Annotated in this window: 179 protein-coding genes and 3 tRNA genes (1 of these 182 cut by a window edge); 94 read left to right on the forward strand and 88 right to left on the reverse strand. The window is 51.0% G+C overall.

All coding sequences use genetic code 11. The features are described 5' to 3' along the window. Nucleotides 1-672 precede the first annotated feature (672 nt). From HHO50_RS21230 to HHO50_RS06825, 4 genes are all read left to right on the forward strand, one after another. Nucleotides 673-795: a hypothetical protein gene (locus HHO50_RS21230; RefSeq protein WP_255478635.1), complete on the forward strand. Its 123-nt coding sequence runs from the start codon at nt 673-675 to the stop codon at nt 793-795. 321 nt (nt 796-1,116) lie between these two features. Beyond that, nucleotides 1,117-2,202: a 3-oxoacyl-ACP synthase III family protein gene (locus HHO50_RS06815; RefSeq protein ID WP_181305269.1), complete on the forward strand. Its 1,086-nt coding sequence runs from the start codon at nt 1,117-1,119 to the stop codon at nt 2,200-2,202. Between the two features lie 51 nt (nt 2,203-2,253). Then, on the forward strand, nt 2,254-3,390 hold the full coding sequence (locus HHO50_RS06820) for an FAD-dependent monooxygenase (RefSeq protein WP_181305270.1): 1,137 nt from the start codon (nt 2,254-2,256) through the stop codon (nt 3,388-3,390). 376 nt (nt 3,391-3,766) lie between these two features. Further along, nucleotides 3,767-4,654 (forward strand): DUF3822 family protein, encoded by an 888-nt coding sequence (locus HHO50_RS06825; RefSeq protein WP_181305271.1) that lies wholly within the window; start codon nt 3,767-3,769, stop codon nt 4,652-4,654. 164 nt (nt 4,655-4,818) lie between these two features. Here HHO50_RS06825 and HHO50_RS06830 read toward each other — a convergent pair whose 3' ends face one another. The 3 genes from HHO50_RS06830 to HHO50_RS06840 form a co-directional block, all read right to left on the reverse strand. Then, nucleotides 4,819-5,451, reverse strand: a complete 633-nt coding sequence (locus HHO50_RS06830) for a cytochrome c oxidase subunit III (RefSeq protein ID WP_181305272.1) — start codon at nt 5,449-5,451, stop codon at nt 4,819-4,821. Between the two features lie 203 nt (nt 5,452-5,654). Beyond that, nucleotides 5,655-6,005, reverse strand: coding sequence for a hypothetical protein (locus HHO50_RS06835; RefSeq protein WP_181305273.1), 351 nt, complete (start codon nt 6,003-6,005; stop codon nt 5,655-5,657). 2 nt (nt 6,006-6,007) lie between these two features. After that, nucleotides 6,008-6,214 carry a hypothetical protein gene (locus HHO50_RS06840; RefSeq protein WP_181305274.1) on the reverse strand — a complete coding sequence of 69 codons (207 nt, stop codon included), beginning with the start codon at nt 6,212-6,214 and terminating at the stop codon, nt 6,008-6,010. A gap of 161 nt (nt 6,215-6,375) precedes the next feature. On the opposite strand from HHO50_RS06840, the gene HHO50_RS06845 reads away from it, so the two are divergent. Both HHO50_RS06845 and HHO50_RS06850 read left to right on the forward strand, forming a co-directional pair. After that, nucleotides 6,376-7,119, forward strand: a complete 744-nt coding sequence (locus tag HHO50_RS06845) for a hypothetical protein (protein WP_181305275.1) — start codon at nt 6,376-6,378, stop codon at nt 7,117-7,119. A gap of 67 nt (nt 7,120-7,186) precedes the next feature. Beyond that, nucleotides 7,187-7,684 carry a DUF4920 domain-containing protein gene (locus HHO50_RS06850; protein ID WP_181305276.1) on the forward strand — a complete coding sequence of 166 codons (498 nt, stop codon included), beginning with the start codon at nt 7,187-7,189 and terminating at the stop codon, nt 7,682-7,684. A 452-nt stretch (nt 7,685-8,136) separates the two neighbouring features. Here HHO50_RS06850 and HHO50_RS06855 read toward each other — a convergent pair whose 3' ends face one another. Then, entirely contained in the window at nt 8,137-8,553 is a 417-nt protein-coding gene (locus HHO50_RS06855; protein ID WP_181305277.1) for a hypothetical protein, read from the reverse strand. Between the two features lie 53 nt (nt 8,554-8,606). After that, nucleotides 8,607-9,413: an alpha/beta fold hydrolase gene (locus HHO50_RS06860; protein WP_181305278.1), complete on the reverse strand. Its 807-nt coding sequence runs from the start codon at nt 9,411-9,413 to the stop codon at nt 8,607-8,609. A gap of 579 nt (nt 9,414-9,992) precedes the next feature. Between HHO50_RS06860 and HHO50_RS06865 the strand changes: the two genes are divergently transcribed. Then, entirely contained in the window at nt 9,993-10,709 is a 717-nt protein-coding gene (locus HHO50_RS06865; RefSeq protein WP_181305279.1) for a 3-ketoacyl-ACP reductase, read from the forward strand. Nucleotides 10,710-10,837: 128 nt separating this feature from the next. On the opposite strand, the gene HHO50_RS06870 is transcribed toward HHO50_RS06865, so the two are convergent. Both HHO50_RS06870 and HHO50_RS06875 read right to left on the reverse strand, forming a co-directional pair. Further along, complete coding sequence (locus tag HHO50_RS06870; protein WP_181305280.1) at nt 10,838-11,983, reverse strand: DEAD/DEAH box helicase; 1,146 nt, start codon at nt 11,981-11,983, stop codon at nt 10,838-10,840. A gap of 63 nt (nt 11,984-12,046) precedes the next feature. After that, nucleotides 12,047-12,571 (reverse strand): gluconokinase, encoded by a 525-nt coding sequence (locus HHO50_RS06875; protein ID WP_181305281.1) that lies wholly within the window; start codon nt 12,569-12,571, stop codon nt 12,047-12,049. Between the two features lie 180 nt (nt 12,572-12,751). Between HHO50_RS06875 and HHO50_RS06880 the strand changes: the two genes are divergently transcribed. From HHO50_RS06880 to HHO50_RS06895, 4 genes are all read left to right on the forward strand, one after another. Next, nucleotides 12,752-13,120, forward strand: coding sequence for an endonuclease domain-containing protein (locus tag HHO50_RS06880; RefSeq protein ID WP_181305282.1), 369 nt, complete (start codon nt 12,752-12,754; stop codon nt 13,118-13,120). A gap of 135 nt (nt 13,121-13,255) precedes the next feature. Next, entirely contained in the window at nt 13,256-15,307 is a 2,052-nt protein-coding gene (gene ligA / locus HHO50_RS06885; protein WP_181305283.1) for an NAD-dependent DNA ligase LigA, read from the forward strand. A 460-nt stretch (nt 15,308-15,767) separates the two neighbouring features. Then, complete coding sequence (locus HHO50_RS06890) at nt 15,768-16,775, forward strand: amidoligase family protein (protein ID WP_181305284.1); 1,008 nt, start codon at nt 15,768-15,770, stop codon at nt 16,773-16,775. Continuing rightward, complete coding sequence (locus tag HHO50_RS06895; protein ID WP_181305285.1) at nt 16,763-17,701, forward strand: gamma-glutamyl-gamma-aminobutyrate hydrolase family protein; 939 nt, start codon at nt 16,763-16,765, stop codon at nt 17,699-17,701. Before HHO50_RS06890 ends, HHO50_RS06895 begins: the two co-directional genes overlap by 13 nt. A gap of 366 nt (nt 17,702-18,067) precedes the next feature. Here HHO50_RS06895 and HHO50_RS06900 read toward each other — a convergent pair whose 3' ends face one another. Further along, entirely contained in the window at nt 18,068-19,993 is a 1,926-nt protein-coding gene (locus HHO50_RS06900) for an OmpA family protein (protein WP_255478636.1), read from the reverse strand. Between the two features lie 3 nt (nt 19,994-19,996). Continuing rightward, nucleotides 19,997-20,578 carry a 7-carboxy-7-deazaguanine synthase QueE gene (locus HHO50_RS06905; RefSeq protein WP_181305590.1) on the reverse strand — a complete coding sequence of 194 codons (582 nt, stop codon included), beginning with the start codon at nt 20,576-20,578 and terminating at the stop codon, nt 19,997-19,999. A gap of 566 nt (nt 20,579-21,144) precedes the next feature. On the opposite strand from HHO50_RS06905, the gene HHO50_RS06910 reads away from it, so the two are divergent. Genes HHO50_RS06910 through thrC form a run of 3 tightly spaced genes read left to right on the forward strand, consistent with a single transcriptional unit; the run spans nt 21,145 to nt 24,843 of the window. Next, nucleotides 21,145-22,551, forward strand: coding sequence for an aspartate kinase (locus tag HHO50_RS06910; protein ID WP_181305286.1), 1,407 nt, complete (start codon nt 21,145-21,147; stop codon nt 22,549-22,551). 10 nt (nt 22,552-22,561) lie between these two features. Beyond that, the gene (locus HHO50_RS06915) at nt 22,562-23,527 is read left to right on the forward strand and encodes a homoserine kinase (RefSeq protein ID WP_181305287.1); all 966 of its coding nucleotides are present in this window, start codon (nt 22,562-22,564) and stop codon (nt 23,525-23,527) included. Further along, nucleotides 23,524-24,843, forward strand: coding sequence for a threonine synthase (thrC, locus tag HHO50_RS06920; protein ID WP_181305288.1), 1,320 nt, complete (start codon nt 23,524-23,526; stop codon nt 24,841-24,843). The genes HHO50_RS06915 and thrC overlap by 4 nt, the downstream gene beginning before the upstream one ends. Nucleotides 24,844-25,317: 474 nt before the next feature. Here the strand turns inward: thrC and HHO50_RS06925 are convergent, their stop codons facing one another. The 3 genes from HHO50_RS06925 to lepA all read right to left on the reverse strand — a co-directional run bounded on the left by HHO50_RS06925 (nt 25,318) and on the right by lepA (nt 29,003). Beyond that, on the reverse strand, nt 25,318-26,199 hold the full coding sequence (locus tag HHO50_RS06925; protein ID WP_181305289.1) for a bifunctional 5,10-methylenetetrahydrofolate dehydrogenase/5,10-methenyltetrahydrofolate cyclohydrolase: 882 nt from the start codon (nt 26,197-26,199) through the stop codon (nt 25,318-25,320). Between the two features lie 227 nt (nt 26,200-26,426). After that, complete coding sequence (locus HHO50_RS06930) at nt 26,427-27,158, reverse strand: DUF4184 family protein (RefSeq protein ID WP_181305290.1); 732 nt, start codon at nt 27,156-27,158, stop codon at nt 26,427-26,429. A 57-nt stretch (nt 27,159-27,215) separates the two neighbouring features. Beyond that, nucleotides 27,216-29,003: a translation elongation factor 4 gene (gene lepA, locus HHO50_RS06935; protein ID WP_181305291.1), complete on the reverse strand. Its 1,788-nt coding sequence runs from the start codon at nt 29,001-29,003 to the stop codon at nt 27,216-27,218. Between the two features lie 232 nt (nt 29,004-29,235). Between lepA and HHO50_RS06940 the strand changes: the two genes are divergently transcribed. Continuing rightward, nucleotides 29,236-29,805 (forward strand): DUF1003 domain-containing protein, encoded by a 570-nt coding sequence (locus HHO50_RS06940; RefSeq protein ID WP_181305292.1) that lies wholly within the window; start codon nt 29,236-29,238, stop codon nt 29,803-29,805. A 60-nt stretch (nt 29,806-29,865) separates the two neighbouring features. Here HHO50_RS06940 and HHO50_RS06945 read toward each other — a convergent pair whose 3' ends face one another. Continuing rightward, nucleotides 29,866-30,492 (reverse strand): trimeric intracellular cation channel family protein, encoded by a 627-nt coding sequence (locus tag HHO50_RS06945; protein ID WP_255478637.1) that lies wholly within the window; start codon nt 30,490-30,492, stop codon nt 29,866-29,868. A 714-nt stretch (nt 30,493-31,206) separates the two neighbouring features. On the opposite strand from HHO50_RS06945, the gene HHO50_RS06950 reads away from it, so the two are divergent. The 3 genes from HHO50_RS06950 (at nt 31,207) to cls (ending at nt 37,491) form a co-directional block, all read left to right on the forward strand. After that, nucleotides 31,207-34,638: a methylmalonyl-CoA mutase family protein gene (locus tag HHO50_RS06950; RefSeq protein ID WP_181305293.1), complete on the forward strand. Its 3,432-nt coding sequence runs from the start codon at nt 31,207-31,209 to the stop codon at nt 34,636-34,638. 282 nt (nt 34,639-34,920) lie between these two features. Continuing rightward, the gene (locus HHO50_RS06955; protein ID WP_181305294.1) at nt 34,921-35,769 is read left to right on the forward strand and encodes an Rpn family recombination-promoting nuclease/putative transposase; all 849 of its coding nucleotides are present in this window, start codon (nt 34,921-34,923) and stop codon (nt 35,767-35,769) included. 273 nt (nt 35,770-36,042) lie between these two features. Continuing rightward, a complete protein-coding gene (cls, locus tag HHO50_RS06960) occupies nt 36,043-37,491 on the forward strand; it encodes a cardiolipin synthase (RefSeq protein WP_181305295.1) in 1,449 nt (482 codons plus the stop codon). A gap of 685 nt (nt 37,492-38,176) precedes the next feature. Here cls and HHO50_RS06965 read toward each other — a convergent pair. Next, the gene (locus HHO50_RS06965; RefSeq protein ID WP_181305296.1) at nt 38,177-38,737 is read right to left on the reverse strand and encodes an HdeD family acid-resistance protein; all 561 of its coding nucleotides are present in this window, start codon (nt 38,735-38,737) and stop codon (nt 38,177-38,179) included. A 168-nt stretch (nt 38,738-38,905) separates the two neighbouring features. Further along, nucleotides 38,906-39,997, reverse strand: a complete 1,092-nt coding sequence (locus HHO50_RS06970; RefSeq protein WP_181305297.1) for an AI-2E family transporter — start codon at nt 39,995-39,997, stop codon at nt 38,906-38,908. Nucleotides 39,998-40,687: 690 nt separating this feature from the next. Here HHO50_RS06970 and HHO50_RS21235 point away from each other — a divergent pair. Both HHO50_RS21235 and HHO50_RS06975 read left to right on the forward strand, forming a co-directional pair. Beyond that, nucleotides 40,688-40,816 carry a hypothetical protein gene (locus tag HHO50_RS21235; protein ID WP_255478638.1) on the forward strand — a complete coding sequence of 43 codons (129 nt, stop codon included), beginning with the start codon at nt 40,688-40,690 and terminating at the stop codon, nt 40,814-40,816. Nucleotides 40,817-40,921: 105 nt separating this feature from the next. After that, nucleotides 40,922-41,545, forward strand: a complete 624-nt coding sequence (locus tag HHO50_RS06975; protein ID WP_181305298.1) for an FKBP-type peptidyl-prolyl cis-trans isomerase — start codon at nt 40,922-40,924, stop codon at nt 41,543-41,545. Nucleotides 41,546-42,081: 536 nt separating this feature from the next. Here the strand turns inward: HHO50_RS06975 and HHO50_RS06980 are convergent. Next, nucleotides 42,082-42,501, reverse strand: a complete 420-nt coding sequence (locus tag HHO50_RS06980) for a hypothetical protein (protein WP_181305299.1) — start codon at nt 42,499-42,501, stop codon at nt 42,082-42,084. A gap of 366 nt (nt 42,502-42,867) precedes the next feature. Between HHO50_RS06980 and HHO50_RS06985 the strand changes: the two genes are divergently transcribed. After that, on the forward strand, nt 42,868-44,817 hold the full coding sequence (locus HHO50_RS06985) for a KUP/HAK/KT family potassium transporter (RefSeq protein WP_181305300.1): 1,950 nt from the start codon (nt 42,868-42,870) through the stop codon (nt 44,815-44,817). Nucleotides 44,818-45,486: 669 nt separating this feature from the next. On the opposite strand, the gene HHO50_RS06990 is transcribed toward HHO50_RS06985, so the two are convergent. Beyond that, nucleotides 45,487-47,289 carry a M61 family metallopeptidase gene (locus HHO50_RS06990; RefSeq protein ID WP_255478639.1) on the reverse strand — a complete coding sequence of 601 codons (1,803 nt, stop codon included), beginning with the start codon at nt 47,287-47,289 and terminating at the stop codon, nt 45,487-45,489. Between the two features lie 125 nt (nt 47,290-47,414). Here HHO50_RS06990 and HHO50_RS06995 point away from each other — a divergent pair, with 125 nt between their 5' ends. Beyond that, complete coding sequence (locus tag HHO50_RS06995; RefSeq protein ID WP_181305301.1) at nt 47,415-48,020, forward strand: C40 family peptidase; 606 nt, start codon at nt 47,415-47,417, stop codon at nt 48,018-48,020. Nucleotides 48,021-48,795: 775 nt separating this feature from the next. On the opposite strand, the gene HHO50_RS07000 is transcribed toward HHO50_RS06995, so the two are convergent. Next, nucleotides 48,796-49,173 (reverse strand): hypothetical protein, encoded by a 378-nt coding sequence (locus HHO50_RS07000; protein ID WP_181305302.1) that lies wholly within the window; start codon nt 49,171-49,173, stop codon nt 48,796-48,798. Nucleotides 49,174-49,291: 118 nt separating this feature from the next. On the opposite strand from HHO50_RS07000, the gene HHO50_RS07005 reads away from it, so the two are divergent. Beyond that, the gene (locus tag HHO50_RS07005; protein ID WP_181305303.1) at nt 49,292-49,720 is read left to right on the forward strand and encodes a DUF2147 domain-containing protein; all 429 of its coding nucleotides are present in this window, start codon (nt 49,292-49,294) and stop codon (nt 49,718-49,720) included. A gap of 474 nt (nt 49,721-50,194) precedes the next feature. On the opposite strand, the gene HHO50_RS07010 is transcribed toward HHO50_RS07005, so the two are convergent. From HHO50_RS07010 to HHO50_RS07020, 3 genes are all read right to left on the reverse strand, one after another. Continuing rightward, entirely contained in the window at nt 50,195-50,665 is a 471-nt protein-coding gene (locus HHO50_RS07010; RefSeq protein WP_181305304.1) for a hypothetical protein, read from the reverse strand. A gap of 227 nt (nt 50,666-50,892) precedes the next feature. Then, complete coding sequence (locus HHO50_RS07015; RefSeq protein WP_181305305.1) at nt 50,893-52,875, reverse strand: M1 family aminopeptidase; 1,983 nt, start codon at nt 52,873-52,875, stop codon at nt 50,893-50,895. 381 nt (nt 52,876-53,256) lie between these two features. Then, nucleotides 53,257-54,318: a T9SS type A sorting domain-containing protein gene (locus HHO50_RS07020; protein ID WP_181305306.1), complete on the reverse strand. Its 1,062-nt coding sequence runs from the start codon at nt 54,316-54,318 to the stop codon at nt 53,257-53,259. A gap of 147 nt (nt 54,319-54,465) precedes the next feature. Between HHO50_RS07020 and HHO50_RS07025 the strand changes: the two genes are divergently transcribed. The 3 genes from HHO50_RS07025 to coaD all read left to right on the forward strand — a co-directional run bounded on the left by HHO50_RS07025 (nt 54,466) and on the right by coaD (nt 58,317). After that, entirely contained in the window at nt 54,466-56,637 is a 2,172-nt protein-coding gene (locus HHO50_RS07025; protein WP_181305307.1) for a sensor histidine kinase KdpD, read from the forward strand. A gap of 29 nt (nt 56,638-56,666) precedes the next feature. Continuing rightward, complete coding sequence (locus HHO50_RS07030) at nt 56,667-57,404, forward strand: response regulator transcription factor (protein ID WP_181305308.1); 738 nt, start codon at nt 56,667-56,669, stop codon at nt 57,402-57,404. 433 nt (nt 57,405-57,837) lie between these two features. Then, nucleotides 57,838-58,317 carry a pantetheine-phosphate adenylyltransferase gene (gene coaD / locus HHO50_RS07035; RefSeq protein ID WP_181305309.1) on the forward strand — a complete coding sequence of 160 codons (480 nt, stop codon included), beginning with the start codon at nt 57,838-57,840 and terminating at the stop codon, nt 58,315-58,317. Here the strand turns inward: coaD and HHO50_RS07040 are convergent. Next, complete coding sequence (locus tag HHO50_RS07040; protein WP_255478640.1) at nt 58,280-59,011, reverse strand: NUDIX hydrolase; 732 nt, start codon at nt 59,009-59,011, stop codon at nt 58,280-58,282. The genes coaD and HHO50_RS07040 overlap by 38 nt on opposite strands. 56 nt (nt 59,012-59,067) lie before the next feature. Between HHO50_RS07040 and pyrE the strand changes: the two genes are divergently transcribed. After that, entirely contained in the window at nt 59,068-59,706 is a 639-nt protein-coding gene (gene pyrE / locus HHO50_RS07045) for an orotate phosphoribosyltransferase (protein ID WP_181305310.1), read from the forward strand. Between the two features lie 432 nt (nt 59,707-60,138). After that, nucleotides 60,139-60,636 carry a metallophosphoesterase gene (locus HHO50_RS07050; protein WP_181305311.1) on the forward strand — a complete coding sequence of 166 codons (498 nt, stop codon included), beginning with the start codon at nt 60,139-60,141 and terminating at the stop codon, nt 60,634-60,636. 101 nt (nt 60,637-60,737) lie between these two features. Here the strand turns inward: HHO50_RS07050 and HHO50_RS07055 are convergent, their stop codons facing one another. Then, nucleotides 60,738-60,917, reverse strand: coding sequence for a hypothetical protein (locus HHO50_RS07055; protein WP_181305312.1), 180 nt, complete (start codon nt 60,915-60,917; stop codon nt 60,738-60,740). 76 nt (nt 60,918-60,993) lie between these two features. Between HHO50_RS07055 and ltaE the strand changes: the two genes are divergently transcribed. From ltaE to mnmE, 7 genes are all read left to right on the forward strand, one after another. Beyond that, nucleotides 60,994-62,022, forward strand: coding sequence for a low-specificity L-threonine aldolase (gene ltaE / locus HHO50_RS07060; RefSeq protein ID WP_181305313.1), 1,029 nt, complete (start codon nt 60,994-60,996; stop codon nt 62,020-62,022). 545 nt (nt 62,023-62,567) lie between these two features. Continuing rightward, nucleotides 62,568-63,740: a hypothetical protein gene (locus HHO50_RS07065; protein WP_181305314.1), complete on the forward strand. Its 1,173-nt coding sequence runs from the start codon at nt 62,568-62,570 to the stop codon at nt 63,738-63,740. Between the two features lie 263 nt (nt 63,741-64,003). Next, nucleotides 64,004-65,038, forward strand: coding sequence for a pepsin/retropepsin-like aspartic protease family protein (locus tag HHO50_RS07070; protein WP_181305315.1), 1,035 nt, complete (start codon nt 64,004-64,006; stop codon nt 65,036-65,038). Further along, entirely contained in the window at nt 65,029-66,507 is a 1,479-nt protein-coding gene (locus tag HHO50_RS07075) for a glycogen-binding domain-containing protein (protein ID WP_181305316.1), read from the forward strand. The genes HHO50_RS07070 and HHO50_RS07075 overlap by 10 nt, the downstream gene beginning before the upstream one ends. Before the next feature lie 747 nt (nt 66,508-67,254). Beyond that, nucleotides 67,255-69,639, forward strand: coding sequence for a hypothetical protein (locus HHO50_RS07080; protein WP_181305317.1), 2,385 nt, complete (start codon nt 67,255-67,257; stop codon nt 69,637-69,639). Nucleotides 69,640-70,287: 648 nt separating this feature from the next. After that, the gene (locus tag HHO50_RS07085) at nt 70,288-70,791 is read left to right on the forward strand and encodes a DUF255 domain-containing protein (protein WP_181305318.1); all 504 of its coding nucleotides are present in this window, start codon (nt 70,288-70,290) and stop codon (nt 70,789-70,791) included. A gap of 35 nt (nt 70,792-70,826) precedes the next feature. Further along, the gene (mnmE, locus tag HHO50_RS07090) at nt 70,827-72,206 is read left to right on the forward strand and encodes a tRNA uridine-5-carboxymethylaminomethyl(34) synthesis GTPase MnmE (protein ID WP_181305319.1); all 1,380 of its coding nucleotides are present in this window, start codon (nt 70,827-70,829) and stop codon (nt 72,204-72,206) included. A gap of 222 nt (nt 72,207-72,428) precedes the next feature. Here mnmE and HHO50_RS07095 read toward each other — a convergent pair. Further along, nucleotides 72,429-73,576, reverse strand: a protein-coding gene (locus HHO50_RS07095) for an IS3 family transposase (RefSeq protein WP_255478641.1) whose coding sequence is annotated in 2 segments (ribosomal slippage) — nt 72,429-73,324 and nt 73,324-73,576 — 1,149 coding nt in all. Because the reading frame shifts where the segments join, the coding sequence is not laid out codon by codon here. Here HHO50_RS07095 and HHO50_RS07100 point away from each other — a divergent pair. From HHO50_RS07100 to HHO50_RS07110, 3 genes are all read left to right on the forward strand, one after another. Further along, a complete protein-coding gene (locus tag HHO50_RS07100) occupies nt 73,529-73,957 on the forward strand; it encodes a helix-turn-helix domain-containing protein (protein WP_181305320.1) in 429 nt (142 codons plus the stop codon). The two genes, HHO50_RS07095 and HHO50_RS07100, sit on opposite strands and share 48 nt — an antisense overlap. Beyond that, on the forward strand, nt 73,954-74,115 hold the full coding sequence (locus HHO50_RS07105; protein WP_181305321.1) for a hypothetical protein: 162 nt from the start codon (nt 73,954-73,956) through the stop codon (nt 74,113-74,115). The genes HHO50_RS07100 and HHO50_RS07105 overlap by 4 nt, the downstream gene beginning before the upstream one ends. Nucleotides 74,116-74,901: 786 nt before the next feature. Further along, on the forward strand, nt 74,902-75,321 hold the full coding sequence (locus tag HHO50_RS07110) for a hypothetical protein (protein ID WP_181305322.1): 420 nt from the start codon (nt 74,902-74,904) through the stop codon (nt 75,319-75,321). Nucleotides 75,322-76,163: 842 nt separating this feature from the next. Here the strand turns inward: HHO50_RS07110 and HHO50_RS07115 are convergent. Further along, nucleotides 76,164-77,360, reverse strand: a complete 1,197-nt coding sequence (locus tag HHO50_RS07115) for a hypothetical protein (protein ID WP_181305323.1) — start codon at nt 77,358-77,360, stop codon at nt 76,164-76,166. A 949-nt stretch (nt 77,361-78,309) separates the two neighbouring features. On the opposite strand from HHO50_RS07115, the gene HHO50_RS07120 reads away from it, so the two are divergent. Both HHO50_RS07120 and HHO50_RS07125 read left to right on the forward strand, forming a co-directional pair. Continuing rightward, nucleotides 78,310-79,551, forward strand: a complete 1,242-nt coding sequence (locus HHO50_RS07120) for a cysteine desulfurase-like protein (protein ID WP_181305324.1) — start codon at nt 78,310-78,312, stop codon at nt 79,549-79,551. A 138-nt stretch (nt 79,552-79,689) separates the two neighbouring features. Continuing rightward, nucleotides 79,690-80,445 (forward strand): pseudouridine synthase, encoded by a 756-nt coding sequence (locus HHO50_RS07125; RefSeq protein ID WP_181305325.1) that lies wholly within the window; start codon nt 79,690-79,692, stop codon nt 80,443-80,445. Nucleotides 80,446-80,641: 196 nt separating this feature from the next. Here the strand turns inward: HHO50_RS07125 and HHO50_RS07130 are convergent, their stop codons facing one another. From HHO50_RS07130 to HHO50_RS07140, 3 genes are read right to left on the reverse strand one after another with little or no spacing between them, the layout of a single operon-like run. Then, on the reverse strand, nt 80,642-82,393 hold the full coding sequence (locus HHO50_RS07130) for a M14 family metallopeptidase (protein ID WP_181305326.1): 1,752 nt from the start codon (nt 82,391-82,393) through the stop codon (nt 80,642-80,644). Nucleotides 82,394-82,402: 9 nt separating this feature from the next. After that, nucleotides 82,403-84,064 (reverse strand): M14 family metallopeptidase, encoded by a 1,662-nt coding sequence (locus HHO50_RS07135; protein ID WP_181305327.1) that lies wholly within the window; start codon nt 84,062-84,064, stop codon nt 82,403-82,405. A gap of 23 nt (nt 84,065-84,087) precedes the next feature. Further along, nucleotides 84,088-84,777 carry an HD domain-containing protein gene (locus HHO50_RS07140; RefSeq protein ID WP_181305328.1) on the reverse strand — a complete coding sequence of 230 codons (690 nt, stop codon included), beginning with the start codon at nt 84,775-84,777 and terminating at the stop codon, nt 84,088-84,090. A gap of 380 nt (nt 84,778-85,157) precedes the next feature. On the opposite strand from HHO50_RS07140, the gene HHO50_RS07145 reads away from it, so the two are divergent. Beyond that, complete coding sequence (locus HHO50_RS07145) at nt 85,158-86,285, forward strand: acid shock protein (protein ID WP_181305329.1); 1,128 nt, start codon at nt 85,158-85,160, stop codon at nt 86,283-86,285. An 845-nt stretch (nt 86,286-87,130) separates the two neighbouring features. Here the strand turns inward: HHO50_RS07145 and HHO50_RS07150 are convergent. The 7 genes from HHO50_RS07150 to HHO50_RS07180 all read right to left on the reverse strand — a co-directional run bounded on the left by HHO50_RS07150 (nt 87,131) and on the right by HHO50_RS07180 (nt 98,131). Further along, a complete protein-coding gene (locus tag HHO50_RS07150) occupies nt 87,131-87,790 on the reverse strand; it encodes a hypothetical protein (protein WP_181305330.1) in 660 nt (219 codons plus the stop codon). 6 nt (nt 87,791-87,796) lie between these two features. Then, nucleotides 87,797-89,545, reverse strand: a complete 1,749-nt coding sequence (locus tag HHO50_RS07155; RefSeq protein WP_181305331.1) for a hypothetical protein — start codon at nt 89,543-89,545, stop codon at nt 87,797-87,799. 609 nt (nt 89,546-90,154) lie between these two features. Then, nucleotides 90,155-91,192 (reverse strand): hypothetical protein, encoded by a 1,038-nt coding sequence (locus HHO50_RS07160; RefSeq protein ID WP_181305332.1) that lies wholly within the window; start codon nt 91,190-91,192, stop codon nt 90,155-90,157. An 81-nt stretch (nt 91,193-91,273) separates the two neighbouring features. Beyond that, on the reverse strand, nt 91,274-94,729 hold the full coding sequence (locus HHO50_RS07165) for a cell division protein FtsA (protein ID WP_181305333.1): 3,456 nt from the start codon (nt 94,727-94,729) through the stop codon (nt 91,274-91,276). A gap of 161 nt (nt 94,730-94,890) precedes the next feature. Continuing rightward, the gene (locus HHO50_RS07170; RefSeq protein ID WP_181305334.1) at nt 94,891-96,342 is read right to left on the reverse strand and encodes a hypothetical protein; all 1,452 of its coding nucleotides are present in this window, start codon (nt 96,340-96,342) and stop codon (nt 94,891-94,893) included. 2 nt (nt 96,343-96,344) lie between these two features. Next, entirely contained in the window at nt 96,345-96,758 is a 414-nt protein-coding gene (locus HHO50_RS07175; protein ID WP_181305335.1) for a hypothetical protein, read from the reverse strand. Between the two features lie 2 nt (nt 96,759-96,760). After that, nucleotides 96,761-98,131 (reverse strand): hypothetical protein, encoded by a 1,371-nt coding sequence (locus tag HHO50_RS07180; RefSeq protein ID WP_181305336.1) that lies wholly within the window; start codon nt 98,129-98,131, stop codon nt 96,761-96,763. Nucleotides 98,132-99,019: 888 nt separating this feature from the next. On the opposite strand from HHO50_RS07180, the gene HHO50_RS07185 reads away from it, so the two are divergent. Further along, nucleotides 99,020-99,376: a hypothetical protein gene (locus tag HHO50_RS07185; RefSeq protein WP_181305337.1), complete on the forward strand. Its 357-nt coding sequence runs from the start codon at nt 99,020-99,022 to the stop codon at nt 99,374-99,376. Between the two features lie 192 nt (nt 99,377-99,568). Here HHO50_RS07185 and HHO50_RS07190 read toward each other — a convergent pair. The 4 genes from HHO50_RS07190 to HHO50_RS07205 all read right to left on the reverse strand — a co-directional run bounded on the left by HHO50_RS07190 (nt 99,569) and on the right by HHO50_RS07205 (nt 102,723). Beyond that, a tRNA-Thr gene (locus HHO50_RS07190) sits at nt 99,569-99,641 on the reverse strand. Between the two features lie 101 nt (nt 99,642-99,742). Next, nucleotides 99,743-99,815: transfer RNA gene (locus HHO50_RS07195), tRNA-Thr, on the reverse strand. 129 nt (nt 99,816-99,944) lie between these two features. Then, a complete protein-coding gene (locus HHO50_RS07200) occupies nt 99,945-102,131 on the reverse strand; it encodes a DUF349 domain-containing protein (protein WP_181305338.1) in 2,187 nt (728 codons plus the stop codon). Nucleotides 102,132-102,156: 25 nt separating this feature from the next. Further along, complete coding sequence (locus HHO50_RS07205; protein ID WP_181305339.1) at nt 102,157-102,723, reverse strand: YqgE/AlgH family protein; 567 nt, start codon at nt 102,721-102,723, stop codon at nt 102,157-102,159. Nucleotides 102,724-102,931: 208 nt separating this feature from the next. Here HHO50_RS07205 and pdxH point away from each other — a divergent pair, with 208 nt between their 5' ends. From pdxH to HHO50_RS07220, 3 genes are read left to right on the forward strand one after another with little or no spacing between them, the layout of a single operon-like run. After that, nucleotides 102,932-103,585, forward strand: a complete 654-nt coding sequence (pdxH, locus tag HHO50_RS07210) for a pyridoxamine 5'-phosphate oxidase (RefSeq protein WP_181305340.1) — start codon at nt 102,932-102,934, stop codon at nt 103,583-103,585. 43 nt (nt 103,586-103,628) lie between these two features. Continuing rightward, entirely contained in the window at nt 103,629-104,906 is a 1,278-nt protein-coding gene (locus HHO50_RS07215; RefSeq protein WP_181305341.1) for a DUF1015 domain-containing protein, read from the forward strand. Further along, a complete protein-coding gene (locus HHO50_RS07220) occupies nt 104,893-105,465 on the forward strand; it encodes a Maf family nucleotide pyrophosphatase (RefSeq protein WP_181305342.1) in 573 nt (190 codons plus the stop codon). Before HHO50_RS07215 ends, HHO50_RS07220 begins: the two co-directional genes overlap by 14 nt. A gap of 373 nt (nt 105,466-105,838) precedes the next feature. On the opposite strand, the gene HHO50_RS07225 is transcribed toward HHO50_RS07220, so the two are convergent. From HHO50_RS07225 to sdaAB, 4 genes are read right to left on the reverse strand one after another with little or no spacing between them, the layout of a single operon-like run. Continuing rightward, nucleotides 105,839-106,837 carry an NAD(P)H-dependent glycerol-3-phosphate dehydrogenase gene (locus HHO50_RS07225; RefSeq protein WP_181305343.1) on the reverse strand — a complete coding sequence of 333 codons (999 nt, stop codon included), beginning with the start codon at nt 106,835-106,837 and terminating at the stop codon, nt 105,839-105,841. A gap of 3 nt (nt 106,838-106,840) precedes the next feature. Next, nucleotides 106,841-108,223, reverse strand: coding sequence for an efflux RND transporter periplasmic adaptor subunit (locus HHO50_RS07230; RefSeq protein WP_181305344.1), 1,383 nt, complete (start codon nt 108,221-108,223; stop codon nt 106,841-106,843). A gap of 6 nt (nt 108,224-108,229) precedes the next feature. After that, complete coding sequence (locus HHO50_RS07235; protein ID WP_181305345.1) at nt 108,230-109,696, reverse strand: TolC family protein; 1,467 nt, start codon at nt 109,694-109,696, stop codon at nt 108,230-108,232. Beyond that, nucleotides 109,697-110,377 carry an L-serine ammonia-lyase, iron-sulfur-dependent subunit beta gene (sdaAB, locus tag HHO50_RS07240; protein ID WP_181305594.1) on the reverse strand — a complete coding sequence of 227 codons (681 nt, stop codon included), beginning with the start codon at nt 110,375-110,377 and terminating at the stop codon, nt 109,697-109,699. 226 nt (nt 110,378-110,603) lie between these two features. Here sdaAB and HHO50_RS07245 point away from each other — a divergent pair, with 226 nt between their 5' ends. Further along, complete coding sequence (locus tag HHO50_RS07245; protein ID WP_181305346.1) at nt 110,604-111,572, forward strand: tryptophan 2,3-dioxygenase family protein; 969 nt, start codon at nt 110,604-110,606, stop codon at nt 111,570-111,572. 287 nt (nt 111,573-111,859) lie between these two features. On the opposite strand, the gene HHO50_RS07250 is transcribed toward HHO50_RS07245, so the two are convergent. Beyond that, the gene (locus HHO50_RS07250; RefSeq protein WP_181305347.1) at nt 111,860-113,335 is read right to left on the reverse strand and encodes a RagB/SusD family nutrient uptake outer membrane protein; all 1,476 of its coding nucleotides are present in this window, start codon (nt 113,333-113,335) and stop codon (nt 111,860-111,862) included. Nucleotides 113,336-113,357: 22 nt separating this feature from the next. Then, nucleotides 113,358-116,483 (reverse strand): TonB-dependent receptor, encoded by a 3,126-nt coding sequence (locus HHO50_RS07255; protein WP_181305348.1) that lies wholly within the window; start codon nt 116,481-116,483, stop codon nt 113,358-113,360. A gap of 1,033 nt (nt 116,484-117,516) precedes the next feature. Between HHO50_RS07255 and HHO50_RS07260 the strand changes: the two genes are divergently transcribed. Both HHO50_RS07260 and HHO50_RS07265 read left to right on the forward strand, forming a co-directional pair. After that, nucleotides 117,517-119,094: an NAD(P)/FAD-dependent oxidoreductase gene (locus HHO50_RS07260; protein WP_181305349.1), complete on the forward strand. Its 1,578-nt coding sequence runs from the start codon at nt 117,517-117,519 to the stop codon at nt 119,092-119,094. Nucleotides 119,095-119,167: 73 nt separating this feature from the next. Continuing rightward, nucleotides 119,168-119,527: a CoA-binding protein gene (locus tag HHO50_RS07265; RefSeq protein ID WP_181305350.1), complete on the forward strand. Its 360-nt coding sequence runs from the start codon at nt 119,168-119,170 to the stop codon at nt 119,525-119,527. A 681-nt stretch (nt 119,528-120,208) separates the two neighbouring features. Here the strand turns inward: HHO50_RS07265 and HHO50_RS07270 are convergent. Continuing rightward, complete coding sequence (locus HHO50_RS07270) at nt 120,209-122,401, reverse strand: glutamine synthetase III (RefSeq protein WP_181305351.1); 2,193 nt, start codon at nt 122,399-122,401, stop codon at nt 120,209-120,211. A 242-nt stretch (nt 122,402-122,643) separates the two neighbouring features. On the opposite strand from HHO50_RS07270, the gene HHO50_RS21510 reads away from it, so the two are divergent. Beyond that, the gene (locus HHO50_RS21510) at nt 122,644-124,491 is read left to right on the forward strand and encodes an LTA synthase family protein (protein ID WP_181305352.1); all 1,848 of its coding nucleotides are present in this window, start codon (nt 122,644-122,646) and stop codon (nt 124,489-124,491) included. 888 nt (nt 124,492-125,379) lie between these two features. Here HHO50_RS21510 and HHO50_RS07280 read toward each other — a convergent pair. Next, the gene (locus tag HHO50_RS07280; protein ID WP_181305353.1) at nt 125,380-129,882 is read right to left on the reverse strand and encodes a carbohydrate-binding protein; all 4,503 of its coding nucleotides are present in this window, start codon (nt 129,880-129,882) and stop codon (nt 125,380-125,382) included. A 1,980-nt stretch (nt 129,883-131,862) separates the two neighbouring features. Between HHO50_RS07280 and HHO50_RS07285 the strand changes: the two genes are divergently transcribed. Further along, nucleotides 131,863-132,045 carry a hypothetical protein gene (locus tag HHO50_RS07285; protein WP_181305354.1) on the forward strand — a complete coding sequence of 61 codons (183 nt, stop codon included), beginning with the start codon at nt 131,863-131,865 and terminating at the stop codon, nt 132,043-132,045. Between the two features lie 120 nt (nt 132,046-132,165). On the opposite strand, the gene rplT is transcribed toward HHO50_RS07285, so the two are convergent. The 9 genes from rplT to HHO50_RS07330 form a co-directional block, all read right to left on the reverse strand. Further along, nucleotides 132,166-132,510: a 50S ribosomal protein L20 gene (rplT, locus tag HHO50_RS07290; RefSeq protein ID WP_149099972.1), complete on the reverse strand. Its 345-nt coding sequence runs from the start codon at nt 132,508-132,510 to the stop codon at nt 132,166-132,168. A gap of 84 nt (nt 132,511-132,594) precedes the next feature. Next, nucleotides 132,595-132,789, reverse strand: a complete 195-nt coding sequence (gene rpmI / locus HHO50_RS07295) for a 50S ribosomal protein L35 (RefSeq protein ID WP_066622245.1) — start codon at nt 132,787-132,789, stop codon at nt 132,595-132,597. Nucleotides 132,790-132,812: 23 nt separating this feature from the next. Further along, nucleotides 132,813-133,343, reverse strand: coding sequence for a translation initiation factor IF-3 (gene infC / locus HHO50_RS07300; RefSeq protein ID WP_370457535.1), 531 nt, complete (start codon nt 133,341-133,343; stop codon nt 132,813-132,815). A 114-nt stretch (nt 133,344-133,457) separates the two neighbouring features. Then, a complete protein-coding gene (gene thrS / locus HHO50_RS07305) occupies nt 133,458-135,395 on the reverse strand; it encodes a threonine--tRNA ligase (protein ID WP_181305355.1) in 1,938 nt (645 codons plus the stop codon). A gap of 49 nt (nt 135,396-135,444) precedes the next feature. Then, complete coding sequence (locus HHO50_RS07310; RefSeq protein ID WP_181305356.1) at nt 135,445-136,437, reverse strand: tetratricopeptide repeat protein; 993 nt, start codon at nt 136,435-136,437, stop codon at nt 135,445-135,447. Nucleotides 136,438-136,711: 274 nt separating this feature from the next. Further along, the gene (locus HHO50_RS07315) at nt 136,712-139,186 is read right to left on the reverse strand and encodes a DUF5686 family protein (RefSeq protein WP_181305357.1); all 2,475 of its coding nucleotides are present in this window, start codon (nt 139,184-139,186) and stop codon (nt 136,712-136,714) included. 343 nt (nt 139,187-139,529) lie between these two features. Beyond that, nucleotides 139,530-140,318 carry a hypothetical protein gene (locus HHO50_RS07320; RefSeq protein WP_181305358.1) on the reverse strand — a complete coding sequence of 263 codons (789 nt, stop codon included), beginning with the start codon at nt 140,316-140,318 and terminating at the stop codon, nt 139,530-139,532. 63 nt (nt 140,319-140,381) lie between these two features. Next, nucleotides 140,382-143,135, reverse strand: coding sequence for a DNA gyrase/topoisomerase IV subunit A (locus tag HHO50_RS07325; RefSeq protein WP_181305359.1), 2,754 nt, complete (start codon nt 143,133-143,135; stop codon nt 140,382-140,384). Further along, entirely contained in the window at nt 143,128-144,999 is a 1,872-nt protein-coding gene (locus HHO50_RS07330; RefSeq protein ID WP_181305360.1) for a DNA topoisomerase IV subunit B, read from the reverse strand. Before HHO50_RS07330 ends, HHO50_RS07325 begins: the two co-directional genes overlap by 8 nt. A 326-nt stretch (nt 145,000-145,325) precedes the next feature. Here HHO50_RS07330 and HHO50_RS07335 point away from each other — a divergent pair, with 326 nt between their 5' ends. Next, entirely contained in the window at nt 145,326-146,438 is a 1,113-nt protein-coding gene (locus tag HHO50_RS07335) for an AI-2E family transporter (RefSeq protein WP_181305361.1), read from the forward strand. 780 nt (nt 146,439-147,218) lie between these two features. Then, a complete protein-coding gene (locus HHO50_RS21515) occupies nt 147,219-148,640 on the forward strand; it encodes an exonuclease domain-containing protein (RefSeq protein ID WP_181305362.1) in 1,422 nt (473 codons plus the stop codon). Between the two features lie 32 nt (nt 148,641-148,672). On the opposite strand, the gene HHO50_RS07345 is transcribed toward HHO50_RS21515, so the two are convergent. Then, on the reverse strand, nt 148,673-150,262 hold the full coding sequence (locus tag HHO50_RS07345) for a hypothetical protein (protein ID WP_181305363.1): 1,590 nt from the start codon (nt 150,260-150,262) through the stop codon (nt 148,673-148,675). A gap of 155 nt (nt 150,263-150,417) precedes the next feature. Here HHO50_RS07345 and HHO50_RS07350 point away from each other — a divergent pair, with 155 nt between their 5' ends. Next, nucleotides 150,418-152,010 carry a hypothetical protein gene (locus HHO50_RS07350; protein ID WP_255478643.1) on the forward strand — a complete coding sequence of 531 codons (1,593 nt, stop codon included), beginning with the start codon at nt 150,418-150,420 and terminating at the stop codon, nt 152,008-152,010. Between the two features lie 407 nt (nt 152,011-152,417). On the opposite strand, the gene HHO50_RS07355 is transcribed toward HHO50_RS07350, so the two are convergent. The 3 genes from HHO50_RS07355 to HHO50_RS07365 all read right to left on the reverse strand — a co-directional run bounded on the left by HHO50_RS07355 (nt 152,418) and on the right by HHO50_RS07365 (nt 154,391). Beyond that, entirely contained in the window at nt 152,418-152,942 is a 525-nt protein-coding gene (locus HHO50_RS07355; RefSeq protein WP_181305364.1) for a GNAT family N-acetyltransferase, read from the reverse strand. Nucleotides 152,943-152,998: 56 nt separating this feature from the next. Next, nucleotides 152,999-154,066, reverse strand: coding sequence for a DNA topoisomerase IB (locus HHO50_RS07360; RefSeq protein ID WP_181305365.1), 1,068 nt, complete (start codon nt 154,064-154,066; stop codon nt 152,999-153,001). Nucleotides 154,067-154,145: 79 nt separating this feature from the next. Continuing rightward, the gene (locus HHO50_RS07365) at nt 154,146-154,391 is read right to left on the reverse strand and encodes a hypothetical protein (RefSeq protein WP_181305366.1); all 246 of its coding nucleotides are present in this window, start codon (nt 154,389-154,391) and stop codon (nt 154,146-154,148) included. Nucleotides 154,392-154,465: 74 nt separating this feature from the next. Between HHO50_RS07365 and HHO50_RS07370 the strand changes: the two genes are divergently transcribed. Together HHO50_RS07370 and HHO50_RS07375 are read left to right on the forward strand one after the other, a co-directional pair. Continuing rightward, entirely contained in the window at nt 154,466-155,329 is an 864-nt protein-coding gene (locus tag HHO50_RS07370) for a M48 family metalloprotease (protein ID WP_181305367.1), read from the forward strand. A 68-nt stretch (nt 155,330-155,397) separates the two neighbouring features. Further along, the gene (locus HHO50_RS07375) at nt 155,398-156,603 is read left to right on the forward strand and encodes an App1 family protein (RefSeq protein ID WP_181305368.1); all 1,206 of its coding nucleotides are present in this window, start codon (nt 155,398-155,400) and stop codon (nt 156,601-156,603) included. A gap of 704 nt (nt 156,604-157,307) precedes the next feature. On the opposite strand, the gene HHO50_RS07380 is transcribed toward HHO50_RS07375, so the two are convergent. Together HHO50_RS07380 and mtgA are read right to left on the reverse strand one after the other, a co-directional pair. Next, complete coding sequence (locus HHO50_RS07380) at nt 157,308-157,766, reverse strand: DUF4440 domain-containing protein (RefSeq protein ID WP_181305369.1); 459 nt, start codon at nt 157,764-157,766, stop codon at nt 157,308-157,310. 4 nt (nt 157,767-157,770) lie between these two features. Next, the gene (gene mtgA / locus HHO50_RS07385; protein WP_181305370.1) at nt 157,771-158,505 is read right to left on the reverse strand and encodes a monofunctional biosynthetic peptidoglycan transglycosylase; all 735 of its coding nucleotides are present in this window, start codon (nt 158,503-158,505) and stop codon (nt 157,771-157,773) included. 75 nt (nt 158,506-158,580) lie between these two features. Here mtgA and HHO50_RS07390 point away from each other — a divergent pair, with 75 nt between their 5' ends. The 3 genes from HHO50_RS07390 to HHO50_RS07400 all read left to right on the forward strand — a co-directional run bounded on the left by HHO50_RS07390 (nt 158,581) and on the right by HHO50_RS07400 (nt 160,904). Continuing rightward, on the forward strand, nt 158,581-158,868 hold the full coding sequence (locus tag HHO50_RS07390; protein WP_181305371.1) for a hypothetical protein: 288 nt from the start codon (nt 158,581-158,583) through the stop codon (nt 158,866-158,868). Between the two features lie 126 nt (nt 158,869-158,994). After that, nucleotides 158,995-159,630, forward strand: coding sequence for an LON peptidase substrate-binding domain-containing protein (locus HHO50_RS07395; protein ID WP_181305372.1), 636 nt, complete (start codon nt 158,995-158,997; stop codon nt 159,628-159,630). A 47-nt stretch (nt 159,631-159,677) separates the two neighbouring features. Then, the gene (locus HHO50_RS07400) at nt 159,678-160,904 is read left to right on the forward strand and encodes a metallophosphoesterase (RefSeq protein ID WP_181305373.1); all 1,227 of its coding nucleotides are present in this window, start codon (nt 159,678-159,680) and stop codon (nt 160,902-160,904) included. On the opposite strand, the gene HHO50_RS07405 is transcribed toward HHO50_RS07400, so the two are convergent. After that, nucleotides 160,879-161,766 carry a diacylglycerol kinase family protein gene (locus HHO50_RS07405; RefSeq protein WP_181305374.1) on the reverse strand — a complete coding sequence of 296 codons (888 nt, stop codon included), beginning with the start codon at nt 161,764-161,766 and terminating at the stop codon, nt 160,879-160,881. The genes HHO50_RS07400 and HHO50_RS07405 overlap by 26 nt on opposite strands. Before the next feature lie 489 nt (nt 161,767-162,255). Between HHO50_RS07405 and HHO50_RS07410 the strand changes: the two genes are divergently transcribed. Continuing rightward, nucleotides 162,256-162,462 (forward strand): hypothetical protein, encoded by a 207-nt coding sequence (locus HHO50_RS07410; protein WP_181305375.1) that lies wholly within the window; start codon nt 162,256-162,258, stop codon nt 162,460-162,462. Nucleotides 162,463-162,543: 81 nt separating this feature from the next. Here HHO50_RS07410 and HHO50_RS07415 read toward each other — a convergent pair whose 3' ends face one another. Further along, nucleotides 162,544-163,251, reverse strand: a complete 708-nt coding sequence (locus tag HHO50_RS07415) for a murein L,D-transpeptidase catalytic domain family protein (RefSeq protein ID WP_181305376.1) — start codon at nt 163,249-163,251, stop codon at nt 162,544-162,546. A gap of 225 nt (nt 163,252-163,476) precedes the next feature. On the opposite strand from HHO50_RS07415, the gene HHO50_RS07420 reads away from it, so the two are divergent. Beyond that, entirely contained in the window at nt 163,477-163,890 is a 414-nt protein-coding gene (locus HHO50_RS07420; protein WP_181305377.1) for a hypothetical protein, read from the forward strand. A gap of 74 nt (nt 163,891-163,964) precedes the next feature. On the opposite strand, the gene HHO50_RS07425 is transcribed toward HHO50_RS07420, so the two are convergent. Further along, the gene (locus tag HHO50_RS07425; RefSeq protein ID WP_181305378.1) at nt 163,965-164,483 is read right to left on the reverse strand and encodes a hypothetical protein; all 519 of its coding nucleotides are present in this window, start codon (nt 164,481-164,483) and stop codon (nt 163,965-163,967) included. A gap of 428 nt (nt 164,484-164,911) precedes the next feature. Continuing rightward, the gene (locus tag HHO50_RS07430) at nt 164,912-165,376 is read right to left on the reverse strand and encodes a DUF4199 domain-containing protein (protein ID WP_181305379.1); all 465 of its coding nucleotides are present in this window, start codon (nt 165,374-165,376) and stop codon (nt 164,912-164,914) included. A gap of 311 nt (nt 165,377-165,687) precedes the next feature. Here HHO50_RS07430 and HHO50_RS07435 point away from each other — a divergent pair, with 311 nt between their 5' ends. After that, nucleotides 165,688-167,316: an ABC-F family ATP-binding cassette domain-containing protein gene (locus HHO50_RS07435; RefSeq protein WP_181305380.1), complete on the forward strand. Its 1,629-nt coding sequence runs from the start codon at nt 165,688-165,690 to the stop codon at nt 167,314-167,316. Nucleotides 167,317-167,416: 100 nt separating this feature from the next. On the opposite strand, the gene HHO50_RS07440 is transcribed toward HHO50_RS07435, so the two are convergent. Continuing rightward, on the reverse strand, nt 167,417-167,566 hold the full coding sequence (locus HHO50_RS07440) for a lmo0937 family membrane protein (protein ID WP_181305381.1): 150 nt from the start codon (nt 167,564-167,566) through the stop codon (nt 167,417-167,419). Between the two features lie 54 nt (nt 167,567-167,620). Continuing rightward, nucleotides 167,621-167,773 carry a lmo0937 family membrane protein gene (locus HHO50_RS07445; RefSeq protein ID WP_181305382.1) on the reverse strand — a complete coding sequence of 51 codons (153 nt, stop codon included), beginning with the start codon at nt 167,771-167,773 and terminating at the stop codon, nt 167,621-167,623. 231 nt (nt 167,774-168,004) lie between these two features. Here HHO50_RS07445 and HHO50_RS07450 point away from each other — a divergent pair, with 231 nt between their 5' ends. Then, nucleotides 168,005-168,895 (forward strand): 3-hydroxyacyl-CoA dehydrogenase family protein, encoded by an 891-nt coding sequence (locus tag HHO50_RS07450; RefSeq protein WP_181305383.1) that lies wholly within the window; start codon nt 168,005-168,007, stop codon nt 168,893-168,895. 1,040 nt (nt 168,896-169,935) lie between these two features. On the opposite strand, the gene HHO50_RS07455 is transcribed toward HHO50_RS07450, so the two are convergent. Then, nucleotides 169,936-170,754, reverse strand: coding sequence for a 2,3,4,5-tetrahydropyridine-2,6-dicarboxylate N-succinyltransferase (locus HHO50_RS07455; RefSeq protein ID WP_181305384.1), 819 nt, complete (start codon nt 170,752-170,754; stop codon nt 169,936-169,938). A 47-nt stretch (nt 170,755-170,801) separates the two neighbouring features. On the opposite strand from HHO50_RS07455, the gene HHO50_RS07460 reads away from it, so the two are divergent. The 15 genes from HHO50_RS07460 to lepB all read left to right on the forward strand — a co-directional run bounded on the left by HHO50_RS07460 (nt 170,802) and on the right by lepB (nt 187,878). After that, nucleotides 170,802-171,944, forward strand: coding sequence for a glycosyltransferase (locus tag HHO50_RS07460; RefSeq protein ID WP_181305385.1), 1,143 nt, complete (start codon nt 170,802-170,804; stop codon nt 171,942-171,944). A gap of 64 nt (nt 171,945-172,008) precedes the next feature. Beyond that, nucleotides 172,009-173,019: a 3-oxoacyl-ACP synthase III family protein gene (locus tag HHO50_RS07465; RefSeq protein WP_181305386.1), complete on the forward strand. Its 1,011-nt coding sequence runs from the start codon at nt 172,009-172,011 to the stop codon at nt 173,017-173,019. A gap of 6 nt (nt 173,020-173,025) precedes the next feature. Continuing rightward, nucleotides 173,026-173,685 carry a metal-dependent transcriptional regulator gene (locus HHO50_RS07470; RefSeq protein ID WP_181305387.1) on the forward strand — a complete coding sequence of 220 codons (660 nt, stop codon included), beginning with the start codon at nt 173,026-173,028 and terminating at the stop codon, nt 173,683-173,685. Nucleotides 173,686-173,707: 22 nt separating this feature from the next. Then, on the forward strand, nt 173,708-174,652 hold the full coding sequence (locus tag HHO50_RS07475) for a metal ABC transporter solute-binding protein, Zn/Mn family (protein WP_181305388.1): 945 nt from the start codon (nt 173,708-173,710) through the stop codon (nt 174,650-174,652). A 369-nt stretch (nt 174,653-175,021) separates the two neighbouring features. Further along, nucleotides 175,022-175,825 (forward strand): metal ABC transporter ATP-binding protein, encoded by an 804-nt coding sequence (locus HHO50_RS07480; RefSeq protein ID WP_181305389.1) that lies wholly within the window; start codon nt 175,022-175,024, stop codon nt 175,823-175,825. After that, nucleotides 175,822-177,114 (forward strand): metal ABC transporter permease, encoded by a 1,293-nt coding sequence (locus HHO50_RS07485; RefSeq protein ID WP_181305390.1) that lies wholly within the window; start codon nt 175,822-175,824, stop codon nt 177,112-177,114. The genes HHO50_RS07480 and HHO50_RS07485 overlap by 4 nt, the downstream gene beginning before the upstream one ends. Beyond that, the gene (locus tag HHO50_RS07490; protein ID WP_181305391.1) at nt 177,111-177,998 is read left to right on the forward strand and encodes a metal ABC transporter permease; all 888 of its coding nucleotides are present in this window, start codon (nt 177,111-177,113) and stop codon (nt 177,996-177,998) included. The genes HHO50_RS07485 and HHO50_RS07490 overlap by 4 nt, the downstream gene beginning before the upstream one ends. A gap of 674 nt (nt 177,999-178,672) precedes the next feature. After that, complete coding sequence (locus HHO50_RS07495; protein ID WP_181305392.1) at nt 178,673-180,295, forward strand: CTP synthase; 1,623 nt, start codon at nt 178,673-178,675, stop codon at nt 180,293-180,295. Nucleotides 180,296-180,310: 15 nt separating this feature from the next. Next, the gene (yidC, locus tag HHO50_RS07500; protein ID WP_181305393.1) at nt 180,311-182,134 is read left to right on the forward strand and encodes a membrane protein insertase YidC; all 1,824 of its coding nucleotides are present in this window, start codon (nt 180,311-180,313) and stop codon (nt 182,132-182,134) included. An 841-nt stretch (nt 182,135-182,975) separates the two neighbouring features. Next, entirely contained in the window at nt 182,976-183,656 is a 681-nt protein-coding gene (locus HHO50_RS07505; protein ID WP_181305394.1) for a metal-dependent hydrolase, read from the forward strand. A gap of 8 nt (nt 183,657-183,664) precedes the next feature. Further along, nucleotides 183,665-184,444 (forward strand): ParA family protein, encoded by a 780-nt coding sequence (locus tag HHO50_RS07510; RefSeq protein ID WP_181305395.1) that lies wholly within the window; start codon nt 183,665-183,667, stop codon nt 184,442-184,444. Nucleotides 184,445-184,467: 23 nt separating this feature from the next. Beyond that, complete coding sequence (locus HHO50_RS07515) at nt 184,468-185,385, forward strand: ParB/RepB/Spo0J family partition protein (RefSeq protein ID WP_181305396.1); 918 nt, start codon at nt 184,468-184,470, stop codon at nt 185,383-185,385. 1 nt (nt 185,386) lies between these two features. Continuing rightward, nucleotides 185,387-186,040 (forward strand): DUF5683 domain-containing protein, encoded by a 654-nt coding sequence (locus tag HHO50_RS07520; RefSeq protein ID WP_181305397.1) that lies wholly within the window; start codon nt 185,387-185,389, stop codon nt 186,038-186,040. Between the two features lie 4 nt (nt 186,041-186,044). After that, entirely contained in the window at nt 186,045-186,761 is a 717-nt protein-coding gene (gene dapB, locus HHO50_RS07525; protein ID WP_181305398.1) for a 4-hydroxy-tetrahydrodipicolinate reductase, read from the forward strand. Nucleotides 186,762-186,771: 10 nt separating this feature from the next. Then, nucleotides 186,772-187,878, forward strand: coding sequence for a signal peptidase I (gene lepB / locus HHO50_RS07530; RefSeq protein ID WP_181305399.1), 1,107 nt, complete (start codon nt 186,772-186,774; stop codon nt 187,876-187,878). Nucleotides 187,879-188,673: 795 nt separating this feature from the next. Here lepB and ung read toward each other — a convergent pair. Continuing rightward, on the reverse strand, nt 188,674-189,336 hold the full coding sequence (ung, locus tag HHO50_RS07535) for a uracil-DNA glycosylase (protein WP_181305400.1): 663 nt from the start codon (nt 189,334-189,336) through the stop codon (nt 188,674-188,676). 107 nt (nt 189,337-189,443) lie between these two features. On the opposite strand from ung, the gene apaG reads away from it, so the two are divergent. Further along, complete coding sequence (apaG, locus tag HHO50_RS07540; protein WP_181305401.1) at nt 189,444-189,830, forward strand: Co2+/Mg2+ efflux protein ApaG; 387 nt, start codon at nt 189,444-189,446, stop codon at nt 189,828-189,830. An 11-nt stretch (nt 189,831-189,841) separates the two neighbouring features. Then, nucleotides 189,842-190,627, forward strand: a complete 786-nt coding sequence (locus HHO50_RS07545; RefSeq protein ID WP_370457546.1) for an O-methyltransferase — start codon at nt 189,842-189,844, stop codon at nt 190,625-190,627. An 86-nt stretch (nt 190,628-190,713) separates the two neighbouring features. Here the strand turns inward: HHO50_RS07545 and kdsA are convergent, their stop codons facing one another. Together kdsA and HHO50_RS07555 are read right to left on the reverse strand one after the other, a co-directional pair. Next, nucleotides 190,714-191,535: a 3-deoxy-8-phosphooctulonate synthase gene (kdsA, locus tag HHO50_RS07550; RefSeq protein ID WP_181305402.1), complete on the reverse strand. Its 822-nt coding sequence runs from the start codon at nt 191,533-191,535 to the stop codon at nt 190,714-190,716. A 156-nt stretch (nt 191,536-191,691) separates the two neighbouring features. Then, a complete protein-coding gene (locus HHO50_RS07555; RefSeq protein ID WP_181305403.1) occupies nt 191,692-192,309 on the reverse strand; it encodes a methyltransferase domain-containing protein in 618 nt (205 codons plus the stop codon). A 106-nt stretch (nt 192,310-192,415) separates the two neighbouring features. Between HHO50_RS07555 and HHO50_RS07560 the strand changes: the two genes are divergently transcribed. Beyond that, a complete protein-coding gene (locus tag HHO50_RS07560; protein ID WP_181305404.1) occupies nt 192,416-193,357 on the forward strand; it encodes a hypothetical protein in 942 nt (313 codons plus the stop codon). A gap of 289 nt (nt 193,358-193,646) precedes the next feature. On the opposite strand, the gene cphA is transcribed toward HHO50_RS07560, so the two are convergent. The 8 genes from cphA to HHO50_RS07600 form a co-directional block, all read right to left on the reverse strand. Next, the gene (gene cphA, locus HHO50_RS07565; RefSeq protein WP_181305405.1) at nt 193,647-196,286 is read right to left on the reverse strand and encodes a cyanophycin synthetase; all 2,640 of its coding nucleotides are present in this window, start codon (nt 196,284-196,286) and stop codon (nt 193,647-193,649) included. A 39-nt stretch (nt 196,287-196,325) separates the two neighbouring features. Then, the gene (locus HHO50_RS07570) at nt 196,326-197,225 is read right to left on the reverse strand and encodes a cyanophycinase (RefSeq protein WP_181305406.1); all 900 of its coding nucleotides are present in this window, start codon (nt 197,223-197,225) and stop codon (nt 196,326-196,328) included. Between the two features lie 1,165 nt (nt 197,226-198,390). Beyond that, nucleotides 198,391-198,461, reverse strand: a tRNA-Cys gene (locus tag HHO50_RS07575). Nucleotides 198,462-198,597: 136 nt separating this feature from the next. Then, on the reverse strand, nt 198,598-200,499 hold the full coding sequence (rpsA, locus tag HHO50_RS07580; protein WP_181305407.1) for a 30S ribosomal protein S1: 1,902 nt from the start codon (nt 200,497-200,499) through the stop codon (nt 198,598-198,600). Nucleotides 200,500-201,253: 754 nt separating this feature from the next. Continuing rightward, the gene (locus HHO50_RS07585) at nt 201,254-201,763 is read right to left on the reverse strand and encodes an HNH endonuclease (protein ID WP_181305408.1); all 510 of its coding nucleotides are present in this window, start codon (nt 201,761-201,763) and stop codon (nt 201,254-201,256) included. Nucleotides 201,764-201,860: 97 nt separating this feature from the next. After that, nucleotides 201,861-202,640, reverse strand: coding sequence for a C40 family peptidase (locus HHO50_RS07590; RefSeq protein ID WP_255478645.1), 780 nt, complete (start codon nt 202,638-202,640; stop codon nt 201,861-201,863). Between the two features lie 105 nt (nt 202,641-202,745). Then, on the reverse strand, nt 202,746-203,219 hold the full coding sequence (smpB, locus tag HHO50_RS07595; protein ID WP_181305409.1) for an SsrA-binding protein SmpB: 474 nt from the start codon (nt 203,217-203,219) through the stop codon (nt 202,746-202,748). Further along, complete coding sequence (locus HHO50_RS07600; RefSeq protein ID WP_181305410.1) at nt 203,220-203,615, reverse strand: thioesterase family protein; 396 nt, start codon at nt 203,613-203,615, stop codon at nt 203,220-203,222. Nucleotides 203,616-203,691: 76 nt separating this feature from the next. Here HHO50_RS07600 and HHO50_RS07605 point away from each other — a divergent pair, with 76 nt between their 5' ends. Beyond that, nucleotides 203,692-204,960 carry a serine hydrolase gene (locus tag HHO50_RS07605; protein ID WP_181305411.1) on the forward strand — a complete coding sequence of 423 codons (1,269 nt, stop codon included), beginning with the start codon at nt 203,692-203,694 and terminating at the stop codon, nt 204,958-204,960. A gap of 60 nt (nt 204,961-205,020) precedes the next feature. Here HHO50_RS07605 and HHO50_RS07610 read toward each other — a convergent pair whose 3' ends face one another. The 7 genes from HHO50_RS07610 to tsaD all read right to left on the reverse strand — a co-directional run bounded on the left by HHO50_RS07610 (nt 205,021) and on the right by tsaD (nt 213,304). Further along, the gene (locus HHO50_RS07610; RefSeq protein WP_181305412.1) at nt 205,021-205,260 is read right to left on the reverse strand and encodes a hypothetical protein; all 240 of its coding nucleotides are present in this window, start codon (nt 205,258-205,260) and stop codon (nt 205,021-205,023) included. 197 nt (nt 205,261-205,457) lie between these two features. Further along, the gene (locus tag HHO50_RS07615; protein WP_181305413.1) at nt 205,458-206,450 is read right to left on the reverse strand and encodes an MBL fold metallo-hydrolase; all 993 of its coding nucleotides are present in this window, start codon (nt 206,448-206,450) and stop codon (nt 205,458-205,460) included. A gap of 340 nt (nt 206,451-206,790) precedes the next feature. Further along, complete coding sequence (locus HHO50_RS07620) at nt 206,791-208,023, reverse strand: nucleoside recognition domain-containing protein (RefSeq protein ID WP_181305414.1); 1,233 nt, start codon at nt 208,021-208,023, stop codon at nt 206,791-206,793. A gap of 229 nt (nt 208,024-208,252) precedes the next feature. Then, on the reverse strand, nt 208,253-209,320 hold the full coding sequence (locus tag HHO50_RS07625) for a mandelate racemase/muconate lactonizing enzyme family protein (protein WP_181305415.1): 1,068 nt from the start codon (nt 209,318-209,320) through the stop codon (nt 208,253-208,255). Then, nucleotides 209,317-210,393 (reverse strand): DUF1611 domain-containing protein, encoded by a 1,077-nt coding sequence (locus tag HHO50_RS07630; protein WP_181305416.1) that lies wholly within the window; start codon nt 210,391-210,393, stop codon nt 209,317-209,319. Before HHO50_RS07630 ends, HHO50_RS07625 begins: the two co-directional genes overlap by 4 nt. A 93-nt stretch (nt 210,394-210,486) precedes the next feature. After that, entirely contained in the window at nt 210,487-211,983 is a 1,497-nt protein-coding gene (locus HHO50_RS07635; protein ID WP_255478646.1) for a M14 metallopeptidase family protein, read from the reverse strand. Nucleotides 211,984-212,299: 316 nt separating this feature from the next. Continuing rightward, nucleotides 212,300-213,304, reverse strand: coding sequence for a tRNA (adenosine(37)-N6)-threonylcarbamoyltransferase complex transferase subunit TsaD (gene tsaD / locus HHO50_RS07640; protein ID WP_181305417.1), 1,005 nt, complete (start codon nt 213,302-213,304; stop codon nt 212,300-212,302). A gap of 120 nt (nt 213,305-213,424) precedes the next feature. On the opposite strand from tsaD, the gene HHO50_RS21520 reads away from it, so the two are divergent. From HHO50_RS21520 to HHO50_RS07700, 12 genes are all read left to right on the forward strand, one after another. Then, the gene (locus HHO50_RS21520) at nt 213,425-217,972 is read left to right on the forward strand and encodes a translocation/assembly module TamB domain-containing protein (protein WP_181305418.1); all 4,548 of its coding nucleotides are present in this window, start codon (nt 213,425-213,427) and stop codon (nt 217,970-217,972) included. A gap of 438 nt (nt 217,973-218,410) precedes the next feature. After that, nucleotides 218,411-220,231 carry a serine hydrolase gene (locus HHO50_RS07650; RefSeq protein ID WP_181305419.1) on the forward strand — a complete coding sequence of 607 codons (1,821 nt, stop codon included), beginning with the start codon at nt 218,411-218,413 and terminating at the stop codon, nt 220,229-220,231. 873 nt (nt 220,232-221,104) lie between these two features. Continuing rightward, a complete protein-coding gene (locus tag HHO50_RS07655; RefSeq protein ID WP_181305420.1) occupies nt 221,105-222,004 on the forward strand; it encodes an ABC transporter permease in 900 nt (299 codons plus the stop codon). A gap of 14 nt (nt 222,005-222,018) precedes the next feature. Beyond that, complete coding sequence (locus HHO50_RS07660) at nt 222,019-222,240, forward strand: DUF3098 domain-containing protein (RefSeq protein WP_181305421.1); 222 nt, start codon at nt 222,019-222,021, stop codon at nt 222,238-222,240. Continuing rightward, nucleotides 222,241-223,083, forward strand: a complete 843-nt coding sequence (locus HHO50_RS07665; protein WP_181305422.1) for an undecaprenyl-diphosphate phosphatase — start codon at nt 222,241-222,243, stop codon at nt 223,081-223,083. It begins immediately after the preceding gene. Then, nucleotides 223,083-223,793 carry a tRNA pseudouridine(55) synthase TruB gene (gene truB / locus HHO50_RS07670; protein ID WP_181305423.1) on the forward strand — a complete coding sequence of 237 codons (711 nt, stop codon included), beginning with the start codon at nt 223,083-223,085 and terminating at the stop codon, nt 223,791-223,793. The genes HHO50_RS07665 and truB overlap by 1 nt, the downstream gene beginning before the upstream one ends. Then, the gene (locus HHO50_RS07675) at nt 223,771-224,697 is read left to right on the forward strand and encodes a bifunctional riboflavin kinase/FAD synthetase (RefSeq protein ID WP_181305424.1); all 927 of its coding nucleotides are present in this window, start codon (nt 223,771-223,773) and stop codon (nt 224,695-224,697) included. The genes truB and HHO50_RS07675 overlap by 23 nt, the downstream gene beginning before the upstream one ends. A gap of 93 nt (nt 224,698-224,790) precedes the next feature. After that, nucleotides 224,791-225,195, forward strand: a complete 405-nt coding sequence (locus HHO50_RS07680) for a hypothetical protein (RefSeq protein WP_181305425.1) — start codon at nt 224,791-224,793, stop codon at nt 225,193-225,195. 102 nt (nt 225,196-225,297) lie between these two features. Next, entirely contained in the window at nt 225,298-226,011 is a 714-nt protein-coding gene (locus HHO50_RS07685) for a CoA transferase subunit A (RefSeq protein WP_181305426.1), read from the forward strand. Between the two features lie 98 nt (nt 226,012-226,109). Then, nucleotides 226,110-226,466, forward strand: coding sequence for a four helix bundle protein (locus HHO50_RS07690; RefSeq protein WP_181305427.1), 357 nt, complete (start codon nt 226,110-226,112; stop codon nt 226,464-226,466). A gap of 113 nt (nt 226,467-226,579) precedes the next feature. After that, nucleotides 226,580-227,236, forward strand: a complete 657-nt coding sequence (locus HHO50_RS07695; RefSeq protein ID WP_181305428.1) for a 3-oxoacid CoA-transferase subunit B — start codon at nt 226,580-226,582, stop codon at nt 227,234-227,236. A 218-nt stretch (nt 227,237-227,454) separates the two neighbouring features. Further along, nucleotides 227,455-229,008: a bifunctional GNAT family N-acetyltransferase/carbon-nitrogen hydrolase family protein gene (locus HHO50_RS07700; protein ID WP_181305429.1), complete on the forward strand. Its 1,554-nt coding sequence runs from the start codon at nt 227,455-227,457 to the stop codon at nt 229,006-229,008. A 178-nt stretch (nt 229,009-229,186) separates the two neighbouring features. Here the strand turns inward: HHO50_RS07700 and HHO50_RS07705 are convergent, their stop codons facing one another. Next, nucleotides 229,187-230,074 (reverse strand): hypothetical protein, encoded by an 888-nt coding sequence (locus tag HHO50_RS07705; RefSeq protein WP_181305430.1) that lies wholly within the window; start codon nt 230,072-230,074, stop codon nt 229,187-229,189. A gap of 150 nt (nt 230,075-230,224) precedes the next feature. On the opposite strand from HHO50_RS07705, the gene HHO50_RS07710 reads away from it, so the two are divergent. Next, nucleotides 230,225-230,686: the 5' end (the start) of an oligosaccharide flippase family protein gene (locus HHO50_RS07710; protein WP_181305431.1), read on the forward strand. Its footprint extends 840 nt past the window's final position; the window shows 462 of its 1,302 coding nt (coding positions 1-462); it begins with the start codon at nt 230,225-230,227; the stop codon falls past the right edge of the window.

Below are 230,686 nucleotides of genomic sequence, written 5' to 3' on the forward strand. Positions count from 1 at the left end.
CAGGTATGTTGAAGTTAATCTTATACCTGGTGATTTAGAACTATAGCAGTTGGAAAAATTATATCGGGGCAATCTAAAGGTTGGCAGAAAGTGAGAACATTTTTTACCAACTTTCACGGCAGAGAAATCAGCAGTATTCACAGATAGAGATCAGCAGAAGCCGCCGACTTGAATCAACAAAAGAACAGATTACCTCATCAAAAGTTAGGGAACGCCGCCCGACTTCCACCAGCAAGAGTAGCAAAAGAGGAAGTGACGCAGCGTTATGAGTAAAAGGAATTTACCAGCAACGTGTGCAAACGGACGGACGGATTTGCGTTTTCGGCCTGATTTTCAGAAATGAGGCCAAAAACAGGAAAAGTAAAAATGTGAGAACTCTCCGATAAGCTGTTTTGGGGCTCATTTTCCGAAAAATCGCCGAACCGCAACTCGTCTAGGTTCCTTTTCAGGTATCTGGCGATCAGCAGCGAGTCCGCCTTGACGTCCTTGCCCCGGACAATACCCACGGGGCGCCGGATGCGGTAGGCGTTCTCCGAGACGAACCTGAGCCCCTTCCCGGACAGGAACCTGCCTTAAGCTTTTAAAACCGCATATTTTTGGGGCGTTTTAGATAGAATGGCTAAAATCTAGTTTCTTTGCAGTATCATTCACCTGGCAAATACCTTTTATAAAATGAAGTATAATTGGAAAAAAGGTCTGAAAAAGATAGGCATTGCGGGCTTCCTGTTTTTCCTGATCAAGGGCTTGATCTGGATTTTCGTTCTGTATGGCGGGGCAAAATATATCTTTGACTAAGCAGTCCCTCCTGACGGAGCAAGATCTTAAGGATATGTATTAGCAAATGAAACAGGCTGAATCTCTCCTACAGTACCGTTTTAAGGCCATTTTACAGAATATAGGCCCTAAACAACCCTTGGTCTTTTAAGCCTGCCTCCCCTTCCTTACAAACATTAGTCTATTTCTATTTTTGGAAAATAATCTGCACCTTGACCCCGCAAGGGCAGAGACCTAACCTATTTTCTTTGCACGCACAGAAAAAGAAAGCGAAGGCAGAACAGATCATTTAACGGTGTTCTGGCCCTTACCCCTGCATGTTCCCTTACCTATCCAACCCTTATGTTACCGCATACCCTTTCTACAGTCATTACCGGTTCCGGAAGATTTCTTCCCGAAAAGGTGGTTGCCAACAACGACTTTTTAGAAAACGAATTTTATGATGTCTCGGGCAAGAAGTTACCCAACCCCAATGAGGTCATCATCCAGAAGTTTCAGCAGATCACGGGCATAAAGGAGAGAAGGTACGCCACAGGAAACATGGTGGCCTCAGACTTGGGTTTCCTGGCCGCTCAGGAAGCCATCACAAACGCCGGCATAGATCCAGAGACCTTAGATTACATCATTGTCGCGCATAATTTTGGCGATGTGAAAGCCAGCTCCCGCCGGGTAGACATGATGCCTCCGCTGGCGGCCCGCATCAAACACAAACTCCAGATCGCCAACCCCTACACCGTGGCCTATGATTTGCCTTTCGGCTGTCCGGGTTGGTTGCAGGGTATTATTCAGGCGCACTATTACCTGCAGTCCGGCGATGCCAAACGGATTCTGGTCATCGGGACGGAGACGCTATCCCGGGTGTCTGATGCCCACGACCGCGACAGCATGATTTATTCTGACGGCGCAGGAGCCGTCATCCTGGAAGCCCAGGCCGGGGAAGCCAAAGCGGGAGTCCTGAAACACCTAACCGTTTCCAATACGCTCACGCAGGCGTTGTGGCTGCACTCCTCCCCTTCCTACAATCCGGCAGCGCCGCAGCAAGACCTGTACATTAAGATGGATGGCCGCAAGATTTATGAATACGCCCTTAAAACGGTTCCGCAGTTGATCAAAGACTGCCTGGACAAAGCCGGTATTCCGCTTACAGACATCAAGAAAGTCTTGATTCACCAAGCCAACGAGAAAATGGACGAGGCCATGCTAGAGAGGCTTTTCAAGCTTTTCGGACAGGAAAACATTCCGGCAGATATCATGCCCATGACCATTGCTAAATTGGGAAACAACTCCGTCGCGACGCTGCCCGTGCTGTATGACTTCATCGCCCGGGGCGAATTGGCTGGCCACGGGTTACACAGCGGCGATACCGTGGTATTTGCTTCCGTAGGCGCCGGTATGAACGCCAATGCCGTGATCTACAGAATTCCGTAATGTACTTCTTCTTTTCTACTGACGTTTAAAGGGCACAAGAAAGGTACACCCATGCAGATAGGTATTATTGGCGGCGGAATTGCAGGTCTTTCCACGGCTCTTGCGTTACAGCAAATAGGCATTGATGCCCAGGTTTTTGATGCCGCCCCTAAGTTTGAACCAGTGGGTGCCGGATTGGCCCTGGCGGCGAATGCCATCAAAGGATTTCAGCGTTTGGGTATAGCCGATGAGGTGATTGCCCAAGGCAATTGCCTGGATGGCTTTCATATCTTTGATGCCCAAGGCCAACTCATTAACCGTACCGACAGCCGCGCCATGAGTGCCAAGTACGGGCTGGATAATTTCGTGATTCATAGAGCTGCTTTGCATAAAGTTTTGGTTGACCACTTGCCTGCGGCCTCATTGCATCCCAATAAAAGAGCCATCGGCTGCCAGCCGAAGGAACAAGGGGTTACCGTTCAGTTTCAGGATAACACTGAAACCGCGTTTGATCATCTGCTGGTAGCAGATGGCATCCATTCGGCCGTCAGGAAACAATTGCTGCCCCAAGCAGAGACCAGGTATGCGGGGTATACCTGCTGGCGCGCCATTATAGACAATCCCGGCTTGGAAAGCCTCTACGCCTCTGAGACCTGGGGGAAAGCCGGACGGGTGGGCTGGACTCCGCTGAAAGGAAACAAAATCTACTGGTTCGCCTGCGTCAATGCCCCAGAGAATGACCCCAGCATGAAAGCCATGCGGGTAGAAGATCTGCAACAACACTTCAAGGAGTACCACACTCCTATTCCAGACCTTTTCCGCCAGACCAAACCAGAACAACTGCTCTGGCACGACCTCTATGATTTGGCCCCGCTTCCGCAATTTGCGTTTGAGAACGCGTTGCTGCTGGGGGATGCCGGTCATGCCACTACCCCCAACATGGGACAGGGAGCTTGCCAGGCGGTAGAAGATGCAGTGGTTTTTGCCGATGAGTTGCAAAAGGATTTCAGCTTTAACCTGGCCGCCCAACGGTTTGAGAAACGCCGGATGCCCCGCACCCACTGGATCACCCGCCAGTCCCGGTTTCTGGGCGAAGTGGCGCAATCTCAGAATTGGGTGTTCATGCGCGTCCGTAACTTTGGCCTACGGCATTTGCCCACCTGGGTTAATGACAAGCAACTGGAAAAGGTTTACTCCGTGGATTTTTGATTTTGGGTCAAAAGCTGTAGAAGGGTCTTCCCCAAGAGTCTGCCTGTTGGTTTCTGGTTGTCTCTGGCGCAAGCGTTCGCTTGTTTTTTAAGAAAAGAAGGCTCAAAACACCTGTATAAGTGGAGCTTGAGTTCTCTTGTGAGACAAGGCCTTAGTTGCCGTTTTAGGCTTCCTTTCAGGAAAATAGGCTAAAAACACATTTTACCGCAGCTACCTTCCCCAAGGCTCTACTTGAAGACAAAAGAAATCTGAGGTTGGTTTGCCGGGCAGGCACACCGCTCTGCCCATCTAATCAGCGGCAATCTGGCGGGGTGGCATGGGGAGTAGGTTTAAAATGAGTAATATTGTACCTTAATTCTCCTTAGACCTTTTGCCCTTGACTACGTCCGTGCCGGCTTTCAGACAGACACAACGCGTCTATGATGACGCTTTTGACCCTAACTTTAGCGGCAGCGCCCATCTATACATCAGTTTCGGGGCCCACCGCATCCGCTTGGGGGTGTTAGACGCCCGGCGCAATAAGTTTGTAGCCCTGGAAGATTACGAGGCCGAACGGCCTTCTACCGTACAGAACGCCATTGCCCAACTGCAAGACCTCAGCAGCTCTACTCCCCTGTTGGAGGAAAGAAAATGGCAGCAAGTCCGCATTGGGATCAAGAACCAGCAGTTCACGCTTATTCCCGAGGCCCTTTTTGACCTGAATGCCCGCGCAGAGTACCTGAAACTGAATGCGGTGGTAGAACCCGAACAGGAAATGGTGCATCATCATGAACACCCTAGGCTGGAGTTGATGAACGTGTTCACGGTTCCCGCTCCGCTGGAAGACTGGGTTACTTCCCATTTCCAGGGAAGTTCTGTGGAGTTTGTGCACCAGACCTCGGCTTTGATGGAAGGCATTCTGCACATGGCCGAACGGAGCACACGCCCGCAGCTTTTTATCTACGTAGACAAGAACTACGTGACGCTGGTGGTGTTGCAAGGCCTGAAACTGGAGTTCTGCAACTCCTTCTTTTTCACTTCCTCCGAAGATTTTATCTATTACGTGCTGTTTGTGCTCCAGGAAAAGAAAATGAACCCCGACCAGGATCAGGTTACCGTCTGGGGCGAACTTCTGCTGGACTCAGAGCTGCATGAAGTCCTCCGGACGTATATCCGGCACGTGCAGTTCGGGAAAAAGCCCACCGGCGTAGGGTTCAGCTACCGTTTTGACGCCCTGTTCAACCACCGAAACTTTGACATGTACAGCCTTCACTTTTGCGACTAAATTTATTGAGTGAGTGAGTGAATTTGAGAATGAAGGCACAAACCCTAATAAAAAGGGAGAGCCCCTTGGACAAATTGTTCAAAGGGCTCTCCCTTTTTATCTAGTCTCACAAATTCATTCTTCTATTCTCCCACTCATTCAATCACTCAATGATTCAATAACCCCTAAAGCGCGAACAGGAAAACAAAGTAGAGCGCGATCCAGATAATGCCCAGGAAGTGCCAGTAGCTGCGGAGCATCTGCACCTGCATGAGGCGGTATGGGTCACGGTTGAAGATAAGGGAGCGGATGGGGTCTTTAGAGGCTCTGTTCACTTTCACGTACAGGTAAGAGGCGAAGGCAAGACCACCGGCAATGTGCAACAGGTGCAACGCCGATAACAGATACAGGAACGTACCCGCCGGATGTCCGTCAAAGAAAACCCTGGCCGATGCCATTTCATACCAGGCTACAATCTGCGCTAACGAGAACACCAAACCCAGCCCCAACGACCACAACAGGCCTTTTTTCATACTGATCAAATCATCTTGTCCGTAATGGAAGGGCACCTGGTGCATAGAAAACCCGCTCACCAGAATAAGGATGGTACTTACAGAGAAAAGTTTAGGCAGGTTGAAGGTAGAGGGAGTGGCGGCGTCTGCGTTTTTGAAGAAAAACATGGCCGTCAGCATGAAAAACAGCATGGCCATACCTGCCATGGTCACAAACAGCAGCATTTTCACCGGCGGCACTTTCTCTATTTTTTCAAAGCTGGACATTCTTCCAGCACCAATTTTGTTTTGATTCTCAGATTTCATGATTCAGAAAATTCATCGGCCCAACGTGAGTTACCAATCTGTATAAACGCTACTCTATACGTTATGTAGTACCTTGAAAATCAGTAGAATGTTTACCGGTCTTCTCATATTTAATGCACATTTTTATCTGAACGTTGCATCTACCAAGTTTTATATTGAATGATCCATCTTCGGCAACCACACTCGCCAACTATTGGGGAGTGTCAGCCTCTTTTAAACCAAGAGCCCACTTGCCCAAACACCGCATTGGCCGTAATGCGGGGAGAACTGCCGGTGCCTATTTCTATGTACGTTTTGTTGTTGACCCGTATGTCCAGCACCAATCCTGCCTGCACCATCTTTTGGTTTAGGTCTTTCGCCTTCTCCAGCTTAGAGATCAGCGCCGCTATGCCTTTCGCCGAGGAAGGAGGCATCACATTGTCCAGCACGCGTTCCAGAGAAGCATGATCTGTGAAGTTCACAACCACGTAATTCTCTTCCGCCACCACCAGCACCTGGTCTTGCTGAACCGTCAGCACCAACCTGCCCGAAATCTCAAACGGAAAAACGGCCATACCTATGCTTTGTTAGAACCAGAAGATGTGGTTTTAAGCGTCAGCTTGCCGTTGAGTTTCCACTGGCCGGGTTGGCCCGTGGGCCCTGGCCCCTGCACCGCCACATCCTGAAAATCTAAGGTGATATCGGTTTGGTCGGCTTTTAGTTTTTCCAGGAGAACGGCAGCTAACTCAGAGAGTTTCTGAACAGATTTAGTAGAATTTTCCATAGTGACAAAGCTAGGTTAGAAACTGAAATACGAACTGAAATACGGGGCAACAGGCACCGCGTTACTTTCCCGATTTTAATACAAAAAGTGCAATACATCTAAGTAATTTACTGTACGTATAAACAACAGCTTTACGCTCAAATATGAGGGTAATTCTTTCTATGAAAAACACTTTCTTCTTTATAGCAGGGTTGGTTTGGCTGTTCGCCTTCTTTGCCTTGCCCAATGCCGCCATTGCCCAGAATTGCCTGCAACCCCTTGGCTTGTCTAAGAACACAGAGTTTGTGTTTCAGGTCACGGACAAAGGGCACAAGAAAGGCACTCTCAACAACAAAGTGGTGCAGCAGATGGCCAACAAAGACGGCGTATACGTGACCACCTTCAAGAGTACGCGCATCAGCCCCAAGAAACGCCCCGAAACCGCAGAAGAATACCAGATCAGATGCTCCGGCGACACTATTTACCTGGATGCCATGCTGCTGCTCAGAGAACAAGTCCTGAAAACCTTTGAAGGCAAAGACTTTGATTTCACGCCCGTTGACATTGCCTACCCCCAACAGATGAAGGTAGGCGAAAAATTACCTGATGCGGGCTTAGGGGTAAAAGTCCGCTCCTCTACGGTGAACATCACCCAAATCAGCATGTCAGCCACCAACCGCCAAGTAGAGGCCCTGGAAAAAATCACCACTCCCGCCGGTACCTTTGACTGCTACAAAATAAGCTACCAGTACGAGGTAACCCTAGATGCCATGGGCATGCCCCTGCGCGATGTCTTTCAGGTGGAGGAGTACTTCTCGCTGGAGCACGGCCTGATCAAATGCCAGTTTAAAACCAAACGCGGCAAGAAAGCCAAAGGCCTGGAACTGATCTCCAAACGGAACGCGGCCCAAGCCCTGCAGAAATAACCACCTGTGCGGTTGGTCTTTTCCCAATGTTGAGTAGCTTTAAACATTGAATACCTCCACCAATGCCATGAAAAAGCTGCTGTTTTCCGCCGTCGTCGTTTTCCCCCTGTTTTTGGGAAGTTGCGCCCAAAACACCGAAACTGCCCCAACCGAATCTACCGCCTCTCCCGTAAAAGTAAGTACCTACGGAAACAAGATTACTTCTGAAGGAGCCATTTCCGCCGCTGAGTTACCTAAACTGCTGACCAACCAAGACTCTGCCCAAGCCAAAGTAGCCTCCAACGTTTTGGATGTTTGCCAAGCCAAAGGTTGCTGGATGGAAGTAGCCGTGCAAGGCCAGGAACCCATGCGGGTTTCGTTCAAGAACTATGGCTTTTTCATGCCTAAAGACATTGTAGGCAAAGAAGTGGTGTTTGAGGGGGTCGCGTTAAGAGATACTGTCTCAGTGGCAGACCAACGCCACTTTGCTGAAGATGCCGGCAAGAGCAAAGAGGAGATTGCCGCCATTACCGCACCCAAACCCTCCATCACGTTTGTAGCCACTGGGGTTCAAGTAAAAGACTAATCTTCTTATTGTTTCCCTTTCTGCGCTTTGAATTGGCTTCTTTGGGGAGATAGGTGGGTGCATGCCTTATGCTGTTCCCTTGGCTTTTCTGTTTGTTGCGTGGGGGCAAGTGCTGCATTGTTTCATTTCTGGCGGTAAGCGCTCACGGCCGCGGGGCCCCGTCTTCCCCTCGCGCACTGCCCTTTCGGCCTGAGAAGATATTTGCTCTTAGCGTCTGCCTTTCCAGGGACAAAAGCGAGGCGCGAGAGGGGAAGACTGGAACTGGGGAACGTAAGTAAAGGGGGCGGGGCTGGGGTGGGTTCTGGTGCTCCACCATCTCCTTTCGTTCAAATAAGTGCTATAATACTGTTCGTAGCCGTTTAAGGGGCGTTTTTCTGAAAAGAGGCCTGAAACGGCTGTTCCTTTTGGTACGTTTTCTGATTTTCGGCTTGAAAGCCCGGAATAAAGAAGAGTCAGGAAACATGGAGGAGGAGCCAATCTTCTGCCTGCTCCTGTTCTTCAAAGGCTTTCAGGTAAAGTTGTTCTTTCAGATGCTGCCGGAATGACTCAAAAGACCTTTGCCCGAAGATTCCCGGCGAGAGAACATGGGCGAAATAGCGCAGCCCCAGCAATCTGGCGGCCGGGGCCCATTTGTAGCTCAGGTACGGCACCGCCACTTCCCAGGGCCCAATCAACTCTTTGTTGCTGTTCAGCAAGCCCCGGCAAGGCTCTTCGCGCAGCATGGCCAGAAGATGGTTGCCCCCCATCACAACCGTTTCCAGGGTTTGGACACCTACCCAGTTGACATAGATGTACGTGTTCTGGGGCATTCTCACCGCCTCAAAACAGACATCTCCGTTTGCCTTCTTCAGCTCCTTTTTATCCATCAAACTCGTATCCGCTGCCTTGGGCACCAGAACCAACCGTACCGCAGTTTTTCATTTCAGCCCAGAACTTTACTAGGTAGGAATTCTTTCATAATGGCGATGGTCTCTTCGGGGGCACTTAGGTTGGGGCAGTGCCCGGTGGCCCTCAGAAGCCTGAATGTACTGTTGGGTAAATTCTGGTGCATGTATTCTCCTACGGGTAAAGGCGCGATAAGGTCATCTGAACACTGCATAATCAAGGCTTCAGTCCTCACGTTGCACAAATCGGCCCGGTTGTCTGACAGGAACGTGATGCGGGCGAAATCTTTGGCTATTTCTATGTCACTCTGGCAAAAGCTCTGGGTTAGTTCCTGGCTTAGTTCTGGCCTGTCTGGGTTTGCCATGATCAGAGGCGCGATGGCCCTGGCCCAGTTCAGGTAATCACTGTCTAGGGTACCCAGCAGATCATCTATGCCCTCCTGGGTGAAGCCTCCGGTGTACTCCTCATCATTGATATAGCGCGGTGAGGGGCCAATCAACACCAGTTTAGAGAATCGGCCCGGGTCTAGAATGGAGGCGAGCAACCCTATCATGGCACTCACCGAATGACCTACAAAAATGACCTCCTCCAGCTCCAGTTCCTCACAGATTTCCAGAATGTCTACCGCGTAAGACTGAAGCGAGGCATACCTTCCCAGGGTATACGCTGAGGTATCTGCCTTCCCGAAACCCACATGGTCAAACAGCACGATCTTGTACTCTTCCTCAAAAGCTGGGGTAATGTAGCGCCACATGTTCTGGTCACAGCCGTACCCATGGGCAAAAAGCATGGGCTTCTCTCCACGGCCTTTTACCTGTACGTTGTTTCTCTTACTTGCATTCATATAGAGGGGGTGATAAATGACTCTTAAAATAATCCAGCACACGTGGATACTACCCAATATACGAACCAAACCGTCAGAAACCTGTTTTAAGGCTGATTTTCTGAAAACAACCTCAAAACAGACCTGCTTTTATCTAAACTATTCTTTACAGAATCTAAGCTTGCATTCAAATTCTCAACATAGAGATCTGATAGCTAATAGGTTTATTCCTTTAAAAGATCTTTCCTCTTTACCTGAAGAAAGAATAAGCATTCGCTCTTCTGCAAAGCCGAATCATCCTGCTAAAATGCCAGGCTGTAGGCTTCACTATCCTTAGATCATCTGAGCGGTTGCGCCTTGTCAAAACAAAGTTGTGTGTACCGGAACAAGCCAAAGCTTCTCTTTCCCCTAGCCGTTTGACTACCTGACAGATAGCCTCTGAAGTGATTTCCTCCACTAAGGTTCTGTGAATTCTCTCTAACTAGGTGGAAAAATTACCGTTAGTTCTAAAACTCTGGTTCGTACCACTTAGGATACGGGGCTGGAGGTTGAGCAGAGATTTTTCTCTGCTCCTATTGTTTTCAATACACAAGATAAACTATGGAATCATTGAAAGGAAAAACTGCGCTCATTACAGGTGCCGGGAAAGGAATTGGGCGAGCATTAGCCATGGCATTGGCAAGAGAAGGCGTAAACATTGCGTTACTGGCCCGTACCCAGAGTGACTTACAAAAAGTAGCCACCGAGCTGGAGGGCTTAGGAGTGGAAACCTCCGTAGTAACCGCCGATGTCACCAATATAACCAGCGTGAATGAAGCCGTAGAGCAAGCGCGGCAGGAACTGGGCTTTATTGACATCCTGATCAATAACGCCGGTACCGCCGCCTTTGGCAAATTCCTGGAATTGGAACCAGACCAGTGGGAACACATCATCAAAGTAAACCTCATGGGCCCGTACTACGTGACCCGCGCCGTGTTACCAGCCATGATCTCCAAGAAGACCGGCGACATTATCAACATTTCCTCTACCGCCGGTCAACGCGGTTCTGCCGTCACCAGTGCGTACAGCGCCTCTAAATTCGGGCTGATTGGCTTGTCTGAATCCTTGATGCAGGAAGTAAGGAAGCACAACATACGGGTAACCACCCTCACGCCCAGCACCGTAGCCACCGATCTGGCGGTAGAGTTGAAACTGACCGACGGCAACCCCGAGAAAGTCATGCAACCCGAGGATTTCGCTGAGTTTGTGGTGTGCCAACTTAAACTGAACCGGAGGGTTTTCTTGAAAGAAGCCGGTATTTGGTCTACTAACCCGTAAATGCCGTGATGTAACAAAAAAGCCATACCTGTTAGGTATGGCTTTTTTGTGGATCTATCCTCTTCTGGCAAGTCCTAACCACTAGGCGAATGGATTCCGGTTTTTCTTCTGTTTTCTAAAAACAAGCTCTAAAATCCTTTCAAGTCAGTCTCTTTCGTTTCCTGGGTGGGGATAATGCGCTTGGTTTGCTTCTGGATGATCTTGAAATGGTGGGCATCCTCGGGCGTGACCAAGGTGATGGCTTCTCCGGCAGACTCTGCCCGGCCGGTGCGCCCAATTCTATGGATGTAATCTTTAGACGAACGGGGCAGATCATAATTGATCACGTAAGGCAAATACTGCACATCAATGCCCCGCGAGGCCAGGTCGGTGGCTACCAAAACCGCTACTTTCCCTTTCTTGAACAAGGCCAGCGCCTCGGTTCTGGCTCCTTGGCTTTTGCCGCTGTGCAGGGCTACCGCTTTAATGCCGTTATTAGCTAATTTAGTTACCAGATGGTCGGCGCGTTGCGTGGCCGAGACAAAGACCAGTACCTGTTGCATTTGACGGTGCTTGATGAGGTAACGCAGGAAAGGCCCTTTTCTCTCGGTCTCCACCAGGTAGGCCACTTCTGAGATCAGGGAAGGCGCGGTGCTTTCTTCTTCTTTGATTTCTACGGTGACCGGCTCTCTAAGCATGGTTTCCTGAATGGCATTTACCTTGTTGTCCAGCGTGGCGGAGAACAGCAGATTCTGGCGTCTTTTTGGCAAAAGAGCCAAAATCTGGCGCATCTCCTCCTCAAAACCCAGGTTCAGCATCTTGTCGGCCTCATCCAGCACCAGGGTTTCCACCTCAGACAGATGCACGGCCTTTGACTCCACCAGATCCAGCAAGCGGCCAGGGGTGGCCACCAGAATATCGGTGCCCTGCAACTTCATCATCTGCGGATTGATGGATACGCCCCCGAATACCGCCAAGGTCTTGATCTGGATGGGAATATGCGCGCTGAAAGACAGGAACACCTCCCCTACCTGCAAGGCCAGTTCGCGCGTGGGCACCAGCACCAACGCCTTCACGTACCGGTTCCGGAACGCCCGGTTGGTTTGCATTTTGTCCAGCAGCGGCAACGCGTAGGCCGCCGTTTTTCCCGAGCCCGTTTGCGCAATGCCCAGCACATCTTTCCCTTTCAGGATTTCCGGAATAGCGGCTTTCTGTACCGGGGTGGGTTCTGCGTATTTCTGGGAAGCAACTGCTTTTAGGATTGCGGGAGATAACCCAAGCTCTGAAAAAGACATAAATATTGCTGATGAAGGTATTTTGACAGCGCAAAGGTAACCCGAATAATTTGGTTTTGGGGTTTATGGGGCTTTCTCCGGAGAAGCGGAGGAACCATCTCCGGCTTTAAAATGCTGAATGACCTGTTGTACCAGTACATCCGGCGGATGAACAATGTCAAGAGCCAAGGCATCGGCAGGCACCTCCAAGGTCTGTAACTGTGAGGCAAGTAGCGCCTCGGGCATAAAGTGACCTTCCCTCCCACCCATGCGTTCCTTCAGAAGGGCTACTTGGCCGTGGAGGAAAACTATTTTAAGCCCCTTTTCCAGATTCTGCCGCAAAACCAGACGGTACTGCTCTTTGAGCGCCGAGCAGGCCATGACCACCTCTTGCCCGGCAGCTTCCGCTTCTTGCAGGAGATGGTTCAGTTTGCGAAGCCACTCCGCCCTATCCTCATCCGTGAGCGGAATACCGCTGCTCATTTTAGCTATGCTGGGTGCCAGGTGATGGTCATCGGCATCAATGAAATGCAGCCGGAGTTTCTGCGCCAGCAATTTGCCCACCGTGCTCTTCCCACTGCCAGATACGCCCATTACCATGTAAGACATGTTCTTCTCACTTTGTGTGTTGCTTAAGCATACGCACTCAGCGGCAATGTGTTATTTCTACGGAGGTCAAGGCAAAGAAGGAAGTAAATGAGGACCTTAAAACAGGTAGAAAGCTTCCCCTTTTCGTCGGGAACCAACTCCTTCGCTGTTTTAGTGTGTAGCGGTGTACTTTCTACCAAGATGCCCACACTCATCCATTATGTGTCTTCTTTAAAAGAAAACAGAAGGAATCTCAGGAATGCCCTTACGCCTGCTGAAGCTACCTTATGGGAAATGTTGCAAAGGAGCCAGTTGCATGGAAAGAAATTCAGAAGACAACATAGGGTAGGCCCTTACATTCTTGATTTCTACTGCCCATCAGAAATGCTTGCAATCAAGTTGGACGGTGCCCATCATTTTACGGATGCAGGCTTTGAAGATGATTTAGTACGGACAGCGTACTTGGAGAATCTGTACATTAGGGTACTCCGATTTGAAAACAAGGAGGCGTTTGAGCAGACGGAAGGAGTACTGGAGGTAATTAGAAGGAACTTTAGAAGCGCCTTTTAACCAACCCAACCCCTCCTACATTAGGAGGGGTTGGGGGAGTAATTTCTGAATTGGGGGTGGTCAACTTCGGAGCGCAACGTACAGAGACAAACTCCGTTTTTCTTACCTTTACCGGCAGATTAACCTAATCCACCCATGCCTGAGCAGAATCCTGAAGCCCGCATTTTAGAGCTGACCCAACGCCTGAACTACCTCAACTACCAATATTACCAAAACAGCGTCTCAGAAGTCTCTGACTATGAGTTTGACCAGATGCTGAAGGAACTGCAACAACTGGAGGAGCAGCACCCGCAATTCCGGTCAGACAATTCCCCTACCCAGCGCGTGGGCGGCACCATTACCAAAAATTTCCCCACGGTGAAGCACAAATACCCCATGCTCTCGCTGGGCAACACGTACTCAGAAGACGAGGTGCGGGAGTTTGACAAACGCGTACGCAAAGTCACCGGCGATGAGATGGAATATGTCTGCGAACTGAAGTTTGACGGAGTGGCCATGAGCCTTACCTACACCAATGGTGCCCTGACGGCCGGAGTCACCCGTGGCGACGGAACGCGGGGCGATGATATCACGCCCAATGTGCGCACCATCAGAACCATCCCGCTCCATTTGCACGGCAACGACATACCAGCCGAGGTTGAAATACGCGGCGAAGTGTTCATGCCCTTCAACGTGTTTGAGGAACTGAACAAAGAACGTGAGGAAATCGGGGAAGCCTTAATGGCGAACCCGCGCAACGCCACGTCCGGCACCCTGAAATTGCAGGACTCCAAAGAAGTGGCCCGCCGCCGCCTGAGCATGTTTGCCTATAGTTTACTCAGCACCCCTACCCTGTTCGAGAGCCACTCGCAAAGTCTGGAAGCGCTGCAACGCTGGGGCCTGAACGTATCGCCTACCTGGCGCGTGTGCAGCACCATTGAAGAGGTGATGGACTTCATTCATGTGTGGGAAACCAAACGCTTTGAACTGCCCATCGCTACGGACGGCATTGTGGTCAAGGTGAATTCCTACGCGCAACAAGAAGAGCTAGGCTATACCGCTAAAAGTCCGCGTTGGGCCATGGCGTACAAGTACAAAGCCATGGAAGCGGTAACCGAGCTTCTGGGCATAGAATACAACGTGGGCCGTACCGGGGCGGTGACGCCGGTGGCGCTCATGAAACCCGTGCTGCTGGCGGGTACCACGGTGAAACGCGCCTCGTTGCACAACGCGAATGAAATTGAGCGCTTAGGCTTGATGATTCATGACCGGGTAGTGGTTGAAAAAGGCGGCGAAATCATCCCAAAAGTGACCGCGGTAAAAACTGAATTCAGAAGCGAGAATGCCGAGCCAATTGTCTATCCTACCATTTGCCCGGCTTGTAGCACCCCGCTCATCCGTACCGAAGGGGAGGCCAACCATTATTGCCCCAATGAGAAAGGTTGTCCACCGCAGGTAAAAGGCAAATTGGAACACTTCATCAGCCGTAAGGCCATGAACATCATGAGCCTGGGCGAAGGCAAAATTGAGTTGCTGGTAGAACAAGGCTTGGTCATCAGTCCAGACCAACTCTATGACCTCACCTATGAAACGCTGTTCGGGCTGAAGAAGACATTTGTGAACGAAGACACGGGCAAGAGCCGCATTGTCACCTTCCAGAAGACCACAGTAGAGAACATCCTCAAAGCCCTGGAGAAGTCAAAGGAAGCTCCGTTTGACCGCGTGTTGTTTGCCCTGGGCATCCGGTTTGTGGGGAACACGGTGGCGCAAAAGCTGGCCCAGCACTTCCGCAACATTGATGCCCTCCGCGCCGCTACCGAGGAGGAATTGATCTCCGTGCCCGAGATTGGGGGCCGCATTGCCGCCTCGGTACGCGAGTACTTTCAGGATGTCGCCAACGTGCACGTGGTGGAACGTCTGCGTGCGCATGGCTTGCAACTGGACTTGGGCGAAGTAGCGGTGGTGGAACCGCAGAGTGATAAACTGGCGGGTCACACCTTCGTGGTTTCCGGGGTGTTTTCCGGCTACTCCCGCGAAGAACTGCAGGATACCATCATCGCCCACGGCGGAAAAATTGTGAGCTCCATCTCCAAAAAGCTGTCTTACCTGGTGGCCGGCGACAAGATGGGCCCCAGCAAACTGGAAAAAGCCACCACGCTGGGGGTGAAGATTATCAGTGAAGAAGAATTCAACCAGATGCTTGCGTAGCACCATTTTGGGCAGAGACACTCGTAGGAGCTACGCACACTACAAGGTCTTTTGAGCTTGCTTCTTCTCTAAATTGTAAGTTTTAAACGTGGCAAGTTCTGATGAATCAAACCTGTGAAGTTTTCAAAACCTCACAGGTTTCTTATTTTCAAGCTATTTTTCAGAAAACAAGTCTAAAACAACTCATCAATATTCATTCTTAGCTAATTCAAATGACCTCGTAATGTGCGAAGCTCCTATGAGTGTCTTCGCCAATAGATGCAATTCCGGTTTAGACCTTCTTTTCTGAAAAACAGCCTGAAAACGCCTGGCACACCTGCTTCTACCTTTCACCTGAGAATCAAAGAACAGACAGCCATTAAGCAGCCTAACCTTTAAAGCACAATAAAAAAATACAAAACACGTAACGCTAATCTTTCTTACACGTTGGTTTAGGAAAACTGTGTAGATAGAAAACGCCATGTCTTTCAAGCCACTGCCAATAGAGAAGAACAAGGAAGGAAACGTGCGGACTGTGGGCTTTGAGCTGGAGTTCGCCAATGTGGGCATCAACGAGTGCATCCAGATTGTGCAGGAGCTGTACGGAGGCGAGGTGCAGTGGGAAAACCGTTTCTCGGCAAAAGTGGTGAACACGCGGTTGGGAGATTTCAGCGTGGAGATTGACTTGAAGCTCTTAACCGAAAAGCAGTACAAACCGCTTCTCGAGAAGCTCAACATTGACGTTGAGCATACCAAGTTGGGACAGGAGACGCTGGAAGAGAAAATTGATGATGCCCTGGAAAGCGTCATCAAGAAGGTGATTCCGTATGAGATTGGGGTGCCTCCGGTGCCGTATAATCAATTAGACCAGTTAGAGGCGCTACGACAATCTTTGTATGCGCATCAGGCCAAAGGCACCGAAGCATTCTTCACCAATGCGTTCGGCACGCACATCAACGTAGAGATACCAGATACCGAACCTGCTACCATTCTGCGCTACATCAGGGCGTTTCTGCTGCTGTACCCCTGGTTGCTGGAAGCCGGTGAAACCGATTTTGCCCGTAAAAACCTGACTTCGTTCATCAACCCTTTTCCGGCAGACTACAACGCACTGGTGCTGGACCCAGACTACAACCCAACGCTGGCGCAACTCATTGACGATTACCACCAGTACAACCCAGACCGGAACCGCCCCTTGGATATGTACCCGTTGTTTGCCTTCGTGAACGAGCAGCAAGTGAACCAGTTTACCAACCTGGGCAGCGTGAAAGCCCGAAAAACCTTTCACTACCGCCTGCCCAACTCCTGCATTTCTGACCCAGACTGGACATTGGCGCAGGAGTGGAACAACTGGGTAGTTATTGAAGAATTGGCGAGCAAACCAGAAAGAATCACCGAGATGAGCAAGGAGTACCTCCACCTGAAGGAGAACACGCTTTTAGGGTTTGAAGGGAAGTGGTGTAAACAAACAGAACAGTGGCTAACATAAAGAAAAAGGTTTATAGGATCAACCGAAACCGCCCTACCATTGGCATTACGGGGCCAGACAAAGGCGGGGAAGTGGCGTGGGTATTTACGGCCTTCGGGGTGTTGCTGGCGGGCGGTAAACCCGTCCACATCACCCCTTCCAACCCGCGCACCGCCGATGGTCTGCAAGGGCTCATCATTGGCGGCGGGGCCGATGTAGACCCGCAGACCTACCAGCAGGACGCCGTGTTCCAGGAGTATCTGCAACGCACCCTCAAGAACCCCAAAAAAAACTTCTTCCAACGGGTTTGGCGCTTTACCCGCTGGATTTATTACCCCGCCCTTTTCTTCGTCCGGAAACTCTTCAGCCGCAAACCACAGTGGTCTTTAGACCAAGCCCGCGACCATCTGGAGTTCCAGTTGATAGACCAAGCCGTCAAGAAAAACCTACCGGTATTGGGTATCTGCCGGGGCTCCCAGCTGATGAACGTCTATTTCAGGGGTACCCTGTACCAAGACATCAGTACTTTTTACAAAGAAGAGCCCAATCCTTCCAGCATTTTCCCGGTAAAGAAAGTCACCTTCAAACCGGGCAGTAAGCTGTCCCAGATTATAGGCCTGCCAAAACTAAAGGTGAACGCGCTGCACCACCAGGCTGTCAATACCCCCGGCAAAGGTCTGGAGATTGTCGCCCGCGAAGCCAACCAGGTGGTGCAGGCCATTGAGCACACCGAGCGGGAATTCATGTTGGGCGTGCAGTGGCACCCTGAGTATTTGCCGCGCCGGCAGGAACAACGGCGCATTTTTCAGGCTTTGGTGCAGAAAGCCCGCGAGGTGAACCTACAGATAGAAGACCCTGATATGGAAGAGGCGTTGGCGCAACCAAGGGGCACTACGTTGGTTTCCTTAGACCAACAAGTAAAGGAAACCAACGCCAATAGAGGCTGATCTCGTTTGTAAAGGTAGAATAAGAGCCGTTTTCGTCTCCTTTTCTCAAAAACAGGCTGAAAACCAACCCCATCTCAACTCTGCATCTTTTAGAGCTAATTCACACTACGGCGCGGATTTACTTCCGGGCCTTCTGAACATTGCAGCAAGCCACAGAAGTAAATCCGCGCCCTAGATGTCAAAGGCCGTCTATAAGATTTCTGAAATTCTCCTCCTTTTCATAAAACAGAAAGTCGGCCCGAATTCTCGGGCCGACTTTCTGTACAACTAAACAAAACATTAAACAACTAAACTTAACCTGGGTTTCACTTCTTGTAGAACCAGCGCTGGGGCAGATAGTTTATTACGTTTCAAATTCATGTCTGGCTACAGAATCCGCATTTCAATACGGCGGTTCAATTGCCTGTTTTCTTCTGAGGTGTTGGCCGCCGCAGGTTGGGTTTGGCCGTATCCTTTCGCCTGGAAAATAGAAGCCGGAGCGCCTTTAGAAACCAGGTACTTCACCACGGCTTTGGCCCTGGCTTCAGAAAGTTTCTGGTTGGCGGCGGCCTGACCTACGTTATCGGTGTGACCGGCAATCTCTACCTGGATCTTCGGGTTGGCTTTCAGAAACTGGAAAAGCTTGTCTAGCTCTGTCTGCGATTCGGGGCGTAAATCGGCTTTGCCGGTATCAAAGAAGATATTGCTGAGAACGGCTTTGGCACCTTTGTTCAACGGTTGCAGGTAGAAATCCAAAGCCAGCGGAGCCGTAGTGGAGGTGGCCGCAATATGACGGCTTTCCAGCACGTGGCCGGGCGCAGTTACATACAAGGCGTAGCGTTGCTTCTGGTTCAGGACAATGGTGTAGGCCCCCGAGGTACCGTCAGAAGATACCTGCTGGGTAATTACGCCCGCCGAGTCCAGGTCATACACCTGCACAGTGGCTTTCAAAGGCTTCTTGGTCACCGCATCAAACACCCGGCCTTGGGCGAACGAGGAAACGGTTTTGCCTTTCCAGACCTCTGGTACCTCAAACTGTAGCAAGGCCACTTCTACTTTACTTCCCTGGGCGGATTGCCCCGAGTAATAGCCGGTTCTGTTGTCGGGTGAGATGAAAATGGAGCTTTCGTCGCGGTGCGTGTTCAAGGGGTAGCCCATGTTCTGGGGAGTACCCCATCCGTTTTTCTCCCGGTTTACCTTAAACAGGTCTAAACCACCCATGCCTTGCAAACCGTCGGTGGCAAAGTAAAGCGTGTTGCCGCTGGCGTGCAGAAAAGGCGAGTTCTCCCGGCCGGGTGTGTTTACGTTAGCCCCTAAGTTCACCGGAATGCTCCAGGTGCCGTCTTCCTGCTGTTTGGTGACCCAAATGTCTTCGCCGCCTTGTCCGCCTTTGCGGTTAGAAGCGAAGTAAATGGTGCGGCCATCGGCCGAAAGGCTGGGCTGGGAATCCCAGGAGGTGGTGTTCACGTTTCGGCCCATATTCTTGGGTTTGCTCCACTCATTTCCTTCCCGGTAACTGATATACAAATCACAGGAGCCGTACGAATCCTGCCGGTTGCAGGAAGTGAACACGAGTACGCGGCCATCGCCGGAAAGCGAGGCGGCTCCTTCATTCAGTTCAGAGTTGATGGTCTCTGAAACGGAGACCGGCGTCTGCCACTGGCCTTCCTTGCGGTACGCCAGATACAGGTTTTCATCGTCTAAAGGTCTGCTGCCTTGCCGGGCGGTGAACAGCAACGCCTGTTGGTCGGTAGTGAGTACCGGCGAATACTGCAGTCCGAATTTGTTTACGCCTTCGCCCAAAGATTTCGGATTGAAGTTTACCGGATTCTTGAGGGCCTGCTGGGCAAACGTCACATTCTTCAGTTGCTGGTTGGCGTGCTGCATCTGCTTGCTCCCCTTCTTTCCGAACTGAATGTAGTGCTGGTAGAAAGTAGCCGCCTCCTGGTACTGCCCTCGGCCGAAGGCCAACTCTGCATAATTAAAGTAATCTGCCGACCGGCCGGGCAACACGCCCATTTTGGGCAGGCCCCGGCGGTAGAACTGGTACGCTTCCTCTTCTTTCTGCAGAATACGGTATAAACCCGCCGCCTCTACGTACGCCTCGCCAAAGGTGGTGTCGCGCTGCACCGCGTCATTGAAAGAGGCTAACGCTTTCTCAAAGTTACGGGCCTGTATGTACCTGATGCCTTCGTCGTAAGCACTCTGGGCTTTCTTGTTGGCAGAACCACCCGCCGCTTTTTGGGCCACCGCCGGGGCAGCAACCAACAGGAAAAAGAACAGCAGAAGACTGAGAAGCGGGAAACGCAGCATGGCTTACGGAATATTCAGGAATTTATGGGTTTGCAGGGAGATGCGCCACTTGGGGTTGCTTTTCACATACTCCACAATCTGCGGCATCATGTTGTCGGCTTTGCTCCACTCCGGTTGCAGGTACAGGCGCGTGTTTGGCCCCACCTGGGCGGCATGTTCCTCGGCCCAGGCGAAATCGCTTTTGTGGAAGACAATCACTTTCAGCTCGCCGGCGTGCGGTTGTACGCTGGGGTGCGGCCCTTTGAATTTCTTGGGCGAAAGGCAAATCCAGTCCCAGGTACCGCTCAACGGATAAGCACCCGATGTCTCTATAAACGTCTGGATGCCCCGCTTCTGCAGTTCTGCCGTGAGGTAGTCTAAATTATACAGCAGCGGCTCGCCACCGGTGACCACCACGGCTTTGCCCGGGTACTGTTCGGCTTGCTGTACAATCCAGTCGGTATCGGTGAGCGGGTGCAGGGTCGCATCCCATGACTCTTTCACATCGCACCAGTGGCACCCAATGTCACAACCACCCAACCGGATAAAATAAGCGGCTTTGCCCGTGTGGTAGCCTTCCCCCTGTATGGTGTAGAAGTGTTCCATCAATGGCAGCTTGGTACCGTCTTTGGGTACCGTATGCACCGAGGCAATTTTTATATCTGCAGTAGCTTCCAATTTCTGAGTATAAGCGTAGCCGTTTTAAGGCTATTTTAAGCAAAACAGCCCTTAAACGAGATTTATTGTATGCACCCAACAAGCTTTGCACGCTATAAGTTGCGGCTATGCCTTGCTTTCACAAGCAAGCTCTTTTATTGGGCGGTGCAAAGTTAACCAATCCAAATCAGAATGCGCAGAGAGCGTTTTTGACTTCCTTTGTGGTGTCAAATAAAAATTTATTACCTTTTTTACTCATACTTTAAAATTTTTACAGATATTGACCCCACCAATGGCTAAAACTCCTAACATAGCATCTCAAGTACTTTCTTCTTTCTGTGAAGAAACGGTTTTCTATGTCTTAGCTATTTCTATGATTACAGGTATCTTCACTATTACCCCTACGGGGGTATAGCTGCACATATCGTCCATTCTAAGGCCAAATCTAAACTGGCCCTTTCGGCCTAGTGCCCTAAATCACCGTACTATTATCGTTTTCCCTTAAGCCCGTTTCCATGCTGGTTTTGAAATTTGGAGGCACTTCTGTGGCCAATGCAGATGCCATCCGTCAACTAATCTCCATAATCCAGGAGAAACAGAATCCAAAGATGCTGGTGGTAGTCTCCGCCATGTCCAAAGTCACCGATTTGCTCATTAGCCTGTACCAGAAGGCGGCCGCCCATGATGTCACCTACCTGGAGCTGATTTCCAGCCTGGAGGCCAAACACATGGAAGCCATTGAACAGCTAGTGCCCATGAGCCAGCAGATTGACATCAAAGGCCGTATTAAAATGATTTTCCGGGAACTGGAAGACGTGTGCCGGGGCATTTACCTCTTAGACGAACTCAGCGACGGCACCAAGGCCCGGGTCATGGCCTACGGCGAACGTTTGTCCTCGGCAATCGTCTCGGTGGCATTTCAACACAACGGCCTGCCCAACGCACTCATAGATAGCCGGGACTTCATCCAAACCGACAATACCTACCTCAACGCCAAAGTGAACCTCAAAGCCACGTTTGCGTTGATGCAGGAAAACCTTCCGCAAGCGGAACTCATTGTGGCTCCCGGTTTCATTTCCCGCTCCGCGGATGGAAAAACCACGGTCTTGGGCCGGGGCGGCTCTGATTACACCGCCTCTTTATATGCCGCCGCCTTACAGGCTGATTCCCTGGAAATCTGGTCAGACGTAGACGGCATGTACACCACCGACCCGCGCAAAGCCAGCGCCGCCTACTCCATTGAAGAACTGAGCTACGAAGAAGCCATGGAGCTGGCGTATTTCGGGGCGAAGGTGCTCTACCCGCCTACCATTGCGCCCTTGGTAGCTGCTAAGATTCCGTTGGTTTTAAAGAACACGTTCAACCCCGGCCATAAAGGAACCCTTATTTCCGCTAATCCCGCGCCAAGTGCCCAGAACGTGAAAGGAATCTCCTGCATTGACCATATAGCCGTGTTAACGGTGAGCGGCAGTGGCATGGTGGGCGTACCGGGCGTGGCCATGCGGTTGTTTAAAGCGGTGGCCTTAGAATGTATCAACATCTACTTCATCACGCAGTCTTCTTCTGAGCAAAGCATCACCATCGGCTTGGCCGAGACCGAGGGAGAAAAAGCGGTACAAGCCATTACCGAAGAATTTGCCGGAGACATGGCCCAGGGGCTGTTGAACCCGGTGAGTCTGGAGACGCCTATGAGCATTGTGGCCATTGTAGGAAACGGCATGGTGCAGCAGCCCGGCATTGCCGGCAAAGCGTTCTCCTTATTAGGCGAAAACAACATCAACATCAGGGCCATCGCGCAGGGGGCTACCGAGCGTATCATTTCGGTGGTATTGAACTCAAACGATGCCCACCGCGCCGTGAACCTGCTCCACGACCGTTTCTTTCTTTCCGTACCTGAACAATCAGCGGCCGCTTTGGCCTAATATCTTTTATATGGATAACAACGATTTTGTCAAAGCCTATGCCCCGGCCACCGTGGCCAACGTCTGTTGTGGCTTTGACGTGCTTGGGTTTGCCTTAGACCAGCCCGGCGATGAAGTATGGGCCCGGAAAACAAATGAACCCGGCATCACCATCTCCGCCATTCACGGCATTGACGGACTTTCCGCCGACCCTAAAGAAAACGTGATTGGCGTAGTGGCCCAGAAGATGCTGGATGCCCTAGATGTAACCCACGGCCTGGAACTGCAACTGCATAAAGGGATGCCCGTGGGCAGCGGCCTGGGCAGCAGCGCCGCCAGTTCTGCCGCCGCCGCTTTTGCGGTAAATGAACTGCTGGGCTCCCCCTTCACCACCCAGGAGTTGGTGATCTATGCCATGGAAGGCGAACGCAAAGCCTCCGGTTCGGCCCACGCCGATAACGTGGCCCCTTCCCTTTTGGGTGGCTTTGTGCTGGTACGCGACTATGAGCCGCTGGATGTGATTCCGTTGGGGGTGCCGTTGGAACTGTACTGTACCATTCTGTACCCACAGATTGAACTGAAAACCTCCCTTTCCCGCAGCATTCTCAAGCAGGAGATTCCTTTGAAAAAAGGCATCCGGCAGTGGGGAAACCTGGCGGGCCTGATGGCTGGTCTGCTGAAGAAGGACTACGGTTTAATCGGGCGCAGTCTGCATGATGAGATATTTGAACCGGAGCGTTCTGTTCTGATTCCGTTGTTCAAGCAAGTAAAAGAAGCCGCTTTGGTCGCTGGTGCGTTGGGAGCCGGTATCTCCGGTTCCGGCCCATCCATCTTCGCCTTATCTGCCTCTTTGGAGCAGGCAAATACCGTTAGACAAGCCATGGAAGCCATTTACGAGGGCAGCGGCATAGAAACCAAAACGTATGTATCTCAGGTGCCGGAACAAGGTGTTCGCCTGGTGGCACAATCAACTTTCCAACCCGCTCTGCCGCTATGAACTACTACAGCACCAATGACTACGCCGCCCAGATGAGTTTCAAGGAAGCGGTCATCAAAGGACTTCCCCAGGACAAAGGCCTCTTTTTCCCGAAGGAGATTCCCACCCTATCGGAAGATTTCTTTGGCGCGCTCCCCTCCCTCTCCCTGCCGGAGATTGCCTTTGAAGTATTGCAACCGTATGTCACCCCAGATATTTCCCCTGAGGACTTGCGCACTATTTGCAGTGAGGTGTTTACTTTCCCTATTCCGTTGGTGGAAGTGGAGAAGGATATCTATGCCTTGGAGCTTTTCCATGGCCCTACCTGCGCTTTCAAAGATGTGGGAGCCCGGTTTATGTCCCGCTGTCTGCAAGCCTTCGCAGAGCCAGACCGACCGGTGACCGTCTTAGTAGCCACCTCCGGTGATACAGGAAGCGCAGTTGCCAACGGTTTTTTAGGTTTGGACAACATTGACGTGGTAGTGGTCTACCCGCAGTTAGGCGTAAGCGAGATTCAGGAAATGCAGTTCACTACCCTGGGTCAGAACACCAGCGCCGTAAGCATTGAAGGCACCTTTGATGACTGCCAAGCCCTTGTGAAACAAGCATTTTCAGACAAAGAGTTAAACCAGAAGAAGAACCTGTCTTCGGCTAACTCCATCAACGTGGCCCGGTGGCTTCCGCAGATGGTGTATTACTTCTACGCGTGGGGCCAATGGAAAAAACAGAACCCAAATGCAGAGGAAATAACCATCTCGGTGCCCAGCGGAAACTTCGGGAATCTGGCGGCTGGCCTTCTGGCCCGGCAAATGGGGCTGCCCATAACTTATTTCGTGGCGGCCACCAACCAGAACAAAATTGTTCCAGATTACTTAGAAACCGGCGTCTACACACCTGCCCCGTCTGTGTGCACCATTGCCAATGCCATGGACGTAGGAAACCCCAATAACTTCCCCCGCATTCAGGAGCTGTTTGGACATGAGCGGGAAGCCTTGCAAAAAGTAGTGAAAGGTTTCTGGGCCGATGACGAGGAAATCAAGGGCACCATCAAACTGGTGCATCAGGAAACCGGCTACCTATTAGACCCGCACGGGGCGGTTGGGTACCTAAGCCTGCGCCAATTACTCCCGGAACTGAAAACACCCGGTATTTTCCTGGAAACCGCGCACCCAGCCAAATTCAAGAAAAGCATGGAAGAAGTTTTAGGGCAGGAAATTGAATTGCCAGAGCAGCTAAAGAAATTCCAGGGGAGACAGAAGCAGGTCACCGATATGCCCAATGACTTTGCAGGCTTTAAACTCTTGCTGATGCAGGAGCACAAAGAGGGCACTTTGTAAGAGCGTTTTCAGGCTGTTTTAGCTAAAACATGCTCAAAAGGAAGAGCAAACTTTTATTTCTCTGGCGCGAGTCTCCAGACTCGTGCCAGCACAAGTAAGTTGTTCTGTTTTAGGCCTATTTTTCTTAAAACAGGCTAAAAACAGAAAAACCTTAATGGCTGTGCGTAGCGTTTGCGTCAGCGCTCTACGCACCAAGAGACAGCCAATCTCCTGATTGGCGTGCCGGAAAGGCAGCGGCACAGACGCTCGCAGGTTCTCCGGACACTACGAGGGTCTTTGGAGCAACCGGTGTAGCGATGGCAAGCAGAAAGCAAATTATGGCGCGGTTTTCCTTCCAAGGCTACTGGGAAACGGTTAGCAAGTCACGGAAGTAAATCCGCGCCATAGTTGTTATCAGGTGTTTTTTAAAATCAGCCACAAAGCAAAAGGCTCACCATTTGTGAATGGTGAGCCTTTTGTTTTGGCTATCTAAAATTAAGAATACACTTCCTTTTTGGCGGCCCGTAACGTGTTCTTCAACAGCATGGAGATGGTGAGTGGGCCCACGCCACCGGGTACCGGCGTGATGTAGCTGCACTTAGGGGCAACGTTATCAAAATCCACATCGCCGCGCAGGCGCCACCCTCTTTCGCGGGTGGCATCGGTCACGCGGGTGGTTCCTACGTCTATGACTACGGCACCCTCTTTCACCATGTCGGCGGTAATGAGGCCGGGTCTGCCCACGGCTACAATCAGGATATCTGCCTGGCGGGTATGGGAGGCTAGGTCTACGGTGTTGCGGTGGCAGATGGTGACGGTGCATTCGCCGGGGATGGTGCATTTGCTCATCAAGATACTGATGGGCGTGCCCACAATGTTGCTTCGGCCCACCACCACGCAGTGTTTGCCTTTGGTATCTATGTTGTAGCGCTCCAGCAACTGCATGATGCCGTACGGCGTGGCGGGAAGATACGCCGGCAAGCCTGCTACCATGCGGCCCACGTTCACCGGGTGGAAGCCGTCTACGTCTTTTTTATAATCCATCACCTCCAGCACTTTGTCTGGGCTGATGTGCTTGGGAAGCGGCAACTGGACAATCAGTCCGTCAATTTCTGCGTCTTCGTTTATCTCCTTGATTTTGGTCAGGAGTTGTTCTTCGGTGATGTCCGTTTCATAGTGAAGCAAGGTAGAGGCGAATCCCACGCGCTCACAGGCAATCACTTTGTTGTTGACATACGTCATAGAACCTCCGTCCTGGCCAACTAGAATAGCGGCTAAGTGAGGTACCTTTCCACCTTGTGCTTTGATTTCGGCAACCTCGGCGGCAATCTCATGTTGGATTGCTTCAGAGGTTTTCTTTCCGTCTAAAAGGGTCATGGGTACGGGAAATGAGAGATGATACAAAGCGTAAAAGTACAAGCCATTGCGGAAAGTGCCTCGGGTTTTTAGAGTTATTTCCCAGAAACAAGCCCGAAACCAACGGCACCTTCTTTTCCTCCTAGCCTACGGCCGAAGCTATTACAACATTTGCCTCAAAGCGTTTTAGGGCCGTTTTCATGAAAACAGCCCTAAAACGCAGAGAATACCAAACTGCGGAGGGAAATCTACTTCTTAGAGAGATTCAGAACCGATGACGCAACCAGTAATCCCAGCAACCCGGCGGCGATGGCGGTCATGATGGTGTCATCCATGGTCATTTCACGGTCTCTGATAGCAAATCTCAAGATAAAAGTGGGAACGGTGATGAGGAGGATGATTCCCCAGAAAAGAAAAAACGTGGGCTGCATTCCTTCTTTAGAAGCAAGTGGCAACTTGAGCGCTTCTACTACCAGAAAAATTCCCAGAACCAAACTACTGAGGTATTGTAAAATGTGGTAACCGGGAACGGCTTTGCCGAATAGCTCATACGGTGCGCTTAAAAGGGAAATGTTGTTCGCCGTCCAGCCATAGTGGTGGGTAAAGTCATCACAGAGAAAATGGGTCACCGTCCCCAGAAAGGCGGAGGTGACCACAGTCACCCAGTTTTCCCGAAAATAGGCCCGCCAATCAAAGCCTTTGTACACCCATAACCTGTTGCGTAGAAAAGGAGGCAGATGGTTGATCAAAGGATCTCTCACCCAGCCATGGTACAGAATGGCCATGACCAGCACCACCGGAATGTCAAACAGGAAAATGCCTTTGAGGGTGTGGCTGATGTCCGTTTGGGCCCGCATTCTGAAAAAGAACTCAAAATCTGGGGCCATGCTCCCCAACGCCAACGCCGTCAAAGAAACTCTCTTCCCCGACACATGTTTGAAAGGAAGAATGACCGCCGGATGGGAAAAAGTAAAAGGCATACAAGGAAGCTAAGAAGAAAGAAAAAGCCCGGCACTGCTGCACCGGGCTTTCTGGGATCAATCAAGTTTAAGAACTGCCAGGAAGGCTTCCTGCGGAATTTCCACGTTGCCCACTTGGCGCATCCGTTTCTTCCCTTTCTTCTGTTTTTCCAGGAGTTTCCGCTTCCGCGAGATATCCCCGCCGTAGCACTTGGCCAAGACGTTCTTCCTGAGCGCCTTCACGGTCTCCCGGGCAATGATTTTCTGCCCAATGGCGGCCTGAATGGCAATCTCAAACATTTGGCGCGGTAACAGCTCCTGCAACTTCTCGCAGAGGCGTTTGCCCCAGTCATAGGCTTTGTCACGGTGCACGATGGCGCTGAGGGCATCTACTTTTTCGCCGTTGAGCATGATGTCCAGCTTCACCATGTGCGACTCCCGGAACCCGATGAGTTCATAATCCAGGGAAGCATAACCCCGGCTGATGGTCTTCAATTTATCAAAGAAGTCAAACACAATCTCGGCCAGTGGCATCTCAAACACCAGTTCCACCCGGTCTGAGGTCAGGAAGTTCTGCGCCTTCAGAATGGCGCGTTTGTCCATACACAGAGAGATGATGGGGCCAATGTACTCGGCCTTGGAGATGATCTGCGCCTTGATGAACGGCTCCTCAATGTGGTCAATGTAGTTAGGCTCCGGCATCTCAGACGGGGCGTTCACTTTAATCTCGCCGTCTCTGGTGGTGAACGCCTTGAACTGCACACTTGGCACGGTGGTGATCACGGTCATGTCAAACTCGCGCTCCAGGCGCTCCTGCACAATCTCCATGTGGAGCATGCCCAGGAACCCACACCGGAACCCGAAACCAAGCGCCGCCGAAGTCTCTGGTTCCCACACCAACGAGGCATCGTTCAACTGTAGCTTCTCCATGGAGGAACGCAGTTCTTCGTACTCAGTGGTTTCCACCGGATAAATACCCGCGAATACCATGGGTTTCACCTCTTCAAACCCCTGGATCTGGATGGTGTCTGGGTTGGCGGCGTGGGTGATGGTATCCCCTACCTTTACCTCTTTCGCATTTTTGATACCCGAGATCAAGTACCCTACGTTACCTGCCCCCAGCACCTGCTTAGGTTCCTGGTTCAACTTGAGCACGCCAATCTCGTCCGCTTCGTATTGCTTGCCGGTGGCGATGAATTTCACCTTGTCGCCTTTCCTGATGGTTCCGTTCATGATCCGGAAGTACACCTCAATACCGCGGTACGAGTTGAACACCGAGTCAAAGATCAAGGCTTGCAGCGGCGCATCTGGGTCTCCTTTGGGGGCCGGAATACGTTCGCAGATGGCCGCCAGAATTTCGGCAATGCCAATGCCCGCTTTTCCGGAGGCGTGCACAATATCTTCGCGCTCACAGCCAATCAGGTCAATGATTTGGTCGCTCACCTCCTCGGGCATGGCGTGCGGCAAGTCTATCTTGTTCAGAACCGGCACAATCTCCAGGTCGTTGCCAATAGCCAAATATAGGTTGGAGATGGTCTGGGCCTCAATTCCCTGCGAAGCATCCACAATCAGCAGTGCGCCCTCGCAGGCGGCAATGGAACGGGAAACCTCATAGCTAAAGTCTACGTGACCGGGCGTGTCAATAAGATTGAGTACGTAGTCTTCGCCTTTATAATTATAGTTCATCTGGATGGCGTGGCTCTTGATGGTGATGCCGCGTTCCCGCTCCAGATCCATGTTATCCAAAAGTTGGTGCTGCATTTCCCGCTCGGTCACCGACTGGGTAAACTCCAGCAAACGGTCGGCGAGGGTACTCTTGCCGTGGTCAATATGCGCAATGATGCAAAAATTGCGGATGTTCTTCATATTCTATTTTAACAATCAACAAAGATAAGAAAGAAATGCGAGCCTCTGGAAAGCAGCGGGGAGCCTTGGTCTACTTTTTTACGTTTCGGGCTACGTTTAGGGGCCGTTTTCTGAAAATAAGCCGTGAAAACCACGTCATTTTCATCAACTTACACGGATTAACGGATTTTCCCTTTATTTCAAACCTCTACTTTCTGCAGCCTTCGTATAACCCCTGTTAAATCTTGACAACATGGCTGAAAATAAGAACAATGATGGGGTGTTCCGGGGAACGGAAGGGCACTTGGCCGATATTGTGGAACGCAACATCAAGGCATTGCTGGCCCGCCGCAAACAAGAGGATTTGTCCCGGAACCTGTCTGAACGGATTTCCGACAACGTGACCAAATTCACGGGCAGCATGCTGTTTGTGGTCATTCACCTATGCATGTTCGGGCTTTGGATTGTCTGGAACCTGGGTTGGCTGGGCCTTCCGCCGTTTGATGAATCGTTTGTGGTGCTGGCCATGTTTGCGTCTGTAGAGGCTATCTTCCTTTCCACCTTCGTGCTCATCAGCCAGAACCGCATGAACATCCAGGCCGACAAGCGCGCCGACCTGGATTTACAGGTGAGTTTGCTGGCTGAGCACGAAATTACCCGCCTGGTCACCCTGGTCACCGCCATCGCGAAGAAAATGGACATTGACGAGGCCCACGATCCTGAGATAAACGAACTGGCCAGAGACGTGCAACCCGAGAAAGTGATGGACACCATGGAGCACCACCAGGAGAATGTAGAAAAGGAAAAAGCAAAGAATAGTTAAGGTCGCCTCCTGCCTTCTGTTTACAGTCTCTTTTCATGAAAACAGGCTGTAAACAGAAGGCTATTCTTTTGGGGTAAGGGTGGGGAAAGCCCATTTCAGCCGCACCGCCAGAAGCCGGATCAAGATGATGATGCCAACGGCGATCCAGACGGGCACGCCAACTGGCACCGGCGCCAAGCGCATGAACAGATAAGACGCTCCCCCCGCCAGGCAAGCGGTCGCGTAGACTTCCCGCCTGAAAATCAAGGGTATTTCATTGCACAGGATGTCCCGCACCACGCCGCCAAACACGGCCGACACCACCCCCATGACCAGGGCAATCAGCGGCGGAACGTCCAGTCTGAGGGCTTTTTCCATGCCCAGCACCGTAAACAAGGCTATCCCCATGGTATCAAACAAAAACAGGGTTCTCCTGAAACGCCCAATTTGCTTTCTGAAAAACAGCGTCACCATTACGGCCACAAAAACCGTTACCAAGAGCAGTTCTTCCTGAATCCAGACGGGCCGAAGGTTCAGCAGCAAGTCCCGCATGGTTCCGCCACCCAGTGCCGTGGCAAACGCAATCACGGAAGCCCCAAACGGATCCAGTTTTTTGTCAATGGCCGTTTGCGTTCCACTAATGGCAAACACAAAGGTGCCTATCACATCAATAAAAGGAATGAGCGTCAAAGGCGGAAGATCTGGCATAGGCATCAATTTTTGGTAAACTACGCAAAAGCAACCGATGGATGTTCTTTAAACATGGCAATATTCCTGGCGCAAGCGTCCGCTTGTGTGTGCGCACCTTTCACTGCTGTTCCGCACTCCTGCTGGTGGTTCCCGGCGAGTCCGGCGGCTCGCTTCATCCCCCGTTACGAGATTGGAGTCTCGCGCCAGTACTTTCTAAAGCCTGCTTCCGTGAGGCTGCCCGCTCCAAAGACCACGTAGCGTCTGGAAGACCTGCGAGCGTCTGTACCCATGGCTCGCCAATCAGGAGATTGGCCGTCCAGTAAGTGCGTAGAGCACTCACGCTAACTCTACGCACAACGGTACTTGTTCGTGGTTTCCGGCAAGTCTGGAATCGCGCCTTTGGCTCTAAACCTGTGAGGTCTTGAGACCTCACAGGTTTCCGCGTTTTAGGCTCGCTTTTCGCAAAACAGCCCCAAAACGCAGCAGCGGGGTTTTCACGCCCTACTGGAGAATGCCGGGGGTGAGGCTCTTTTCTGCGGAGGGGCGGGTACTAACTCAAAAAGGCATGCGGAGCCAGTTATATTTTATCTATAAGTCAACGCTGAACGAAAGCTATTTTGTGGCTGTTTCAAGAAAAGTAGCCTTAAAACGGCCCGAGAGAGTTTTCCTTACTCCTCCCTTTCTATCTTAAAATTCGTACTTTCGCATACCGTTCACTAGCTAACCTAACAAATGTCAGTTACTACTGCACAACCCTACAAACCGGTTAACCATATCCGCATCGTCACGGCCGCCTCTCTATTTGACGGCCATGATGCGGCCATCAATATCATGCGCCGCATCATTCAGGCCTCCGGCGCAGAGGTCATTCACCTGGGCCACAACCGCTCCGTGCAAGAGATTGTGGACTGTGCCATTCAGGAAGATGCCCAAGCCATTGCCATTACCTCCTACCAGGGCGGCCACCTGGAGTACTTCAAGTACATGTATGACCTGCTCCACGAGCGCGGCTGCGGACATATAAGAATCTTCGGCGGCGGCGGCGGCGTAATTCTGCCCACCGAAATTGAAGAGCTGCACGGCTACGGCATCGCCCGTATCTATTCCCCGGATGATGGGCGCGCCATGGGCTTGCAGGGCATGATCAATGACATGCTGGAGAAGTGCGATTTTCCTACCGGGCAGAACCTGAACGGCGAGGTGAAGCACCTGAAAGAAAAAGACATCAAATCCATCGCCCGCCTGATCTCCGCGGCAGAGAACTTCCCGGAGGAATTCGCGAAGGTGAAAAAAGACCTCACCCCAGCCCTCTCCCGCGGAGAGGGAGCTTCTTCCTCCCCGCGGGAGAGGGGGCCGGGGGGTGAGGTTCCTCCAGTTTTAGGCATCACCGGTACGGGCGGGGCAGGTAAATCTTCGTTGGTAGATGAACTGGTGCGCCGGTTCCTGATGGACTTCCAGGACAAGACCATTGCCATCATCTCGGTAGACCCTTCCAAACGCAAAACCGGTGGGGCCTTGCTGGGTGACCGTATCCGGATGAATTCCATCAGCAACAGCCGCGTGTACATGCGCTCGCTGGCCACTCGCCAAAGCAACCTGGCTTTGAGCCGCTACGTGCAGGACGCGGTAGACGTGGTGAAAGCCGCCAACTTTGACCTGATTATTCTGGAAACCTCGGGCATTGGTCAGTCAGATACCGAGATCATTGAGCATTCAGATGCCAGCCTGTACGTGATGACGCCCGAGTACGGCGCGGCCACGCAGCTGGAGAAAATTGACATGCTGGACTTCGCGGACATCATCGCCCTGAACAAATTTGACAAGCGCGGGGCCCTGGATGCCATCAGAGATGTCAAGAAACAATACAAGCGCAACCACCAGTTGTGGGACGTGCACGATGACGAGATTCCGGTTTTCGGGACTATCGCCTCGCAGTTTAATGACCCGGGCATGAACCGCCTGTACAAAACCGTGATGGCCAAAATCTCAGAGAAATCTGGGGTGAATTTTGATTCTCAGATGCAGGCTACCGGCGAGATGTCTGAAAAAGTCTACATCATCCCTCCTGCCCGCACGCGCTACCTTTCTGAGATCGCCGAGAACAACCGTAACTATGACAAATGGGTGCAGGAACAGGCCAGCGTGGCCCAGAAACTGTACGGCATTCGGCAGTCCATTGAAGCCATTCAGGCCCTTGAAGTGGAAGATAAAGACCGCCTGACCAAAGGTTTAGAGTACGCCTACGAAGAAACAGCTTTAAGACTGGACGGCCAGAACAAGAAGCTGTTGGAAGCTTGGCCCGAGAAGCGGCAGGCGTACAAGAATGAATTCTACGAGTTCAAGGTTCGGGACAAAGTCCTGAAAATCGCGACCCACACCGAAAGCCTTTCCCACCTGAAAATACCAAAGGTAGTAACGCCGAGCTACCAGGCTTGGGGCGACCTCTTGAAATGGAATCTGCAGGAAAACGTACCGGGTGAATTCCCGTACACGGCCGGGGTATTTCCGTTCAAACGCGAAGGCGAAGACCCTACCCGTATGTTCGCGGGCGAAGGCGGGCCGGAGCGCACCAATCGCCGTTTCCACTACGTAAGTAAAGGACTGCCAGCCAAACGGTTATCTACCGCTTTTGACTCGGTTACTTTATACGGAGAAGACCCGGATCTGCGTCCGGACATCTACGGTAAAATAGGAAACTCGGGGGTGAGTATCTGCTGCCTGGATGATGCCAAGAAACTGTATTCGGGCTTCAACCTGGCCCACCCGATGACCTCAGTGTCCATGACCATCAACGGCCCGGCCGCCATGTTATCAGCCTTCTTCATGAACGCCGCCATTGACCAGCAGTGCGAACTGTACATCAGGGAAAACGGGTTGGAGGAAGAAGTGAACGCGCGAATCCAGGCTATTTTCCAGGAATTAGGCCAGAAACGCCCATCTTACCAAGGCGAATTGCCCGAAGGAAACGATGGCCTGGGCCTCATGCTGCTGGGAGTGACCGGAGACCAGGTGTTGCCTGCGGAAGTATACGCTCAGATCAAGGAAAAAACCCTGGCTTCGGTGCGCGGAACCGTGCAAGCCGATATCCTGAAGGAAGACCAGGCGCAGAACACCTGTATTTTCAGCACCGAGTTCTCACTGCGTTTGATGGGTGATGTGCAGCAGTACTTCATTGACCACAACATCCGCAACTTCTACTCGGTGTCCATCTCGGGCTACCACATTGCCGAGGCGGGTGCCAACCCGATATCGCAATTGGCGTTCACACTGGCGAACGGCTTTACCTTTGTGGAATATTACGTGAGCCGGGGCATGGACATCAACGCCTTTGCGCCAAACCTCAGTTTCTTCTTCTCCAACGGAATTGACCCGGAATACGCGGTGATCGGCCGCGTGGCCCGCAAAATCTGGGCCAAGGCGATGAAGTTGAAATACGGGGCCAATGCGCGTTCGCAGATGTTGAAGTACCACATCCAGACCTCGGGCCGTTCGCTGCACGCGCAGGAAATCGACTTCAACGACATCCGGACTACGTTGCAGGCGCTGTACGCGATCTATGACAACTGTAATTCGCTGCACACCAACGCTTATGACGAGGCTATCACCACCCCTACCGAGGCCTCAGTTCGCCGGGCCATGGCGATTCAGCTGATCATCAACCGAGAGTTAGGATTGGCCAAGAACGAGAATCCGCTGCAAGGTTCCTTCATCATAGAGGAGTTGACTGATCTGGTGGAAGAAGCTGTATTGCTGGAGTTTGACCGCATTACCGAGCGCGGCGGCGTGCTGGGCGCCATGGAAACTATGTACCAGCGCGGCAAGATTCAGGAGGAAAGCTTGTATTACGAAACCCTGAAGCACACCGGCGAATACCCGATCATTGGCGTGAATACCTTCCTGAGCAGCCAAGGCTCTCCCACCGTGATTCCGTCAGAAGTGATTAGGGCCACCGAGGAGGAGAAGCAATACCAGATTACTATGCTAAAGGAGTTACATGAGCGTCATGCGGAAAAAACTCCTGCTCTTTTGAGGCAGTTGCAGGAAGTATCGGTACAAAACGGTAACATCTTTGAAGCCATTATGGAGACGGCCAAATACTGCTCTTTAGGACAAATCACCAATGCCCTTTTTGCCGTTGGTGGCCAATACCGTAGAAATATGTAGCAAGGCTCGTGCGCTCAGTAGCCCGCGCCAACCGAGGCGACGCAAGCGCGTTTATCGCCTGTTTTCAGAAAAGGAGCCTGTAACTGCAGGCTCCTTTTCTTTTGCAGGTAAGCACCGGTTTGACATTCATCTTTTCCGTGGCAAAACGAGATTCAAACCGGCGCTAAAACCATTTCTGGTTTTTTGATATGCTGCAAATCTGACAGGTAGCTCAGCCTTTCAAAAACAAAAACCGCAGGCATGAAAATCTTGTATCTTTGGGTATAGCATAAGAAAACAACAATGGCTGAGTTCACGGAAAGATACATCAACCCGTTCACCGACTACGGTTTCAAGAAGTTGTTCGGGGAAGAACCCAACAAAGACCTGCTGCTGGACTTCCTGAACGTGCTCCTGAAGGAGGAACAGGGCGAAATCATAGACTTAACCTATCTGAAGAGCGAACACCTGGGAACGGGCGAACTGGACAGAAAAGCCATCTTCGACCTGTACTGCGAGAACGAGAGAGGTGAGAAGTTCATCGTGGAACTGCAGAAGACCAAGCAGAACTTCTTCAAGGACAGGACGGTCTACTACTCCACCTTCCCCATCCGGGAGCAGGCCAAGCGGGCCGACTGGAACTACGAGCTGAAGGCGGTCTACACCATCGCCATCCTGGACTTCGTGTTCGACGAGGACAAGCAAGACCCCGCCAAGTTCCGGTATGACATCAAACTCTCTGACACCGAAACAAAAGAGGTGTTCTACGACAAACTCACCTTCATCTACCTGGAGATGCCCAAGTTCAACAAGACCATTGAGGAGCTGGAGACCAGGTTTGACAAGTGGCTGTACGTGATCCGGAACCTGAACCGGCTGGACAAGGTGCCCGACAAGCTGCGGGAACGGGTCTTCGAGAAGCTGTTCGAGGCCGCCGAGATAGCCAAATTCACCCCAGAACAGATCCGCTCCTACGAGGACAGCCTAAAGTACTACCGCGACATGAAGAACTCGCTGGATACGGCAAGGGAAGAAGGGAGAGAAGAAAGGAATGTAGAAATAGCCAAAGAAATGGTGCTGGCCGGTGAGCCTACTGAAAAGATAATGCGGTTCACAGGGTTGTCGCTTGAACAAATAGAAAAACTGAGATAAAAACAAGAAGTAACCACCCCTACACATCAGCTGGGTTTGGAAAGCCCCAATTGCTTTCCAAACCCATAGGGGTACTATGGGCGACTACAAATAAATTTCCAGTCACGGTTTAGCTCAGTACTGGTATTTTAGCCTTTCCTTGCCTGCTTCTTTTGTAACAAACCTGGCTGGCCCTCTCGTTTAAACAGGAAACCCTGCACTACTTACCTCTCATTTTTCTATAGTAAATGCGTATTCTTTAGAAGCCAATTACTTTCAACCTTTACGGCAGCTATGAACTGGATATTGATCGCAGATATTCTCTATATTCTGGTGCTGGTGCCGGTGAGCCTGCGCATTATCCATGACACCAACAGCAGCAGCAAAACCATTGCCTACCTGTTGCTGGTCATCTTCCTTCCGGTGCTGGGTATTTTCTTTTACTTCTCGTTCGGGATCAATTACCACAAACGCCAACTCTACAGTAAAAAACTGACCGAAGATGATGCCTTGCGCCAGGAGTTGGAAACCAGGATCATCTCTAAAACCGAACTGAACCTCCAAACCAACCAGGAGGCCATTCAGGATGCCGAGGGGCTGGTCACGTTATTGCTCAAGGACAGTTGGAGCCCCTTGACCGGCGGCAACCAGGTGAAGCTTCTGTTTAACGGCGAAGAGAAATTCCCCGAGCTCCTCCAGGCCTTACAGGCGGCCACGCACCACATTCACCTGGAATACTACATTTACGAAAATGACACCATTGGCAACCGCATCAAGGAGGTACTCATCCAGAAGGCGCGGGAAGGCGTGCAGGTGCGGATGATCTACGACGATTTCGGGAGCAGATCCATCCGCAAGAAAGTGGTGCAGGAACTGCGGGCGGCGGGCGTGGAAGCGTATCCGTTCCACAAAATAAAACTTATCTATTTCGCCAACCGGCTCAACTACCGCAATCACCGGAAAATCATTGTCGTGGACGGCGCGTGCGGTTTTGTAGGCGGCATCAACATCAGTGACCGTTATATCAATACGCCGGGCGGCGAAAACGAACGGTATTGGCGCGACACGCACCTGCGCATAGATGGGCCGGGCACCTTTTACCTGCAATATCTTTTTTTCTGCGACTGGAATTTCTGCTCCAAGCAGCAACTGGCACCAGAACCGGTTTATTTTAGCACCCACCGGCACCCGGGCAATGTAAGCGTGCAGATTGCCGCCAGCGGCCCAGATTCGCCCACGGCCACCATCATGCTTTCTTTGTTCAAGGCGATCAATCTGGCCAAAAAAGAAATCCTGATCACCACCCCTTATTTTATACCCGGCGAAAGCCTGCTGGACGCCCTCAAGGCGGCGGCCCTCAGCGGCGTATCGGTGAAAGTCCTGACCCCGCATGTTTCGGATTCTCGCCTGGTCAATGCCGCCGCCTGGTCTTACTATGAGGATCTGATGAAGGCCGGGGTTGAGATTTACCTGTACCAAAAAGGCTTCGTGCACGCCAAAACCCTGGTGGTGGACAGCTATCTGGCCATTGTAGGCACCGCAAACATGGATGCCCGCAGCTTTGACCTCAACTTTGAGGTGAATGCCCTTGTGTACAACCATGAAATCGCAGATCAGTTAGCCGCCGCCTTCCAGGAAGATTTGAAGAATGCCGAAAAGATTGAAAAAGAAGCTTGGCTCAGCCGCCCAAAATCCCGGAAGCTCCTGGAAAGGATAGCCCGGCTTTTATCCCCGCTCCTTTGATCAATTCCTGCCATGCCGTTGCAGCCTTCCGGCATAGTATTATCCAACCGTATAAAGGGAAAGGCGGAAGAATTTTTGCCCGATCCCATCTTTTTGGAAGGATACTGCGGTAATTTATGGCACCCCAAGTAACCGTTAACTTTAAGACTGTTTTCAGGAAAACGCCTAAGGCAGGGGCAATCTCTTGTGGTTGCCCTTTCTGTGGTGGATTCAATAACGCAAAAAGGCGACCACCAGGGATTACCCCTGCCTTAACTCTAACCTTCGCAGGAGAAAGAGACCTCACCTCCCCAGCCCCTCTCCCGCGGAGAGGGGAGCCCGGCAGACGCGTTTCGGGGCTGTTTTGCGAAAAACGGGCCGTAAACGGTTCTAAACCTGTGAGGTCTTGGAGACCTCACAGGTTTAGAACCGTTTTAGGGAAAACAGCCCCGAAACGGCATTGGCTCAGACACTCGTAGGAGCTGCGCACACTAAGAGGCCTTAGGAGCGGGCGGCATCGCGGAGGCAGGCTTTGGAAAGTACTGGCACGAGACTGAAAGGTTTAAGGGGCGTCATTTGTTTTAAACTGTTATGAAACAGTAAGTAGCCAGATAGGTAAAAACCTTTAGGCGGCCTACTTTACAGGTAATGTGTAAAACCGGAGCCAACTTAGGTTCTGCCATCGTAACTTAGGGCGTCACTAGTCCTACTGGCGTAGTTTTTTCAGCCTAAACGAAAAATACACCTGAAAAATACCCACCATGATAAAGGCGAAGCCGGTATAGAACACAATAGTCATCCCGGCAAATACTGGGTTCCAAAGCATTATAAAGGCGAATATAATCCCGATAATACCCACTGCCAGCAAATTCACCCAGTCTATCACTTTTTGTTTTCTCATTTCCAGCGCCCACCCTACGGCCATCATCGACCTAAACAAAATACCAAAGCCGATATAGAAAGGCAGCATAACCATAGACATACCCGGCGTTGCAATAAGCAGAACCCCCAGAACTAAATCTATAATCCCGCCCGTGAGTGACCAGCCCCAATTATCCAATTCTTTCCGGTTGGCAATAGCAGATATTATCTCAATAATTCCGGTCACTAAAAAGGTGAAAGCAAACAGAAGGGCTAACGTAATGTAAGAAGCCACCGGCGTTCTGAAAACCCAAATACCCATCATAATAAAAACTATACCCAGCAGCAAAGGCAGATACCAATACTTAACGCGATTTTTCATGGTGTTATTTACTTGGTTTTCCATGGTATTGAATTTTATGGTAGATTAAAAAATGTTTTCCTTTTAATGAAACTAATACTTCGCTTAACGCCTCCTACTTTGCGAGACAATGGCAAAAGATTGATTTCTTTTTATATTTCATGAATGGTTCCTAATTCCTGATTAGTTTAAGAAACATCCTACTTAAGGACATTAATTTGGGGATTTAGGGTGTAATAACTTATTGGGTAATTTCCTATTGGGCTTTTCGTCGCTAAAGAGAATGGCCCATTGTTTGAACTGATCTGTATGGTCAAATATGATTTTTAGCATGGCAATGCAAGGAAGCGAAAGAAACATGCCTGCCACCCCGGTCAATGCGCCCCCAATAAATACCCCCACCAGACTGGCCAAGGCATTTATCTGTATCTTGGAGCCTACGATGCCCGGCATAAGAATGTAGTTATCCAGCATCTGGACTACCGTAATAGCGATAAGCACGGTAAAGATGGGCCCCAACTCTGGGGAAGAACTTAGGGTGAGTAAAACGCCGACGAGATTGGCAAACAGAGCGCCTACATAGGGAATTAAATTAAATATTGCGAAAACAACCCCTATAAGCATGGCGTGCTCTATCCCTAGGAGCATTAATGCGCCGCCTAACAAAACAGTTAGATAAGTTATTTGGATAAGCAGGCCTACTATATAATTGTTAAGAACTGATTTTATTTGCTGGATGGTGTCTTGCACTTGCGGATGCGCGGCGGGCTTGAACCAAGAGTACAAAAACCTGCTTAGAATATCTTTGTAAAACAAGATAAAGAAAGTGTAAATAAGCAGTAACCCAAAGAAAACGAAGACCGAACCTACTGAACCTGCCGCCCCGCCAATAAAACCCCAGGCAGAATCAACCAATGATTCAATCTGTTCATCAATGAACGCTGTTTGCTCAGTGATGGAGATGGAAGTTAGCCGGGTAAACCAGGCGCTAAGGGCATGAAGATGATTGGTGATGTTTGATTTTATCTGCGGAAAGTTATCCGTCAAAGGTGCTATCTGCGAAGCGATAAAAAAGACAACTACAGAGATAATTATAATCATCAGCAAAATAGAGAGGAAAATGGCCAGAACCTCTGGAAATTTATTTCGCCTTAAAAACGTATAGACCGGCAGTAATACAATGCTTATCACAAGGGCCATTAACAGGGGCATGATAATTCCCTGCCCCTGCACTATCACCAAGGCCAGCACTACAAGCCCCACTAACTCAATGGATCGTCTTACAGTTAAAGGAAGCTTGTTCATGCACGTATTTCATTAACCATCTTAGGTTGATTATCAAACTATGCTTTAGATACGCTGGTTAATTGGAAAGGAATACTTAAATGATAATTAAACCGAAATATTATGGCCATTACCGCATTTCACCGTTTCTGATACATTCTATCTGGTAAAGTGCTTAGCAGTTGCTCACTTTTTAGGTTAGCGGGAAGGCGCTGGTTGATTCAACAGACACTTCTAACGTGCCGTTTTGGGCTTTTCATTTTCGCTCTTACCTTCACCCATCAGCTTCCCTGAAAACAGGACGAAAAAGAACGGCAGGTGAACACATGAAGCATACATCCGGCCTGAAACAACCCCTTCCCGCTACACCGTAGATGCTTAGAGTTCGTTTGAATTTTCTTTTGTGCCGCAAACCATGGGCAAACAGGAGAGGGAAACCGGGCACTCTTCCCTCCTTCATTTTCACGGAACGGTGCGTTGCCCAAGCCTATCCCAACCGTTCACCAAACCCGGAAATAGTACAGAAAGCACCAGAACAGAGGCTTGCAGAGACCCGTAGCCAAGCACATAGCCTATCTACTTTCTATGTGTTTAAGCCGTTCATTTAAAGGAAAATGCAGACTTAACAGAAGCATAATAGTAAGGTTACGCACAAGTAAAACAGATGGCATAATTTTACGTTTAAAATAGGAACCCAATAAGATAAACGCCATGAAAACTATCACAACAATCTCCTCCGTTTTAGTAATTGGAGTCCTCGGCTTTCTGGCAACATCGTGGTTATCTCCCGGAAATATCTCCCTGGATCTTTCTGATGAGGATATCCATCTGTACCTGTAAGATTTTCGGTTAAGACACTTGGGAACCCCGCTTTGGCGGGGTTTTGTGTTCTGGTACCATCCAAATCGCACAAAAGCCGTATGTTTACCATACAAAAGATATGCTATGGAATTAAAAGACCTTTCACAAAAGATCAGTTACATCATTGGCCGTGACATGGCCGCCAATTTCGCCAAGCAAGGCATTGAGGTAGAACCGGAAGCGTTGCTATTCGGCTTAAAAGACGCGATGGGCGGCTCCCCTTCCAAGCTGGACGAAAATGAAGTGCAGCAGGCCATGATGCAGTTACAGATGCAAATGCAAGAGAAGCAAACGGCCTCCGCAGGTGCCTCTGGTGAGCAGAACCGAGCAGAAGGAGAAGCTTTCCTGAATGCCAACAAAGAAAAGGAAGGCGTTCATGCGTTGCCCAGCGGCCTGCAGTACCAAGTACTGGAAAGCGGCTCTGGTAAAACCCCTACCAGAAACTCAAACGTAACTACCCATTACCACGGCACCCTCCTTGACGGAACAGTGTTTGACTCTTCTTATGAGCGCGGCGAGCCAGCTTCTTTCCCGGTAAACGGCGTTATTGCCGGCTGGACGGAAGCCCTGCAACTCATGAAAGAGGGCGACAAATGGCGTCTGTTCATTCCTGGCAATCTGGCCTACGGCTCTCGCGGCGCCGGCGGTGACATAGGGCCTAACGCCACCTTGATATTTGATGTAGAGCTAATCACGGTAAACAACTAAGCCAAGGCGTTTCAATAAAAAAGGAGAACGGGTTCATGCCCGTTCTCCTTTTTTATTGTCCTAAGCATTAGAGAACACCCGGTTTTACACTACTATTGGTTCCTTTCGGCACTTTAGTATTTGCCTGGAACTGGCTTCTTTAGGGAGATTGGCAGGTGCACGCAATATGCTGTTCCCTTGGCTTGTCCGTTTATTGCGTGGGTGCAAGTGCTGTATTTTTCATCTCTGGCGGTATGCGCTCGGGGAAGACTGAAACTGGGAAAAGAAGCAGAAGTCACGGAAGTAAATCCGCGCCATAAAGAAGAAGGTGTATTCCCCTCCTCTGGGGAGTTTGGGGTGGGTTTTACGCTTCACCGTCTCCTTCTAAAGCCATAACATAAATTTAATCCCATGAACCAAGACGCCCTGCTTTGAGCCTGTTTTCTGAAAAACAGGGCTAAAACAGCTTTTCAGCTCCTTCTTCAAGGATATTGACAACGTAGGGCAAAGAATATCATCCCGCTATTGGCGTACTCATCAACAAAAGAAAGGGAAATTTAGAGCGGAGTGGTTGGCTCATTCTCTAGCCAATCTATAGCTTCGTCTATTTGCGTGAAATAATTGATGGTGATAGGTAAATTGACTTTGCACACTCTGTTCAAGGAATACTCATGGATCAGCTCTTCATACTTCTTCTCAGACATCACCAGAGCCAGCTGTAAACCTTTAGGAACCAATAAGCTAGAATCACTTTGCAAGATATTCAACTCCCACTCTTCGGCTTCCGCCGATAAACTCCCTCTGTTAGAAGTATTTATAAAGCACTTTTGTATATTATTTGCTTTGATTAAGTGAAACAACTCATGAATTCCCTGCTGACAATCTGCTAATCCTACATCCCTTTTCCAGAGTAGCATCGCTACTCCTTTAGAAACATCTAACCAAACCTTATATTTATCGGTTTCATCCAGACTCATATAATAAAATGAACGGGTTTATAATTTTAGATTGATTAAAAATGATATTGTACCAATTTATCTATCTAATGTATAAACATTAAATAGATATACCAAATAAATTTTACGAATAAAGCCCCGCAAGAATTGAAATAGGTAAAACCAATATTCAAATTCTACCATCAAAGTTTAATTGCCCCTAGAGCTGGTTCATCACTTAAGCAGTAGAAATTATGGTCTTACCTCTGTTTATATTGCGATCTACCTGTTACTTTTGCCCGCTTTCTTCCAGTTTAGGAGCCATCAGATTTTAGAAAGGGAGAACAATAAAGCTGCCTTAAAGTTTAAGGAAAGAACCAAGGGGAAGAATCTCTTACAAAAACCAGAATGAATAATACTAGCCACTCATCACAACGCGTTACGGGTGCCGGTTTGCTTATTGCCTTAGGTATTATTTACGGCGACATAGGTACTTCTCCGCTGTACGTGATGAAAGCCATCATTGGCTCTACCCCTATCAATGCCACGTTGGTGTACGGCGGCATCTCTTGCGTGGTGTGGACTTTGACGCTGCAAACCACCATCAAATACGTGATGCTCACGCTGCAGGCAGACAACAAGGGCGAAGGCGGAATTTTCTCTTTGTATGCGTTGGTCAGGCGGAATGCCAAATGGCTGACCATACCGGCGATTATAGGGGGAAGCGCACTATTGGCTGATGGGATCATCACCCCGCCTATCTCTGTCTCCTCGGCCGTGGAAGGCCTCCTGATCCTTAATCCTGATATTCCAACGGTACCCATTGTGATTGGCATTCTCGTGCTTCTGTTCCTGCTGCAGAGTTTCGGGACGCAGATTGTGGGGAAAGCCTTTGGGCCGGTCATGTTGGTCTGGTTCAGCATGCTGGCCATCTTGGGCATTGTTTCCGTAATCGCGCACCCCGAGGTGCTGAAATCCCTGAACCCATACTACGCCTATGATTTACTGGTCAATTATCCGGGTGGTTTCTGGTTGTTGGGGGCGGTTTTCCTGTGCACTACCGGGGCCGAGGCCCTGTACTCAGATCTGGGCCACTGCGGCAAAGGCAATATCCGGATTAGCTGGGTTTTTGTGAAAACGTGCCTTTTACTCAACTACTTTGGCCAGGGTGCCTGGCTTATGCAGTACCAGGGAAGGCAACTGGTTTCGCTTGGCACCACCAATCCGTTCTATGGGATCATGCCCCCATGGTTCCTGCTCTTCGGGATTATCATTGCCACCATTGCCGCCGTCATTGCCAGCCAGGCGCTTATTACGGGTTCTTTTACCTTGATCGGCGAAGCCATCCGGCTCAACATGTGGCCCAAGGTGCGGCTCATTTACCCCACCAACGTGAAAGGCCAGCTCTATGTGCCCAGCATTAACCTGTTGCTTTTGCTGGGTTGTGTGGGGGTAGTCCTGTATTTCAGGGAATCGGCTAATATGGAGGCCGCCTATGGTCTGGCCATTACCGTCACCATGTTAATGACCACTACCCTTCTAAGCTACTATCTCATTAAGAAACGGGTAGGAAAACTATGGGTCACGCTCTTTTTACTTGTTTACCTCACCATAGAAGGATCATTCCTGATTGCCAACCTCATCAAGTTCCCGCACGGCGGATGGGTGTCGCTTTTGATTGGGTTCCTGCTGATTTCGGTGATGTACATCTGGCTGAAAGCCTTCTACATTAAACGCCGATTAACCGAGAATGTGAAACTAACGGAATACGTTTCTGCCCTGCGGGAACTGAGTGAGGATGAGACTATTCCCAAGTACGCCACCCACCTAGTGTTCATGACCAGTGCTGAGCGCCCCACTGATATTGAGTCCAAGATCATCTACTCCATCTTCCAGAAAAGACCCAAACGGGCCGATATCTACTGGTTTATTCACGTGAACACCGTAGATGAGCCTTATACCATGGAGTATAAGGTGAAAGTGCTGGCCAGCCAGGATGTAGTGCGCATTGACTTTAACCTTGGTTTCAGGGTGGAGCAGCGCATTAACCTGTTCTTCCGGAAAGTGGTGGAAGATCTGGTGAAAAACAAAGAGGTGGATATTACCAGCCGCTACAGTTCCCTGAACAAGCAAAACCTGATCGGGGATTTCCGATTTGTGGTGCTGGAGAAGTTCCTGAGCTACGAGAACGACCTTCCCTTCTGGGAAAACACCATCATGCAGTCGTACTTCAACATCAAGCAATTCACCACCTCAGAAGGGAAATGGTTTGGCTTGGATACCAGTTCTGTGAAAGTAGAGAAGGTGCCTTTGATTATTAAACCCGCCCGTGAGGTGGAACTGAAGCGCATTCAATAAACGGTTGGTAGCCACTACTGCTATTGGTTCTTTTTTGCGCTGTGGCATCTGCCTGGAATTGGCTTTTTTAGGGAGATTGGCAGGTGCATGGAATACGGTGTTCCCTTGGCTTGAACGTCTTAGTTCGTGATATTGGCAGGTGCACGCCATACGGTGTTCCCTTGGATTGTCTGTTATTTGCGTGGGTGCAGGTGCTGTATTGTTTCATCTCTGGCGGTATGCGCTCACGGCCGCGGGGCCCCGTCTTCCCCTCTCGCACTGCCCTTTCGGCCTGAACTGTCTGTCTCTCTTAGTAGATGCTTGTCTATGGCCAAAAGCGAGGCGCGCTCGGGGAAGACTGGAACTGGGGAATGTAGCAATAGAGATGATGATAGAACCATAGAGACCAGGCAGTGCCTTGCCTCTTACACGCATTCCTATCCCCTGCAAAGGCGTATTCCCCTCCTCTGGGGGTGTTGGGGTGGGTTCTGCTCTCCAACATCTCCTTCTAAGCCGCATCAATCAATCAATCAATCAATCAATCAATCAATCAATCAATCAATCAATCAATCAATCAATCAATCAATTATTAAGAAAACAGCCCCCAAACAGAAAGGCCGACAGTGGGCGGTCTTTCTGTTTGGGGGCTTGGCGTTTTAGGCCTGTTTTTAAGAAATAAGCCGTAAAACGCTATTTAGCGCTCGCCCATCTCTGGTAGCTTTTCCTTTGGACATCTGTGGGGGAAGGGGTCATCTCTGCGCGGTATCTAAGCGTCTGGTTTTTCAACAAGGTTACCGGTAAAATCATCAATTGGCCGCTACGGTTAATAACCAACTCTATCACGTCCCCTACCGCATAGGCCGGTATGGATTTATTGATATCGTCAGAGACCCGGTAACCGTTCATGCCAATGATCTCGTCGTTGACGTTGAGGCCAGATTGCCAGGCGCTGCCGTTACGGGTAACGATGGTGACCACAGGCTTACCGGTAGCGGTAGAGATGGCGGCTCCCAATAAAGGTTCGTTGGTGTTTTTGTTTACGTCAGTGAGGGTGATGCCCACGGCGCTTAGGTAAGCGTTGTAATCTGGGGTTTCTACGTCGTACACGTACCGTCTGAAGAAGTCATCCATGGAGTGGCCCGTGAACTTCTCTATGCCCTGCTGGAATTCTTTATCGGTGAAGCCTCTTTTCTTTTTCTTGTAGTATTCGTCATAGAGGGATTTCATGGCATCGTCCAGGCTTTTGGTGCCATTGGTGGCTTTCAGGACTTCCATGTCCAGGAGCATGCCCAGGATTGCCCCTTTGCTGTAGTAAGAGAGGTGCGTGTTGTAGGAGTTCTCATCGGGCCGGTATTGTTTGATCCAGGCATCAAAGCTGGACTGGGCGGCAGAGACCACCTTGTTGCCGGGGGTATTCTCCACGCTGGTGATGTTGCTGGCAATCCTGTCTAGGTGTTCGCGCTCAGAAGTGAAGCCTGCCCGTTTCATCAGCACATCGGCGTAATAGGAAGTGAATCCTTCAGACACCCACAGCATTCTGGAATAGTTTTCCTGGTTGTAGTCAAATGGCCCAAGGGCGATGGGGCGCAGGCGCTTCACGTTCCAGAGGTGGAAGTACTCGTGCGCTACCAGGTTCAGGAAACCTTCGTAGCCCCGCTCGGTGCCGTAGGTGGTGCGGGTGGCGTGTAAAGTGGTAGAGTTCAGGTGCTCCAGACCGCCGCCGCCGCTTTGCAGGTTATGGACAATGAACAGGTAATAGTTGACCGGCAACTCGCCAAACACCTTCGCGGCTTCTTCGGTCACCTTTTTCATATCGGCGGTGAGGCGTTGGGCGTCATAGTTGGCATCGCCGTACATGGCTACCTCGTGCTTCACCCCATTGCTCTCAAAGGAGAGGATTTCGTGGTTCCCAATTTCAAAGGGCGAATCGGCCAGGACATCGTAGTTCTGGGCCCGGTACGTGAACGGCTGCCCCGCTACTGCCGGCAGGCCGGTAGATACTTTGCTCCAGCTTTTGAAAGGCACCACGGTTACCGTGGAAGGCAGGTCTTTGTGGCCTTCGGGGTACATGAACACGCTGGTGCCGTTCAGGTAGCCGTGGCTGGCGTCAATAAAGCTGGTGCGCACACTTAATTCAAAGGCGTACACTTTGTATTTCACGGTTACGTCCTTGCCGCCGGTGGCTATGCGCCAGGTATTCTTGTCTATTTTACCGGAGGAAACCCTGGTATTCCCCACGAAGGCTTCAAACGCTTCCACGTTCTTGGGAAACTCCCTGATGAGGTAAGACCCCGGGGCCCACACGGGCAGGGTAAGGTCCAGGTTTTTGCCGTTAAAGTCTTCCAGCCGCATCTCTACCTCAAAGTAGTGGGTCTGCGGTTCTGGCATAGACAGGCGGTACGAGATTTTAGGTGCTGCGAAAGCAGCCGAAGAGAAAGCCACTGCCATCAGCAGAAGCACTCCCGCTGCCCAGGAATGGATTTTTTTTTGCATAAGGTTGGGTGGGTAGTTTGGAATTAAGTTGCATAATACGGCTAAAAAGCCGCTAAAACAAGGCAAGATCCCTTTCAGGCAACCGTAGGCTGTGGTAAATACGTATGCAGTACAAAGGAAGTAATATGAAAAAAGTATGGATCTTGTTTGGAGTACTTCTTTCTGGGCTGATATTCTATAAGGTTTTTTGGGCATCAGATAATTCCACCGGCTCGGTGGCAAAGCGTACCAGTTTGGACGGAGGCGACTCCTTCTTCCATACTGATTCTACGGTGGCCAAACCCGTCCCGAACGGAGATGCCGGTGCTCCTGCCCTGGGGGTTCTGGAGGGTGATTATGCCAGCAAAGCCGACAGCTTAGTGGCCTTTGCATTGCAACGGTACGGCGTGGACTATACCTATGGCGGCGTGACAGACGAAGGGTTTGACTGCTCAGGCTTCATTACGTACGTGTTCAATCATTTTGGGATAGAAGTGCCCCACGGCTCTTCTTTACAGGCGAAGGTAGGGGAAAGCGTACCGGTGCAGCAGGCGAAAAAAGGAGACCTCGTCATCTTCACGGGAACCGAGGTGAAAGACCGTACGCCGGGGCACGTGGGCATTGTCATCACCAATCCGCCCAAAGCCGTGCAATTTGTTCATTCCTCTTCCAACGGCGGCGTAAAGGTGAGCGAATTGGAAGGCACTTTGTACCAAGACCGCTTCCTGGACATCAGGCGAATTATACCTTAGCCGTGTTTTAAGGGTGTTTTGCAGAAAGTAGGCCTGAAACGGTTTTTTTAGGGTTTCTTCAATTGTAGATAGCTTGGTAACCCACACTCGCCAGAGGCGAGCGAGTAATTCCAGGACTTTGACCGGTACCTGCGTTTAACGCCTACTTTCAGAAAAACAGCCTCAAAACAGAAGCCCACCAACAGAGACAGCAGCCGTCGCTTGCGCAGACCCGGAATGTACTGCCCTCAACAGCTCTATTCTGAAGTAAACAAAAACCACTTACCTCAGAATTTTTCCTATTCCCTTCTCTTTCTGGTTGCGTCTTGACTGCTTCCTGTATTATTCCAGGCCGGGGCGGTTAGGTGGAAAGATTAAAAAATCCATTAAATCCAAAACCTAACACCCTGTAAGCCAGTATACAATCTTCCAGGTTAAAGACTATTGGGCAAAAAAATACCCGGCCACTGCAGTAGCCGGGTACGGAATCCTTTGAAATGGTATCAAGCGACACGAAAGAGAACTGCCCCTCAGTCGCATGGGCTACCTCATGCCGGATTCGCCAGTAGACAAAGTCTAGTTAGCAAGCTTCAACACGGTTAACGGTTGACACATGAGCTAGGCTTAATACATTTTTACTGGGATTAGACACTTTTACCTCCTTTCTTTAAGTCCGACATAAACCCATCCGCTGCGCCAAATAATTTATGGTCTTGCCAGAGAGGCCCGGAGCACTCGCTTCCGTTTTATAAAGATAAAAGACGAAAAGATAGTTCAAAAGGTTTGCCGAAAAAATTCATGATTTTTCTCTCGCCTCAGATTCTGGATTTTTGAAGAATACCCATAACCAGGCCAGGGCTAGCAGGAATTCCCCCACCGCGTCTAACAGGTAGATATCCAGAATCACGTCATTCAGGGCGTAGCGCACATCTACGGCTCCCAGACCTACGGCACTAAAGAACCCCAGTAATTGGGCGCTTTTCTCCTCTCTGGGTTGGAAGGCCGCTACCAGGAGTGTCGCCCCTATCACTAGCACCAGAATACCCACCGCCACCACCAACCACACTTCGTTTTTAGGGCCGGTCACGGCCAGAAAACTGGGCATGTGCCATAACGGCCAGATACCGGTTAGCGCGTAGTAAATTCCTTGCAGGATCAGGAGCCATTTTCGCATTTCCTTTCTGTTTTAGGTCTGTTTTAACCCTTTCTACGAGAAACTTTCACGAAGGCGTTTTTTTGGATAGTAAATTGCTTATATTTAGTAAACCAATAACTTTCAAATAACCACCCGTATGAAAAAACTCTTCTTGTTAGCCCTTTTCCTCTGCTTGACCACCCTTGGTTGGGCGCAGAAAAAATCTCCTACTGGTGTCTGGACCAACGAAGAGAAAGATGCCCGGTTTGAAATCTACCAGTGCGGCGATAAACTCTGTGGCAAAATTACTTGGCTGAAAGAACCCAACAGAGATGGCAAACCGAAAGTAGACCAATTCAACCCAGACCCTAAACTACAGAAACGCCCTATCATGGGGTTGGTTTTCCTGAAGAACTTTGCCCCCGTGGAAGAAAACAAATGGGACAACGGTACTATCTATGATCCTAAATCTGGCAAGACGTATTCTTCTTACATGAAAGTGCTGGGCAATGATAAGCTGGAGGTGAAAGGCTACATTGGTATTTCTTTGATTGGCCGCTCCCAGACTTGGACTAGGGTACAATAACATACAGTTCTTCGGTTTAGCTTCTGCCTGGAATTGGCTTCTTTGGAGAAGATGCACGGAATATGCTGTTCCCTTGGCTTTGCAGCTTAGCGTGGATATTGGCAGGTGCATGGAATATGCTGTTCCCTTGGCTTGTCTGCTTTTCTCATGGGTGCAAGTGCAGCTCTTTGCATAGTTTCCGCTAAGCGCTCGGGGAAGACTGGAACTGGGGAATGCGTGAGAGACCAGGCACTGCCTTGTCTCTCACGCATTCCCTTCTCCTGCAAAGGCGTATTCCCCTCCTTGGAGGGGTTGGGGTGGATATTACCGTGCACCAATCATTCAGTGGTGGTATAAGGTACAATTAATGAGAAACGCATCGTCCCTGAGAGCAGAGCGGGAACCTTGGTAAGGGTTCCGCTCTGCTCTCAGGGACGATGCGTTTTCCGGGGGATGGATGAAAGGCCGCTCTGAAATTTAAACGCTTGCAAATGGTTAGTAAAGATCTACGATGGTGATCTTCTTGTCTCTGAAGGTAAAGGACTCGCCTTTGGTTTTACCGGCCATGGCCTGGAAAACGGGCGAAGCCGCTGAGATGGCAAAGTATTTCTCCCCGTCAATGTTGATCTCCCCCAGACTTACCGAGATAAAATAGTTCTGGGCATCTGTCCGCACAATAGAGCCCAAAGAAACATCATCGTTCACTTTGTTGCGCACAATCCGTTTCAGGATGCTCAGTTTCCCCATGGCTTCATCCAACTGTTTGGCAAACATATCACGCTGGATATGGCACGCCTCCCGGAAGGATTCAAACTTGTCTTCCATTGCCCCCTGGCTTTCATTGGCACTGGATTGCGCTTCTTCCATCGCTTGGCGGGCATGGTCTACGAAGTCTGTCTGTTGGCGCAGACACTCGTCTAACAATCTATGTTTTATATCTAGGTCAAGGGTAGTTTCAGTAGTCATAGACATAGTTTTAGGTGGTACAATTATACGTTTCTACTTATCAAACATGGGAAAACAACCTGTCTGCCAAAAATGCTTTCTACCTAATAGAAAGGCTGTTTTATGGGTAGTTTTAGGAAAATAGCCCGTAAACAGCAAAGAGGTTGTTTAGAAGGACTTGCAAAGCTTTAAACTGATAAATTTAACTTTTGTTGGCAGAAAACAATGAAAAAAGAAGAATAATATCATTATAGCTTCAAAACACGAAGCTGCGTGTAGGTTTCTCCTCGTTTTAGCCTCAGAAAATAAGTGCCCGCCCCCAGGTGAGCAACGGAAAAAGTAAGGCCAGAGGGCACAAACGTTCTGATGTGCCGACCCAACACGTCATAGATGGCAATTTGATCGGGTAACCCACTCATGCCTTTCAGGTTCACTTCGCCCAAGGTTGGATTGGGGTAGGCTAGTACCACCTCAGCACCCGAAGGAATGACCGAGGCATCTTTTGTGAGAGTGTTGACAGACTCTAACAGCCATTGGTCTGGATCTACTTCAATGCTCAAAACCTCGCCAGCTACGGTGAACCGATAATCTTCTACATTCTGGTCTTGCTGCACCAGCACAAGCGTGTCTTTCACCGAGGTTCTGATCCTGTATTCCACTTCTGTTTTAAAGAAGGGAGTGGCTTGGCTGGAGGAAGACTGTCTGCTTCTGAGGTACACCTGATTCCCTTGCTGCGCCCAGGCAATATCGAAAACGGGGAAGCCCTCGCCGTATACCCATTGGTCAAAGAAATACTGGAGCGAGCGCCCGCTCACGCGTTCCACCACCCGCTGGAAATCTCTGGTACCAGCCACCTGGTAGCGGTATTGTTGCCGGTATGCCTGCAGGGCCTGAAAAAACAGCGCATCGTTCTGTAAGGTGTGCCGCAGCATGTGCAACACCAAAGCCCCTTTTCGGTAAGACAGGGCAGAACTGAAGATGCGAGATACGTTGGTGCTGTCCTTCACAAACACAGATCCCTGCGGTTGGCTCAGAGCGCCCTGGTTGGCGCGGTTCAGCCAGTCCATCCGTTCGGTGGGCAGCAGTCGTTCAATGGCCAACAGTTCGCTGTAAGAGGCAAACCCTTCGTTGAGCCAGATATGGCTCCAGTCTGCGCAGGTAACCTCGTCGCCCCACCATTGGTGGGCCAGTTCATGGGCGGTTAGGGTGAATTCAAACGTAGACTGGGTGGTCATGGTTTGGTGCTCCATGCCGCCGCCAATGGGAGCCATGCTGTGCCCGTACTTCTCCTGGTGGAACGGGTAAATGCCGTATAATTCTGAAAACAGCTGCAAAAACTGCCCTGTGCGGTCGAGTTCGGTCTTGAAAGTAGAGAGCGTCTGCGGATAGATATAATTCTGCACCAACACCGGCTTAGAGGCTCCCGGAATAGCTGCCTGGTAAGAATATTCCTCATACGGCCCCAAGGCCACCGAGATAAGGTAATAGGCAATGGGGTAATTTGATTTCCACTCATACCGGTGTTTCTGATGGGGCAAGGGCGTCACCCGCTGCAGAAGCCCGTTGGAACCCACTTTATTGGCGACATCAGTAGTTACCCACACTTCCACCGAATCTGCCTTGTCTTCCAACAGTTGCTTGCACGGAAACCACTCTGAGGCGGCAAATGGCTCACTTAAACTCCAGGCATACTGTCCCCACGGAGTAGTGGCCGTATTATACCCGTTCCCAATGGCCGCACTGGCTCCCGACGGGGCTCTTCCGGCGTAAAACACCTGTAGCTGGAACTTGTCTTGCCTGGCTTTGGCAACCGGAAGCACCGCTATGACTTCGCTGCCCGTCCGGCGGATGGTACAAGGGGTTCCGTCTAACAGTACCTGCTGGATGGTGAAGTTGGGGTGCAGTTCAAAGGCGAATTCGGCTAAGTTGTTTGCCAGCGCCGAGGCGTACAGCATCACATTGCCGCTAATGTCCAGAGAATTTCGCTCCAGCGCCAGATCCAGTTTATACCAATGCAGGTCATACTGCCGCATGCGTTCTCTATGGGGCAGAGACGTGATACCATCGGCTAGTAACAAGGGGCTGGTGCTTAGTCTGGCAGCGGCACAGGAATGCTCTTCTTTACCTTGAGCCAAGCTGTAATCCAAGCCGCCTATCACCCACACAACCAGGATATGTAAGACCGCTTTTAGGGGATATAGATTGGAGATGCTTGGTACACGTATTTTCATAGCACAGATATACGATTTGGCCCGAAAGAAAAGTAGTGTTGGAACGCGAAAAAGGCCTGAGAATTATTTCCAGGCCCTTCCCTTATCGTTGAACCTGTTCAGTAAAGCAAAAGAGAGGGGCATTGGTAAGACCACCATGCATCTTACAAGTCAGAAATGCAGTAGGGAAATGATTTTCATCTGCGGGACAGGGAGGATTGCAATAGAAAAGACGCAAAGTATTGCGTCTCTACGTGCATAATAATCAAACAGCAATTTCCTTTTCGGCGTCTTTTTCTAAAAACAGCCTGAAAACGGAACAGCCGTAAAAAGCGAATGCCCCCTCCTTACGGGAGCGGGGCATTCCACAACACACGTTGAACCTGTTTAGTAAAGCAAACGTCACTGCACCACCACTTTGCCCGATTGGATTGATTTCCCGACCTGAACCTGCACCAAGTACATGCCCCGGCCATATGTATTCAGATTCAGGTTTTTGGTGAATTGCCCCTGCACCGTGCCCAGGTCTTCCTGGTACACCGTCTTTCCCTGGCTGTCTACAACCCTAATTTCCGCTTTGGCCTTCTTTTCAGAAAAGAAGGCTAGATTCACCTCTCCGTTGGTGGGGTTAGGCGAAAACCGCAGATCTAGCGGGGCGGTGGCTTCCTTCTTTTTGCTTTTCTTCTTGGTGTTCAGCGTCTCTGCCTGTGCAGGCCCCTTGGTGGCTTTCAGAACAAGGACTTGGCTCTGGTCTGCGCTCCTTAACCTGATGACGTTGTAGTCGCCGGTTTCCAGGACTTCGGGTGCCCTGCCTTTCCGTAGTCTGGTTACTTTCACTTCGCCGGTGGTACTGTCTTTCGCCACGCGTATGGTTTCCTGCATGGAAAAAGTATCTGCCGAGAGTTGCAAAGCGCTGTCTACCCTGAAGAACCGCTGGTGCTTTGCCAGCGAATCCAGCTTGATGGTTCCGTGGATCATTCCCCTATTTCCATAGATATGAATGGTACGGGCTTTCATTCCCCTTACGGAGTCACCGAGCGGGTGAGCCCTGATAACGGACACGCCTTTGACAGAGGTGAAAGCCGTATCTGACGCCGCTCTATTGAAAACCATCACCTTCAATGAATCAAGACTCTGGGAAGGCAAATACCCAATTGCCTCCAGCCCCTTCGCCGCAGATAACTCCAAAGGCTTGATAGCCCTGGCTCCCAGGCTTTTCAAGGATTCGCCGTTGGCCTGCAGCTTCTTGGCGGCCTCTTCAAACGTCATTCCGTGGGCAAGGGTAAGGGTGGTATCCAGCACATAGAAGGTAGCTCCTTCCTGCTTCAGTATCTTCACTTTCGCTTGTCTGGCCGGGGCCGCCTTGGTGCTCTCTTTTGTCTGGGCCTGAGCCGGTGCAAAAGAAGCTCCTCCCAGCAGCAGAAAAGAGAGCAGGCTCAGTACTAAATATTGTTTCTTTCTCATGATCATTGTAATTTGGGAAAGGGTATATGTTTGATACCTACAATATTACCGGGTATCTTTTGAGAAAGAGGTTAAGGTCAGGTTAAAGTCTGTTAAACAAAAGTTAAAGTGAAGTTTGGCCTCAATTAAGCCTTTATCTTTGTAGAGATGAAAAAGAAAACGCTGCTTTTGGTGATTGTCCTCATGACTATTTCCCTGGTAGGGCTGATAGGGTTCCAGGTCTACTGGATTCATCATGCGGTACAGATGGAAGAAGAGGTGTTTGACCGAAACGTGAATGATGCCCTGCATCAGGTAGCCCGCCGGTTAGAAACCCAGGAGGCCATGCATTTCCTCAAAGAGGAAGCCCCCCAGATCAGGGCTGCGGCTTTGTCGCCCGAAGTGCCAACCTTGCCAGCGCTTCCTCCGCCCGCCGAAGAGATTCCCCTTGTTTCTGCGGAACCTCAGCCAAAGCGCGCTCCAAAAGTTGTAGCGTACAAGGCCACGGCTTCTAACTCACGCGTTCCGCAGAATATAACGTTTTCACCCGCACCTGTACCCACATCACCCTCCCACCATGTTACCATATCTGGAAGTTCTGTGGTGATAAGCGATGGCAAAGCGGTTGCGTTTTCTTCAGGTACTGAAATAAAGGCCGGAACTCACCTAAGAGGCACCCGAACGGTAGCCCAGCCCAAAGAGCAGGTGGAAATCTTTGGGGGAGGCATCACAGATTCAGTTATTGTTTGGAAAGTGCTTGCCGCCCAAAAGCCTTCCCTTGACTCTATCATAAAAAGCCAACCCCTTGCTTTTCATAGGGCCAAAGCAGACCAGGAGGTGGTTTTCAGAATGAGCCATGATTCTGTTGCCCGGGCAAAACAAAACGAACTGCTTCGCCAGATCAAAGCCAAAAACATCCGCGAAGTGAGGGTGCACGGGAAAGCGGTAGACATAGTGGTAGATTCCATGCCCAGCAAAACCTGGAGGCAGGCCATCACGCTGGCAGTTGACTCACTGGGCAACACCATGACCCGGTATTTTCCCGCAGACAAAGGACTAGTGAAACCAGCCAAAGTAGTTTACACTGACAAAAGCTTCACTACCACCCTGCCTTCTTCAGCAACACTTTCCAAAAAGAAAGCCACTTCCACCCGCCCTGTAAAAAAACTGGTTCAGGAAAAAGATCCCCTCCAAAAGGCCCAAGCCAAAGCCCAGCACCTGAACAAAGTGATGCAGCAGATGGCCGTGGAGTACGTGCGGAAGGAAAAGCCGTTGGCCCAGCGGCTGCATGAACTGAAATTAGACGAACTACTCACCACCGAGTTAGCTAACCGCAACATCACCATCCCCTACAACTCCACGCTGCAAACCGCCGCCAGCCCCGGCGAACCTAGCATGGTACTGGCCTCTTCCAACAGCAGCATGCTCCCCACCCACCTGCGGGAAAACGAATACGCCGTCCGGCTTTTCCCCAATGACGTGATGACGGCCCCCGGCTTTCTGCTGCTGAACTTCCCAGACCGGAACCTCTATGTCTGGCAGAGTCTGCTCATTCCGTCGGCCATCTCCGTGCTGTTTACGCTTATCATTATTCTTACCTTCTCGTTCACGCTGTACACCATTTTGCGGCAGAAGAAAATCTCCGAGATCAAGAATGATTTCATCAACAACATGACGCACGAGTTCAAAACGCCCATTGCCACGATTTCTCTGGCGCTGGATGCCTTGGTGAACCCGAAAGTGCGGACAGACGAGGCGCGGGTAGACTATTACGCCCGCATTATCAAGGACGAGAACCGGCGCATGCACCAGCAGGTGGAAAAAGTACTGCAAACAGCCCAGATGGAACGCAAAACCTTACAACTGGCCTTTGAAGAGGTAGATGTGCACCAACTGGTCAGGAAGGCGGCCGAACCATTCCAACTCCACATTGAACAGCGCCAGGGAAGCCTGGATCTTAAGCTGGAAGCCCGCACGCCGTATGTCTGGGCAGATCCTGGGCACCTGGCCAACATGATCGGTAACTTGCTGGACAACGCGAACAAGTACTCCCCCACTGCGCCCAAGATCGTGATCCAAACCACCACCATTGCCAAAGGCATCCATATCTCGGTAGAAGACCAGGGCCGGGGAATGTCTAGGGAAGCGCAGAAAAAAGTGTTTGAGAAGTTCTACCGGGTGCCCACGGGCAACGTGCACAACGTGAAAGGGTTCGGCCTGGGCCTGAGTTACGTCAAAACCATGGCCGAAGCCCACGCCGGCAGCATCCACCTGCGCAGTGAACTAGGCAAAGGAAGCAAGTTTACCTTATGGCTTCCTTTGCAAAAACAGGTCAGTTAATCCAATCCCATTCTTAACGCATAACACCCATGATGGCAACCCCTGACACCCGCCTGCTTCTGGTAGAAGACGACCCCAACTTCGGGATGGTTCTCAAAGACTATCTGGAGCTGCACGACTACGCGGTGACCCTTTGTACCGATGGCATGCAGGGACTACATACGTTCCAGAGAGAAACGTTTGATGCCTGTATTCTGGACGTGATGATGCCCCTGAAGGATGGCTTCTCATTGGCCACGGACATCAAAAAAGCCGATCCTGCCATGCCCGTTATCTTTCTCACGGCCAAAGCCATGAAAGCCGACATGCTGGAAGGGTTCAGGATTGGGGCCGATGACTACATTACCAAACCCTTTGATTCTGAGATCCTGCTCTGCAAACTGAAGGCCATTCTGCAACGCAAAGTCCTGCCGGCAGCCGCCCAGAAAGCAACCGCCACAGAATACCAACTGGGTTCTTACCACTTCCACTTCAAAAACCGCCTTATCACCCGCGGAAGCGAAACCCAGAAACTCTCGCCCAAAGAAGCCGAGTTGCTCCTACTCCTGTGCCACTACCTAAATGACGTGCTGCCGCGCGAAGTGGCCCTCAGCAGAATCTGGAAGGACGATAACTATTTCACCGCCCGCAGCATGGACGTCTTCGTAACCAAACTCCGCAAATATTTGAAAGCCGATCCATCCGTGGAGATTATCAACGTGCACGGCAACGGCTTCCGCCTGGTAGCCCCGGTGAACGAAACCCAATTGGTTTCCCCTACTCTGTGAAACCTGCCGCTCTTGGCCTTCTATTTTAGCGTGTTTTATGCCTGTTTTTGCAAAAACAGGCATAAAACACGCTTTTTACATTTTGTTGGGGCCGGGGCAATGGGAAGAATGTAGGGGCACGTCCTTGTGGTTACCCCTGCAATATTGAAATCTGAGAAGATCCTAGAACAGAAATGAAAAACGTATCACTCGCCAGAGGCGAGCGAGTGACCAATCTTTAAAACGCGCAAGGGCAACTATAGGAGATTCCTCCTACAATAACCGCAAAATTCACATGCACCAACCTCATCGTTTCTGCCCTTATTTCTGAAAAACAGGCCTGAAACGCCAGGCACCGAAAACATTTAAGCAGCGGGCTGTACAGGAACAGAAATATTTTAAGCATCTTCACAGCCCTAAACCACCATAGGCTTTTACGTAAACAGATTCCTGCATGAAGCGCATTGCTATTTTCCCGGGCTCTTTTGATCCTTTCACCAACGGCCACTATGACGTGGTACAGCGCGGCTGTGCGTTGTTTGACCACATCATCATTGCCTTGGGGAACAACAGCAGCAAGAACCGCTATTTCCCGGTGCAGGACATGGTAGAAATTATTGAGGGAGTTTTTAAGGATAACCCGAAGGTGCGGGTACAGGCCTACAAAGGCCTCACGGCCGATTTCGCGAAGGAAGTGGATGCCCGGTTTCTGCTGCGCGGCTTACGCAACACCACCGATTTTGAGTATGAAAATACCATTGCGCAGGCAAACCGGCACGTAAACCCAGAGCTGGAGACGGTCTTTCTCATCACCTCCCCTTCCCTGGCGGCTATCAACTCCTCCATCATTAGGGAAATTCACCGGTTTGGCGGCAACGTGCAGGATTTTATTCCTTTCAGCCTTTCTTCATTGCCTGCAGATAATCCCGGATAACAAACTGGATAGAGGCATAAGACTCCGGCAGTACTTCCAGCACCTCGTCTGGGGTCATGAAACGCACTTCCTCAATGAATTCTTCAGCCTGCGGCTTCATGTAGGTATCATCCAGGCACTGCATGGTAAACCAACTGGTTTTCTTCAGAATCTTGTTGCCTTTGTAGGCGTACGAGTGCCAGGTGCTGGGTAATTCGCCGGTGATGGCTACTTTGATGTTGCACTCCTCCTCCACTTCGCGCAGCGCGCCCAGGGTGGTTTCCTCAGACTTCTTGATCTTTCCTTTGGGCAGATCCCACATGCCCATGCGGTAGATCATCAGGATTTTGCCGTCTTTGACCACCAAGCCCCCGGCCGCCTTAATGATCTTGAACTGATCTTTGAGGTGATCTATGAGCTTCTTCTTTTTGTCGGTGACCAGGGTGAGCGACTCCAGTTTCTTGAGTTTCTTCACTTCCATGAGCCGCACCAGACGGTCAATCAAAGCCGAGTCCACCTCGCGGATCAGCACATCGCCCACCAGATCTTTCGACGTAAACTGCTCGTCTTTATCCAGCACCAAATCATACTTGTGCTTAAAGATCTTTTCACTGCTTTTTTTAATAATCAGTGGGATGTCGTTGATAAAGACATTCATGAAGGTATCGCTTATGTAAGGCGCGTAAGTAGCTACAAAATAAGAAAGAATTTTCATAGGGCACAAGCCGGGCAGACAAGGAAAAGATTACGACTATTTGTGTAATTTCGCCCATGCCACACACAGAAACCGCCGCCCAGATTGCGGCTTACCTCCTGGAGACCCAAGCGGTGCGTCTCCGTCCCGAGCAACCCTTCCAATGGAGTTCCGGCTGGAACTCCCCCATTTACTGCGATAACCGCGTCACGCTCTCCTATCCGCATATTCGTTCTTTCATTAAAAATGCGCTGGCGCAGGCCATTCAAGCCCGTTTTCCAGACGTGCAAGCCATTGCCGGCGTGGCCACTGCCGGCATTGCGCAAGGCGCTTTGGTGGCAGACATTCTGGACTTGCCGTATTTATACGTACGTCCCGAGCCAAAAAGCCATGGAATGGGCAACCAAATTGAAGGAAAGTTAGAAAAAAACCAGCGGGTGGTACTGGTGGAAGACCTTATTTCTACCGGAGGCTCCTCTTTGAAAGCCGCCAAAGCCGTGCAAGGCGCCGGTGGCGAAGTCATTGGCATGGCCGCCATTTTCACCTACGGCTTCAGCCAGGCAGATACTAATTTTGCCGCCGCGGGCATCCCAACCCTCTGTCTCAGCCACTACAACGCCCTCCTGGAAACTGCCGCTTCCCAAGGCTACATCTCCCCGGAAGCCATCACCACCCTGGAGCACTGGCGCCAGTCCCCGGATACGTGGGGGAAATAACTATTGAATGAATGAGAGATTGCATGATTGAGAGATTGAAGCTGTTTGGAGCTTTCTGCCTGTTTTCAGAAAAACAACCTAAAAACAGAGGTACAAGAAGCGGATGTTTACGCCAGAGTATAAACAAACTTCTTGATTTTGGCCTGTTTTTGTAAAAGCAGCCTGAAAACGACAGCATAAGCGGACGCTTGCACCAAAGGAATTGCTTTAAATGCCGGTTTATGAAAACTCTAAACAGGTTCTTTGTTTTATTGAAAGACCCAATAAGTGAATTGGAAATAAGATGGTCTAGGCATATCACTCAGCAATCATAATCCTGATTTCAAAAAATAGGGCTTAAACACGTATTCACACGTATGAACATTTTGGAATACGTACCCCTTTAACCACTCATTCGCTCAATCATTCAATCTCTCAAACTCTCATTTTACCATGAAAATCGGCCTGCTTTCAGATACGCACAGTTACCTAGATGACCGCATTTTGGCGCTGCTGGACGGCTGTGAGGAGATTTGGCATGCGGGTGATTTTGGGACGGCAGCGGTGTCTGAGCGTTTGGCTCAGGTAGCGCCGGTGAGAGGCGTGTACGGAAACATAGATGCCGGAGACGTGCGCGCCCTGCATCCCAAGAACCTGCGGTTCAGCTGCGAAGGGCTGGACGTACTCATGACCCATATTGGCGGGTACCCCGGCAAGTATGCGCCCGAGGTACGCGCCCTCATCAAAGAGAACCCTCCCGGTCTCTTCATCTGCGGGCACTCGCATATTTTAAAAGTGATGCATGACGCCAAGCACGGCAATTTACTCCACCTGAATCCCGGCGCGGCCGGAAAGCATGGCTTTCACCAGATGCGCACCATGCTGCGCTTTGAGGTGCTGGAAGGCAAAGTGCAGAAGCTGCAAGCCATAGAACTAGGGAAAAGGGCATAAAAAAAGTGTAACCGGTAAAGGTTACACTTTCAACTATTGTGTAGTGAGAGTAATCGCGTACAGTTTGCCGAAAGGCAGTAGGCGAACGAAAAAACGCAGAATTACTCAGCGGTTGCCACTTCCGCAGGAGCGGCTGGCGCAGTAGTGAAGCGAGCCTTCAACTCTTCAACATCTACGTTCTTAATTACCGGAGTAGACAACAATTGCTTGATGATGCGCACTTTGTTGTTCTGTCTTGCTTTATTCTTACGATCTTTTCTTTTTAATCTAGTAACTGCCATCGGTCAATATTTAAAATTGAATCGCAAAAGTAAGGTATTACTTTTACATTCTCAATAAATCAGCTTAAAAAAACCCATGAATTCTTTTATAGATCTGCGCAGCGATACCGTTACCAAACCTTCTGCGGGCATGCTGGAGGCCATGTTTCAGGCCCAGGTTGGGGACGATGTTTACAGCGAAGACCCCACCGTGAATGAATTACAGGCTTACGGGGCCAGCCTGTTTGGCATGGAAGCGGGCCTCTTCTGCCCTTCCGGCACCATGACCAACCAGATCGCCATCAAAATGCACACGCAGCCGCTCTCTGAGGTAGTCTGCGACCGTACCAGCCACATCTACGTCTATGAAGTAGGCGGAATCGCGTTTAACTCGGCGGCATCGGTGCAGTTGATTGACGGGGTGCGCGGCAAGATTTCCCCGGCGCAGGTAGAAGCCTCTATTAACCCAGACAACATCCACTTTGCGGTAACCAGCCTGGTTTCACTGGAAAACACCTGTAACAAGGGCGGCGGGGCTTATTATACGCTTTCGGAGATTGCAGCCATTTCTGAAGTTTGCCGAAGAAACAAGATTGCCCTGCACTTAGACGGAGCGCGGGTATTCAATGCCCTGGTTGCCTCCGGCGATGATGCCCGCGAGTACGGCCGCTACTTTGATACCATCTCGGTGTGTCTTTCCAAAGGATTGGGGGCGCCGGTGGGTTCTCTGCTGCTTGGCCCTAAACCGCTTATTGAACAAGCCAAACGGGTGCGCAAGGTATTAGGCGGCGGCTGGCGTCAGGCTGGTTTCTTGGCGGCGGCCGGGCTTTACGCGCTCCAGAACAACATCCAACGCCTACAGCTAGACCATGACCGCGCCACCCAGATTGGAAATGCGCTCCGCGCAGCAACGTATGTGACCGAAGTGATGCCGGTAGACACCAACATTGTTATCTTCACCCTGGCCCCCGAGGTGAACATGAACGGCTTTCTGGATTATCTAACAGCAAAAGGAATTCAGGCGTCGTCCTTCGGGCCGCAGAAGATCCGGTTTGTCACGCACCTTGATTTGAGTGATGAAATGATTGCGGCCATTCTTACGGCCATCGCAGATTTCAAGGCATAAACTACCTTTTGTCATATCTTCGTTTCGGGGCTATTTTCTTGAAAACAGTCCCGAAACGAGTTATACTTCAATACAGCTCCTTCTAAAAAATGGATAATCCTTTGAAGGAAATGATCTCTCCCGCCGCTTGGACGCGCGTGGGCTACCTTCGGCGTCTGCCGCTTTGCTTACATTTTAGTAGCGGAATAAATCAAAGGATGCATTCTTTCATCCTAGAGGATAGTATGGCCGTACTGAAAAGGCTGTGAATAAACGTTATTGCCGTTTGCTACCAAGATCCTTTCAGAAGGACAGGAAAAAATAACACACGTTTGTTTCTGTCTTAGTACTTTGTTTATACATCAAAAAGATAACAGGAAGCGTCTAGCGGCTCATGTATCCCCCACGCGAATATTGTGTTTTAGTTTATCATTACTTTTCAGAACTACCCAAGAATATATTTTACTATATTTAACCCGCAAGTAACTAATCTTACTATAACACAATTAAATATTATCTTTTAAAACCTGCTTCTATTCTAAACATCTACACCCTTACCTCTTTGCATGAAAACACGTTTACTCCTCGTTTTTACACTTTTCTTGAGTTTTCAACCTAAAGGCTACGCCCAGAACGGCTTTTATGAACCGGGCTACATTTTGCAGGCAGGTGATACCCTAAAAGGCTTTGTGGAACGAACCGATGAAACAAAACTTAGCCTAGGCATCAATTTTAAGCCTGATCAGGCGGCTGAGATGCGCCATTACTCCCCAGATGAACTTGCCGGATTTGGCTTTATTGACAAAGGCTTACATTTTGAACCGGTGTATATGACCATCCGCAGCATCTCTCCAGACAGTAGAATAAAAAGGTTCGCTAAAAAGATGGTAGCAGGGCATACTACTTTGTACAGGTTACAACTACCTCAACAAGAGCTATCTCAGGAGTACCTAAAAGACAATGCGCATGTGTACATTTTAAAAAAAGACACTGCCTTTTACACGTTGGCTCAATATGAGGTAAGCACAAATAATGGAGTTAGGTTTGAGAAGAGGTATATAGGCCTGTTGATTTACCTCCTCAATGACTGCCCAGGTATTGCCTCTTCGTCTTTTAAAAGGCTTGCTTTCAAAGACGAAGCAATGGCGCAGCTCATCACTCAATACAATGCGTGTAAAGACCCGTCAACTGCAAGTGTGGAACACACTTATAAGGTAAAGGCGGAGGTGAAATGGGGGCCAGAGGCTGGCTATACGCATGTGTTCGCACCAGACAATATTACCTTTCTTGATGGTAGGGGCTTTTGGGGAGGAGTTTTCTGGGACATCACTAAACCAGACATCAGTCGTAAACTAAGCACCAGGGTTGGGCTTAATTATCTTCACTTGAACTACAATTATACCGCCCATTCAAGAGACGGCTACCCTGCCAAGCCTTATACAGTTGCAGAACAAATGCACATGCTCCGGTTACCACTACAGGTACAGTATAACTTCAATAACGCCCCAGAGAAGCGGTTATCTCCATTCCTCAGCTTCGGTTTAACCCCACAATTCTCGGCAAACAGTGCATTGAAGGACATAGACATGGTTCCATTTCTCAACTTTGGAGCTGGCGCTTATATTCAGCAATATAAAGTGAGTGTTTCAGTAGAGAATATGGGGTTTGGCTTTAAAAGCGATAAAATTATTTCCCTTGGCGTGGGTTACGTGCTGAAAAAAAGGAACAAGAAGCATTGAAGGTCGTGGGGGTAAGCGCTCTTTTCACCCTCATGCCAATAAGGGTTGGTTGTTTTAGGGCTGTTTTCATAAAAACTCCTCTAAAACAGCCAACCGGTTGCTTCCTTGAATTTAGGGGATTAGAAAGTTGAAACTGGTGTGGCACGCTTCCAAGCACTTCTGATAACGGGCTGAATACTCACGCACGTGCACCAGAACTGTTACGGGAAACGGCGGCCCTGGCTTTGGACTAGCGCTTACATTCTCTACTATACACTTGTTCCATGTCATTTACCCGGCGTCTATATTTGGCGGCTTTACCAGGGCTGCTCCTACTTACGGCAGGAAGCGGTGCCCTGCCAGCGAAGCCCATGGAAAGCACCAAGCCCAGGAGGCACCTTGCCCCCACGTTCCAGACGCTCAAAAGTCAGTTGTCCTCTGTTTCCATCAGCAGTTTTTTCGCGGGCAATGATTCTACGTCCTGCGTGATTCCGTTCACCCGGGCCGGAAACCTGATCTTGATTCAGGCAACCGCCGACACGACTATGGGTAACTTCATTCTGGACACCGGTGCCCAGAACCTGGTGCTCAACATCACATACTTCCGGGATTACCCTAAAATACAGGACTCCAGGGCCCAAAGAACCAGCGTGACCGGTTCCTCGGCCACTGTCCTGAAAACCGTGGTCAGGAACTTCACCTTCGGCACGCTCAAGCACTCCAGAATCAAAGCAGATTTAATTCCCTTGGGGCACTTAGAGAACACCAAAGGGGTTAAAATACTGGGCTTGCTGGGCATGGAGCTGTTCAGGCAGTGTGAGGTGATTATTGATTATGAACGAAGCCTCATTTACCTGCACCAGATTGGCAGAAAAGAGAGCAACACCTACCGGAGCGCGCAGTTGCAGGACACTTCTACGTACAACACCATTCCCATTGACCTGAAAGACAACCGTATTATTGCCCACACGCAGATTGATGGCAAGAAAATTGACTTCATCATTGACTGCGGCGCCGAGACCAACATTCTGGACAGCCGGTTGCCCAACAGGATTTTTGAAAATGTGGACGTTACCGGAAGGGTCATGTTGACTGGTACGGGAAACCGGAAAATTGAGGCGCTGCGCGGAAATCTCCGCAACCTCCGGTTCGGCAACCAGGACATTGCCCTGCTGCCCGTCTTGATTACCAGTCTGGAGAACACCTGCTTTTCTTACAACGGGTGTATCAATGGGGTGCTGGGGTTTGACTTTCTGGTGGTCAACAATAATAAAATAGGCTTTAATTTTGTGAAGCGCGAACTGTATATATGGAAATAGACATTCACCGGACTTTTTGGCGGCGGTTGCTGCGTACCTGCTGGTGCACTATCTTGTTGGTAGTTGCCCTGCACGGGCTGGCCTATGCCCAGGCTCCGGTTAATAAGTACCTGGTAAAAGACGGCAAGATGTTCATTGAGCTGAGCAAACACCTCTCTCCGGCGGCGCTTGACTCTTTTCTGGTTCAGTTCAACCTCACAGACGTGGGCCTGAAACAGTTCTTCCAAAGCAATACCGCAGATTCTCTCCGCCAGCAGGGCTGGCAACTGGAGCAAAACAATGACCAGATTGTTATTTTCAGCAAGCCTTTCATGGTTTTTGAGCACATCAAGAACCCCGTAGACAGGATCATCTTCACCACCAACGAGGCAAAATCCACCTTATCCCGGGCCCTTAACCGGGGTGTGAGGTACGGGTACAACCGTTTCAAGAACCAGAACGCCTATGCAGAAAAAGACTCGGTGGTTACCTTCTGCCTCCGGAACGCGCCGCAGGCCAGAAACGTTTTCTTAGCCGGAAGCTTCAATGCCTGGTCTCCCACGGCGCTGCCCATGGCCAGAACAGACAGCGGCTGGGTGGCCCGCGTCACCCTTTCGCCCGGCAAATACTGGTACAAATTTGTGGCAGATACCCGTTGGACTGTTGACCAGGAAAATCAGCTGCGGGAAAACGATGGGCACGGAAATGTCAATTCGGTCTTTTACAAAACCAATACGGCCTTCCGGCTACCCGGCTTTCAAAACGCCAAACGGGTGTACGTTGCGGGCTCATTCAATAACTGGCGGGAAAAGGATCTTCTCATGACCAAAACCGGCCGCGGCTGGGAATTGCCTCTGTACCTGCCGCCCGGAACCCACATCTACAAGTTTATTGTGGACGGGCAGTGGTACCATGACGCCGCCAACCCAGAAACGGTACCAGACGGCCACCAAGGGGTGAACTCCCTGCTCAGGATTGGAACCCCGTACCTTTTCAAATTAGACGGTTACACCATGTCCAAAGAAGTGTTCCTGGCGGGCACTTTCAATGACTGGCGGGACTTTGAGTTACAGATGAAGAAAACGCCTGCGGGCTGGGAACTCCCGTACACCATTGGCCCCGGCAACTATGAATACAAGTTCAAGGTGGATCATCAGTGGGTGTTAGATCCCGCTAATCCGTTGAAAGTGGGCAACCCAGACCAAACCGGCAACTCATACCTAATCATCTCCCCCAACCATACGTTCCGCCTGCGGGGCTACGGCAATTCAAAAGTGGCGTATGTGGCCGGAGACTTCAACAACTGGTCGCCAACCGCCCTGCCCATGAAAAAAGAAGGCAATGACTGGGTGTTCAGCGTTCACCTTCCGGCAGGCAAGAACCGCTATAAATTCTTCGTGGATGGCGAATGGATCCTTGACCCCGCAAACAAACTCTGGGAGCAGAACGAATACGGAACCGGGAACTCCATCCTCTGGATAGAGCAATAGAGGCATCTTCCGCTAAGGGTTCCTGGGGCTGTAAAGAACCAGGTAAAAACTGTTTCTGGCCTGGTTTTCATAAAACACGGTAAAAACAGCAGAGTCCCAGGAGGCCTCCCCCCCGGTCTGCCCAGACAGGCCGGAAGAAAGCCCCCTCTAGTAGAGAGGGAGGAACCACGCTGATGCGTTTTGGGGCTGTTTTGCGGAAAACAGCCCCAAAACGAAGAAACCTGTGAGGTCTCCAAGACCTCACAGGTTTAATAAGTACTGGCGCGAGACTCCAGTCTCGTGACAAGGGAGGAAGCGAGTCTCCAGACTCGCCGGGAACCACCGGCAGAAGTACGGAACATCGTTGTGCGTAGAGTTAGCGCCAGCGCTCTACGCACCATAGGACAGCCAATCGCCTGATTGGCGAGTTATCGGCACCGACGCTAAGAGGTCTTTGGAGGCAGGCGGAATGGCAAAGAGAGCCAATTAAAAACGACTCGCCAAGAACCACGGGCAGTTTTGCGTACGTCGGGTTTGATTTCAGGAATAGGAAGAGAAGGCGTTTATACGGTTGTTTTGAGAAAACGGGCACAAACCAAGACGGGCCTATGAACGCCTTGGTTTTGAAGTTCAGGGGAATCACCTATCTTATGTCCATAAAGTATATTCACAGGAATCAAGCCCCTATTCTTATCTTGTCAACTGATTTCCAGAGCTGCGTAGGGCAACAGCATTGGGAATAGATCTAAAATTGTTCAGGGTTACACTATGCACTACCTTTTCTTCGTTTTCCATCTCAGCTTACTAGGAATCATGGCGCAAGTGACCGGCTGTTCCCAGGCCGCGCCACCTCCCCTCCCTCCCATAGGCCTAAGTTCTGCAGAAGCCGCAGACGGTAGAAAGGCGGGCATAATTCCGTATAGATCTGAGTGGGCGTACCAGCTGGATGTGTCAGAGAATAACTTTGATCTGTGGTTTGACGGCACGTTGGGCGACAACCCAGACACCCCTACTTCCTATAACCTGAAAGGGGTAATGGAAACCACCGAAACCATGTTCACTTTTCCTCCCGAGCTGGAAGTGGAACTGGCGCAGATCAACTTTTATGACGGGAAAGGCAGCTCTAGCAATCCCCTGAAGGTGCACTTGCTGTTGACGGATGGGAAACGGATAGAGAACGCGGTGCCTGACTTTCATGGAAATCAGTATTTAGCCTGGCTCCGCCACGAGATTCCCGTCAAATACCAGAAAGTAAAAGCGGTTATCTTTCTGATGCCCAAAAACATGACCCATTCCACGGATGAGGGAATCTACCCCAGTGAGATCCAGTTTGTAGGCAAGTACACGCCTTACATGGCGCCCAAAGCCGTGCCCGTTACCCGGGTGAATTTCCGGAACATGTACGGGGTCAACTCTTTCCCCTGGGATAACACCGGCAGGGAAGCCAATCAGAGTTCCCCCGGCACCGTTTCCCAACTCTCGCGCTTTGAGCACATGGGCTGGAACCGCGCTTATGACGACTGGCACCTGTTTGAGGCCGTGAAAGACGATTACCGGTTCGCCCCGGCCCACAGCGGCGAATGGAACCAAGACCGGGGCTTCGCCCGCTTGAAAGAACGGGGGGTGAAAAGTATTCAGGCCATCAAGACCATTCCCGCCTGGATCACGGATACCTATCCGAAATCACACGTAGACAACGTAAGTTACCGGAACGGGGAGAATGCCTACCACCCTTACAAAGGCAACGTGGCCTTTTACAACAACCTTTCCTCCTTTCCGGCAGAGGGTGCCACCAACCCCAGGGATTTTCCCTTCACCACCAAAGAGCCAACCACCTATGTGGCCAATGACACCAAGCTGTGCTATACCTGGAACGGCAAAGGGTACGTGCTGAGAACCACCAATGACACCGTCACCTACCTGGATGTTTTCACCAAAGAGAACGCCACTGACGCCAACCCCGTGGGGAAACTCAAGAACGTCTTCAACAAAAACCTGGACCGGGACAGGGTTACCCCCGCTACCTACAAGGCTTTTGCGCAGATGGCCTTCCAATCGGCTGCGCGGTATGGAACCAACAAAGCCGTTGACCCAACCCTAGTCCTCACGCCCGACAAACTGGTGGGGCTTGACTTGCTGGATGGCGTGGAAGCCGGGAACGAGATGAACGCCCACTGGCACGGCCGGAAAAGGTACCTGAACCCCTACGAACACGCGGCCTTCCTCTCGGCGTTCTATGACGGGCACAAAGGAACCTTGGGGCCAAGAGCCGGGGTGAAAAAAGGCGACCCTAAGCTGAAGGCGTACGTGGGTGGCATTGTTTCGGCCAACCCAAGGTTCTACCGGGCCATGATAGACTGGTGCCGCGAAAACCGGGGTTACCGCAAAGACGGAACGGTAGACATTTGCTGGGACGTGGTGAAATACCACCAGTACACGACTTCCTCCGGTCTGGAGCAGCATAAAAACGGCCCTCGGTTCGCCATTCCCGCCGACATGCATCCCTCGGCCACCGCGAAAGTACAGGAAATGAAGAACCTGCACCAGCACCTGGTAGGCCGAACCGTACCCGTGCACATTGGGGAACTGGGGTATGATGTGGGCCCCTCAGAACAAGGCGCGGCCGATATCAAGAATTCCGCCACTGGCTATGTGAGTTCCCGCAAGCACACGCAGGGCGTCTGGGTATTGCGCGACCAACTCACCTACGCCTACCACGGAGTGGACGGGCTGCAGTTCTACATTCTGGAAGACCCCGTTTACCTGGAAGACCCGTATACTTCAAACGCCATCTACGCCTCCTCAGGGTTTTTCGCCCGCAATTTCGGGAAGTACCCCAAAGAGAAAAGGACAGCCGCCTGGTATTCCGCCCAATTCCAGAAAGAGTTCGGGGACTACACGCCGCAACAGTTAGTAAGTTCTGCGCCCATGGTGCTTAAGGCTACCCGTCAGAAAAGCGTGCTGTATGCGCTGTGGCTCCCGTCCATGACGGGCGAAGTGGGCACCCATACGCTGGCGTTGCCGGGAGTTACTTCCGTTACCTTGTATTCCCTGGTAGACAACGCCAGCAGCATGAAAAGCCAGGTAATCCCTATCAAAGGTTCTTATACCGCCAAGATCTCAGAGACGCCTATTTTTGTAAAAGTCAACTAGCCCGGTGTTCGTCCGGTAAGGGCCTCGTTTTAGGGCTGTTTTAAAAAAAGAGGCTATTTTCAGGAGCCTTTTGTAGGTGCTTCTTTGGTTAAGAGCATGTTTAAATTTCATTTTTGCGCTACAAACGGCCATAAAAAGAACCTGCGTTCGCCTTTTTCTCGCCCCGTAGCGCTGCTACGCGGCTCAAAAAACGCTTCCGCAGAACCTTTCTCTGGCCATTTTCGCCGGCAAACCTCAAATTTAAACAAGCTCTAAGGGCACAAAACAGAAATAATGATGCATCCTTTTGTCTCTCTGGAAGGATCTCGATAGCGAACTAGGAAAGCTTGGAGAAGCGTTACTACTGTCCGCCCGCAATGCTCCTTCCAGGATGGCAAAACTTGCCCTTTTACTTAAAGGCACTGGCACTTGCTTGAATCTGTTTGCGGAGAAGGAAAACGGTTTCCGGGCTGTTTTTGGGAAAAAAGACCAAAAACAACAAACCAGTTGCCCGTTATCGCCATGGGCGATTAGCTGGCGCTGCATCTGGGGCTTCTGAGTGGTAGGCGTGCTGAATGGAAATCCCATGTTTGAGATAGCTTCACAATAGATTGGCTAATTGAACGTATGTAAGGCAACTCACCGTTAAGCACTTATTTGAATTCCCACATGTATCTTTTTCTGCTCGCCTTCCACTCGCTCCTAAGCACTTTTGCCCCGCAGAGGCCTACTGCCGAGTTAATGCCGATGGTTAAGATTGGTGCCGTTCCCGCAGAAAAACTGGAATGGCTTACGTTAGAACAAGCGCTGCAAAAAAACAAGACCAAGCCCCGCAAGATCTTAGTTGACGTGTATACCAACTGGTGCGGCTGGTGCAAGAAAATGGACAAGCAGGTGTACCTGCACCCCGCCGTCGTGCAGAAACTGAACCAAGACTTTTACGTGGTGAAACTGAACGCCGAACAGCGCCAGCCTATCACCATAGAAGGTAAAACGTATAAATATTTAGAAAAGTACCGGGCCCATGAATTGGCGTTGTCCCTTCTTCAAGGGCAGATGAGTTACCCCTCCACCGTTTTCCTAAATGAGAAACAGCAAGTCATGCAGCGGGTGCCCGGCTTTATACCACCCAAAGATTTTCTGCGTGTTTTGGCGTATCTTTCGGAAAAATAGCCGGTAAACGGCTGCTCACCCAGGACTTACAACTTGTGATACCTTCCCTCTTTTCCCAAGATACCATAGTGGCGCTGGCCACCGCCGCCGGCCACGGGGCCATTGCCATCATCCGGCTTTCCGGGCCCGAAGCCGTTTCCATTGTACAGGGTGTTTTCAAAGGAAAGAACCTGACGCAACAACCCTCGCATACCTTGCATTTTGGCACCATCCGCGACGGGGAAAAGATTCTGGACGAGGTAGTTGTCTCACTGTTCAAAGCTCCTTCCTCTTACACCAAGGAAGACGTGGTGGAGGTCTCCTGCCACGGTTCGCCGTATATTACCGAGCAACTCCTGAAACTGTTCCTGCGCCAGGGAGCCCGCCTGGCCGAGCCCGGAGAATTCACCAAGCGCGCCTTCCTCAACGGTCAGTTTGACCTGGCCCAGGCCGAGGCCGTGGCTGACTTGATCGCCTCTGACTCCGCGTTGACGCACCAGGTAGCCATGAAGCAGATGCGCGGCGGATTCTCCCAGGAAATCAAAGCCTTGCGCGCCCAACTCATCCACTTTGCCTCCATGATTGAACTGGAACTGGACTTCAGCGAGGAAGACGTGGAGTTTGCCGACCGAGAGGCACTTCGCCGCTTGATCTCTACGTTGCAGCGCCTCATCGCAGGCCTGCTGCAATCCTTTGAGCTGGGAAACGTGTTGAAGAACGGAGTGCCCACGGTCATAGCCGGAAAGCCCAATGCCGGGAAGTCTACCTTGTTAAACGCCCTGCTCAACGAAGAAAAAGCCATTGTCTCTGACATACCCGGCACCACCCGTGACGTCATAGAAGACGAAGCCATGCTGGGCGGCATCCGCTTCCGGTTCATTGACACCGCCGGCCTCCGCGAAACCCTAGATAAAGTAGAAGCCATTGGGGTGGCCCGCACGAAAGAACAGCTAAAAAAAGCAGCACTGGTATTGTACCTTTTTGACGTAACCACCACCTCTCCTGCCCAACTTCAGGAAGAATTAGCTGCCTTGGCGCTGCCACAGATTCCTTATCTTCTGCTCGCCAACAAAAAAGATTTAGCTTCCCCTGAGCAGCTGGCTACCTTCTCCCATACAGAGAATCTGGTATTCCTGTCTGCCGGAACGAAAGAAGGACTGGAGGATCTGAAACAAACGCTCCTGGCGCAAGTGAACGCCCATGAAGCAATCACCGGCGACCGCACCATTGTCACCAACCTGCGCCATTACCAAAGCCTGCAACAAACGTCAGAGACTTTACTGGAAGTTCTCCAAGGCCTTAACAACGGCCTCACCAGTGATTGGCTCGCCGCCGATATCCGCCGCTGCTTGTTTTACCTGGGCCAGATTACCGGCGAGATCACCACTGATGATCTGTTAGACAATATCTTTACTAAGTTCTGCATCGGAAAGTAAAGACGTTAAGCATCATTAATTAAAATACATCAAATACAGTCTAAAGGCCTCTAAATGAGGTCTTTTTTTATGCTCTTACTTAATTTTGTTTTAATGTTTTTCATCTTGCTTAACACAAAGGTTGTTCCTTTTGTGTACATGTTACAAACATGAAGGAACAATGTAAGTACCCCATTTTTCGGACAGCTTAAATGAGACTTTTCTCAATCTTTACTATCACCACTATGTAGTGGTAATGTGGTAAACTTGCTGGGCATGCCCTGTGCCAGGGGAGAAGTTTTCCATATTTCCACTTCTGCTCTCCGGAGGCCATTCCTTTGGCGTTAGGTTTCCGAGCGCCTCATGTGGCCTTCTGGTGTTGTATTCCTCCATCCACTGCTCTGTCAGTTCTCTGGCCTCCTCCAACCCAAGGAACAGGTAAGCATCCGGTACTTCCCTGCGGTAGCTTCCGTTGAAGCGCCCGATGAAGCCGTTCTGCATCGGCTTGCCAGGCTGGGTGTAGTTAATGCTGATTTCTTTCCCCCTGCACCAACCGGTAAAGTCAGCGCTGGTGAACTCCGGCCCGTTGTCCACCCGGATGGCTGCCGGCTTGCCGCGCCAGTCAATGAGCTGTTCCAAAGCCCTGGTCACTCTTTTAGCGGCAATGGAAGTGGCTACCTCTATGGCCAGTGCCTCCCGGTTGAAGTCGTCTATCACGTCCAGGGTCCTGAACCGGGTGCCAGAGGCCAGGCTGTCACCCATAAAGTCCATGCTCCAGCTGCTGTTGAGCTCCGCCTGCTTAGCCAGCGGCTGCTTCACCCGCGCCGGCAGCCTTCGCTTGCCCTTTCTCTTTCTGTTGAGCCTGAGCAGCCTGTAGACCCGGTACACCCGCTTGTGGTTCCACGTCTTGCCGGCTCTCTTCAGGTAAGCCAGCAGTTTGCGGAAGCCGTAAGTAGGATGGGCGGCGGCCAACTCCTGCAGCGCCCCTATCACCTCAGAATCATCCCTGCGGCTCCTGTAGTAGAATTGGGAGCGGGCCAGGCCGGTCAGTCGGCAGGCCCTGGCAGCACTTATGCCGTAGTCCGAGACAATCTCCTCGGTCAGCTGCCTTTGCTGCCAGGGCCCCAGCCCTTTTTTGTGATTACCTCCTTGAGTATCTCGTGGTTCAGGCTCAGGTCGGCGAACATCTTCTTAAGCCGGGCATTCTCTTCCTCCAACTCTCTGAGGCGCTTCACATCGGAGGCTTCCATGCCCCCGTACTGGCTCTTCCACCTGTAGAAGGTGGCCCGGCTGATATTCAGATCCCGGCAAAGGTCCTCCGTCTTCCGACCGCCCTCGTTCTCATGGAGGGCTTTGATGATCTGGCTCTCGGTGAATCGTGTCTTCTTCATCTTCTCAGTTTAAATGTAAAACCTTTTTGTCTACTTTTAAACTGCCTTGATTTTAGGGGTACTTACAACAGAACCTCCGTTACCAAGACGTGCAGTGATAAATGCGCCAGCGCGGCATATAAGGCCAGGGTAAGGGCAGCTAAGATTGAGAAGAGCAACCTGGAGACAGCGCAGCTCAAGGCCCGGAAAACGGAGGAGCTGAGGGCCAAGGAGTTTCTATCCATCAATGAGGTAACCGAATTACTCCCCCTGAGCAGAAGGACTATCTACAGGCTCATAGAGGAAGGGGAACTGAACGCGGCCAAGTTCGGGGCCCGTGCGCTCATCAGGCGGGTTGACATAGACGCCCTATTTATCAAGCCCAAACACCCAGAGGCATGAAGATCACCAAGGTAAAGCTGCGCACCAAAGCCATGAAGGACAACAGGGAGAGCGTCCGCCTGGACTACCCCCCTATCCCGCACCTGGCTCCTTCTTGGATGTTCTCATGTACACCAGCTGCCATGATGATGAAGATGATGATGAACGGTCGGAGGTGATCACAGACTAAAGGCTTTACAACTTCTTCAACCCACCGGCAGCATGACAAAAAGCAGCAGAGAGATACTGGCCGATGTAGTGGCCGGAAACATAAGCCTTGAAGCCGCGGCACCTGCATTGAGACTGCATTGAGACTGGCCATGTAGAGAGAGGCACCTAATATTATTGCTAAACAGGAAGAAGACGGTACCTATTCAGTGGTGCATGCGATTTCTGGCAAGTTTAAGATGTCTGACATATTCGATAACCTCACAGTAAAAGGCCTCACGGAGAAGAATTCAATGTTAGGTATGGGGAACACAGTGGGATTCTGTTCAAAGCTACAGAGCAGGTAGGTTGAGTTTTCTTGCATATAAAAAAGGGATGGTTTTGCACTTATAGGGCCTACCTGTTTACAATTGTTAACCTTTTTAAGGATTTTCCGGGTAAAGGTGAACATGTAGGTAGCCTTCCTCCTATTGTCCAAGCGAGTAGGCCAGAACCTGAGAAAACCTAAAACTTTGAACGGTATTTTAGCCCGTCTCCCTCTCCTTACTAAACCGGATTTGAATCTTTCATAGAACTTACTTCTGCTTAACACTATATTATAAGGAAAAGTATCCTCATTCGCTCCTGTTGGGGTGCCGGTTTCGGGTGGTTTGTTGCAATCTTCCCAGTTGCCTCATTTCTGGCATGGCCCAGATAAAATGCTGATTGAGGTTAGCTAAATTCATCCCCCAAAGTTTTCCTAACTTTCTTTACTTCTTTTGGCCAACATTCGCTATATTCCTCTTTAAAGTAATTCTATGCGGAAAGCCTTACCCACCATTTTACTCTTTTTTCTGACCTTCACCCTAATGGCCCAGACTAAGCCGCTTGATATTGGTCTCCCTAAAGCGGCTAAGAGTGAGCGCAAAAAACTTCTCGCCTTCGGATTAACCCTTAACATGATAGGAGCTACAACCTACTTCCTTGTCCCCACCCTTATGTCCAAACCTATAGATTATTCCATAGGTACAAGGAAATTTTTAAAGGAGGCGCTAGATAGAAATGAAGGCCCCGAGGAGATAAAAAGAATTGAGTCTAGGCTGATCCAAGAGAAGAAGAAATACGATGATGCGATGGAAAAGAGGAGCAAAACCATCAAAGGAATCAGATATGCAAGTTCGGCTTTGTTTTGCGTGGGGTTATCCATCAACTTAGCCGCTATCTACAATAGAAAGTAAGTATTCGTAACAAAGTCCCTCCTACCTTTGGCAAGGAGAGTTTTTGATTAATTATAAGCTTATAGCTGCACAGGATTATTCCTTATCAACTGGTTAGCTTGGCACCAGTTCAGGCGCTCGGGTTTAATATGCCCAAAGATTGACTGCCTAAGTGTTTCCACGTCTTCACTCTCGTATCCTTCCAAGGCATCTATGACGTTCATTAAAGGAGCTGCTGATGGTGAGACTTCTCCTTTTATAACCATGGCAGAGATAGCCATCAAAACACGCCCTAGGGCTTTGGATTCATTGGGGAGTTGCTGAGGTTCAGTTTATATCCCTTTAAGTACGGAGACAGCATTACTTTATACTATTTGTCATCCCGGAAGGATCTTGTGGGCAAACTAGAACAGCTTTGATGGAGCGCAATTGCCGTTCGCAACCAAGATCCTTCCAGGAGGACAACAAGAAAAGTAAGTCAAACTAATTTTGTCCGCGTACTTAGAGCATTTAATTGAAAAAGAAGCGCTGAGAATAACATTGCTGCTTCTTTGACCCACATATTTCATTCTCCCCAATCTGATAGTTCAGCAGTGCTATGGATTTATGTTCGGGACAGTAGATTAGCCTCCATGAAGCAGTTGTCGCTTTCCTTTTGGCTATGCAGAGGAAAGCACTTGAAGACATGCACGAAGAAGAGAGTACTATTCCTTTTTAGTACTACTTGTACTAATACTGTCCAAAAACGAGAGAGTATTTTATAAAAAATCGCTTTGGCGCAAGTAGCACCAAAGCGATTTTTGGAATTGGATAACCATAAAGCAAAATGTAATTACTATTGCCTTAATAGCTGCAAATGGTCATTACATCTTGTTATTGTTGAATCGTTCTTTCTGTTCCGCAATCACAACGTTCAGCTCTTTGGCCAGGTTCTCATACTTGTTTACATCCAGAACCTTGATCTTGTTGATGTGCTTTTCGGCCTCTTCAAAGTTGTTGAGCCACATGTAGGCCTCGGCGCAGTTGAGGTGGGTGGCGGCGGCGACTTTGGCATCTATGCGCGCCTTCTTGTTGTTGGGGTCCGCCTCTTTCAGCGCATTGTTCCACAGTCCTATGGCCTTCTCCAGCTCCGCGGCAGCCTCGGCTTTCTTTTCCTGGTTAGCTATCTTGCTGTAGGCCGAGGTCGCGTTCTCGAATGCCTGGTTGAAGTCATTGTAGGACACCTTCTTATCCTTGACGTTGACAACCACCGCTGTTCTGGGAACCGGCGCAAAACCGTAGCGGCTCGCCAGTTCCTCTTTCACAATGTTCATGTTCCGGACAAGGATGGTTTCGTCCAGGTTGCGGAGAAAGGTGTTCTGGTTAGTGCCCCAGTATTTTTCCAGCGCCTCTTTGGATTTGTGCTCCGCCGAGGTGGCTATGATGACCTCATCCAACTTCTCAATAGGGGATTCCTGCAGGATCTTCCCGCCCTTGTCCTGCACCCGCAGCGTGATGGGGTGTTTATACGAGATCTCGTAGTAGTATTTGGTGCTGATGACCTCTGCCCCGTTTACTTTTGTCTTTGACTCCTTTGTTTTCTCAGAGATGTCCGCCGTGGCGAAACCGTTCAGCAACACAGTCACCTGCACATCGGCGTTGGCGTCTTGGCGGGTATACCCCGGGATCTGGACGTAAGAGTTGGCCAGCATGCCTGCATCGTGGATCTTGACCACATAAGGATCAGTGCCGATCACCGCACCAGTAGGCTTGCCCTCGTCTAAGAGGATCTTGTTGATGGCCTTGTCTTTGAGCGACATTTTCTTGTATGCCTCCTGGTCGGCGGCGGCCTTGGCTTTCAGATCCGCTACCTCCTGCTGGCGTGCGGCCTTGCTGGCTTCGGCGTCTTCCCGGTAGGCAAGCTCCACCTTGCCCGAGAAAGTCTTCGCTTCTTTGGGCAGGGGCTGTAGCGGCAGCCTCAGGTAGCTAAAGTTGATTTTCTCCAGGTTAATGTCCTGCGCGTTCACCGCCCCTGAGAGCAAAACACAGGAAAAAGCAAAGGGTAAAAGTCTTTTGTACATAGAGTAATGTTTATATTTTTATGTAAATCTAGTTAACTCTATCAATAAATATAACTTTTAAGATAACAATCCATTATTAAAAGACACATTAATATACATTCATAATAATAACCACATTTTAAGTATGGCCTTTCTAATAACAGCTATATGTTACCTCAGCTAATTTATTGATGACCCTCTTACCTTTGGAAAACTTTAGACTATCCCAAATGAAAAATACTTCTTACCCTCACACTCTCATTGTCATTGTTTTTACTAGGCTCCTGCAAAAGTGAGTTATACTTTGATTGCCAGAAAAGTACGGGTAGCTCAAAATTTTGTATGCCCCAAAGAGGCGAAAGACAGACGTGCCCAACTGGAAAGCCAAGGCTATCATTGCAAAAAATTCTCAGAGTAAAGACCTAAACCAACTGACCTTAAATTTATTTAGAGTTTTTCATTCATCGGTATTTAGAGCAATTCCTCTAAGGCAAGCGTCCGTTGGTGCCGTTGTTTTCAGGCTACTTTTATGGAAACAGGCCAGAAACAGGAGGTTTATCTGTACCCTGCCGCAAGCATCCGCTTGTACCGCCGTTTCCAGGCCATTTTTATGAAAACAGGCAGAAAACGCTAAACAGTTTCCATATCATAAAGTCCCTCTTAAATTGAATAGGGCTTTACCATGACCCGTTTAGAGTTCACCATTTTGTACCGGCGCACGCATCTGCCTTGGCCTATCTTATATTCTTACAATTGGTTTCCCTCCGGTTCATGTCCCCATCCTATGAAGATGGCAGATTTTCATTCTTACAGCCGAAAGTATTTTTCTTTGTAGTGCGCTCGCTTCTTCAACAACTATTTTAAAAGCTTTACATTAGAACTCCTGAGGTTACATCTAACAGGTTGGATGGCACCTTTCCTTGCTGGGAAGAGTAAACACATCACCAACACCTATAAAAACAGATTACCAATGAGCCAGTTTTCAGTACAGCAACTCCGTGCCCAATTTCCAGCCTTAAGAGAGGTAGAAGGTAAAAAGCCATTCATTTTCTTTGATGGGCCCGGCGGAACGCAGATGGCGCAGCAGGCGGTAGATGGCATGGTGAACTACATCACAGCAGGAATGGCAAACCTACACGGGGCATTCCCAACCAGCATTCGTACAGACGCCATTCTACTGGAAGGCAGAAAAGCCATGGCCGATTTGCTGAACTGTGCCCCCACCGAGGTGGCTTTCGGCCAGAACATGACCTCGCTTGCTTTTTCCATTGCCCGAAGCCTGGCTCCTTTTTTAAGAGCCTCAGACGAGGTGGTGGTCACGGAACTGGATCACCGGGCCAACGTTGATCCCTGGGTGACGCTCGCCAAAGACACGGGCGCAAGCGTGACGTTCATCCCGGTAAATCCCGACACCTATACGTTAGACCTGTCTGACCTGAACGGGATGATCACGGAGAAAACCAAACTGGTGGCCTTGGGCATGTCTTCAAATGTTACCGGAACGGTGACAAACATTACCAGGATCATAGCCCGGGCCAAAGAGGTAAACGCGTTGGTGGTGATAGATGCGGTGCACGCGGTTCCGCACCTTACCATTGATTTCAGGCAGTTGGGCTGCGATGTACTGCTCTGTTCGGCGTACAAGTTTTTTGGCCCGCACTTGGGGATTGCCGCCATTGCGAGCTCCCTTTTTGAGAAATTACCGGTCTACAAGCTGGCACCCGCCCCTCAGGAAATACCCGACAAGCTGGAAACCGGCACGCAAAACCATGAGGCCATAGCAGGTCTGTTGGGGGCTGTCGCGTTCATTGAGAGCCTGGGCGAAGGCGAGACCAGAAGAGAGCGGCTGACCTCTGGCATGCACCGCATTGCGGCGCACGAGCAGGAACTGACCGAGCGCCTGGAAAGCTTTCTGCTGGGAATTCCGCAGGTGCGCCTTTACCGGGCACCGGCGGGTACGCCTAAAACCCCCACCTTTGCTTTTACCCTAGACCGGGTGCATGCCCGTGACGCGACCACTTGGTTTGCCCAGCACTACCACATGTGCCTGGCCGACGGCCACTTCTACGCCTCCACCCTCGCCGAAAAGCTGAACGTAAACCCCATGGGCGGCTGGATCAGGATTGGCTTAGCGCCTTACAACACGCTTGAAGAAGTGAAGTTGTTTGAGCAGGGTCTGCGGGAATTTCTATCCTTGCAGGATAAAAGCTAACCGAATTTGTCTTCTTTTTGCGAAAAGAGGCCCAAAACGCGGTCCGGCAATTCTTGACTTTCAATTTGGAGCGTGTTATCTCCTACCTCGCGCAGCTGAAATTTCTGTAATTTGCGCCGTTTACCAGAAAGACAGAAAGTGCTGGAGATACTATTTGAAGACGCGCACTACGTGGCCATCAATAAACCCAATGGGTTGTTGGTGCACCGTACGCGCATAGCCGAGGAGAAAAAGGAATTCGCGTTGCAACTGCTGCGTGACCAGTTGGGGTATAAGGTGCACGCCGTCCACCGGCTAGACCGGGGAACGTCTGGCGTGCTGCTGTTCGCCAAAACGCCGGAAGCCACCGCCCCCCTTGTGAAAGCCTTTTCTGAGCGCCAGCCCAACAAAACATACTTCGCCATTGTACGGGGCTACTCCCCTGAGGCAGGCACCATAGACAATCCAATTAGGCCAGACAAAGACCACCAGCACAAAGAGGCGCAGGAGGCCATCACCCACTTTACCCGACTTGCCACCGTAGAACTTCCCATTCCGGTGGGGCCTTACCAAACGGCGCGCTACAGTTTGGTGAAGATAAAACCAGAGACAGGCCGCATGCACCAGATCCGCAAACATTTCGCGCACATCCGGCACTATATCATTGGAGACAAAAAACACGGAGACTGGCGCCACAACCTTATGTTTCTGGAGAAACTGGAGAGCCCCAGCCTGCTGCTCCACGCCGCCTCACTGACGTTTGAGCATCCGTTCACGGCGGAGAAGATCGAAATAAAAGCGTCTATGCCGGAGAACATGCACCGCCTTTGCCTGAAGTTCTCGTGGCACAATGAACTGGCCCAGCAAGAGGAACTCCCCCCAGTTGTGCCGATGGTGCCGGGTAGCAAAGGCTAGGATGTAGACGCGAGATCAATCTCTCGGTTTGAACGTAAATGGCCCTTGGCCACTGTTTTGAGGCTGTTTTGGCGAAAAATGATCAGAAACGTCTCCCTGCCGGAGAATAATGCCCCAACGTCAACAGATCCATAAAACAGAAAAGCCAGCCCGTAAGCTGCCCTTTCTGTTTTAGGCCTGTTTTGCGAAAATCAGCCTAAAAACTCCTTTTAACGGTTCCTCCTTTTCTGCTATCAACCTCAACGGTAAGGTTTGGGGTTTTGGAGTTGACAATCCAGCGTACTTTCACGAACCCCATGCCCGGTATGTTGGGGATCTCCAGCCGCCAGGGGTTCATCTTCTGTTCTCTGCCTATGTTCAGGTCTGCGTTTTCCAGAACCATGCCGGCCACCACGGTGGAATCTCTAAGGGTGATGTAGTCGGGCCGTTCAATCCGGTATTTCAGATCTTGGCTGGAGTGGGTGGGAATAATGCGGGTATTGGCTACCGTGGCGGTCACTTCGGTTAAACCGTTGGAAAGCTTCTTGGTTTGCACCTCCTGTATCTCCAACTGGGGCAATTGGTACGCTTGGTAAACCGTGAACGCCATGTTGCGGTGAGCATCTTCCTCCAGCAGAAAACCGGGATGCGCCCGCGGGTAATTCTTCTTGAAGCCGCCAATTTCTACCGCACCGTAGGTTGGGTGGTCAAAGGCTGTCCATTCCACAAAGGCATCATTGAAGAGCAGCATTTTATTGAAATCGTGCTGCTCGGCCTCCCGTTCTGAGCTGCTTAATCCTTTGCGATCAAATTGCAGGTAAGGCGACATCAACTCATTGGAAAACGTGAAGATGCCGCGCGCCCCGTGAAACCAATCCAGCTCTCCGCCGAAGGCGGAATACAGATCTTTGTACACCACCATGTAGGTGTACCCCGGAATGATCTGCTCGGCGTATTTCCCCAGCAGGTCATACACTTGGTTGTCTTCCCGGCTGTAGGTATTCTGGTCTTCCTCGGCCCCCGGCCCGCGCAAAATCATGCCGCCGTTGTTGTGGTAACTTTGGGCTCCGGCAATGTTGGGGTGGCGCAGCACGAAATCTTTCACGGCCCGGTTCTCTGGAACGGAAAACGGATATTTGTAGGCTCCGCGCTGTATGTAGTCTGGCTGCCAGTTCCAGCCCCAGTCGCGGTTGGGGTCATAGTAGCCGGGCGGGTCTTCGTTCACTTTGCCGTCGCCGTCATTGTCCAAGCCTTCATAGCCCAGTAACTCGTACTCACCCGGCTGGTCTGGTTTGGCTTGAATCAGCCGCAGCGGATTCTGGGGGTCTAAGATGTACCGGCCATTGGGCGACTTGCGCCGCATGAACGTGATGTGCCCGTCTTTGTTCAGGTCGTCGGGTTGGTCTTCGTCTACCAGGCCATCGCCGTCATCGTCCAGCGGAATCATGCCTGAACGGGGCGAATGGGCCGTGTTGGGTTTGTGCATGAAATGATCCCGCGCATCTGGGTTGATGGTAGGAATGATGTAGAACGTCTTTTGCTGCAACAGCTCCCGGATAAATTGGTTTTCCTGGAAATTCTCTACCAGGTACCAGGCCGTGTACAACGCAAATTCAGAGCCCTGGATTTCATTGGAGTGGATGTTGCCGTCAATGTACATGGCGGGTTTGCGAAACGGCTCTCCGGTGTTGAAGTCAGAGATGGTCAAGGCCCAGATACGGCGGCCTTCATACGAGTCGCCAATGGTTTCCAGCTTCACCAGGTCTGGGTATGCTTTGGCTAGTTGGGCGCAAATCTCGGTGAGGCCGTCATAGTCATAATACCGGTTCCAGCTAACGTTTACCTTGGGGTTGTGGGGCGTACCGGCGGCCCTGAACACCTGCTCTGGGATTTGCGCTTTAGTTTCTTGCGCACTAAAAACCAGAAGGCAGGAAGACAGCAACGCAGCAGATAAAATTCTTTTCTTCATGACAAAACATTAGCGGAGAAACACTTCTTTGGTTTGTTTTCCGGCGGTGGGGCTATGGGCCTGGATGGTGACATACCCTTTGCCGTTCACCAGCCAGGAAACCTGGAACTTCTCCCCACCAGCCAGCGCGTTGCTTAACTGAATTCTGTTTCCAGAGACCAGCTTCTGGTTTTCGTTCAACTGGAGGGTCACTTTCACCTTCTGCACCCACCGTGAACTGTCGCCTATCTCTGAATGGGTGGGCAAAGAGCCTTGGTTGTAGACATCGGCGGTGATGCGGGTGAGCCCCCCGGCCACTTTCTCTGAACTGATGTTCACAATCTGGAGCGAGGGCATCCATTTGGCATAAGCCGAGAAAAACCGGAAATGCTTCTGGGCGATGGGCTCTAGGGTATGCACCGGCGGCGTCTGCTTCACGTAAGGAGCCAAGCCGCCCACTTCCACCTCTTGGCCGGGAAAATCAGGGTGCTTGATGGGTTTCCAGTTCACGAAGGTTCCCATGACGTCATTGGCTTCGGCCCAGCGCAGGAAATTCACGTCTTCGTGTTCAGAGGGAGCCAGTGGTTTCTTGCCGCCGGTGGTATCCTGCGATGGCGTTACCCTGGGAGTCCACCAGCCGGGGGTGCTGTAACTGAACCTTCCGTAATGGAAATAGGCCCACTGCAGCACATCGCCGGGCGAAGGGGAAACCCGGGGCGCATTCTTGAGTTGGGTAGAGTTATTGTAAAGCTTGGAGATTTGGGCATTCACAGCGGCATCTTTCTCCAGCAAACTACTCACAATGCGCTTAGAGGCTTTTGCTTTGTCAAAGCGCAGGGGTTCTGAAAGGGTATTGGCAGGCCCCAGTACAAAGACCGCGTACACGTTTCTGGCCTCGTACAGGAAGTCGGCAAAGCCTTTGGTTTCCCGCTCAGACATGGGGTGCTCTCCGGCCCCTTCCTGAAAATAAGGGTAGTCAAAGGTAAAGTTTCGGTTGAACATCACTCCCCCTTCGGGGTCTTCGTTCCACTTGCCGTCTTTGTCGTTGTCTATCCCCTCGGTGTAGAGCAGGTACTCGCCTTTTTCTCCTTGGGAGACATCGGCTTGCACCATGACTCTGGGGTCTTCTTCGGCGGGCCGGTACGTACCGGTGGGGTTTTTCACCCGCATCATGGTAATCAGCCCGTCTTTGTTCAGGTCTTCAAACGGATCTTCAAACATGCGCCCATCGCGGTCATCATCTACGGGTTGGGCGTTTCCCAACCGTTCCCAACGCAGTTTCTCGTGGTATTGCTCAGAGGCATCGGGATTGAGGTTGGGGAAGATGTAAAACGTCTTGCTCTGCAATAGCTCCTGCACCGAATCTTGGAGCACCGCGGCCTGCAACATCTGTTCGGCCATCTGCAACGCTAATTCGGTGGTAGCCAACTGGGTGCCGTCTACACCCGCCGCAATGGCGATGGCCGGTTTGTTGGCGGCATTGTCCCTGCCCAGGGTCAACATCCAGATTTCTTTGCCGGTAGCGGTTTTCCCAACGGTGGTTAGTGAGGCGATTTTGCTGTACCTAGTGCTCAGTTTCTGCAAACGGGCGGTCATCTGCGCGTAACTCTGGTAATCTCGCTGGGCAAAGGCAAGAGAACTGGCTCCTGAAAAAACGATTCCCAGCAAGGCAGCTTTAAGATTCTTATTCATGAAAAGGTACTTGAAACCAAGTTCTATGGCGTGTTGGTAAGTTGGAAAGCCGCGGGCGGCACTTCTTCTCCGTGCCATTCTTCCAGAAACCGCTGCACAAACTGTACCATAAACGCATGTCGCTCCTGGGCGAGTTGCCGGCCGGCCGTAGTGGAAAAGCGATCTTTCAACAAGAAAAGCTTTTCATAGAAGTGGTTGAGGGTTGGCCCCTGGTTTTTCTTGTATTCTTCAAAAGAAGCGTGTAAACGCGGCTCCTGACCTGGATGGTACATCTCCCGTCCTTTATGCCCTCCATAGGCGAAGGCCCGGCCAACGCCTATGGCCCCAATGGCATCTAACCTGTCGGCGTCCTGCACTACTTTGGCCTCTAACGTAGAGGGGGTGGTGTCTACGCCCGCTCCTTTGAAAGTTACTTCCCTGATGATCTGGCAGACCTTTTCTATCAGCTCTGCCGGTGCCTGGTGGGTTTGCAGCCATTCCCGCGCGGCTCTGGGGCCCGCTTCCTCGTCTCCCCGGTTGAATTTCCAATCGGCGATGTCATGCAACAAGGCTCCAAGCTGAACCACGGTTAAATCTACGTTTTCCTGCTGCCCAATGCGTAACGCATTCTGCCAAACCCGTTTTATGTGCCACCAGTCATGCCCTGAGGCTTCTCCGGCAAATAATGTTTCTACGTGCTGGGCTGTCCTAGCCACCAATTCTTCCGCCTTCATACCCGAAAACTACTCAAAAATAAGCAAAGCCCCACGTGAACGAGGCGCTGGCCTGGTACACTTTCCCGTTTTTGGCCTGTTTTCCTTAAACCAAGGCAAAAACGGTTTATCCTGTAAATCACTGGGGGCTACCTGCGGCCGCTGGCCGATACATAATTTAATATTAAGCGGCGGGATGCCGAAGTAGCTCACACTCGTGTCCCGCGAGCGAGCGAAACCAACACTTTTCCAGGACTTCCTGAAAACTTCTGCCATTCAAGGGTCAATCAGAAAATCACCTGGTTCAGTCTGGGTTCTGGCAAGTAAATAAATGTGTGAGAATTATATATAACCTTAGCGATAAACACGTATAGAGGCGAGACAGCTATAAAAGACTTCCCTTGAAAACACGATTACTTGTACTGGTATGCGCGGCTATGAGCCTGGTTTCTTCCGCTTTTGCCCAAAACACCCAGGAAACGGCACCTGATTCTGCCCTTCAAACAACTCCGGCAGACTCTGTTGCTCCGGCTTACCGCAAATGGAACATCTACCCGGTGGCGTATTACACCCCCGAGACCCAGTTCGGGTTTGGGACAAAACTGGTGCACGTGCGCAAATCAAAGGGTACCCTGCCTACCGACCGGCCCGACCTTTATTCCCCTACCCTGGTGTACACCACCAGAAAGCAGATTCTCACCTCCCTTTCGGCGGATGTATGGAGAAAGCACAATGACCAGCACCTTCACACCCAACTGGAATACAGTGACTACCCGTATTTCTTCTTCGGGATTGGGAACGAGTCGCCAGACGATGCCGAGGAAGCCTATACCAGCCGCACCATCAACTTTTACGGGCAGCTTGAGCGGAAAATTTTCAAGAAAGTGTACTTAGGGGCGCGGTATGAATTCAAGAAAGAAACCATCCCCGAGGTGGAGCCGGGCGGTCAGTTAGCGCAAAAAAGCATAGTGGGCAGCGAAGGAGTAGTGGCCTCGGGGTTGGGGCCTATGCTTATGATTGACAGCAGGAACAATGTTTACACGCCTTCTACAGGAGACTATCACCAGTTCTCTGCGGTTTTCTTTGGGAAATATCTGGGGGGCGAGGATAATTTCACCCGCTACAAACTAGACCTGCGCAAGTACATGTCTGGTCTTGGGCCCGGGGTTTTGGCGGTGCAAGGGCTCTTCACCTTTACCGTGGGCGATGCGCCCTTCCAGTTTCTGGCTCCCCTGGGCGGGGTAAACGTGATGCGGGGTTTTTTGGAGGGCAGGTTCAGGGATGAAGACGCGGCCGTCGTTCAAGCAGATTACCGCTTTCCCATCAAAGGCCGCATTGGCGGGGCGGTATTCGGCGGGGCCGGGCAGGTTTCTAAAAGAATCCCTGATTTTGCCCTGAACCAGTTTCACCTATCGGGTGGCGCGGGTTTGCGGTACAAACTGAACAATGAAGGCATGGTGGTGCGCGGCGATGTCGCTTTTTCTAACCAGGGAATGTATCTCTATTTTGCCTTCGCCGAAGCGTTTTAAGCCTGTTTTTCAGAAATCAGCCTCTAAACACCGCTTTTGGGAGGGGGGTGGGTATTCACATGATTTTGCAATTGGCAGGTGCCGTACGCTGTTCACCTGGCTTGTTCGCTATTTTGTGGGTATTGGTAAGTGCACGCTTTTTGCCGTTCCCTTGGCTTGTCTGTTTTTGCGTGGGTGCAAATACTTTGCTGTTCCCATGGCTTGTCCGCTTCTTGCGTGGGTGCAAGTGCTGTGTTGTTCCATCTTTGGCGGTATGCGCTCACGGCCGCGGGGCCCCGTCTTCCCCTCTCGCACTGCCCTTTCGGCCTGTGAAATTCTCTTCTCTTAGCTGAGGTCTGTCCAGGGCCAAAAGCGAGGCGCGCCAGGGGAAGACTGGAACTGGGGAAAGTAAGTAAGGGCAGCAAGATGGTTATACCGACTAGTATTTACCTGCTACTATTGCTTTTCTGGCGCAAGCGGACGCTTGCGCCAGGAGGTATCTAACCGGTGATGACAGATCCTTTAGTTGGCTGTATTACCAGTATTTCCCTACAAAAAATTCCCCTCCTAGGAGCTACTCTTGTAGGGAAACTTTTACTAACGTTGCTGTGTGGGAAGGATAGGAAAAAGCGCCTTTTCTTTCATGAAAATGGCTACTGTTTTTTCCCTACAAGAGTAGTCTGGGAGGGGTAGGTTTTACTCTCCACCATCTTCATCAAAAGTGCACCAATTATCCACTTTGTCACCATGAAAGAAACCTGGAAGCGACCAAAGAAGAGTTAATCAAGGTTGCCTACAAAATCCTATAGGTTGACAATGTATGTAAGAATTGGTTACACTCAGGACTCAAGACTTAGAACTCAGAACTAATTCTCCTCGCGCGTCTCCAACGTACCCACCTTCGGTAAAACCTGAATCACGAACCTTCTGTCCCGCACGTCGCCGGTACGGCCTGCGCCCTCAAAACCGCTGCCTGAGGCAATCAATTCTATGCGGTCTGCCGGGAATCTGATGCCGGCGTTTCGCCAGAACTGGAGCAAGGCCAGGGCACGTTTATAGCTGAGTTCCAAGGCATATTCCCGCTGGGTGATGTTTCGGGCGTCGCCTTTGGGGAAAGTGGCGGCCCTCCCGTCAATCACGATCAGGTATTTCACGTCTGTCTTTTTGATGGAATTAATGACCCGGCTCAGCTCCTCCCCAGCCCGGCGGAGCGGTGCCAACGACCGTTGCGGAATGGTGGCGCTGCTTTGGTCAAACAATACATCTACCAGTAGTTCGTGCCGCTTATACTTCTCGTTGTATTGGAAATAACGGCCATCTAGGCGTGCGAGTGCGGCTTTGATCTCGTCTAGCTTGCGTTTCTCCTGGATCTCTACCTGCATGAGAGCAATGTTACGGCGGTTTTCTGCGTCTTTGTCTCTGAACATTTTAAAGCTCAGCACAAAAAGCACCAGCATGATCAGGAACAGCGCCGTCATGAGGTCTACATAGCTGGGCCAGAAGAAATCTCGGTTTTCTTTGTTCATGGTCTGCTACGCCTTTCTGCCGTTGTTCTGGCCAGTGCCAAAAAGTCTGCTCATAGCGGCTTTGAGTGGCCCCGGTGCCATGCTTTTCTCTACGTTTGCGTTCAGAACCGCCAACTGCTGCAGTAATTTTTGCTGAATCTCCGTATCGGTATCAATCTTTTTGAGCAGGCGCTCATTGGTTTGCTTTATCTCCTGGGCCAGGTCACGCTGCTGGTGGTTCAGGTTGTCTTGCTGATAGTTGAGACTCTGGAACGGCTTCATGTAATCCAGGATGCGCTGGTAAAGGTTGTCTTCGTTGAGTTTTCTGAAATGTTCCCCCCACTTCTCGTAGGCATTCTGGGCATCGCGTTCCTGGTGTTCTAGCCGGGCCTGCATTAAATCAGTTAGTTTCAGGGATGCTTTGTCGAAGTACTGCTCGGTGCGGTTGGCAATGGTGTCCAGTTCTTCTTCATGGCGGGCGAAGAAATTGATTTGCCGCTGAATGGTTTCATCGTGCTTTTGCAGATAGCCGGGTACCTGGTCAAAGCCCTCCTGCAACTTGGTCAATCGGCTTAAAACTTGCGTGATGTTCTGGGTGAGTTCTCCCCCCTTCCGCACCGATTCATTCAAGGCCTCCTGGTACTGCAGGAAATTCATGAACAGCCGTTCGCTTTCCTTGATCTTGTCAAACACCTGCAGATTGGCGTTGGCCATCTGCGTGAACCCAATCTGGTCTAGCTTCTGGATGAATTCTTTCTGGGTGCTGATGTTGTTAGTGAGCGTCTCCACTATCGGGCGGAAGCCCAGGATCTTGTCCAAAAAGTCTTTGTTAAACGAATCTAACACAGACTTGAGGTTCCCCAGACTGGCCGACATGTCTGAGTTGAGCTTGGGCAACAGATGGGTTTGCAGGAACGTGTAATAGTCGTTCTTGTGGCGGTCACGGGTGCTGCGGGCGTTCTTGAGGGCATTGTTTCCCATCATGGTCAGCAGCAATCCGAAAAAGCTCCCGGCCATGGCAATGAGCACGCCAAACAGGAAGGAAGGAATGTTCTCGTCCGTGATGAAAGAAGAACCGTCTTCCGGTGAGCTTCCCAAACCGGCCCAAACCAGACTGGAGAGCCCCAGGATCACCCCCGAGAAAGTGCCCAGCAAACCCACGTACAGCGGCGTGGCAATGGCAGACTGCACCTCGTTGTCCTGCGCCTCGGCATAGCGCTCGGCCACATCTTTCAGGATATTGAAATCGGCGGCGGCTCCTTTGTTCAGCCGCAGGTACTCATTGGTGCTTTTGTTGATCTCCTGGAACGTTGGCGATGGGGCCTGCACTTCAATCAAATCTACGTGAACGGTATTCTCCTCGGTTTCGGTGGGCACCGGAGTGGCCGCATCAACTAAGTAGATGTTGCCGTCATTCAGGAGTTGTTTGAACTTCTCAATTTTGATGGTGTAAAAGGGAGTTTCGCCGTGCTGCGCCTCAATGTGCAGTTCCTCAGCATCTACGGCAATGATTCGTTTCGCCACCGGATTGGTGGGCGAGAATTCCCTGAAAGGCTCTCCGTAGAGCAATCTATCCCACTGCTTTTCCAGCGATGCGCCAGGTGCCGCCTCCTGTTCTTTTGAGCCCAGTGCCCGGCGGGCCACCTTCAGGTTTTCTTTGGGAGGAAAGAGGCCTTTAATGCTGGTAATCTTGGTTCGGTTGGCCTGGTAAACGCGCCACTGGTACCCAATGATGAGGATGACCAGCAACGCTTCAAAAATAAATATGAATTCCATGTATGTAATGTAGCAGAAATTTAGGCTTTGTAAAACGTATCTTGCGCGTTTCAAATGACCTGAATTAACAGATATGTAAAAGAAAGAGGAACCGTTTCTGCCCTATTTCCCAAAAACAGGCCGAAAACGGTTCCTCTAGTCACGACAGATCCACCTTAGAACGGAAAGGTGGAAGATAGATTTTCTCTTTTTCACTAATCTTCCGCACTTGTGCCAGTGGTTGCCGGCGAGTCTGGAGACGCGCTTCATCCTCAGGCACGAGACTGAAGCCTCGCGCCAGTACTCTCTAAACCTGTGAGGTCTTGAAGACTTCTCAGGCTTTTGCGTTTTAGGGCTGTTTTGCGAAAAACAGCCCTAAAACGCAAAAGCGGGGCTCTCCTTGGAGGGAAAAAGAAAATGCTTCCCTTGGCTTGTCCCCTGACAAGCCAAAAGCCCTGAATGGCAGGCTGAGTGCTTTTCTTCCGTCCTGTCGGGGGACAGGCCGAGGAAAAGGCGTTTCAGGGTCTGTTTTCCGCAAAGTAACCTAAAAACGCATCGGCGGGGCTCCCCTCTCTGCGGGAGGAGGAGCTAGGAGGTGGCTCCTGCGGAAGGTCAGGTCGTAAAAAAGACTTATCTGAAATCGATTCTTGCCTTTTCCTGGATCTTCCAGCCGCTGCTGGTCCTCACCAGCACACCATCGCCTTGCAGAACAATCCGGCTTACTAAGCGGTTAGAGGGTTTCTCAAAAGAGAAAGCGTTTTCCAGCCTGTCCATTCCCTGCGATATCACAAAAGCCTGGTTCCCGCCCAAATTGAAACGGTAACTGGTGCTCGAACTTCCCTCGGCGGGAGCGTCAATCTCCAGGTAAGAATCTGAGTCTGGGCGCTGCTGCAGTTGGTGCGTTTTGATGGTTCCGTCTTCCGGGATAATCGAATAGCGGGTGCGGCTCACCGGTGCCTCGGGCTGTGGGGCTGCTTGCTGGGTTAACTCGTTGAGTAAATCATCACCCACTATCTCACTTCCTAAGGTGGCAATAGGCGCAGGTGGCACAGCAGTCGGCCCTTCCACTTCCAGAGGGTTCAATGGCTCCCTTCTTCTATTTTCGTTTCTTCTTTGCTGCGGTTGCTGCTGGGTACGGGGCGGTTGCGTACCGCCTGCCGCCGCTGGTTGTTGAGGTTGCTGTTGCGGCTGTTTCTGGCGAGGCTCCTGCGGCTGACGCTGTTCTTTAGGTTCGCGGGGTTCTCTTGGCTCTCTGGGTGGTCTTTGCTGCTGCGGTTGTCCTTCCTGCTTTTGTCTTGGCTCCTGCGGCTGACGCGGCTGTTGCTGGGGCTGATTGCCCCGGGCTTGCTCTGCTTGCGGCTGCTGCCCTCTTCCCTGCTGCGGTTGCTTCTGGCGCGGTTCCTGGGGCTGACGGGACTCTTGCGGTTGTCTTGGCTCACGGCCGGGAGGTTGCGTGGTTTGCCCGCCCCGCGGATTCCGCACATTTTCTGGCTGCTGATTCTTGCCGTTTCTCCTGATGTGGTTTTCCAACGACTTCACGCCGGCTTCCAATTCGCGGTTTTTCTTCTCCAGATTCTGGATGCGGTAAACCAGTCCGCTTGCTTTGTAAAAGGTGAATCCAGCCACTAGAAGGGCTAGAATGGCAATAATATAAGGTACATATTCCATACCGACTGATAATTTGATATTGGTGAAGGTGTAAAGATGCCTCAAATACTTTTAAGAAAGTACAGGAGGCATCTGTTTAGTTTAAACCAAAGCGCCCACCTGTTGCTGGTAAAGCTCTTTAGACAAAAGGTACAACGACTGTTTCAGAGGCATAAAGAACATGGTCTCCGGAATCAGTTCACGGTCAGAAAGCCCGCGCAGGGTTTCTTCCAGCACCATGGTGTAGCTGTCCTGGATGTGGTTGCGCATGAAGTTCAGAACCCAGTGGGGGTCTACCTCTACGCCCATGGAACGCATCTGCGGGGCAATGTCCGCGTCATCCAACAACAGCTCCAGACAGGCCATCACGTTGCTCAACACCTCCTGCCTAATGGCGGAGGTAATCTGGCTTTTGTTTACAGGTCGTAAGGCGTCTTCCCCGGTAGCGGCTCCCGTTGGACGCATGATTGGGATATCCGTTAGGTCTGAAAGGTTGTTGCCTTCCAGCGCCATGGCTCCGCCGTTGGCAGTCACCTGCTTCGGATTGTCCACCAGCACCAGTTTAAAGTTAGCCGGTGGCTCCTGGCCCGTTACTTTCCGGAAAATGGTTTTTGCGTAGCGCTCTACGTTTGACAGGTTATTGCCCGCACTCAGCAACTTGATGTACAAACTGCCTTGTCCGCTGAAACAGATATAACGCGGTACCTGGGCGCCAATCTGCTGCGTGAGTTGCGCCAAATGGTACATCAACGACCCGAAGTGCAGGTAGAACATCAGCCGCAGTTGTCTCGCTTGCAGCAGTTGTGAGCTGTAGTGCAATTCTTTGTCATAGCTGAACAGCAAGCTGGTAATATCCGCCGAATTAAAATCCGGGTTATCCAAGGCTGTTTCCAGAAACTTCTTGTATTCCTTGCCCTCTTCCGAAAGCGGAATCTGGAGCACGTGGGCCACCCCATATTGCAGTAAGCCGTTGTCTTTGCTGGTCTTCACCGAGGCAAAGCCATCGCCCCACAGGTCATTTCCCGCAAAGCGGAAGGAAGCACTGTGCGATGGTTTCCGGTTGGTGAACAAGAGCACGTCCGTAGTGCCGCCGCCTATGTCTACGTTGATCAGGTTCTCGTCCTGACTAGGCACCACGGCCCCGGTTCTGGACAGAAAGTAGAACGGCGCCACCGATTCTGTGATGCAGGCGGTATTGCGGCCATTTTTGAAAACGGAGCTGTAAACGCCGTCCCACACGTTCTGGAACATATTGCGGGAATAATCATCAAAGCTCAACGGCGCGAACCACACCACTCTGGTGTTGGCCACGTTGCCGTGGTTCAGCACCACCTTGTTTTTGATGAGCAGCATGATTTCGGTGAAGAACGCTTCAATCCGGCGTTTACCGGTGTTGGAGAGCGTCTCGCTCCACTTCAAATCTGTGTGGTAGTTCTGTTTGTACTGGTCCTGGTGCGTGCCCTCGGTGTTAATAGAGAACCCGATGTTGATGTTCCCGAACAGACTCGGAATCTGGTTTTCAAAATCAATGGACTCGCAGGTAGCCGTTCTGGTGGGGAATGAATATAATGAGCCTCCGGCATTGATAATCAATGGGATGAATTCCCGCTTCAACAAGGTCTCAACCGCAAACAAGCGCCCGAAACCGCGCTTGTGGAACCGTTGGTAATCTGTCAGGGAAGAATCTTCCGAAGGCTTGTTCAGCATCACCAATTGCTGGTCATTGGCGGTGATGGAGAATTCCTTGGGCGGTTGGTTTGCTCCCGAAGTATAGGCAATGTGCGTGTTAGAAGTCCCGAAGTCCACGGCAAACGTAAAGCTTTGGATGCCCTGCTGTACCTCCTGGTACTTGGGCACAATCAAGGCTCTTCCGGTCACGTCTACCCCAGCGTGCACCAACTCGGCATAGTCAAAATGAGTGCCCCTGATTTCATAGTAAGTACTTCCGGCGCTGCTGTTGCTCTTCTTAGTACGGCGTTGTGAGGTGGCAGAAATCAATCCTCCGTTTGGTTCCAACTGTCTTCCGCCCGCATAGAAATTAAGCACGTGGTTCTTGTTTACCAGCAAAGGGTCAATGTCCTCGTCTACCAGCATCACTTTGTAGAAGTCATTGTAGGTAGGTGTATCGGTGAATTGATAGAATGGAAACACGCCAATGCCTACCCTTGATTTCAGGATATGACCTTTCTCGGGAATGACCTCACCATGCGCATCTTTGGAGTTCAACGGATTGTCATAGTAGCTGCGCTCATAGACAATGTTTCCCTTCTCGGTAGGAATCTGCAACGTGACGCGCACGTGGTTCACATCTACATAAAACGTGAGATGAGTGGCTAAATCATGCGGCGTAAAGTACTGGAAATACAGGCTGGTAACCGGCAACAGGTAATTGAATACTTTCTCTGTCACGCCCGGTTGGTAGAGCACCGTTCCGCTGAAAAACCGGTCGGTGTTCACCTCATACGGCACCTGCACAATGGTTTCCTGCAATAGGTCATTGATGGTGAGGTACGGGTAATTGAACCCAACCCCCGGCAACGAGCGGCTTTCAATCTCTTTGCTGTCTGAATAGCCTACGACGGTATTGGCGGGCCAGGCCAGGTTGTTCACGTATTTCACGTGCGGCGCTAACCGCAAGTCCGGCTTCAAGACAATGGGCCGGTCACCGGCGAACAGAGGATTGGTAGGCCGAAGAAACAAATCACTGCTGGTGACGGCGGTTTGGTCTTTCTTCACCAGAAACGTCAACCGCCCCACGTGCACCGGATTCTGCTGCAAATCTACCAAGGGCAAATACTCCGCAGAAATGGCGTTCTGCCCCACCACCCCGGACATGCTGATGCTCTTGAGCAGATGTTCATCCAAGGCATTGTACACCGCGGGAAACGCCCTGATGTAGTCTGGATTGGAAACAAACAGCTTGTGCACATACTCCTGGAAATCGCGCTCTCGGTCACGCAAGGAAATGTAGTTGTTGTCAAAATACACGCCCACGTTCTGCGCCCGGTTAATGGCCAGCGGCTGTACGTTAGGCGACACAAACAGGAAGGTCAGCGGCGAAGTACCGCCCAGTAATTGCAAGTGCCGGTCGCCGCGCGGCGAAGTGGCTTCCAGGTAAAACAGGAACAGGTCTTCTACGCCCTGGAACCGGCTGTCATTCATGAACAGCTCCAGCGTTTTGCCCAACAGATTGGTGTTCGGGTTGGCCTGCATGGCCGAAAGCTGCTGGTGCTTGTTCCAGCGGCGGATCACTATTTTATTTCCGCCCTGCGCGTAACTCTGGTGGTTGTAGAGCAGCTCCCATAAATCCCAGAAATGGGTCACGAACTTATGGTAGATGCTGTTTTGCGTGCTGGTGACCCCTTGCTTGACAAAGTCAAACGCGGTTTCAAACAGGTGCATGCGGGCAAAGGGCGTGGGAATAGAGGCGTTTATCTTCTGCGCCCGGCCACCAGCGCCATCCACCATGTCTTTGATTTCGGTGCTGGTAATTTGACTGGTTTTAGCCCAGCCTTCTACGTTAGAGCCGGTTTTATGAAGACGAAGTACTTTCGGCATAAATCAATCTGTTTTAAGGGTGTTTTGGTAAAAAGAGGCCGAAAACAACTGTGCCTTCAAGGTGCCTCTCTTTTCAATTCTGGAGGAAGAGGAAGAGGGTTTTTGCCTTTCTGTTTTAAGGCCGTTTTCTAAAAAGAAGCGCCAAAACTCGAAAAAACCAATCAGGAATACTTCAGCTTGTCCTCTACCAGGTTGTGGGTGGCAATTTCAAAGGCCTTGATGGTGGCTTTGAACGCCTCCCGGTCCGACACTGCTTCTGAAGCCCGGTTCAATTCCTTCACGAAGGAGCCTTGGTGAATGCCTTTGTTCAGGAAGCCGGTTTCTACCTGTTTATCAGAAACCATGCGGTTAAAGTCGGGTTCATTGAGGTGGAAGACCGAGAAGGTGCGTTCCATGCGGTTCAGTTCTTTGAGCCAGGAATCATAGCCAAAATCTGGGCTGGTCAGGAATTTGTTCAGTTCTTTGAAAATAGGCTCATTTCGCATGGCACTGGCTAAGTCCACTCCTTTGGCGTACGCCGCCTGTGCATCATCGGGCACGTAGGTGGTGTAGTAGCGCGTGAAATAGTGGAACCGAATCAGGTGCTTGGCAATGCGGTCGCGGGTTTCCTGGTCTAAATGCGAAAACTGCACATTGTCCACGTCCTCGCGCAACCCGAACTCATGGTACAGCGCCGAACCGGTCAATTCATTGTCTGAGTAATCCATGAAATCAATGATAGACAGAGCACTCAATAATTCCACCAAGTGCGCATCGTTTCTCTGGCTGGCCCTTCCCGGATTGTTTTCCAGCGGTTTGTCTGGCGTATCACCCATGTAATAGGTGGCATTCACGCCCGTCAGGTGGTTCTGGTAATACGAAAGCGCATCTTTGGCTTTGGTGGTGAAGGTGTTGGAATCAATGAAATCTGCCTCTACGCCTGCCGCCGGTTGCTCCAGGGAGAAATACGGCAATACCACCATGGCACCGGTCAGCGCTGAGTTGAGGCTAGACGCGTTGGGCAGCTTGGAATGCACGTCTTTGAAGTTCTTCAACAGCAGCGGGAATCCGGCGGCCCCGGTACCGCCAAAGATGGAAGACACAAAGAAAATGCGGTCACCGGCCTGAAAGTTGGAGGCGAAGAAACGCATCTCGGGTGAATCAATGATCTCGTTCAAGACCACGCTGCCCACGTTAGGGCTGCCCCTGAAACCCACATCCAGGCTGTTGTTCAGGTTCTCGGGCGTGAACAACATATCTACCAGCGCTTGGCTGTCAATGTCGAGCTGGTTGTAGCCCACGTGGTCTTTGAACGGTTTGTTGATGCCTCCGAAGTCATACACAAAGCTGTCTCTGATTTTAGAGGAACCGTCCCCGGCAATGCTGGAAAGCGTGCTGATGTTGGTATGGAAGAAGCCTTCGTCCCGCTTGCCCAGTTGGTCGTGCAGGTGTTTGTAGGTTTTGAGAAGCTCCACCGTCCGGTTCATGTCCCCGTTCTGGGTGTCGGGGTCAATGATGATGGGTACTATCTTGTCACAGTTCTTAATCTTGACACCGGCGGCCATAAGCATGACCAGAGAACGAATGACTCTGGAGCCCGTGCCGCCAATCCCGAATACAAAAAGTTTTGCCATAGTTATTTAGAGTGAGGCCATTTCATAGGAGTTGTCCAAGCTTGGACAGACCCCTTTTTCAATAGGAGGGAGAAAATAAAAAACAGCACCAGGCTGAGAATCGCGTTTACCAGCGCAAACGTGTAGGTGTAGGAATGCGTCTCCACGCCGTTGTTGTTTACCTGCATAATGGGCACAAAGAAGGCGATAGCCGCATTTAAAATCAGCATAATGACCCAGTGCTTGGGTTTGTAAAAGCCCGTGCTCATGACTCGGTTAAAGACATAATAGTACAGGATGACCATGGCCAGCGAGATAAGGATTAACTGGATACCAGTGTTAGGAAACACCACCTCGCGGTAATCATTGGTGTAATTGGCGGGCATGGGCCGCCCCAGGAAAAGCTCATACAGCCCGGAGAAAAAATTCTGAATCATCCTTACTTGTTTTCTTTGTTAAACTTCATGGTGACACTAAACACGTTTTCGCTTTTATCTCGGTACAGCGCCTGCACCCCTTCTATGATATTGTTCAACTGATACGTTTTCTTTGGCGCGCCCGCCGGGTTGTTGTCGTTGGCAGTAGACCACTGGCTTACCCAGGTGGGCAGTACCTGCGGCAACTGAAGCGTGATAGAACCCGTGTTAGCTGTCAATTGCGGCACTTTGACCCTTACAAAATGCGTGTACTGCGCTAAGCTGGGCGTAGCCTTCACGTCTTCTGTGGCTGCAATTACTGTACCAAGAGACGCCTTTCCCCCGGTCACGGCCAACTTCAGGTTCTGCTTCAGGAAGTTCGCGTTCTGCAAGGAAGCCGGGAAATCACTCAGGTTCAGACCGATGGTAAATTCCACGGGTTCCTCTTTTTCCGGCATTAAATTCACGCTGGTACACACTTCCGCGGTTCGGCTGGTACAGTACACAACGCCCGCTGGCCGAAATGTATTTGATTTGAGAATAGCTGAGTACGTCACACTGGGGTACGCAAACCCGAAGTACGCCTGCTGGGCCGGTAAATTCCGGAGCACCTTATTAATGACGGTCTGTACCTCCTGCTGCTTGCCAATGACCCAAATATAGAAAGGCACTTCCTCTCCGTTGAGGGTACGTTTCACGGCAGGTTTTTTCACTGCCGGGTAATAAGTGCCAAAAAACGGCGAGGCATTTCCCAGCACCGCCACTACCAAATTCTCATGCTCAGCCTGTTTCAGACTGCTTCTGATATCAGAATCTAACGAGAGAAACTGACCCGGATTGTTGGGGTCTGGCCCATGGATGAAATCGGAAACAATGACACTGACGGCATTTCTGTCTAAGGAGTTGCTCAGGGCAGCCTGTAGCATGTCTGGCAAAGGGGTACCACGCACATCGGCTTTGATCCCGCTGGTGATGGTGTTCTTCAACGTGTTGTAAGAGACACTATCCAGTACAGGTTTTCCCTGACCATTTTCCCCGGCTAAATAGTAGCGTTTGTCGTCTACATAAATGCCGTCCTGTACCTCAGAGATGAGTTTGTTCAGCTGGCGTTGAAAGACAGTGGGTTCTTTTTCAGCGGCCGGGGGGGGCATGAAACCCTTCATTCCGTTGGAGACTTCCAGGTAAAGGTCTACGTCTACTTTTGAGGGAGCAGTAGTGGGGCTTGTCTCTTTGGGCCCAGGGGTAATTTTTTGAGTGGGTGTTTGAACCTGGGCTGGTGTATTCTCAGGGGTACCTTCCTCTTGGGTGGTCTTCTTTGTATAGCAGCCAGAAAAGACCAGTGCCCCGCAAAGCAGTAGCATGTGCCCCCTCTTCATACAGCTTGTTCTATCCATGCCTTTGGTGTTAGTAGTAATGCGCACTTACTTGCAATATAGTAAAAAGGTTATCTATGGCTAACAACGAAAGATAGTTTAAGAACTTGCTTAAATTCTGGCATCGTAAGCGAAAAGAGCTTCCGAGCGCCGTAGCAGCGCTAAGAAGGCAAGAAAAGTACTTCCGCAGGTGCTTGCTAGGCGTTTGCAGCACGAAAGACAAAGTTTAAACACGCTCTACAAAGTAAGCTATACTTGCCATGCCTCTTTCAGATTTGCTTCCTCGTTTTTCCTTTGAACGTTCAGAGAGACCAATAGTACACACAACCGAAATTTAATTGAAAGCACCCTAGGCTACTATCGAATGATTAGTGCCCCTTAGAAGGAGATAGGTGGAGCACCAAAACCCACCCCTACCCCTTCGAGGAGGGGAATACGCCTTTGCCGGGGATAGGAATGCGTGAGAGACAAGGCAGTGCCTGGTCTCTACGGGTTTTATCATCAGCATTACTGCTACTTTCCCCAGTTCCAGTCTTCCCGAGCGCGCCTCGCTTTTGGCCCTGGACAGACCTCAGCTAAGAACAACAGACTTCACAGGCCGACAGGGCAGTGCGAGAGGGGAAGACGGGGCCTCGCGGCCGTGGGCGCTTACCGCCAAAGTTGGAACAATACAGCACCTGCACCCACGCAACAAGCAGCCAAGCCAAGCGAACAGCAAACTGCGTGCACCTGCAAATTACCCACGCCTTAAGCAATCTAATAAAGAGAACGGCAAAAGGCATGCACCCACTAATCCTTCCTAAAGAAACCAGTTAAAGCACAGAAACCTCCCATTAAGGGCACAAGCTAAATTTTAGTAACCCCTGTTCCACTTACCGGTATATACAGTTGTACCAGACATCACTGAAGATGATCAGAGCTTATAAACTATTCACCGGGGCCGAGGGGCACTCCTATGTGGAGAAAGGCACCATTGCGGAAAAAGTCTTCACCCAAGTAACTTCCCTCCATTTCAAAGAAACCCCACCCCACTCTGAATACGATTGGCATCCGGCCCCGGACACCCAGTACGTCCTCACCTTAACCGGAACCCTTGAATTCACCACCAGTTTAGGAGATACTTTTTTACTGGAAACCGGAGACGTACTAATCGCCACCGATCTCACCGGCTCAGGCCACAAATGGCAGATGGTAGGCGACAAACCCTGGAAAAGGGCCTATGTGGTTTTTAGGAAAGACACGAAGATAAATTTTCAGCCAGCCTGAGTATTCCTGGAAAGATTACCGTTTTCAGGCTGTTTTTGAGAAATCAGGTAGAAAACGGGCTGATCTGCAAAAAGAGGTTCAAAATGCGTCCGGACACCAGCGGCCACTGGCAGCTGGAATTTTAAGTGCGGTAGGAACGAAATCAAAAAAGCACTTACCTCCAGGTAGAGATAAGTGCTTTTTTAATAAGTGAGCCCCCAGCCGGGATCGAACCAGCGACCTACTGATTACAAGTCAGTTGCTCTACCAGCTGAGCTATGGAGGCTTTTGCCTTTAGAATCTGGTGTTTTCTGAAAGCGACAATAAAGTAAGGTTTTTCAAAAAACAGCACTTACAGGTTTTCTTCCTATAAGTGCTGTTTTTAAGAGCCTCCTGCCGGGATCGAACCAGCGACCTACTGATTACAAGTCAGTTGCTCTACCAGCTGAGCTAAGGAGGCTTTTGCTTTCATCACCTAGGCGGTTTCTGAAAGCGATACAAAAGTAGAGGTCTTTTTGGTATTTGCAAAAACCACCTGTAACTAATTTGTCCCCTTTTCACAAAGGGCTTGAATGTCAAGCAGAAAAAATTAAGACCTCAGTGCTTTCAACTGTCTTTTCAGGTGCTGAATTCTATTCTGGGCTTCGTCAATCTTAGACTGATACTCCTGACGGAGTTTTTCGGCGTTTTTGGAACGGGCAAAAAACTCGATATTGGTCTTTAAAGTGGAGATGTCGTTTTCCAGCGAGGTGATGTCGCGGCGCAGATGCTGCTCTTTCTGGTACAGTTTCTGGTCACCGTCTGGGCTGGCTTTAAGGTGGTTCAACTGTAGTTGGAACAAGGTCTGCTCCTTTTGCTGCGGGTTCATCTCAGGAACTTTGTCCAGGTATTTGGCCAACAGTTGCTGGAACCTGTCTTCTACCTTCGGGTTTCTTTTCCCTTCGGCCGAGAACGACTGCCACTCCTGGTTGAGTTGGTTAAACTCCTCTGTGGTGCCTACAAAGGTAGGGTCTGCCACTTTGGTCGCCAATTGCTCACAGAACGCAAGTTTCTGGGTAGACAGTTGGTTTAGTTGCGTCTCTTTGTTCTGGGCTTCCTGGTGCAGTCGGTCAAAGAAAGCGTTGCAGGCCGTTCTGAACCGGTTCCAGATTTTATCTGAGTATTTGTCTGGGACGCGGCCAATGGTCTTCCACTTTTTCTGAAGCTGAATGAGCTTCTCTTTGGTGCTGTCCCATTCTTCGCTGCCCTGTAGACTTTCGGCCTCTTCGCACAAAGCTACCTTTTGGCGGTAGTTCTGCATCTTTTCCTCATCTAAAGCTTTGAAGAACGTATTTTTGTGGTGGAAGAAGGCTTTGTAGCTGCTCCAGAATGCTTTGTTAACTTCCTCGGCATTTTCCTTGGGCACCAAACCGGCGGTATCCCAGGCTTCCTTCAACTGCTGAATCTGGTCGGTTCTGTCCCGCCAGTCATTGATGCGGTCAGATGAAAAATGCTGGAATTGTTCAATCTGCGCCAGAAGAGCTCTCTTTTTCTCCAGGTTAGTGGTTTCTTCCGCCCGGCGGGTTTCAAAGAAGGCTTTCTTGCGGTCATGCACCTGCTCTGAGGCCTGAATAAAGCGGTTCCAGATCTGGTCGCGCGCTTCATTGGGTACCGGGCCTATGTGTTTCCATTCGTCATGCAGGTGGCGTAACTCTTGGAGGGCTTTGTTGATGTTCTCCTCTTTCGCCAAGGCCTCTGCCCGCTCGCAAAGCAGCGTTTTCGCGTCTAAGTTGCGCTTACGATCCAGCTCTTTCAGCTCAAAGAAGATACTGCGGTTGTTGTAGTACATGTCCAGCAAGGCGTGGTACGAATTCCACAATTGCTGGGCCTCGGCGGTAGGAACCTGGCCGATGGCTTTCCACTCTTGCTGCAGTTCTTTGATGGCGTTGCCGCTGGTCTGGGTTTCAGACTCAATCAAGACGCGCAGGCGTTCCAGCAAATCGCGCTTACGCTGGAGGTTCTGGATTTTCTGCTCTTCCTCCTGGCGCTGATCCCGGAACCGGGCCTCCCGGAAACGCTGCATGGCCTGCTCCACATCTTTGTGGGCTTTGGGCGCATTATATTCAAAATCATCGGCAAAACCGCCTTCGGCAATGAAGCGGTTTAAGGCTTCCTGCCGCTCTTCCTGGAAAAGGGGTTCATAGATCTTGTATAGCATATTCAGCGACCGACCAGACTTACGCACGTTTCCTTCCTGGGCCAGCGAAAGAATCTTAGACCGAATCTCGTCTACGGAAAGGTGCGTGTAATCTTCCTCCTGGTGCAGTTCCTCCTCCTCGGGGTGGGTTTCATCCTGGGGGATCGCAGCGGCCGCTGGTTGTACCGGGGTGAGGGTTGGCGCACCCGCATCAGAAACTGAGCTTACTGGTTCACCCGCAGATTCCGGCTGGCTATCATCGGCTGAGGCATCACCTGCCGTGGAAGCCTGAGAAGCCTCTTCTGCAACCGGCTCTGTTATCACCGCTTCAGAAGCCAACACAGATGATTGCGTCAGTTCTGGTTCAACCTGAGGAGCAGCAACTTGGGTTGCCTCTGCTTCAGCGGCGCTTTCACCGGCGGGAGCTTCCTCTACCGCCTCTACGGGGGTAGCGGTGTCCTCTTGGCGCGCGTTTATTTCAGCTAAACGTTCTTCCAGAATTCTCCGCTGGTCAAGCGTTTGGTCAGTGGGAACTTGTTCTCCGGTAGAGGGCACTTCCTTGTTTTCGTTTTGCTGATTTTCCGGATTCTGATTCATCATACACGTGGGGCTTAGCGCCTTTGGATTAGTTTAAACTTGGGTCTGCGGGATAATTGGCGTACATTTTAAACTTGCCGCCCATTTCCTTTAAAATATCACGCCACAAGGTATCTATATTCAAAGTAAGCAATTTATTTGCAGCATTGTTATTCACGAACCAAACATTTTTCTCTATCTCTTCTTCCAACTGCCCCGGGCTCCACCCGGAATAACCCACAAAAAACCTGATTTCATCCTGTGACACAATGCCCTGGTTCATCCAACGGGTAAGTTCTTCAAAGTCACCGCCCCAGTACAGATCTGAGGCAATGGATTGGGCGTCTGTCAGGTGAGGCAGGCGGTGAATGTAATGCAAGGTGTTGGGCTGCATGGGCCCTCCTACCGCCAGGGGCACGTCAAAGATCTCGTCATTGATGTCTATCACATCAGACAAATGCAGGGCAGATACTCTGTTCAACACCAGCCCCACCGTGCCTTCTTTGTCATGCTGGCAGATGACCACTACACTTCTCTCAAAGTTAGGGTCTCCCAGAAAAGGTTCTGAGATCAGGATACTTCCCTTCTGGATTTCTTTCGCCGTCTTTCTAGTCATCTTTTCCGTGGATTTACTCTCTATACGTACTGAATCGGTAATAAATTGGTTTGCGAGCGCGTATATATTTGAATTCTTTAAATAAACGCGTAAACAGAAGCTCTCGTATGCCTTGGAGAGTAAATGAAAGGACATTCTTGAACATTTGCCTACCTTTTAAAGAGAAAACCCTACTTTTGGTTTTGCCTCAATCCTCAGCTGTAGCACCATGGAAGCACCCTTGTCCCTCGCCCATATCCGGATCAACTACTCCTTAAAGGAACTCACCCTGGAGGCGGTCTCCGCAGACCCTTTCAAACAGTTTGAGACCTGGATGCAGGAAGCCTTAACCGCCAAGGCAGATGAGCCCACCGCCATGACCCTGAGCACCGCAACTGCCACCGGAAGACCTTCTGCCCGCGTGGTACTCCTGAAGGCCATCACCCCGCAAGGCTTTGTCTTTTACACCAATTACGGGAGCCGCAAAGGACAGCAACTGCTGGAGAACCCGTTTGCCGCCCTCACGTTTTTCTGGCCCGCGCTGGAAAGGCAGGTGCGGGTGGAAGGAAGTGTGGAGCGGGTCTCTGCGGATGTCTCTGATGCCTATTTCCATAGCCGCCCCCGCGGAAGCCAGATTGGGGCCTGGTCATCGCCGCAGAGCCAACCCATCCCAGACCGCACCCTGCTGGAAAACCTGGAGCAAGAGTATTCCGCCAGGTTCAAGGAACTGGAGGTTATTCCCCGGCCCGAGCATTGGGGCGGGTACCTGGTCAGGCCAGCGCGTATAGAGTTCTGGCAAGGCCGCCAGAACCGCTTGCATGACCGACTTTTGTACGAGGTGGAAAGCAACGGCAACTGGCACATCCAGCGCTTGGCTCCCTGAGCGTTTTCCGCCTCTTTTTCTTAAAACAGCTTAAAAACAGTCAATGGCTGCTATTCTACCCCTCAAAGGTTTCCGGTACAATCCCAAGCTCCCGTTTTCCATAGACGCGCTCACGTCTCCCCTGTTTGACGTGGTTTCTGTGAAGCAGCGCCAGGCCTTGTACCGGAACTCCTATAACAGCATCCATCTATCCGTTCCGCCGGGGCCAGACCCCGCCGACAGTGCCCGTCGCACCGCCGAGCACTGGAAACGGGCCGGTATCTTGCTGCAAGACCCACTGCCGGGCATCTATGTCTATTACCAGTATTTCACGCTGCCGGGCTCCAGCCATGAGTTTTGCCGAAAGGGCTTTATGTGCCACATCAAGGCGTACCCGTGGGAAGAACAGGTGATCCTTCGGCACGAGAACACCATTCCGGCAGCGGTGAATGATCGGATTGAATTACTAGCGGAAACCAAGATGCACACCAGCGCCACCCACGGCCTCTTCACCGATGCCTCTTTTTCCCTGGAGCAGTACATGGACGAAAGCATCACCTCGCCCCTCTATGAATCTGAGGATTACCAGGGCGTGCGCGATGTTTTTTCCGTCATCCATGATGCCGAGGTGATCCAGAAATTTGTGGATCTGCTCAAAGGCCAGCAGGTGATTCTGGCAGATGGCCACCACCGGTACGAGGGTTCTTTGCAGTACCGCCAGAAGATGCTGTCGCAATACCCCGCGGCCACCGGCGAAGAGCCCTTCAACTACCATCTCATGTACCTGACCAATGCCGCCTCAGATGATCTGCGCATTCTGCCCACGCATAGACTGCTAGAGACTTTACCCATGGTACCGGAAGTATTTCTGGAAAGATTAAGCGAGTACTTCACCGTCACTCCCATGGATGAGGCGTACGAACTGAACGAGATTCTCGTAGGTAAAAAATGGGCCTTCGGGATCTATTTACGGGGAGAGGCCTACAAGGCCCGGCTAAAGCCCGAAGTGCATGCCCAACTCACTTGGGATCTTCCGCAGGAAGTGAAAGACTTGGATCTCACCGTCATGCATTATTTCATGCTGGAGCGGGTACTGGGCATCTCGCAGGAAGCGCAGCGGCAGTATGCGGGGCTCTCCTACGTGCGCTCCTTCGCGGAATGTCTGGCGAAAGTAGATGCCGGCAAAGCGCAACTGGCCCTGCTCACCAACGAAGTGAAAATGGAAGAAGTGCAGCGCGTTTGCCACTCCGGGGCCGTGATGCCCCAGAAATCGACCTTCTTCTACCCCAAAGTAATCTGTGGTTTTTTATTCAGCTCAATAGACGAAAATGAATTTAACTAGTAAGAAATACATCTTGGCCTCTAACTCCCCGCGCCGGAAAGAACTGCTCACCAACCTGGGGTTGGATTTTCAGGTACGGGTAAAAGAAATAGACGAGAACTACCCCCCCGAGCTGGCCCGCGCCGAAGTAGCCGAATACCTGGCCGCCCACAAAGCCAGCGCGTACCGCGAGCAACTGCAACCGGAGGAAGTCATCATCACCGCCGATACCATTGTGTGTTTAGACGACACCATTCTGAACAAGCCCTATGACCATGCCCAAGCCACCCGTATGCTCACCATGCTTTCGGGCCGCAGCCATGAGGTCTACACAGGGGTTTGCCTTCTCAGCTCAGAAAAGAGCGTAGTCTTCCATGATGTGACCACCGTGCATTTCAGAAATCTTACCCGTGATGAGATCGACTTTTACATTAACCACTACAAACCCTTTGACAAAGCAGGCAGCTACGGTGCCCAGGACTGGCTGGGCTTGGTGGGCATAGAGCGCATAGAAGGCTCCTATTTCAACGTGATGGGTTTGCCCGTGCACAGATTGTACGAGGAACTCCTGGTCTTTTAGCAACCTTACTGGTCAAGGAAGTGCTCTTAATTACTTGACGTTCTGCCTTCTTGCCGGTGGTTCCCGGCGCGTCTGGAACTCATTTTATCCTTTGGCACGAGACCGGAGTCTCGCGCCAGTAAATTTTAACAGCCTGGTTTCACAGTACCGCTGGCTCCAAAGATCACGTAGTGCGCGCAGCTTTTACGAGCGTCTATGCCGATGCCGTTTTAAGCCCGTTTTCCTAAAAACAGGCCTAAAACGCCTCAGCGGGCTCCCCTCTCCTGCGGAAGGTCAGTTAGGTGATGCGTCTTTTCGTAAAAAGAGCCCTAAACAGAAAACCCGCTGTCTTAAAATAGTGGATTTTCTGTTTTAGGGCTCTTTTTATGAAAACTTACTTAAACTTATCCTTTAAGATCTCTATCTCAACTCTCGGCGAGATGCGTTCATACAGGATGTTGTAGACTGCAGTGGTGATGGGCATGTCTACTTTCAGGCGTTTGTTTAGTTCATAGATGCTCTGGACGGCATAATATCCTTCGGCCACCATGTTCATCTCAATCTGGGCTGATTTCACGGTGTAGCCCCGGCCAATCATGTTCCCGAAGGTACGGTTCCGGCTGAACTGGGAATAAGCGGTCACCAGCAAATCACCTAAGTAGGCACTGCCTTTCAGGTCGCGGTGCAGGGGCATGAGGGCATCCAGGAACCGTTCTATCTCCTCCATGGAATTGGAAACCAGCACGGCCTGAAAGTTGTCACCGTAGTTGAGGCCGTGGGCAATGCCGCAGGCCAGCGCGATGATGTTTTTCATGACGGCGCAGTACTCTATCCCATCAATGTCGTCCAGCGGGTTGGCCTTGACGTAACGGTTGCGGAGCAAAGCGCAGAATAGTTCCGCCCGGTCTCTGTCATGCGAGCCGATGGTCAGGTACGACTGCTTTTCCAGGGCGACTTCCTCGGCGTGGCAGGGCCCGGCAATCACGCATTGCCTATCGGCGGGTACGCCGTAGTGCTGCTCCAGAAAATCGGTGATGAGCAGGTTCTCCCCAGGGATCATGCCTTTGATCGCCGATACCAGCGTTTTCCCCTTCAACGCATCGGCCGCCAAGGGCGACAAAGCCTGTTGCACGAAGGCGGCGGGTACGGCCAGGATCACCCAGTCTGCCTGGGCTACGGTTTCCTGAATGTCACTGGACGGATGCACGTACGCCAGGTCAAACCGGACGCCGCTGAGGTATCTGGGGTTGTGGGCGTATTGCTGGAGGTGCTGCACATCTTCTTTGTTTCTGAGCCACCAGCAGACCTCCGTTTTGTTTTCTGATAAAATCTTAACCAGGGCGGTGGCCCAACTGCCTCCGCCCAATACGGCTACTCTTTCTTTTTCCTGCAAAGCTTATTTCTCTTCTTCAGACGTATCTTCTTTCAATTCTTTACTCAGGGCCTTTTCATCTTTCACGGTGACCAGGTCACCTTCTTTCAGCTGCTTGGAAACCGCTCTAAACGGCCCCGAAACCACTTCCTGGCCAGCCTTTAAGCCAGACAGAATCTCAATGTTGTCAAAGTCACTGATACCGGTGGTTACTTTCACCATTTTCACTTTGCCGCCCTCGTGCACAAACACTACTTCCTGGGGGCGGTCTCCGGCCCGGGCCGGTTTCTCTTCCTGGGTTAAGTTATTTTGCGGGCCATTGGCACCGGGGTCCTTGTTGTCTTTGGCCCGCGTGGTCACGGCGGCCAGAGGTACGGAAAGCACATTGTCTTTCTGATCTGTGATGATGTCTACCGAGGCCGTCATGCCGGGCCTGAAAGGGGTGCGGCCGTTTTTCTGGATCAGGTCTTGGTAAGATTCATTCAGTAACCGGATGCGTACCTCAAACTCTGTCACGGCTTCTAAAGAAGCGGCGTCTTTGGCGGTATTGGCAATGGAGGTCACCACTCCCTTGAACTTACGGTTGGTGTTGGTGTACGAGTCTACCTCCACAATAACCGAGTCGTTTAGACGGACGCGTACAATGTCGTTCTCGTTCACGTCTACCCGTATCTCCATGTTGTTGAGGTTGGCAATGCGCATGATCTCAGTACCGGCCATCTGCGAAGTACCTACTACGCGCTCGCCGCGCTCTACGTTCAGTTTGGAAACCGTGCCGCTCACCGGTGCATAGATGGTGGTTTTGTCCAGGTTTCTTCTGGACTCTTCCAGAGAGGCGCTGGCGCTGCGCACGGTTGACTCAGCGGCCCTAACGCTTTGCCGGGCCGCGTCCACTTCGGCTTTGTTGGCTTCAAACTGGGCTCTGGCCGCATCATACTCAGACTGGGAGATCACCTTCTGCTCAAACAGCTTGCGGTTACGTTCATACGATTGCTGCACGTTTTTGCTGTTGGCCATGGCCTGGTTTAACCTGGCTCTGGCCTGGGCTAAGTTGGCGCGCTGGGTATTCACCGACGCCGACTGCATCTCTACCATGGCCTGGTAATTGTCGGGGCGGATGCGGAGCAGCAACTGACCGGCCACCACCGAATCGCCTTCTTTCACGTACAGCTCGGTGATCTCACCGGAAACGTCTGGGCTGATCTTTACCTCAATCTCGGGCTGCACTTTGCCAGAGGCACTTACTTTCTCTACAATGGTGGCCGGTTTCGCCTTGGCCACGGCTACTTCAATTCCTTCTTCTTTTCCAATCCAGCCATTCTTTTTGGCTACCATTAGCCCAACCACCAGTAGCACCAGCAGGCCACCCAGAATGTATAACAGTTTGTTTGATTTGCGCTTTGCCATGTTGTTTTAGAGAGTGATGGTTTTTCCCTGATAGAACTCCAGGAACTTAAGTCTGAAAATATAGTCGTATTTGGCCTGGATAATGTCTGACTGGGCTTTCACGTAGTTGTTGCGGGCCACGTTGAAGTCCACGCTGTTGATGAGCCCGTTGTTCAGGCGAATCTCGGCGTTTCTGAAGGATTGCTCAAAGGATTCCAGCTGTTTTCTGGCGGCCACAAACCGCTTTTGGGCCCCTACGGCATCGGTATACGCCTGGGCAATGTTCTGCCGTAACTGGTTTTTGGCGATGGCGGTGTTCAGTTCTGCGCTTCTGAGCCCAATTCTGGAAAGCTGCACATTGTTCCGGGTTCTGAAAGCATTCAGGATTGGAACGTTCAGGCTCACCCCCACATACTGCCCTAAATTGTCTGAAAGCTGATCAAAGTATTTGTAGGTAGTAGGCGTGCGCTGTCTGGTCAGGTAGGTATAAGTGACCGGCAGGCTGGGGTCACCGTTCACATTGCCTATGGTTTCGGTGACCGGCTGCAACGGCCCGATGGTAAAGAACGGGGTTCCGCTGGAAAAACGCGTACTCATGCTTCCGCCTAAACTTAACGTAGGATAGTAGGCGCCTTTGGCGATGTCTATGGTCTTGAGCGCACTCTCCACCCTAATCTGGTTGCTTTTAATTTCAGGCATGATGCCTTCGGCGGTCTCATACACCTGCTGCGCGTCAAACGCAATCACTGACTGGTCTGGGTCTGGCAGCGTGGGTATCTCAATGGCGAAGTTGGCGGGCTGGGCGTTCTCCAGGTTCAACAACTGAATCAACTGAAGCTCGGCCAGTTCTATCTGGTTCTGGGCGGTAATGATGTTCAGCTCGTCGCTGGCCAGTTGGGCGTTCAGCTCCAGGACATTGCTTTCCGGCACGCTACCGGCCTTGAACAGCTTTTCGGTTCTTTCGGCCTGGATCTTGGTGAGGTTGTAGCGTTCCTGGTTTGTTTTCAGCAGTTCCTGGTTGAGCAGAATCTGCATGTAGGCCGTCACAATGTTGAGCATCAAGTCATTCTGCGCCCTTTTCTGGTCTAGCTCGGTGGCCTGTAGATCCAGCCGGTTCCGCTTGATGGTATTCTGTATCTGCAGGCCACTGAACAGCGGCACAGAGGCTTGCAGCGAGAAGTTGCTGGACTGGTTCTGCTCATTCCGCTGCTCATAGGTGATTGGGTCATTGAAAAAACCGAAGCTGCTTCCGTACGACGCGCTTCCGTTCAAAGACGGCAGCCTGTTGGCCCGGGCCTGGTTCACATTGAGGGCATCCTGCTCTACCTGCAAGCCAGACTGCCTTACCTGAAGGTTGTTCTGTACACCGTGCTGAATGCATTGCTGCAACGTCCAGACGGTTTCTGTGGGCGTGGTGGTCTGGGCAAAAGAGAAGGCATGGCAGCCCATGACCAAACCCAGCGTAGAAAGAAATTTAGAAGGGAAACGTCGCATTTATAAGTCAATGTTAGGGATGTAGATCACGTTGTTGACCCAACTCAGTTGCCGGAGGTACTCCAGCGAGATGGGCCGCAGCCCCGAGTCCATTTCTATGAACTGGCGGGCCACATCATTCCGCCCTTTCCTGGACACGCTCATGGTGGCAATGTTGCAGTCATCATGGGCAATAATGCTGCTGATAAAGGCAATACTGCCGGTCACGTCATCGGCGTCAATGATCAAGGTATGCAGGTTGGCCGAAAAATTGGACGGGAAGCCGTCTACCTCCACAATGCTGATCACCCCGCCACCCCGGCTTTGGCCAATCACTTCGGCCTTGCGGCCGTCAGCTGCCGTCAGGTTCAGTTTAATGGTGTTGGGGTGCATGGTAGAGGCATTCCCCACCGATTTGAAGGTGTATTTCAGCCCATTTTCCGCTGCGTGGGTAAAAGACTCCTTGATGCGGGTATCATCGGTTTTAAAGTCTAAAAGCCCGGCCAGAATGGCGCGGTCACTGCCGTGGCCCTCATAGGTGCGGGCAAACGAGTTATAAAACGTGATGGTGGCTTCCGCAGGCGGAGCCCCCAGGATTCTGATGGCGGCCCGCGCAATACGCACCACCCCGGCCGTGTGCGAGCTGGAGGGGCCAATCATGACCGGGCCAATCATATCAAAAATGCTGCTTTTCTCTGCCATGGTCTTTATGCGTTCTTCCAGCATCAAAGGTAAAGATAATGTTTCCCCTTCGCGCCTGTTTACCTATCAGAAATAAGCCTCTTTTCAGAAAGAGAGCCCAGAAACGCTGTATCTCTTCGTTTCAGGGCGCTTGCGTTTCTTTCCTGCCTGAGGGCTCCAAACCAATTTCTTTTACTTTCTTTGTCGCAAGTAAAGAAAGATAATTACAACATTCAGAAAATAATATATGCCAGACCCAACCTTCTCCCCCCAGGTAATGGAACTGTTGGAACGTCTCCAGCAGAAATACAGCCACATGGGCCAAGACCTGGCTTCTTATCTGGAGGGGCTGCTGTACTCAGATTATATCAATTACTGGGACTACATTCACCTGGACACGCTGCTGAGCCTGCAGACGCCGCGCACCAAAATACCGGATGAGGAGATCTTTATCATGTACCACCAGGTGACGGAGCTTTACTTTAAGCTTTGCCTGCACGAGTACAAACAGATTGGGGAGCACCCCACCCCTACGGCCCAGCTGCTCATTACGCGCGTTGGCCGCATTAACCGCTACTTTGAGAACCTGATTGATTCGTTTGACGTGATGGTAGACGGCATGGATCCCAAAGAGTTCCTCAAGTTCAGGATGGCCCTTATGCCCGCCAGCGGGTTCCAGAGCGTGCAGTACCGCAAGATTGAGATCTGCTCCACTGATCTTCGCAACCTCACCGACAAAGCCCGCCGTGAGGCCCTGGGCCAGCAAAGCACCCATGAAGAGATGTTCGGCTGCATTTACTGGAAGGAAGGCGCCACCGAGGCGGCCACCGGCGCCAAGACGCTGACGCTGCTGCAGTTTGAGGAAAAGTACGCCGATGAGCTGATGCAGCACGCCCGCGCGTACCAGCACAAGAATGTCTGGTCGGTTTTCAGGCTACTTTCACCAAATGAGCAGCAAAACCCAAAGCTCCTTCAACACCTGAAAGAACTGGACAGCAACGTGAACGTGAACTGGCCGCTCATGCACTATAAATCTGCGGTGCGCTACCTGCAACGGGATCCCGAGGTTATTGCCGCTACCGGAGGCACCAACTGGCAGAAGTACCTTCCGCCCAAGTTCCAGAAACGCATCTTCTTCCCCGACATTTGGACGCAGGAAGAGAAAGACAACTGGGGCAAAGGCTGGGTCAACAACATTGTGGGCGAAGTAGACTGAATCGTTATTGCCTATCTTCAGCCGGGAGCAAATGCTCCCTCTTTTTTTGTCTGTTTACGCCCTGTTTTATGAAAAACAGCCTTAAAACAGTAGCAGGTAAAAAGCAAAGTTGCCGAAGGACTGCGAGTGCGATTATTGGCCTTTTTTTAAAATCCAGCCCCAAAACAAAAGGTTCACTCGCTCGCCAGAGGCGAGCGAGTATAATCCTTACATTTCCAAAACGGCCCTAAAACAAAAAAGGCTGCTCTAATAAGAGCAGCCTTTTTGAGTAGGAACCTCAGGGTTCCTTATGGGTTCTGAGGCCCGAAATTAGGGTTGTTGGTAATCTCCAGTTGCGGGAACATGTAGATGAACAGGTCACTGTTGGCTGGGGTGGTACCCAATACCGCGGTATGGTTGCCGGTGCGTACCAGGGGCTTCTGTAGACGTTTGATGTCCATTAAGCCGAAACCTTCGCCGTACAGTTCTTTTCTGCGCTCCACCCAAACCTCATCCACCAGCTCAGTGCCAGTAGTGGTGGGCCTCACCGCATCAGCAGCCACCGTGAAGCGTTGCTGACGAAGTTGATACACCAATTGCTGGGCCGCCTCGTTCTCGCTTAAACGAGCCTTGGCTTCGGCCTCAATCAGGTACATCTCCGCGGCCCGCATCAAGACGAAATCCCCGCTCAGATCTGGCAGGTCTTTGAACTTGGTGATGGTGTAGCGGTTAGAGTTCGTCACGCCCGCTGCTTCCTGGAACTCTCTGCGGGCATCGGTCAAGGCAAACAACTCCACAAACTTGTCGTTTGCCCTAATGTTGTTGTAGCCCCGGCGCACGTAGGTTCTGTTTCCTTTGGAGTCAAGGGTGTAGCGGCCGTCTATAAAGGAGAAGAACGAGGCGAAACCTACCTGCTGGTCAGCTGCCTGCGGCAAGCCCCACATCCATTCTTGGTTGCCAAAGTCATTGAAACCCGCCTTGTACTCATTGGCCGACATCAAGGGATAGCCTTGACGGGCTTTAGCGGCAAATTCAGCGGCTTTCCCCCACTCTCCCATCTCCAGGTAAACACGTGCCAGAAGTCCTTGGGCCACATTTTTATTGATGCGGCTTTTTGCAGGCCTTGCGGCAATCAGGTCACGCTCCGCAATGGTCAGGTCTTCCACAATCTGGGCATATACCTCTGCAAGGCTTGCTCTTGCCTGCCCCACAGATTGCTCTGTGGTGGGCTCCAGCACTAAAGGAACCGCCAGGGCATTAGGATCTTTCAGATACGTATGCTGGTACGTTCTGGCAAGATTGAAATACCCAAAGGCCCGAAGGGCTCTTGCCTCTGCTTCAAATAGCTTGCTTTGGTTCTCCGTGATGTTGGGCACGGTAGAAGACTTGGCAATGACATAATTGGCATTGGTGATGACCCCGTAGTTGGTGGCCCATAACGTGTAGGTGCCCCGGTAAGTGGGTAGTTTGTTGTCCAGTTCATATTGGTACACAAACCAGTTGCTGTTGGCCATGATGTCCTGCCCCATCACATCCCAGGTGAGATTGAAGTGCGGAACACCGTAGCTGTCAGTAGATGTGCCCGAACCGGAATTGACTACCGCGTCACGCATTAGCCGGTAGGTTCCGGTGAGGGCGGCCTCTACGGCTGCCGGTGAGCTGAACGCCTGGTCAAACGACACTGCGTTGGACGGCAGGGTTTCCAGGAAGTCGTCCTGGCAGGCCCCCAAACCCAAGGAGGCACCCAGCAGGACGGTATATATGCTTACTTTATTGATTTTCATCTCTTAGGCTAATTTTCAAAGATTAGAAAGAAGCACGAACCCCTACGGAGTAAGTCTTCATGGTTGGGAAGCTGTTGTTGGTCAAGCCATCAATAGACTGCTCTGGATCCATGCCGTCCAGTCCTTTAGACCAGGTGAGCAGGTTATCGCCTTGCACAAAGATTCTCAGGCCTTTCATTCGCAAACGCTCCTGCACAGAAGCGGGCAAGGTGTACCCCAGCGTTACGTTCCGCATGCGCACGTAAGAGGCATCTGTCAAGAACCGCGAAGAACGGGCGTTGGCATTCAGAGACTGTCCGGTTCCCAGACGAGGGACATCTGTGATGTCACCGGGGTTCTGCCATCTGTCCAGAATGTCTATGTTCCAGTTGGTACCCGCCGAGGCACCGCCGCTCATCAGGCCGCTGTAGTCTGTGTTCAGGATTTTACCGCCAAAGCTGTAGTTGAGCAAAAGACCCAGGTCAAAACCTTTGTAGCGCAGGTTGTTGGAGAAACCACCCGTCACTTTAGGCAGGGCGTTCCCTACGTAGTAACGGGTTGCCTTGGAGTAATCTGTAGTGGTTTGTCTTTCTACCACACCTTCTGCGTTGGTCACGTCATGGTACCACATGCTCAAACCAGTGGCAGGATCTACTCCGGCGAAGTCTTCAATGAAGAAATCATAGATAGACTGCCCTACTTTGAACTGCTTGGTGCCAGAGAGAATGAAAGGCTGTGGCAAGCTGGTAAACTCATTGGTGTTATGGGCCGCGTTCAGGTTGGCCGTCCAGCCAAAGTTTTCAGTGTCCACCAGATGAGCCGTGATGTTGGCCTCAAAGCCTCTGTTGCGCATAGAGCCCAGATTATCGGCTACCCTAACAAAGCCTAGAGAGGGAGCCATGGGTCTGTCCAAGAGCAGGTCTTTTGATTCTCTGTCATAGTAATCCAGGGAGACATCCAATCTCTTGAACAAGGTGGCATCCACCCCAACGTTGAAGATGGCTTGCTTTTCCCAGGTCAACAGCTTGTTCTCCAAGGTAGACACAATCATACCCGGCGCAGACAAGTCTGGATAGCTTGTGTCATACAGCCCTCGGTAGGCGTAGTAAGAGGAAAGGTTCTCGTTGCCAGAGGTACCGTAGCTGGCCCGCAGCTTGGTATTGCTCACCCACAGGAGGTTTTTCATGAAGTCTTCCTCAGAAAGCCTCCAGGAAGCCCCCACCGAGTAGAAGTTCCCCCATTTCTGATTTCCGTAGAAACGGGTTGACCCGTCGCGGCGGAACGAGGCAGACAGGTAGTATTTATCTGCCAACCCGTAGTTCACCTGCCCCAGGAAGCTTTGCAACGCCCGTCTGTCTTTTTGGGAGCTTGAGTTCACAATGGTAGCGGCGTTGTCCAGTTCGGTCATGCCTGCCACCGGAATAAAGCCGGTTTTCTGGGTAGACACGGAGTTGGAAGACAGATTGAACACCTCAAAACCACCCAAAGCGTCCAGGCTATGCACCCCAAAGGTTTTGTTCCAACTCAGGATGTGGTTGAAGGTGTACTCCGTGTAAGAAGACCTGGATTGGGTACCCCGCCCACGGATTGTGCCAGAGGCATCGCCAAAGTTAGGGTTGTAGAAGGTCTCGCCCCGGTAGTTGTCGCCGTTCAAGGCCAGCGTAGTTCTGTACTTGAAGTCCTTCAGGAAACCGATTTCCGCAAAGCCATTCCAGCCCCAGGTCAGGTTATTGCCCTGGATGATGTCCAGTACCGTGGTACCCACCGGGTTGCTGTTACTCCCGTACGGACGGGCGGTGTTGTAATCATATTCCTGCGGCCCGGTGAACGGGGAACCGTCAGCGTTCTTTCTTCTGAAGATTGGGTAAATGCTGGAGATGTTGCGTCCCCAAGACACCACGTTACGGAAGGAAGTACCGCTGGAAGTTGGCGCATTCTGGTCGGTATAGGAAATGTTGGCACTCAACCCAACCTTGATGTTGTCCCGCAGCTGGGAGTTCAGGCGCAGACGGCTGGAGTAACGCTTAAAGCCGGAAGTGATAAAAGCACCTTCCTGATCCAGGTAGTTACCTGAGAAATAGTAATTCCCTTTCTCGGTACCACCCTGCACGCTCAGGTCGTACTCCTGGCGCATGGCTTTTCTGTACAAGGCATCTCGCCAGTCTTCGTCCCACGCGGGAGTTAAACCCGGTTTGATTTTACCATCCAAACCTACCGGCTCTACCTCACTGAACGGGTTGTACTGCTGGCCGTTACCGGCACCCGCCAAACGGGTGACCACCGTTTTTGTGGCATACTCCTCAGGTGATGCAAATTTGTTCTTCCATAAAGAAGCATCTGCTCTGGCGTCATTGCGCAGGGCTTCCCAGGTAAGTTCATACATCTGGCTGGCGTTCACCGTCTTGTAATCATCCACGGCAAAGTCAGACACCCCAACGGTGGCGCCAAACGTGATGGTGGGCTCTTTGGGCGCAGAACCGCCTTTGGTCGTGATCACGATCACCCCGTTGGCCGCTCTTGATCCGTAAAGGGAAGCAGCCGTAGCGTCTTTCAACACGGTCATGGACTCAATGTCATGCGGGTTAATGGCGTTGATGTCTCCTGAGTAAGGCGCACCGTCTACCACGTACAAGGGCGCACTGCCCGCGTTTACCGAGCCTACCCCCCGTATCCGAACGGTACTGGTAGTGCCGGGCTGTCCGCTGGAAGAGGTTACCTGTACGCCGGGAGCTAAGCCTGCCAGCGCTTTGGTGACGTCATTGGCCTGCATTTTCTCAATAGCCTCAGACTTAACTGAGGTCACAGAGCCGGTGTATGATTTCTCCTCCGCCGTTCCGTACGCTACTACCAGCACCTCATTCAATTGGGTCTGGTCTGCCGCCAGAACCACGTTGATGGTGGTCTGGGTGCCAATGGCTACTTCCTTGTTAGCGTAGCCGATAAAGGTGAAAACCAACGTTCCCTCTGCGGAAGGTACCGATATTTCATACTCACCGGCTACCCCGGTGGGAACAGCATTGGTGCTCCCTTTCAATTGAACAGTAACCCCGGGCATTCCCTCGCCCGTCTGTGCATCGGTTACCGTTCCTTTTATTGTCCGACTTTGTGCCCACGCATGGCTAACCAGCGACAGCAACAAGACGAAGCTGAAAAATATAACTTTCTTCATTTAGGTTTTTGAATGTTATGAGCGGAATACCTTGCCCTCTGAAATTGCATGTCTGCAACGTGCTCAGATAGTGCAAGTTGTCTGTTTCCCGCTCGCAAAAAGATTAGCTCCTATTTTTCAACGCTTGGGTAGGAACCTGTTTATTTGTCTTTGCCAGCTATACTTTTAAACTGGATTAAGCGTTTTTAGATGGATAATGCGGAATTATTCTTTGGTACGCTTCCTCTCTCCTCCTCCTTTCTTCTTGTAATTATTCAAACCCAGAATTATTCTGGACTACAAAGAAAACGCTCATTACTGAATTTTTAGTTTCTGTACTTTTCTTTTTTCAAAGATTCTTCATTTAATTAAATACATCTTTAAAAGATTATATACCCACGCTATTATATTGCCGTTAATTCCAGAAAATACCTCCCAAACAGAAAGGGCCTACTTCCGCAGCGAAGACCTCACCCCCAGCCCCTCTCCCGTGGAGAGGGGCTGGGGGTGAGGCGTTTTGGGGTGGTTTTCAAGAAAATAGGCCCAAAACGCATCAGCGGGTAGATTAGCTACCGGTAGAGACCAGGCACTGCCTTGTCTCGGGTACGCATTGCTTTCTACAGCTGGTTTTACTGTTGGTGCAGACATTCGCTCCAGCGTTTCGGGGCTGTTTTGGGGAAAATAGGCAAGAAACGGCATCGGCGTAGACGCTCGTGGAAGCTGCGCGCCCTACGAGGTCTTTGGAGCAAGCGGAGTTGCTGGGTGGGCTATCAAAAAACTGGCGCGAGGCTTCAGTCTCGTGCCCGGGGGATGAAGCGCGTCTCCAGCCTCGCCGGGAACCAACGACCAAATAACTGTTCAACAAGACATTATATTGCTGATAATGGGAAGAAGGGGTTGGGTTTTGCGTGTGTTTTGGTAAAAACAGCCTTAAAACGAATTTTCCTGCCTGGCTCTTGGTTTAAGAAGAGTACCTATCTTTGCCAAACCAATCGCAAAGAAAGAGGGCACAACCCCAACCTCGCTTTAAGGTTAACTACCTTACCCTTACTTCATGAAAAAAGAACTTGACTTGGTCTTGGCACCCGAAGTAGCCTATGACCCTGCCCTGCTGGAGCGCGAGCTCCTGCAACAAGCCGGTATCCTCCACCCCGAAGACGCCGCTTTCATCCATAAAATCAAACGTTCCATAGATGCCCGGGGCCGTAAGGTGCAGGTGAAGGTGCGCGCCGATGTCTACACCCAGGCCCCAGACCTTTCCACTATTTTGCCCACGTACACCTACCCAGAACTGAAGCCTAATGCCAAGCGGGTGCTGATTGTGGGTGCCGGTTCGGCCGGCTTGTTCGCGGCGCTGCGGTGCATTGAACTGGGGCTGAAACCCGTGGTGGTAGAGCGCGGAAAAGACGTACGCGCCAGACGCCGTGATCTGGCGGCCATCAACAAAGAGCACCTCGTCAACCCAGATTCCAATTACTGCTTTGGGGAGGGCGGCGCGGGCACGTACTCAGACGGAAAACTCTACACCCGCTCCAAAAAACGCGGCGACGTGCAGCGCATCCTTCAGATCATGGTGCAGCACGGGGCCTCGACCGATATTCTGTTTGACGCGCACCCGCACATCGGCACCAATAAACTGCCGGTTTTAATTGCGGAGATGCGGGAAACGGTACTGAAGGCGGGCGGCGAAATCCACTTCAACACGCGGGTCACCGACTTTATTCTGGAGAGAAACCAGATGAAGGGCGTGATAACCCAGCATGGTTCCTCCTTGGAGGGCGAAGCCGTGATTCTGGCCACCGGGCACTCGGCCCGCGATATCTATGAGTTGCTGCACGCCCGCAATATTCTAATTGAAGCCAAACCGTTCGCCATGGGCGTGCGCGTAGAGCACCAGCAAAGCCTCATAGATGGCATTCAATACCATTGTAACGGCGACCGCGGGCCGCATTTACCGGCCGCTTCTTACGCCCTGGTGCACCAGGTGGCCTACAAAGGCCAGGAACGCGGGGTGTTCTCCTTCTGTATGTGCCCCGGCGGCTTCATTGTACCATCGGCCACAGCTCCCGGCGAGGTGGTGGTAAACGGCATGTCGCCCAGTAGGCGCGATTCTAGGTACGCTAACTCCGGCATTGTGGTAGCGGTGAATCTGGAAGACATGGATTTGAAACAACACGGCGCGCTGGCGGGTCTGCGTTTGCAGCAAGCCCTGGAGCAGAAAGCCTGGGCGGCGGCGGGCGGCACGCAGGTGGCCCCGGCCCAACGCCTGCACGACTTTGTGAAAGGCAAAGTCTCTTCTTCCCTGCTGGACACTTCCTATCAACCGGGGCTGGCCTCCGTAGATATGTTAGACGTACTTCCGCCCATGATCGGACAACGGTTACGGGGCGGTTTTCAGGAATTCGGCTATAAAATGCGGGGCTACCTCACCAATGATGCGCAAATTGTAGGCGTGGAAAGCAGAACCTCCTCACCAGTGCGTATTCCCCGGGACAAGGAAACCCTGCAGCATCCGCAGATCCAGAACCTTTTCCCGTGTGCCGAAGGGGCCGGTTACGCCGGGGGCATCGTGTCGGCGGCCATGGACGGCGAAAGATGCGCCGAGCAGGTGGCGTTGTTGGTGCGGAGTTAACCTACGGCCATTTTAGGAGTATAAATACGGAAAGTCCTTTTAGGGCTATTTTCTGAAAACTAAGGGTAAAACGATGAAAAAAACTGTGGTGATTGGCGCCTCTGATAATCCGGGACGCTTCAGTTATAAAGCCGTACACCAACTGAAAAGGTCGGGGCACGAGGTGGTGCCGGTGGGAATCAGGAAAGGGGAAGTGGCGGGCCTGGCCATTGAAACCGAGAAACCTGCGGTAGACGAGGTAGACACGGTGACCTTGTACGTGGGGCCGCAAAACCAACCCAGTTGGTATGACTACATCCTGTCCCTCAAACCGAAGCGCATCATCTTCAACCCGGGCACCGAAAACATAGAACTGGAAAGGAAGGCGCAGGAGCAGAACATCAAAACCATGCACGCCTGTACGCTGGTCATGCTTTCCGTAGGGAATTATTAGGCGTTGGCCTGCTCTTTTAAGGAGATTGGCAGGTGCACGGCTTAGGTTGTTCGCTTTCCTTGTGCGTTTGTGTGAGGGTATTAGCAGGTGCATGCTTTTTGCTGTTGCCTTGCCTGCTAAATGCGTGGTATGGTAGGTGCATGCCTTCTGCTGTTCCCTTGGCTTGTCCGTTTGTTGCGCGGGTGCAGGTGCTGTGTTGTTTCATAGTTTCCGCTAAGCGCTCACGGCCGCGAGGCCCCGTCTTCCCCTTTCGCACTGCCCTTTCGGCCCGGGAAGATATTTGCGCTTAGCCTCCGCCTGTCCAAGGCCAAAAGCGAGGCGCGCTCGGGGAAGACTGTAACTGGGGAAAGTAAGTAGTAGCAGGCAGTTAGTATACCCAATCCTATCATCCCCAATCCCGCTCTTCCGGAGTTCCACTCCGGAAGCAACCTGCCGGGGAGTTCTACTCCCGAACAGCAAGATAAGGAAAGGTGGTAGCGGGTAGTCAACTTGTGTTTACGTCCTTCTATTGGTTTTCTGGCGCAAGCGGACGCTTGTGTCAGGAGGATTCCTGATCTGCCATGGAAGATACTTTAGGCGGTATGTTTAGCTCTGGTTCTCCAAAAACAGGCCTAAAACGCTCTGCAAAGAAAAAGCCCCTGCTTTACGGCAGGGGCTTTTCAGGGTAAGAATCAGGTAGACTTAATGGCTAAACAGCATTTCACGGTATTTCACCAGTGGCCATTGCTCGTCTTCCACAATCAGTTCCAATTTGTCTACGCTGTAGCGGAGGGTGTCAAAGAAACCCAACACCTCGTCGGTGTACATGATGGCGCGCCCTCGCGTGTCTTCAATTTTATTGGCTACTTTCCGCTGCTCAATCATGGCATCTACGGTGGTCTTGATGGTAGTCAGATGCCTGGAGATGTTCTTGATGGTTTGCAGCGTGGTGTTGATGTACTCATCGTTATCCAATCCTATTTCGCGCAGGCCTTTTATGTTTTGCACCAATTTGGTTTGGTAGGCGATAGCGGTAGGAATGATGTGGTTCATGGCCAGGTCACCCATCACGCGGGATTCAATCTGCACGCGCTTGATGTAGTCTTCCAGCAAGATCTCATGGCGGGCGTGTAACTCTCTTGGGCTAAAGATATTATGCTTGGTAAAGACCTCCATGGCCGTCTCGTCCACCAGTTTGTCCAAAGCCTGGGGTGTCTTGCGGATGTTGCTCAACCCACGGCGCTCTGCTTCTTCTTCCCACTCTTTGGAATACCCGTTTCCTTCAAACCGGATGGCTTTGGAAGAAATCACGTACTCGCGCAGCACGTCAATAATGGCCACTTCTTTTTTCTTGCCCTGAGCCATCATCTCGTCCACGCTGTTTTTAAAGTCCATCAATTGCTCGGCCACAATGGCATTGAGGGTGGTCATGGCGTTGGAACTGTTGGCCGAGGAACCCACGGCCCGGAACTCAAATTTATTTCCGGTGAAGGCGAACGGCGAGGTACGGTTACGGTCGGTGTTGTCCAGCAAGATCTCAGGGATTTTGTCGATGCCCAGCTTCAGGTACACGTTGTCGCCTTTGTCCAGCGGTAACTTGGCGGTACGCTCCAGCTCATCCAGCACCTCGGTCAGTTTCTTGCCTACGAACACCGACATGATGGCCGGCGGCGCTTCGTTCGCGCCCAAGCGGTGATCATTGCTGGCCGAGGCGATGCTGGCGCGCAGCAGATCCGCGTAGCGGTGCACTGCCTTTACCGTGGTGATGAAGAAGGTCAGGAACTGCAGGTTCTCCTTCGGCCGACGGCCCGGGGCGAAAAGGTTCACGCCGGTGTCGGTGCTAAGGGCCCAGTTGTTGTGCTTGCCGCTGCCGTTTACGCCTTTGAAGGGTTTCTCGTGCAACAAGACCTTAAAGTGATGCTTCTCGGCCACCCGGTCTAAGATATCCATTAACAGTTGGTTATGGTCTACGGCCAGGTTCGCCTCTTCAAAGGTGGGCGCGCACTCAAACTGGTTGGGGGCCACCTCGTTGTGACGGGTGCGCAGCGGAATGCCCAGTTTATGCGACTCGGCCTCAAAGTCTACCATGAACGCGTGCACGCGCGAGGGAATGGCCCCAAAATAGTGGTCTTCCAACTGCTGGCCTTTGGCAGGCTCATGCCCAAACACGGTTCTGCCGGTCATCACCAAGTCTGGGCGGGCATCAAACAAGGCGCGGTCTACCAGAAAATACTCCTGCTCTATACCCAGGGTAGTGGTGACTCTGGTCACGTCTTTGTCAAAATACTGGCAAACGTCCAGGGCCGCTTTCTCTACCTGGTGTAAGCTTTTGAGCAAAGGGGCTTTGTAGTCAAGTGCCTCACCGGTATAAGAAACGAAGATGGTAGGGATACACAGCGTCTTGGCCCCGGCGTTTTCAATGATGAAAGCCGGCGAGGTGGGATCCCAGGCCGTATAGCCCCGGGCCTCAAACGTGTTCCGGATTCCGCCGCTGGGGAAAGAAGAGGCATCTGGTTCCTGCTGCACCAGGGCGCTTCCTTTGAACACTTCAATGGCGCGGCCGTCTGAGCTCAGGTCAAAGAAAGAGTCGTGTTTCTCGGCGGTTTCGCCGGTAAGGGGCTGAAACCAGTGGGTGTAGTGGGTGGCTCCGCGGCTCAGGGCCCAGGTTTTCATGGCACCCGCCACGGCATCGGCCAGGTTGCGGTCTACTTTACTGCCGGTTCTGATGGCAAACTGCAGGCGTTTGAAATAATCACCGGCTAACGTAGCACGCATGGCATCAATACCAAATACGTTGCTACCGTAATAATCAGAGATTTTGTCAGAAGGTAGCTTCACCTCTACTGGCGTGCGTTGGTTTACCAACTCAAGTGCCTTAAAACGAAGAATGGCCATGTATGTTAGTGGGTTTATTAATCTGTTTCAAATGTAGGAGAGAAAATTTTACTTCCAAGCAACACCCCTCAATTTTAAGGGTCTTTTTTATCAACACTTGATATTTTTCATAAATACCCCTCTTGTTTTGGATGCCATTTTCAAAAAATACACCAATTACGCTAATCACACCCCTTAAAAATACTACCCTTCGCAAAAGTGCTCTTTTTTTGCGAACCACCTTTAAACGGTATATTTGGCGCGTGAAACGAATACTTACCAGATCATTCAGCTACTTTTTCTTTTGGGTTCTCTTCTTCGAGATTTGCCGGGCTACTTTTCTCCTTTACCATTACCCAAAAACCGCCTCGCTTACGGCCTCAGAAATTAGCAAAGTGTTTTGGTTCGGCCTCCGGATGGACTTTTCCTTTGCCGCGTATCTGAGCGTGCTTCCGTTTCTGCTGTTCCTGTTTGAAGTGGCCTTGCAAAAGAAGGTGTTCCTTCAACTGGTAAGTGGGTTTACCTATGTGTTGCTGCCGCTGGTGGCGTTGCTGGTCACCATTGATCTGGAATTATACTCGGCCTGGGGTTTCCGGCTAGATTCCACCCCCCTGCAGTACCTCAATACGCCCGCCGAAATGCTGGCCTCTACCGCCTCGGCCCCGGTGTGGCTGCTGGTACTCCTATATATAGTATTGGTGGTGCTGGGACTGGCAGGGTATTCTTTTCTCAGACGAAAATGGACTGTTTCACCCAAAAGAAGCCCAAAACAGCTGGCAGCCGAGCTGTTGCTCAGCCTGTTCCTGCTGGCCTTACTGATATTGCCCATTAGAGGTGGCTGGCAGCAGATTCCGCTGAACCAGAGCGACGTGTATTTCTCCCAGAAGATTTTCGCGAACCACGCCGGGGTAAATGTGCCCTGGAATGTGATGCATTCGGTCATCAAGAAAAACCACCAGACCAAGAACCCCTACCAGTATTTAGAGCAAGAGCGGGCGCAGGCGCTGGTGCAGGAACTGTATCAACCCAAAGGCGACTCCGTTCCTTCCTTGCTTAGGGTAAAGCAACCTAACGTGCTGTTCATCATCCTGGAAAGCTATACGGCTAAGTTTATTGGGGGCTTGGGTGGCCCGGCTGAAGTCACGCCCAATTTCAACGCGCTGGCTAAAGAAGGCATCCTGTTCCAGAACATCTACGCCGCCGGTGACCGAAGCGAGAAAGGCATGGTGGCGCTGCTCAGCGGCTATCCCGTGCAGACTACTACCTCCATTATTAAAACGCCTAAGAAAACCGAACGGCTGCCCCAGCTGGCCGCTGAATTGAAGAAAGTAGGCTACGGCGCCAGCTATTACTATGGGGGTGAACTGGCGTTTGCCAACATCAAGTCGTACCTCATCAACGGGCAATATGATAAACTGGTGGAGAAATCTGATTTCGGGAGCGAACACTACAACTCCAAGTGGGGCGTACATGACCACCTTCTCTTTGACAAGATCCTCTCCGATCACCAGAACCCCAAAGAACCGTTCCTCACCACCATCTTCACCCTCAGCAGCCACGAGCCCTACGACGTACCCATTCCCACCAGGTTTCCCGGAAACGAGGAAGAAACGCAGTTCAAAAACTCCTTCTACTACACCGATTGGGCCTTGGGCCGCTTCATCTCCGTCGCCAAAAAAATGCCTTGGTGGCAGAATACCTTGGTCGTTTTAGTCGCCGACCACGGACACCAATTCCCGGGTCGTGACCAGAACGATGCTCCCTCCAAATTCCGGATTCCGCTGCTGATGATTGGCGGAGCGTTGGCCGTAAAAGACACGGTGGTATCCACCATTGGATCTCAGACCGACATTGTCCCCACCCTTTTGCAGCAGATGGGCTTGCCGACGGACCACTTTGCCTGGAGCAAAAACCTGCTGGATGCCAAAGCCACCCCGTTCGCCTTTTACGTTTTCAACGATGGGTTCGGGATGGTGACGCCGCAAGGCGCGGTGACGTTTGACAACGTGGCGAAACAACCTATTCTGCGGGAGGCGGGGGTGTCAGACAAACAGTTGGAACAAGGCAAAGCCTACATGCAAACCAGTTTCGGAGATTTTCTAAGGAAGTAGCTGTTAGTTATTGGTTGTTAGTTTTTGGTTGTTAGTTGAAATGGACGAATCATGGCATGGACGAATCATAGCGGAGGGCAGGAACACGAACCCGGCAAAACTGACGGCCGTCTTCTCGTATCAGGTCGCCACGCGTTGCAAGCCCTGGGTGATGTGGGGCGCGCCGCTACGGGCGACCAGTTCCCACTGATGGTCTATGGTCTGGTAGCGTCTCATACCCTTTTTAACTTATGAGCAACATCTGCCAGAAATCATTCACTATTTGTCAACACGGCCTGAAATCATTTTTAAGGTGTTTTCTGGAAAAGTGGCCTAAAACTCAGTAAAAAACACCAATTAAGAAGCTCATGCTGAGTAGTTATAAAAAAGGCCGGAGCAAAAGCTCCGGCCTTTTTTATAAGACAGTTTTAACTCAAAGCTGTTTACAGTTTTGCGCCTGTTTTCCTAAAAATACCCTGAAAACGGCGGTACAAGCAAATGCTCGCGGCTGTATGCAAATAACGGCCTCTTGTTTTTGGCCTGTTTTCATAAAAGTAATCTAAAAACAAGAGGCATAACCCGGACACTTGCCCCAGAGGATTGCTTTAAATGCCGGTTAATGAAAAACTCTAAACATGTTCCTCAAAAAATCATGAATCAACCAAAGACTCTGCAAGATTCATTTCAAGCATTTACGATTGATCTAAAGTAGATTAGGAACCTGTTTAGAGCTCTTTATTTCACCTATTTCAATGACATGGCTGGCGCAAGCGTCTGTCTGCTGGTGCTCACGTTTTCAAGCTGCTTTTTGAAAAACAGCTTAGAAACAGAAGCCTCCTGGCCCACTAAGCTACCAGCGGGTGATGAAGTTAAACTCTAAACAGGTTTATGACACCTCTCTTTGAAGACTTATAATTGTTTGATAACTTTTTTGACCTCTTCCAAACCATTTGCTCTAAGACGAATAAAGTACAAGCCATTGGCTAGATTCTGTAAAGACACAGTTTGCAGAATCTCGCCGGCAGTTTTGTTCAGAATAATACTTCTAACAACTTTACCAGAAGCATTCAGCACGTCTACAGTTAACTCACCCATTATTGGACGGCCTATCTGCAACTGAACCTTATCTCGAACTGGGTTCGGGTAAACTGACCAGCTGTCCTCTAATGTCTCTCCATTGAGTGACGAGTCTGCTGACACCGAAGATTTGGCTGATTGTGCTTTCAGGGAAGAATCGGCCTCCATTCCCTCACTTTGTTGTTGCTTGCTATTTTTTTTAGTGATAGGATGGTCAATGTAAGAGGTAACCTTAAGCCCATTACCAGTCGCGTTACCCAGATGCATGCGGTAAGTGAACCGCTGCCCATCATTCCAGTTGTTACGTAAAGTGAGCGTCCATTGCGTACCGGAGCCCTCTATACCAGTTACTTCGTTGCCGTCTATTTCATAGCCTCCGGTACCTGACTGATTAACGGACTTATCATACGTGATGGTTAACTTCTTGCCGTTGGCTTCCACAGAGGTGATTTGTGGCGGTGTTGGATCATTAAAGGGCGAGGCCACATTTCGGTTCTGCTTGAATACGTTCACCAACCCGGTGGCCGGGTTGTAAGAGAAATCATCAGCGCCGGTCACGGTTACACTGTGGATGTTGCGGTCACTGTCTACCAACAAGGACATGTCACGCAGCCTGTTCCTATCTGAGACTTTAGATAAGTCCAGGGTAATGGTGAGGGTGTTACCCGAGAGTTCCTCAGATTTCACCACGCTTTCCTTGGTCTCATAGTACTCAGCGAATTCTTGGGTTCCCGCAATCCAAGCCCGGTCTCGGTTAGAAGGGTGGTCTTTCACATAGTGAACGAACTGTTGGAAGTACTTCACCTGAGACGCTCCACCAGGGCCATGGGAGAAGGCGTGCCCCATGATCTTGTTTCCTTGGGTGGCGGCGGCAAAGATGTTGTCTACCCAACTATCAGCGCTGCCCAGGTCAGCCTTCCACATGTCATCCATGTTGAAGCGGGACACCAGCAGGTAATCTGTCTTCATGTTCTTGATGCTCACTCGGTCACTCCAGTTCACGTAGGCATCATAACCGTCACGGGAGGCGGCAACTCCAAACGTACTTCCTATGAATTTATAGCCTTCCTGTATCCAGGAGGAGACAAAACCCTCATCAGCCGTAGGAATCACCCCAGTTCTGGTGCGGTAACCGGTGTGCTGGAAAATTTCCTTCTCCAGTTCCTTGACTTCCTGGTAGCGGTGAGAGCCTCCGTGGCTGCGGGTATGGTTCATAACATCGAAGCCTTCGGCGATCATCTCAGCTAACTGTGGGTACTGGGTGTACGCCGAGCCCGGCTCGTCTCCCCTGCCGTTGACAGCGAAACTCCATTTGTAGCCCACCTGATTGCCAGCTCCGTCAGTATAGGTCACTCCCGGGTAAGTTTTACCATCCACGGCCGTTCCGCCATGAAGCACCTTGTAGACCAGATTATAGTTAGCCAAGTGAGCATCGTCGGCCACGAACAGGAAACCTACTGACTTGTCGTACTTCATGTCTGCAAAAGAGGACGATGCCGAACGGGGGGCAGAATCGAATTTCACCTGCACGGTAATGGCGTTAGCTGGGGCCGGAGTTGGGTCCTTTGCCGGTGCTACGGTTAAAGTCCGGGACAAGGATTCAGCAGCCAGGAAACCAGCACCGGCGGCCTGAGTGGCAGTAATGGTGACAGTACCAGCCTTCAGGATGGAGGCTCTCCACTTGCCCGAAACCTCAGCTACCGCCACAATCGCCGGGTTTGAGGACGAATAGGCAATGGGCACTTGCGTGTTTGTGCTGGAGGCACTTAGCTCGAAAGGCGCATCACCCACTGTTCTATTGCTTAATACCGGAAAGGTGATTACGGCCGGAACCGGAGCAACAGCACCGGCAGTCGCCTCAAACCAGTTGAGATTCCAGCCACCTTCCTTGGCATACAGCCGTATGGTCTGATCACCCGCATTGAGGTTTACCGCCACCTTTACGGTTGTATATGATTGCCAGTCGCCCGTAGCGGGTACCGTCACCGAGCCTAGAACGGCTCCGCCCGCGTTTTTAACTTCAATAACGCTGGAACCACTATGCGATGCAACCCTCAGGCTGAAGGTGTAGGCACCGTTGGAGGCCGCGCTCACCTTGTAGTCTGCCCAATCACCATCGTCCACGTACCCCAGGTTCTGGCCTCCGCCGGTATCGTCTGTATTTTCTTTTTGCATGCCAGACATCGCCGAGTACGCCTCCGCCTGAATTAGGCCCGGAATGGATTTGTAGTCAGTAGGTGCTGTGGGCGCCACAGAGGCACTGCCGGTCACCTCAAACCAGTTAATGTTCCACCCTCCTTTCTTTGCATAGAGTTGCAGCGTCTGAGTGCCAGCATCTAAAGTGATGGAGGCACTCACCGTCTGCCACCTCTGCCATTCACCTGTCTCTGGCACGTCTACAGTGGCCAATACCTTGCCATTCGCATTTTTTACCTCCAGTTTTGCTCCCTTACTCTGGGCCGCTACCCTGAAACTCATGGTGTATTGCCCGGCAGCACTTACCGGAACGGTATAGTTCATCCAGTCATCATTGTCTGTGTAGCCTACATTCAGGCCACCGCCGGTATCAGCGGTGTTCTCCGTCTGCACACCGCTCATGCGGGTGTACTCCTCTGCCTCTATCCTGAACGTGGAAGTAGGGGAAGTTGAAGCCCCAGAGGTGACTTCAAAAGACTGGCTAACTTCTGCGGCCGCATTATAGGTGCTGTTCCCGCCCTGTGACGCTTCTACGGTAACATGACCGGGGCCCGAAACCGTTAGAGACTTGCCGTTGACAGTAGCCGCCCCTGACACAACTTTGAATTCAACTGTCAAACCAGACGTAGAAGTTGCTTGTAAGTCAAAGGAAGAAGGCTCCCCCTCAAAAACTTTTGGTTCAATAGAATTGAACGTGATGGTTTGATTCTGCTTTACAACCGAACCAGTTGCAACCTTAAAAAAGGAAGGGGTAGTGTTTATAGTTAGCCCTGTAGGTTGTGGCTGGGTTTTGTTACCGCTAACCGCATAATCCCACTCAAAACGATCTATTTTGGAGATGTTTAAGGCAGACGGAAAGGAAAATGGCAGTGAGTAGCTTTCTGTTTTATCATTCGGGTTTTTGGCCCAGAGTACATATACCGTTTCCCCCTCTTTTCGGAAAGCCCCTCCTTCTATTCCGGCAGGCAGCTTCAAGGCTGCTGTTTGCCCGGCATCATAAACATAGCCCTGCAATAGCTGGGAGGTTGTCTTGATGCCTTTCCCTAACTGGGTGAGTTTTTCTGCGCCGGGTGCATCTCTGGTTAAGTTTTCATAAAGCCCCATCAAGCCATACTCCACTGTGCCAGAAACTACATCAGACGTATTAGGGGCATTTACATTTTCCCCTACTCCATAGATATGCACCTGCTTTATGTTGTTTTTCTGGGCCAACACCATTGTTTTGATTCCAAAATTGCGTTGCATTTCATCTGAGCTATTACGCCAGTCACTTGTCCTACGACTGATGTTTGTTTCCGTAACTATGAAATGCTTTTTAGGATAAGTAACCCCATTGTATCCATATTTTTGCAAGACCGCCTCAAATCCATTCTTATGGTTTATTACCTGGGCTGCGGCATAGTCAGAATTACGAAGGAATTTGAATCCACCAATGGAATTGTCCCAGATACGCAGAAAGAAAGAAGGGTACACATGGTAGCTCACCATATCAAAATAAGCGCCTCCTTTGTTGGGGTACTGGCTGGTAACTGCCCCCCCATTTGGGTTGTCTGTATAGCGCAACAAAGCATCTAGGTAGGTAGAGTGACCAATACCACCCGGTGTTACATGGTCTTCGGGATTATACTTTTTTACTACCTCCCAGGTAATGCGCAACATGCGTATGTAGTGGAAGAAGGGAGCCTTGAAGTTTTCCATCTCAGAAGGCAGCGGTGCCCGGGTAAGCCATTCATCTGGCTTGTTGTTTCCAAGGTCTGGCTCATTGATCACTTCCCAATTCTTAATATACGGCCCGTACAGTTGCACCAGATTATACACGTACGTGGCGTAGTAATTGGTTGGGTTTACGGTACCATCTGCTTTCCAAATAGGTTCGTAGAGATTGGCAAAGCTCTTAGAGGAGGAAGCCCCTGGATACTTTGTTTTGTCACGGTGCGCCTCAGAAGGGCCTTCTATAAAGCAGGTTATTTCCTTCATGCCCAAATCATTGGCATAATATTGAAACTCACTCAACCTGACTTTGTATCCCCAGGTGTCAACAAACGTTTCTGGCAGGGTTGGTCTTATAGAATTCCCTCCAGCTTTATCGACCAGAGTAGCCAGGCTTTTATCATCCCACCCATTGGCATAATAGCCCATGTTACTCCCATATCCAAAATTGGCTGTATAGGGTATTACACTTTCATGAGCGGTTGGCTGCTGTGCAAAGAGTTTTAAAGAAGAAAAGAACAGGGAAAGGATACTAATTGATCGTAGTAAACCTAATTTCATTATTTTAAGTTTAATGAATGAAAGTATAAGGTGTAGAAGGCAAATTAGAATTGATGCTATGAGACAAAACTAATTTAAAATTTGAATAATTAAAATTAAGTCTAAAACAATATAAATATTTTCAAATTCATATATATCTAGTTAACTGTTATTTATGAAATAAATGCATTCATAAAGTTATATTTCTACTTTTATAAATAAAGCCATTTCTTATACTTTAGCCCTTTTTGCAAAATATAGTACAATTATGGCATCTTTATATTTCTTTAACTTTTATACAAAGTTTAAGTTAATTTAATTTGGAGATGGGAGTTTGTGTATTGAATATTTTCTATGGTAACTTTATAAGCGAACCCGCCAGTGTATGTGACCTTTTTTATAAAACTTGCATAATACCACTAAGATTCACAACTCAATTAATTGGTTCTCAATCATTAACCCCAAAATATTAGAGAATTTACTATTCTGTTTTGAAGTGATAAAGTAAAGTAAGAAGCATGAAGGGAAATTATGCTCTAGTTGGCTTTGATGGAGCATCATGAATATGACTTCTCTTAAATATTTATAATATTTATGATATAACGCAATCTCGCTGGTGGTTCCTGCCGGGTCTGGAGGCGCGCTACATCTCCCGCCACAAGACAGCAGTTTAGCGCCAGTTTTTTTGTTGACTCACCCTGCCATACCACTTGCACCAAAAGACCTCGTAGCGTTTGGAAGACCTGCGAGCGCCTGCGTGCGTCGATGCCGTTTCTGGCCTGTTTTCCCTAAACTAGCCCCAAAACGCAGGGGCAAAAGGAGGATGTCTGCCCCGGCAGAAAAAAACAACCGTAGAAAGCAAAGCGTGCCTGAGACAAGGCAGTGCCTGGTCTCTACCGTTATCTAATTTAACCGGTTTCCGCGTTTCCGATCCGTTTTTCGCAAAACAGCCCTGAATCGCATTAGCGGGGTTCGCCTTCTCAACTGGAGAGGAGGCTGGAGGTAAGACTGCTTTCTGCGTAAGGTTAGTTATTTAGAGAAGTCTTTATAGCAATTGTCAATTACTCCTATTCTCCTATAAGAATGATACGTGTGCAATGCATTTGCAAACTTGCCTCATGTCAACCACATTTACACTAACGCAAAACTTTCGGTAGGTTAATCTAACCATCCGCAGAAAGACAACTCACCCCCACCTCCTCTCCAGCGAAGAGGGGCTCTACAGATGCGTTTAGGGGCCGTTTTGTAAAAAAGGGCTTTAAACGGCAATGGACTAGACACTCGTAGGAACTGCGCGCACTACGGGGTCTTTGGAGCGAGTGATACAGCGGAAGCAAGCGGTTAGAAAGTACTGGCGCGAGACTTCAGTCTTGTGACAAAGGGTAAAGCGAGTCTCCAGACTCGCCGGGAACCATGCGCAGGATTGTGTGACAGCAGTTATAGATACCTGATAAAAAGCCACGGAAGTAAATCTGCGCCATAGATGCTAAAGCGCTAGAACCAGGTGATGCTGGTATAATTTAGAGGCAATCAGAGAATAAGCAATTAAGAGGGAAGCAGCTTGAGATAAGTTCCCTGAAACCTTCTCATTTAAGCAGTCTGGATTGGCAGCTCTTTTGCTTCATGGTTACCACCACCCCCAGCCCCTCCTACATTAGGGAGGAGTAGCCTCTGTTCTGCCCCTCAGATTGATACTGGGGTGCGGTAGAGACGGGTTGGCGCAGGCGCTCGCAGGTCTAACGCTGCAAAGTCTTTTGAGTGGGCGGTATTGCGTATACTGGAGAAAGCAGAACCCACCCCTACCCCTTATAGGAGGGGAATACGCCTTTGCGGTAAGACTCTTGCTGTTCAGGAGTAGAACTCCCGAACATGCCTGCTGCGGAGTTTAACTCCATCGGGAACCACGGGCAAAAGAAGGGGAGTAGGACTCCCCGGCAGGTTACCTGCGTAGTGGAACTCCGGAAGAGCGGTAGAATCAAGATTGCGCTTATGACCTGTGACAAAGCAAAATATAACCCCACCCTTACCAAGAGGAAAATCCTTCTAACGTAAGTGACGGGGCAAATGCTCGTAAGCGAATAATTTAGTTGATATTGGTGTTAGGCACAATCTATTGGGCATAAAAAAAGCCCAGCCTACGCTGGGCTTTTCAAAGGGTATGAGCAGGAAAGCTTATTTTACTTTCTCAACAATTCCGGTGAATGCTTCTGGATGGTTCAAAGCTAGGTCAGCCAAAACTTTGCGGTTCAGGTTGATGTTGGCTTTTTTCAAACCGCCCATTAACTGGGAATAAGACAGGCCGTTGATGCGGGCTGCGGCATTGATACGCTGGATCCAAAGAGCTCTAAAGTCTCTTTTCTTCACCTTTCTGTCGCGGTACGCATAAAGCAACCCTTTTTCAACCGCGTTTTTGGCTACTGTCCAAACGTTTTTTCTACGGCCAAAGTACCCTTTGGCCATTTTCATGATTCTCTTTCTCTTGTGGCGGGCCGCCACGGTATTGACCGATCTAGGCATTTCTACTTTTTTTTGGGGCTGGTGATCTCGGTTTAATGCTTAGTTACCAGTTCCCGATGAAACAATTGGAAAAATTGAATGTGATTAAGACGCAAGCATCCGCAGCACGTTGGCTTGATCAGCTTCGCTAACCAGTCCGGTGTGGGTCAGATTTCTCTTCTGCTTGGTGGTCTTTTTGGTCAGGATGTGGCTTTTGTAAGCGTGCTTACGCTTTACTTTGCCAGTACCTGTCAGGGTGAATCGCTTCTTAGCCCCTGATTTGCTTTTCATCTTTGGCATTTGGGTGTATATAAAGTGTACTGTTATTTTTTCACCTTTGGTCCCAGGAACAGAAACATCCGTTTCCCTTCCAGCTTTGGCAACTGCTCTACTTTTGCCACGTCTTCCAACGCCTGGGCAAATTTAAGCAAAAGTAACTCGCCGCGCTCTTTGAAGACAATCGTCCGGCCAACAAAGTGCACATAGGCTTTCACTTTTGCGCCTTCGGCCAAGAACTCACGGGCGTGTTTCAGCTTGAATTCGAAATCATGGTCATCGGTGTTAGGACCGAACCTGATTTCCTTCATCACCACCTTGGTGGTTTTCGCCTTCATTTCGCGCTGTTTCTTCTTTTGCTCGTATTTGAATTTTGAATAATCAATAATACGGCAAACGGGTGGATCTGCCTTGGGCGATATCTCTACCAAGTCCAGGTTCTGCTCTGTGGCAAGACGACGGGCTTGGTCTATGCTATATACACCGGGCTCCACGTTTTCACCAACCACCCGCACGTCGCGGACGCCGGTGATGCGCTGATTGATACGATAAGGTTCTTCGACCTTGCCACGTGGCACGTAGCGTCTGTTATTCGTAGAAATAGTTGTACCTCCTAAAAGTTTAAGGTTTCACAATCAGGGTGCGAATATCGCCTTTATCCCTGTAAAATAAAAGTATTTTTCTAATATTTTTTAACTGAGCATCTCTGCCAGTACTGCCTTGAAGTTGTCTACGAAGGCGTCAACGCGCAATGTACCCATGTCTCCCAAGCCGTGTTTCCGCACCGACACAATCTCGTTTTCTTGCTCTTTCTCCCCTACAATGATCATGTACGGCACTTTGCTCACTTCGGCATCCCGTATTTTACGGCCGATTTTCTCATCACGGGTGTCAATGTATCCTCTGATGTCCTGCTCGGCCAACTGTTCGTTTACCTGGTGGGCGTAGTCATGGTATTTTTCAGAAATAGGCAGAATGGCTACCTGGTCTGGGCTGAGCCACAGCGGGAAATTCCCGCCGCAGTGCTCAATGAGTACCGCTACAAAACGCTCCAGCGAACCAAACGGGGCCCGGTGAATCATGACCGGACGGTGCTTTTCGTTATCGGCGCCAATGTACTCCAGCTCAAAACGCTCGGGTAAGTTGTAATCTACCTGAATGGTTCCCAGCTGCCACTTACGGCCCAGGGCATCGCGTACCATGAAGTCCAGCTTAGGCCCGTAAAACGCAGCTTCGCCCAGTTCAGTTACAGTAGACAGGCCTTTTTCGGCGGCAGCCTCTATAATTTCACGCTCGGCTTTTTCCCATAGCTCATCAGACCCAATGTATTTGGCCTTGTTCTCTGGATCCCGCAAGGAGATTTGGGCGGTGTAGTTATCAAAGCCCAACGCCTTGAACACGTATAATACCAGGTCAATTACCTTAGTGAATTCTTCTTTCACCTGGTCTGGGCGGCAGAAGATGTGGGCATCGTCCTGGGTAAAGCCCCGCACGCGAGTTAGGCCATGCAACTCGCCACTTTGCTCATACCGGTACACCGTCCCGAACTCGGCCAGCCGCACCGGCAATTCCTTGTAAGAACGCGGACGGGTTTTGTAGATCTCGCAGTGGTGCGGGCAGTTCATGGGCTTCAGCAGGAACTCCTCGTTCTCGTTGGGGGTCTTGATGGGCTGGAACGAATCTGCCCCGTATTTTTCGTAGTGGCCCGAGGTCACATACAGTTCTTTGGACCCGATGTGCGGGGTTACCACCGGTTGGTACCCGGCTTTCATCTGGGCTTTGCGCATGAATTGCTCCAGGCGCTCGCGCAGCAAGGTGCCTTTTGGTAACCACAACGGCAGCCCCATGCCCACTTTCTCAGAGAAAGCGAACAGCTCCATTTCCTTGCCCAACTTGCGGTGGTCGCGGCGTTTGGCTTCCTCCAGGCGCTCCAAATACTCGGTGAGTTCTTTCTGCTTAGGGAAGGTGATGGCGTACACGCGGGTCAACTGCTTGCTCTTCTCGTCACCGCGCCAGTAGGCACCGGCCACGTTCATGAGCTTGGCGGCTTTGATAAAACCCGTGTTGGGAATATGTGGCCCACGGCAAAGATCCGTGAAGTTTCCCTGGGTGTAGAACGTGATGGTTCCGTCTTCCAGACGCTCCAGCAAGTCTAATTTATAGGGGTCGTTTTTCTCGGTGAAGTAGGCAATCGCGTCGGCTTTGCTAACCGGCTTGCGCACGTAGTCACTTTTCTGACGGGCCAACTCCAGCATTTTCTGCTCAATGGCCGGGAATTCCTCCTGAGAGAGCGATTTCCCTTCGCCCAGGTCAATGTCATAGTAGAACCCGTTTTCAATGGCGGGGCCAATACCCAGTTTAACGCCAGGATAAAGCGCCTCCAGTGCCTCGGCCATTAAGTGCGCCGAAGAGTGCCAGTAGGTTGCTTTGCCTTCGTCATCGTTCCAGGTCAACAATTGAATGGAGGCATTTTCAGTGATAGGGCGCGTTAAATCCCACACCTGACCGTTCACTTTCACGGCCAACACGTTGCGGGCTAACCCTTCACTGATGGAGGCGGCAATCTCAATTCCGGTTACTCCCTCCTGGTATTCACGGACCGAACCGTCTGGTAAGGTAATGTTGATCATATATAAAGAAATAAACTTCTTTGTTTTAGCCTAGTTTTCGGCAAAATAGCTAAAAAACAGATACGGAACGCAATGTATCTAGCATAGGCCTAGGTTGTACGGGTCTATTGATACGTTGCAAAGCTACACTATAGCGCCGGTTCTGCGGATATTTTCTGATTAAATATACATAGTGCGGGCGGGCGGCGGCCTTTTGGCCGGCCCACTCCAGACAGGTAGCCAGAATCCAGCGGTTATGTTCGGTGAGCGGAAGCCCTAATTCCTGCGCTTTCAACAACTGCGGCAAGGCCGTGCTGTACTGCCTTTTCTTGTACCAGGCCTCTCCTAACCCGGCATACCCCTCGGCCTTGTCTGGCTGTAGATTGATTGATTTTCCAAAGCAGGCAATAGCCGTATCAGTCAAGTTACGGTTCAGATAGTACTGCCCCAACTGTTGCCACCAGAAACCGTCATGAGGCTGTTTCTGAACGCCTTTCTGCACCATGGGGATAGCCAGGTCATACCATTTACGGGCGGTGTAGATGGCACTTAATTCCCTAAAAGCGGGTAATGAAGCCGAGTCCCGCAGCAAGGCGCGGTTCAGGTTGAAAATAGCGCGGGCTGTATCGCGCGTGCCCGCCTGGGCTTTGGCCAGCAGTACGTAATATTTGGCTTCTCCCGGACTCAGCCTGATGGCTTTGCTGCTGTGGCTAAGTGCCCGCTCATACATTTTCAAACCCACGTAGGTTTCGGCCAGAATGGCTTCTGATTCTGGGGAGTAGAAGTTGAAGGCGTTGGCTTGCATCATCATTTTCATGGCCTCCTGGTACTGCTGCTCACCCGCCAATATTTTGGCCCTCCAGAAATACGCCTCGCCCAGCGATGGATCCAAGGCGATGGCCAGGGAAAGGTCTTTGACGGCGGGTTGCGTTTTGTCCAGGGCTAGGTACAGCTTTGCCCGTTTCACATACCATTCCGGCGGCGGGTTCCGCTGCTCCAGCGCCTTGCTCAGTTCGTCTATCTGGGTGGGAAGGCTGCTGTCTACCCGCGTGGGATTGAACATTCTCTCCTGCGTTGTTTCCTGGGAACAGGCAGATAGAAACCCAATGCCTAACCATAAAAGCAAAAGAGGAAAACGCATGCGAGAAAACAGGTACATGAAAAGATGACAGGACGAAGGTACCATTTCCAGATTAGTTCTGCTTTGTTTTAACCCTGATTTTGAAAAAACAGCCCTTTAACCAGATGGTGCGCGAATAGGAATCTGAGGGAAATCACTGCTTCTAAAGGACAATCTGACGTTTTAACCCTTATTTTGTAAAAACAGCCTCTAAACGCTACGGGTTCACTGACACTGACAGGCGCAGCCCCCACAAGGGAGCATCCAGATCTTGGTACGTTACCCTATGCACCAGATCTACCCGTAACACTTGAAAGATGTTCTTGAAGCCCACGTTGACTTCGGCATAGGGGTCTTTCCCCAGACGCTGGAAGTTCACATTTCCAGTACCCGAAGCCGGGTGAGCAGGTTTGTTTTTATCTGTGAGCCTACCGTACAGAACCGCTCCGCCGGCCACCAGCAACAGCTTCGTTTTCTTCAGGAGCGGCAGACGGTTGGTGATGGAAAATGCCCCTTCAAAATGGTGGTCATAGCGCAGCGAAACATATTCATCGGTGGCGAAGGAGAAGAACGGCATGAGGTTGTAGCCGTGCAGAATAAAGAAAGGCGTCTCGTTGCCTATGGGCACCTGCAGCAGCGGCAACGGTACTTTGGCGAAGGTTTTCCCGGCTTGCAGATAGTAGCGCCCATACCCGAAGATGCCCGCCCGCACCCGCTGCTCCACCGACAGAGCCACTTCCTGGTAGGTTAAATCAGAGTTCATCACTCCGCTTATGCCCGCCGAAACATCTAACCCGATGATGGGGGCATTGGAATTGGAGATGGGGATTTTCTCGTAGTGCCTGATCAGCATCTTCTGATCTGGGGAGAAACGCAGGCTCAACGAAACATCGGTGGTGCTGAAACCGGCGTATTTGGAATCTCCTTTTACACCGCTCAACGGCTCTGCATCAAAGACAGGCCGGTAATTGGTGCGCCGGAACGTCACGCGCTGCCGGAAGGAAGGAAACCATTCCCGTTCTGCCCACATCTGCATGCGTTCCTGCTGGTACGGAAAGTTCATCTGCCCCCATCTGAACGCGGAGAAAAACAGGCTGTTCAGTTGCGTGTTGTTCAGATCCATGGAGGCGGGCCCCACATCGTTCAGGTAACTTACCCCCCACTCCGTCCATTGCTGACGGTCAGCGACGTACCTGATGTTGAACAGGCTTTTGAAAGACTCATCTCTGGTGCCGTAGCCCACATACCCGTTCAAAATCCAGTTAGGATGGAATTCTGGGGTGGTTCTGCCGCCTAATTGAAACCGGTGGCCCTCCAGTTTGTTGTAAACGTACGTGCCGAACACCGGGCCCCACTCAAATTTGTCATTGAGCGGCAAATGCCCTTCCACCACCACCCTGATCAGTTTCACGGCACTTTGGATCTCGGGCAGCTTGTTGATCTGGGCAATGGATTCCACCCTCTTCTGCTCTTCCGGGGAAAAAGCCTGCGGCCGAACCGTTTGCCAGTATTGCTCCTGATGCTTCAACGCCGAATCACTGATCTGGTGCGTCATGTCAAAGAACTCTTCAGGCTTTGGTTGGCCTATGACCAGATCTGTGTAGGTGGTCACGGTTTCTACGAACAGACGAACATCTGAGCCGGGCAAGCCGGTAATCTGGAACTTTCGCTTGCTGGACAGTGGCAGGATAGACGAGTTTTGCTCATCCCAAGCCTGCACAATTTGGAGCTCTTTCACGAAGTTGAGGGCTACGTCTTTGTTCAGCTTCAGCTCAATGCGGCGCAGCGAAAAGGAGCCCTCGGCAATCCACATCTTACCTTCAAAGGTGAGATCCTGTGACCTTTTGGGAATGATTTTAATTCGGTACACTTTCCCACTTGCGGTTTCCACGCTGTCCTCCAGGTCATAGTCATAATAACTGGCCCACTGGTTTGCGATGGGGCTCACGAAATCTTTGTCAAACATGCGCATCCAATTCTGGTTCAGCGAAAAGTGCTCGGCCTGCGCGTTCAACAATTGCGCGATCTGGCTTTCGCGTTCAATGCCCACGCCTACCACTTTACTGGCCTTCAGAATCTCTTTTGAATTAGGCGGGTCACGGCTCAAGAAGGTTTCTTTGACGGTTTCAGACTGGAAGATGGGCAACGAGGCCGTTCTGGAAGGCGCATGGCTAAGGGTGAGGCTGTCCAGGTAAGGAGCGAACCGTTTGGAAAAGCCCTTCCTTTTGTCTTTCGCCTCCCGTTCCAGAATGCTGCCCTTCATTAAGGTATAGGTTCCAAACTGAATGGCTGGCTGGTTTTCGGGCAAATAGAGGTGCTTGTTTTGGGCGGCAGCCCGCACAATTCTATAAGCCGGATTCTCCCTGGGGCGCACCACAATTTCCTGGATGGCATAACTCTGGCGCACCAATGAAATATTACCGTTTAACTGGAGATCTCTCACCGCTTTTATAACCGGGGAATACCCCAGCAACGTGAAAGTGACAGTGTCTGCAATTGTGTATTTCCTGATGATGTACTGACCTGCTTCATCCGTAAACGAGGGAATTTTGGCAGACTGCAGATACACGGTGACATAATCCAGTGGCTTGTGGGTTTCCGCATCTGTGACCCTCCCAATCAAAGGTGACGTTTGGGCATGTGCCGCCCTAACGCTCATGAACAGGAAAAGATAGATCAGGACGTTTCTCACCTTGTAGAATTTGGTTTTCTAATATACTAAATATGTTCCCTTTCCTATTTAACAAACCCGCTCTACATCCTATATTTTAATTGAATTAGGAAAAAATGAGCCAAAAAGGGAGACTTCTGCTGGCAGAAGCTTCCCACCAAAGAAGACCAACTTGAGAAAATCCCTACTTAACACCAACCAGTATTTACTAACTGCCATTGATTTTATGGCGCAGGCGCCCGTTTGCGCCAGGAGGCATCTAACCAAAAAACCACCTGATTTTAAGCTATTTTCTCTAAAATAGCCCTAAAACGAAAAGGCCTCCCTCTGCTATGAGGGAGGCCTTTTTGCGGGTGAAGAAGTCTTACGCTCTTACTTTCAATACTTCCTGCAACAAAACTTTACACCTTCTGCTCAACTCCAGGTCTTCGGTAGTAACCAGTTTCTGATCCAGGGCCTTTTGCAAGGTGCTCACGCAATCGCTGGTCAGGTCTGCTTCGCGCTGCACGCGGGCCAGGTCATAGTAGTACAACAAGTTAGAGGGATCTAACTCAATGGCTTTGATAAAAGCATTGATGGCAATTTCATTGGAAGAGGTGGGCAAAGGAAGCTGTGTCAAGAGTTTGTTTGCCGATCTCTCCGCAAAAGAAAGGTTGGCTACCTTAAACGCCCAGCGGCCCATGAGATGCCAGGCACCGGCATGGTTTGTATCTTCAGCTAAAGACTTGTCCAGATAGGTTTTAATGTGGGTTAGCTGCACCATGCGGTCTTTGATGGCTACTGTCTGGCACAGATTGCTCAGAGAAAGCGCCATGGCGTAATTGGTCTCAGCCGAAAGGCTGTCTAGTTCCATGGCTTTCTGAGCAAACCCGAAGGCTTTCTGGAAATATAAACTTTTGTGGGTGTCGTCAAAAAATCTGTTGCCAATACGGCCGCAGACAATGCTGGCCTTGATTAAAGCCTCTTGCTGCTCTGGTTCATCAGAAAGCAGTAATTCATATTTTGCCAAGGCCTCAGTGTCCTTGTATTCACGAAACAGTTGATTGGCCTCCCATAAAAGTTTTTCCGAACCTAAGCCGCCGGCAAGGGCCGCCAGGTTCGGAAAACTCATGAGAGTCAACATGAAAAGCATCAGTCTAAATGTTCTGCGCATACATTCCCGGGTAATCAGTTTAGTCCAACGTACGGGTAATCTACGAAAACAATTCAGAAATTCCTAGAACAGATTGAGCTGTTTCTTAGGTGTCTTAGCTGGTGCTGGCAGATCCCCGTTTTGTTCACTCTCTACGGATAAATCCAGGGCTGGTTTTAGTGTTTCTAAATCAAGCAAGACTTCGTCTCCGGTAGAGAAAGAAGCGGTTGCCGATTGCACTATTTTAGGCTCTACCTTTACCGTTTTTATTTGCTTTGTACCAATCTTAGGCCTACTCAGCTCTACTTCTTCCTCTTTTTGGATACTTGCCCCAAAGATTTTGAAGTAGTTCAGTTTGTTGCCCATGGCCCGCCAGCCTTTCACGTCTATGAAGTCACTCAGCAACAGGTTTTCTGTCTCTTTCTCAGACTTCTTATCCCGCAGGAACTTAATTTCTGCTTTAGGTTCCGGGTGCACCGAGGCCGTCAACAGTTTGGAGCCCTTCGTCTCAGAGATGAAGGTGAAGCGCTTGCCAATGGTGGTGGTCTCCACCACAAAGCGTTTCACATAAGAGACTTTGGACTCACCTTCGGTGTAGATGGCAGACACCACCAACTCCGGGGAGAACTTATGGATCACCTCAATGTTGGGCACATCATAGTGGTTGGTCAAATCAAACGAAGTCATCTCATAGGTTCCGTCTTTGAAGATCACCAGAATGGTGTCATCGGTGTTGAAGGAACCCAGGTACCGGCCTCTGTTCTCGGCGTTCAAGCGCCCGATCACCTCGTCATAATAGATCTCACGTCCGCCGCGGGTGGATTCTCCCAGGGCTTTCTGCACGATTTTCTTGATGGGGTGCTTGGTCACGATGTTTCCCTGCGAGCCTTTGCCTTTGATGAGCAGCTCGGCAAAGTCAAAGTCGAACTGTTTCACGCGGGCGGTGCTGGCCGGTTGCAATGTGATGGCCACCAACTCAGACTCAGAGTTAGGGTTCGCCGTCAAGTACACCACCTTAGAGTTTTTCTCGCCCTTGGTCAGATCATACTCTTTGTCGCGGGTGATGGAGGTCACCGCAAAACGCTTCGCGAACGAGATGCCGGTCTTTCCATCCACGTAGATCATGTTGTAGACCATGTGCTCATCATTCTTGTTGTAGACGCCCACGTAGATGATGTCTTTGCCCATGAAGATCTTGTCGCTGATGCGGGACACCATGAACTTGCCGTCTTTTCTGATGGCGATGATGTCATCCATGTCAGAGCAGTCCACCACAAACTCGTCTTTTTTGAGGCCATAGCCCACGAAACCGTCTTTGCGGTTCACGTACAGCTTCTGGTTGGCCACGGCCACTTTCTGCGCCGACACCACATCAAAGGTTCTGATCTGGGTTTTGCGCTCTTTGTTTTTGCCGTATTTGGCCAAAAGGCCTTCAAAATAGCTGATGGCATAACGGGTCAGGTTCGCCAGGTTATCGGCTACCTCGGCCATTTCATCCTCCAACTTCTTGATGAACTCATCGGCTTTAAAGGAATCAAACTTGGAGATCCGCTTGATCTTGATCTCCGTGAGGCGCACAATATCGTCCTGGGTCACCTCGCGGCGCAAGATAGGTTTGTAAGGATCTAAGCCTTTGTCAATAGCCACCAAAACGGCTTCCCAGGTTTCGCACTCCTCAATGTCCCGGTAAATGCGGTTCTCAATGAAGATTTTCTCCAGGGACGATTGGTGCCACTTGTCTTCCAGCTCACCCATCCTGATCTCCAGCTCCCGCTCCAGCAACCGTACGGTTTTGGCGGTGGACATGCGCAGCAGCTCATCCACGTTCAGGAAACGGGGCTTCTCTTCAATGATCACGCAGGTGTTGGGCGAGATAGACACTTCACAGTCGGTGAAGGCGTACAGCGCGTCAATGGTCAAGTCAGGCGAGATCCCCGGCGGGATGTGCACCTGAATCTCCACTTCGGCGGCGGTGTTGTCCACCACCTTTTTGATTTTGATCTTGTTGTTCTCGCTGGCCTTTACAATGGAGTCCATCAAAGCCGTGGTGGTGGTGCCGTACGGTACATCCCGGATGATGAGCAGCGACTTGTCTACTTTCTCAATAGTAGCCCGCAAGCGGATTTTGCCGCCTCTGCCCCCACCGTTGTAGTTCGTGAAATCAGCCAACCCCCCCGTCGGGAAATCCGGAAGCAAGGTGGTTTTGCGGCCTTTGAGCACGTCAATGGATCCTCTGATCAACTCCCGGAAGTTGTGGGGCATAATCTTGGTGGACAAACCCACGGCGATCCCCTCCACGCCTTGCGCGAGCAACAGCGGGAATTTCACCGGTAAGGTGACCGGCTCGTTTTTACGACCGTCATAGCTTAGTTGCCACTCAGTGGTCTGCGCATTGAAGACTACATCCAGGGCGAATTTGGTGAGGCGCGCCTCAATGTAACGCGGAGCCGCCGCACTGTCGCCGGTGCGCACGTCGCCCCAGTTCCCCTGGGTTTCAATCAATAAATCTTTCTGGCCCAGGTTCACGATGGCATCGCCAATGGAAGCGTCCCCGTGCGGATGGTACTGCATGGTCTGCCCAATCACGTTCGCCACTTTGTTGAAACGACCATCGTCCATTTCCTTCATGGCGTGCATGATGCGGCGCTGCACGGGTTTGAAACCGTCTTCCAGGGCAGGCACGGCCCGCTCCAGAATCACGTAGGAGGCGTAGTCCAGAAACCAGTTCTCGTATAACCCCGAAACGGAGGTTATCTCATGGATCACCTCTTCCCCATCCAAGGACGTGGAAAGTTCCAGGTTGTTTTCAGGCTCGTTTTCCAATTCTTCGTTATGCATACTCCTCTTCTACTATATCTTTCTCAATCTTGAGATTCTCAATGATAAACTGCTGCCGCTCCGGGGTGTTCTTGCCCATGAAGTAAGACAGCATCTTTTGAATGTTCTGCTCGGTCTTGCCCATGATCACCGGCTCCAGCCTAATGTTGTCCCCAATGAACTTTCCGAACTCCTCCGGCGAGATCTCGCCTAGTCCTTTGAAGCGGGTGATCTCTGGGTTCTTGCCCAGCTTGCGCATGGCGTTCTGCTTTTCCTGCTCGTTGTAGCAGTAAATGGTCTCTTTCTTATTGCGCACCCTGAAAAGCGGCGTTTCCAGAATGTACAAATGGCCGTTCTTCACAAGATCTGGGAAGAACTGCAGGAAAAAAGTCATCAGCAGCAAGCGAATGTGCATTCCGTCCACGTCGGCATCGGTGGCGACCACCACGCGGTTGTAGCGCAGACCTTCCAGGCCTTCCTCAATGTTGAGGGCGTGCTGGAGCAGGTTGAACTCTTCGTTCTCGTACACGATCTTCTTCTTCAGCCCGAAACAGTTCAAAGGCTTTCCGCGCAAGCTGAATACGGCCTCCAACTCCACGTTTCTGGATTTGGTGATAGAACCGGAAGCCGAGTCGCCCTCGGTGATAAACAAAGTGGTCAAGGCTTCTTTCTCCAGTTCCTTGCTCTCCCCGAAGTGAAAGCGGCAGTCGCGCAGTTTCTTGTTGTGGAGGTTCGCTTTCTTGGCGCGTTGGTTCGCCAGTTTCTTGATACCGGCCATATCCTTCCGCTCCCGCTCACTCTGCTCAATGCGACGGCGCAGGGCATCGGCCACGGCCGGGTTCTTGTGCAGGTAATTGTCCAGGTGCTCCTTCACGAAATCATTCACGAAGTTCCGAACGGATGGCCCTTCATGGGCGATGTTGATGGAACCGAGCTTGGTTTTGGTCTGGCTTTCAAAAACCGGCTCCTGCACCCTAATGGCAATGGCGCCTACAATGGAACCCCTGATATCGGTGGCATCGTAGTCTTTCTTATAAAACTCGCGCACGGTTTTCACCACCGCTTCGCGAAAGGCGGCCAAGTGCGTCCCGCCCTGGGTAGTGTACTGGCCGTTCACGAAGGAATAGTACTCCTCGCCATAATCATTGCCGTGGGTGATGGCCAGCTCAATGTCCTCCCCTTTCAGGTGGATGATGGGGTAGCGCATGGTTTCCTCGGCAATCTTGCGGCTCAGCAGGTCTTTCAGGCCATTTTCAGACAAATACTTCTGTCCGTTAAAATGGATGGTAAGGCCCGCATTCAGGTAGACGTAGTTCCAGATCTGGTTCTCCAGGAACTCGGGAATGAAGTGGTAGTTCTTGAAAATAGTGTCATCGGGCACAAAGACGGTAGTGGTGCCGTTGCGCTGGTTGGAGTCTTGCAGCGGTTCATCGTTCACCAGTTCGCCGCGCTCAAACTCGGCTACTTTGGTTTTTCCGTCCCGCACCGATTGGATTCTGAAGTTGGAGGACAAGGCGTTCACCGCCTTGGTACCCACCCCGTTCAGGCCTACCGATTTCTGGAAAGCACGGCTGTCATACTTCCCACCAGTGTTGATTTTGCTCACGCAGTCAATCACCTTGCCCAGCGGAATACCGCGGCCGTAGTCGCGCACCACTACTTTGTGGTCAGAAATCTTTACTTCAATGGTGCGCCCGTGCCCCATCATGTGCTCATCAATGGAGTTGTCAATCACCTCTTTCACAAGAATGTAGATCCCATCATCGGGAGAGGAACCATCACCTAGCTTGCCAATGTACATGCCCGGACGCAGCCGGATGTGTTCACGCCAGTCAAGGGAACGGATACTATCCTCGTTGTAGGTAACATCAATTTGCTCAGCCATACAGAAGGTAAGGGTTTAGTAGAATTAGGTAAAATTAAAATAAATTTAGCGGGTACTTTGCTATTAAAACCGCGAAAAGGCAATTTTAATGCCGGCAGAACCCGTATAAAACCTAGATTTAGTGTCTGGCGGGTTTCGCCAGCGGGGTAGTTTTCGTACTTAAATGTAACCAAATTTAGCACTTGGCAGTTCATTCAGAAAACCTTATTTTGCCTTTGATTTTAGCAAAATAGCCTATAATCTGATTACCAATACCTTGTAAAACTAATTAAATTAGCAAATTAAACAAATTCCCTCTCTCCGAGTTACCTATCAGAAACAAACCCATGGAAATAAAACTACCCTCCTATTTTAAGTACACCGTCATTCTGCTGGGGCTGTTTCTGCTGCTTCATTTCCTTCAGACGTTTAGTCCGGTGCTCATACCCATTTGCTTTGCGGGGTTATTTTCCTTGCTGCTGCTGCCCATGGCCAGAAGCCTGGAAAGGCGGCTCCCCAGATCGGTGTCCATCATTATTTCCTTGATTGTGATCATCATTGTGCTGGGGCTCCTGATCTGGTTTCTGTCGGCCCAGTTAAGCAACTTCTCTTCTGAGTTGGCCGAAATCAACAGCAAGTTCTCTTTGCTGCTGGCTAAGTTTCAGGCGTTCCTGTTTGAGCGGTTCGGCATTAAACCCACCAACAAAGCTGAATTCATGCAGAAGGCGCTGGGAAACGTAACGCAAACCGGAACCGCTTTTCTGGGCAGCACTATCTCGCTTACCACGGGTGCCCTCACGGTTTTGTCCCTTATTCCTATCTACATCTTCTGTATGCTGTATTACCGTGACCACCTGCGGCAGTTCATGTTTCAGTTCATCACCAAAGATCGGCGCGAGCCATTGATGGAAACCGTGGACAACATTCAGCGGGTAGTGCAGGGCTATCTCTCCGGACTTTTAATCGTGATTTTGGTGGTATCAGTGTTGAACTCGGTGGGTTTGATGATCATGGGCGTTGAATACGCCATTTTCTTCGGGGTGATGGCGGCTATCTTAACCGTCATTCCTTACATAGGCATTCTGATTGGGGCCATGTTCCCGGCCTTGTTTGTGCTGGTGAACACCGGTTCTGCCGGTCAAATGCTGATTGTGATTGGTATTTTCGCCTTTGTCCAGTTCCTGGAAGGCAATTTTATCACGCCGTTTGTGGTGGGCTCCAAAGTGAGCATTAACCCGTTTGCCGCTATTCTGGCGCTGATCATTGGGGGGGAAATCTGGGGTGCCCCGGGCATGATCCTTTCCATCCCTATCATTGCTATCCTGAAAGTCATCTTTGACGCGTATGAACCCCTGCAACCTTTTGGTTTCCTGCTGAATGACATCCACAACGGCCCCGAAGAAAACCGGCTTCTAAAGAAACTGAAGAGCAGGACAAACCAACTGAAAGGCCCCCAATAAGAGCCGTTGAAACGAAACCAGCCTCAAAACAGGGTCACCTAAGTAGCGGGACAGATTAAGCCTACTCCTTGTCTTCCTTCCAGGAAAACAAGGAGTAGGAGATGCTTGTTGTACTCCCATTCTCCTGAATCTGTTTAGAGTTTTTCATGAACCGGCACCTAAAGCAATTCTTCTGGGGCAAGCGTCAACCAATGCCATCGCTTTTAGGCTACTTTTATGAAAACAGGCAGAAAAACAAGAGGCCGTTATTGGCATACTACCGCAAACATCCGTTTGTACCACCGTTTTCAGGGTGTTTTTAGGAAAACAGGCGCAAAACTCTAAACAGCTTCTCCTGTAAGATTGCTACCCCCAGGCATTAACCTGACCTGGCTGGTGGTTCCCGGCGAGTCTGGAGTCTCGCGCCAGTACTTTCTAAAGCCTGCTTCCGTGAGGCTGCCCGCTCAAAGAGCCCGCCGCTCCTACGAGTGTCTACGCCAATGCCGTTTCAAGCCTGTTTCCCTTAAAATAGCCCCAAAACGCTCCGCCAGGGCTCCAAGACCTCACAGGTTTGGGGGCCGTTTTAAGCCTGTTTTCCGCAAAACAGGCTTAAAACGCATTGGCAGGGCTCCCCTCTCCGCGGGAGAGGGGCTGGGGGTGAGGTCTCTCTTTCTGCGTAACGGCAGTAATCTAGTATCATCTATAGTTTAAAGCCATAAGGGCGAATGAAACGATCTTACCAGTTTTATGGTTCTAATAAGGTTAGCACTTACAAACCATCTTCCACCTTAACCAGAGCGCGTGTACGCCATTATAGATATAGAGACCACCGGTAGTCAGCCCGCCGAAGATCGGATTACCGAGATCGCGATTTTCATCCATGACGGCAACCAGGTAGTAGACCAGTTTCACAGCCTGATCAATCCAGGCCGGTCTATCCCCTATTTTATTTCGCAGCTCACCGGCATTACCGATGAAATGGTGCGCGACGCGCCCAGATTCCATGAAGTAGCCAAGCAGATTGTGCAGATCACCGAGGGCAACGTGTTTGTGGCCCACAACGTGCGCTTTGACTATTCCTTTGTGAAAAAGGAGTTCGCTGACCTGGGCTTCACGTTCCAGCGCAAGACACTGTGCACCGTGCGGCTAAGCCGAAAACTGATGCCGGGGCTTCCCTCCTACAGTTTGGGCAAACTCTGCAAGAGCATTGACATCCCGCTGCAGATGCGCCACCGCGCCATCGGCGACGCCGAAGCCACCGCCGTGCTTTTTGACCGTTTACTTAAAATTGACGAGAAAAAGGTCTATGACGCGCAGGACGACAAACTGCTGGAGACTTCCTCTATTTCCAAGGAAATCAAAACCTCTTTGCTGCCACCAGCCATCAGCAAAGACATGGTAGATGCCCTGCCGCTGGAAGCCGGCGTGTATTATTTCCATGACGAAGACGGCCAGATCATCTACGTAGGCAAAAGCAAGAGCATCCGCAAGCGCATCATCCAGCACTTCAACATTGATTTCAAGAGCAAAAAGTCTATTGAGTTCAAGAACCGGATTGCCACCATCACCTATGAACTGACGGGCAGTGAATTGGTGGCGCTGCTGTTTGAATCTGACGAGATCAAGAAACGCAAACCCTTCTACAACCGCGCGCAACGCCGAAGCGTGTACCACTCGGGCATTTACTCTTATTATGACCAGGAGGGTTACCTGCGGCTCACGTTCCAGAAAGCCAAGACTGAAGTGCCGCCGCTGTTAACCATGTCCAACCAATTTCAGGCGAAGAACTTTCTCTATAATAGAGTGGCCAAGTACAATCTCTGCCAGAAAATGTGTGACCTGTACAAATCTAACGGGCCCTGTTTTGACTACCAGGTGCACCAGTGCAAAGGGGCTTGCGTGGGCAAAGAATCACCAGAAGATTACAACCAGCGGGTCATTGAGTCTATTGACGCGTTCAAATATGACTATGATACCTTCGTGATTATAGGCAAAGGCCGCAGTGCCGACGAAAAATCTGTGGTGGTGGTGGACAATGGCCGTTATCTGGGCTTCGGGTATTTTGACGAGACGTTCAGCGCCAGCTCCCTGGGGGACTTTAAAAGCGTGATCAAATACTACAATGACAACAAAGACACCCAGCAGATTATAAGAGGCTACATGCGCACCAAACACCAGGACAAAGTACTGGTGTTTTCCTCTGATGTGGACGTGGCGCTTTAAGCCTGTTTTCTGAAAAGTAGGCTTAAAACACCTTAATGCAGACGGTGCCGCAGAAGCCAACCGGCCCCGTTGAATTCCTGCGCGGCCGGAGTATATTCCTCCCGTTTGATCATGTCGTTCTTTTCATACTCGTTTCCGTCCTCTTCGTCCAGCAGGTTTATTTTCTTGCCGGTAAGTTGAAAGGAAGGCTGCACGGTTAGCTGGTCGGTTCCTTCCCCACCGTAGAGCCGCAGTTTGATTTTATTCCGGCCTTTTCCGGCCAGCACAAACGTGTCTTCACCGCCTAATCCGTAGATAGCAAGGCTGGTGGTTTCTGAGGGGGAAAAAGACTTCTGGTGCAGCAGTATTTCCGTTGCGTCTTGCGCGGCTGCCCAATGCTGCACCACCACCCTGCCGTCTTCCTCAAACTGTACCACAAACCGGTCTTTGGCCTCTGTGCCGGGCAGAAGCACCTCTTTGTTTATGAGCTTATAAAACGCCGCCGAGGCAGCCGGTAAATCTTCGCGCCTTGATCTGAGTTTGGCGGTGAACTCCCGGGCAGACAGTTCCCTGATTTGGGTGGGCCACTCTTGGAGCGCTTCCGCGATTACCTGGTCTGACAGTTTCTGCTGAAGTTCCCGCGCCGCTTGGTCAAAGTCACGTTTGGTGAGATACGCCAAAAGATGGCCATCCATCTGCGACGAACTTTTGATGAGCCCTTTTACATTCTTGCCCACAATGGTTTTGTCAAAACTTTGGTAATTCAGCTTAAAAACGCTCACCAGTTTGGTGAGAAGTCCATCGTTGAATTTAAAGAAAGCGTGGTCTCGGTCGCGCGGGATGGGTTCATACTGGGTGCGTGCTCCTTTTTCTGCTACGGCCCAACGCCACTGGTCTTCCCGCCTGCTCCAATCGCTTAGCCACATATCAAACAGCCTGGACAAAAGGTACCGCTTGGCATCTACCTGATGGGCCGGGTTGCCGATGAGGTTTTCAAAAGCCTTTCTGGAGCTTACTATGCTTTTGGGATTGCCAAAGCTCCGGAGATTTTCCCAATTCCCATCGGGGCGTTCTTCCAGCAAAGCCAGCATCTGGGCAAACTCTTCCCGGAACTCGCCTAATGCCGGATCATCGGCGATGTACACCAACCTGGGATTGGTGTGGTACACCCCGGCCGCGGAGGCCAACGTTGGTACCAGAAAGGCACCGTACGGGTGAATAACGCTGGTCTGGTCACGCATTAAGTTGGCTACAAACGTTTTCCGCAGCTTACTGGGCAGTGCCTTTGTTGGGTCTTTGTCAATGGAGCGCAGCACGTACTCCCGCCCGGCGGCATCAACCAACCGTAGGTTCTTCGTCTGGAAACTTCCTCCTTCTTTTAAGGGCGTTACGCCGCCTTTGAACTGGCTTACCCAGAAATAAGGCACCTCCACCGGTTCTGCCCACACCGGGCGGTAATGGCGGCCCCACCAGAACCTGTGCCAGGCACTTTTAAGATAATGCTTTCCGGCGGCAACAGTGATGGTAGCGTCTGAAGGCTGCGCCCTTGCTTTACCTGGTTGGAGCAAAAGAAACGCCAGCACCCAAAGTAACCGGTGTATTAAAATGCTGTTTCCCTTTTGGTTAGATAGGTGTAGTGCCATAGGTGCGTATTTATACCTAAAAGCCTGCCGGTATGTTCTGCTTCTGCAAGGCAGGGGCTGTAAACCAGAAATGGGAAAAAGACTTATTCCGGCTAAAAAGAGGAAGATAACTTTTATGGTACACTTTCTGTATGGCAAATATTCAAACATTCTATATGCGGAAACTACTGACTTTTTCTTTCTCCATTCTTTTAGTGTCTTCCGGCTGCGCCCGGAAAGAATACTTTCAATCATCGGCGTTGGTGGGAGCTGTGGAGCAGGAACGGAACGCCAAATGGGATTCGGCCACGGTAGTGGCGGGAAAACATTACCAGAAAGGATTTCTCCACCACCTCTTCTGGGGGAAACACTACCGCAACGTTTGGGCCCAGCCCGTTACCTTACCCGTCTTAGACATCTCTAAAATGCACGGCGGGCTGAGTCCCGAAAAAATGGGCGGCGGTTTCCAGACCACCAGCCTCACGCTGCAGAACGAGGCCGGAAAAGAATACGCCCTGCGTTCCGTTGACAAAGATCCGCAGGACATTCTTCCCAAAGGCCTTCGCAAAACCTTTCTTACCAACCTGCTCAGAGACCAGACCTCGGCCGCCCATCCGTACGGGGCCCTCGTGGTTTCCCATCTGGCGGGGGGTGCCAGAATTCCCCACAGCCATCCGCGCTATGTGTACGTTCCCAAGAACGAGAAAGGCCTGGGAAAGAACTCTTCGGAGTTCCAAGACAAAGTGTTCATGCTGGAGGAAAAATACGAAGGCAAAGCAGCCATTACCAGTTACCTGGGCAAAGCCAAAAACCTGGTAGACTCCAAAGACTTCCTCCGGAAGAGATTCACCCAGCACGCGCACCTGCCAGACCAATTATCGTTTGCCAAAGCCCGGTTGTTTGATGTCTTGATTGGCGACTGGGATCGCCACGAAGGCCAGTGGCAATGGGCCGTCTATGATACCAGCCACGTCACCACCTACACCCCGGTACCCAAAGACCGGGATCAGGCCTTTTTCAAGTTCGATGACGGATTAGTGCCCTGGCTTTTCAGCCGAAGCTGGGCACCTTTAAAAAAAATGAAGACCTTCCACGCGCGGGTTTCCTCGCCCGAAGGCTATCTGCAGAACGCAGCGTTCATAGATGCCCGCTGCCTGAACGAAGTCACCCTGGAGCAGTGGCAACAACTGGCGGTACAACTCCAAACCCAACTGACAGATAGCGTCATTGCCGCCTCGGTAGAGGCCTTGCCCCCCCAGGCCTACGCCTTAACCGGAAAAGAGATCCAGCAAAAGCTTCTCTCCAGACGCGATCAATTGCCCCAATTGGCCCACGCTCTCTACCGCAGTTTAGCCAGACACGTACTGGTGGCGGGCACCGACCAGAAAGAGAAGTTTATGGTAGAACGTCTGCCCAATGGCGATACCCGGGTTTTAGTGTCACAACTGGCCAGTAAAGACAAAGAAGCCCCGCTGCTGGTGTTTGACCGTGTTTTCAGGAAAATAGACACAAAATCAATTTCTCTCTACGGCCTTGCCGATGAAGATGAGTTCATTCTCACCGGCCAGGGCCGAAGCGGCATCAAGGTTAACCTCTATGGCGGAATGGGAGAAGATGAGGTGAAAGATGATTCCTCCGTAAAGGGCTGGGGCAAGAAAACCCGTGTCTATGACACCAAACAAGGCATTGAGGTAGAGAAAGGAAAAGAAACCAAGCTCAAGAAATCGCGTGACGTCAAAGTCCACGCTTTTGACCGCGAGGGGATTTGAAGATGTGGAGATGTGGAAATTTGGAGATTTGAAGATGTGGAGATTTGAAGATGTGGAGATGAGGAGATGAGGAGATTTGAAGATTTGAAGATGTGGAGATGAGGAGATGAGGAGATTTGGAGATGTGGAGATTTGGAGAGGGGGAGATGTGCCGATATGGAAGCATGGATGGTTGAAGGTCACCAAATGGTACCGCCTGCTATGGCGCCTCTTTACTTCCGCGCCATAGCAGGCGGTACTAAAGAGGCTGTAAGATTTCCAAGATCTCACAGGTTTGGGGCCAGTTTCTGTAAAACAGCCCCAAAACACTTCACTTCAACCATCCTCCCCATCTTCTCATCTTCTCATCCCCTAATCTTCTCATCTCCAAATCTCCTAATCTTCTCATCTCCACATCTCCACATCTCCTAATCTTCCACCAGTTCTTTCACGGGGCGTTTCCACCAGCTGTTATCGCGGGTGTGGCAGTCCCGGAGGAAGCCGTTTCTGGTCAGGATCTTTTCTGAGGCGGTGTTTCCGGTCTCGGTTTCAGCGATGACGGTGGAGATGTCTGGCCGGTTGGAGCACCAGGTCAGCAGGCCGTCAATGGCTTCACACATGATGCCCTGTTGCTGGTAATCTGGGTAGGTGCCGTAGCCAATCTCCACTTCCCCGGTCTCGTCGGGTTCACCTTTAAAGCACAAATCCCCCACTAGTAGCTGCTCTTTTTTAAGGACAATGGCCCATAAGGTGTAGAAGTAGTATTCGCGGGGATGAAACGGGATCAAGCGCAGGAAGTAGTTTTCCAGGGCATCTGCCAGATCGGCTTCAATGTTTTTGGGGGTGTGCTGGAGGCCGAGCTGCTTTTCCAGCGAACCGTTGTTGGCGGCATACAATTTCAGTTGCGCCTCTGTGAGGGGCTGAATGAGCAGGCGTGGGGTTTCAATGATCATGTGCTTTGCCTTTTTGCAGATGAAAGATATTCATAAAAACCAGATTTTTTCCATCGCTATTTGATTGCTTTTAGCATTTTAATAACAAATTCCTCTGTTCTGGACAGGTAAGGGTTCTCTTTTCGTTTCTTGGCATCGTGCTTCCGGAGGTAGTCAATCAGTTTTTCCTGCTGGAAGAGGCTCACCACTTCGGGGTGGATGTAGTATTTGTTGCAGACGCTGGGCGTGTTGCCTAATTCCTGCGCCACCAGTTTGGCGGCCTCCTTCACCGCCTTTTCTTTGGAAATGGCAGGGTCTTCCCCCAGAATATGCTCCAGGCTTTCTACCATCAGTACCGTGCCCCCCCACGTCCGGAAGTCTTTGGCCGTAAACTCCTCCGGGCACAGGCTGCGCAGGTATTCGTTCACGTCCCCAGATTCAATGGGCTGACGGTTTCCTTCATCATCATAGTACTGGAAAAGATCATACCCCGGAATATCCTGGCACTGTTTCACCAGGCGCGCCAACCGCCGGTCTTTGATGCTGATTTCGTGTTTGATACCTTTCTTGCCCACAAAGTCAAGCTTGAGGTGGTCGCCTTCCACTTTCACGTGCCGGTCGCGCAACGTGGTGAGCCCGTAAGACTTGTTTGATTTGGCGTACGCTTTGTTTCCTATTCTGATGAACGAGTTATCCAGCAACTCCACCACAATGGCCAGAATCTTGCGCTTCTCCAGCTTCTTAAGCCGAAGGTCTTTCTCCACCTGCTTCCTGATGGCGGGCAAGGCGTTGCCAAACGCAATCATGCGCCCGAATTTGTTTAGGCTTCTGACTTGTTTCCACTGCGGGTGGTAGATGTACTGTTTGCGGCCTTTGTCGTCTCGGCCGGTGGCCTGAATGTGGCCGTTGGCCATGGGGCAAATCCAGACATTTGTCCAGGCCGGTGGTATGACCAGTTTCTGAAGACGCTCCAACACCTTCTCATCGGTCACGGGTTCTCCCTTGGCCGTAAAATAGGTAGCGGTCTTCCCCTTCAATACCCGGGTAATGCCGGGTTTGGTGTCTGGGAAATAACGAAGGCCGGCCTGCTGGGCAGAAACGGTCGCATCGGCATAGATGGCGTGGGGAGTTAACTGGTTTTCCATTTCAAGGTAGCGCTAGAGAAGTTTCACTCCTTAAACCCGTGCGGAAGATAAAAGTTGTAGCTTTGTTTTCGGCCTGTTTTCAAGAAAACAGGCCGAAAACAAACTTTTCCCTTTCTCCTTTTTCCGCATAAGTTTGAGACGGGTGCATTTGCAAACTTGCCTCATGTCCACCACATTTACGCCAGTAACAGTGCGGTAGGTCAATGGTAAGGGCGATGACGCTTTTCTTCTGGCCTGCTAGCGGACAGGCCAGGGAGCCAGCTTTCGGCCTCTTTTCAAGAAAACAGGCCGAAAACAAACCGTATCCTTGTCCTGCTTCTTTCATGGGCAGCAGCAACCAGCCGTTGTTGTCATTTTACCAGAGTTCTCGTAGAAGTGAATTTTAACCGATGTACACCTATGTTTGCTAGATTCTTCGCCCCGCTTTCCTCAGGAGTGAAACCAGCTTTTGCCGCGTTCCTGTTGCTCTCTTCTGTCCTGCTCACCAGTTGCGGCGACAAAAACGGCGATACGGTCTTTTTCCCCATAGAGAATGATCTGCAGTTAGGAATGCAGGTGTCGCAACAGGCAGATTCTTTGTATGCCAGCAAAGGTCAGTTATTAGACCGTAACTCCCCCAACCCAAGAACGCGCGCCGCTTACGCGCACCTTGATCAAATTGTGGAGCGGATATTGGAATCTGGACAGGTCACGTACCGTGATGAATTCCCCTGGGATGTCAAGATCATTGATGACAAGAATGTTCAAAACGCGTTCGCCACGCCGGGCGGCCACATCTACGTTTTCACCGGTTTGATCAGTTATCTGGACAACGAAGACCAACTGGCGGGAGTTCTGGGCCATGAGATAGCCCACGCAGACCAACGGCATTCCATCAAACAACTACAGAAGCAATACGGCATTTCGGTTATCTCCGGACTGATTCTGGGGAGTGAAGCAGGGGGTTTGGAGCGGGTTATCACGCAAGCGGGGGGACAGTTCTTAGGGCTAAAATTCAGCCGCGACTATGAGCGGGAGGCAGACGAGTTCTCGGTGCTGTATTTGGGAGCCACTGATTATTACGCCTGTGACGGCGCCGCCGGATTCTTCCAGAAAATGCAAGCCCTTGAAAACAGAGGCACCCCGCCCGAGTTTGCCAGCACCCACCCCGCCCCCGGTAACCGCATCCAGGACATTCAGGCCCACGCCCGCCAACGCGGCTGCAAAACAGAAACCGCCTCTAACACCGGCTTCCAGGAATTCAAACGCAATCTGGGCTTGTAATCCAGTGTCTCTACTTATTGCCGCGTTTTTCGTAAAAGAGCGGAGAAACGCAAAAAGAACCTTGTACCATGGCCAACGACTTCAAACAGAACCTGGGTAAAATCATTGAACGCTCCAATGATCAATTTGATTTGGTGATGCAGCGGCTCAGGAACCGGTTTGGCCTCTACAAGCCTTTGCAGATTGTGGCGTACCGCAGCTACGGCACCGTGAACCGCCTTTACCTGAAAGGACGCGTGCTGGCCAACAAAGGCATTACCTCGGCCGAAGACAATGACACGCTCCTGAAGAACCTGCTTAACATGTACCGGAGGTTTGAGAGTGACGAGGTGCCGAATGCCCAATTGCGCATTGTGTACCAGGAGCAGGAATACACCGTCTTGACTGACAAAGAAGGGTATTTCGTGATCAACCTGGAGCCTAACACCCCGCTGCCCCTGGATAATATCTGGCACGAAATGGAAGTGGAACTGGTGCAGGCCGCTATCTCTTCCTTTGAACCCGGCGTGAAAACCATGGCCCACGTGTTGGTGCCACCGCCCGATGCCGAGTACGGCATCATCTCTGACATTGACGACACCATCGTGCTCACCTCGGCCACCGATATTATCAAGATGTCGCAGCACACGTTCATGAACAACGCCCGCACCCGTTTGCCTTTCGCGGGCGTCTCGGCGTTTTACCGTTCGCTGCAACTGGGCCGGAACGGCAAGCGCAACAACCCGTTTTTCTACGTGAGCAGCAGTCCCTGGAACATGTATGACCTGCTCCATGACTTTCTGGACATCAATGACATTCCGGCCGGCCCGCTCCTGCTCCGCGACTTTGGGCTCATGCAGAACAAGTTCTTCGGGGCAGACCACATGAGCCATAAATTCAAGGAGATCCAGAACATTCTGCTCACCTACCCGCACCTGAACTTCGTGCTCATCGGCGACAGCGGCCAGCAGGATGCCCCCATTTACAAAGAAGTCATCCAGAAATTCCCCGGTCGCATTCTCTGTGTTTACATAAGGGATGTGAAATTAGAAGAGCGCGCTAAAATTGTGACCACTATCTCAGAAGAACTAAAAGGGACGGTAGAAATGCTGCTGGTCAAAGACACCGAAACCGCCGCCCAACACGCCGCCGACACCGGCCTTATCTTCCATGAAGAAATCAAGAAAGTGGAAGAGCAGAAAGAAATTGACAAAAGCGCCGCCGCCGGCACCCCCACCCACCAAGCCCCGGCCCCCCTCAGCAAAGACACGAGGAAAATGAGTCCTGAGTCTTGAGTCCTGAGTCTTGAGTTCTGAGTTGTGTTTATGATAATCCTCCTCTTATTTTGTCATCCTGTAAGAATCTTGTGGGCAAACTAGATTAACTCTTCTTTGGTCGCCTTCAAGATTCTTTCAGGAGGACAATGTGGATGATTGGTGCGCACAGGAAGGAGACGGTGGGGAGTAGAACCCATCCCCGCCCCTCCGAGGAGGGGAATACGTTTTTGCGGAGGAGTACAGGTAATGCCTCTATGGCGCGGATTTACTTCCGCGCCATAGAGGCATTACAAACCAATAGCCGCTGCTGCCTTTACTACATTTACTGCTACTTCCATTACTTACTTTCCCAGTTCCAGTCTTCCCCGAGCGCGCCTCGCTTTTGGCCATAGACAGACCTCAGCTAAGAGAAGAGAACTTCCCGGGCCGAAAGGGCAGTGCGAGAGGGGAAGACGGGGCCCCGCGGCCGTGAGCGCATACCGCCAAAGATGGAACAATACAGCACCTGCACCCACGCAAAAAGCAGCCAAGCCGAGGGAACAGCAGATTGCATGCACCAATCACTCCAAAGAAGAGGCCAAGAATGAAGCAAGAACGGATAGTAGCCAACCCATGTTTTACGCCTGTTTTCCCTAAAGCAGACCAGAAACGCAGAAAGGAACCACTTAGCGTAAAAGTTTCAACAAACAAACACTCTTTCCGCGCAAGCACGAATCTTCTCCCTAACTGGAATGATCCGCGACAATCTTCCATTTACCGGCTATTTTCCTGAAAACAAGCGAAAAATGACCTTGCACATCGCCAATGGCGCGGCGCAGGTGCCACTTGCCTACCACAAAGAAAGCATCCTTGCTCAGCCGGTCGGTTTTGAGCAAGGTGAACGTAAGGGTTCCCATGGCTTCTGGGGTAGGATAACTTCGGCGGTAGTTTTGCAGGGTCTTTTCCCATCCATAAGTAGGCCCGTTCTTCCCGATGAACACCAGCGAATCTGAATGCCAATAGGAGGCCATGTAGGCTTCCAGATCACCTCTGTTCCAGGCCTCACTTTGCTCCAGCATCACGGCGCCAATAGCTTCTTTTCCCTGACCCGATGCTCTCAACGGTGGGGTGCAACTGCTGCTGCCTACCAACAGCAAAAGCCACAAGGCAGATAGACAAACAAGGTGCTCAGGTCTCTTCATGGCCTTAGTTTTGCAGCCATTTGTTGATGTAGGCACTTCCTCCCAGACGGGTCATGTTCCGGGCAATATTGCGGCGGCGGCGCAGGGTGTAGCCAGAAGGTTTGGCCGCCGAATAGCGGATGGGGTTGGGAAGCACCGCCGCTAACAGGGCTGCCTGGTTCTTGCTCACGTTTTTAGGGTCGGTTTTGAAATACTTTCTGCTGGCGGCATGCACCCCAAAGATATGGTCGCCCATTTCAGCAATGTTCAGGTACACCTCCAGAATGCGTTCCTTGCCCCACAGCAGCTCAATGAGAAAGGTGAAGTACATCTCCACTCCTTTTCTCAGATAGCTTCGTCCGTGCCACAGGAACACGTTTTTGGCTACCTGTTGACTGATGGTGCTTCCGCCCACCGTCTTTTTGCTGGACATGTTCCGCTGGAAGGCTTGTTTGATGGCTTTAAAGTCGAAACCGCTGTGGGTAAAGAATAACTGATCCTCGGCGGCAATCACGGCCAGCGGCAAGTTCACCGACATGTCTTCCATATCCACGAACTGGTGCTGGATCTGGTCTACCTTCTGCGTTTTAGGGGAAGGTTCAGAACGTTTGGAGAGCATGTGCAGCGTCACGGGCGGGTCAATCCACTTGTAGACAAGCACCCACAGAACCGTCACCAGGAACAGGGTAATGCAAAGCTTCAGGAAAAGCCATCGGGCATCTGCCCAGGTAAAGGGAACGGAAATCTGCTTTTTAGCCATAAACACCTAAGAGCTTGTTTACATTTGAGGTTTGCAGGCTCAACTAACCAGAGAAAGGTTCTGCGGAAGCGCTTTTTGAGCAGCGTAGCGGCGCTACGGGGCGGCGCAACCGCGAACGCAGGTTCTTTTTATAGTCGTTTGCAGCGCAAAATAAAATTTAAACATGGAACCTGTTTAGAGTTTTTCATGAACCGGCATTTAAAGCAATTCTTCTGGGGCAAGCGTCAAGCAGCGCCATCGTTTTTAGGCTACTTTTATGAAAACAGGCAGAAAACAAGAGGCGGTTATTTGCATACTGCCGCAAGCATCTGCTTGTACCGCCGTTTTCAGGGTGTTTTTAGGAAAACAGGCGCAAAACTCTAAACAGCTTCATGCTCTTAGCTGCCTGCACAAAGTATCGTCTGTCAAGACAAAAATACTGAAATAGTGGTAGCATGAAGAAAGCCTTCTTAAATTAGAAGCGTTTACGTACGTTTTTAAAAAACACGCATGAGTAGATTTCTACCCCTTTTTCCGTTGAACATAGTGGTGTTTCCGGGGGAAAAGCTGAATCTCCATATTTTTGAACCCCGCTACCGGCAACTCATCATGGAGTGCCAGACCAATGGCACCACGTTTGGGATACCGGTGTACCTGGAGAATGGGCTGGGCGAGTATGGCACCGAAATCAAGATCCTGAGTCTGGAAAAGAAATACCTGGGCGGCGAGATGGACATCAAAACCAAAGGTCTGGGGGTTTTCAAGATAAAGGAATTCCAGCGGCAGGTGCCGGGTAGGCTTTACTCAGGCGGTGAGGTGGAAGACCTGCCCCTCATCAAGGACGAAGACCCTTTCCAGCGAATCCAGATACTGGAATTGCTCAAGCAACTGTACAGCGCGTTGGGTATTCAAACGCTCATGCTCAACCTGCCAGATAATTTTCAGTCTTATGATGTGGCGCACCATCTGGGTTTCTCCACCGAACAGGAATATGAACTGTTGCAACAAACCAAGGAAAGTGACCGGCTGGAGATGATCTTAGCCCACTTGACCAGGATTTTACCGGTGGTTCTGGAAACCGAACGCCTGAAAGAACGGGTGAAACTCAACGGCCACTTCAAACACCTTATTCCGCCCAACTTTTAACTTGCAAGAAGAGTAAGTGATACTGCTAGCACAGCCCCACCCAAAAAATGCTTTATACCATTGCCCTCTCTGTTCTCCTTGTCTTTATTGCCTGGTTTGTCTGGGCGTACCTGCGCGAGCGGAAATACCGGAAAAAACCCTTTTATTCTTTAGCTGAGATTGGCTGGCGCACCAACTCACCGCCGCCGGCCAGTCAAAGAATCCACTCCATTGCCATGGTGGGTGATGTGGGGAGCAATGGTTCACCGGAAGAGGATCTGCTTCTGCAAGCTATCCAGGCCTGGATTGCTGAAGCCGGGAAAAACAGCACCATTCTTTTTCTGGGAGACAACATCTACCCTACCGGTTTACCGCCCGTAGAGAGTTTCAGGTACGCCCAGGCCGAACAACGGCTGAACAACCAATTAGCGCTTTTCAAGCATTACCAGGGCAAAGTCATTTACCTGAGCGGCAACCATGACTGGAACAAAGGGCGCAAAGACGGGCATTCCTTTGTGCTGCGGCAGGAGAACTACATCACTGAGAAGTTGCAGGATGCCTTGGCCTACCTGCCCCAGGGCGGCAGTCTGGGCCCGGTTACCTGGGAGATCAACGGGCAGCTTCTGATCATTGTGATCAATACCCAATGGTGGGTACAGAGAGGTTTCAAGCCTTTGGAGCGGAGCCCCGGCCAAGCGTATAAGATCTCCAGGGATTTTTACCCAGCTTTGAAAGAGTTGCTGGAACAAAACAAACATAGGTTCATTGTGCTGGCCGCGCATCACCCGTTGTACAGCAATGCCTTACACGGCGGTAAGTTCACCGTTAAACAGCACCTGTTTCCGCTTACCTTCATCAACAAACGGGCTCTTATTCCGCTTCCGCTGGTGGGTTCCATGTTCAGGGTATACCGCAAATACCTGGGCATGCACGAAGATATGTCGTATCCGCCGTACCGGAAATTCAGGAGAAGGTTACTGCGGATTCTGCACCAGTACAACTCCATTTTTTACGTGGCGGGGCATGACCACAACTTGCAGTACTTTCAGGTGCAGGGCAACCATTACGCGGTGAGCGGCTCGGGCAGTAAAACCAACTTTGTGGCCAAAGGCGGCAAAGCCTCTTTCGCCCACGAGAACAAAGGCTTTATGGTGCTAGACCAATACCAGGACGGCACCATCTGGCTGCGCGTCATAGAACCGGCCCTCACGGCGGGCGAAGAACCGGTGCTGGCTTTTCAGAAAAGGATTTACCAGGCCCCTGCTCCCGTTACTCCTCCTGCCGGGGCAGAATAACGTGAAGGCTTTTGTGTTGTATTTTAAAGACGATCTCCCGGCCTAGTTCTTCGGGCTCACCGTCTATCTGGGAAACCTCTTCTGAATGGTTCATAATGGTGGCGGAACGACAGCTGAACCGGTGCGTGTAGACCGAATTATCAATGCTATCGGTATACAGTTGGTACAGGATTCCCACGCTAGATGTCTTGGGGAAAGGCTCCAGCACACAAATCTCGAAAACACCATCATCAATTATCCCCGTAGGGTTGATGGCGGCATTACTCCCGAACGCATTGGCATTGGTGACGGTGATCATGAACGCCTCGCCGTCAAAGATGGTCTTTCCCTCTGTCATGATGGTGTACTTCTTGGGTTCATAGCCCATAAACTCCTGCATGGCAATCCAGGCGTACGCGCCCGGGCCGCGGGTATCGCCGGTGCAGAAGCGTTTCACCACCAGGGCATTGAAACCCATGTCGCACAAGTGAATGGAGAGAATGCCGTTCACATCCAGCGTGTCAATGGCTACTTTCTTGTGGTCTACAAGCAAATGAAGCGCTTCGCCAAAGTCCTGGGATATTCCTAAGTCTTTGGAGAGCCCGTTGCCGGAGCCCAGGGGAATAATGGCAAGTGCCACATCTGTGCTGATGATGGCTTTGGCCACCAAGCTAACGGTTCCGTCGCCGCCTACCGCGCAGGCAATGTCTGGTTTTAAGGTGTTGATAGCGTTCTTCAGCCTCTCTTCGTCCTGCTCGCCGGTGGTTTTAAAGATCTCTGCCGTAAGGTCATACTGCCGACAAAAGTCTTTCAAGTCATCTATCAGATCTATTTTGTCAATGTCTCCAGAAATAGGATTTACTATAAAAAGTACCTTCGACATATTACCTGTAGCTTTTGAATTACATAACTAAGCGTTTTTAAGCTTTTTTTCCTAAAACAGCCTTAAAACGGTACCTCTATTATCAAACCAACCCTTCTGGTATTCCCTTGGGGAAGTTGCCACCAGCGGCTTGCTCAATTAGGCCCATCCGATTTTCTGGGTTTCCCATCCCGGGCGTATATTCCCGTTTGCTGCAGGAAGTCACCAATGAGTATGGCACCAACGGCAGTCCTATTCCAAATCTGGGGAACGGCTCACTGTTGCAGTTTTCTCAGTTTTCCGTTTCAAGGGTCTTTTGGTAAAAACAGGCCAAAAACGAAGCATGCCTAGAAGAACGGCAATACAGTTACTTAGTTGCGTGAACTACGGACAGTCCTGCAAAAGAATTCTGCTGGATATAGCTAGAGGACTATATCATTTTTGATTGTACATACGTAAGAATGCCTGTAACGCCAGCAGGCGTTTTCTTTCACCAAGCGAAACTAGAAAATGAATCTAAAAAGAACTTTCGGCGCTATTCTTACAATCCTAGGGATTGTGTGCCTCATATGGGGAGCATATGCATTTTTGGCCGGTGGTGGTTCAGTAGGCAATGTGTCTGTGAATCAGTTTTCTGCGGCGGTACCTTTTGTGTTAGGCCTGATATTTTTCTTTACCGGTATTAGCCTCATCAAAAGAACCAAGGACACTGCCTGAGTAAACCAACTCTCCCAAAAGCAGAAGAAGCCAACCTTGTAAGGTTGGCTTCTTCTGCTTTCACGGTACCGTGTCTTTTCTTTATTTGCTTAGCAGTACTTTCTGCTTGGCCAGAATCTCTGTTTCAAAACGTTTGATGGCAGAGTCTGTATCAAGGTAAGCCGAAGTGTAGTTGGCGGAGGGGGCGTCAATATACAGGCAGGTACCTCCTTTGATCAGCTGTACTACCTGGCTAGTGATTTCTTTTGGTAAGGCTGGGCAGCCGTGGCTACGGCCTAACCGGCCATGTTGCTTGACAAAAGCCTCGCTCACATAATCTGCGCCGTGCACTACTACCGCGCGTTCCTTGGCTTTGGTGTTAAACCCACGGTCCAATCCGTTGAGCTTAAGCGATAAGCCGTGCTTGCCTATGTAGGTATTCTCGGTGACATAGAAGCCCAGGCTGCTCATGTGTGAGTTTACTACGTTTGAGAACTTAACGGCTCTTTCATTGCCAGATCCCATGCCGTGGGCCACCAGGCTGTGGTACAACACTTTCTTTTTGTTCATATCTACAATCCAAAGCCGTTTCTCACTGCTATGCTTGCCGAAATCTATCACGGTCAGCAAGTTCTTAGAGGCACTGAGTTTTTTCTGCTCTTTCAGATTGTAGTATCCCGTGGCCGCTCTTCTGAAGACATCATAGCTTAAGCCTGCTTTCTTAAGGTCTGCCTCATCATACACGTTTTCCAAAAAATCTTCAAAGGACTCTCTGGCAGAGGAAACCGCCACGGGCTGTGAGATAGTCACCGTGTCTGGCGTACCGTATGAAATGGCACTGTTTGCAGGTGATACGAAAGATAATATAGATATGAAGGAAAAGGCTGATATGATTTTGTTCATCTTTATTTCTTTGCGTGTGGCACTATAATAACCCCAATCCTACCTACTTTTGTTCCAAATTTTCTTAAATGTCTCTTACATTCTTAGTAAAAAGAAAAAAAGAAGGTGTTTGCTGATTAAAACTATTGTTATATGAAGTTACAGATATTATCCAAACAAAAAACGATGACCACGTTTCTGTGTTGCTTTTTTTTTGTGGCCTCCTTTTCCTGCTCATCGTCAGAAAACAACCTGGGCTTGGATTCTAAAGCCTGGAAGAATGACTTAAACGGTTGCAAAGGGGAACGCCTGAAACTCAGAAGCCAGGTAGAGGAACTCAGGCTCAAGTTGGTGGGCCTAAAGGAGTGGAATATCAGGAAATTACTGGGGAAACCAGACGCTGAGGAATTGATGGAAAGGAGCCAGAAAATCTATATCTACTATATCACGCCCGGCCCTAAGTGCGCAGCCGCTCCGGCGGGCCAGACATCAAGCATAACAGAGGCCCTTACCGTACGTATGGATGCTTTGGGCACGGTACGGGAAGTGAATATATTCAATGACTAAGACCGCGAAGGCTATAAAAAAAGAAAGCCATTCTCCTCTAGGGGAGAACGGCTTTCCAGGGCAAGCGTCAACTCTTAGTTTTTCACTTTCTTTTTAGTTGTCTCGGTTTTAATCTTCTTTTTATCACCCTCTACCTTTACTTTCTCTTCTACTTTCACCTCTGTTCCGGTAGAGCCGGCAGAAACGTTCGTGCTGGAGGCACCCATTTCTGTGGAGGAGGAGGACGGGGCCACTGCTACAGCCCGGCCGTCCATTTCAAGGTAAGCGGTGAACTGTTTTGGCGTAAGAACCTGGGCGAACTCCTGGTCTAGCTGTTGGTTTACTTCTTTGATCTTGGCATCGCGCATTTGCGCGTCATTGCCATACATCTTCTCAATCTCGCTGAATTTATCAAACCTGGCTTGGTTCAGCGCTCTCAGTTTAATGTATTGGCCCTCGTTGAGTTGAAGCTCATTGTACATCTGGCGGCTCATTTCCTGCGCGCTCATAGAAAGCACAGCGCGGGAAGTTGCGGCTGCCCCGGTAAGGTTGGTCTGGGCTTGGGCTGTGTAAACGGCGCCAAGAAGGAATGCAGATAGGATTAACTTTTTCATGGTATTGATTGACGCTTTAGGAGGTAGAGTTTTTATCAAATGGGTTAGTGTTTTTCTATATACCCTTTAACGGAACAGATCTAGGAAGGTTATAAGAATTTTGATATTTTTTCTTCAACCACTCGGCACCCCCCTGTAGATTTTGCATTATTTAAGCCAAAGCAACAAACAAACAATATATATAACATTTATTATATAGAAAGATTCTTACCCATTAAAAGCCCATTTTGCCATTGTTAAGGCATATTATCTATTTGCTTCAAATGTCATTTTATCTATTATATAAATTTGCCCATTTCAATCTCACCCAGATCCACTTCTACAAATAGTCTAGTTAAATACCCCGTTCAACAACCCACTTTTTTCCAGGCCGGACAAAAAAAGGCCTGACAAAAATGTCAGGCCTGTAAGTTTCAATGAAATTTCTCCTACAAAGTAAATTTATGGTCTGGTCGCTTGAAGAACTGCATGGCTATGTAGCCCACAAAAGCGCCAAGCACTACGCCCAACAAGACCCAGATAATTGCCAGTACCCAAATGGCTTGCTCATTGCCATAGGTTTCATCTGCCATGTAAGGATAAGACAAGGCCAGATTGAAAATCTTATCTGTTAAAACCTGAAAAATGGTAAACAGAACAGATGAAACCAGGCCCACAAAAAAGCCTACTCCAATTCCTTCCAGATAGCCCAAGGCACCGGCGTTCGCTATTTTATGCCGCCTGATAGCCAGGCAAACACCAATGACCAAGATGATCCCCGTCAGGAAGTGCAAGGATACATTCTCAATCAGCCCCAGCAGTTTTACCAAGACAATGTAAAGGATAGCTGCAATTCCCGTCATTATTCCGAAATAGGTACCCGTTTTCTGTACCGTTGTTCTACGTTGTTCCATTGTAGTTCTGTTTTGTTTAAGATATTCTTAACCAGAGAATAGGTTTCCCCCTCTGCTACACACGGTAGATATGGTTTATCATATACTTATTTCGCTCCAGAGGTGTTGTGCAAAACCTGTACTTTTTGTAGTTCCGGCCTCAGGTATAACCCCTTCACGGCATTCTTGTTTTGGCTGAACTGAATTAAGGCTTTGATTGTCTGTAAATAAGGCAGTCTCCCAAAAAGCTGGATTTACCTGAATAGCAAGAGGCTTTTCAGTTCTTTTGGTAACTTCGCCCCCGCAAACCCCATTATATATTAAAGAGCAGCATGATCAGTACTAGCAACGTTAGTCTTGGCTACGGCAAACGCACCCTTTTTGAAGACGTCACCATTAAGTTTTCTCCCGGCAACTGTTACGGCCTTATTGGCGCGAACGGGGCGGGGAAGTCAACTTTCCTTAAAATATTGTCTGGCGAGATTGACCCCAACACCGGCACGGTAGATATTCCCGCCAAAATGCGCCTGGCGATTCTGAAACAGAACCACTATGAGTATGATGAGTTTCCGGTGCTCCAGACCGTGATCATGGGCCACAAACGCCTGTGGGACATCATGAACGAGAAGGACGCCATTTACGCCAAAGAGGACTTCACCGAGGACGATGGCATGCGCGCCTCTGAACTGGAAGCCGAATTCGCGGACATGGAAGGCTGGAACGCGGAGTATGAAGCCGGTGAATTACTGAGCGGCCTGGGCATTCAGCCCGAGATGCATTACACCCTTATGAAAGACCTGGGCGGTAATGAGAAAATCAGGGTCTTGTTGGCGCAGGCCCTGTTTGGCAACCCAGACATCCTGTTGCTGGATGAGCCTACCAACCACCTGGACGCGGAGTCTATCATGTGGCTGGAGAACTTCCTGGACAACTTCCAGAACACCGTGATTGTGGTTTCCCACGACCGCCACTTCCTGGATGCCGTGTGTACGCACATAGCAGACATTGACTACGGCAAGATTCAGCTGTATGCTGGTAACTACACGTTCTGGTATGAGTCCAGCCAGTTGGCCTCTAAGCAGCGCACAGACGCTAACCGCAAAACCGAGGACAAGCGAAAAGATTTGCAGGCGTTTATTGCCCGTTTTAGCGCAAACGCCTCCAAATCAAAGCAGGCTACTTCCCGCGCCAAACTGTTGGAAAAACTGACCCTGGAAGACATTAAACCATCCAGCCGTAAATATCCTTACATTCAGTTCAAACAAGAGCGCGAAGCCGGGAACCAGTTGCTGCAGGTAGACCATCTTTCTGCCAACAGTGAAGATGGTCTTATTTTCAAGGATGTCACCTTCACGGTAGACAAGAAAGATAAAATCGCCATCATCAGCCGGAACGATTTAGCCGCCACCACTTTCTTCAGGATCATCATGGGGGAGGCTACCCCAGACCAAGGTGAATACAAATGGGGAACCACCATCAATACGGCTTACTTCCCCAAAGACAACACCGAGTTCTTCAATGTGGATCTGAACCTGGTAGACTGGCTGCGTCAATATTCCGCGGAAAAAGACGAAAGCTTTATCCGGGGGTTCCTGGGCCGTATGTTATTCTCCGGGGAGGAATCTCTGAAGAAAGCGAGCGTTCTGTCTGGAGGCGAGAAAGTGCGCTGTATGCTGTCACGCATGATGTTGCAGAGCGGCAACATGCTGGTCTTGGATGAGCCTACCAACCACCTGGATCTGGAGTCAATCACGGCTCTCAATAACGGCCTGAAAGATTTCCAGGGGTCACTCCTGTTCAGTTCCCATGACTTACAGTTCGTAGACACCATCGCCAACCGTATCATTGAGCTAACGCCTAAGGGAATCATTGACAAGCGCATGAGCTATGATGAGTACCTCACCAATGAAGACATCAAAGCCTTACGCGCCCAGATGTACGGCGTAAGCACGCTGGTGTAAGGCATTCTGGTTTTTAAGCCGTTTTACGTAAAACGCCCCTAAAACAGAAAAGGCGACCTATTAAGGTCGCCTTTTCTGTTTTAGGGGTAAAGTATCTACCCTACCCGCGTATTATTCTTAGCAAAACAGCCACTATGGCGATCACCAACAATACGTGGATGATTCCTCCCACTTGGCTTGGAAATCCTAAGAACCCGATGAGCCATAAAATCACAAGCACTATCGCAATGATATACAATAAATTTCCCATACTCTTATTTTGTTATGTAGAAGACAGATAGTGCTCCTTATGAAAGCAGCGGAATTATGCCCGCCGAATCAAGCGTAACAAAACGGCGATCACCGCAATGACCAACAAGACGTGGATGATTCCGCCGGTTTGGCTTGGAAATCCCAAGAACCCGATGAGCCATAGAATGACCAGCACTACTGCGATAATATACAATAGATTTCCCATAGTTTTAGTTGTGTTTGGTTTTGGTTAGTTGGGTGCTACTTTTTATAAATAGAACCATTAATGATTTTTCTGCTTGTACGCAAGAGTATTAGAAAAGATTTATATAGTTTTCTATGCAGATACAATTATTTCTAAACCTGATCGTTAAATTGGCTTGTCCTTGTTTCTTCTTGCAGCCCTTTCAAAATATTCTAGCTTTGCAACTTCATCTTACTAACTAACGCTCATTTTATGAACATAGCCGTCATTGGGTCTGGCACCATGGGCAACGGCATCGCCCACGTTTTCGCGCAGCATTCCTTCTCCGTTTCCCTTATTGATATCTCCCAGGAGTCATTGACCAAGGCGCTGGGCACCATCTCCAAAAACCTGGATCGCATGGTTTCCAAGGGAACCGTGACCGAAGAACAGAAATCTGAGACCCTGCAGCGCATCACCACGTTCACCCAACTTCAAGATGGGGTAAAAGACGCTGATCTAGTGATTGAAGCCGCCACTGAAAACGTAGAAATAAAACTGGACTTGTTCCGGCAGTTAGATCAGTTCACCAAGCCGTCCTGCATTCTGGCCAGCAACACCTCCTCTATCTCCATCACCAAAATTGCCGCGGTCACCCAGCGTCCCGACAAAGTCATTGGCATGCACTTCATGAACCCGGTTCCCGTCATGAAATTGGTGGAAGTGATCAGAGGGTATTCCACCAGCCATGAAGTCACCACCCAGATCCTGGAGCTGTCTAAACAGCTAGGGAAAATCCCCGCCGAGGCGAATGATTACCCCGGGTTTGTGGCGAACAGAATCCTGATGCCCATGATCAATGAAGCCGTTTACGCCCTTTTTGAGGGAGTAGCCGGCGTAGAGGAGATTGACACCATTATGAAACTGGGCATGGCGCACCCCATGGGCCCGCTCCAGCTCGCAGATTTCATAGGACTGGATGTTTGCCTTTCCATTCTGCGCGTGCTGCACGAAGGTTTCGGCAACCCCAAATACGCGCCGTGCCCTTTACTGGTGAACATGGTACAAGCCGGACACAAAGGCGTGAAAAGCGGCCAGGGTTTCTACCGCTATTCCCACGGCACCAAAGACCTGGTGGTGGCAGACACTTTCAAGAAACGGTAACCACCAGAAATCTCCCGTAAGCAAAAGCGTTTCTGGCCTGTTTAATGAAAAACAGGCCAGAAACGCTTTTTAATGTTCTCCTTGCTCGCCTCTCGTACGCGTGCGCGCTACCGGCGGCGTTCCGCCGATTTTAATACATTTTATGGCTATTGCATGATGGCGCGCCTTAGAAAGGAGTTGGCGGAGCGCCAGAACTCACCCCTTGCCCTCCCAAGCTCATCTTTAGAGAAAAAGAGGCTGATCGTTTCCTTGGCTTGTCCCCTGAACAAACCGAAGTAGGGGAAGGACAGCTTGAGCCGCCTTTCTCCCGTCCTGTAGAGGGACAGGCCGGGAAAGCGAGTTGGTGCGTTTTAGGTTCGTTTTTCGCAAAACAGGCCCAAAACACCATCCCCGCTCTTTCGGAGTGGAACTCCGCAGCAGGCAGGTTCGGGAGTTGAACTCCCGAACAGCGACATCAGCAAAGAGCCAGAACCTACCCCTCCCAGAAGGGGTAGGTTCTGGCTCTTTGCTGCGGAGAAAAGGTAATGCAACTAGTACACTCACTATGGTGCGGATTTACTTCCGTGACTTCCAATAATGCTTCAATAAGTCACGGAAGTAAATCCGCGTCATAGTGCCATAGAAAAAGTGGGCTTACTTACTTTCCCCAGTTCCAGTCTTCCCCGAGCGCGCCTCGCTTTTGGCTATAGATAGGTATCAACTAAGAGCAGAGGACTTCCCGGGCCGAAAGGGCAGTGCGAGAGGGGAAGACGGGGCCCCGCGGCCGTGAGCGCTTACCGCCAGAGATGAAACAACACAGCACGTGCACCCACGCAACAAACAGACAAACCTAGGGAACAGCATATTCCGTGCACCCACCAATCCTACGCAGAAGCGGACAAGCCAAGGGAACAGCAAACCGCATGCACAAACTAATCACTCTACAAAAGCCAATTCTAAGCAGAGGCCAAACCCCAAACAACCAGAAACAAGCTAAAATGGAAGAGGCCGACAAATTGCCCGCCTCTTCCATTTTAGCTATATTTTATAAAAAACAGCCCCTAAACCGCTACTTCGTTTTCCCGCAGCGCCTCATTCAAGGAAGTTTTCAAATCAGTACTCTCTTTCCGCTGACCAATAATGAGGGCGCACGGAACCTGGTAAGAACCAGCCGCGAACTCTTTGGTGTAAGAACCCGGTATCACCACAGAGCGAGGCGGTACGTAGCCTCTGTATTCCTTAGGCTCGGTTCCGGTCACGTCAATGATTTTGGTACTGCCCGTGATGCATACGTTCGCACCAACCACGGCTTCTTTGCCAATGTGACAGCCTTCCACCAAAATACTGCGCGAACCAATAAAGGCACCATCCTCAATAATCACAGGAGCCGCTTGTACGGGCTCCAGCACGCCGCCTAAGCCTACGCCGCCGCTTAAGTGCACGTGCTTGCCTACCTGCGCGCAAGACCCCACGGTGGCCCAGGTGTCTACCATGGTTCCCTCGTCCACATAAGCGCCAATGTTGGTGTAAGACGGCATCAGGATGACACCTTTGGAAATGTAGGCCCCGTAACGCGCCAAGGCATGCGGTACCACGCGTACCCCCAACTCGGCAAAGCCACTTTTCAGCGGAATCTTGTCATGGAACTCGAAAGGGCCCGCCTCAATGGTTTCCATCTTCTGGATGGGGAAATACATGAGCACTGCCTTCTTCACCCACTCATTCACCTGCCATTTCTCTGCACCGGTAGGTTCCGCCACGCGCAGTTCACCACAATCCAGGTGATGGATGACGGCTCTAATGGCTTCCTGGGTGACTTTATGCCCCAACAACGACCGGTCACCCCAGGCGCTTTCTATTGCTTCTCGTAAATCGTTCATATTGTCTTCTTGAAAGAATAAGAGACCAAAATTATTAAATTGTGGCGATGTTTCGAAAACGAATTCTGCTGGCCTCTCTCCTGAAGCCAGCTTCTGACACCCGTTTATATGAGAAAATAGGCAAAAGCCTGGCAAAAATACCACAGGCAGAGGTGCACGTGGCCGGCTTTGAAAGTGTGCTTCCCTCCTCTTCAGACGCGAACGGAATCATTTTCCACCCTCTTTTCTCGTTCAACCGCTTATCGGTGGGCCGACTCACGGCGCAAAAAAAGTTCTGGAACCTTCTGCGGGAAATAAAGCCGGAGGTGTTGGTGGTAGCCACGCATGAGTTATTACCCGTGGCTTGGCTTTACTGTAAACGGCACGCCTGCCGGTTGGTGTATGATGTGCGGGAAAATTACTTTCTCAACCTCACCACCCAACAGGTATACCCGGGTTTGCTGGGAAAAGCATTAGGTTTATTGGTACGGGGAATAGAAAAAGCAGTAGCTCCTTCGGTCAGCCATTTCTTCCTGGCAGAAGAAGCGTACGCGCAGGAACTGCCCTTTCTGGGGAATCGCTTTACAGTAGTTCAGAACAAGTACCTTCCGTCTTCAGTCTTTACTTCTACTCACCAGAAAAACCCTGTTTCATTAAGAGAAGCCAGGCCGCTGCGCCTGTTGTATTCCGGTACCATCTCCCGGCTGTACGGGGTTCTGGAAGCAGTGAAGTTCACCCAGCAACTGCGCACCTGGGTGCCGGAAGCCGAGTTAACCATCATAGGTTATTGCGCCGATAAGGGTTTTCTGCAGGAATTAAAACAGCACATCCAGCCCCTGCCTTTCGTACGGTTGATAGGCGGCGATGCCTTGGTGCCGCACCAGGAAATTTTAAAGCAGGAACAGCAACACCACCTCGGCCTTTTGCCCTACCACCCGCATCCCAGCACCTTCACCTGTATTCCCACCAAACTCTATGAATACATGGGCAACGGCTTGGTGGTGATTACGGAGGAGAACCCTTTGTGGGCCACCCTTCTGGAAAGAGCCACGGCGGGTATCAGTTATTCCTTCTCCCAAGAACTAACCTCCCCAAAAGTAGAGATTTTGCTGAACCAAACGTACTACCTGAACGGCATTCCAAAGGAGGTTTTCTGGCTTGGCGAAGAGCGAAAAGTGCAGCGAATCATACAAGGTCTAGCGGGACTTTAGTCTACTAAAAAATAATTTAGACAAACCTAAACTTTTACTCCTATACACGTATATTTGACGAACTATGGCAAAAGAATTAAGAAACGCACGCATTGCTGGCCTAGGCCATTACGTACCTGAAAAGGTCGTGAAGAACGCAGATCTGGAAAAACTGATGGACACCTCAGATGCCTGGATTGTGGAAAGAACCGGTATCCATGAGCGCCGCTATTTTGAGCCCGGCAAAGATACCACCACCAACATGGCTGCCAACGCCGCCCGCAAAGCGCTGGAGAAAGCCGGACTGGAAGCCAAAGACCTGGACATGATAGTGTTCGCCACCTTAAGCCCAGACTATTTCTTCCCCGGCTCCGGGGTATTGCTGCAGCGCGAACTTGGCCTCTCTGATATTCCTTGCTTTGATGTAAGAAACCAGTGCTCCGGGTTTATCTACGCCCTTTCCCTGGCAGACCAGTTCATCAAAACCGGCATGTATGACAACGTGTTGGTGGTGGGTTCTGAAATCCATTCCTCGGGGCTGGATTTCTCAGATAGAGGCCGGTCTGTTTCGGTGATCTTCGGCGATGGAGCCGGGGCGGCGGTCTTAACGCCATCTGACAGTTTAGACCGCGGCATCCTGTCCACGCACCTGCACGCCCAGGGCGAGTTTGCCGAGGAACTGATGGCCATGGGGCCGTCCAGCAATGAACCCGAGCGCATCACCCACCAGATGATAGACAACGGCGACATCTTCCCCATCATGAACGGTAGCACGGTGTTCAAACACGCGGTGACCCGGTTCCCGGAAGTGATCAACGAAGCCCTTACCCAGAACGGCGTTACCGCCGAAGATTTAGACTTGGTAGTACCGCACCAGGCAAACTTGCGCATCACCCAGTTTATTCAACAAAAGATGAAGCTGCCAGAGGGTAAGATCTTCAGCAACATCCAGAAATACGGCAACACCACCGCTGCCTCGGTGCCCATCGCCTTTTCCGAAGCCTTTGAGGAAGGCCGCGTGAAGGACGGTGATCTGATCTGCCTGGCGGCGTTTGGGAGTGGTTTCACCTGGGCCTCGGCCTTGATCCGCTGGTAACCTGCCATGCAAAGCACCGCAGAAGAAAACTACATCAAGGCCATCTACAAACTGTCGGGCGGCGGGGCGGCCGCGGTAAGCACCACCGCGCTCTCTGAAACGCTGCAAACCAAACCCGCCTCGGTGAGTGACATGCTGCGCAAGCTGAGCGCCAAAGACCTGGTGCACTACGTGAAATACCACGGTGTGCAATTAACGGACGAAGGCCAGCGGGTTGCCCTGAAAATTATCCGGAAGCACCGCCTCTGGGAGGTGTTTCTGGTGCAGAAACTGCGCTTCTCCTGGGACGAGGTGCACGAGGTGGCCGAGCAGATGGAACACGTGAAATCGGAGTTACTCATTCAGCGGCTAGACGAGTTCCTGGGCCATCCGCGCCTGGATCCGCACGGCGACCCTATTCCTACCGAGGCCGGTGAACTGCGCGAGGTGGAGCAGCGGGCCCTGGCTTCGTTGAACATAGAGCAGGAAGGCGTGGTGTGCCGCGTCAAAGACTCGCAACCCGCCTTCCTGCAGTACCTCAACCGGGTGGGCATCCAGATTGGCTCCCAGCTGCAAGTGGTAGACAAGATACCGTATGATAACTCCTTGGAGATAAGCATAGATAAAAGCAAATCGGTGATTCTGTCTTCCGATGTGCTGGAGAAGATTTTCGTTATCAACCCATGAGGTGCGTTTTCCTGCTTCTTTTATGAAACTAGCCCCAAAACGCTGGTTACGTTGTCTCCTGTTTCTCGCGCTTCTGCTTTGTGCGGCCTGTGAACCGGTGAATACGCCCGGCGCCAAAGCCCACCAGCAGGGCAAGCTCTACATTGTGACCACCACCGGTATCCTGCGCGATGCCGTGGCCAACGTGGTGGGTGACCGCGCCGTGGTAACTGCCCTGATGGGCCCCGGCGTTGACCCGCATTTGTACAAAGCCGCCCTGGGCGATTTGCAGACCCTCCGGGAAGCGGACATCATCATTTACAACGGGCTGCATTTAGAGGGAAAAATGGGCGAAGTACTCCAAAAGCTAGCGCGCCAGAAAGTGGTCTGGGCCGCGGCCGAAGGCCTACCGGATAGCAAGCTCTACAAGACCCCGGCGTTCCAGAACAGCTACGACCCGCACATTTGGTTTGATGTAAGCCTCTGGAGCCAGCTGGTGGAACACCTCTCCCAGAAACTGCAGCAGCAGGACGCGCGCCACGCCACTTACTACCAGGAAAACACCCGCCGCTACCGCGCAAAACTGGACAGCCTGCACCAGTGGACGCAGGCCGAAATAGCCACTATTCCCGCCCCGCAGCGGATTTTGATCACCGCCCATGACGCTTTCGGGTACTTGGGGCGGGCTTACCACATTCAGGTGCAGGGATTGCAGGGCATTTCTACGGTGTCAGAGTTCGGCCTGCAAGACGTTTCCTCGCTGGTGAACTTCATTGTGCGCCGCAAGGTGAAGGCCGTGTTCGTAGAAAGCTCCGTTTCGCAGAAAGCCATTGAAGCCGTGCTGGAAGGCTGTCGGCAGAAGGGCCATGACATCCAACTGGGCGGCACCCTGTATTCTGACGCCCTGGGGGAAGAAAATGGCCCGGCAGGAACTTACGTGGGCATGGTGCGCGTGAATGTGGGCACAATAGTGAAGGCGCTGAGGTGACAAGGTGGGATTGAGAGATTGAGAGATTGAAAGAGAGGTTGAGTGCATTTGGATTTGGGAATATCTGTTTTAGGCGTGTTTTTCTGAAAACAGGCCTAAAACGAAGCATTTCCTCCCTTCTCTGTCACCCTGAAAGGAACTTGTGGGTATGCTAGAAAGGCCTTTCCGTAAACGCTTCTACCGTTCGCTACATCCTTTCAGGAGGAAAAAAGGAGGATAGCCTTGCCGCCATTATTGGGGTTCTCACCAACAATCCAGATGCTGGGGCCTTTCCGCTTACTGGTGAAAACACGCGGCAAGGGTGAGAAAGGAAGGTGATACTCCTTTTCTGACCCATGCTTTTTTAATTTTAGAAGAAAGATAAAACCCATGATACAACACGTAACGGATCCGGTTTTGGAGGTGCATGATTTGACGGTGAGTTATCAGCGGAAGCCGGTGCTGTGGGATGTGGACTTAACTGTACCCAAACAGGCGTTGGTAGGCGTGATCGGCCCAAACGGGGCCGGGAAATCTACGTTGATCAAAGCCATCATGGGCTTGCTTCCGCTCAACAGCGGGTACGTAGAACTGTTCGGCAAACCGCTGGATGAAGTGCGCGAAAAAGTAAGCTACGTGCCCCAACGCGAATCGGTGGACTGGGATTTTCCGGCCTCAGCGCTGGATGTGGCTATGATGGGCACCTATGGCTCCCTGGGCCTTTTCCGCCGACCGGGGGCCAAGCAGCGGCAACTGGCCATGGAGGCGCTGGAGAAAGTAGGCATGCAGGACTTCGCCCATCGGCAGATTTCCCAGCTTTCGGGCGGGCAGCAGCAACGGGTATTCCTTTCCCGGGCCCTGGCGCAGGACGCCGATCTGTACCTCATGGACGAACCCTTCGCGGGCGTGGACATCGCCACCGAGACCGCCATCATTGAACTGCTGCGCCAGATGCGTGAAACCGGCAAAACGGTGGTGGTGGTGCACCATGACCTGCAATCGGCACAGGATTACTTTGACTGGATCATCTTGCTCAACATGCGCCTGGTGGCCTCTGGGCCCACGGACGAAACGCTTACCCCGGCCTTGCTGGAGAAAACGTACGGAGGCCGCTTAACCGAACTCAGCCGCGTGAGCGAACTGCTGCACAAAAAGAACTTTCCCATCAGAGAAACCAAACCTCCCCGCAAATGAGCACGCTATGGGATTTCCTGAGCATGTCTGACGCCAACGTGCGGTATGTGACCATCGGCTCTGTACTGCTGGCGGCCTCTTCTGCCGTGGTGGGCTGCTTTACCGTGCTCCGGAAAAGAGCCTTGGTGGGCGACGCCGTGGCCCATGCTGTTTTGCCGGGCGTCTGTCTGGCCTTCATGCTGACCGGGGAGAAAAACCCGCTTATTCTCCTGTTGGGCTCTTTTCTGACTGGTTGGCTATCCCTAGTGGTCATTGATGTGATTACCGCTAAAAGCCGCATTAAGGAAGATACGGCCATTGGGCTGGTGCTGTCCGTCTTTTTTGGCATTGGCATTTTGCTGCTCACCTCCATCCAGCATTCCGGCAACGAAAACCAGAGCGGGCTGGACAAATTCCTGTTCGGGAGTGCGGCGGCGTTGGTGGGGCAAGACCTGATCACCTTCGGGGCCGTGGCCGTGCTGCTGCTGTTGAGTGTGCTGCTGCTGTACAAAGAGTTCAAACTGCTCAGTTTTGACCTGGCGTACGCGCGTACCATTGGGTTGCCCGTGCGGGGGCTGGAACTGCTGCTGACCACGCTCACCGTCTTGGCCGTGGTGGTGGGCATTCAGTCGGTAGGTGTGGTGCTGATGTCGGCCATGCTCATCACTCCCGCCGCCGCCGCCCGCTTCTGGACCGATAGGCTGGGGATCATGATTGTGCTGGCGGCCGTCATGAGCGCCTTCTGCGGCGTTGCCGGGGCCTTTGTCTCGTTCACCGCGCCCGCCATGCCCACCGGGCCCTGGATTGTGATGCTGCTGTCATTGCTGGCGATTTTCTCGTTCATTCTGGCCCCTAAAAAAGGACTGCTGGCCCGCTACCTGCTGCAGCGCCGGTTACGCCGCCAGATGACCCGGGAGAATATCCTGAAAACCCTGTTCCACCTGGGCGAAGAGAAAGGCGCCTACGAGGGCAGCTATTCCAGAGCCCAGATTCTGGAGCGGAGGCAACAGCCTTTGCTCAGGATGAAAAACGCCCTGCACACCCTGCGCCGCCAAGGCTTGGTCAAGGAAAGCCCGTCTGGCTGGGCCTTGACCCCAACCGGCAAGAAAGAAGCCCAACGCATTGTGCGCCTGCACCGGCTCTGGGAACTGTACCTGACCCAATACCTGCAAGTGGCCTCAGACCACGTGCACGAAGACGCCGAGTCCATTGAACACGTGCTCACCCCAGAACTGGAGAAGCGCCTGGAGGAACTCCTGGACTTCCCCACCGCCGACCCGCACCACTCCTCCATTCCGCAACAGCCATGAACCTAGATGCTTTCTGGATTATCCTCACGGGCGCCCTGGTCGCTATCTGCTGCAGCCTGCTGGGCTGCTTCCTGATTCTGCGCCGCATGGCCATGGTGGGCGACGCCATTTCACACGCCGTGCTGCCAGGCATTGTGCTCGCCTTTTTGTTCAGCGGTTCCCGCGAGGTGTGGACGATGCTCCTGGGCGCGGCCCTGCTGGGTGTGGCCTGTACGTTCCTGATTGAGTTCTTCCACAAGAAAGCCAACGTGCCCGCTGATGCCTCCATTGGGGTCACCTTCACCTGGCTTTTCGCGCTGGGCATCATCCTTATCTCTGTGTATGCCGGGCAGGTAGACCTGGATCAGGACTGTGTGCTCTACGGCGAGATTGCCTACGTGCCCCTGGACATCTGGATCACCCCAAGCGGCCTGAACCTTGGCCCCCGCACCGTCTGGATTATTGGCGGCGTTTTGGTGGTGCTCCTTCTGTTTATCGGCTTGTTTTACAAACAATTGTACCTCACCTCCTTTGATCCGGCTTTCGCGGCTGCCATTGGTATCTCCACCACGCTGTGGTACTACTTATTGATGGGGGCGGTGTCCTTGACCACCGTGGCGGCGTTTGAATCAGTAGGGGCTATTTTGGTGGTGGCCCTCATGGTGGGCCCGCCCGCCACGGCCTACCTCCTCACCGATGACCTGAAGAAGATGCTGTTGATTTCGGCGGGGCTGGGCACCCTGGCCTCGGCGGGCGGTTTCTACCTGGCTTTGTGGCTGAACGGGTCTGTGGCGGGTGCCATCTCGGTGGTGATTGGATTGCAGTTCCTGCTGGTTTTTGTTTTCTCCCCCAGCCACGGCCTGGTCTCCCGCCGCCGGAAACCAGCCCTCTCCGCCCAGGGGTAAGTTGCTATGCGGCAGGAAGAGACCTCACCCCCGGCCCCTCTCCCGCGGAGAGGGGAGCCCCGCTGATGTGTTTTGAGCCTGTTTTGCGAAAAACGGGCTTAAAACGGCCTTGGCGCAGACACTCATAGGAGTTGCGCACCCTACGAGGTCTTTTGGTCAGGCGGTTTAGCGGAAAAAGGCTAGAAACGAAGAAACCTGTGAGGTCTCCATGCCCTCACAGGTGTAGAGTAAACTGGCGCGGGACTTTAGTCTCGTGACATGGGAGGAAGCGAGTCTCCAGACTCGCCGGGAACCACCGGCAGGAGTACGCAACATCGTTGTGCGTAGAGTTAGCGTCAGCGCTCTACGCACTATAGGACAGCCAATCTCCTGATTGGCGAGCTATCGGCACAGACGCTACGAGGTCTTTGGAGCAACAGATAGTGCACGGTGATGGGAACCACCGGCAGAAATGCGGAACAGCAGTAAAGGGTATGAGATCATGGCCAAAGCCGAAATTCACGCACGTGAGAAGGTAATAGGTGAAGCTTTGTTTTAGGCCTGGTTTATTAAAAACGGGCTTAAAACACAGAACACCAGCACGGGATTAGAGGCTTTCGGGCGTATCCAAAACATTTTAGGCCCTGTTCTAATAAATTAGAGTAACTTTGCAGTCCATAAGACAAACTCAACTTATGGCTTCTGCTAAATATATTTTTGTTACGGGGGGCGTGACTTCCTCCCTCGGAAAAGGCATCATCTCTGCTTCGTTGGCTAAACTTCTGCAAGCCAGGGGCTTCTCGGTTACCATCCAAAAATTTGATCCTTATATTAATATTGATCCGGGCACGCTTAATCCGTATGAACACGGGGAATGTTATGTGACCGAAGACGGGGCCGAGACAGACCTGGACTTAGGCCACTACGAACGTTTCCTGAATGCCCCCACCTCCCAGGCCAACAACGTGACCACCGGCCGTATTTACCACAACGTGATCACGCAGGAGCGCCAGGGTGCTTATCTGGGCAAAACGGTACAGGTGGTACCCCACATCACAGATGAGATCAAGCGCCGCATGTTGTCTCTGGGCCAAACCGGCGAGTTTGACGTAGTCATCACCGAGATTGGCGGTACCGTGGGCGATATTGAATCGTTGCCCTTTATTGAGGCCATTCGGCAGTTGCGCTGGGACTTGAGCACCAGTGATTCGGTGGTGATCCACCTCACGCTGCTTCCTTACCTGAAAGCGGCCGGCGAGTTGAAAACCAAACCCACCCAACACTCCGTCAAAGCCTTGTCAGAAGCCGGGGTACAGCCCGATATTCTGGTGTGCCGCTCAGAATACCCCATTCCAGCCGAAATGCGGAAGAAGATCGCGTTGTTCTGCAACGTGGCCACCAACTCAGTGATTGAGTCGCTGGACGCCGAGACCATCTATGACGTGCCCCTCCACATGAAAAAGGAGAAACTAGACGAGCGGGTCATGAAGAAACTCAAACTTACCAGCCGCCAGGACATCAACCTGGACTCCTGGAAAGAGTTTTTGGGCCGCCTCAAAAACCCTACCGAAGAGGTGAGTATTGCGCTGGTGGGAAAATACGTGGAACTGCCAGACGCCTATAAATCCATCATTGAGTCTTTCATTCACGCGGGCGCGGCCAATGAGTGCAAGGTACACCTGAAAACCATCCAGTCTGAGTTTATCACCGGCGAAAACGTGCACATGCATTTAGAAGGCATGAACGGCGTGCTGGTGGCGCCGGGCTTTGGCGAACGCGGTTTTGAAGGAAAGCTGGAAGCGATCAAGTACGTACGGGAAGCCAAAATTCCGTTCTTCGGGATTTGCCTGGGCATGCAGTGCGCTGCCGTGGAGTTTGCCCGCAACGTGCTGGGCCTGGAAGACGCCGCCTCCACTGAGATGAACCCTGCCACGCCGCACCCGGTCATTGACATGATGGAGGAGCAGAAGAGCATCACCCAGAAAGGGGGCACCATGCGCCTGGGCTCTTACAAATGCGAGCTCAAAAAAGGCTCCAAGGCCCAGCAGGCCTACGGCAAAAACCAGATCTTTGAGCGCCACCGCCATAGGTATGAGTTCAACAACCAATATTTACAGGCGTTTGAGGAAGCTGGCATGCAGGCCACCGGCATTAACCCAGATACCGGCCTGGTAGAGGTGATTGAGTTGCAGAACCACCCTTGGTTTGTGGCGGCCCAGTACCACCCAGAACTGAAGAGCACCGTCCTGACACCGCACCCGTTGTTTGTGCGCTTTATCAAAGCAGCCATCACCCAGTCTAAAAACAGAAACAAATAACCCTTCTTAACACTTATGGATAAGAATTCCGCAATAGGCATGGGCCTGATTGCCATCCTCATACTGGTATACAGTATTTTCTTTATGAAAGGGCCGGAACAGCAGCCAGCCCAAAAAACAACGAAATCAACTTCTACGCAAGCTGCATCTGCCAAACCAGAGACAGCCCAAGACTCCCTGGCTTCCGCGCAGCGCACCGCCCAATTGGGGGAGTTTGGGGCCTTAGCCACCGGCCAGAACCAAACCATCGCCCTGGAAAACCAGGTGCTTCGGGTTTCTTTGGGCAGCCAGGGAGGCAAAGTACAGGAAGTAGAACTGAAGAATTACAAAACCTGGGACAAAAAGCCGCTGATCTTGTTTGACACAGAGTCAAGCCAGCAGGAGTTGAGTTTCCAGACCAAAGGCGGCCGCACCATCCGTTTGTCAGACCTGTTTTTCCAGCCATCGGCGGTCGCCAACCTCACGGTGAACGAAAAGCCGGCTAAGTCCATCACCTTCACCGCGCAGGTGGCACCGGGGCAATCCATTGAGCAGGTCTATACGTTGCAGGACGATGCTTACGAGGTAAGCTACCAGTTGAACTTCCGGGGACTGGAGAACCTGGTGGCCCAGCAACCTATCCTTTTCTCCTGGACAGACGAGCTGAAGCGCCTGGAGAGAGACATCAAGCAGAACCGCAGCCACTCTACCATCAACTACTACACCGCTGAGGGCAGCTTTGACAACCTGTCGGCCAGCGCTACGGAGACCGAGACCGAGAAGGTGGGCGAGCCGGTGAAATGGGTTGCCAACAAGCAGAACTTCTTCACCGCGGCCATCATCGCGCAGAACAATTTCGGCACCGCCGAGGTAACGACTTCCATGAACGAGGCCGATACCACGCAGGTGAAAACCTTGACTTCCAAGCTGACCATACCGGTACAAGACGCCCTGGGCGGGAAAGCGCAGTTCACGTACTTCTTCGGCCCCAACGACTATGATGTGCTGAAGAACGTAACCGATGGTTTTGACCGCAACCTTGAGCTGGGCTGGGGCATCTTCTCTTGGGTAAACAAACTCCTCATCATCCCGGCCTTCGACTTTCTGGAAGATTATGTTCCTTCCTACGGCATCATCATCATCCTGCTGGTACTGTACATCAAGCTAATCCTGACCCCGCTGACCTACAAGTCATACATCTCTATGGCGAAGATGAAGGTGCTGAAGCCAGAGATTGATGTGATCAAAGAGAAGAACGACGGCGACATGCAGAAGACGCAGGCGGAGACCATGTCACTCTACTCCAAGATGGGCGTGAATCCCATGAGTGGCTGTATTCCTATGCTGCTGCAGATGCCTATCCTGTTTGCCATGTTCAACTTCTTTCCTAACTCCATTGAACTTCGCCAGGAGCCGTTCCTGTGGGCCCATGACCTGAGCACGTATGATGTGTTCGCCATGCTGCCCTTCACCATTCCGTTCTATGGAAACCACGTGAGTATGTTCACCCTGCTCATGACCGCCTCTACCATCCTGTACACGTGGTCTAACAACCAGGTGAGCACGATACAGGGCCCCATGAAGTTCTACTCGTATTTAATGCCCGTGATCTTCATGTTCGTGCTGAACAGTTTCCCGGCGGGTTTGAGCTTCTATTACTTCGTGTCCAACATTGTGACCTTCGGGCAACAAGCGGTGATCAGATACTTTGTGGATGACACTAAAATCCGGAAGAACCTGGAAGAGTATCAGGAAAAGAACAAAGGCAAAGAGCCGAAGGGAGGTTTCCAGAAACGGTTACAGGAAGCCATGAAAGCTGCCGCTGAACAAGAGTCAAAACGCAAGAAAGGCAGTAAATAACTGCTGCCGGGTCTGGCGACTCGCTTCATCTACTGGCACCCGGCGGGAGTCTCGCGCCAGTTCATTCTAAACCGGTGAGGTCTTGAAGACCTCACCGGTTTTTCGTTTTAGGGCTATTTTGCGCAGAACAGCCCTAAAACGCCTCCGCGGGGCTCCTCTGTCTGGGGCACATCTTGGAAGGCATAAAGAAATGCTGTACACAGGTTATATCTATAACGTGAAATACTGTATTACAGATGTTTACTTGAAATTAACTAAAACTTAACTTTAGGTTAAACTCCCCCCACAGTAGGCAACAACTTCCGTTGTAAACGAACTTCATTCATCAGCAAACAAAAGGGAATCGCGCCAATCAAAAGTAAGTTGACACCTTCTTTCCGTTTACCGCCTTTTTTCCGGAAAACAGGCCAGAAACGGCTATCTCAGAAAGCAGTTGGCTTCGGCAGAAAGCTGCGTTTAAAGCGCGTTTTTCTTAAATCAGGTTAATTCTGGGGATGTTTACTTCCTGGGTAAACCAGGCAAAAGGCAGCCCCACCCATTCATTACCTGTTCTTGCCCCGGTTTTGGCTTAAAACGCAGAAACGAGGCGGAAAACGGCAGACAAGGGACTTAAAGGATCAATGGCAGTGCCACACTTTGCCGGGATAGCTAAAAAGATAGAGATCAGGCCTCTACCCTGTTTTTCTTAAACCTGTCAACAAACCGCGTTTTCCCCAGAAATTGGGGATAAATAACCCCAAAGTGTTAATAAGTCGGGGTTCTACGTATCTTCAAATTACCTTATCTTTGTGGAAGCGAATGCTTATTCTCGTGGTTTAACGTTTACCCTGGCTTCAATCAGATGAAAATCACTTATTACGGACAGTCTTGCTTTCTCTTTGACCTGGGGGGTACCAAGGTGCTTTTTGATCCCTTTATTTCCCCTAACCCCTTAGCGTCTGAGATTGACCTTGATTCCATAGAATGCGATTACATCCTGCTCTCCCACGGGCACACAGACCACGTGGCAGACGCCGAGTACCTGCTCAAGATAACCGGTGCCACCCTGGTGGCCACGTTTGAAATTGTGAGCTGGTATCAGAATAAGGGCATTGCCAACGTTCATCCTATGAACACCGGCGGAAAGGTGCATCTGCCCTTCGGGACGGTGAAGATGGTGAACGCCGTTCATTCCAGCTCGCTGCCAGATGGCACCTATGCCGGCACCGCCGCTGGTTTTGTAATAGAAAGCGCTGAGAAGACGTTCTACTATGCCGGAGACACCGCCCTGCACCTGGACATGAAATTGATTGGCGAACGTTACAAGGTTGATTTTGCCCTTTTACCAATCGGGGACAATTTCACCATGGATGTGGAAGACGCGCTGGTAGCCGCCAATTACGTGAATGTGAAAAGAATCATTGGGATGCATTATGACACCTTCCCGTACATAGAGATTGATCATGTGGAGGCGCTGGAGCTTGCCCGGCGCCAGCAGAAGGAGTTGATATTGATGGAGATTGGTCAAACATTAGAACTGTAACCTGTAGAATGGGAAAAATAATTGCCGTTGCCAACCAGAAAGGCGGAGTAGGGAAAACCACTTCGGCCATTAACCTGGCAGCCAGCTTAGCCGCCTTAGAATTCAGAACCCTGCTGGTAGATGCTGACCCGCAGGCCAATGCCACCTCTGGCATCGGGTTTGACCCGAAAGACATTGAGAACAGCATCTATGAGTGCATGGTAGACGGCGTGAAAACCGAAGACATCATCATGACCTCTCCCATTGATTTTCTGGATCTGATCCCTTCCCATATTGACTTGGTAGGGGCCGAAGTGGAGATGATCAACCTGCCTAACCGCGAGGAGAAAATGAAAGAGGTGTTGGTGCCTTTGAAGGAAAAGTATGATTTCATTATCATTGACTGCTCTCCTTCTTTGGGTTTGATCACCGTCAACTCCCTTACCGCCGCTGACTCCGTGATTATTCCGGTGCAGTGCGAGTATTTCGCCTTGGAGGGCTTGGGAAAACTCCTGAATACCATTAAGATCATCCAGAGTCGGCTGAACCCTGACCTAGAGATTGAAGGCTTGCTGCTGACCATGTATGACGTGCGGCTGCGCTTGTCTAACCAGGTGGTGGAGGAAGTGAAAATGCACTTCCAGCAGATGGTGTTTGATACCATTATCCCTAGAAACGTGAAGTTGAGTGAATCTCCCTCTTTTGGAGTACCGGTTATTCTCCATGACGCCGAAAGCAAGGGAGCCATTAGCTACCTGAACCTGGCGCGCGAGATTGTGGAGAAAAACGGGGTGGCCGTAGCCCAATAATACCTTTCCTTTAAATTACCTACATGTCTGATAATTCAGCCAAGAAGAAACCCAGTGGCCTTGGAAGAGGCCTAAACGCATTGATTACGGGGAGCTATGACCGCAAACCCGAAACTGTACCCAGTACCACCTTACACGCCGTCAATACCATCGCAGATATCAGTTTAACCCAGATTGAGACCAACCCCTTCCAGCCCCGTACCCACTTTGACCAAGTGGCGCTGGAAGAATTGGCTGAGTCTATCCGCATACAGGGCATTATTCAACCCATCACGGTTCGGCAGCTCAGCGCCGAGGCCTATCAGTTGATTTCGGGGGAGCGCCGTTACCAAGCCGCTAAACTGGCGGGACTGGACACCATTCCGGCCTACATCCGCAAAGCCGATGACCAGCAAATGCTGGAAATGGCCTTGATTGAGAACATTCAGCGCGAAAACCTCAACGCCATTGAGATTGCCTTGAGTTACCAGCGGTTGCTTTCTGAATGTAGCCTCAAACAAGAGGAACTGGGCGAACGCGTAGGCAAAAAACGGACAACGGTGACCAATTACCTGCGCCTGCTTAAACTGCCGCCCGACATCCAGATTGGCATCAGAGACAACCTCATCTCCATGGGCCATGCCCGCGCCATCATCAACATAGATGACGTAGACAAGCAACTGGAGGTATACCGCAAGATTGTCAATGAAGAATTGTCTGTGCGTAAAGTGGAGGAACTGGTGCGCAACATCAGCTTGCAGAACAAAAAGCCAGACCCACAGACCAAACTAGACCTGCATCCGTTAGAGAACGAGGTGAAACGCGTAGAATCAAGGTTGTCTTCCTACTTTGGCACGCGCATTCACGTAAAGGCCTCTCCTGAAGGCAAAGGGGAAATCAAAATCCCGTTTGTGTCAGTAGATGAGCTGAACCGTATCCTGGAAATCTTAAACTACGCCTAACATGCGGCAGTTCGCGGCCCTGTCCTTCTTTTTGGGTATCTTTTTGGGCAACACATTCACCGGCACCGCGCAGGTGATCACTACCGGGCCTGATTCTGCGCAGGTAGCTACTCCGCCGGTGGCGGTGCAAGCCCCGGATACCTCTAAATGGAAGCCCTTCAATACCTGGAGCCGCCCTGCCAAAGCCGCCTTTTATTCGGCCGTTTTGCCGGGTTTGGGGCAAGCGTACAATAAAAGCTATTGGAAGATTCCGCTGGTCTATGCCACTGGGGCCGTCATAGGTTACTTTATCTATGACAACAACAAGAAATACCAGGGGTTTGCCAAGGCCTTGCGGCTGAGGTTAGACGGCGATTCTACGACCATAGATGAGTATGCCAACACCACCGGCGCTTACAGCACAACCCAGCCCAACAACCGGGGAGCCATCAATCTTCAAAGATCCAGAGACTTCCACCGCAAGTACCGCGACCTGGACATCATTCTTGGGGTTCTGGCCTGGGGCCTTAACATCATGGAAGCTCACGTACATGCCCACCTAAGGGCCTTTGACGTGAGCGAAGACCTTTCTTTACAGATGAAACCCAATTTGCAGCCTCTGGCGGGTACTCCCTCTTACGCGGCGGGTTTCACCCTCCAACTGAACCTTAAATAAAACTATGCGCATATTACTCATTGGGTACGGTAAAATGGGCCAAACTATTGAACGCCTGGCCTTGGCCAAAGGCCATGAAATAGTAGGAGCCCTTACCATACATGATGCTGACCAACTTTCTGGCTACACCGCAGACCAGGTAGACGTGGCCATTGAATTCACCAGCCCAAATGCGGCCGTAGGCAACATTCTTACCTGCTTTGAGAAAAAGATACCGGTAGTGGTGGGTACAACCGGCTGGTTAGAGCACTTGCCCCGGGTGAAAGAGAAATGCCAGGAACTGAACGGAAGCCTTTTCTACGCCTCCAACTTTAGCGTGGGCGTCAATCTTTTCTTCCACTTCAATGAGTACGTGGCGCAAAAGATGCAGCAGTACCCTGGGTATGAGGTGCAGGTAAAAGAAATCCACCACGTGCACAAACTGGACAAACCCAGCGGCACCGCCCTCTCCATCGCCGACGGGATTCTGCAGCATTTTCCGCAGAAAAAAGGCTGGGTCAATGATGTTTCTGCAAAGCCCGATCAATTAAGCGTGGTTTCTGAGCGCGAAGGTGAAGTTGTAGGGACGCATATTGTGCAATACACCTCAGAAAACGATACCTTTGAGCTACACCACATTGCCCACAGCCGCGAAGGATTCGCGGCTGGTGCCCTTTTGGCCGCTGAGTGGTTACCGGGCCGTGCAGGCATTTACGGCATGCCCCATCTGCTACAACTCTAAATTTGACTGCATGAGTATCCGTTTTTGGACTAAGAAGGAAGCCAGGCCTAAACAGAAGAAAGGCTTTTTCAGGGAATGGGGAGATGCCATTCTTTTTGCCGTAGTAGCGGCTACCTTAATCAGGTGGGCCACCTTTGAGGCGTATACCATCCCTACTCCTTCCATGGAGAAAACGTTGCTGGTAGGCGATTATCTTTTCGTGAGCAAACTGCACTACGGCCCCCGTACGCCCATCACGCCACTACAGGTTCCCCTCACCCACCAAACCATCTGGGGCACCAACATCCCGTCCTACTCAGATGCCATTCAGTTGCAGTCGTACCGTTTGCCCGGCTTCACCACCGTCAAGAACAACGATGTGGTTGTGTTCAACTGGCCAGCCGATGTGGCGCACCCTACTGACCTGAGAATGAATTACATCAAACGCTGCATTGGCATTGCGGGCGATAAAATTCAGATGCGGGACATGCAGGTGTACATCAACGACAAGCTGATGCCAGAGCCGGAGCGGGTGCAATACGCCTATGGTTTGCTGACCACTACGCCCATCAACGAGAAGTTTTTCAAAGACCACGACATCACAGATAAACAGGAGGCTTTTGGCGGCATCGGGTACGTGATTAACACCACGCCTGCTACCGCCGCCAAGCTGAAAGGCTTTGACTTTATCAAAGAAGTGGTGCTGTACAAAGACAGTATTGGTTCTGTAAGGGCAGATGTTTTTCCGTTCAAGCCTTCTAGCTACCCGTACAACAAAGACAACTTCGGCCCTTTTATCATCCCCAAAGAAGGCATGACCATTGATATCAACCCCATGACCATTCCTCTGTATGAAATGGCCATCCGGAAATATGAAGGTTTTGGCAAAGACGAGGTCACCGTTACGGATAATCAAATTCTGATCAATGGACAGGCAATCAAACAATACACCTTCAAGCAGGACTACTATTGGATGATGGGCGATAACCGCCATAATTCTGAAGACTCGCGGTACTGGGGGTTTGTGCCCGAAGATCACATAGTAGGCAAGGCGGTTCTGATCTGGATGTCCGCTGACCCGAACGAAACGCTCTTCAACAAAATCCGCTGGAGCCGGATCTTCAAAGGGATAGAATAAACGACAGTTTGTTTTTAGGCTGTTTTTAGGAAAATAGGCCTAAAACCACTGGTGGTTCCTTTCTGCGGTTTAGCCTCTGCTTGGAGCCGGCTTCTTTGGAGAGGTTGGCAGGTGCATGCAGTCTGCTGTTCCCTTGGCTTTTCTGTTTGTCCCGTGGGTGCAAATACTTTGCTGTTTCATCTTTTCCGCTAAGCGCTCGGGGAAGACTGGAACGGGGAAAGTAAGTAAAACCTTTTTTCTATGGCGCGGATTTACTTACGTGACTTGCTTTTCGGGTAATCTTAAGTCACGGAAGTTATTTCCTCGCCATAGAGAGATTCCCCTGCAAAGGCGTATTCCCCTCCCCGGAGGGGTCTCCATCATCTCCTTCCAGGACGCACCAATCACCCACTAGGGGTACCCAAACCACCGAAATACTCATGAAATGCCAGCTACCGTTTAGCTGGCATTTCTCTTTGATACCTAATAAGTAATGATATAGTAAAGTAGAGCACTCGCTCGCGTCCCGCGCGTGTGGGTTACCTGCGGCCTCTGGCCGCTAGGGAGAACATTACGGGTAACTTTCCTTTCAAATAGCAGAAAGGCTTTCAGTTTCTGTTTCGGGCCTGTTTTTCCGAAAATAGGCCCGAAACAGAGCTGTTCTCCCTAAAGGCCAGAGGCCGTGGGTACCCACACGCGCGGGACGCGAGCGAGTGAAATCATTACACTAGTAGTAAGAAATCCTTCGCAAAAAAGTAACCTTGAACCTGTTTAGAGGCTGATTTTCAGAAATCAGACCCTAAACAGGTTTATCATTTACCAGTCAATCTCCGTTAGTCCGTGTTCCCGAAGGTAGGCATTGGCTTTGCTGAAATGGCGGGTTCCGAAGAAGCCTTTGTCGGCGGCGAATGGGGACGGGTGCGCTGCTTTCAAGACCAAGTGCTTTTTCTCGTCAATGATCTGGCCCTTCTTCTGGGCATAGGCCCCCCACAGCAGAAACACCACGTGCTCTTTTTCATCAGAGACTTTTTTGATGACGGCATCGGTGAATTCCTCCCATCCTTTTTTCTGGTGCGAACCCGCCTGGTGGGCGCGTACCGTGAGCGTGGCGTTCAACAGAAGTACCCCCTGCTCTGCCCAGCGCTCCAGGTTGCCAGATCTGGGAATGGGTTTTCCCAGATCTGCCTCTATCTCTTTAAATATGTTTAATAGGGACGGGGGAGTACGCATGCCTTCGGCCACTGAGAACGCCAACCCGTTGGCCTGCCCCTGCCCGTGGTAGGGGTCTTGGCCCAGGATCACCACCCTTGCTTTGTCAAACGGGCATTCGTCAAAGGCATGGAAGATCTGCTTGCCCGGCGGATAAACTTCGGTGGAGGCGTATTCTGCCTTCACAAAATGGATGAGATTTTGGAAATATGGCTTCTCAAACTCATCTTGTAGTACTTGTTGCCAGCTACTTTCAATTTTTACCTGCATAGAAGAGGTACCAGTTAATGGTTTTTAGCGTATTTTTACTTTAGAATCCGGCTGGCAAAACTATAACGCCAGAAAGCCTGTTCCATTTATACCAAATTAAGGCACGCATGGATACGAAAACAACCCAAGGAGTCACTGTCAACGTCACGACAAATTACCTCCCTGACTATTCCAGTCCGGCTCAGCAGCACTTTGTCTTCGCTTACAAGATCACCATCCAGAACAACAGCGAATTTACGGTAAAGTTATTACGCCGCCACTGGCATATCTACGATTCTAACAATGAGGTTAGGGAAGTGGAGGGCGAAGGCGTGGTAGGGCAACAGCCGGTGCTGGAGCCTGGTGAAAGTCACCAGTACGTGTCGGGTTGTAACCTGAAGACCAGCATTGGAAAGATGGCCGGTACCTACCTGATGGAACGTCTGGTGGACGGCCGTCAGTTTCACGTCACCATTCCCGAATTCACCCTCATCATTCCTTATAAACTCAATTAATCCCGCCTTTGGTGCAGCACGCCGCCATGATCTACAGGTACGCCTCTTTTTGGTGGCGTTCAGGGAATGCGCATGGACTGCACTCCCCTTTCGTTTTCAACCTTTATTGCCACATCATCCACCACGAGGGCTATTTCCTGGCCTATGATGCGGTAGAAACCCTTCGGGAAGAACTGCTCCAAGACCAGACCCTGCTGGAGGTAACCGATTTTGGGGCGGGCTCCCACTCAGGTGCTACCCGCCAGCGGAAAATAGCCGATATTGCCCGCACCGCGGCCAAACCCGCCCGCTTGGGTCAGTTGCTGTTCCGGCTGGCCAACCATTTCAAGCCCGCCACTTTGCTGGAGTTGGGCACTTCTCTGGGACTTACCACCGGGTACCTGGGCCTGGCCCGAAAAACAGCCGCCTTGTACACCTTTGAAGGCTGCCCTGCCCTTGCGGCGCAAGCCCGTAAGAACTTTAAAACGCTGGGGCTGCAAAACGTACAACTGGTGGAGGGCAATTTAGACCAAACGCTGGCGCAAACGCTGAACCAGTTGGAAAGAGTGGACTTTGTGTTCTTTGACGGAAACCACCGCTATGAACCCACCCTGCGGTACTTTGAGCAATGCCTGACCAAAGCCCACGAGGACAGTGTCTTCATTCTGGATGACATTTATTGGTCAAGTGAGATGGCCGAGGCCTGGAAAAAGATAAAGCAGCACCCCCAGGTACTGCTCACCGTTGATCTGTTTTACCTGGGCCTGGTCTTTTTCCGAAAGAACCAGCCTAAGCAGCATTTCACGCTTCGTTTCTGAAATATACCGCCAAAACAGCCGTCTTATCCAAAGCACTGGTAAAACCGTTTAGGGCCTGTTTTCATAAAAACAGGCCCTAAACGGTTTTATGCCTCAAAGCGGATGGCCTCTCTGATTCTGATGAGCCTTCTCATCAAGCCTTCCAGTTGCGCTAAAGGGAGCATGTTAGCACCGTCTGAACGGGCGGTCAATGGCTCTGGGTGCGTTTCAATGAACAAACCGTCGGCCCCTACCGCAATAGCCGCTTTCGCGATGGTTTCAATCAATGCTGGGCGGCCCCCGGTTACGCCCGAGGATTGGTTAGGCTGCTGCAGCGAGTGCGTCACATCCATGACCACGGGCACCTGGTTTTCACGCATGATGGTGATGTTCCGGTAATCTACCACCAGATCTGAGTAGCCGAACGAGTTGCCCCGGTCTGTCAAGATCACGTTGTCGTTGCCAGACTCTTTCACTTTCTCCACGGCAAACTTCATGGACTCACCAGACAGGAACTGCCCTTTCTTGATGTTTACCACTTTTCCGGTTTGGGCGGCGGCAATGAGCAAATCGGTCTGGCGGCACAGGAACGCCGGAATCTGCAGCACATCTACGTACTCGGCGGCCATGGCGGCCTCGTGCGCTTCATGGATGTCGGTGACGGTAGGTACCCCGAAGGTCTCGCTCACTTTCGCCAGTATTTTCAGGGCTTTTTCGTCCCCTATTCCGGTGAAAGAGTCTTTTCTGGAGCGGTTGGCTTTGCGGTAAGATCCCTTAAAAATCAAAGGAATCTGCAGGCGGTCAGAAATCCTGACCAGTTCTTCCGCAATGCCCATGGCCATGTCTTCGCCTTCAATGGCACAAGGCCCGGCCATCAGGAAGAAATTTCCGGAAGCCGTATGCTGTAATTTAGGAATGTTGATGTTCATCTGTTAACTCAGTTTATGTCCTTCGGCTGTAAGCCGATGCTTATTTTTTTCCTGCGTTGCCATTCGTTTTAGGCCTGATTTCATAAAAACAGGCCTAAAACGACGTGCTTGGCTAAAAGGCGCCGCACTCTTTGCCTAGCCCAAAAGTACAGAATTCTACGCGATAAACTGCGGCCTATCGCGACGCTCCAGCACCATAAACAACTCTCTTCCCAACCTGGGCTTTACTGAATTATAGCAAGGGGCAAAATGCCTGAACTGGAAATACGGCTCAAAATACGCCTGGTACTCCAGAACAGACCCTCCAAACGGTGGCTCCTCTGCTTCAAACTCCCCAGTGAACAATACCCCCGCTAATTTGCCCTGGGGCTTTAAGATATGGAACATCTGGCGGGCATACGTGGGGCGCAGGTTTCTGGGAAGGGCGCAAAAGAACGTCTGCTCTAATACCAGATCATACTGGTTAGGCGTTAAGTGAAAGAAATCCTGGTGCAGGAGGTGATCCATAGGGAAAGAGGGCACCCGCTCCTGAAAATTACGGAGCGGAGCGGCCGCGATGTCCAGCAGGTAGACGTTGGGAAACCCTCTTTGGTGCAGGTATTCTGCCTCATGGCCGTTTCCTCCCCCCGGCACCAATACTTGCAGCGACGTATCTTCCAGTTGATCAATATAGGATTTTAAGGGAGGGGTAATTTGCCCAACATCCCACTGGGTACGGTTTTGGGAGTACCTCTGCTCCCAGTACTCCTGGTCTAAATTGTCTTTTTCACGCATGTGCTGAAGTAAGTATTTTCCCCCGGTATTTGCAAAGGATAGATAGAAACGTATTTTTGTAAGAATAGGCAATGCCTATAGAACCCTAAACACCCCGTAATCCGCTATGGCGACTGAAACACCCGAAAAGGATAGTAACCGCAAATTGTTGGTTGTAGGCCTTATAATTGTGCTGCTCAGCATTAACGGTATCCTTATTTACATGCAGCAGCAGAAAACGCAGCAGAATGAGGAGCAGCAGGAAATCATTAAGGTGAAGAGTACCGAGTTGGAAAACCAGATCAAAGTATTTGAAACCCTCAAGGCCGATTATGAGCGGCAAAGTGCCGAACTAAGCGCCATGGGTATCTCCAACGACTCGCTGGAAACCAGAATTGCGGCCATCAATGCAGACCTGGCCCAGCTGCGCGCCTTTAGAAACAGTTCTTTCACGGTGGCAGACCAGCGACGGTTTCAGCAACGGGCCCAAAACCTGGAGTTAGCCCTTCAGAAAAAAGACGAGGAAGTGGCGAAGCTGAAAGACGACAACGAAGAACTTTTCACCGAAGTAACGGGCCTGAAAACCACACAGAATAAGTTGGCAGACTCTATTTCCATGCTTTCCAGCAACAACAAGGAACTGGAAGAGAAAGTGAACCTGGCCTCTAAACTGGAAGCCCAGAACATAGCCGTCACCATCATCAATGACAACGGCAAAGAGAAAGAAGACGCTGAGGAAGAATACAAGGCCAAACGCGTAGACAGAATCAAGCTTAGCTTTAGGCTAGGTAAAAACGAAGTGGCGCCCAAAGAAAACAAAGAGATTCTGATGCGCCTGATTGAGCCCGATGGCTCTGCCCTGTACAACCTGGCCACTGGTTCGGGTACGTTTGAGTTTGAAGGAAAAGAGCAGTTCTACACCGCCAAACGCGACATTGTCTTTGATAACTCCCAGCAGTTGGTGTCGTTCATCTACTCCAAAGGCACTCCCTACAAAACCGGAAAACACCTGATTGAGATCTACTCAGACGGTTTCTTGATTGGTTCCACTTCTTTTACCCTGAAATAGCATTTACAGCCTGCTTTCAGCAAAACAGCCCCTAAACGTTCTGGCGTTTAGGGGCTGTTTTTTTGAATGAATGAGAGAATGAATGAGAGAATGAATGAGAGAATGAATGAGTGTGAAAATTTTGGGCCCATAAAATGGTGACATGTAATGCGGTGAGAGGGTTCACGTTTAAGTCTAGTTTTGAGAAACCAGCTCATAAACAGGCAGGCAACTCTAGCTAGCCTACTCCCTGGTTTTTCCACCATCTTACATTCACTCCATCATTCCCTCTCGCAATCAATCATTAACCTCAGTCCACCATGACACGCCGATCCTGAATGACTTTGAAGTTCTCTATCATCTTGATCGCCTCCGGAATGTCTTCAGAGAAAATGGTGATAAATGAATTTCGCTCGGCGTGTTCCAGGGCGTAGGCAATGGCCACCATCTCCTGCCCTATCACTTTGAAGGGCTTAAGAGGGTCTACCTGCAAGATGCCGTTGATCACGCTTTGGTTGATTTCCTCGGCAGTACGGCCCCGCAGGTCTTTATCTGACCGAATGATTACTTCATCAAACATCTGCGCCGCCAATTTTCCCAATTCAACCCAGTCTTCCGCCCGCCGGTCACCCACACCCGCTACTATCCCCACTTTTTTGCGGGCATCTACGTTCTGCAGAAAATCAGCTATTCCTTTCATGCCTGCCGGGTTGTGGGCGTAATCTACCAGCACCTCAAAGGCGGGGAACTTGAACAGGTTCATTCTGCCCGGTGTCTTGGCCGCCGAGGGCACAAACGTACGCAATGCGGTTTTGATCTCAGAAATCTCAAAACGGGAGATGTAGCCCGCCAGCGTGGCCGCCAGTACGTTCTCAATATTGAACTTGGCCCGGCCGCCAAAGGTAAGCGGAATATCCGCCACGCGGTCTACCCGTATTTTGTAGGTGTTTTTGAAAATTGAGATAAATCCGTTCTCAAATACCGCGGCTAGTCCACCTTGGGCCACATGCTTGAGAATGCGCGGGTTGTTTTCATCCATGCTGAAGAAAGCCACTTTCGCTTCTACTTCCTTGGCCATGTGGTAGACGTTGTCGTCATCGGCGTTCAGGATGGCATACCCGTTTTTGCTTACGCTCTTAGGTACCACGGCCTTTACGCGGGCCATGTCTTCCAGGGTGTAGATGTCGCGCAAGCCCATGTGGTCTTCGGCTACGTTAGTTACAATGCCAATGTCGCACTGCTGGAAACCTAAACCCGAGCGCAGCATTCCGCCCCGGGCGCACTCCAGCACCGCAAAGTTGACGGTTGGGTCACGCAGGACGAACTCGGCGCTTTTGGAACCGGTGGTATCCCCTTTTTCCAGCAGCGTGTCCTGGATATAGATGCCGTCAGTAGTGGTGAAACCTACCTTGTAGCCCACTGATTTCACCATATGGGCGATAAGCCGGGTGGTTGTGGTTTTGCCGTTAGTACCCGTAATGGCAATGATGGGAATGCGGGACGGGCAACTGTCTGGGAAGAGCATTTCAATCACCGGGTCTGCCACGTTCCGGGGCAAACCTTCGGTGGGTGCCACGTGCATCCTAAAGCCTGGTGCCGCGTTCACCTCTATGACTGCCCCTCGGGCCTCTGGTAACGGAATAGCGATGTCTGAGGTGACTACGTCAATACCGCAGATATCCAAGCCTATGGTTCCGGCAATCCGCTCGGCCATCAGTACATTATAAGGATCAATCAGGTCGGTTACGTCCGTAGCGGTACCACCGGTAGAGAGGTTGGCGGTACTTTTCAGGAACAGTTCTTCGCCGTCTGCAATGACTGTGTCAAGGGTATAGCCTTTGCTGTCCAGAATGCCGTTGGTGTCTTTGTCTACGGTAATCTTGGTAAGTTCTTTCTCGTGGCCCACTCCGCGGCGCGGATCTGTGTTTACCTTATCAATGAGTTGCTGCACGGTAGAAACTCCGTCTCCCACCACCATGGCCGGGGTGCGTTTGGCGGCGGCCACAAACTTTTTATTCACCACCAGTAAACGGAAGTCATAGCCTTGGATGAACTGCTCTACAATAACCGCTTTTTCGGCTTTGGAGTACTTCAGCGCTGTCTCGAAACCCGCCACGGCTTCTTCCCAGTTTTTAATATTGATGCCCGCCCCTTTTCCGTGGTTACCGTCCAGTGGTTTTGTCACGATGGGATAGCCCAGAAAGTGAATCGCCTCTTTTAATTCGTCCAGGGTGTACACAATCTCCCCTTCGGGAACAGGCACCCCTGCTTCGCGCAGCACCTCCTTGGTAGCACTTTTGTCACCGGCTAATTCTACCGCAAACGCCGCCGTACGGCACGTCATGGTAGCCTGAATGCGCTTCTGATGCACGCCGTAGCCTAACTGGATCAATGAACTTTTGTTCAGGCGGATATAAGGGATACCTCTTGCCACCGCTTCTGACACAATGGAATAGGTACTAGGCCCAATGTGTTCATCTTCCCTGATCTCGTGTAACTCCTCCACGTCTGGGGCAATGTCATAGGCTTCATTTCTCACCAGCGCCGTGACCACCCGTATGGCCGCATGCGCCGCGTATTCCCCGGCTTTCTCTTCCTGGTAGGAAAAGACCACGTATTCAAAACCGGGCTGAGGAGCCGGATACGTTCGTCCAAATCCTGATTCCATGCCGCCTAGGGTTTGCAGTTCCAGGGCTACGTGCTCCACCACATTGCTTAGGGGAACCCCTTCTTCCCGGAGCCTTCTGAGGTAACCTCCTTCCTGCCCCTCGGTGCTACGATGCGAAATCATACCGGGGAACATGGTTTCCAGCTTTTGGGCGAAACCCGGAAGATCTGAGGTGAGCACCCCGGCAAAATCTTCCATGTCCAGTTTTAGTACTACAATTTTCGGGTGTTTCACAGACCAGTAGTTTGGTCCGCGCATGATGCGCAATTCTGCGATTTTCATAGATTGGTTAATCTAGTATGCCAGCGGGTATGTCTTTTGTTAAAAAATTTCCAGCGTGTACGTATCTCCTTTTCCAAGGAGATGCACCTTGAGATCTCTCATAGTGACCGGAACCCCTTCCTCCACTTCATATATATTGGTTTTGGTGCTGCCCCGCCCGTCCACTATAACCACGAGTCCACTTCCTACCACTTCAAAATTCTTTCCTTCCTTTACCACTATTCCGGTGTCTTCCTCTAACCCAACGCCAATAAAAGTTGGGTTGGTAGCCAGCATCTGCACCATACGTACTATACGGCCGCGGGTGATAAAATGGGTATCTATGGCCACATCATCTAACAACTCAAGCCCGGCGGTAATGCTCACTGACCCTTTGATAAAACCACCCCCGTTCAGGCCTTGGTAAATCATTTGGGTGGACATGGCAGCTGCCCCGGCACTGGTTCCGGCTACTACCAAAGAGTCATTGTGATAGCGCTCTTTGATGATTCGTATGAACTCTGTGCCACCCAGAATAGCGGTAAGTTTCAACTGATCGCCGCCCGTAAACATAATGCCGGCCGCTTTCTTCACCAGTTCCAGGTACTCTTCTTTACAGGCATCTTCCCGGGAACGGATATCCACCACCTGCACATTCTTTACTTTCAGCTTATGGAAGACTTCTATGTACGATGCCCCCATTTCTTCGGGGATGGAGGAAGCGGTAGGAATGACCAGCACCAACGGATTGGCGCCTTTCAATTCACTGACCACCCTCTCCAGTATTTCATTTTTCTCGAAGTTTATGTTTTCTGCGTTGGTGGAACCGTCTTCCGGATCATCTCCTTTGTTTTCTTTTCCGCCAATGGCGATGAGTGTTCCGGTAGGGGTTTTTCCTTCAATTGCTTCTCTTGCCTTAGCACTACTAACTTCTTCTTTCTCTGAGTGTTTTTTGCTCATTTTTACGCAATGACTTTAAATCCAATTGTTAAAGCAGGCCCTTAATTTTTCAGGATAGCTTTTCTATTTACCCAGGAATTAAAAGGGATATTCTGCTTCTATGTTCCTATTAGATGTTCGGGCATACGCATATTTAAGCCAAAAGATTAGAGAATAAGAATATATAGGATTTACCGACAATCAGTTGCGGGAACTACTTAGAAACAAATTTCATTTCAGTCCTAAAGTGCAGAATTTTCTATATTTTACGTAAAAATTTAAAATTCGTACATCATACAACCCTTACAAAGAAGCTAAATTTTGAAATTTACAATAGTAAAATAAGTTATATGTAAGAACCTATTCTAGAACAAAGTGATGGGCGCATCATTTAAACCGATATTTTTGAGGTATTGCTGTTGTTAAGAACTTATGTAATTAGAGTTTTCCGCAACTCTTTTTATAAGCGTTTATCTTTCAATTAGATAAATTATAATGCAAGAAAATACTTGGTCAATTAGATAAATAGATCTTTCTCTGTAAACTATTACTGGAGGTAAACTTACCACAAAAGGGTTTACAGTGCTATTGGTTCCTTTCTGCGCTTTAGCCTGTGCGCGGAAAGGTCTTCTATGGGGAGATGAGTAGGGCGCATGCTTTAGGTGTTCCCTTGGCTTTTCTGTCTATTCCGTAGGATAAGTAGGTGCACGCGGTTTGCTGTTCCCTTGGCTTGTCCGTTTGTTGCGTGGGTGCAGGTGCTGTATTGTTTCATCTTTGGCGGTATGCGCTCACGGCCGCGGGGCCTCGTCTTCCCCTCTCGCACTGCCCTTTCGGCCTGAGGAGTCTGCCTCTCTTAGCGGAGGTCTTTCCAGGGCCAAAAGCGAGGCGCGCTCGGGGAAGACTGGAACTGGGGAAAGTAAGTAAGGGCAGCGGTGATGATAACCCGTAGAGACCAGGCACTGCCTTGTCTCTCACGCATTCCTTTCTTCTTGAAAGGCGCATTCCCCTCCTGGGAGGGGTTGGGGTGGGTTTTAGCACTCCACCACCACTGAGACACACCTATCACTCAATAGGGATAGGTATATCGGAAGGAATAGCAGCAAGGTCTTAGGCAATTGAAGGGCAGAGGTGATTATAAGCTAAAAACAAGAAAGCCTGCTTAATATAAGCAGGCTTTCTTCGGGTGAGGTAACGAGCGGATTCGAACCGCTGTACGAGCTTTTGCAGAGCTCTGCCTAACCACTCGGCCACGTTACCGTGATTGGGAGTGCAAATATAGACAGGATTTAATACGGTCACAACTCCTTCGCGCTTATTTTTGCGATGAGGCATAAAAAAAGAGCCTCTTTTCAGAGGCCCTTTCTAGAAATCAGGCAGTTACCTACCTAAAAAATTATTCAGCTGATTCAGTTGTACCAGCGTCAGTAGCGTCAGAATCAGTAGATTTACCAGCACGGGCTTGCGCAGCCGCGGCTAATTTTTTCTCACCGGCTTCTTTCTCGTTTTCCATCATCTGGTCTTTCAAGGCAGAAAGAGCATCCAGGTCACCTAAGGTAGAACGAACTTCGTCTTTCTTAGGGGCAGCCGGAGCAGCGGCAGCTTTAGGAGCGCCTGCGGCAGCCGGAGCGTCTTTCTTCTCAAACTTCTTACGCTTGGCATCTTCTGGCTGGGCCGTGTGTACCGCCGTATGCGACAAGATGATCTTACGGTCATCTTTAGAGAACTCCGTTACTTTGAAGTCCACTTGCTCACCGGCTTCTACACTAGAACCATCTTCTTTGGTCAACCCTTTAGGGAAAGCGAATCCTTCAATACCGTACGGCAGCTCCAGCGTGGCACCACGGTCAGATTTCTCTAACACGGTAGCCTTGTGCGTAGATCCTACGTTGAATACGGTAGCGAACGTATCCCATGGGTTTTCTTCCAGTTGTTTGTGACCAAGGGCCAGACGACGGGCAGAAGCATCAAGCTCCAGCACCACAACGTCTAATCTGTCACCAACTTTCACGAACTCAGATGGGTGTTTGATTTTCTTAGTCCAGGATAAGTCAGACACGTGCACCAAGCCGTCTACGCCTTCTTCCAACTCAATGAACAGGCCAAAGTTGGTCAGGTTTCTAACCACACCCGTGTGCTTCGTTCCAACGGCATACTTGGTCAATACATCTTCCTTCGTCCAAGGATCTTCAGTCAACTGCTTGATGCCCAGAGACATTTTGCGGTCGTTACGATCCATGGTCAACACAACCGCCTCAATTTCGTCACCTTGTTTGATGAAGTCTTGTGGGTTGCGCAGGTGCTGAGACCATGACATTTCTGATACGTGGATCAAGCCTTCTACGCCGGGCATCAGTTCTAAGAACGCGCCGTAATCTGCTACGTTCACGATTCTGCCACGTACGCGGGAGCCAACTTCTACTTCCGCAGGGAGAGCATCCCATGGGTGAGGAGTCAACTGCTTCATACCCAAAGAAATACGTTTCTTATCGTCGTCGAAATCCAACACTACCACGTTTACTTTCTGGTCTAGCTCCAACACCTCTTGCGGGTGGTTGATGCGGCCCCATGAAATATCTGTGATGTGCAACAGACCATCCACGCCACCAAGGTCAATGAAGACCCCGAAGTTGGTCATGTTTTTGATCACACCTTCCAGAACCTGGCCTTTTTCAAGGTTGTTGAGGATGGCGGCACGTTGCTGCTCAAGATCTTTCTCAATCAGCACTTTGTGCGATACTACTACGTTGTCAAAAGCGGCGTTGATTTTCACCACTTTCACTTCCATCTTACGACCCACATAGATGTCGAAGTCGCGGATTGGTTTCACGTCAATTTGTGAACCTGGTAAGAAGGCTTCTACGCCATACAGGTCGGTGATCAGACCACCTTTGGTTCTGCGTTTCACCACGCCTTCCAGCACGGTGTCGTTCTCCAAAGCGCCGTAGATCATTTCCCACGCTTTCACGATTTTGGCTTTCTTGCGGGACAGGATCAACTGACCGTTCGGGTCTTCCTGGTCTTCAATGAATACCTCCACCTCATCGCCGATTTTCAGATCCGGCATGTCGCGGAATTCAGAAATCGGAACCAGACCATCAGATTTAAAGCCGATGTTCAGGATTACGTCGCGCTCAGTGATACCAACCACGGTACCTTTGATCACTTCCTCTTCCTGAACGGTGTTCAGGGTGTCGGCATACATTTGTTCCATTTCGGCTCTCTCTGTCGCAGAGTAAGAACCGCCGAAACCCTGAGACTCAAACTTGCCCCAGTCAAAATCTTCTAAATTTGCCATAATGCACTATTGGTTCACAAAATATAACAGCTAGGCACAGAACCACTTACCTACCCGTAGCTTCTTTTACATACCCGTTTTTCAACATTGAAACCCGGGGCATTCACCTTGAACGCGCCGCGAAGGTACAAATTTTTACCAATTAAAAAGGGATTTTACCTCTAAAAACAGCATAAGTAACCTGACTTACAACGAGTTTGCTTTCACTTCCCCCACTCTCCTGTTTTAAGGCCATTTTCAGGAAAACAGGCTATAAATGCCTCCTAACGGTAGGTTGCTCTGAATAAGTACTATAAAGCAAGGGTCTACAGGTCTTCTATGGGTTCTGCTTCAAGTTCTCAACTTGGAACTCTCATAGCTCAGGTTTTCAACTCACGGTAAAAAGCTTTAGAGTTCTGGAAGTTGCAAACTTGTGGTTTGGTTTCTTGTTTTAGAGCTTTTTGACGAAATCAGCCCTAAAACGTTCTTCTATGACCCTCTAAGGCGCGGAAGTTACTTCCCCGTGCCTTAGAGCATGTATAAATTTCATCTTAGCACTGCAAATGGCCATAAAAAGAACCTGCGTTCGCCTTTTTCTCGCCCCGTAGTGCTGCTACGCCGCTCAAAAAACGCTTCCGCAGAACCTTTCTCTGGTTAGTTGAGCCTGCAAACCTGAAATTCAGACAAGCTCTTAGAATAGTATAAACCTATTTTAGACTCGTTTCGAGCCTGATTTTGTAAAAGTAAGCTTAAAACAGGAGCAGGGTAGGCTTTCTTACGCCCGTGCCTTTTCCCGCAGGAAAGGAATCCAGGCATGGTCGGTATCCTGGATGCTGTCGCGCAGGAAGGAAACCAGAGAAGGCTTGAAGGGTTTGGAAAAGAGTTTCATGGAAACTTCTTCGGGGGTGCGGTCGCCTTTTTTGGAGTTGCAGCGGGAACAGGCGGTAATCAGGTTGTACCACGTGCTCTCCCCGCCTCTGGAGCGGGGTAGCAGATGATCTAAGGTAAGGTTTCTGGTGGAGCCGCAGTACTGGCACTTGTTGCGGTCGCGGCGCATGATGTTCTGGCGCGTGAGGGAGATGCCCTTGTACGGCACCCGCACATAGCGGTGCAACCGGATCACAAGCGGTTTGGGGTACGTCTGGCGTACCGTGCGCAGCCCGTTTAGCTGGTCTTCCGCAATGAGCTCTGCTTTCTGGAGATAAATCAAGACAAAAGCCTTGTGCAGACTGCACGTGGCTATGGCGGAGTAATCTTGATTAAGTAAGAGTACCTTATCATTCATACGAAAACCTGCTCAGTAGATCCTTTAAGTAAGATACGAAAAATTATCTTACCACAGATTTTTCTAACTGATTTTCAGGCGTTCGTGTTACACAGATTTACTCTGGAAGAATGCGTTTTATGATGCGGAGCTTGTGGGAATAGCGTTTGCGGTCGCGGTTGTAGATGCCGTGGTGGTCTAGCTGGTCAATGCGCACCTCGCCGGAGGCATGAATGATCTTCTGGTCTTCCAGCACAATGCCCACGTGAATGATGCGGCCTTCCTCATTGTCAAAGAAGGCGACATCGCCGGGACGGGTCTGGCTCACGAAATGCACTTCCTGCCCGTGTTCCACCTGCTGGTACGCGTCGCGGCGGAGCTGGTAGCCGCACACGCCGTACACCTGCTGCACAAACCCGGAGCAGTCAATCCCGAAGATGGATTTGCCCCCCCATACATAGGGGGCGCGCATGAATTGCAGGGCAATCTTCTGCAGGAAATTCTCGCGGTAAGGCATGGTGGGGTTAGAGGCGCGGCCGTTGTAGAGCAGCCGTTCCTCCCCTACCCGTATGCTCATGCCGTCAAAGAACGGCAACACACTGCCCAAGCCGATGGGCGTCACCGTGTCTCCGCAGCTCACCGTTTGCACCAGATCCATGGAACGGGGGTGCTGGGCGTTCCGCCATTCCTGGAAATACGCATCAGAAACCGGGAAGTGCTGCTTGAAATCAATCCAACCTTCGTAGTCATCGGCGGCGTTTCTGACCTGCACCCATTTTTCCTGGGTCTGGAGCAGTTCATAGCATTCCCCGAAGATGAGTTGGGTGATCTGTTCGCTTTTATCTGACGGCTCCCGGCGCACCGGCACCAGACTCAATTTGCAAATCCCGAAGTTCAAGGTATTAATGTGCTAATTTGAAAATGTGCTGATGTGCTAATGCAACAAGCTTAGGTGCGATTGGCGCAGGAATTTCAGTGGTCTAATAAGAAACCTAATTCCTAATTAATATTTCTCACGGGCCATTTCTCGTTTCACGTCGCGCTCTTTGATGTCTTCGCGCTTGTCATAGAGTTTTTTCCCTTTGGCCAGGGCGATGTCTACTTTGGCAAAGCCGCGGTCTGAGATGAACAGCCGGGTAGGGATGATGGTCACGCCTTGCTCCTGGGCTCCTTCCTTCAGCTTCTTCAACTCGCGTTTGTTCAACAGCAGCTTGCGGTCACGGGTGGGTTCATGGTTGTAGTGCGTGCCCTCCGTGTATTTGGAGATGGTGACCTGGTGCAGGAACAGCTCGTTGCCGTGGAAAGTACAGTAGCCGTCTGAAAGGTTCACGTTGCCTTCCCTAATGGATTTGATCTCGGTGCCGCGCAGCATGATGCCGGCGGTGTATTTGTCTAGAAACTGATACTCATAAGAGGCCCGCCGGTTTGAGATATTCACCGTTTTCTGCAGCCTGTCTTTCTCGCTTGATTTCGCCATTTAGTTTCTACTGTTCGTCAAAAGTCGGTGGATCTTCTCTTTTTTCAAAATTTTTTGCCCGGTTTGCCCGGTAGCTACCAATCGCTGGGCGGCCTTTACGGTTATCTCGCAACGTAGTTCGTTCTGGTGCAGGGTCTTGAAAGTTGCCTCAAGGAGAAGATTTTCTCCGGCAAAAGCCGGGCTGTGGTGCTCAATATGGAGCATAGTGCCAATCCCTTCTTCGTCTTCTTCCTTCATTTCCAGCACAAACAGCCGGGAAGCCCACTCCATGGCCTGCGCCAGCGCGAAGGTGGAACACACCGGATGCACCAACCCAGATTCAAACCGGGCAAAATCGGCTTCGGTGATGAGTTTCTGGTAACGCCTGGTATCTCCTTTCTGGAACGGGTTTCGCATATTTAGTGGGACTAAGAACGAAGATTAAAAAATTCTACGCATATTCAACCCTTCCGTCTATATCTCTTGCAATCCTATGAAAAAGTCTTTCCTGGGTCTCTCCCTGCTTCTGCTGGGTTCCACCCTCGTATCGGCCCAAGCCAAAACCGATTTGTTTCTCTCTCAATTGCTGCAACGGCACCCCGAGAAATTCAAAACCCTGCTGGAGCAGCCAGAGAAATACAGAATTCAGATTCTCTACACCCAGATAGACCGCGACAAGAACAATGCGCCCTCTTTCAAGACGTACCGGTATAGGGTAAACGCCCAGGAGTATTTTAACCCGGCCAGCACGGTGAAACTGCCGGCCACCTTAATGGCTTTGGAGAAGATCAATACGCTTAAAGCACCGGGTCTGTCCAAAGAAACCACTATGTTCACAGATAGTGCTTTTACCGGGCAAACCAACGTATTACGAGATCCCACTTCGGCCAACGGATTTCCTTCCATTGCGCACTACATCAGGAAGATTCTGGTCACCAGTGACAATGACGCCTATAACCGCCTCTATGAATTTGTTGGACAGGAACCCCTGAACGAAGGCTTAAAAGCGAAAGGCTATTCCAGTATACGGCTGCCCATCAGGTTAACCACGTTTCTGCCTATTGAGTTAGACCAATACACCAACCCCGTTCGGTTTCTGCAAGATGGCAAGGTGGTGTACCAGCAGGGGCTGGTGAAAAGCAACAAGAGCTATCAAAACCCCACCCCTATTCTCCTAGGCAAAGGCAACATGACCAACGACGACAAACTGGTGATGGAGCCCCGGGATTTTGCGTACTCCAACACGTTTGCCTTAGAAGACCAGCACCAGATGCTGCGGGCGCTTTTTTTCCCTGAATCTGTTCCGGCCAAGAACCGTTTCAACCTCACGCCTGAAGATTACAGGTTCATGTACCAATACATGTCGCAGTTGCCCCGCGAAACGGCGCACCCGGCTTATAGTGAAAAAGAGTACCCAGATGCCTTTGTGAAGTACCTGCTCTATGGCGGCCCCACCCGGGAAGAGAGAATCCCTGCCAACATCAGAATCTTCAACAAGATTGGTCAGTCCTTCGGGTTCCTGACGGACAACGCGTACGTGGTGGATTTTGAGAAAAACATTGAATTTCTGCTCACCGCCACTGTGCACGTGAACGAAGACGAGATTTACAACGATGGCAAGTATGAGTACGACTCCATCGGGTTTCCTTTCCTGCGTGATCTAGGGCAGGTAGTGTACGACTATGAACTGCACCGCAAAAGGAAGCACCAGCCAGACCTGAGTCGTTTTAAGCTCGTTTATGATAAACCAGCCCAAAAATGACCTACAACGCAGCGGCCCCGCCTGATGATCAGGCGGGGCCGCTGCGTTGATTGTATCCTCTTAACGGCTGCCGGTGGAGCTGCCGTTCACGTCTCCGCCATCTTCCACGCTGGTATTTCCTCTTCGGCCACTGCCGCCAGTGATAATGCCGGGATTACCCTCTACAGCATCTCCAGGGTTGTCGTTCACATCAGTAGGCAAAGGCAATTTACCAATGGCTTGCGGCACTCGGCCTGGTTCTGCTTGGTTGCTTACGGTGTTCTGACTGTTATTCAGGTTTATATTTTTCTCGTTGTCCATTTCGGTTCTGTTTAGGTGAAAACTCTTTTCCTCTAAATACGGGGAAGTCACCAGAACGGATACTCCTTTCAGCAGGAAAGAGCGCGGAAAACAACATTGGCCGAAGCGTTTTGACTCTCTTTTGGGTAAAACAGGCCTAAAACCCATTCCCTCTCTCATCATTTCTTCCTTCTGAAAGATTACTGTGGGGATTCTATTCATGAAAAGTGCAGCGCCTCTCCAATGGCTAAAATCTTCAACCGGCCCGGAATTTCGCCAGCCGATTCCATTTGCTGTAGCCAACGCACCGGTTCACTGATGGGCTCATCAGAAAGATCAAAGGTGCCGTAGTGCATGGGAACCAACGTACCACCCTGCAAATCCTGGAATGCCCGTACCGCTTCCGCGGGATTGGTATGGCTTGGCCGCATCAGGAATGCCGGGCTGTAGGCCCCCACTCCCAACAAGCAGGTATCAATCTTCGGAAACAGCTTCTGTATCTCCCTGAAATGCTGGTCATAGCCAGAATCTGCGCCAAAATAAAGGGTGTGCTCTGGGGTTTGCAGCATAAAGCTTCCCCAGAGAATTTGGTTGTTGTCCGTAAGGCCGCGTTTGTGCCAGTGGAAAGCCGGTAGGTAAAAGACTTGGGGCTGGTTGTCCCGCAGGGCATACTCCTGGTACCAACCCGCTTCCTGAACGGTTATGTCTGGGAGCCAGCCCTGAATCAGGGCCTTCATTTTCAGGGAGGTAAGCACGGTAAAGGCGTGGGTTTTACGCAGCGTTTTTAGGCTGTCCTTGTCGCAATGGTCAAAGTGGCCGTGCGAGAGCAGCACGTAATCTACATGCGGCAGGGCGCTGGGCTTCACCGGAAAAGGCACTTTCCGCTTGAGCATGGAGACCCCGTAGAACAGCGGATCGGTTAGGAAGGTCACTCCTCCCAACCTGATAAAAAACGTTGCGTGCCCCAGCCACACCATCCCGTCCTGCTTTCCGTGCAGAAAATCCCTTGGGTCTACTACCGCTGGTAACCAGGTGTCTTTCTCCTTCTCCTCTTTTTGCGGATTTGTGGTCAACTTCCACTTCAGGGCCAGCAACATAGATGGGCTGCTTTGCTTGAACTCATTCAAGAAGCGACCGTTCTGTACCGGGTTGCCTTTCCAATTGGGACGGATGATGGGGAGCTCAGGATTGAGTAGAAAGTTATTGGCCATAGAGATTTTGTAAGCTAAAAACACGTTAGCCCAAAGTGCCAACGCCATCATTTTACCTAAAAGAACGCTGCTAAGTTATTCTTTCGCCTTCTGCGCGCCCTGGTTGTTGGGCAGAAAAGAACTTCAGCCTTGGTAAGCAGTTGAAGCGAAACAGGTTAAGGAAAATCACTGAATATACGCCTTACCCCTTCCATACTCTAAACAAAGAGGGCTTCCAGATCTGGAAGCCCTCTTTGTTTTACCTCTATTTTTAGAAAATGAGCCGGTAAACCACCGGTTCAATCTTCCGCTAAAACCTATTTTAGGGCTAATTTCTGCAAACCAGCCCTAAAACGGGCCCTTAATGGAAGAACAGGTATGCCAACCAGATAGCGGCCACAATCCCTATTAAATCGGCGATGAGCCCACAGATGACGGCGTACCTGGTTTTGCGGATGCCCACCGAGCCGAAGTAAACGGCCAGAATGTAAAAAGTGGTTTCGGTGGAGCCCTGGATCACCGCGGCCACATTCCCCACAAAGGAATCTACGCCGTAGGTTTTCATGGCATCTACCATCAGGCCGCGGGCACCGCTGCCGCTTAACGGTTTCATCAAGGCCACCGGCAAGGCCGGCACAAAGTCGGTGTTGAAGCCCAGCCAGGCAAAAAGTGCCCCGATTCCGTTCACCAGAATATCCAGCGCCCCCGAAGCCCGGAACACCCCAATGGCCACCAACATGGCTACCAGGTACGGAATAATGGAAACCGCCACGCCAAACCCTTCCTTGGCACCTTCAATAAACGCCTCGTACACGTTCACTTTCCTAACCAGGGCCAAGGCTATAAAGGAGATGATGACGGAGAATAGGATGATGTTGCTGGCTACCGAGGAGATGGTGGCAATCCGTTCCTGCGAGATGGTGCTGAAATAGTAGATTAAGCCGCCAATCAAGAGGCCCATGGTGCCCAAATACAGCACCACCACTTTGTCTAAGAGATTGATGCGCTGGTAAAGGGCCACCGCCAGTAATCCTCCCAGAAGTGAGAAAAAGGTACCCAATAGAATAGGAATGAACACCGCCGAAGGATCTACGGAGCCCATCTGCGACCGGAACACCAGCACACTGATGGGAATCAACGTAAGCCCGGCGGTATTGAGTACCAGGAACATGATTTGGGCATTGGAGGCGGTATCTTCACTGGGGTTCAGCTCCTGCAGCTCTTTCATGGCTTTCAAACCCAAAGGCGTAGCCGCGTTATCCAGCCCCAGCATGTTGGCCGAGAAGTTCATCAGGATGGAACCGAACACCGGGTGATTTTTGGGTACTTCGGGGAAAAGACGGTTAAAGAATGGCCCTACCGCTTTGGCAAAGATGGCGATGATGCCCCCGCGCTCCCCTACTTTCATGAGCCCCAACCACAAGGTCATAACGCCGGTTAAACCCAAAGAGATCTCAAAACCGGTTTTGGCACTGTCAAACGTACTGGTCACCAATTTCTGGAAAACCTCTACGTCCTGGAAAAAGATGAGCTTGAACAATGCAATGCAGAAGGCAATGAGAAAGAACGCCGCCCACAGATAATTTAAAACCATGCGAGATGAAGATTATTGAGAGAATGAGGGATTGAGAGAATGAATGAGAGAATGAATGAGTGGCAGATGACGTACTATGGCGGAAAGATACACAGCCGAGATAAAAAAACCGCTACTCTCTATTTAGACCAGCGGTTTTTCTCTTTGGACTTCCATTTTCTTTCACGGGAAGAGAGCACAGAAAGAAAACTCATTCTGTCATTCTCCCAAGCATTCAATCTCTCACTAACTAAACCCTTTCTACTCCCAAGCCGGGTTTTCCGTTGGGGCGCATGATGCCGTTTTCCAGGATAAACCCACCAGACACCACATCGCGGGCCAGGTCTAGGCTGCCGTCCAGGTCAATGTAACGGGTGTTGGCGCAGGAAAAGGCCGCGTGCAGGGCCGCTGAGATGCTGATGATGCTTTCATCGTTGCAGCCCCACATCAGGCTGATGCCCGCCTGTTGCGCAATGGTGCCAATCTGACGGGCAGCGTACACCCCGCCGCATTTCATCAGTTTGATGTTGTAGATGCCACAGGCGCGGGGCGATTGGGCCAACTGAAAAGCATCGGCCGGAACCAATAGAGATTCATCGGCGGCCACCAGGTCTTTCACCGCGTCTGGCAACTCCCGCAAATCATCTATCATGGGGGCGGGAAGTGGCTGCTCAATCAACTCAATGTCCAGGGGCTGGGCTTGGGTACAGAAATTGGCCAGGTCATAGCTTGTCCAGCCCTGGTTGGCATCAATCCGGATGGTGACGTTGTTGCCGTGCGCTTCACGGAGTTTTACCAGGCGCTCCAAGTCCCGCTCCACAGTTTCGCCCACTTTTACTTTCAGGTGCGTAAAGCCGCGGCCCACGTATTCTTCGGCCTCCGCCAGGGTCTCTTCCACAGACTTGATCCCAATAGTGATGGACGTAGGCAGAGACTCCAATCGCTGGCCCAGGAAAGACACCAGCGGCACGCCCAGGTATTTTGAAAACACATCATGCAGGGCAATGTCCAGCGCCGCCCGGGCGGCAGGATTGCGGGGGAGTCGCTGCGGCAATTCATCGCAGAGTAACTGGAAACTGCGGATGTCCTGCCCCATAAGCCACTCCAGGTTCTCTGGTTGGAGCACGGCCCAGGTTTCAGCGAGCTTCTCTCCTACCACCTCTGAGCTGGGGTTTCCGGCACCTAAACCGGTCAATCCATTTTCGGTGACAATCTCCACCAACACATTCTCTACCGCAGAAACCGTTTTAAAGGCGATGGTGTACGGGCGGGTTAACTCCAGATTGGTTTTCCAGACGTTGATTTCCTTTATCTTCATACGGCAGCGGCTCCCTCCTTCTCCAGCACTTGTTTTACCAGGTCAATGATTGGGCCTACCCCGTCTTCCAGAGGAAGGATCACCGGCAGCCCCAACTCTTCCTGGTATTGCTTCTGGTACGTGCGCGCTTGTTCCAACGTGAGCCCGGCGGTATTCAGGGTTACGGCTAACACCTGGGCCCCATACAGTTCTATCAATTGGATCTCGGTGGAAAGGGGCGGGATTTTGAAGCCGAGTACCTCATTGTCATCAAAGTACACGCGGGCGGGCGCGTGTTGCAGCACCACATATTTCACCTGACCAGACACCAGGTACTCAGAACCGCAGGGGCCGCTGGGGTTCCGCAGGGCCGCCTGCCCTTCTACAAAGAAAACATCAGGCTGGTGCTCTTCATAGCTGGACAGAATAGCGTATTCCAGCTCGCCCGAAACAAAGTCGTTGTAGGTGGAGTCCAGGATAAAACCTTTGCCGCGGCCCTGCATCCAACCGGTTTGCCCCGTGAAAATCATCTGCGCTTTCAGTCCGGCGGCTTCGGCGGCTTGCGTGAGCAGACGCGTGGTGGTGCGTTTTCCCATCCGTACATCGGTACCTAACACAGCTACGCGCGGGGCCGGAATGTCTTTGATCTTTCCCGTCCAGAAATGCAGCTCGCTTTTGGGTTTGGGTTTGCGCACATCAATCAACTGCACACCGTGCTCCTGCGCCAAGGCGGCCAGATCAGGCATATCGCTCAGGTACTCGTGCAGGCCGCTCACAATGCTCATTTTCTGGCGGATGGCCTCAGAAATGGTCTGTTTCATGCTGGCGGGCAGTTTCCCGCCCTTCGGGGCGATGCCCACCAGGCAGTACTGCGCGGTTTCAGGGCTGTTTTCCAGAAAATCAACCAAATCTGCGTACACCGGGATGTCGCGTTTTTTCCCGTCTACTACTTCTCCGGCATCCTGGCCGGCAGAAACAGCATCTATGACGCCAATGATTTTGAACCGCTCTGTGCCTCTGATAAGGCCGTGCGCTGTTTTAGCCGGATACTGATGTAGTAATCCGTTGGTGAGGATAATGGCATTTCCGTCCATTGTTTTAGCTAGGGTTTAGGAAGAAGGTGAATAATGCGAACATAATTGTTTAATGGCCAATTTCTTAAAAACAGCCTCAAAACGGAGAGATGCCTATAAAACCAGACCATGAAAAAGAGCGGGTTTAGGTTTGCTGAGATCATAGATGAACCCATTCACGATGGCGTACCGCACCTGACCGTCTGGGGTTTTGAGCGTGAAGTTAGCCCCCCGGCCCAGGCCCAAGATGTGGTTGGCACTCCCAGATCTGGAGAGCACATTCATAGGCAAGTTTACCGGGTTCAAGCCTCGGGGAACCCGCTCTAGTTTGACGGTGGTGTAGCCCGCTTGCAGCAATTCCTTCGTCCGCTCGGGGGTGAGCGCCTCTACGTTCGCCAGCGGTGTGGCATAAACTTTTCCCGGGGTTAGGATAAGTTCATCGCCGTTGAGTTCTTCGTAGCTATTGAAGACGCTCATGTCGCCAATTTCCTCCACGGTACTGCGGTAATAGAATCCTTGCGGCGTATTGGCGGTGGTTTCATAGCGGTTGATCCCGATGTCTACCAACGTGTTGCGGCCTTTCTCGCGGTAGCGCACTTTCCTGAGTACCAAATCATACAGATACCGCTCATTCTGCGGAATTTTGAAGTAGTCTTTGCTGGAGTAGTCTTTGTATCCTTCTTCGCCAATTAGCTGCAAAGCGGCCAGAATAGCCGCAAAGTTCACCTGCCGGATGTACTGCTTCTCGGGGTCGCCCTGGTACCCACCAGATTCAATCAAAATCAGGCTGGTGCCCCATTTCTGGATGTTATCGCCGAAGGCTCTGGGTTCATGCTCATCTGAGTACTTGGCCACCTGCCCCGGCAAAAACTGCTGGATACTTTCGTTCATGCCCACAATGGTGCGCATGGCCCGTTCCCGCACGTCGTTCACGCTCTGGGCATAATTATACGCCGGGGCCAGAAAGGAAATGGTGGCCGGCCGGCCGGTGGTACCTACCGTGTACAGCCTGCTTTGGTCATGCAGGTTAAACCCGAAGGAGGGATTGATGCTGTCGCGCAGGCTTTTCAGAAGTCGGGCCTCGGGACTCTGGAGCCGAAGGGCATCACGGTTCAGGTCAATCTCCAGGGCATTCCGGCGGGTGAACTTCTCGGCCCCGTCTGGGTTGAGCATGGGCACAAAGTAGAGCGTGTTGTTCTCCAGTATCTCCTGCCTAATGGGGTTCAGTTCGTCTGATGCCTGTAGAAAGTGGAAGATGTCCAGCAGCGCCATGGTGGCGGTAGACTCATCGCCGTGCATCTGCGACCAGAGCATGACCTTGTTTTTGCCGGTACCCGCTTTAATGAGGTAAATGTCTCGCTGTTCTACTGATTTGCCCGCCACCTGTACCTCAAACAGCGGATTCTGTCTCAATTTCTCCAGCAACGGCACCAAGTCTTTATGTTTAAACCGGCGGGTAGAGATACTGGCTTCTTTGTACCGGGCATGTTGGTCAAATACTTGCCGCGCCATTTTTGCGGTTTCGCCGTTCTGCCCCGAAACAAAGCTGTTTTGGCACTGCGCCCCCAGAAGTGTCATGAATGATAAAAGGTAAATAAGGAGTTTCCGCATGGTACCACAGTTTTTAAGTGGTGCACCTTAGCCACCCAGGGCAAGCGTTTCCCTCTGGTAGTGGCTAAGGCTGTTCAGGGCGTCAATGTACCTACGAATTCTGGGTTACGGAAAAGTTTTTAGCAGAATTTACTTTACAGAGGGCTCTGTAAAGCATTTACTAAATCAGAAGGTATCAGTCGATCTTCCCGCCTGAAGACTTCGGAACCTATTTAGTTAAGTATTTGAGCAAAATAAAACATACATTCTGTCATTCTGGAAGGATCCGTTTTCAGCCTGATTTCTCCAAAACAAGCCTAAAACAGCCTCCCTACTCTCACACCTTCAGCCTTGGGTCTGGGCTGGCGTATTGGGTGGTGAAATCTCCGGCCAGGTATTGGTAATGGGCGGCCATGGCAATCATGGCGGCATTGTCTGTGCAGTATTCAAAGGCGGGCAGGTACACGTTCCAGTTGTGTTTTTGGGCGTATTCCTGCAAAGTAGCCCGTAAACCGGAGTTCGCGGAGACGCCTCCGGCAATGGCGATTTCTTTGATGTTCTGCTCTTTGGCAGCCAGCACCAGTTTCTTGAGGAGCGTCTGTATCAAAGCCCACTGGATGCTGGCGCAGATATCTGGCAGGTTGTGCTGCACAAAGTCCGGCTCGGCGGCGGTGTTCTTCTTCACGAAGTTGAGGATAGACGTTTTAATACCGCTGAAGGAAAAATCATAGCCCTCCATGTTCACGATGGGGAAAGAGAAACGGTTTGGGTTACCGGTGGCGGCTATTTTGTCCAGCATAGGGCCGCCGGGATAGGGCAAGCCCAGCAGTTTAGCAGACTTGTCAAAGGCTTCACCCACGGCGTCATCGGTGGTTTGGCCCAATACTTCCATGTCCAGGTGGCTGCGCACGAGCACAATCTGGGTGTGGCCGCCGCTCACGGTGAGGCAGAGAAACGGGAAGTTGGGTTGGGGCGCGTCAATGAAATGGGCCAGAATGTGGGCCTGCATGTGGTTCACCTCAATGAGCGGCAGATTCAAACCCAGGGCGAAGGATTTGGCGAACGAACAGCCTACCAGTAAGGCTCCTAAAAGTCCGGGGCCACGGGTAAAAGCCACCGCATCTAATTGGCTTTTTGCTATATTTGCTCGTTGAAGCGCCTGAGAAACCACTGGGATGATGTTTTGCTGGTGCGCCCGCGAGGCTAACTCTGGCACCACGCCGCCGTATTGCTCATGGATTGCCTGCGTGGCTACAATGTTGGACAACACGCGGCCGTTTTGAATGACAGAAGCCGATGTTTCATCACAAGACGATTCTATTGCTAAAATTGTAGGGTTCATATTCCGTTGGAGACGCAAGACCAAGAAGAGACGCAAGAAAAAAAGAAAAACTACCCGCAAGTTATAGCAAAAGCTCTGTTAAAAATAATTCTGGGCCTGCTAATACTAACGGTAGTGCTGGTGGGTGGCCTCGCCCTGGCCTTGCGTTTTCCGGCCGTTCAGACCAAAGTAGCCCAAAAAGCCGCCGGCATTCTCTCCCAAACCATCCACCACCAGGTGACCATTGGCCGCGTAGACATTGAGTTCTTCAAGAGCGTGGTGCTCACCAACGTGCGGGTGCTGGACCGCCAGAAGAAAACGCTTTTCTACATCGGCGAAGCCGATGCGGACATCAGTTTTTTCCAGCTCTTCAAATCTGACCGTTGGCACATTCCCTTGTTTGGAGACCGGGAAATTTCTGTTCCCACGGTCAAATTCCAACCGAACCGGTTGCACATTGCTTCGCTGGCCCTCACCCAACCCCAGGCCAACCTCATTCAGTACCAAGGGTCAGATACCCTGAACATGAGTACGTTCATTAGGGCGTTGTCTAACCTGGTGACCAAAGACACCACCAAGGCCAAAACCCCCTTCTACTTTAAGATTGACGAGATTGTGCTCAAAGACGGGCATTTCAGCTACCATAACTACAACAAGCCCTTCGCGGCGTACGGGTTAGATTACCAGCACATGGATCTGGAGCGGATTAACGGCCGTTTTTCAGAAATCAACATCAAAGGAGACACCATCCAGACGGTGGTCACCAGCCTTACCACCATGGACCGGAAATCCAAGACGTACCTGAAAGACCTGGACACGCGCATGACCTACGCCTCCAAGTTCTGGGAATGGGACAACCTGAACATGCGCGTAAACAACAGCCACCTGGCCAGTTACGTGCGGTTTGACTACAACACGTTCAGCAACTTCAAGCAGTTCAATGACAGCATGAACGTGACCGCCACCTTTGACAGCACGTACGTGAACTCAGACGATATCTCCTTGTTTGCCTCGGTACTCAAGGACTGGGATGAGGAAGTGCTGGTGTCGGGCAAGGTGAAGGGCAAGGTCAGGAACTTTCGGGCGCAGGACATAGACGTGCGCTACGGACAGCACACCCACATCACCGGCGATATTTCGGCCGACGGCCTGCCTAATTTCAAGAACACCTTTGCCGATCTGGTGTTGGGGCCCAGTACCATCAATGCCCGGGACATCAAGAAGTTCCTGCCCAAGAAGGCCTATGAAATGGCGGCCCGGGCCGGAACGGTGAAACTGGAGGGCGAGTTCACGGGGTTTTACAATGACTTTGTGGCCAACGGTTCTTTCCAGAGTGCGCTGGGAAATGTGGTGTCAGACATCAACCTCAAGTTTGATAAAAACAACTTTGACCGCTCGGCGTATCGGGGCTATCTGCAGACCAGTGGCTTTGACGTGGGCGGTTTGCTGGGCGACCGCAGTGTTATAAAAAGGGTGGCCATGAACGGGAAGGTACAGGGCAGCGGCTTCAGTTTGGCCACGGCTAACCTGAACCTGGACGCGACCATCAACGCGATTAACATCAACAATTACAACTTCCGTAACATAGTGGTCAACGCAGACCTGAGCCGCCAGACCTTTAACGGCGACTTCAGCATCAATGACCCCCACCTGAAAATGTCGGCCTCGGGGCAGATTAACCTGCAGAACAACCGGCAGGTTTTTGATCTGAAAACCAACATCCGCACCGCCGATTTGCGCGCCCTTGGGTTCACAAACCAAACCATTGTGCTTTCCACCGCCGCCGATGTTGATTTCACGGGCATTAAACTGGATGAGATTGCCGGGCTCGCCCACTTCAGGAACACCACGCTGGCGTACAATGGCCGCCAGGTAGCCATTGACTCGCTGACCATTGAATCGCATTTCCATGACGGCATTCGGGAACTGCACGTGGGGTCTGAGGTGCTAGCCTTGCAGGCGGGCGGCAATTTCCTGTACTCCAGGTTCTTCCAAGATCTGCAAACCCTGTATGAAGAGTACCGCCTGAACCTGGAGAACAACCCGGTTAAAATCGTGAACTATTATCGCCGTAAATCTCCCGCTCCACCCGCCGACTATGAAGTAGACCTGGATGTGAACCTGCGGGACGTAAACCCGGTGTTGCACGCGTTTGCCCCAGATATTTCCATCTCCAACTTCTCTACGCTGGAAGGCACTTTCCGGAGCGGGCCTACCACCATGCTCACCCTCATCAGCCGGATTGACACCATTCTGTACGGCAAAAACGAGTTCTACCGCAACCACATTGAGCTAACGTCCTCCAAGCTCTGGAACACCCCAGATGTACTGGCCAACGCCATCATCACCTCTGAGCGGCAGAAACTGGGCAACGCCGGTAATACCGAGCAGCTGTACGTGGAAGGGGTCTGGAATGAGCGCCTTATCAATTTCTCCAGCAACATTGCCCAGAGCGGCACCACCAACCGCGCCAACATCAGCGGGAACGTGTCGTTTGAGCAGGATCAGATTCAGGTGGTCTTTAACCGCTCCAACATCAACGTCCTGGACAAAGTCTGGACTATCTCCCCCAACAACACCATCGTCTTTGATGACGGGGCCCTGCGGTTCGACAACATCACTTTATCCAATGGCCCGCAGAGCGTGAACGTTTTCGGGGTACTTTCCAGAAATCCGCAGGATCTGCTTACCGTGAACCTCTCCAACTTTAGGCTGGAAAACCTGAACCCGCTGCTGCCCGACAAGATTGACGGCCGCCTGAACGGCGAACTGCAACTAAGGGATATCTACCATGAAGTGAACCTGTCTTCCACCTTAACGGTAGACACCTTTCTGCTGGGCAATCAGTTAATTGGCAACGTGGCGGGCACCACCAATTGGGACAATCGCCTGCGGCGGATGAACGTGGACTTGGGCATTAGCCGCGATGACAAGAAAGTGCTGTCGCTCACGGGTACCTACAACCCCAGCGGCGGCAACGAGGAACTGGATTTGCTGGCCGTGCTGGACGATGCCCATCTAAGGATTGTGGAGCCCGTTCTAAAAACCATTATGTCTGACCTGGGCGGCACCATGGACGGGCGGGTGCGCATCTCGGGCCGGCTTTCGGGGCCTATCTTAAAAGGGTCCGTGATGGTGACTGAGGGGGCCTTTGTGTTCAATTACCTCAACACCCGGTACACCTTCTCTGACCGGGTTTTCTTCTCTGAGAACGATATCTCTTTCCAGAACGTGCGCATACGCGATATTTACAACAACACGGCCATATTAAACGGCGGGGTTTTCCATGACGGCTTCCAGAACATGGTACTAGACCTTAAAGCCCGCTTCAACAAGTTCATGGTGCTGAATACCACCCGGGCCGACAACCCCCTGTATTACGGCACCGCCTTCGCCACCGGCGAGGTAACCGCCCTGGGCTCTACCTCTAACCTACAGGTCAACATCACCGCCCGAAGCGAGAACAACACCAATATCTCTATTCCGCTGGACAACACCACGGCCCTGGAAAGGCAGAACTTTATCACGTTCGTGAACAACAACCCCGCCAAGCAGGACACCGCCGCCACGGCCGCCGTTCCGCTGGTGAAAAAAGGGGTGGATCTGAGTGGCATCCGGCTCAACTTCAACCTGGACGTAAATGAAAACGCCTACATAGAGTTGATTTTTGACGAACGTACCGGTGACATTATCAGGGGGAAAGGCCGGGGCAACATCCGCATGGAAATTGATACCCGGGGCGAATTCGCCATGTACGGAAACTACGAAATTGTGCAGGGTCGCTACAACTTCACTATGTTGGGCCTCATTAACAAAGAATTCAACGTGCGCCCCGGCGGCACCGTCACCTGGAACGGAGACCCGCTGGAAGGCCTTTTGAAGATTACCGCCACCTATACCCAGCGGGTTTCCCTGGCTCCTATCTTAGCAGATTTGAACGAACAGGAACAGCAGTCTGCGGCGGCCCGTACCCGCTATCCGGTTACGGCCGTAATGGATCTGGACGGCCCGCTCACCACGCCCCAGATCAGGCTGAACCTGGAGTTCAATGACACGCCCAGCCTGCTGGAAGACCAGATTACCCGTTACCTGAACAACATCCGGAACGATGAACAGGAACTGAACCGCCAGGTCTTTTCCCTGCTGGCGTTCAAACGTCTATCGGCGCAGGACGAGTTACAGGTGGGCCTGGGCGTTGGGGATTTAGGAAGCAGCGTGGGCGAGTTGTTCTCCAACCAGCTCAGTTACTGGCTCTCCCAGATTGACACCAACCTGGAAGTAGACATTGGGGTCAGCGGCTACGGAAACCAGGTGCTGGACGACGTGCAGTTGCGTTTAAGCTATACCTTTTTGGAGGGCCGCCTGAAAGTAACCCGCGAGGGCAGCGTGAACAACAACCGCTTAGGAAACAACCGCTCCACGGCCGCCGGCGACTGGTCTGTAGAGTATTACCTGAGCCAAAGCGGCCAACTCCGGCTCCGGGCCACCTATGAAACCACACCCCGCGACTTTGAAGCCAATGCCACCGCCAGCCGCCAGACCATAAGCGTGCTGCACCAGGCCAACTTTGACACCTTCGGGGAGCTGTTCCGGCGCCGGAGACTAAGCAAACGCGCCCTACGGGCCGCCGAAAGAGAACGCATGCTCCGGTTAGAAGACGATGTCCGCACCCCCATTCAGGATCTCTAACCTGTTTACGGGCCTTTTTCTCTTCGCTCCTCTTGTTCTACCTGCCCTTTCACAAGAGATAGCTTCCCCCCCCCTTAGCCGACTCTCCAGTAGAGATGCGTTTTGGGGCTGTTTTGCGGAAAACGGGCCGGAAACGGCGTAGACACTCGTAGGAACTGCGCACACTCTACGAGGTCTTTTGGAGCAGGCGGTATGGCAGGGAGAGCCAAAAAAATTTCTAAGCATCTCATTACAAATCGCTTTCTTTTAGTAAACAGAAAGCAAAAGAAACCAACTACTAAAATTAACCTCACAAGGTTTCGCACTATTTGAAAGTTTATATTTTTTACCAATAAACTGACTTACATTACTTAAAATTGTTCTATAATTTAGCATTTCCAAAGAGCGGCGTCAAAGTGGCTGCTGGCTTGTGTTGGAGCATCTGCTTAAGACGATTATTTGAGAACAATTATTACGCTCCTCGTCAGTTTCATTACGCTTACCGCCTCCGCCCAAACGGGAATACAGGTACCCCAGTTAACTGGTTTTGATGCCACTATTCAGAAATTCATCAAGAAATGGAAGGTAACGGGGGCCTCGGTCGCCGTGAGCAGGGAGGGCAGGCTGGTATATTCCCGGGGGTTTGGCTATGCCGATGTCGCCCAAAGCACTCCTTTGCAGCCTCACCACCTTATGCGGGTGGCTAGCGTGTCCAAGATGGTGACCGCGGTGGCTATCATGAGATTGGTGCAGAACGGACGCCTTAGTTTGTCTCACAAGGTGTTTGGGCCGGGCGGTTACTTACAGAACGACTACTATGCCACCGGCACCACCGATGCGCGCCTGCGGGACATTACGGTACAGCACCTGCTGGAGCACTCGGCGGGCTGGGATCGTACCATAGGGTGTGACGGCTACGCGGGCTGCGACCCTATTGACTTTCCGGTGCACGTGGCGAAGGTTATGAAAGCGCGTAATCCGGTGGCAGACTCCACCCTTATCCGTTTTCTGCTGGTCAAGGGCCTTGATTTCGCCCCGGGCACCCGTTCAGCGTATTCCAACATTGGGTATCTGGTGCTGGGGAAAGTGCTGGAAGCGGTGACCCAGCAACCGTACGAGCAATGGGTGCAGGAGAATATTTTGCGGCCCAGCGGCGTACTGGAAGCGCATTTAGGCCGGAACTTACTCAAAGACAAGCTGGAACGCGAAAGTGAGTACCTGAGCAACTTCCGCATGGCTTCCTGCTACGGAACCAAAGAGCAGGTGCCCTCGGCGTACGGCGGCTTTAACCTGGAAGCCATGAACGCCCACGGCGGCTGGCTTTTCTCGGCCCGCGATCTGGTGCGCCTGCTGCTGTCAGTTGACGGCTTTTCTACGCAGCCTGATTTGCTGGATCAGAATACGCTGGCCAACATGGTGGAACCCTCCGCCATGCATCCGTGGCGCGCCAAAGGCTGGCAGGTGAACCTTCACAACAACTGGTGGGTCAACGGTTGTCTGGACGGCACCGCCAGTTACCTGGTGCGCACCAGCAGCGGCTACACCTGGGCCATCTTGCTGAACACCTACAACTCTACTGACGAGTTCTGGCAGGAACTGGATGAACTGGGGTGGAAATGCCTCAACACCGCCAATGGCTGGCCCATGCAGAACCTCTTTCCGCCCAACCAGAATGCAGCGCACCTCACCGCCGTTCCGTTAGATTCCATGACCACGCAACTGAACTGGGTTCAGGGCAACGGAAACCACCGCTTGGTTCTGGTTAAAGCCGATACGCCCATTTCAGCCTTCCCTCTGGATGGAACCCATTACACCGCCCACGACACCTTCGGCAAGGGAGCCCAACTGCCCGACGGCACCTTTGTGGTCGCCACTGAATCAAGTTCGTCCGCCCTCATTCGGGGTTTAGATCCGCTCCGGGCGTATCATGTCAGAGTGGTGGAGTATTACCAGAATGCCGCCACCGCAGATTGGCCCGTGTACACGCTGGAAGGCAATCCTACGCTCCTGCTCCACCAAAGCATCAATGCGCAGCAAAGGGCCATCGCCTCAGCCCCTGAGTTGTTGCTGTACCCCAACCCGGTTACTACCGAAGTTCGCGTGCAGGGCATCCAGAACCCGGTAGCCTATGAGGTGCGGAACGTGCAGGGTTCTACGCTGCGAACCGGTACGCTCTACCCCGGACAGGCCATCTCCACCCTCCAGTTTGCCCCCGGCTTGTATATCATCCGCCTCCGCGACCAGGGGCAGGACATTGTGCGTAGATTCGTGAAGCAATAAACCCGCATGAGAGTAGTTGCTCAGGATGATCAGATTTTATAACCGGCGTAGCGTCTGCTGGCGCCCCCGCCATCAGAGAGAATGCATTTTTAACGTTTTTTGGAGAAAGTAGCCCTAAAACGGCGTACCAAGGAAACGCGGCGTCCGTTCATGTGCCAAAATGAGGACTTCGTGGAAACGGCATTGGCACAGACGCTCGCACGTTTGGAAAACGCTGCGAGGCCTTTTGGGTAGGCGTCATTCCGTAAGGAACCAACTCACCCCTCCCAGGAGGGAAATACGCCTTTGCAGAGAGGAAAGGCAATGCGTGCTAGAGACAAGGCAGTGCCTGGTCTCTACAGGTTCCATCATCACCGCTTCTGCTACTTTCCCCAGTTCCAGTCTTCCCCGAGCGCGCCTCGCTTTTGGCCCTAGATAAACACCAACTAAGAGAGACAGACCGTGCAGGCCGAAAGGGCAGTGCGAGAGGGGAAGGCGGGGCCCCGCGGCCGTGAGCGCATACCGCCAAAGATGAAACAATACAGCACTTGCACCCACGAAACAAGCGCACAAGCCAAGGGAACAGCATAAGGCGTGCACCTGCTAACCTCCATTTAACAAGCAGATAAGCCAAAGGAACACCGTAAGGCATGCACCTGCCAATCCTCTCAATAAAAGCCATTTCCAAACAGAGACCAAAGCGCAGAAAAGGGCCAATAGCAGTATCATACCTCACAAATTCCCCATTTTGGAGCAGCCATTACAAGAGCAGCAAGGAATTATTCCCCATCTTTCACCTGCCGTTTCAAGGCTCTTTTTCAGAAATAAGGTTAAAAACGCCTACTCGGCCGTTCTTCTTCTAAATTATTACTATTTTTGTCGGCACACTTACCTATGGCTGCTAAACCGCTTAAACATACCCGCAAGAAGAAGCTCGGCAATTACCCGCATACCATGGTGATCTTCAGTATCACGTTGGCTTTGTTTGTGATTGGCTCTTTTGGGCTGCTGCTCATTTTTGCCAGCAAGCTCTCCAATCTGGTGAAACAGAACATTGAGGTACAGGTCTACCTTGACCGCGAGATCTCTCCCCTGGAGATTGAGAAGCTGAAAAAAACGCTGGGCCGAAAGGAATACATCGCCTATGAAGAAAGCCAGCCCATGGTTCTCTTCATGTCCAAAGAGCAGGGCGCCAAGGAATTCATTGATGAAAGCGGCGAAGACTTCCTGACCTTCTTAGGGGAAAACCCGCTCCGCGATGCGTTCATTTTGCGCATCAATCCTGAGTTTGCCACCTCTGAGCAACTCAAAAACATCAAACAAGACCTTCAGAATACGACGGGCGTGTACGAGGTAGATTACGTGGAAAGCCTCATTGACTCCATCAACCATAACCTGCGGCGGGTGAGCATTGTGCTGTTGGCGTTCGCGGCCATTCTGGTGCTGGTGGTCATCATTCTCATCAACAACACCATTAAATTGGCCTTGTATTCCCAGCGGTTCCTGATCAGGAGCATGCAGTTGGTGGGCGCCACTTCCTTTTTTATTCAGCGGCCCTTCCTGAACCGAGCCACGTTTCAGGGACTGGTGAGCGGGGCCATGGCCTCCCTCCTGCTTTTCGGATTGCTGCAATACGCCTACCACGAGATAAGCGAGCTATACCTGCTGCGCGATGAAAAACAGATGCTCATTCTCATGGCCGCTCTGCTGATTCTGGGTGGGGTGCTGGGCTTTTTCAGTTCGTACCGGGCGGTGAAAAAATACCTCCGGGCTTCTCTAGACGATTTATATTAAAGATAATATCCTGCATGGAAAACAAAAATCAGCCGAACTTCTCTTTTGGGCGCCGCAATTACCAGATCATGTTGGTGGGCTTGGTAGTGATGGGCATTGGTTTCATTTTGATGGCCATGGACTCTGCGCCGTACGGTTACGGTTTTCTGGGCCTGACCTTGGGGCCAATTGTCCTGGTGATTGGCTTCATCATTCAATTCTTCGCCATTCTGGCAAAACCGCGCAAAAACGTTTAGATGAGTATCTGGCAAGCCATCATCCTGGCCATAGTGGAAGGATTGACGGAATTTTTACCGGTTTCCTCTACCGGGCACATGGTGATTGCGTCCAGTCTTATGGGCATCAACGCGTTTGAGTTTACCAAGATGTTCACGGTCACCATCCAGTTCGGGGCCATCCTGTCGGTGGTGGTGTTGTACTGGAAGCGGTTCATCAACTCCTTTGATTTTTACAAAAAACTTCTAGTGGCGGTGATTCCGGCTCTGGCCATTGGCTTTGTGCTGAAGGATATTGTGAATGCCATGCTGGAACGCGTGGAGGTAGTGGCTATCAGTCTGCTGCTGGGTGGTATTCTGCTTATTTTTGTAGACCGCTGGTTTAAAGAGAAGGAAAACCCGGTGACCACGCCCAGTTACAGGAATGCCTTCATCATTGGCTTGTTCCAGTGTATCGCCATGATTCCGGGGGTTTCGCGCTCCGCTTCTTCCATCATTGGCGGACTTACCCAGAACATGACCCGCAAATCGGCCGCGGAGTTTTCGTTTTTCATGGCGGTTCCCACCATGTTGGCCGCCGCTACGTACGCGGTGCTCACAGATTTACTGCACCTGGAGATTTCAGACGTAGTCAAGTTTAACCTGCCCAAAATTCAGCAGGGCTTTGCGTCCATTACGCCGCAGGAGTGGCAGGTGCTCCTGATAGGAAACCTAGTGGCCTTTGTGGTAGCCATGGCCGCCATCAAGTTCTTTGTAGGTTTCTTAACCAAATACGGGTTCAAACTGTTTGGCTATTACCGCATAGTGGTAGGATTGATCATTCTCCTGTTAATGGCCTTGGGAGTTGAAATACAGATAGTGTAATGCAAGAAACTCCTTATGATTTTGAGGCGGGGGCTATCCTTCTGATGGACAAACCCCTCACCTGGACGTCTTTTGACGTGGTGAAGAAAACCAAGTTTTCCCTCCGCATCAAGAAAATCGGCCACGCCGGCACCTTAGACCCTTTGGCCAGCGGCCTCCTGATTCTGTGCACCGGTAAGTTCACCAAACGCATTGAAGAGATTCAGGCGCAGGAAAAAGAGTATACCGGTACCTTTGTGTTAGGCCATACCACGCCCTCTTTTGACTTGGAGACCGAAATTGACAGCACCGCTCCCACCGATCACCTGACCGAAGAAATGCTGCGCGAAGCGACGAACTCGTTTTTAGGGGAGATTGACCAGACCCCGCCCATTTACTCGGCGGTAAAGATTAATGGGGAAAGAGCCTACGCGTTGGCCCGCCGGGGCGAAGAGGCTGAAATCAAATCTAAACGCATCACCATTAAGCAATTTGAGCTCACTTCCATAGCGGGCAACCAAGTAGCGTTTAAGGTAGTATGCTCAAAAGGAACCTATATTCGCAGTCTGGCGCGCGATTTCGGCCTGAAATTGGGTTGTGGGGCGTATCTCTCCAAGTTGGTGCGTACCCGCATTGGGGAGTACCGGCTGGAAGATGCCATGAGCTTGGAACAATTGCAGGAACTCCGCGAAAAACAATTGGCGCACCATGATCGTCATCCGGGAGCTTAGTTTATTTCCTTCCCTTTCGCATGCCGTAGTTACGTCCGGCACGTTTGACGGGGTGCACGTGGGCCACCAGAAAATCCTTTCCAGGTTGATAGAAACGGCACGTCAGTGCGATGGGCAAAGTGTGGTCATCACCTACTGGCCCCACCCCCGCACCGTTCTAAACCCGCAAGACAATTCGTTACGCCTGCTTTCCACCATTGAGGAACGGATTGCCGCGCTCAGGGCCTTTGGGGTAGATTATCTGTTACTGCTGCCGTTCACGAAGGAATTCGCCCAGCTCTCCTCAGAGGAATACATCCAACAAATCCTTATCCAGACCATCCAGACCAAAAAACTGGTGATAGGCTATGACCACCGGTTCGGGAAAAACCGTGAGGGTAGCTTTGATTACCTGCAACAGAATGCCCAACGCTACGGCTTTGCCGTGGAGGAAATCCCGCGGCAGGACATTGATGCCGTGGGGGTAAGTTCCTCAAAGATCAGAACCGCCCTGGAACGCGGCGACGTTTCTACGGCCGCCCGCTACCTGGGCAGACCCTATTCCCTTACCGGAACCGTGGTGCAAGGCAAACAACTGGGCCGCACCATTGGGTACCCTACCGCCAATGTAGAACCCCAGGAGAAACTGAAGCTGGTGCCCGCCCAAGGCATCTATGCCGTTGCCGTTCAAACCCCTCAGGGTCATTTCAAGGGAATGCTGAGCATCGGTACCAACCCCACCGTGCAGGGCACCCACCAAACCATTGAGGTGAACATCTTTGATTTCGAGGCAGATCTGTACGGCCAGGAAATCACGCTCTTCTTTGTCGCCTATCTGCGGCCCGAAGAGAACTTTGACGGACTGGATGCGCTTACCCAACAACTCCACCAAGACAAACTCGCCGCCTTACAAGTGTTAGGATAAATCTGGTAAATCCGTAACTTCACCTCAGGCTTACACGATAAAGGCAGAGGGGAAGAAAGCTGGTGCTGGTTTTTCACTTAACCTACTTGTGCTATGTTCAGAAGCATTCTAGCCGTTCTAGGCGGAGCCGCGATTGGGGTTTTTACCATCAGTCTGGTGGAATACATGAGCCATCAGCTCTACCCCTTGCCTACGCAACTTAATCTTAATGACCGGGCGGCCATGGGCGCGGCATTAACGAATCAACCTGATGCGGCCTTGCTGCTGGTGTTGTTTGGCTATGCCATAGGTTCCTTTTTTGGCGGCATGGTGGCTGCCCGCTTCGCACGCTCCAGACGCGTAGCCCATGCGGTAGCCGTGGGTCTTCTGTTGCTGGTGATGGGCATTGCCAACTTATTCGCTTTCCCGCACCCGCTTTGGTTTGTGGTGGTTTCTCTGCTGCTTTACCTGCCCATGGCCTACTTTGGCGGCATGATGTCGGCCCGCCGCATTCCTTAACGCTGCGTTTTAGGGCTATTTTTCGTAAAACAGGCCAAAAACCCGCTCCTTTTGTTCGCTTTACAACTGATAAAATACACTCCACGCTTTTTAAATAATACGATGATCAATAAAGTGGTACAAGATGCCGCCTCGGCTTGCCAGGACATTCCAGATGGCGCGACGCTTATGCTGGGCGGCTTCGGGCTTTGCGGCATTCCAGAGAACTCCATCCAGGAGATTTTGCGCAAAGGCATCAAAAACCTGACCTGCATTTCCAACAATGCCGGGGTAGATGATTTCGGGATTGGGCTGATGCTACAGCAACGCCAGGTAAAGAAGATGATTTCCAGCTACGTAGGCGAAAATGCCGAGTTTGAGCGCCAATTGCTTTCCGGCGAACTGGAAGTGGAACTGATTCCGCAGGGCACCCTGGCCGAAAGAATTCGCGCGGGCGGCGCGGGCATCCCCGCTTTCTTCACGCCGGCCGGGTACGGCACCGAAGTGGGTGAAGGCAAAGAAAGCCGCGCGTTCCACGGCAAAATGTACCTCATGGAAACCTGGCTCAAAGCCGATTTCGCCTTAGTCAAAGCCTGGAAAGGCGATACCGCCGGCAACCTCATCTACAAAGGAACCGCCCGCAACTTCAACCCCATGATGGCCACCGCCGGCCGCATCACTATTGCCGAGGTGGAGGAACTCGTCCCCGAAGGCGAACTAGACCCCAACCAAATTCACACGCCCGGCATCTACGTGCAGCGCATTTTCCAGGGCAAAGACTACGAGAAACGCATTGAACAGAGAACCGTTCGGCAGGCGGAGCCTGCCTCTTCTTGATGTGAAGATTTGGAGATGTGGAAATTTGAAGATGGGGAGATGAGGAAATTTGAAGATGTGAGAATGTAGAGATTTAATAATGGCCTTATGATTTGAATATGGAGAAACCGCAGCCTCAGAATTTGGTTTTGAACCTGTCGCGTGACTTTTCAGTGGCTTTGATTGAATATGCCGAAGTGTTAGAGGCGCAAAGAAAATTTGTGGTTGCTAACCAGGTTCTGAAAAGTGGCACCTCCATTGGGGCCAACGTAAGAGAGGCGCAGAATGCGGAGAGCAAAGCTGATTTCATCCATAAGTTCAAAATAGCCGCCAAAGAAGCAGATGAAACAGAATATTGGCTTCTGCTTTGCCAGCGCGCTCCCACTTACCCAAACCCAGAACATCTTCAGAAAGCCCTTCAATCCATAAAAAAGATCATCTCCAAAATCATCATCAGTGCCAAATCAAAAAAATAAAACTTAAAGAGAGGCGCAGTTCATCTCCACATTTTCAATTCTTCAAATTTCCTCATCACCACATTTCCAAATCATCACATCTACACATCTTCTCATTTTCAAATACGAATAACATGAGTCTTGATAAACACGGTATTGCCAAAAGAATCGCCCAAGAAGTACAGGAAGGCTATTATGTGAACCTGGGGATTGGGATACCTACGCTGGTGGCCAATTACATTCCCGAGGGAATGAACGTGGTCTTGCAGAGCGAGAACGGGCTGCTGGGCATGGGCCCCTTCCCTACCGAGGAAGAAGTAGACCCAGATTTAATCAACGCGGGGAAACAGACGGTGACCACGCTACCCGGCTCGGCGCTGTTCAGCTCTGCCGAGAGTTTTGCCATGATTAGGGGCGAGCACGTGCACCTCACCATTCTGGGCGCCATGGAAGTCTCTGAACGGGGCGACATTGCCAATTGGAAGATTCCGGGCAAGATGGTGAAAGGCATGGGCGGCGCCATGGACTTGGTGGCCTCGGCCAAAAACATCATTGTAGCCATGCAGCACACCTCCAAAGACGGGCAGTCCAAACTTCTGAAAAACTGCAGTCTGCCCATTACGGGCTTGCAGTGCGTGAAGAAGATTGTGACTGATTTAGCCGTACTGGAAGTAACAGCAGAGGGGTTCAGGCTGTTAGAACGCGCGCCCGGCGTAACGGTGGAACAGATACAGGCGGCCACCGAAGGAAAATTAATAGTAGAAGGCGAGATTCCGGAAATTACTGTGTAAAACTATTTGTTACACAACGGCTCCTAGCCAATGGAACAGGGGTTGAAGGCTGTTTTTGAACTGTTTTCAGCAAAAGAAGCGCAAAACGCCGTATACGTCCTATTACCTCTGGGCTTTGCCGCCTTTTAAAGCTTTCGTAACTTTGAAGGAATGCCTTTCTGAGTGGCAGGTGGGAATCACCTGCGGCCGAAAGCGTTTTTAACCTGATTTTACCAAATATGAGTGAAAATACCGAGCATAAATTAATTCTTCGTCAGCTTACCACGTCTGATTACAAGGAAGTGAAACAAATCATGGAGCTGGTCTACACCACCATTGGCGGCTCCTGGACTCAAAAAGAATTCTCCTCCCTGCTGAAACGCTTCCCAGACGGGCAGCTCTGTATTGAGGACAAGGGCCGGGTAGTAGCCGCCGCGCTCAGCATCATCGTGAAATACTCAGAGTACGGCGATAAGCACACCTACGAGCAAATAACCGGCGGCGGTAAATTTGATACCCATGACGATGAGGGCGACACGCTCTACGGCGTAGATGTGTTTGTGCACCCAGAATACCGCAACCTGCGCCTGGGCCGCCGTTTGTACGATGCCCGGAAAGAGCTTTGCGAGAACCTGAACCTGCGGGGCATCATCCTGGGGGGCCGAATTCCCGGCTATAAGGAGCACTCAGACAAGATGACGCCCGGCAAGTACATAGAGCAGGTGCGGAACAAGGAGATTTATGACCCTATCCTTACCTTCCAACTCAGCAACGGTTTCCACGTCCGGAAAATCATTAGGGGGTACATGCCGCAGGACAAAGAATCCAAGGCGTATGCCTCGTTGCTGGAGTGGATCAACGTCTATTATGAGGAAAAGGAAACGCTGGTAGGCGGTACCAAACGCGTCGTCCGGATTGGGGTAATCCAGTGGCAGATGCGCCAGATGACCTCCTTGGAAGACTTTGAGCAGCAGGTAGAGTTCTTCGTGGACACGGTGAGTTCCTACAAAGCAGATTTGGTCATGTTCCCCGAGTTCTTCAATGCGCCTTTGATGGCTCTTTCTGATGAGAAGTCACCATCGGCCGCCATTAGAAAATTGGCTGAGTACACCGATGGCATTAGAGAACGGCTCATTCACCTGGCACTGTCTTACAACATCAACATCATTGCCGGCAGCATGCCCGAGTACATTGACAATAAGTTGCACAATGTAAGCTACCTCTGCCGCCGTGATGGAACGTATGACAAACAGTACAAACTGCACGTGACCCCAGATGAGTCACAATACTGGGGGATGCGCGGCGGTAACAAACTGAACATCTTTGAGACGGATTTCGGGAAAGTGGGTCTTCTCATCTGCTATGACGTGGAATTCCCCGAACTGGCCCGCATGCTCTCTGACCAGGACATGAAAATCCTGTTCGTACCCTACCAGACCGATACCAAGAACGCCTATCTGCGGGTGCGCCACTGCGCCCAGGCCCGGGCCATTGAGAACGAGTGTTACGTGGCCATCACGGGCAGCGTAGGTAACTTGCCACGGGTGGAGAACATGGACATCCAGTACTCACAATCAGCGGTCTTCTCCCCTTCTGACGTGGCCTTCCCGCACGACGCCATCATTGCCGAGGCTACGCCGAATACTGAGATGACCCTCATTGCCGACTTGGATTTGGATCTATTGAAAGACCTGAACACCACCGGCAGCGTAAGAAACCTGAGAGATCGCCGGAAAGACCTCTACAACCTGAGCTGGTTGCATCAGAAAGAAGATGATTTAACCGAGATTTAAGGAAAACAGCTGATAAACGGAAAGGCCGGTAAGTTACCGGCCTTTCCGTTTATCAGCTGTTTTCTTCAGAACTAACGCAAAAAAGCGAAACCTGATAAACGTAAAGCAGAGCGCTCGCTCGCGTCCCGCGAGCGAGTGAAAACAATACTTTTGATAACTACCCCATAAACCATTTCATTCATTTGGTTCTACGGGATTCCAGCCGTAATACAAGAAGAAGCGCCAGGGTAAACCCGAACAGCGTGCCCAGCGCTAGGTACCACTTCAGTTTTGGCCCAGACGGATGTAGAAGCGGCGCGAAGCCCACCACCACCTGCACCGTCTCCAGATTTCTTAGTTCCGCCTCTAAACCGGTTTGGGTCTCAAACAACGCCGCGCTCTGTTTGTACAGATTGGTAGGGTCTAGGGGCTCTCCGTAGACAAACCCATGGGCCGGGCCTCTAAGGTTCACCGCCGCCTGCTTCATACTATCAATGGAAGCGATATCCTGTTTCAGTTTGGCAACCATGGCCCGTAGCTGCTCCTGCCTGACTTGGGTAACCCTGGAAAAAAAAGGATTGCGTTGAAAATACCCTACCAGAGCCTCTTGAAAAGGAGCAAAGTACTGGTTGTCATACAACTCCACATCTACCCTAAACGGGGAGCCTTCCATGACACTATCCTGGGCCACCCTTACATGGTCAATACTGATATACCTGACAGATTTTACTTTGGCAGCTTCTTGGGGGGTAATGTGAAGATCAGCAGCTACCACGTCATGGTTGGCATCATTCACCAGCAAGGAAAGGCGGTTTACCTGGTCGGCAAAATATTCATTCCTGATTTTTGACGGAGCCAACGTGATAGAAGCCATGTAATAGGGCCGTTTCAACGAGCACAATACGTACCCCACGCCAATTCCTAACAGGGTCACCGCCAGCACCAGGAACCACCAGCGCAAAACCAGGAAAAATGCGCTTTTTATCTGATGCAGGGCTGATCTGAAAAAAGAGCCTAGTTTCCGGAAAACTATTCTCAGGTCTATTTCATCTGCAACTCTTTCCTCTCTCAGAGATGGTTTGTCCATGGGGCACCTACGTTGTACTAAAGCACTCAAAAATAGAAAAACTTTGTAGAATGTCCCCGAAAAGCTTTCCCGGGCCCGAGGTACTCCCAGTTGGTGCTTCCGTTTATTAAAGGCTACCTTTGCACCTATCCTTGACCCAACGTCTGTCCTTTGTTTAAAAACACCCCAAACGGCAAAGTGTTTATTGGCGGCAGAATCCTGCAGAACATGGCGTCACTTGGCTCCTTGCAGTTGCTTAATTTCCTGATTCCGCTGGTGCTCTCGCCGTATCTGGTACGCACCATCGGGCTGGAGAACTTTGGGCGGGTAATGGTGGCCCAGGCCATCATCACTTACTTCAACAACTTGACCGATTATGGATTCTATTTTACCGCCACCAAGGAAATCTCCCAAAACAGAACAAACAAAAGGGTAATTGGCGCGCTTTACAATGAGGTGCTCACCACCAAGTGTTTTCTGCTGGTTTTTAGTTTATTGCTCTTGCTGGGGCTCGTGGCCCTTTTCAGCACCCCAGAGACTAATCCGTCCCTTTATTTCTTGTCGTTCACGCTGGTCATAGGGCAGACAGTATTCCCGGTCTGGCTGTTTCATGGGCTTGAGGACATGAAGTTT

Source organism: Rufibacter sp. XAAS-G3-1 (genome assembly GCF_013623775.1).
Classification (GTDB): Bacteria; Bacteroidota; Bacteroidia; order Cytophagales; family Hymenobacteraceae; genus Nibribacter.

Coding starts and splice junctions, on each gene's coding strand:
- HHO50_RS21230 (WP_255478635.1), top strand. CDS start 673: ATGAAGTATAATTGGAAAAAAGGTCTGAAAAAGATAGGCATTGCGGGC.
- HHO50_RS06815 (WP_181305269.1), top strand. CDS start 1,117: ATGTTACCGCATACCCTTTCTACAGTCATTACCGGTTCCGGAAGATTT.
- HHO50_RS06820 (WP_181305270.1), top strand. CDS start 2,254: ATGCAGATAGGTATTATTGGCGGCGGAATTGCAGGTCTTTCCACGGCT.
- HHO50_RS06830 (WP_181305272.1), bottom strand. CDS start 5,451: ATGAAATCTGAGAATCAAAACAAAATTGGTGCTGGAAGAATGTCCAGC.
- HHO50_RS06835 (WP_181305273.1), bottom strand. CDS start 6,005: ATGGCCGTTTTTCCGTTTGAGATTTCGGGCAGGTTGGTGCTGACGGTT.
- HHO50_RS06840 (WP_181305274.1), bottom strand. CDS start 6,214: ATGGAAAATTCTACTAAATCTGTTCAGAAACTCTCTGAGTTAGCTGCC.
- HHO50_RS06845 (WP_181305275.1), top strand. CDS start 6,376: ATGAAAAACACTTTCTTCTTTATAGCAGGGTTGGTTTGGCTGTTCGCC.
- HHO50_RS06850 (WP_181305276.1), top strand. CDS start 7,187: ATGAAAAAGCTGCTGTTTTCCGCCGTCGTCGTTTTCCCCCTGTTTTTG.
- HHO50_RS06860 (WP_181305278.1), bottom strand. CDS start 9,413: ATGAATGCAAGTAAGAGAAACAACGTACAGGTAAAAGGCCGTGGAGAG.
- HHO50_RS06865 (WP_181305279.1), top strand. CDS start 9,993: ATGGAATCATTGAAAGGAAAAACTGCGCTCATTACAGGTGCCGGGAAA.
- HHO50_RS06870 (WP_181305280.1), bottom strand. CDS start 11,983: ATGTCTTTTTCAGAGCTTGGGTTATCTCCCGCAATCCTAAAAGCAGTT.
- HHO50_RS06875 (WP_181305281.1), bottom strand. CDS start 12,571: ATGTCTTACATGGTAATGGGCGTATCTGGCAGTGGGAAGAGCACGGTG.
- HHO50_RS06880 (WP_181305282.1), top strand. CDS start 12,752: ATGCCCACACTCATCCATTATGTGTCTTCTTTAAAAGAAAACAGAAGG.
- ligA (WP_181305283.1), top strand. CDS start 13,256: ATGCCTGAGCAGAATCCTGAAGCCCGCATTTTAGAGCTGACCCAACGC.
- HHO50_RS06890 (WP_181305284.1), top strand. CDS start 15,768: ATGTCTTTCAAGCCACTGCCAATAGAGAAGAACAAGGAAGGAAACGTG.
- HHO50_RS06900 (WP_255478636.1), bottom strand. CDS start 19,993: ATGCTGCGTTTCCCGCTTCTCAGTCTTCTGCTGTTCTTTTTCCTGTTG.
- HHO50_RS06905 (WP_181305590.1), bottom strand. CDS start 20,578: ATGGAACACTTCTACACCATACAGGGGGAAGGCTACCACACGGGCAAA.
- HHO50_RS06910 (WP_181305286.1), top strand. CDS start 21,145: ATGCTGGTTTTGAAATTTGGAGGCACTTCTGTGGCCAATGCAGATGCC.
- HHO50_RS06915 (WP_181305287.1), top strand. CDS start 22,562: ATGGATAACAACGATTTTGTCAAAGCCTATGCCCCGGCCACCGTGGCC.
- thrC (WP_181305288.1), top strand. CDS start 23,524: ATGAACTACTACAGCACCAATGACTACGCCGCCCAGATGAGTTTCAAG.
- HHO50_RS06925 (WP_181305289.1), bottom strand. CDS start 26,199: ATGACCCTTTTAGACGGAAAGAAAACCTCTGAAGCAATCCAACATGAG.
- HHO50_RS06930 (WP_181305290.1), bottom strand. CDS start 27,158: ATGCCTTTTACTTTTTCCCATCCGGCGGTCATTCTTCCTTTCAAACAT.
- lepA (WP_181305291.1), bottom strand. CDS start 29,003: ATGAAGAACATCCGCAATTTTTGCATCATTGCGCATATTGACCACGGC.
- HHO50_RS06940 (WP_181305292.1), top strand. CDS start 29,236: ATGGCTGAAAATAAGAACAATGATGGGGTGTTCCGGGGAACGGAAGGG.
- HHO50_RS06945 (WP_255478637.1), bottom strand. CDS start 30,492: ATGCCAGATCTTCCGCCTTTGACGCTCATTCCTTTTATTGATGTGATA.
- HHO50_RS06950 (WP_181305293.1), top strand. CDS start 31,207: ATGTCAGTTACTACTGCACAACCCTACAAACCGGTTAACCATATCCGC.
- HHO50_RS06955 (WP_181305294.1), top strand. CDS start 34,921: ATGGCTGAGTTCACGGAAAGATACATCAACCCGTTCACCGACTACGGT.
- cls (WP_181305295.1), top strand. CDS start 36,043: ATGAACTGGATATTGATCGCAGATATTCTCTATATTCTGGTGCTGGTG.
- HHO50_RS06965 (WP_181305296.1), bottom strand. CDS start 38,737: ATGGAAAACCAAGTAAATAACACCATGAAAAATCGCGTTAAGTATTGG.
- HHO50_RS06970 (WP_181305297.1), bottom strand. CDS start 39,997: ATGAACAAGCTTCCTTTAACTGTAAGACGATCCATTGAGTTAGTGGGG.
- HHO50_RS21235 (WP_255478638.1), top strand. CDS start 40,688: ATGAAAACTATCACAACAATCTCCTCCGTTTTAGTAATTGGAGTCCTC.
- HHO50_RS06975 (WP_181305298.1), top strand. CDS start 40,922: ATGGAATTAAAAGACCTTTCACAAAAGATCAGTTACATCATTGGCCGT.
- HHO50_RS06980 (WP_181305299.1), bottom strand. CDS start 42,501: ATGAGTCTGGATGAAACCGATAAATATAAGGTTTGGTTAGATGTTTCT.
- HHO50_RS06985 (WP_181305300.1), top strand. CDS start 42,868: ATGAATAATACTAGCCACTCATCACAACGCGTTACGGGTGCCGGTTTG.
- HHO50_RS06990 (WP_255478639.1), bottom strand. CDS start 47,289: ATGCAAAAAAAAATCCATTCCTGGGCAGCGGGAGTGCTTCTGCTGATG.
- HHO50_RS06995 (WP_181305301.1), top strand. CDS start 47,415: ATGAAAAAAGTATGGATCTTGTTTGGAGTACTTCTTTCTGGGCTGATA.
- HHO50_RS07000 (WP_181305302.1), bottom strand. CDS start 49,173: ATGCGAAAATGGCTCCTGATCCTGCAAGGAATTTACTACGCGCTAACC.
- HHO50_RS07005 (WP_181305303.1), top strand. CDS start 49,292: ATGAAAAAACTCTTCTTGTTAGCCCTTTTCCTCTGCTTGACCACCCTT.
- HHO50_RS07010 (WP_181305304.1), bottom strand. CDS start 50,665: ATGACTACTGAAACTACCCTTGACCTAGATATAAAACATAGATTGTTA.
- HHO50_RS07015 (WP_181305305.1), bottom strand. CDS start 52,875: ATGAAAATACGTGTACCAAGCATCTCCAATCTATATCCCCTAAAAGCG.
- HHO50_RS07020 (WP_181305306.1), bottom strand. CDS start 54,318: ATGAGAAAGAAACAATATTTAGTACTGAGCCTGCTCTCTTTTCTGCTG.
- HHO50_RS07025 (WP_181305307.1), top strand. CDS start 54,466: ATGAAAAAGAAAACGCTGCTTTTGGTGATTGTCCTCATGACTATTTCC.
- HHO50_RS07030 (WP_181305308.1), top strand. CDS start 56,667: ATGATGGCAACCCCTGACACCCGCCTGCTTCTGGTAGAAGACGACCCC.
- coaD (WP_181305309.1), top strand. CDS start 57,838: ATGAAGCGCATTGCTATTTTCCCGGGCTCTTTTGATCCTTTCACCAAC.
- HHO50_RS07040 (WP_255478640.1), bottom strand. CDS start 59,011: ATGAAAATTCTTTCTTATTTTGTAGCTACTTACGCGCCTTACATAAGC.
- pyrE (WP_181305310.1), top strand. CDS start 59,068: ATGCCACACACAGAAACCGCCGCCCAGATTGCGGCTTACCTCCTGGAG.
- HHO50_RS07050 (WP_181305311.1), top strand. CDS start 60,139: ATGAAAATCGGCCTGCTTTCAGATACGCACAGTTACCTAGATGACCGC.
- HHO50_RS07055 (WP_181305312.1), bottom strand. CDS start 60,917: ATGGCAGTTACTAGATTAAAAAGAAAAGATCGTAAGAATAAAGCAAGA.
- ltaE (WP_181305313.1), top strand. CDS start 60,994: ATGAATTCTTTTATAGATCTGCGCAGCGATACCGTTACCAAACCTTCT.
- HHO50_RS07065 (WP_181305314.1), top strand. CDS start 62,568: ATGAAAACACGTTTACTCCTCGTTTTTACACTTTTCTTGAGTTTTCAA.
- HHO50_RS07070 (WP_181305315.1), top strand. CDS start 64,004: ATGTCATTTACCCGGCGTCTATATTTGGCGGCTTTACCAGGGCTGCTC.
- HHO50_RS07075 (WP_181305316.1), top strand. CDS start 65,029: ATGGAAATAGACATTCACCGGACTTTTTGGCGGCGGTTGCTGCGTACC.
- HHO50_RS07080 (WP_181305317.1), top strand. CDS start 67,255: ATGCACTACCTTTTCTTCGTTTTCCATCTCAGCTTACTAGGAATCATG.
- HHO50_RS07085 (WP_181305318.1), top strand. CDS start 70,288: ATGTATCTTTTTCTGCTCGCCTTCCACTCGCTCCTAAGCACTTTTGCC.
- HHO50_RS07100 (WP_181305320.1), top strand. CDS start 73,529: ATGGAGGGCTTTGATGATCTGGCTCTCGGTGAATCGTGTCTTCTTCAT.
- HHO50_RS07105 (WP_181305321.1), top strand. CDS start 73,954: ATGAAGATCACCAAGGTAAAGCTGCGCACCAAAGCCATGAAGGACAAC.
- HHO50_RS07110 (WP_181305322.1), top strand. CDS start 74,902: ATGCGGAAAGCCTTACCCACCATTTTACTCTTTTTTCTGACCTTCACC.
- HHO50_RS07115 (WP_181305323.1), bottom strand. CDS start 77,360: ATGTACAAAAGACTTTTACCCTTTGCTTTTTCCTGTGTTTTGCTCTCA.
- HHO50_RS07120 (WP_181305324.1), top strand. CDS start 78,310: ATGAGCCAGTTTTCAGTACAGCAACTCCGTGCCCAATTTCCAGCCTTA.
- HHO50_RS07130 (WP_181305326.1), bottom strand. CDS start 82,393: ATGAAGAAAAGAATTTTATCTGCTGCGTTGCTGTCTTCCTGCCTTCTG.
- HHO50_RS07135 (WP_181305327.1), bottom strand. CDS start 84,064: ATGAATAAGAATCTTAAAGCTGCCTTGCTGGGAATCGTTTTTTCAGGA.
- HHO50_RS07140 (WP_181305328.1), bottom strand. CDS start 84,777: ATGAAGGCGGAAGAATTGGTGGCTAGGACAGCCCAGCACGTAGAAACA.
- HHO50_RS07150 (WP_181305330.1), bottom strand. CDS start 87,790: ATGAACAAAGAAAACCGAGATTTCTTCTGGCCCAGCTATGTAGACCTC.
- HHO50_RS07155 (WP_181305331.1), bottom strand. CDS start 89,545: ATGGAATTCATATTTATTTTTGAAGCGTTGCTGGTCATCCTCATCATT.
- HHO50_RS07160 (WP_181305332.1), bottom strand. CDS start 91,192: ATGGAATATGTACCTTATATTATTGCCATTCTAGCCCTTCTAGTGGCT.
- HHO50_RS07165 (WP_181305333.1), bottom strand. CDS start 94,729: ATGCCGAAAGTACTTCGTCTTCATAAAACCGGCTCTAACGTAGAAGGC.
- HHO50_RS07170 (WP_181305334.1), bottom strand. CDS start 96,342: ATGGCAAAACTTTTTGTATTCGGGATTGGCGGCACGGGCTCCAGAGTC.
- HHO50_RS07175 (WP_181305335.1), bottom strand. CDS start 96,758: ATGATTCAGAATTTTTTCTCCGGGCTGTATGAGCTTTTCCTGGGGCGG.
- HHO50_RS07180 (WP_181305336.1), bottom strand. CDS start 98,131: ATGGATAGAACAAGCTGTATGAAGAGGGGGCACATGCTACTGCTTTGC.
- HHO50_RS07185 (WP_181305337.1), top strand. CDS start 99,020: ATGATCAGAGCTTATAAACTATTCACCGGGGCCGAGGGGCACTCCTAT.
- HHO50_RS07200 (WP_181305338.1), bottom strand. CDS start 102,131: ATGATGAATCAGAATCCGGAAAATCAGCAAAACGAAAACAAGGAAGTG.
- HHO50_RS07205 (WP_181305339.1), bottom strand. CDS start 102,723: ATGACTAGAAAGACGGCGAAAGAAATCCAGAAGGGAAGTATCCTGATC.
- pdxH (WP_181305340.1), top strand. CDS start 102,932: ATGGAAGCACCCTTGTCCCTCGCCCATATCCGGATCAACTACTCCTTA.
- HHO50_RS07215 (WP_181305341.1), top strand. CDS start 103,629: ATGGCTGCTATTCTACCCCTCAAAGGTTTCCGGTACAATCCCAAGCTC.
- HHO50_RS07220 (WP_181305342.1), top strand. CDS start 104,893: ATGAATTTAACTAGTAAGAAATACATCTTGGCCTCTAACTCCCCGCGC.
- HHO50_RS07230 (WP_181305344.1), bottom strand. CDS start 108,223: ATGGCAAAGCGCAAATCAAACAAACTGTTATACATTCTGGGTGGCCTG.
- HHO50_RS07235 (WP_181305345.1), bottom strand. CDS start 109,696: ATGCGACGTTTCCCTTCTAAATTTCTTTCTACGCTGGGTTTGGTCATG.
- sdaAB (WP_181305594.1), bottom strand. CDS start 110,377: ATGGCAGAGAAAAGCAGCATTTTTGATATGATTGGCCCGGTCATGATT.
- HHO50_RS07245 (WP_181305346.1), top strand. CDS start 110,604: ATGCCAGACCCAACCTTCTCCCCCCAGGTAATGGAACTGTTGGAACGT.
- HHO50_RS07250 (WP_181305347.1), bottom strand. CDS start 113,335: ATGAAAATCAATAAAGTAAGCATATATACCGTCCTGCTGGGTGCCTCC.
- HHO50_RS07255 (WP_181305348.1), bottom strand. CDS start 116,483: ATGAAGAAAGTTATATTTTTCAGCTTCGTCTTGTTGCTGTCGCTGGTT.
- HHO50_RS07260 (WP_181305349.1), top strand. CDS start 117,517: ATGAAAAAAGAACTTGACTTGGTCTTGGCACCCGAAGTAGCCTATGAC.
- HHO50_RS07265 (WP_181305350.1), top strand. CDS start 119,168: ATGAAAAAAACTGTGGTGATTGGCGCCTCTGATAATCCGGGACGCTTC.
- HHO50_RS07270 (WP_181305351.1), bottom strand. CDS start 122,401: ATGGCCATTCTTCGTTTTAAGGCACTTGAGTTGGTAAACCAACGCACG.
- HHO50_RS07280 (WP_181305353.1), bottom strand. CDS start 129,882: ATGGGCTATTATGCCAATGGGTGGGATGATAAAAGCCTGGCTACTCTG.
- HHO50_RS07285 (WP_181305354.1), top strand. CDS start 131,863: ATGCCTGCTGCGGAGTTTAACTCCATCGGGAACCACGGGCAAAAGAAG.
- rplT (WP_149099972.1), bottom strand. CDS start 132,510: ATGCCTAGATCGGTCAATACCGTGGCGGCCCGCCACAAGAGAAAGAGA.
- rpmI (WP_066622245.1), bottom strand. CDS start 132,789: ATGCCAAAGATGAAAAGCAAATCAGGGGCTAAGAAGCGATTCACCCTG.
- thrS (WP_181305355.1), bottom strand. CDS start 135,395: ATGATCAACATTACCTTACCAGACGGTTCGGTCCGTGAATACCAGGAG.
- HHO50_RS07310 (WP_181305356.1), bottom strand. CDS start 136,437: ATGTTCAATCCCACGCGGGTAGACAGCAGCCTTCCCACCCAGATAGAC.
- HHO50_RS07320 (WP_181305358.1), bottom strand. CDS start 140,318: ATGCGCAGAACATTTAGACTGATGCTTTTCATGTTGACTCTCATGAGT.
- HHO50_RS07325 (WP_181305359.1), bottom strand. CDS start 143,135: ATGCATAACGAAGAATTGGAAAACGAGCCTGAAAACAACCTGGAACTT.
- HHO50_RS07330 (WP_181305360.1), bottom strand. CDS start 144,999: ATGGCTGAGCAAATTGATGTTACCTACAACGAGGATAGTATCCGTTCC.
- HHO50_RS07335 (WP_181305361.1), top strand. CDS start 145,326: ATGGAAATAAAACTACCCTCCTATTTTAAGTACACCGTCATTCTGCTG.
- HHO50_RS07345 (WP_181305363.1), bottom strand. CDS start 150,262: ATGGCACTACACCTATCTAACCAAAAGGGAAACAGCATTTTAATACAC.
- HHO50_RS07350 (WP_255478643.1), top strand. CDS start 150,418: ATGCGGAAACTACTGACTTTTTCTTTCTCCATTCTTTTAGTGTCTTCC.
- HHO50_RS07355 (WP_181305364.1), bottom strand. CDS start 152,942: ATGATCATTGAAACCCCACGCCTGCTCATTCAGCCCCTCACAGAGGCG.
- HHO50_RS07360 (WP_181305365.1), bottom strand. CDS start 154,066: ATGGAAAACCAGTTAACTCCCCACGCCATCTATGCCGATGCGACCGTT.
- HHO50_RS07365 (WP_181305366.1), bottom strand. CDS start 154,391: ATGAAAGAAGCAGGACAAGGATACGGTTTGTTTTCGGCCTGTTTTCTT.
- HHO50_RS07370 (WP_181305367.1), top strand. CDS start 154,466: ATGTTTGCTAGATTCTTCGCCCCGCTTTCCTCAGGAGTGAAACCAGCT.
- HHO50_RS07375 (WP_181305368.1), top strand. CDS start 155,398: ATGGCCAACGACTTCAAACAGAACCTGGGTAAAATCATTGAACGCTCC.
- HHO50_RS07380 (WP_181305369.1), bottom strand. CDS start 157,766: ATGAAGAGACCTGAGCACCTTGTTTGTCTATCTGCCTTGTGGCTTTTG.
- mtgA (WP_181305370.1), bottom strand. CDS start 158,505: ATGGCTAAAAAGCAGATTTCCGTTCCCTTTACCTGGGCAGATGCCCGA.
- HHO50_RS07395 (WP_181305372.1), top strand. CDS start 158,995: ATGAGTAGATTTCTACCCCTTTTTCCGTTGAACATAGTGGTGTTTCCG.
- HHO50_RS07400 (WP_181305373.1), top strand. CDS start 159,678: ATGCTTTATACCATTGCCCTCTCTGTTCTCCTTGTCTTTATTGCCTGG.
- HHO50_RS07405 (WP_181305374.1), bottom strand. CDS start 161,766: ATGTCGAAGGTACTTTTTATAGTAAATCCTATTTCTGGAGACATTGAC.
- HHO50_RS07410 (WP_181305375.1), top strand. CDS start 162,256: ATGAATCTAAAAAGAACTTTCGGCGCTATTCTTACAATCCTAGGGATT.
- HHO50_RS07420 (WP_181305377.1), top strand. CDS start 163,477: ATGAAGTTACAGATATTATCCAAACAAAAAACGATGACCACGTTTCTG.
- HHO50_RS07425 (WP_181305378.1), bottom strand. CDS start 164,483: ATGAAAAAGTTAATCCTATCTGCATTCCTTCTTGGCGCCGTTTACACA.
- HHO50_RS07430 (WP_181305379.1), bottom strand. CDS start 165,376: ATGGAACAACGTAGAACAACGGTACAGAAAACGGGTACCTATTTCGGA.
- HHO50_RS07435 (WP_181305380.1), top strand. CDS start 165,688: ATGATCAGTACTAGCAACGTTAGTCTTGGCTACGGCAAACGCACCCTT.
- HHO50_RS07440 (WP_181305381.1), bottom strand. CDS start 167,566: ATGGGAAATTTATTGTATATCATTGCGATAGTGCTTGTGATTTTATGG.
- HHO50_RS07445 (WP_181305382.1), bottom strand. CDS start 167,773: ATGGGAAATCTATTGTATATTATCGCAGTAGTGCTGGTCATTCTATGG.
- HHO50_RS07450 (WP_181305383.1), top strand. CDS start 168,005: ATGAACATAGCCGTCATTGGGTCTGGCACCATGGGCAACGGCATCGCC.
- HHO50_RS07455 (WP_181305384.1), bottom strand. CDS start 170,754: ATGAACGATTTACGAGAAGCAATAGAAAGCGCCTGGGGTGACCGGTCG.
- HHO50_RS07460 (WP_181305385.1), top strand. CDS start 170,802: ATGTTTCGAAAACGAATTCTGCTGGCCTCTCTCCTGAAGCCAGCTTCT.
- HHO50_RS07465 (WP_181305386.1), top strand. CDS start 172,009: ATGGCAAAAGAATTAAGAAACGCACGCATTGCTGGCCTAGGCCATTAC.
- HHO50_RS07470 (WP_181305387.1), top strand. CDS start 173,026: ATGCAAAGCACCGCAGAAGAAAACTACATCAAGGCCATCTACAAACTG.
- HHO50_RS07475 (WP_181305388.1), top strand. CDS start 173,708: ATGAAACTAGCCCCAAAACGCTGGTTACGTTGTCTCCTGTTTCTCGCG.
- HHO50_RS07480 (WP_181305389.1), top strand. CDS start 175,022: ATGATACAACACGTAACGGATCCGGTTTTGGAGGTGCATGATTTGACG.
- HHO50_RS07485 (WP_181305390.1), top strand. CDS start 175,822: ATGAGCACGCTATGGGATTTCCTGAGCATGTCTGACGCCAACGTGCGG.
- HHO50_RS07490 (WP_181305391.1), top strand. CDS start 177,111: ATGAACCTAGATGCTTTCTGGATTATCCTCACGGGCGCCCTGGTCGCT.
- HHO50_RS07495 (WP_181305392.1), top strand. CDS start 178,673: ATGGCTTCTGCTAAATATATTTTTGTTACGGGGGGCGTGACTTCCTCC.
- yidC (WP_181305393.1), top strand. CDS start 180,311: ATGGATAAGAATTCCGCAATAGGCATGGGCCTGATTGCCATCCTCATA.
- HHO50_RS07505 (WP_181305394.1), top strand. CDS start 182,976: ATGAAAATCACTTATTACGGACAGTCTTGCTTTCTCTTTGACCTGGGG.
- HHO50_RS07510 (WP_181305395.1), top strand. CDS start 183,665: ATGGGAAAAATAATTGCCGTTGCCAACCAGAAAGGCGGAGTAGGGAAA.
- HHO50_RS07515 (WP_181305396.1), top strand. CDS start 184,468: ATGTCTGATAATTCAGCCAAGAAGAAACCCAGTGGCCTTGGAAGAGGC.
- HHO50_RS07520 (WP_181305397.1), top strand. CDS start 185,387: ATGCGGCAGTTCGCGGCCCTGTCCTTCTTTTTGGGTATCTTTTTGGGC.
- dapB (WP_181305398.1), top strand. CDS start 186,045: ATGCGCATATTACTCATTGGGTACGGTAAAATGGGCCAAACTATTGAA.
- lepB (WP_181305399.1), top strand. CDS start 186,772: ATGAGTATCCGTTTTTGGACTAAGAAGGAAGCCAGGCCTAAACAGAAG.
- ung (WP_181305400.1), bottom strand. CDS start 189,336: ATGCAGGTAAAAATTGAAAGTAGCTGGCAACAAGTACTACAAGATGAG.
- apaG (WP_181305401.1), top strand. CDS start 189,444: ATGGATACGAAAACAACCCAAGGAGTCACTGTCAACGTCACGACAAAT.
- kdsA (WP_181305402.1), bottom strand. CDS start 191,535: ATGAACATCAACATTCCTAAATTACAGCATACGGCTTCCGGAAATTTC.
- HHO50_RS07555 (WP_181305403.1), bottom strand. CDS start 192,309: ATGCGTGAAAAAGACAATTTAGACCAGGAGTACTGGGAGCAGAGGTAC.
- HHO50_RS07560 (WP_181305404.1), top strand. CDS start 192,416: ATGGCGACTGAAACACCCGAAAAGGATAGTAACCGCAAATTGTTGGTT.
- cphA (WP_181305405.1), bottom strand. CDS start 196,286: ATGAAAATCGCAGAATTGCGCATCATGCGCGGACCAAACTACTGGTCT.
- HHO50_RS07570 (WP_181305406.1), bottom strand. CDS start 197,225: ATGAGCAAAAAACACTCAGAGAAAGAAGAAGTTAGTAGTGCTAAGGCA.
- rpsA (WP_181305407.1), bottom strand. CDS start 200,499: ATGGCAAATTTAGAAGATTTTGACTGGGGCAAGTTTGAGTCTCAGGGT.
- HHO50_RS07585 (WP_181305408.1), bottom strand. CDS start 201,763: ATGAATGATAAGGTACTCTTACTTAATCAAGATTACTCCGCCATAGCC.
- smpB (WP_181305409.1), bottom strand. CDS start 203,219: ATGGCGAAATCAAGCGAGAAAGACAGGCTGCAGAAAACGGTGAATATC.
- HHO50_RS07600 (WP_181305410.1), bottom strand. CDS start 203,615: ATGCGAAACCCGTTCCAGAAAGGAGATACCAGGCGTTACCAGAAACTC.
- HHO50_RS07605 (WP_181305411.1), top strand. CDS start 203,692: ATGAAAAAGTCTTTCCTGGGTCTCTCCCTGCTTCTGCTGGGTTCCACC.
- HHO50_RS07610 (WP_181305412.1), bottom strand. CDS start 205,260: ATGGACAACGAGAAAAATATAAACCTGAATAACAGTCAGAACACCGTA.
- HHO50_RS07615 (WP_181305413.1), bottom strand. CDS start 206,450: ATGGCCAATAACTTTCTACTCAATCCTGAGCTCCCCATCATCCGTCCC.
- HHO50_RS07620 (WP_181305414.1), bottom strand. CDS start 208,023: ATGGTTTTAAATTATCTGTGGGCGGCGTTCTTTCTCATTGCCTTCTGC.
- HHO50_RS07625 (WP_181305415.1), bottom strand. CDS start 209,320: ATGAAGATAAAGGAAATCAACGTCTGGAAAACCAATCTGGAGTTAACC.
- HHO50_RS07630 (WP_181305416.1), bottom strand. CDS start 210,393: ATGGACGGAAATGCCATTATCCTCACCAACGGATTACTACATCAGTAT.
- HHO50_RS07635 (WP_255478646.1), bottom strand. CDS start 211,983: ATGCGGAAACTCCTTATTTACCTTTTATCATTCATGACACTTCTGGGG.
- tsaD (WP_181305417.1), bottom strand. CDS start 213,304: ATGAACCCTACAATTTTAGCAATAGAATCGTCTTGTGATGAAACATCG.
- HHO50_RS07655 (WP_181305420.1), top strand. CDS start 221,105: ATGGCTGCTAAACCGCTTAAACATACCCGCAAGAAGAAGCTCGGCAAT.
- HHO50_RS07660 (WP_181305421.1), top strand. CDS start 222,019: ATGGAAAACAAAAATCAGCCGAACTTCTCTTTTGGGCGCCGCAATTAC.
- HHO50_RS07665 (WP_181305422.1), top strand. CDS start 222,241: ATGAGTATCTGGCAAGCCATCATCCTGGCCATAGTGGAAGGATTGACG.
- truB (WP_181305423.1), top strand. CDS start 223,083: ATGCAAGAAACTCCTTATGATTTTGAGGCGGGGGCTATCCTTCTGATG.
- HHO50_RS07675 (WP_181305424.1), top strand. CDS start 223,771: ATGATCGTCATCCGGGAGCTTAGTTTATTTCCTTCCCTTTCGCATGCC.
- HHO50_RS07680 (WP_181305425.1), top strand. CDS start 224,791: ATGTTCAGAAGCATTCTAGCCGTTCTAGGCGGAGCCGCGATTGGGGTT.
- HHO50_RS07685 (WP_181305426.1), top strand. CDS start 225,298: ATGATCAATAAAGTGGTACAAGATGCCGCCTCGGCTTGCCAGGACATT.
- HHO50_RS07690 (WP_181305427.1), top strand. CDS start 226,110: ATGGAGAAACCGCAGCCTCAGAATTTGGTTTTGAACCTGTCGCGTGAC.
- HHO50_RS07695 (WP_181305428.1), top strand. CDS start 226,580: ATGAGTCTTGATAAACACGGTATTGCCAAAAGAATCGCCCAAGAAGTA.
- HHO50_RS07700 (WP_181305429.1), top strand. CDS start 227,455: ATGAGTGAAAATACCGAGCATAAATTAATTCTTCGTCAGCTTACCACG.
- HHO50_RS07705 (WP_181305430.1), bottom strand. CDS start 230,074: ATGGACAAACCATCTCTGAGAGAGGAAAGAGTTGCAGATGAAATAGAC.